The sequence below is a fragment of the Pseudarthrobacter sp. efr-133-R2A-89 genome (genome assembly GCF_030209315.1).
Classification (GTDB): domain Bacteria; phylum Actinomycetota; class Actinomycetes; order Actinomycetales; family Micrococcaceae; genus Arthrobacter.
In genome coordinates this window covers 169,925-351,431 of the sequence record NZ_JARVSE010000006.1, presented here as the reverse complement: position 1 = coordinate 351,431, position 181,507 = coordinate 169,925, and the positions used below count along the sequence as shown (strand labels likewise).

The following is a 181,507-nucleotide window of genomic DNA, read 5'->3' as shown; positions in this document are numbered from 1 at the left end:
ATGTGTGAGAGGCCCCCAGCCAGACCACTGGGTTGATAGGCCGGATGTGGAAGCGAGGACTAACGACTCGTGAAGCTGACCGGTACTAATAGGCCAACAACTTACACCACACAGATACATACAAATTCTGCTTGCGTCCACTATGTGGTTCCCAACCAACAACCCCGCAACACCCGGGGCTTTGTTACGGCACGGAACCAACAACTGAATAACAACACCACACATGTTGTAACCACAGTCTTCCCACCAACCCCCAGGGTTGGGACGGGTAACAAGGTTACGGCGGTCATAGCGTGGGGGAAACGCCCGGTCCCATTCCGAACCCGGAAGCTAAGACCCACAGCGCCGATGGTACTGCACCCGGGAGGGTGTGGGAGAGTAGGACACCGCCGGACACACACCACTGGTCGAGGCCCCAACCAACACGGTTGGGGCCTCCCACATTTAAAAACACCACCACCCACCCCCGTGAAGGGGTGGATATAGCCTCCGAATTCGGTGATTAACCTCAAAAAGTCGCGGAAACACGCGGAATTTGCGGATCGGAACGTCCCAAGCTGGTAAGTTTTCGAACAGTGGCTTGCGCGCATGCCGCGTGCAGGCTTCAGAATCAAGAATCGTCCAGGAGGACATAAATGGCTAAGAACCGTAGTGAACTTGTTGCAGAGGTAGCTGGCAAGGCCGGCACCAGCCAGGCTGCCGTCAACTCCGTCCTCGACGCTCTGTTCGAGGTTTTCGAGACTTCTGTCGCCGCCGGCGAGAAGATCACCATCCCGGGCTGGCTCGCCGTAGAGCGCACCGACCGTGCCGCTCGCACCGGCCGCAACCCGCAGACCGGCGAAACCATCCAGATCGCAGCAGGCCACAGCGTCAAGCTGACCGCCGGCTCCAAGCTGAAGGCTGCTGTCTCCAAGAAGTAGAGCATTCTCCCTGTCCGGCGCGCAGCCGGCTGGAAGGAGCGGCAACCCCATGGGTTGCCGCTCCTTGGCTTTAAGCCGGATTCGCCGCCCGGGCAGGCGTAGCGGACAATGGAATGGTGTCTTCTGCCGCAAAACCCCGTTCCACCGCGCCCCAGTCCGAACCTGGCAAGGGAGCCCCGGTCCGGGACGCCGGGATCAGGGGGATCCCGTTGCCCTGGCAGCTGGCGGGACTGGCAGCCCTCATCCTGGGCCTCACGGCAGCACTGCTCTTCTCCGGCGCGGCAGCAGCCCGCAGCGTCGCGGATCCCGGCGCCTTGGTCCGGTGGGGCCTTCCCATCAGCAAGGCCATCCACAACGTGTCCCTGGCCACCGTCGTTGGCGGCCTGATTTTCGCCGTCGGCATCCTCCCCAAGAACCTCAACGCCCGCAGCCGCGACCGGGAAACATCCCGGGATGCAGGCCCCGAGCACCCGGCCTTCACCCGTGTCCTGGCCGTGGCAGCCGCAGCGGGCGCAGTGTGGACGCTATCCGCCATTGCTGTCCTGGTCCTCACCTACGCCGATGTTGCGGGCCAGGGGCTCTCCGGGGACCCCGCGTTCACCCAAGCCCTGGTGTACTTCATGACGGATATCGAAACGGGCCGGGCGTGGCTCGCCGTCACCATCATCGCCGCCGTAGTGACAACCGCGCTCTTTGGCGTAAGGTCCACCGGCGGCCTGTTCCTCACCCTCATCCTGGCCCTCGTCGGCCTGGTCCCGGCAGCCCTGATCGGGCACTCGTCAAGTTCCTCAGACCACGAAGGGGCCATCAACTCGCTGGGCCTGCACTTGGTGGGCGTGAGCACTTGGGTGGGCGGCATCATTATCCTGGCCATGCTGTCCGGCATCCTCACCGGACCCAAGGCCGGTACGGCAGCCGATATCACCGAACCGACCCTCCGCCGCTTCTCCACACTGGCAGGCTTCGCCTTCGTGCTGGTTTTCGCCTCCGGCATCATCAACGCCAACATCCGCGTCACCAGCTGGGCAGACCTCTTCGGATCGGCGTACGGCCAGCTGATCCTTGCCAAGACGGCCGGGGCCGTGGTGCTGGGCGGCATTGGCTTCATGCACCGCCAGTGGGTCATTCCGCAGCTTGGCCGCAAGGCCGCCGCCATGTCCTCCCGGCGGGTGCTGTGGCAGCTGATCCTGGCCGAGCTGCTGGTTATGGGTGCCACCTCCGGCATCGCCGTGGCGCTGGGCCGGTCCGCCCCGCCGCAGCCCACCACGCTGGCGCCGGATGCTTCCCCGGCCTTCATCCTCAGCGGCTATGAACTCCCCCCGGAACTCACGCCGGAACGCTGGCTCACTGAGTGGCGGCTGGACTGGCTCTGGGTCGCCGTGGCCCTCTTCGGCCTGGTGTCCTATTTCCTGGGCGTGGCAAAGGTCCGCCGCCGGGGCGACAGCTGGCAGTGGTTCCGTTCCGTGAACTGGGTCATCGGCCTGGTTGTCCTGACGTACATAACGTCCGGGCCGCCGTCGGTCTACGGCCGAGTCCTCTTCTCCGCGCACATGGTGGACCATATGGCCCTGACCATGGTGGCGCCGATCTTCCTGGTGCTCGGAGCGCCGGTGACACTTGCCTTGCGGGCACTGCCCGCCCGCAGTGACGGCTCCCGGGGCGCGCGCGAGTGGCTGATGGTTTTCGTGCATTCGAAGTTTTCACAGCTGGTGACGCATCCGTTGTTTGCGGCCGCTAACTTTGCCGGCTCGATCGTGCTGTTCTACTACTCGGACCTGTTCGGGTATGCAATGCGCGAGCATGTGGGCCACGAATTGATGAACCTGCACTTCCTGCTCACCGGCTACATTTTCGTGCTGACCATGATCGGTACGGACCCGCTGCCGCGCAGGGCGCCCTACCCCATGCGCCTCCTCCTGCTCCTGGCAACCATGGGGTTCCATGCCTTCTTCGGCGTCTCCATCATGGGTGGCACCGGTCTGCTGGCGGCCGACTACTTCGGCAACCTCGGGCGCGCCTGGGGGCCCTCCGCCCTCGGTGACCAGCAAGCAGGCGGGGCTGTGGCCTGGGGCATCGGCGAGGTGCCCACGCTCCTGGTGGCGATCGGCGTCGCCATTATGTGGTCAAGGTCGGACCAGCGGGAGACAAAACGCGTGGACCGGGCGGCGGACAGGAATAACGACGCCGATCTGGCCGCTTACAACGATATGTTTGCCAAATTGGCTGAACGCGACGCCAAGCTGGCTGACCGCAACAAGCTGGAAGGACGCTGATGAGCGAAACCGTACGCACGCACGCCCGGGTCCGGGCCTCCGAACTGGTGGGCCGCAACTGGTTGAACACCGGCGGCAAGAGCCTGGACCTCGAAGCCCTGCGCGGCAAGATCGTCCTGCTGGACTTCTGGACCTTCTGCTGCATCAACTGCCTGCATGTCCTGGATGAGCTGCGGCCGCTGGAAGAGCAGTACTCGGATGTCCTGGTCACCGTGGGGGTCCACTCGCCCAAGTTCGAGCATGAAGCGGATCCGGTGGCGCTGGCCGCCGCCGTGGAGCGGTACGAGATCCACCACCCCGTCCTGGACGATCCCGAGCTGGACACCTGGAAGGCCTACACTGCCCGCGCCTGGCCCACCCTGGTGGTCATCGACCCCGAGGGCTACATCGTGGCGCACCTGTCCGGCGAGGGCCACGCGGACGGGCTGGCGGTGCTGATCCCCGAACTCATCGCCGAACACGAGGCCAAGGGCACCCTCCACCGGGGTTCCGGCCCGTACGTGGCGCCCGAGGCGACCTCCGGCACGCTGCGCTTCCCGGGCAAGGCGTTGTTCCTGCCGCCGGGCCGCGGCTCCACGGCCGTGTCGGAAACGTCCGTCGCCGGCAGCTCCCCGGATGCCGCCGCCAAAGGTTCCTGGCTGGTCACCGACACCGGGCATCACCGCCTGGTGGAGCTCGGTACGGACTTCACGACTGTCCTGGCCACCTTCGGCTCCGGCACCAAGGGCCACGCCGACGGTCCGGCCGCCGGTGACGATGCCACCGCCCGGTTCAACGAGCCGCAGGGCCTGGTGCTCCTCCCGGAAGATGTGGCAGCCAAAGCCGGGTACGACGTCGTCATAGCGGACTCAGTGAACCACCGCCTCCGCGGGCTGTCCCTCAGCTCAGGCAAAGCCTCCACGCTGGCCGGGAACGGCATCCAGCGCCTGCTGGAGACCGGACCCGCGCGGGTGGACGAAGAGGCAGCCGGCTTCACCGGACGCCTGGGCGGACACCCCCTTGAGGTCTCGCTGAGCTCACCGTGGGACGTTGTCTGGTCGCGCAAACTGAACGCGGTGGTGGTGGCGATGGCCGGAACCCACCAGATCTTCAGCTTCGATCCCCTGACCGGTGCCGTCTCCATCGTGGCGGGCAATGGGCTGGAAGGACTGCTGGATGGTCCGGCCCACGAAGCCTGGTTCGCCCAGTCCTCCGGCCTGGCCGAGGACGCCGACGGCAACATCTGGGTTGCGGACTCCGAAACGTCCGCGATCCGCAAGCTGGTCGTTGGCGAGGACGGCTCGGTGACGGTTGAATCCGCCGTCGGCAAGGGCCTGTTCGACTTCGGTTTCCGCGACGGTCCCGCCGCCGAGGCCCGGCTGCAGCACCCGCTGGGCGTGACCGTCCTGCCCGACGGTTCCGTGGCCATTGCGGATACCTACAACGGGGCCGTGCGCCGGTACGACCCCGCGTCCGGCACGGTGTCCACGCTGGCACGTGGCCTCGCTGAGCCCTCCGACGTGATCGTGGACCACACGCAGTCCGCCGGCTCGGAGCCGCTGCTGGTGGTGGTGGAGGCCAACAAGCACCAGCTGGTGTACGTTCCCATTCCCAAGGAAGCGCAGCAGGTGGATGAAGGCGCATCCCAGACCCAGCGGCCCAAGAGCCCCGTGGCCTCGGGCCCGCTGGAACTGACGGTCCGCTTCACGGCTCCCACCGGGCAGAAGCTCGATGACAGGTGGGGAGACCCCACCCAGCTGAAGATCTCCTCCACCCCGCCCGAGCTGTTGGTCTCCGGCGGCGGGACGTCCGTGGGGCTGCTGCGCACCCTTGAGTTGTCGCCCGACGTCCCGGAAGGCGTGCTGCACATTACCGCCCGTGCCGCGGCCTGCGACGGACCCGAGACCGAGGACGGCGAGATCCCCGACCACGCAGCCTGCCACCTCTACCAGCAGGACTGGGGCATCCCGGTGGTCCTGCAGGCCGACGGCGACACCGAGCTGGTCCTGGACCTCCGCGGAATGGACTGATACTGCCTCTGGTTTGCTGAGAGGCTGCTTCCTTGTGACTCCGCGTCACGGGAGGCAGCCTTTCGCGTTTCCCGGCATGGCGGCCGTCCCGGAATTCCGGGCTTTTCGCAGACCGCCGGCGCTGAAAGCGTGCTGTGCGTGACGCTGGCCGGATCCTCCGCTGTCCACATAGGGCGGCGCCGGGGTATGGGCGGCCGTCAGAAGCGGGGCACCATGGCCGGGTGGATGCCCTCAGAGCCTTGGAAGTCTGCGGCGGAGCCGCACGGAGACCCGCACTGGCCAGAATGGGAGTGGATGACGCCGCCCTCAGGAGGGCCGTACGGGCGGGGGTCCTGCAACCGGACCGGGGTCTGTATGCGCTTCCGACGGCGCCTCCGGACTTGGTTGCCGTGCTGCGAAACCGGGAGTTGTTGACCTGTTCCAGTGCTGCGACTGCGCCAGCGCTTGCCGGGAAAACGCAACGGAAAGGCCAGGGCGGTCCTGGACTGGGTGGATCGCGGGGCGGATTCCCTCCTCGAGACGCTGGCACGCACATACTTCCGGCAGGCGGGAATCCAGGTGCAACCGCAGGTGTACCTCGAGCGGGTGGGGTATGTGGACCTGCTGCTGGACGGATGGCTGGTCGTTGAACTGGACGAGAGGCACCACGCGGAGTGGAAACAGGTTCAAAAGGATCATCGCCGAAACAATGAGTCGGTCCTGCAGGGATATACAGCCCTCCGCTACTACTATGCCGACGTTGTGTACGGGCCGCAGGCGATGGTGGAGCAGGTGCTGGCCGTCCTGCGGCGGCGGCGCTAACTTGCCGGCGGCGTCACGCGGAGCACGTTTTTACGGTCCCTGGGCCGCCGCAGCCCCGCAAACTCAGGGGCTGCGTCATGCGCCCCTGTTGAAAGCGTGCCTGGCGTGACGCGGCGGGGAGGGGAGGGGCCTAGAAGCTCAGCATCGGGGTGACCTTGACGGTGTCACCGGAGACGTCCAAACGGGTGGTGAAGCTGAAGTCCACTTCCGCGTCCAGGGGATACCAGGCCCCGGTAAAGGCATTCTGCTGGAGCGCCTCCACCTTGGCCTTGCCGTCCAGCGGCGCCACCACCCAGCGGCCGTCGAACGGTTCCACCGATACGCCCGGGTACTCAGTCACGGTCCATTTGATGCTGCCGTCCTGGACCCTGTTGTTGCTGGCGTAGTAGAAGGGGCAATCCGGCTGGAGCTTCTGTTCCTTGACTGCCTCTGCCGCGCAGCCGTCAAGGAATTCCCGGACCTTGGCCGCAACATCGTTCTTCAGCTTGTCCGTGGCCTGGGTCAAAAGGTTCAGTGGAGCCACCGGGGCGTCCTTGGAGGTGACGGTGGCGCGGGTGGCGGGCGCCGAGAAGTACTGCCCGTTCAGGGATGCCTCGTACTCGCCGGGATAGAACACGGCAAAGGAGTTGCGGCCGCCCGGCATATTTACCGGAACGCCGTTGACGGTGGCCTCATTGCCGTTAACCACGGTCATGTCCACCGTGGGCAGCCGGGACGGGACAAAGGCCCAGGTGTTGAAGAAAAGCCACTCGGTGCCGGTCTTCTGCAGCAGGAATTCGGTGCGGAGCCGGCTGCCGTCGATCGTGTACTCAAGGGGCACCATCACCTGGTCGCCGGGGCGTTCCTCGGGATCGCCGACGTCGACGTTGGACAGCCGGGACGCCGCCGTCTGAAGCCCGCTTCCGTCAAGCATCGCGGCGTTGCCGGGCGGGACAGTGGCGCGCAGGATGCCCAGCGCCCGTCCGCCGTCACCGCTCCTGAGCGCGTCCAGGTACTCCCTGACGGGCTGCTGCGGACTGGCCACGGTGTTGTTCACGATATTGATGGCCACGACGGCTCCGGCGATGGCAAGCATGAGGCCCAGCAGCCATCCGGCCGCGATCCTCACCAACGCTTGACTCATCTGCACGTTTCTTACAGTAACGGCAGTGCGGACGCACTCTAAAGTTGGTGTCCCCCTAATCCGGCGGGCGGGACACCGATAAGGCCCGACGGCGGGTGGCCGGCAAGGGTCAGCGGGCGCGGCCTGCCGTCGGCGCGCGGGGCATACCGGCTGCCAGGCGGCAGCGGAGTCAGCGGCGGCGGCGCCGGGTGGACGAGGTGCCGAACACGCCGCGGAGCAGTTCGCGTCCCAACTGGGTGCCCATGGACCGCGCCATGCTCTTCAGGCCGCCACCCAGGGCGCCGCCGAGCACACCACCCAGATCCCCCATCACCCCGCCGGGCTGGGATTGCGGCTGCGGGTCGGCGGGCGGCCGGGGAGCGCGGGGCGCGGGGGCCGGGGTTGGCGCGGGCCTGCTGCTGGGCCGGCCCAGGATTTCCTCCTCGATCCGGCGGGCCTCGGCATCAACGTCGTAGCCCGCCGGCGCGGACTGGCCGGCCGGTGCATCGGCGGGCGGTTCGGGTACGGCCGGGCCGGTGGGTGCCGCCGCCTTGCCGGTGGGTGCCGCCGCCTTGCCGGTGAGCTTTTCATAGGCGGACGGGTTGTCCACGGCCGTCCCGTATTTGCCCAGCAGTGCGGAGCCGGCCACCGTGCTCCGCACCAGGGCGTCCTCGGCAGGCCCCATCACGGATTCCGGCGCGCGGAGCCGGGTGAGGGCCACGGGCGTGGGCGCACCCTTCTCATTCATGACGGTGATGACGGCCTCGCCGATTCCGGCCGAGGTCAGGGTTTCCTCGAGGTCGTAGTCGCTGACCGGGAAGGTGGACACCGTGGCCTTGAGCGCCTTGGCGTCCTCGGGGGTGAAGGCGCGCAGGGCATGCTGCACCCGGTTGGCCAGCTGGCCCAGGACGTCGGCGGGCACGTCCTTGGGGGTCTGGGTGACGAAGAAGATGCCCACGCCCTTGGACCGGATCAGCCGGACGGTGGTGGTGATGGCGTCCAGGAAGGCCTTGGAGGCGCCGTTGAAGAGCAGGTGGGCCTCGTCGAGGAAGAACACGAGCTTGGGTTTGTCCAGGTCGCCGGCCTCGGGCAGGTCCTCGAACAGGTCCGCCAGCAGCCACATCAGGAAGGTGGAGAACAGCATGGGCTTGGTCTGCAGCGTGGGCAGCTCCAGGCAGGTGACCACGCCGCGTCCGTCCGGAGCAGTGCGGAGGAGTTCGGCGGTGTTGAATTCCGGTTCCCCGAAGAACTTCTCCAGCCCCTGCGCCTCAAGGTTCACAAGTTCGCGCAGGATCACTCCGGCGGTTGCTTTGGACAGGCCGCCGAGTTCCTCCAGCTTGTCCTTGCCCTCGTCCGAGGTGAGGAACTGGATGACGGCACGCAGGTCCTTAAGGTCGATGAGCTCCAGGCCGTTCTTGTCCGCGAAATAGAAGACCAGCTGCAGGCTGGATTCCTGGGTGTCGTTCAGTTCCATGATCCGCGAGAGCAGGACGGGACCGAAGGAGGTGACCGTGGCGCGGACGGGGACACCGTTGCCGTCCCCGCCAAGCGCCAGGAATTCCACCGGAAATGCCTTCCCCGCCCAGGGCTGGCCGATGCTTTGGGTGCGGGCGGTCAGTTTGTCGCTCCCGACGGCGGCTGTTGCCAACCCGGAGAGGTCGCCTTTGATGTCGGCCAGGAAGACGGGGACGCCGGCGGTGGACAGCTGTTCGGCCATCATGTGCAGCGTGACGGTCTTGCCCGTACCGGTGGCGCCGGCCACCAGTCCGTGCCTGTTCATCATGGCCAGCGGCAGCCGCACCGGCGCGTCCTTGTGGAGTTCGCCGTCGATGATGGCGGCCCCCAGCTCGATGGTGGCACCCTCCAGCGTGTAGCCCTGCTGGATGGTGGCAAGCTTCTCTGCTGTGGTTTTCGTGGCCATGGCGTTAGCTTAGCGGCGGGCTGCCCCGGATGGGCGGTACCCGCCCGGTCAGTTCGGCGGCCCCGCGGGCAGGTCCTTGGTGAACGCCAGGGGGCCGATGGTCTCCGGGTCCGCCGTCAGGTCGAACTGCGCCTGGTAACCGGTGTTCAGGTAAAGGTGCTTGGCCTCCGGCTGCCGTGGCCCTGTGGTGAGGTACAGCCTGGTGTAGCCTCGGGAGGCCGCCAGGGCCTCGAGTTCGGCGAGGACCACGCGGCCCAGACCACGACGGCGGTGGGCCGAGTGGGTCCAGATCCGTTTCAGTTCCGCCGTGGCGGGGTCGTACCGGCGGAACGCGCCGCCGGCGATCGACTCGCCATTTTCCTGGATCACCAGCAGGGCTCCATGGGGGCCCTCGAATTCGGCCGCCGGGTAGCGGTTCAGTTCCTCGGCCGCGGCGCCGCGGCCAAACAGTTCCCCGTAGCGGGTGTCATATTCGACGGCGAGCTCGTCCAGGAGCGGGCGGACACGGGGATCGTGCATGGGCAGGCTGAGGACTGTCAGGGCGTTGGGGTCCAGGGGCCTGGGACGGAGGCCGGGTTCTGCGGTCACTGGTCTTTCCTTGTCACTGGTCAGTTCTTTCCGACGGCGGCTGGCTCGGGAGTTGCTGGTTCTGAAGCTACCGGTTCTTCGGGAGCCGCGGCGGACGCGCCGGCCAGGTCCCGGGCAGCACCGAGGATGGTCCGGGCCAGGGCGTCATTTTCCCGGAACGGTGCGGCGTTGGTGTGCGGGCGGGCGAAGGCGCCGGCGCCCCACCCGGAGGTTCCCGGGCCCACTGCGAAGAGGGCGGGCTGGGCTGCGCCGCCGGAATCCACCAGCTGGTGCCGGGCCGAGACCAGCAGTTTTCCGGTGGAGTGGATGCCGTCCGAGGTCAGCAGCTGCTGTTCGCTGCCCAAACCGGTTCGGTGCAGCGAGGCGAGCACCGGGTTGAGCGAGCGTGCCACGGACGTGGCCGGGAGCCGTGCCTCGATCAGTGCCGTGGCTGGCACCGTGACCCCGGACTGCCGCGATGTGGCGACGAAGGTCCCCGTGGTTTCGTCGGCGGTCACGTCCAGGCCCGGGCCCAGGAACTGCAGCAGGCCGGCCCGGTGCAGTGCGAGCATCTGGCGCAGCCGGTGCGGCGGGGGTCCGGAATCGACGAAGCTGAAGAAGCCGTGCCACCAGCCATGGACTACCTGCTGGGATCGCGCGTTCAACCGCTCCGGCGGAACCACCCGGCCCACTTCCATATATACGTGCAGCAGGGCCAGGAACAGGGCGAGCGTCTCCGGATGGTCCGGGCCGTCACGCAGGGCAAGGTCGTGTTCGATGTAGCCGGCCACGGCGTCCTGCACGTCCTGGTGGTCCGTGAAGGTGCGGCCGTCGAAGGGCCGGTCCAGCCGCTCCAGGTCCAGATGCAGGTCTGGGTCGGGGACCGCGGCGGCAACCAGCGCTTCCCGCCCGCCGCTGTACCAGTCCAGCTCCGCGTACCGGGCGGCGAACTCGCTCCACCCCATGGCGGCACGTTCGGGAGTGCCCGTCAGGAGCTCGCGGTAATAGCAGTAGCCGGCTTCCTTGGCGATGAGCGGCCACAGGTCCCGGCGGAAGTCCAGTTCTCCGTGCTGCTCCAGCAGGGCATCCACAGCAGCGGCCGTGAAGAACTGCAGCGGCCCCGGCGCCTGTCCGCGCAGGGCTGCCGAAATCTTGGAGTGGTAGGGCACGCCCCGGCGGGAGCCGGCCCACAGCCGTGGTTCGCGCCCGGACGGAAGGTAGCGCAGCCCGCCGTCGGACGTTTCCTGGAACCTGCCGCCGCGGCCCTCCATGAGCAGGACCAGCAGGTCCACGAAAGCCAGGCCCATCCCGGAGACGATCACGTCCTGCCCGGGGGCGATGGGGGAGTAGTCGACGTCGGTGGTGTAGCTGGGTGCCGCGTGGTAGCCGCCGTGCCGGGCGGCGAAGTCCGAGAACCCCGCGGACACGGCGTCCGGGCGGGAATCCGTGTGGCCCAGCGCCGTCACCACGATGTCCGCGTGCAGGGTGCGGCCGTTGCCCAGCCCGACGTCGTGCCCGCCGCCGGGCCGGGGCGTGATGCCAACGGCCGTGGTGCGGTGCACGGTGACGCTGCGGCCCAGCGATTTGGCGGCGCGGCGGAAGAACCATTCGAGGTACTGGCTCTGCAGCCGGCGGGTGGGAAACGTAGTGCCGGTGAGGGCCCGGAGCTGGTCCCACAGGGGCTGCGGGAAGTCCGGGACGTCGATGATGGAGGCATCCAGCACGCCCGCGGCCCATTCGGCCAGGCCAGGACCGGGGGCCGCGGGTCCGGCGCAGTCCACGGAATCGTCGGTGAACATGGTGATGTCCGCGGCCATGGAGTTAAGCAGGAGGCCCGGGTCCTGGTCGTACCGCCAGATGCGGCCGGAACCCGGAATGTGCGGTTCCACCACATGGAGCTGCAGCGGGCCGGCGAAGACGTCCGGCCGGTTGGCCGCGATCCGTTCGAGCACGCCCGCCGTGCGCGGTCCGCCGCCGATGAAGACGATGGCCGGGATGGTGGCTGGCATGGGTACTCCTGACGGCCGGGGCTGGGTTGATTGCCCATGCTAGGCAGCCATGACGACGCCGGTCGAGCGCCTGGTCACGGCCGTTAACGCCGCGTCACAGCGCGTTAAGGGACGCAAAAAACCGACGCATGACGCCGTGCGAAGTCCCGTGAAGTATTGCAACCTGCCGCCTTGCTGGCCCGTTCCGGCCGGTCCTAGATTTGCAGCCAGCACCGGCCGCCACGCCCCGTATCGACGGGCAGCGGCCCACAAGGAAAACCCAGCACGAGAAGCGAGGTGGCGCATGAGTTCAGCAACAGGGGTGGCGCAGTCCCAACAGTCGCAGCCGGTACCGGCGGCGGAAGCGCCGCCGGCAGGAACAGGCACGTCCGGCGCCGGCGGCTCCGCCACGGAGGCGGCGCCCCGGGTGGCAAAGGACTACTCGTCCTACCGTGTGGTGGCCGCCAAGCATCCGTGGCGCGGGGTGGGGACTGCCGTCGTCGCGCTCGGTGTCCTGGCCGTGGCATGGTCGCTGGCCACCAACCCGCGCTGGGAGTGGGGGGTTGTGGCCCAGTGGTTCACCGCCCAGTCCGTGGTCAACGGCCTGGTGGAAACACTGAAGCTGACGGCGATCTCAGGTGTCCTCGGGTTCGTGCTGGGCTTCATCCTGGCGCTGATGCGGCTCTCGGCCTCGCCCCTGCTGGTCTCGGTGTCCTGGACGTTCTCCTGGATCTTCCGGTCCACGCCGCTGCTGGTCCAGATGCTCCTCTGGTACAACCTGGGCTACCTGTACGAAAAGATCAGCTTAGGGATCCCGTTCACCGACGTACGGTTCTTCGAAGTGCAGACCACCACGCTGATCAGCCAGTTCGCGGCAGCCGTCCTGGGCCTGACCCTGAACCAGGCCGCCTACTCCGCGGAGATCATCCGCGGCGGCATCCTGTCCGTGGACCAAGGCCAGCTGGAGGCCGCGGCCGCACTTGGCATTCCTGCCTGGCGCCGCTCCACCCGGATCGTGCTGCCGCAGGCCATGCGCGCCATCCTGCCCACCGCCTTCAACGAAATCATCGGCCTGGTCAAGGGCACCTCGATCGTCTACGTCCTGGCCTACTCTGAGCTGTTCTACACGGTCCAGGTCATCTACAACCGCACCCAGCAGGTCCTGCCGCTGCTGCTGGTGGCCACGCTCTGGTACATCGTGATCACCTCTGTGCTGAGCGTCTTCCAGTACTACATCGAACGCCACTACTCCAAGGGCGCGGTGCGGAACCTGCCGCTGACGCCCCTGCAGAAGGCCCGCAAATTCTTCGCCACCCACGCGGCAGTGCCCAACCGGAGGAACCCCTGATGACTGACACCCTCACCGCCCCCACAGCCACCCGCGGCCTGGTGGAAATCACCGGCGTGCGCAAATCCTTCGGCCCCACGGAAGTCCTCAAAGGCGTCAGCCTCACCGTGGAACCGGGCGGGGTGGCCGTGATCGTGGGCCCCTCCGGCTCCGGCAAATCCACCCTGCTGCGCACCATCAACCACCTGGAAAAGGTGGACGGCGGCCACATCACCATCGATGGACAGCTGGTGGGCTACAAACTCCGCGGCGACCGGCTGCACGAGCTGCGGGAAAAGGAGATCCTGAAGCAGCGCACCGACATCGGCATGGTGTTCCAGAACTTCAACCTGTTCCCGCACCTCACTGCCCTGGAGAACGTGGCGGAGGCCCCCGTCGTGGCCCAGGGGCGGTCCAAGGAGGAGGCCCGCCGCCGCGGCCTGGAACTCCTGGACCGGGTGGGGCTCAAGGACCGGGCCGGTGCCTATCCCCGCCAGCTCTCCGGTGGCCAGCAGCAGCGAGTCGCCATTGCCCGGGCGCTGGCCCTGGACCCCAAGATCCTGCTGTTCGACGAGCCGACCTCCGCACTGGACCCCGAGCTGGTCAACGAAGTGCTGGACGTCATCCGCGAACTCGCCACGTCCGGCACCACGCTGATCATCGTCACCCATGAGATGGGCTTCGCCCGCGACGTGGCGGACACCGTGGTGTTCATGGACCAGGGCCAGATCGTGGAACAGGGCACCCCCAAGGAAATTTTCAGCAACCCCCAGGAACCGCGCACCCGGAGCTTCTTCTCCAAGGTGCTGGAACCGGCCTTCAACATCTAAGGACCATCCCATGGCTCTCTCCACCCGCGGCCTCCGCCGCAGCCGCGCACTCGCGGTGCTTCCCGCCGTCGTCCTCCTTGGCACCGCCGCGCTGGCAGGGTGCGCCGATCCTGGCGCCTCGGCCGCCGGCAACCCCAGCGGCGGCGCGCAGACGACGCCGGCCCGCAACGGCGTGGTCTACAACACGTCCCCGGACCAGCAGCGGATCCGCGCGGAGAAGGACCCGGCGCTCGCCGCCAAGGTTCCCGCCCTGATCAGCAAGGACGGCAAGCTGACGGTGGCCACCACGGCCGGTTCCATCCCGCTGTCCTTCCACGCCACGGACGACAAGACGCCGATCGGCTCCGAGCTGGACATCGCCCAGCTGGTGGCGGACAAACTGGGCCTGGAGCTGGACGTGCAGGTCACGTCCTGGGAGAACTGGCCGCTGAAGACCCAGTCCGGCGACTTTGAGGCCGTCTTCTCCAACGTGGGCGTGAACAAGGACCGGGTGAAACTGTTCGACTTCGCCAGCTACCGCGCCGCCTACATGGGCTTCGAGGCCAAGAAGTCGGCCACCTATGACATCAAGGGCGCGGACGACATCTCCGGCCTGAAGGTCTCCGTAGGGTCCGGCACCAACCAGGAGAAGATCCTGCTGGCCTGGAACAAGGAACTGGAGGCCAAGGGAAAGGCCCCGGCAACGCTGCAGTACTACTCGTCCGACGCCGACACCATCCTGGCGCTCTCCTCCGGCCGGACGGACCTTAACATCGCCCCCTACCCGTCCACGGTGTACCGGGAAAACACCCGGGACGACCTGAAGGTGGTGGGCAAAGTGAACGCAGGCTGGCCGTCCGAAACCCTGGTGGCAGCCACCACCTTGCGCGGCAACGGCCTGGCGCCGGTCATCTCCGAGGCCCTCAACTCGGCCATCAAGGACGGCTCCTACGGCAAAGTGCTGGAGCGCTGGGGCCTGTCCGAGGAAGCCCTGCCCGAATCCAAGACCATCACCGATGAGAACTTCGCGGCCACCCAGGCAACGGCCACCGCCACGCCGTCCGGGAAGGCCTCATGAAGTTCCAGGTCCTGGATATCATTCCGCACCTGAAGAACCCGGTCACTGGGGAGATCGTCTCCACCGCAGACCGGCTGAACCAGGTGGTGGAAACCGCGCGCCGGGCGGAGGAACTGGGCTTTGACAGCTTCTCCGTGGGGGAGCGGCACGCCGGGGAGTTCATCTCCTCCTCGCCCACCACGGTGCTGGCAGCCATCGCCGCGGTCACCGACCGGATCCGGCTCCACACCGGCGTCACCGTACTCTCCGTCCTGGACCCGGTCCGGGTGGCTGAGGACTACGCCACCATTGACCAGATCAGCCGCGGCCGCTTGGAAATCACCATCGGCAAGGGCAACGAGGTGCTGCAGTACCCGTTGTTCGGGCTGGACCTGGCGGACCAGTGGGACCTGCTGGCGGAAAAGTACCAGCTCCTGCGCCGGCTGTGGCGGGAGGAAGGCGTCACCTGGACCGGGCGCTTCCGGCCGGCCCTGGTGGAGCCAACCACCACCACGCCGCGGCCGTTCAACGGTCCGCCACGTATTTGGCACGGCTCTGCTACAACCCTGACCTCGGCGGCGCTCGCCGGCAAATGGGGTGACCCGCTGTTCACGGCCAACGCCATCCAGCCGCGCGAAAACTACGCGGTGCTGATCGGGCATTACCGCGAGGAATACGAGCGGCACGGCCATGATCCGCGGCACCAGTACGTGGGCTCGGGCTGCGGGGCCGGCGGCGTGTTCATCGCCGGCACCACGCAGGAGGCCATCCGCCAGTTCGGCCCGGTGTACGAGGCCCTCACCGCCAACCGCAACGTGCCGGGCAACAATTCGCCCTTCCGGGACATCCAGCACGCCGTGGCCGAGGGCCCGGCGCTGGTGGGCAGCCCTGAGCAGGTGATCGACAAGATCCTGAGCTACCACTCGCTGTACGGGCATGACCTGCAATCCATCTCCCTGCCCACCACCCTGCCGTTCGAGCAGCAGCTGGAGATCCTGGAGCGGTTTGCGCTGGAGGTTATCCCGGCCGTCCGGGCGGCTGCCCCCACCACGTTGTGGGAAGCCGGCGACCCCTACGGCAACCGTCCCGAATTTGTCCGCCCGTCCACCACCGCCAGGAGTGAGAATGTCCTTGTCCACTGAAACCGCCCTCGAGTCCTTCGACGCCGACTGGCAGGAATGGCACGCCGCCCACGAACAGCACCGCGCCCACCCGCACGGCTTCCTGGCGGTGACCCACCTGCACTGGCTGGGCAGCGAACCCGCCCGGCTGGAAGGCGCCCCGGGCACCTGGAGCGTGGCGGCCGACGTCGTCCGCGTCCTTTTGGAGCCGGGTGACAGCCTGCAGCAGGACGGCACGGAGCTGAACACCGAAGCCGGCGCATCGCTGGAGTTCGGGCCTGTCGAAGAACGCGGCGGCATCGACCTGGTCTCCGGCGAGACCGTCATTGAACTGGCCAAGCGGGGCGGCGAGTACATCGTGCGGCCGCGTCATCCCGAAAACCCGCTCTTGCAGGCCTATCAGGGCACGCCCGCATACTCCCCGGATGCCGCGTATGCCGTCCGCGGGACCTTCGTGCCGTTCGAGGCGCCGCGGCCCACCACCGTGGGTGCGGCCGTGGAAGGCATCCAGCATGTCTACGAGGCGCCCGGCGAGATCCGCTTCAAGCTGGCCGGCCAGGAGCTGGCGCTGACCGCGTTCAACGGCCACGCGCCCGGCTCCCTGTCCGTGCTGTTCACCGACCAGACCTCCGGCAAGACCACCTACGCGGCCAACCGCTCCCTCTCGGTGGTGCCCGCCGCGGACGGGTCCGTGGTGCTGGACTTCAACCGGGCCGTGAACCTGCCGTGCGCCTACACAGACCTGGCCACCTGCCCGCTGCCGCCAGCCGAAAACCGCCTGCCCGTGGCCATCGAAGCCGGCGAAAAGATTCCCTACGAACGTCAGGATCAGCAGTGACTACCTTTGAAAAGCCGGGCTTCCTGGCGATTGAGCTCGACGGCGCCGGCTGGGACGGTGCGGGCCTTGCCCGCGCCGTGCTGTCGGCAGAATCGGCCGGCTTCCACGCTGCCACCTTCACCGACGCGCCGGTTCCCGGCCGGGCCAACGCCCTGCAGCGGGCAGCCTTCGCGGGGCCGGTGACGCACGCCATTGCGCTGGTCCCGGAGGTGGACACCGTCTACACCGAGCCCTTCCACGTCTCCACCCAGCTGGCCAGCCTGGACTACGTGTCCGGCGGCCGGGCCGGGTGGATCGCCACCGCCGCCGACGCACCTGGGGCGGCGGCCGCCGTCGGCCGTTCCGCCGTCACCGGCGAGGCGCTGGGGCAGGAAGCGGCCGCCTCCATCGAGGTGTCCCGCCGGCTGTGGGATTCATGGGAAGACGACGCCGTGATCCGCGATGTCGCCACCGGCCGGTACATCGATGTGGACAAGCTGCACTACGTCGATTTCCAGACGCCTGCCGATTTTGCCGGCGCCAACTATTCGGTCAAGGGGCCATCCATCATTCCGCGGCCGCTCCAGGGGCAGTTGCCGGTGCTGGTTCCCGCGTCCCTGCTCGGCGAAGTCCGGGCGGACGCGGTGGATGCCGTGCTGGTGTCCGCGCCCGCAGCGGAACTGCTGGCCGCCGAGGTCCGCGACGTCCGGGCCCGGGTGGGTGCCGGCGTTGCCGTGGTCGCCGAGCTCGACGTCGTCCTGGACGCCCGCGGCCAGGACGCGGCTGCGCGGGACGAATCGTTCGACGGCGGCCGGGCGGCTTTCGCAGGTTCTGCGGCCGGCCTCACCGACTTCCTCGCCGACCTTCTAAAGGAGGCCGACGGCGTGCGGCTGCACCCGGCGTCGCTCTTTGTTGACGTGGAGGAACTGGGCCGGCTGGTCCTTCCGGAACTGCGGCGCCGCGGAGCACTCCGCCCGGTGGCGCAGGGCGGAACCTTCCGCGACCTGCTCGGCCTGGAGCGCCCGGCCAGCCGCTATGCAACCGCCGCCGCTGCGCCTGCCGGCGCCGGAAAGTAAGGTAAAACCATGACACAGCACACCCGTGCTACATCCGACATCTTCACTCCGAGCGGCCAGATCCAGTTCGGGGTCTTCTTCCAGGGCGTCAACTCGGGCACCATCTGGAAGGCACCTGAATCGGGTTCGCAGACGGACTTCGAATCGTTCCGCCGCATCGCCCAGACCGCGGAGCGGGGCCTGTTCGCCGCGTTCTTCCTGGGCGAGGGCCTGCGCCTGCGGGAGCACCTGGGCCGCCCGCACGCGCTGGACGTGGTGGGCAGGCCGGATGCGCAGACCATGCTCGCCTCCTTGGCGTCGGTGACCACGAACATCGGCCTGGTGGCCACCCAGAACACTACCTACAACGATCCCGCCGACCTGGCGCACCGGCTCGCCTCCCTGGACCTGATCTCGGGTGGCCGTGCGGCGTGGAACATCGTGACCACTGACAATGCCTGGACCGGAGCGAACTTCCGCCGCGGCGGCTACCTGGACCACGCCGACCGGTACAAGCACGCCGAAGCATTCGTGGAGACGGCCAAACGGATCTGGGACTCGTGGGAGACGCCGGACGGCCCATCCCGCCGGGTGCTGCATCAGGGGCAGCACTACACGGTGGACGTCACACCCCGGCTGCCGCGCAGCGCCCAGTACCGGCCGGTGCTGTTCCAGGCCGGCGATTCGCCGGAGGGCCGCAACTTCGCAGCCCGGCAGGCGGACGTGATCTTCTCCGCCCACCCCAAGTTCGACGACGCCGTGGAGTTCCGGAAGGACCTGGTGGAGCGGTCCGTGGCCGCCGGCCGTGGCGCCAACGCCGTGCAGATCATGCCGGCCAGCGAGTTCATCCTGGCGCCCACTGCCGCCGAAGCCGCGGAGAAGAAGGAATGGGTGCGCAGCCTACAGATCGGCCCGCAACAGGCCATTGCCTACCTGGAGCAGTTCTGGGGCCGCGAGCTGTCCTCCTACGATCCGGACGGCCCCCTGCCGGAGATCGATCCGGTGGTGGAGGAAACGTCTGAAACCCGGGGCAGCGGTTTCCATGGCGCCAAGGCCCGGCAGCTGGCGGACCAGTGGCGGGCGGAGGCCAAGGACAAGGGGCTGTCCATCCGGCAGTTCGTCACCTCGAAGACCGCGCGGATCGATTCCACGTTCACCGGCTCCTACACGGCCGTGGCCGATCACCTGGCCGAGTACGCGCGGGTGGGGGCCGTGGACGGGTTCAACATTTCCCCGTGGCTGATTCCCACCGGCCTGGACGACATCGTGAACCACCTGGTCCCCGAACTCCAGGAACGCGGCGTGTACCCCACCGAGTACCGGGGCAGCACGCTCCGCGAGCACCTGGGGCTGGAAACGCCCGTGCGTACCGCCGATGAGGCGGCCGCGGCGGTCCGCGCCTGATGCGCTGGGCCGGTTTTGCCCGCTGGGCTGGCTTTAATTGGAAGGCTGGTTTTGCCGGACGGGACGACGACGGCGGCAGGGCGGGTGCCGTCGTCGAACCTTCCGCGGGGGCTGGTGCCGTGGTGGCTGGTTCGTCCGTCACCGCCCTCAAGCTGACGGTATGGGAGCAGTGGGTGTAGGGCCTGCCACCTCCCTGCCTGTCCTTGGGTGCTAGTCGGTTTCCGGGCTTTGGCAGTAGAAGCAGGTGCCTTCATCGCAGTCTTCTGCAGTGTCCTGCTCCGTTTGTCGCTGGCTCATTTGCGGATCCTTTCCGTGGGGGTTTGTGCAGTAGTACCCCGCTCAGGGATTTGCCCGGGACCCCTTCCGGGTCCCGGGCAAACACTGGGGTGGTGGCTTGGCGGCCGGTTAGTGGGCCAGGGCCGGTTCGGCCAGCTGGACCTTTTCCGCCTCGGTGGGCACGAAGCCCGCCTGGAGTTCGGAGCGGAGCTTGCCCATGTCCAGTTCGCCCTGCCATTTGGCGATTGCCACGCAGGAGACGATGTTGCAGACCGTGCTGGTGAGGGCGCGGGCCTCGCTCATGAACCGGTCGATGCCAACGATGAGGGCCACGCCGGCCACCGGCAGGGTGGGCATGACCGTCAGGGTGGCCACCAGGGCCACGAAGCCACTGCCTGTGACGCCGGCCGCGCCCTTGGAGGTCAGCAGCATCATGCCGAGCATCAGCAGGATCTGGCCCCAGCTGAGGTGGATGTCGCAGGCCTGGGCGATGAACATGGAGGCGAGGGTGAGGTAGATGGCCGTTCCGGTGAGGTTGAAGGAGTAACCGGTGGGGACCACGAGTCCTACGACGCTGCGGTCGCAGCCGATCCGTTCGAGCTTGGACAGCAGGCGCGGCAGGACCGGTTCGCTGGAGGACGTGGCAAGGACGATCAGGAATTCGTCCTTGAAGTAGCGCAGGATCTGCCAGAGGCTGAAGCCGGTCACCCTGGCCAGGATGCCCAGGCCCACCACCACGAAGACGATGCAGGCGGCGTAGAAGGCAAGGATCAGCATGCCGAGGTTGCCGATGGAGTGGGCGCCGTACTTGCCAACGGTGAAGGCCATCGCCCCGAAGGCGCCCAGCGGAGCCACCTTCATGATGTAGCCGAACATGATGAAGAGCAGCTTGTTGAAGCTGTTGACCACGTTCAGTGCCAGCTGGCCCGGTGCTCCGAGCTTGCTGAAGGCGAAGCCGCACAGCAGTGCAATGACCAGCACGGGCAGGACTTCACCGTCGGCGAAGGCGCCAACGAAGGTGGTGGGGACGATGCTGAGGATGAAGTCCACGGGGTTGCTGCTGGGCAGCTGCGTGGTGTACTTCTGCGCCACCGAGGAGTCCAGGTGCGTGGGATCGATGTGCATGCCGGCGCCGGGCTGGAACAGCATCACGGAGGCCAGGCCCAAAGCGAGGGCGAGTGCCGTCAGTGCGTAGAAGAGGCCAAGCGAGCGGACCAGGGTGGGGCCGACCTTCCTGGTGTCCCGCAGTGAAGTGATGCCTCCGACGATGGTGCAGAACACGATGGGCGCGATCATGAACTTCACGAGTTTCACGAAGCCGTCGCCGATGGGCTTGAGCGATGCACCGAGGTCCGGCCACAGTGCGCCCACGACGACGCCGAGGGCGACTCCGATAAGTACCTGGACATACAGGTGTCCGAGGATGGATTTGATCTTCATTGAACAACTTCCTGGTTGGTGCGGCCCCTTAATGATGGGGCAAAGAAATAGGGGTTTTAGGCGGACAGCTCGGCGGCCGGGGCCACGTCGATATCTGCGGTGGCGATGTGGCGGGCTGCCCGGTGGAGGGCCACTTCGCTGACGGTGCCGGAGTCATCGGTGATGATGTCGGCGGTGATCACGCCGGCGGGTGTCCCGATCCGCAGCAAGCGGGGGGCTCCGGTGCCGGCGGAGGATGATTGGGCTGCTGCGTTGGCTACCACCGACGACGGCTGCGAGGCTGCGAGGGCCACTGCCACGGCTGAGGTGAGGCCGATGGCCGGGTGGGGCGCGAGCATGGACAGCATCCGCACCCGCACGTCGTGGCTTCCGGCGGTGATGGTGGTTCCGTCCGCGGCGATGTAGTCCCCGGCAGGCGCCACAACCCCGACTTTCGGGACAGCGTTCTGCGGCGGATCCTCAGGCTTGCGCAGCCCCATGATCAGGCCTGCTGATGCACGTGCCGCAATGAGGGTGGGCAGCTGCGCGGAGAGGTTCTCCGTCATCGAGGAAAGGTCGACGCCGGACTGGTCGGCTGCGAGGAGTACGGCAGGGGCGCCGGCGTCCACCATCGTTGCGTCCAGGATCCTGCCGTTGACCTCAAGCTGGTCCACCGGGTTGCCGGTGGGCAGGAGTGCGCCGGTGTTCTGGCCCCAGGGGCCGTGGAACGAGAGGCTGACGGGAACACCGGCGGCGCTGCTGCCCGGAACCCGCGCCAGCCCCGATTTGGGAATGTGGCCGCCGGGAGTTGGAACCGCTCCGCTGAGCACGGCGCCGGAGGTGACGTGGCGCATGCGGACCTTGGTCATGCCGTCCCTGGCCGGAACGATGCCCGTCTGGACTGCGAACAGGGCAATGGCGGTGGCGCAGTTGCCGCAGTTGGACCCCAGCTCCACGGTGGGGTCACCGATCCCCACCTGGGCGAAAAGGTAGTCGAGGTCTGCCTCGGCGCCAGGGGTGGCCCAGATGACCGCGGCCTTCGACGTGGTGGACGTTCCGCCGCCGACGCCGTCCAGCTGCCGCGCATCCGCTGCACCGAAAGCGGCGGACAGCAGCGCGGGGATTTCCTCGCGGGTGGGGGCGTGGAGGGCCACGTCCCTGGCATCGAAGAGCCAGCACTTGCTGGTGCCGCCCCGGTACCAATGTCCTTTGAGTCCCACTGTATTTCTCCCTCGTAACTTGCAGGTGCTCTACTTCACAGCACCTTGTCCTTCTACGATCCGGGATGGCAGCCTTCAGCACAATCGCAAATAAATGGACGACTATCTACTTTTGCTAAACTCAATGCATGGCAATCCTCGACCTCCACCGGCTCCACGTGCTCCGCGAGGTGGGCCGTTCCGGCTCCCTGACCTCCGCTGCCGCCGCCCTCTCCTTCACCACGTCAGCGGTGTCGCAGCAGATCGCGAAACTCGAGCAGGAGATGGGCGTGGTCCTCATCGAGCGCCACCCGCGCGGCGTGGTCCTGACCGAGGCGGGGCACGCCCTGCTGCACTACGCCGACGAGATCGACAGGACCGTGGAAGCTGCCCGTGCCGAAATGGGGGAGTTCGCGGGCCTTCGGCGCGGCCAACTGCGGCTCGGGACCTTTCCCACCGGCGGGGCCTCCCTGATGCCGGATGTGGTGCTGGCGTTCCGCGCCCGCCATCCGGAGGTGGCGGTAACGGTGGTGAGCGCCCGGCGGGACGGTTTGCTGGAACGGTTGCGGCGGCGGGAAATCGAGCTGACGCTGCTGTGGGACTACCCCTGGCAGCAGATCCAGGATCCTGACTTGACCCTGGCCACGCTGATGAACGATCCAACAATGCTGCTGGTCCCGCGGGAGCATCCCATTGCGAAACTGCGCTCGGTCCGCATCGGCGCATTGAGCGACCAGGAATGGGTGGTGCGCGATGAGCACCCCGTGGCCGATGTCCTCAGCCGGGTATGCCGCGACGCCGGGTTCGAGCCGCGGATCGCCTTCGCGGCCAATGATTACCAGGAGACGCAGGGCATGGTGGCGGCCGGTATCGGGATCGCGCTGGCACCAAGGCTGGCGCTGACGGCCCTGCGCCCCGACGTCGTTGCAGTCCCGCTCGCGGGGGCTCCGAAGCGCCGCATCCTTCTTGCGCACCTGGCAAACAGGAGGCTCAGCCCCGCCGCGCAGCAGGCAACCAAGGTGTTCCGTTCCGTCGCCAAGGGCGCGGCTTCCTGACAATGGATGGGGCCGCCGTCGTACCGTGCCTTTCCTGATGCCTACCGGGCCAGGGGCCCGGCAACCAGCGCCCTGGCAAGGTCCATGAATTCGGAGTGGGTCACCGGAGCGGGGCCTGCCGTCGAGGCAGTTGCCGTGCGGGTGTTCCGTGCGATGGCGAAGCTGTCGCTGACGACGCGCCGGTGCACAATGACGCTCCCGATCGCCGGCAGGACCAGCAGGAACTGGCCGTAGTTGCCCGCAGCCAGGAACGCCCCTTCCCACTGCGGGCCGGATTCCCGGGGGAGCCACCACAGGTAGCCGTAGTCGCAGGTGCCAAAACCGGTGGCCGGCGCCATGTCTGCGCGCCTCACATGGGTGGCCACGCTCTCCCTGACCCATTCCTGGGGGACATGCTGCCGGCCCTGCCACTGGCCGCCGGCAGCCATCAGCAGCCCGATCTTCGCCAGGTCCCGGGCGGAGAGGAAGAAGTGGTAAGCCCGGAAGGCGGACTTTTGGTCGTCCCCGAGCATCTGCTGGCGTGTGGGGACGTAGTCGTCGAACCCCAGCGGCCCGGCCAGGTGCTTCTCGAACGCATCGAAGACGGCCAGGCCGCTGGCCTTCTCGAAGATGGCGCCGGCGGCGTTGAAATCCCAGTTGTTGTAGACGAAATATTGCCCGGGCGCCTTTGTGCCACGTGCAGGGAAAGCATCCTCGTCACTGCCCGGGCTGGACGGCGGATGGTAGACCCCCGAGCGCGAGGTCAGGAGGTCACGGAGCCACGACGTCCTCTCGACGGGCAGCAGGCCGCCAACATCATCAACCCCGAGCTCATCGAGGGTGGTGTCGAGGCTGACCGTGCCGGCGTCCACCTGGATGCCGAAAAGGATGGAGAGCAGGCTCTTGCGCATAGAGGCGACGTAGCTGGCGTGGGTAGTGTCGCCGAGTTCGACGACGGTCCTGCCGTCCTGGAGGACCAGCAGGGACGAGGTGTTCCGGGGTACCGGAAGTGCGGCGGTCACGGGGCCTCCTGGTGGGTGGTTTGGAACGAAAAAGCCTGGGGACCCGGCAGAGGCCGGGTCCCCAGGCGCGGGATTTCGGGGTTACTTGGTGTAGCCGAACACCTGGTTCCACTTGGTCAGGTCGTCCTTGCCGTAAGTGGTGGCGTCGCTGTTCTGCATGCGATAGACCTTGCCGGAATCGACGGCGGGGAGGGTTACGCCCATGATGGTGGGCGGTGCCACGTCGGTGCGGACCGGGTATTCACCGATCTGCGCGAAGACCTGCTGGCCCTGCTTGGAAAGGTTGTAGTTCATGAAGACCTTCGCGGCTTCCACGTTCGTGGCGGTGCCCGTCATGCCCAGGTAGTAGTCGTACGAGACGAGTCCTTCCTCGGGGACGATGAACTTGACCGGAGCCTTGTCCTGGACGGCCGAGATGTTGGTCCCGCTGATGGTGACCGTGCCTACGGCCACTTCACCGCGGGCGAGCGCCGTGGCTTCAGCACCCAGGGAGTCATAGATTTTGGGCTTCTGCGCAGCGTACTTGGCGAAGTAGTCGCCGCCCATCTTGGTTTCCATGAACCTGTTCAGCGCAGCTGTGCTCCCGCCCGAGCCGCCCTGGACGATGCCCAGCTTGCCCTGCCACTTCCCGCCGACGGCATCCGCCCATGACTTGGGGGCATCGGCTTCCTTCACCAGCTGGGTGTTGTAGCCCAGGGTGTAGACGGAGTTGAACATGCGGGTGAACTGGCCGCCGTCCACGGAAACGTCCTTGAGGGCCGAGGCGCCGGGGACGTCGTAGGCCTTCCAGACCTTGGCGTCCTCCATGGACTTGGCAATCCGGTAGTCCGACGTGCGGATGACGTCGGCGCTGAGCTTGCCGGCACCCTGCTCGGACAGTACGCGCTCGGAGAGCTTGTTCGGGGTGAGCCGGACGACGTTGACCTTGATGCCGGTGTCCTTGGTGAAGGCGTCCACCAGTGCGCTTTCGGAGGAGTCGGTGTAGCCGGAGTACAGGGACAGTGTTTGCGATTTCGCCTTCTCGTACGTGGCCTTGTCCGCGATGGACTCGCCGTTGATCACCAGTCCGTCATCGGTGCTTACGGTGGCTGTGGCCGTGACCACGCCGGCACTCTGGGCGGGGCTTCCGCAGCCGGCAAGGCTGAGGGCGAGCAGCACTCCGGCTGCGGTGAAAGCGGGCAGTTTGGACGCTAACTTCATTGTGGTGTCCCTTTCAAAGGTGGGTGGGAGGTCAGTTCTTGGTCTTGCGTTCGCCGCCGACTTTTTGGGCGATGACGGCGAGGATTCCGATGACGAGGCAGTACAGGACGCTGACGGCGGCAGCAGCCTGGCTCTGGCCGTTGTCGAAGTTGTCGAACACGAGGATGGACAGGATCCGGGTGTTCGAGGTGAAGAGGAAGATGGAGGCGCTGAGCTCACGCATGGAGAGCATGAGGAACAGCAGGAACGACGACATGATGCCCACGCGCATCAGGGGCAGGGTGACATCCAGGACGGACCGGGTCCGCCCGGCGCCGAGCATCACGGCGCTGTCCTCGAGGTCCTGGTCCATCTGGAGCATTGACGCGGAGACACCGCGATATCCCTGCGGCATGAACACGGCCACGCAGGCGACGGCGAGGATCGCCAGGGTGCCGTAGATGGGCAGCGGCAGGAGCAGCCAGGTCCACAGCAGTCCGATGCCCATGACGATAGCGGGGACGGCAAGAGGGGTCATGGCCACCAGCTCGATCAGGCGTCCCACCTTGGACTTGGTGCGGTACCGGATGTAGGAGGCGATGAAGCTGAGGGTGGTGCCGGCGAAGGCTGCGATCAGGGCCACCAGGACACTGTTCTTCAGGGCGAGCTGGAAGTCGTTGGATCCCAGGACCTCGATCAGCTTCGCGAAGCTAAGGGAGTTGGCTTCGAGCAGCTGCGACATCGAGGACACGAACGGGGTGGCCTGCATCGAAGCGGCCAGCAGGGCCAGCATCGGCAGGACCACCGAAACGGCGAAGTAGGCCAGGGCCAGGATGGTGAACGGCCAGCGCATCTTGCGCAGCGGCACCTGGCGGGGACGGTTGCCCTTGCCGGTCATGGTGGTGAATTTGCGCTTGTTGATGATGCGCTGCTGGATAAGGGTCACGGCCATCAGCGCGACGGTCAGGATCACGGCGACGCTGGCCGCCTGGTTGCTCTTGGCGGGGGTGGCGCTCATGAGGCGGTAGATGTAGGTGGGCAGCGTGTCCACGCCGGCGGGGTTGCCGATGACCTGGGCCACCGGGAAGTTCTCCATGGTCAAGGCGAAGACCAGGACGGCGGAGCCCAGGATGGCCGGCAGGGCCAGGGGCAGGGTGACGGTCCGCAGCATGGTGCGCAGCGGGGCCCCGTGGACGGTGGCGGCCTCTTCGAGGTCGGCGTTCATCATGGACAGCGAGCTGTGCAGCAGCAGGAAAGCGTACGGGGCGTAGAAGATGCCCAGTACGAACACCAGGCCCGGCAGGCTGTAGATGTTGATGGCGGCATCAATGCCCAGGTCGCGGAGGAAGATGTTGATGTACCCGGCGCTGGGCGAGCACAGGAGGGACCAGGCCAGGGCGCCCACCAAAGCGGGGATGAACATCGGCGCCATCCCGATGAAGAAAATGAACCTCCGCCACGGCGCATCGGAGCGGGCACACACGAAGGCCAGGAACGCCCCGATCAGCAGGGCGATGATCGCTGAGCCGGCACCGACCATGAGCGAGTTGACCAGGGCCCCGAGTGCTTCCGGGGTTGCCAGCAGTGCCAGGTTGGACAGTGTCAGGCCGCCCAGGGAGATGCTGCCGGGCCGGGGAACGCTGTCCGAGAAGGCGGCGAGCAGGACGAGGGCAAGAGGAAGAACGATGAGGACGCCGAGGATGACCAGGACGATCAGGCCCGGCGTGTTCTTCCGGAGGCCCGAAAGGGTCCGGGCTGCACGGTAGTCCCGGGGCGCAGGCATGGGTGCGAGGCGGGCGTCGGCGCCGGTGGCCGCCTCGGTGGTCTTGAGGCTCATGCGAGGACCTCAGCCGGCAGGATCTGGACTTCGCGGGGGTTGACGGTCACCCACACGCGGTCCCCCACTTTGTGCTGTTCGCCGCGGCGAAGTCCGCCCAGGGCATCAAGCTCGGGCCCGGATTCCAGTTGGATGGCGTACCGGATGTCATTGCCCTGGAACCCCGCTACCCGGACCGTTCCCGGCCAGGAGTTGGGGTGTTCGGTAGGCATGGCGGTGATCTGCAGGTCCTCGGCCCGAATGCACACCTTGGGGGAGGTTCCGGCGTCACTGGCCAGCTGGGCCGACTGGACGGTGAGCTCGCTGTTGGCGATGCGCGCGGTGGTGTCGCCGCCGGCCGTCCCCTCCGGGGTGCAGTCCATGATGTTGGAGACGCCGAGGAAGTGGGCAATCGAGGCGCTGGCGGGGGCCTCGTACATGTGCTGCGGGGCGCCCATCTGCACAATCCGCCCGCCCTGGAGCAGGGCGATGCGGTCGGCCAGGGCGAAGGCTTCGTGCTGGTCGTGGGTGACGTACACGCAGGTGAGGCCCAGCTGGAGCTGGATTTCTCGCAGTTCAACACGGAGCCGGTCACGCAGGCGGGCGTCAAGGTTGGAGAGCGGTTCGTCGAGCATGAGCACGCTGGGCCGCATGACCAGGCTGCGCGCCAGGGCCACGCGCTGCATCTGGCCGCCGCTGAGAAGGCTGGCGCCGCGGTCCGCGTAGGGCTCCAGGCCGACCAGCGTGAGGGCCTCCATGACGCGTTCATCGATCTCGCTCTTGGAGAGTTTCTTCTGCTTGAGCGAGTAGGCAACGTTCTGGGCCACCGTCATGTGCGGCCACACCGCGTAGGACTGGAAGACCATGCCGACGTTGCGTTTGTTCGGGGGCAGGTTGATGCCTTTTTCGGAATCGAAGACCACCACGTCGTCGATGATGATCCGCCCCGAGGTGGGCTCCTCCAGGCCGGCGATGCAGCGCATGGTGCTGGTCTTGCCGCAACCGGACTGGCCCAGGAGAACCAGTGCCTCGCCGTCTTCGATGTCGAGGTTGAGGTTTTCGATGGCAGTGAAGCTTCCGTACTTCAGCTGCAGGTTTTGAATGCTGATTTTCATGGCTGATTCCTTGGCTGGGTTTTTCCGGTAGGGGTTTCTTCAGTCACTGGGCACCAGGATGGTGCTTTCGCTGATGACGCGGGCCGAGCGTTGAAAGGAGACTTCGGCGGGATCGGCTGCATCCAATGCCAGCGCCGTCTTGCCTCTCAGTAGGTGGATAAAGAGTCCGGCCTCCGCAGCCGGAACCAGGCTGCGCTGCACCACGCTGCCTGCTGTTCCTGAGGCGGCACCGACGGCGACAGCGCTGGTGAGGCCGATGGCGGGGTGGAGTGCGGTCATCGAGATCATCCGGGCGGAAACGCCGGTTGTTCCTTCCGGCGGAGGCCCCACGATGCCCACCTTCGGAATGGAGCTGAGGTCCTGCGGCAGGCCCATCCTTCGGGCGGCCGCAGCGCGCAGCCGCGGAGCGATCCGGACCAGCGCCTCCAAAGCTTCCTCGCTGCCGGTTGCGTCCAGCCCCAGGTCCTGTGCGGCAAAGAGTGCGGCCGGGGCGCCTGCGTCGATCAGTGTCGCCTGGTACCGCTGCCCGTCGACCTCGATGTCATCGATGGCGTTGCCCGTAGGGAACTGTGCTCCGTAAGTGGACCATGAGGTTTTCTGGAAGATGACATCGATGGGGACGCCGGGGTAATGCTGGCCGTCAAGCCGCCGCCCGCCGTAGGCCGGCACCTGGGCCCCCGGGGTGGGGATCTCGCAAACGAGACGCAGCCCGGTCACGGTGTTCAGGATGGGTACCCGGGTGACTTCCCCTGTGGGAGCGACCAGCCCGGCGTGGAGCGCGTACAGACCCAGCGCTGTTGCGCAGTTGCCGCAGTTGCTGGCCCACTCGACTGCCGGTTTGTCGATGGCCACCTGGGCGAACCGATAGCGGACCGTGCCGTCCGGGTCGGTGCCGCCCACGGTGATGGCTTTGCTGGTGGTTGACGAGGCACCGCCGACTCCGTCGATTTGGCGGAGGTCCGGCGAACCGAAAGTGCGGATAAGGAGGCGGTCCGTCTCCAGGGCGTCAGACGGAAGGTCCTCGTCCCGGAATATCCAGCATTTGCTGGTGCCGCCACGGACGAGGGTGGCCGGTACCGGCGTGACCGGAAGGGGGCCGGCTTGCGGTTCTTCCCTGAATAGAAGCGTCATTGGTTCTCCTGAAATACCCCGCGCTGCCGTGTGCAGTCGCCGGGTAAATGTTCAAAGCTGAGCAAACCAGAATCCGGTAATTGCCCTGCTGTATGGCGTTGGTCACAAACGGTATACCGTTGATATGACTTAAGCAACAGTCCCTGGAATATGAATACAGTCAAGGTGGTTTGGCGGGCTTCCTGCTGCAGCGGGTGTGCCAAAAATCGGCGCGGTGTTCACAGCGCGCCGAAACGGTATGCAGTGCGATAGAATTGCGGCTAAAGGTATGGCGCTAGCGCGTCCTGCCGCTTGTTTGCATGAAGACCGGAGGCCGCCCGTGGCGTCGCAACCAGAGACAAGCCCCTACCTGATGATCAGGAACGCCATCATCTCGCAGGAGCTGCCTCCCCGTGCCCAGCTCGTTGAAAGCGCCCTGGCCAAGAAGTACAACGTCTCCCGGACGCCCATCAGAGAAGCCTTGCGGCGCCTCGAAACCGAGGGGCTCGTGGAGCGCTATGGTTCGCGAATGCAGGTGCGGGAGTACCGCCCGGAGGAGATGCTGGACCTCTACGAGGTGCGGACCTTCCTGGAGGAGGCAGCCGCAAAAACCGCGGCTCTCCGGCACACCGACATGGACCTGATGCTGATCGACCGCGCCCACCAGGCCATGGTCACCCTTGATTTCGATGCTGCCACGCCGGCTGAACTGGCCGCCGCCAACCGCACCTTCCATGAGCGCATCTGGGCCGCCAGCCACAGCGCCGCCCTGCTTGACCTGTTGGACCGGATCCTGGTCCACTTCATCCGCTACCCCGGCACCACGCTCTCCACCAAGGAGCGCTGGGACCGCGTGCTGAAGGAGCATGAGGAGCTGTTGGTGGCCATCCGCGCACGGAACGCGGAGGAGGCCGGCCGCATCGCCAGTGCCCACATGGATGAGGCAAAGAACATCCGCATCCAGATGTACATCGACGCCCAGGAAATCAGCCACCCGCGCCTGGGGTAGACACAAATCCCGGCATTAAGCCGCTCCCGCCGAGCCCGTCAAGTCCGCGCCAAGACACTATTGCATGCGACGGCATACTTATGTATACAATCGTGTACAGCGATGGAGCTGAGGAGATTGATGATGATCAAGAGCGACGTTTTGGTGGTTGGCGGCGGCAACGCCGGATTTGCGGCAGCCCTTGCAGCCGCCGAGCGTGGACGCAAAGTGGTCCTGCTCGAAAAGGCACGGGAAGCCGCATCGGGCGGCAACAGCTTCTACACCGCCGGCGCCACCCGCATCTCCCATGACGGGCTCCAGGAACTGACCGAATTCGTGGAGCCTGACGAGCGGCACGCCGTCAGTGAAGTCCCCGCATATACCGCTGCCGAGTACCTTGCCGATCTGTCCAAGGTCTCTGAAGGGCGCAACGACCCCGAACTGTCCGCGGTCCTGGTCAGCGAAAGCAACCCGACATTGCGTTGGCTTCACGGCATGGGACTCAAATACCGGCTGATGTATGAGCGCCAGGCGTACCGGACCCAGGACGGTGGGTATCTGTTCTGGGGCGGGCTGCATGTGGGAAACGTGGGGGGCGGAAAGGGGCTCATGGCCGACCACCGGGCGGCCGCGGAGCGCATGGGCGTTGAGGTCATCTATGACTGCGCAGCCACCGGACTGATCCAGGAGGACGGCCGCGTGCGCGGCGTCCGGTACCACACCCCGTCCGGAGAAGGTGAGCTCCGGGCCGAGTCGGTCATCCTCGCCTCGGGAGGTTTTGAAGCATCACCTGAACTGCGCCGCCAACACCTGGGGGAAGGCTGGCAGAACGCGAAGGTACGCGGCACACCGGGCAACACGGGTGAGATGATCGTCGCCGCATTGGACGCCGGCGCGGCCAGGGGCGGCGACTGGTCAACCTCCCACAGCGTCGCTTGGGACGCCTGGCACCCGGAGAGCGAGGGCAACCTGGAACTCACCAACCAGCTCACCCGCGGCGGGTACCCGCTGGGCATCGTGGTGAACAGCGACGGGAAGCGGTTCGTGGACGAGGGCGCCGACTACCGCAACTACACCTATGCGAAGTACGGCCGGGACATCCTTGCCCAGCCGGGCTCGGCCGCCTTCCAGATCTTTGACGCTTCTTCCCGCCCCATGCTGCGCGCCGAGGAGTACGACATGCCGGGGGTTTCGGTGGTCACTGCGCCGAGTCTTGCCGAGCTGGCACAGAAGGCCGGCATCAGCCCTGAGGGACTGGAGGAGACGGTGAAGAGCTTTAATGATTCGATCACCGAGGGCGCCCCGTTTGACCCCAACGTCAAGGACGGGCGCCGGGCGGACACCCAGCCGCCGAAGAGCAACTGGGCCCGAAGCATCGCCACCGGCCCGTACTACGCGTTCCCGGTGACCTGTGGCATCACCTTCACATTCGGCGGCCTCAAGACAGACACCTGGGGACGCGTGCTGACCGAAGATGCAGTGCCGCTTGATGGGCTCTATGCCTGTGGTGAAGCCCTGGGTGGTTTGTTCAGCGGCAACTACCCCGGCGGCTCCGGGCTTGCGGCGGGCGCCGTCTTCGGCCGCCGCGCAGGCTCCATCGCCTAGCCAACCCAGCAGCCCCCACCAGCAACGGAAAAGAGGAAGAAGTGGCCATTCCCATCCACCAGCGGCTTCGCGAGGATGTCCTCGCGAGCGTCTTTGCGCCTGACGAGCCGCTCACGGAGGCCAAGCTCACCGAGCGGTACGGGGCCTCCCGGACACCGGTGCGGGAGGCGCTGCAGCGGCTGGAACAGGACGGACTGGTGGAACGGCGCGGCAAGGCGGTGGTGGTCCGAACGCATTCGGCCGAGGAAATCATCGATATCTACGAGTCAAGGATCATCCTGGAGCAGGCCGCCGCAGCCAAGGCTGCCGTCAAGGCAACCGCCCTGGACCGGCAGCTGCTCACGGGGCTGCTGACGCAGATGCAGCAGCTGGACCCCAGCGACGGCCGGGCGCTCGCGGAAACCAACCGCGCCTTCCACACCCAGCTGTGGCGCGCCACCCACAGCCCGTCGCTGATCGGACTGCTGGAACGCCTGGACCAGCAGGTCCGCCGGTACACGCTCACCACCCTGACCTACCCGGGGCGGTGGCCGGTGGTGCTGGCGGATTACGCCGACCTGCTGGCCGCCATAGGGGACCGCGATTCCGCCCTCGCCGGGGAGATCGCGGCCCGCCATATGTCGGACGCCTTGAACATCAGGTTAAAGATGTACGCCGAAGATCCCAGGACGCTCTAGGCCGCATCGACGGCGGCGGGCGTCCCGCACAAAGACCCGCCGGCGGATGTTCCTGCATACTCCATCGCAACAGGAAACCCGAAAGTCGGGCGCAGGGCATCAGCCGGTGCAAAGAGGTGGGGCAGGCTCCCAAGGGCCTGCCCCGCCTCGCTTTTCCGGCGCCTCGTGCACCGGGCTGCTTTTGCTGGAACGGACGACGACGGCGGCGGGGCGGGTGCCGTCGTCGAGCCTTCCGTGGGGCAGGTTCCGGCAGCATGAAGCCTGCCAGGACGCACAGCAAGGGCACAGATACCACCGGTCCGCGGCATAGCCGCATGCGGTTTCCTTGGACCATGACCACTTCACGCACACCCGGCCAGCCCGACGTCGACCAGCCCCATCCCAACCATGACCGAGGGCTGGAGTTCGATCTGGCCACCCTGATGAGCCGACGGTCCCTGGGGCTGTTCCTGGGTGCAGGCGGGGCGGCCGCCGCGCTCGCCGCCTGTAGCCCCGCCGGAACCACGGCGTCCACGTCTTCGGCTACGTCGTCAGCCACTTCTTCGGCGGCGTCTTCAGGTTCCGCCGCAGCATCCACGGACTCTGCTGCCGCAACCGCCACGCCAACGCTCACGCGGGCCATCGCCGAATGCGGGGTGGAGATTCCGGAGGAAACCGCGGGTCCCTACCCCGGCGACGGCTCCAACGGGCCGAACGTCCTGGAAGCCTCCGGCGTGGTGCGCCGGGACATCACCTCAAGCTTCGGCACCGCGTCAGCGACGGCGGAGGGCGTGCCTCTGACGTTCACCCTCACCCTGCTGGACAACGCCAAAGGCTGCACCCCGATGGCCGGCGCCGCGGTGTACGCCTGGCACTGTGACCGGGACGGGAAGTACTCGATGTACGACTCCAGCTTGAAGAACGAGAACTACCTCCGCGGCGTGCAGGAAGCGGACGCCAACGGTCAGGTCACCTTTACGTCCATCTTCCCGGCCGCCTACTCCGGCCGCTGGCCGCACATCCACTTTGAGGTCTTCGAGTCCATGAACAACGCCACCTCCGCCGGGCAGGTGCTGGCCGTCTCCCAGATCGCCCTGCCCAAGGCTGCCTGCGACGACGTCTACGCCACCCCCGGATACGAAAAGAGCGTCACCAACATGACCCGCACCACCCTGCAGTCGGACAACGTGTTCGGGGACGACGGCGGCATCTACCAGCTGGCCACCATGACCGGCTCGGCCGCGGCCGGCTACGCGGCGGGGCTCAACGTGACCATCTAGCGCGCCGCGCTCCCCGGTCCCAGGCAACGGCCCCCGGTTTCACCATCCCGGCCTGGTAATAAGGGACAATCGAAGGGTCAACACCTGAGGAGCGTGCGGATCGATGGGGCTGGGGATGGGGCGCACCCGCGGGAGCGCGGCTGCCGCCTGCCTGCATGTCCTCCTGGCGGCGATTTGCGCGGCGGCGCTCGTCAGCGGTGGTGACAGCATGGCCGGCGCGCCGTACACGGCGTTGAACTCCCACGAACGGGTTTCAAGCCAACCGGAGACCGTGGCATTGCCCCAACCGCTCTCGGATGCGCTGGACGGACCGGTGGAGGTGCCGGGCGGGTACGGGATGGCCTTGACGGCCCACGTGGGGGAGCGCCGTGTGCATGCGTCCTGGACCTACGTTGACGGGGTGCCCGGGTTGAACACGCATGTCGACTCGTGGCTGCTGGGACTCCTCGATGCGGCTGCGCCGGTGGGTGGCCGGTACCGGCCCGCGATGGCCCTGAACGCACAGCAGCCCGAGGGCCAGGAGATGACGGTGTCCGCGGCGCCCGTTCAGGCTGCGGGAACAGTGATTGTTGTCCGCCAAAAAGTGAAGACTTCCGGGACGGGCGGGACCGTCTCCGAACGATCGGAAACCGTGTACGTTAACACGGTTTCCGGGGCTGTCCGTGGCGGCGCGGAGCTGGTGCGGCCGGAGGCGGTTCCGGGCATTCAATCGCGCATGGTGGGCGTTCCGGCGCAGATCGCCACCCCCGTCCGGCAGGACATCCCGGTGGGCGACCTGGTCCTGAAACCGTCCGGGGAGCTGGCGGTGTCCGCGGAGGTTCCGGGAAACCCCGGGGGCAACGTGACCTTGACCATGAACGCCGCCGACGCCGGGGCGGTGCTCAGCGACTACGGGCGGCAGGTCCTGGAGCAGCTGAACGCCGCCGCCATCCCGCGTCCCGCGACAGCACCGGCAGCCAGGCACGTGAACTGCGACGTCGTCCCGTGCGCTGCCTTGACGTACGACGACGGGCCGGACGCCCGCACCACACCGCAGCTTTTGGCCATCCTGGCAGAGCGAAAAGCCCAGGCCACGTTCTTCATGACCGGGTCCAATACGGCCGCCAACCCGGCAACCGCGAAGCAGGTGGCCGACGCCGGCTACGCGATCGGCAACCACACGTTCAGCCACCCGTACCTGACCAAGCTGCCCATCCCCGCGGTCAAGAAGGAGATCGAGCGGACGGACGCCGCCATCCTTGCCGCAACCGGCTCCACCCCGGCCACGATGCGGCCGCCCTACGGCGCAGCCGATGCCGCCGTGCAGGGCGCTGTGGGCAAGCCGCTCATTCTCTGGGCCGTGGACTCACTCGACTGGCAGAGCAAGAACCCGGCGGTATTCGTGCCCAAGGTGCTCAAGGAGATCACGCCCGGCGCGGTGGTGCTCATGCATGACGTCCAGCCGACGACGATCGCCGGGCAACAGGAGCTGATGTCCACCCTGCAGGCCCAGGGCTACCAGCTGGTGTCTGTCCCGCAGCTCTTCGAAGGCACGCCCCTGGTCCCGGGCCATGTGTACAGGTCCCGGCCCGCGCGGCAGTAGGCAGCACCTGAGCACCCCAGCACCAGGGTGCCCGCGCTCCGGCAGGCCCGGGCGATGGATTGTGGGCAAGTTCCCAGAAAATTCCCGTCAGGTGCGCAGGGACCGTGTGGGAGGGTAACCCCAGTGGCCGGACCCCCGCGTGAGTTTTTTTGATGCGGTGACGGCCGGTTCGCAGGAGCAGCGTCAGGAGGACGCGATGTTCAGCACCAGGAGACGCATCCGGCAGGGAAAAGTCCTGCGCCGCCTTGGGCTGGCTCGCTCCCCGTTCCACACGCTGCTGGCGGGCTGGATCGCCCTGGCCCTCGGGGCGCTGCTGGCATTCGCCGGAAGCGGTGCCGCCGGGGGACCGGTCAGCGCCGAGGCCGGGATTTCCAAGATCAAGCACGTAGTGATCATTACCCAGGAGAACCGCTCCTTCGACACCTACTTCGGGACGTACCCGGGCGCCGACGGGATCCCGATGGCCAACAACGAGCCGGCCGTGTGTCTGCCGGACCCCGCCAACGGCGGGTGCGTCAAACCTTTCTACAACCCGGCCGATGCCAATGTCGGTGCCCCGCACAGCCACAATGACGAAGTGGCTGACGTGGACAACGGGGCGATGGACGGGTTTGTGGCCCAGGCGGAAAAGGGCCTGGCCGGCTGCACCGCCACCCAGGTGAACTGCCGCTACCGGACCACCGCCACGGATGTGATGGGGTACCACGATGGCCGGGACCTCCCCACGTACTGGGACTACGCCCGCAACTTCACGCTGCAGGACCACATGTTCGCGGCCGCCTCCGCCTGGAGCCTTCCGGCGCACCTCTACCTGGTCTCGGAATGGTCCGCCAAATGCACCAAAGCCGGGGACCCGGCGTCGTGCTCCAATGCGCTCCAGAACCCGGACTCCGGACCCGACCCCGAAATCATCGGCAACAGCCTGATCGGAAAATGCCAGTCCGCCGCGGACCTTGCCCCTTGCAAGCAAGCCCTCACTGCCGCCGGCATCAGCCCGGACCTGGCAGCCGGTGTGGACCGGCTCATCAACGCCAGCTGCAAGCCCACTGACACCTACCCGGCCTGCCAGGCCGCCGTCGATGCCGCCAACGTTCCTGCCGCACTGAAGCAGGAACTCTCCGACGCCGCCAAGCACCTTCAGGTGCCCGACTACGCGTGGACCGACCTGACGTACCTGCTCCATCAACAGCACGTCCCGTGGAACTATTACGTCTTCAAGGGCACGGAGCCGGACTGCCGGGATGACGCTGCCACCTGCGCCCCGATCAAGCAGGATGCCACGACGCCGGGCCTGTGGAACCCCCTGCTGTACTTCGACACCGTCAAACAGGACGGGGAACTGGGGAACATCCAGCCCCTGACCAACTTCTACGACGCCGCGCGACGGGGAGCGCTGGCCGCCGTGACGTGGATCGCCCCGACCGACAAGGTCAGCGAACATGCGCCGGCCAAGATCAGCACGGGACAGCAATACGTTGCCGGGCTCATCAACGCCATCATGAGCGGACCCGACTGGAACAGCACCGCCATCTTCCTGAACTGGGACGACTGGGGCGGGTTCTACGACCACGTCCAGCCACCCAACGCGGACAGCAACGGGTACGGGTTCCGCGTCCCCAGCCTGATCATCAGCCCCTTCGCGAAGCAGGGGTACATCGACCATCAAACCCTGAGCCAGGACGCCTACATCAAGTTCATCGAGGACGACTTCCTGCACGGCCAACGGATCGATCCGGCCACCGACGGCCGGCCCGATCCCCGCCCGGACGTCAGGGAAAACAGCCCGATCCTGGGCGACCTCACCCAGGCGTTCGATTTCACCCAGCAGCCCCTGCCGCCGCACCTGATCGCCAACGCCAGCACATACTGACGCCCTCGGGATGACGGTGGCCCGTTGACCGCAAACAACGGTGTGAGTACTGTGGGCCGCCTATTCACCCTCGCCGTGGAGGCACCAATGGCCGGCACATCGACCAGCAGCACTGACTACGAATTCCTGACTGTCTGGCGCGTGGCGGGAACCCCGCGGGAGGTCACGGACATCCTGGGCGATGCCGGCACGCTTCCCCGCTGGTGGCCGTCGGTGTATCTGACTGTTGAGCAGCTGGATCCGGGCAACCCGGACGGGGCCGGGAAGGCGTTCTTCCTCCACACCAAAGGCTGGCTGCCGTACACGCTCACGTGGCAGCTCACCGTCACCGAGCCCGTCACGGAACACGGCTTCGCCATCTCGGCCCGGGGCGACCTCAACGGCGCCGGCCGCTGGACCTTTGAGCAGGACGGGCCCGAAACGGTGGTCACCTATGAGTGGCGGGTCAGCGCCGCCAAACCGCTGCTGCGGCGGCTGAGTTGGCTGCTCAAGCCGGCCTTTGCCGCGAACCATCGATGGGCGATGGCGCGTGGACAGGAGGCGCTGGCGTTGGAGCTGCGCCGACGGCGGCCTGGCACCGACCCTGCCAAGATTCCGGCGCCCGCGGGGCCCACCTTTTCACGGCTGCCCCGCTGGCCGGGGAAGGCAACTAACCGGCGGTAGCCCTACGCGAAGCGCACGGCATTCCAGTCCAGGAGCCTCGGTTCGGCGAGCCCTTCGGTAACGAACGGGTCGCCGGCAACGAAACGTTCGGCTTCCTGCCGGGACGTGAAAATGCCCATGGAGCTGGCAGCCGGATCGGGGTCCTGGAACGCGCCCAGGGCCACGAGGCCACCACCGTCTGCGTGAAACGCCTCGTAAAAGGCCTTGTGGCGGGGGTAGGTCTCCATGATCCGGGAGCGGTCCACGCCCTCCCGCACGGTGTACAGCACCACACATTCCATGCGGCGAACCTACCACGCGGGGCAGCCGCCTCCGGCTGCCTTTGCTGGGAGGTACGACGACGGCGGCGGGGTAAGTGCCGTCGTCGTACCTTCCGCCGGGGTGCTACCTTCCGGGACGGCCAGCCTGCTGCCTACTGTGTGGGGGAGTCCTGGGGTTGGTGCGTAACCCGCTGGATGAATTCGACCGTCTCGCGCTCGGTTTCGGCGCGGGTGGTGGGTTCGTTGTGCACCTCGTGCCGGACGCCGGGGAAGACGCGGGTGCGGACGTCCGCGTGGCCCGAATCGGTGAGGCGGTTTGCCACGTGGTAGGCGCCTTCGCCGTAGTTGGTCACGGGGTCTTGGTCGCCGGCGAGGATGAGGACGGGGAGGTCCGTGGGGAGCTGTTTGTACCAGTCGTCGGAATTGACGTGGTCGTAGAGGTCCACGAAGCCTTGCAGGAACCGGGCGCTCAGGGGTGCGCCGAAGTTGTTGAAGGGGTCCTTGGCGTGGTCGGCCACCACGTCGGCGTCCAGCGCCACCCAGGCCGTGGGGCCGGGATTGTCTCCGAAGCGGCCCAGGAAACCGTCGAACAGCTGGCCCACGAGGTCCTGCGGTGCGGGGTCCGCCGCGCCGGCGCCGGAGGCAAGCCGTGCCAGTTCCGGCCGGTTGATCGTTGTTTCGATGCCCCGCATTTGGGCGGCGATGCCGCACAGGATCAAGCCGGACAGCTGAGCCTGTGGGTCCACAGCCATGCCGCGCGCAATCATGGAGCCCCAGCTGTGGCCGAACACCACGTAGGGAAGCTGGGGGAGGGCCGCCCTGGCTTTGGCCTGGAGCGTGACCTCGTCCGCGACCACCACCTTGGCGGCGTCCTCGCCGGCGTCACCCCAGGTGCCCTGCTGCATGGCGGTGCGCCCGTGCCCGGCGTGGTCACCTGCCACCACGACGAATCCGGCGTCCACCAGCGTGGAGATGAGGTGGAGGTAGCGGCGGGAATGCTCGCCGAGCCCGTGGATCAGCTGCACGATTGCCCTGGGCTGGCCGATGGGTTCGTAGACCCAGGCCTGGATGGCGTCGCGGCCGTTGGCGGACGTGAACTCGATTTCCTGCAGTGACATGTATTCCTCCTGTGGCGGCGCCGTCGCCTGCCCGTGGTGAGCCTAACCCGTGTGCGGACACGTCCGTCAAGGGTGTGGGTGCTTCTTGTAGAGGCTTAAGGCCTGCGGGACATGTTGGTTCATCCGGTGGCCCACGGCCTAGTCTGAAAACAGCCACGTTCCCTGATCACTTGGAGGAAGCCGATGCCGCAGCCCACCCGTCCTTTGCGCAAGCTGGGCTTCCTCACCATTGGCCTGTTCGACCCCGTTGATCCCGCCGCTGGCCATGAATCCACGTTGCAGATCATCGAGCTGGGCGAGCAGCTGGGATTCGACAGTGCCTGGCTGCGCCACCGGCACCTGCAGTTCGGGATTTCTTCGCCTGTGGCCGTGATGGCGGCCGCGAGCCAGCGCACTTCGAGGATTGAGCTTGGTACTGCCGTGACGCCGCTGGGGTGGGAAAACCCGTTGCGCCTGGCCGAGGACCTGGCCACCGTGGACCTGCTCGCCGGTGGACGGATCAACCCCGGCGTAAGCGTGGGCGAGCCGATGCAGTACGACACGGTGAAGCACGAGCTGTACCCGGATACCGCGGAGGTGGAGGACTTCAGCTACGCGCGGGTGGAGCGGTTTGCGCGGCTGGTGGCCGGGGAACCGGTGCGGGAGTTTTCCGGTAAGCAGGGCGTGGTGGAGGAGTTCTCCAACCGAGTGGAGCCGCATTCGCCGGGGTTGCGGGACCGGCTTTGGTACGGGGCCGGCAGCACGAAGTCAGCGGTGTGGGCCGGTTCGAGTGGGTTCAATCTGCTGTCCAGCAGCGTGATCTTCCCCGACAAGGACCAGGAGCCTGACTTCGCCCTGGTCCAGCAGTCACAGATCCGGGAGTTCCGGGAAGCGGCTGCGGCCGCCGGACATGCTGGGGCGCGGGTGTCACAGGGCCTGGTGGTGATTCCGACTGACTCGGCGACTCCTGCCCAGCGGGAGAAATACCAGCGGTACGTCGACGAACGCACTCCGCGCACCGCTGCTCCGCAGGGGCCGAGGGGCATGATGTTTGCGGCTGATCTGATCGGCACCAGCGAAGAGATCGCCGAGCAGCTATACGCGCACGCCGGGTTCCAGGAAGTGGATGAGGTGGCCTTCGCCCTGCCGTTCAGTTTTGATTACGAGGACTACGTGCAGATCCTGACGGACATGGCGGGGAAGCTCGGGCCGGCTTTGGGCTGGGCCCCAAGTCGCGGCAGGGCCAGGTAACAGCCGGTTCAAAGCTCTGGCATAGCTTCCGTGGCTACGATCACGAACCATGGAAGATCACGAGTCGCGGCACTCCAGTCGTCAGTCCTCGGCCGCAGCCACAGGCCGCGGCCGCTCCCGGGCTTTCCGCCGACGCCGCGCCTTGATCATGGCAGCGTGTGCTGTTCTCTTGGCCGCGGCACTGCCCGTCGGCATCCACACGGCAGCCCAGGCCCGTCCATCCTCCCCCGGTGTCGGCAGCACAGCGAAGAATCCGGTTCCAGGGCAGGCATCCGTTCCGGCCGCCGCTCCCGCCGTGCCTTCCACCCCTGCTCCGACCTCGCCCCCTTCGCCGGTTGGCACGGACGCCGGCAGTACGGTCGATGCGGGACTGGACGCCAAAATAAACGGCATCATTGCAGCCAACCCCGAGTATCAGATCGGTGTGGCCTTGATGGACCTGTCCGGAGGAAGCACCAGCCAGGAAATCCACCAGTACGGCGTGGAGAGCCCTTTTGAAGCTGCCAGCACTGCCAAAGTCCTGGCGGCGGAAGCTTTTTACCACCTCGTTGAAACAGGGGCGGCCTCGTTGGACGACGTCTTGGGCGCCTACCCTGCGGACTTTCAGCTTCAGGCGATGATCCAGCAGAGCGACAACGACTCTTGGTCACTGATCATGGACGCTGTTGGCCACGAGGAACTGACGGACTATGCAAATTCTTTAGGTGTGGCGTACACCCCCGAAAGCAACACCCTCACCACGGCAGACATGGCCCGAATCCTCGCCGGTTTGTACTCCGGAGCCCTGCTCAATGCGGTGGACACCGAGCAGTTGCTGTCCACTATGCAAAACACCAATGATGAAACACTCATCCCTGCTGCCGTTCCAGCCGGGGTCAGCGTCTACCACAAGTATGGGGAGCTGGCAGGGGAACTCCACGATGCCGCCATTTTGGACAAGGGCGGGCACGCATTTGTCCTGGTGGTTTACACCAAGGGCGATGACCTGGGAAGCGTCCCGGAACGTACTGGCATCATCCACGAAGTGACGGAAACTGTTGCCAACGAACTCTTTCCCGGTTCATGACCCGACTCGCACTGGGGGCGCCCACCACTCCCAGCCGTAGCATCCGGACACACAGCGCAACGTTGGCGCCCCCACACGTAACCTGATTAAATGCCTCGTTTCGCACTGGACATCGAGTCCGTCCCCCGCCCCGCCCGTGCCCAGGAACTCCTGGACGCCGTGAACCACCGGGTGGTCATTGCCGACGGCGCCATGGGCACCATGCTGCAAGGCCGGGACCTGCAGCTCGAAACGGACTTCCAGAACCTCGAGGGCTGCAACGAGATCCTCAACGACACGCGCCCGGACGTCATCGCGGACATCCACGACGCCTACTTCGCCACCGGTATCGACGCCGTGGAAACCAACACCTTCGGCGCCAACTGGTCCAACCTCTCCGACTACGGCATCGATGACCGCATCGAGGAACTCGCCTGCAAAGGCGCCAGAATCGCCCGCGAACGCGCCGAAGCCGCGGAAGCAACAGACGGCCGCATGCGCTGGGTCCTCGGCTCCATGGGCCCGGGCACCAAGCTCCCGAGCTTGGGCCACACCAGCTACGACTACCTCAAGCAGACCTTCGCCCTCCAGGCCGAGGGCCTCATCGACGGCGGTGCGGACGCGTTCCTCATCGAAACCAGCCAGGACCTCCTGCAGACCAAGGCCGCCGTCAACGGCTGCAAGCAAGCCATCGTGGACCGCGGCATCCGGCTTCCCATCTTTGTTGAGGTGACGGTCGAAACTACCGGAACCATGCTCATGGGCTCCGAAATCGGCGCCGCCCTCACCGCCCTCGAACCGCTCGGCGTTGACGCTATTGGCCTGAACTGCGCCACCGGCCCGGACGAGATGAGCGAGCACCTCCGCCACCTCTCCAAGCAGTCCTCCGTCGCCATCGCCTGCATGCCCAACGCCGGCCTGCCCATCCTTGGCGCCAACGGCGCGCACTACCCGCTCACCCCCACCGAACTCGCCACCGCGCACGAACAATTCGTGCGCGAATTCGGCCTGGGCCTGGTGGGCGGCTGCTGCGGTACGACGCCGGAACACATGGCCGCCGTCGTCGAACGCCTTGCTCCCTTCCGCACCAAAGCCGTGAATGCCAAGGCAAGCAACGCACCGGCGCGAATCCCCACCGAGCGCGAGGCCGGCGTCGCCTCCCTGTACCAGCACGTGAACTTTGACCAGGAATCCGCCTACCTGGCCATCGGTGAGCGCACCAACGCCAACGGCTCCAAGGCTTTCCGCCAGGCCATGCTCGAGGAACGCTGGGACGACTGTGTGGACATCGCCCGCGAGCAGATCCGCGTCGGCGCCCACCTGCTGGACGTCTGCGTGGACTACGTGGGCCGCGACGGCGTCGCCGATATCAAAGAGGTTGTCAGCCGTTTCGCCTCCGCCTCCACCCTCCCGCTGGTCATCGACTCCACCGAACCCCCGGTGCTGCAGGCAGGCCTGGAACTCATCGGCGGCCGCCCCGTGGTCAACTCCGTCAATTACGAAGACGGCGACGGCCCCAACAGCCGCTTCGCCCGCATCATGCCGCTGGTCAAGGAACACGGCACCGCCGTGATCGCCCTGACCATCAACGAAGAGGGCCAGGCCCGCACCACCGAGGGCAAGGTGGCCATCGCCTCCCGCCTGGTGGACGCCCTGGTGGGCGAATGGGGCATGCGGGTGGAGGACATCATCGTCGACTGCCTCACCTTCCCCGTCGCCACCGGCCAGGAGGAAACCCGCCGCGACGGCATCGAAACCATCGAGGCCATCCGCCAGATCACCGCCAAATACCCCGGCATCAACACTACGCTCGGCGTCTCCAACGTCTCCTTCGGCCTCAACCCGGCCGCCCGCATGGTCCTGAACTCCGTGTTCCTGCACGAAGCCGTCCAGGCCGGCCTGACCAGCGGCATCATCGACGCCGCCAAGATCGTCCCGCTCGCCTCCCTCCCGGAGGAGCAGCGCAAGGTGGCCCTGGACCTCGTCTACGACCGCCGCGAATACGACGCCGACGGCAACACCACCTACGACCCCCTCGCCAGCATGCTTGACCTCTTCGCCGGCGTCGACACCGCAGCGCTGAAGGACCAGCGCGCCGCCGAACTCGCCGCCCTGCCCACGGGCGCCCGCCTGGAACGGCGCATCATCGACGGCGAAGGCAAAGGCCTGGAACAGGACCTGGACCTGGCCCGCAGCGAAGGCATGACCCCGCTCGGCATCATTAACGACCACCTGCTTGAGGGCATGAAAGTGGTGGGCGAACGCTTCGGCGCCGGCGAAATGCAGCTGCCGTTCGTGCTCCAGTCCGCCGAGGTCATGAAGAACGCCGTGGCGCTCCTCGAGCCGCACATGGAAAAGGCCGACTCCTCCGGCAAGGGCACCATGGTGATCGCCACCGTCCGCGGCGACGTCCACGATATCGGCAAGAACCTGGTGGACATCATCCTCACCAACAACGGCTACAAGGTAGTCAACATCGGCATCAAGCAGGGCATCGCCGAGATCATCGCCGCCGCGGAGGAACACGACGCGGACGTTATCGGCATGTCCGGGCTGCTGGTGAAATCCACCGTGGTGATGAAGGAAAACCTTGCCGAACTGCAGACCCGCGGCCTGGCCAAAAAGTGGCCGGTGATCCTGGGCGGCGCCGCCCTGACCCGCGCCTACGTGGAGCAGGACCTGGCCGAACAGTTCGAGGGCACCGTCCGGTACGCCAAGGACGCCTTCGAGGGCCTTGCCCTCATGGAACCGCTGGTGCGCGTGGCCCGGGGCGAGGACCCGGACTCCGTGGGGCTGCCGCCGCTGAAGAAGCGCATCCACAAGGGCGGCCCGAAGTTCACCATCACCGAGCCCGAGGCCATGCCCGGCCGGTCCGACGTCGCCACCGACAACCCCGTTCCCGCGCCGCCGTTCTGGGGCACCCGGATTGTCCGCGGCGTCTCGCTGCACGACTATTCCGCCTTCCTCGACGAGCGCGCCACCTTCATGGGGCAGTGGGGCCTGAAGCCCGGCCGCGGCGAGGATGGTGCCTCTTACGAGGAACTCGTGGAGAGCGAAGGCCGCCCGCGCCTGCGCTACTGGCTGGACCGCATCCTGGGCGAGGGCATGCTGGACGCGTCGGTAGCCTACGGCTACTTCCCCGTGGTCTCCGAAGGCGAACAGGTGGTGGTGCTGCACCACGGCGAGGATCCCGACGGCGTCCTGGGCCAGGCGGGCCTGCTCGCCCCGGACGGTGGTTCGGGCGGTCCCATCGGCACCGACCGCCTGCGGTTCGATTTCCCGCGCCAGCGCCGCGACCGGCATTTGTGCCTGGCCGACTTCGTGAAGTCCCGCGAATCCGGACAGATCGACGTGCTGCCCGTGCAGCTGGTCACCGCCGGCTCCAAGATCGAAGAGTTCACGTCCAAGATGTTCGCGGCCAACCAGTACCGCGACTACTACGAGCTCAATGGCCTGGTCATGCAGCTCACCGAGGCGTTGGCTGAGTTCTGGCACGCCCGGATTCGCAAGGAGCTCGGCTTCGCGGCCGAGGAGCCCAAGGACACGGCAGGGTATTTCAAGCTCGACTACCGCGGCGCCCGGTTCTCCCTGGGCTACCCCGCCTGCCCGGACATGGAGGACCGCCGCAAGGTCACCGAGCTGCTGAAGCCCGAGCGTATGGGCGTGGTTCTCAGCGACGAGCTGATGCTGCACCCCGAACAGTCCACCGATGCGTTCGTGTTCCACCACCCGGAGGCCAAGTACTTCAAGGTGTGAGCTGGCGCCGGCCCTGGGGACGGCGCTGCCGGCGCCGGGCTCTTGTCATTCCGTGCCAGGCAGCGAGGCCAGCTCCGTCAACGACCCGTCGCGTCCCATGCCGAGGATGAGGTCCAGGTCCAACCGGTCCAGGAAGGCGTCATCGTGGCTGACCACGATGACGGCGCCGCCGTAGGCCCCGAGGGACTCCACCAGCTGCTCAACGCTCCGGATGTCCAGGTTGTTGGTTGGCTCATCCAGGATCAGGACTTGAGGCGGCGGGTCGGCGAAAAGCAGCCGGGCCAGGGAAACCCTGAACCGCTCACCGCCCGAGAGCGTGTGCACTGGCCGGTTCACGCTGTCGCCGCGGAGGAGGAACCGGGCCAGCTGGTTGCGGATATCGCCCGCAGGCACGTACGGCGCGGCGTCCTGCACGTTTTCGAGGGTTGTTGCCTGTTCCCGCAGCCCGTCGAGGCGTTGACGCAGGTAGCCCGCGCGGTCTGTCAGCAGGCTTCCACCGGCTTCGCCCTCGATGCACGGGACACCGCCCATCAAGCGTTCCAGCAGTGTGGTCTTTCCGGCGCCGTTGGGTCCGGTGATGGCCACCTTCTCCGGGCCCTGCACCACGAAGGAGCGGTTGGTGCCCCGCAGTTCCGCGATCCGCCGGCCGCGCGGAACGTCCGGGTCGGGAAGGTTCAGGGATATCCGCTCCTGGTCCCGCACCCTCGCTGCTGCGGCGTCCAGGGCCGCTTGCGCGGCCTGCACTTTGGCGTCCATGCCGGAACGCATTCGTCCGGCTGAGACCTGGGCATCAGAGGCCCGCTGGTTCATCAGGATCTTGGATCCCTTCTTATTGTCGTAGCTGGCCTGGCCCGTCCTGGCCCGTTGGGCGAGCTTCGATTCGGCCTCCTGCTTTTGCCGCTTTTCCTTCTTCACCAGTTGCTCAGCGGCACGGGTTGCCTGCGCGGCTGCGGCTTGCTGGCTGTCCAGGTACGCCTGCCACTCGCTGTAGGGGCCGCCGAACACCGTGAGCCCTCCCTCATACAGTTCGGCCGTGCTGTCCATGAGTTCCAGCAGTGCCAGATCGTGGCTGACCACCACCAGGCTGCCCGGCCAGTCAGCCAGCATCCCTCCGAGCGCCGAGCGTGCCTGACGGTCCAGGTTGTTCGTCGGTTCGTCCAGCAAGGTGATGGGGGTGCGCCGGATCCGGAGCCCGGAGATGGCGGCCAGCATGGCTTCCCCGCCGGACAGTTCGCCCACGCGCCGGTCCAGTCCGACGCCGGTCAGGCCGATCCCCTCCAGCGCCTCCTCCGCGCGGGCCTCGATGTCCCAGTCGTCGCCCAGCACATCGAAGTGCTCCACCGCTGCGTCGCCGGATTCGATAGCCCGCAGGGCACTGACTTTGTCCTTGATCCCGAGCAGCTCCATCAGGGTGGCATCGTCGTGCAGCGTCAGGGTCTGTGGAAGGTAGCCGACGGCGGCTCCCGTGGTGATGCTGCCGGCCGTCGGTGTGAGGGTCCCCGCCACGAGTCGCAGCAGCGTGGACTTTCCGGAGCCATTCGTTCCGACGAGCCCGGTTTTCCCGGGCCCGAAGCTGCCGGAGATCCCGGACAACGCCGGCGAGCCGTCCGGCCACCGGAAATGCACGTCCGTGAGGACAATGGATGGATTTTTTATTGCAGGCATGGTGCTCCCAAAACAGGAATGTTGGGCGGCTGGGCCGCGGTTCGCCAAGGTCAGGTCCGTAAGGCGGGGGTCCTAAGGTGGACGGGACGTGGCGGTGGGCGGCCACGGCGGCCCGGGGAATGGGCAGGCGTATGCTGCGGGGCAGGAAATCAGTGCAGGGAGAAAGCCGTGGATCGGCATCGGGCTCCGGGTGGTTTCAGCGGGTGAAGCGCTGAACTTGCCGGCCCTTGGGGCATCAGGGAAGTGTCAGCGCGCGGATTGCGTCGCGAAACCTGAAATGCCCGTCAAAACATTGCCTAACACTGGGGAACAGAGGACAACAGTGTCACAAATTCGTTGGCTGGAGGCAACCTGTCTGCGTCAAGGTGTGAGCTGGCGCCGTTCCCGGGCGTGTGGGGACGGTGTATGGGCCCGGTGGCCGTCCGCGCCCGAGGCGGCACCGGCCACCGGCTTCACCCGGCGGAGCGAGGCCAGAACAGCCCGCCCCACCACGGCGATGCCGATGACCGTGGTGACGGCGCGCAGGGTGTCCCAGCCCGCCGTCGACGTCAGCAGTGAGTAAAGCAGGAAGCTGCTGAGGTTGGTGCCCAGCGGTGCGCCCGGCACGTAGGAAATCCCGGTGCCGCTGCCCACGGCGAAGGGCCAAAACCACAGGTTGAGCAGCAGCCCGAACACATAGGACGCCACCACGCCGTACCCGGCAAGCATCCACAGCTCTGCCCTGCCGCGCACCCGGCGGGGGAGCAGCCCGGCTCCCGCACCCACCCAGGCGCAGGCGAACATCTGGAACGGTGTCCACGGCCCGATTCCGCCCCACAGCACGCTGGAGACGGCGATGGTGGCGGCGCCGAGGAGCAGGCCAAACCGCGGACCGAACGCGCGGCCCGCCAGGACCAGAAGGATGAACACGGCCTCCACGCCGCCGACGCCGGTACTCGCCACCCGGACCGCGGAACCTACCGCGGCGAGGACGCCGAGCAGCGCCACGGTGTGTGCCGAGCGGACCGAGCCGTCCAAGGACACCACGACGGCGGCCGCCGCCAGGGGTGCGATGGCCAGGGCCGCGTACGGGGTGGCCGCAGCGGCATCCTGCGGCAGCGCCGCGGTCAGCAGCGGCCAACAGAACGCCGCCAAGGCCACCAGGTTTGCTGCCGCCAGGACGGCCAGCTCGGCGCCCCGCGGCATCCGGGGGCGGCGGGCCGGCTTCGCGGCAGGCACGTCAGGCCGGCGCCCGGCGGCCCGGGCCGAGGCCACGGGTAGTGCCGCGGGAACGGCAGCAGCGACATCTACTGACTCGGCCGGCACGGCTGTCACGGCGGCCGGCGCCACCCCGTCCCGCATCGGCAGGATCCGGACGCCAAGCCGGTGCGCAAACTCCAGATCGTGGGTGGCGAACAGGACCGCGGCGCCGTCATCCGCGGCCGCCCGCAACGCCGCAGCCACCGCCGTCCGCGCCGCGGGATCCAGCCCGCGGGTGGGCTCGTCAATCAGGAGCACCTGCGGCCGGTCAATGGTCTGCAACGTCATGGCAAGGATCCTGCGCTCGCCGGCGGACAGGTCCCGGGGATGCTCGTGCCCGATGGGCATGCTGGCGGTGCCCCGCAGGACGGACAACCGGGACGCCGCAAAGCCGGGCTCCGCAGCCTGACCCTGCTTTCCGCGCGCCAGGCGCCGCTCCGCCGCCCTCAACTCGGCGGCGACGGTGTCCCTGGTGAAGAGGTCGTCGGAGGCGTCCGGCACCAATGCCACCCGGCCGCCGTCGTCCGTCCTTGCATCGCTGGTCCCCTCCCCGAGGGCCAGCGCCACCAGGAGGGAGGACTTGCCGGCACCGTTCGGGCCCACCAGCGCCACAATCTCGCCGGGGTGCAGCGCCACGGATGCCTCCCGCACCAAGGGCGTGCCGCCGCGGTGCACGGCCAGGTTTACGGCCGCCAGCACGGGTGCGGAGGCCGGCGGCTCCGTGGCTGGACCAACAAGGGGACGCGGGGGCGCGGGCGTTGGGGCTGTGCCCGGCACCAGCGCGCCGTTCTCAAAGGACCACCAGGAATCGGCGACGGAGACCAGCGCTTCCGCCCGGTGCTCCGCCACGATTACACACACGCCGGAGTGGTGCGCAAGGCTGCCGAGCACGGCGGTGACGCGGGCCCGGGCGCTGGAATCCAGGTCCGCCAGCGGCTCGTCCACCAGGAGCAGGACGGGATGGTCCACGACGGCGGCGGCGATGGCCACCAGCGTTGCCTCGCCTGCTGAGAGGGTGCTGAGGTCCCGGTCCAGCAACGGCGAAACCCCGATCCGCTCCGCCACCTCCAGCACCCGGGCCTTGGCGGCCGGCCGGCCCACGCCACGCAGTTCCAGGGCAAGGCCAATCTCGTCCCAGACCCGCGTGCTGGCAAAGGCGGCGCGGGGATTCTGCAGGACCACGCCGATGAGGCGGGCGGTGTCCCGCGGCGGTACACCAGTGCGGTCTACGCCGGCCACTTGCACTGTGCCGGTGATGCCACCGCCGTCGACGTGGGAGAGCAACCCGGCGATGCCGCGCAGGACGGTGGACTTGCCGGACCCCGTGGGCCCGGTGATCACGGTGAGGGATCCGCCGGCGGGCGCGAACCCGGCCGCGTGCACCTGCGCCCCGCCCACCCGGAACAGCGCGTCCCGGACCACCAGCGGCGCGTCGCTTCCGGAGGCCGGTGGCGGTACGGGCCGGCCCGCGAAGCCGCGCAGCTCCAGGGCCGCCGCAACCCGGCCCGCATGTTCGAGGGTACGCTCCAGGACGGGCACCAAGGCCCGCGGCCCAAAGCGTTCGCCCCGCAACCGGAAGGCCAGTCGCACGGACCCCACGGCGTCGGCAAGTGCCGGGAGCGCCGCCCACGCCACCACCAGCATCCTGGCCACGCCCTGCAGCGGGCCGCCCCGGGCCAGCCGGACGAAGCCGCGGGACACATCCACCCACGCATTGAGCAGGCCGAAGCCCAGGATGGTGAGTGCGATGGGCAGCGCGGACAGGACTGCCTGCCAGAGACCGGGCGCCGTGACCGGACCCAGGAACACCACGTGGGCGTACGGAGCCGGAAGCCGCAGCGGCGGCAGGGCCAGCAGGAGCGGCGCCCCGATGCCCGCCCCGTTAAAGAGGACCCGGTAGAGGACCCGCGCCGCAATGAACACAGCAGCGAGAACCGCTGCTGCGCGCAACGGCGCGGGCCGGAAGGTCATGACGCGGGTGCAGCCGGTTCGTTGTCCACGGTGTAGAGCAGTTCAAGGCTCTCGCCGGGGCTGAGCTTGAGGGTGTCCAGGCCTTCCTGCGCGTAGGCCCATGTGCCGGCGGCGGGCTTCACCCAGAGGGCCCAATAAGAGACCGTGTTTTTGTCATCGCACGCTTCGCGGGTGGTGCCGCCCTTGTGCTTGATGTCGAAGTCCGCAGCGGGCACGCCGTTGACGCGGCACGCGAAGCTCGTGGGGTACTTGGCGGTGCCCTCGATCTTCACATTGGCCTTGCCCAGCACGTCCGATGCCAGGGTGGGTCCGTCCGCGGGCACGCAGGCGGAGGTGTCGGCGGCGGACTGCTTCAGGGAGGCGGAATCCACCACTACCTTCACCCCGGTGCAGGGCCCGGCGGAGGCAGAGGCGCTCGCCGATGCCGAGGTGGAAGCGGATGCGGAGGGAGCGGACTGGGTGGCGGCCGGCGTGGAGCAGGCGGCAAGGGTCAGCAGGAGGCCGGCGGCGGCGAGGGAGCTCGCGGCGGCGGTGCGGGTCTTAGTCAGTGTCACCTGTCAAGGGTAGGGCGTGCCGGGCCGGGAACCGGAGGCTGTCGCCTTGTGTGACGCAACGTCTCGGCCCGGCGCGCACCCAGCCCCGCGCAAAGGCCGACGACGGCACCCGGGTGGGCGCCGTCGTCGGCCGTTCTGTCTTGATGCTGCTAGCTTTCCGTTGCCATGGCCGCGTTGGCCGGCACCGCTTCCTCGGGAGCGTCGTAGCGGGGGTCGTTGGACGACGGGTGGGCGGAGACCGCCGCGGCGTGTTCGGCCAGCACGCCGGTCTGGTGGCGGATCTTCAGCCGGTAGAGCAGGGTCCCGCCAACCACCACCGCGGCCACGAAGATCACGCCGCCCCACTGCAGGTACCACTCGAACGGCGGCACCGAGTTGTAGATCTCCGGGCGGGGCCACACCAGGTTCAGCGTCATGGCGCCGCCCCACAGGACCGCCAGGATGTTCACGGGAAGGCCCCACTTGCCCATGGAGAACCCGGGCTCGGACCCATCCCCGGCCAGCGGCCACTTCTTCAGGAACCGTTTGCGGAGCAGGGGAACCGTCACCAGGAGGTAGGAAAGGTAGATCAGGACGATGCTGATGCTGGACAGGATGGTGAAGATGGCCGGCTGCGTGACGTTGACCAGGAGGGGCACGACGGCCAGGACGCCAATGACGATCGCCGCGACCGTGGGGGTCCTGCGGACCGGATCCACCTTGCTGAGCTGCCGGCTGAACGGCAGGTTGTTGTCCCGGGCCATGGCGAACATCATCCGGATGGCGGCGGCATGCACTGCCAGGGTGCACACCACCACGGCCACCACGATGCAGGCCAGGAAGGCCTTGCCGAACGGGCCGCCCAGGACGGAGAGCACGATGTGCTGCAGGCCGCCGTCGGGAGAGCCGATTTGCGGGTCCGTGAGGTCCGGCGCGGCCAGGATGCCGAACAGCAGGATTCCCCCGCCCAGCAGGAACGATGCCGTGACGGCGCGCAGGATGGCCTTGGGAGCGGTCTTCTTGGGGTCCTTGGTTTCCTCGCCAAGGGAGCTGGCGGTGTCGAAGCCGTACATGACGTAGCCGGAGGCCATGGCGCCGATCAGGAACACGCCGAAGAAACCCAGGTCCTTGCCCTCGCCGAAGCCGTTGGTCTGGAAGAAAACCTCAGGGCCGCGCACCACATGCCAGCCCAGGGCAAGGATCAGCAGCACGGCCGCGATGAGCTCCACGAACACGCCGATGCTGTTGATCCGGGTCATCAGCTTCACGCCGAACGCGTTGATGAGGGTGGAGATGGTGATCATGATGGTGGCCAGCACCACGCCGTTCATGGCGAAGTCGTAGGGGCCCGTGCCGTCACCGACGAACTGGAAGCCGGACCAGAGCTGCGGCAGGGTGATCTGCAGGGCCAGGGCCACCGAGCCCAAGGCCATGATGGAAGAGAGCAGCAGCAGCCACCCGGCCAGCCAGGACGAGGTCCCCGACGCGAGCCGCTTGGCCCAGTTGTACACGGAACCGGCCACCGGGTAGCGGCCCGCCAGTTCTGCAAAGCACAGGGCCACCATCAGCTGGCCGACGAACACGATGGGCCAGGACCAGGCGTACGCCGGGCCGGCCATGGAAAAACCGAAATAGAACAGTTGGAAAACACCGGTAAGGATGGAGATGTAGCTGACACCTGCGGCGAAGCTGGCAAATTTGCCGATGCTCCGGTCAAGGGTCTGGGTGTAGCCGAATTCGTCCATGCCGCTTGAATCAATACTCTTGCTGGGTTCCACTATGGACTCCTGGATCAGAAAGCACGATGGGACCGGCCGCCCTGGGGTGCGGCGGAATGACGTTGGCGGGGGCCGCCGCCGTTGGGAAGGCGGCCCCCTGAGGTCCTGCCGCTCAGGCGAGGGACGTGGTGAGCTCCTTCTCTTCCTTGGCATCTCCGACCGTGCGGTCCGCGACCCTTTGGTCGGCCCGGATCAGATCGGCGCAGCGCTCGCCGATCATCATCACGGTGATGTTGGGGTTGACGGTGACGTGTTCGGGCATGACGGACGCATCGGCGACGCGGAGGCCGGTGACGCCCTTGACCCGCAGCTCGGGGTCCAGCGGGGACATGTCGTCGTCGGCTGCGCCCATGCGGACGGTGCCCACCGGGTGGTACACGGTGTTGTGGGTCTTGCGGATGTAGTCCCGCAGCTCCTCATCGGTCTGCGCCTCGATGCCGGGGGAGAGTTCGCGGCCCGTCCACTCCGCCATGGCAGGCTGGGCGGCGATTTCGCGGGCCTTGCGGATGCCGGCCACCATGACGCGCATGTCGTGGCCCTCCGGATCGGTGAAGTAGCGCGGGTCCACCATGGGCTTGTCGCGGAAGTCGCGGCTGCGCAGCCGGACGGTGCCCCGGGAGCGTGCGTGGGTGACGTTGGGGGTCAGGCTGAAGCCGTTCTCCGTGGTGGGGTAGCCGTGCCGCAGCGTGTTCATGTCGAACGGGACCGAGCCGTAGTGCATCATCAGGTCCGGGCGGTCCAGGCCGTCCTCGGTGGGGGTGAAGATGCCGATCTCCCACCACTGGGTGGAGGCCTGCACCATGGGCTGCCTGGCCTCGAACTGCACCACGCCTTCCGGGTGGTCTTGCAGGTGCTCGCCCACGCCGGGGGAGTCCACCAGCACCTCGATGCCGTGCTGGGCCAGGTGTGCTGCAGGGCCGATGCCGGAGAGCATGAGCAGCTTGGGGGAGTCGATCGCGCCGGTGGACACGACGACTTCCTGGTGCGCGGTAAGCCGGTGCGTGCGGCCGAATGCTCCGTCCACCACGTCCACGCCGACGCAGCGCTTGTCCGCATCGAACACGAGCTGGCGGGCGCGCAGGCCGGTCAGCAGGGTGAAGTTGGGCCGGTCGATGATGGGGTGGATGTAGGAAACCGAGCTTGAGGCGCGGGTGCCGTCCGCCTGCCGGTTGATCTGGAAAAAGTTGGCACCGTTGACCACGGTGGTGCCCGTGTTGAACTTCGCGCGGGGGATGCCCGCCTGCTCACAGGCGTCCAAGAGCGCGACGCCGGCAGGATCCGCCGGGGGCACGTTCATCAGGTGCACGGGTCCGGAGTCCCCATGGTGGGGTGCGTCCGGGCCGGCGTCTTCATTGGTTTCCAGCCGCTGGTACAGCGGCCATGCGTTGGCGGCGTTCCAGCCGGTGGCGCCGTACTTGGACTCCCATTCGTCCAGGTCCTCGCGCGGTGCCCAGAAGGCGATGCAGGAGTTGTGGCTGGAGCAGCCGCCCATGACCTTGGCGCGGGCGTGGCGCATGAAGGAGTTGCCGTTTTCCTGCGGTTCGATGGGGTAGTCCCAGTCGTAGCCGGATTCCAGCAGCTCCATCCAGCGGTCCAGCTGCAGGATCTCCGGGATATTGCGGTCATCCGGGCCGGCCTCCACGAGGGCCACGGTCACGTCCGGATCTTCGCTCAGCCGGGCGGCGACGGCGGCGCCGGCAGATCCGCCGCCGATGACGACGTAGTCGAACCCGCGGTCCGTGAGGTCCTCAATGTTGTCGTAGTGCATCTAGTTCTCCTTGCCGTGGTCAGCGAACCAGCCGGTGACCTGGGGGCTGGTGTTCTGGTAGATGTGCTTGGCTTCCTGGTACTCGGCCAGGCCGGTGGGGCCCAGCTCGCGGCCCACGCCGGACTGGCCGAAGCCGCCCCACTCGGCCTGCGGGAGGTAGGGGTGGTAGTCGTTGATCCAGATGGTGCCGTGCCGCAGCCGGGCGGCGACGCGCTGCGCCTTTCCGGCGTCCTGGGTCCACACCGCGCCGGCCAGCCCGTAGATGGTGTCGTTGGCGGTGGCCACGGCCTCGTCCTCGGTGCGGAACGTCTCGACCGTGACCACGGGGCCGAATGCCTCGTCGGTGACCACGGACATGCCGCGCTGCACCTGGTCCAGGATGGTGGGCTGGTAGTAGAACCCGGCGTCGTACTTCCCTCCGGAAGGTGCCGCGCCGCCGGTCCGGAGCCGTGCGCCTTCCTGGAGGCCGCGCTGGACGTAGGCGCTGACTTTGTCGCGGTGGGCGGCGGAAATCAGGGGGCCGGTCTCGGCGTCGTCGTCGAACGGGCCGCCGAGCCGGATCTCCCGGGCACGGCGCACCAGCTCGTCCACGAAGCGTTCGGCGATGGATTCCTCCACCACCAGCCGCGCCCCGGCGGAGCAGACCTGCCCGGAGTGGACGAAGGCGCCGTTCAGGGCATTGTCCACGGCGGCGTCGAAGTCCGCGTCCGCGAAAATGACGTTGGGGTTCTTGCCGCCCAGCTCCAGGGCCACTTTCTTGACGGTGCCCGCGGCCGCCGCCGCGATCCGCTTGCCCGTTTCCAGGCCGCCGGTGAAGGAGACGAGGTCGACGTCGGGATGTTCCGAGAGCGGCGCGCCCGCCTCAGCGCCGGCCCCGGTGACGAGGTTGGCGACGCCGTCCGGCAGGCCGAGGTCCTGCAGCAGCTGCATGGCCAGGATGGCAGTGGACGGGGTCAGCTCGGAGGGTTTGAGGACGAAGGTGCACCCGGCGGCCAGCGCGGGCGCGATCTTCCACGCCGCCTGGAGCAGGGGGTAGTTCCACGGGGTGATGAGGCCGCAGACGCCCACGGGTTCGTAGGCGATCCTGCTGACCACGGCGGCGTTCCCGGCGTCGACGATCCGGCCCGCCTGCTGCCCGGCCAGCCTGCCGAAGTACTCGAAGCAGGCGGCGACGTCGTCCATGTCGATCCGGCTTTCGACCATCCGCTTGCCGGTGTCCAGGGACTCGGCGCGGGCGAATTTTTCCCGGCGTTCGCGGAGTCCGGCGGCCACCTTCAACAGGAAGGTTCCGCGCTCCGGGGCGGGAACCGAGGACCAGACGCCGGCATCGAAGGCGGCGCGAGCCGCCGCAATGGCCCGTTCGGCGTCTTCCCGGCCGGCTTCGGTGACCGTGGCGACCAGTTCGCCGTCGGCCGGGTTGCGGATTTCGCGGACAGCGCCGGATGCGGCCGGTTCCCACGCGCCGTTGATGAACAGGGTGGCTGCTGCCTCGGGTGCAGTGCTTTGGGCGGCTTCCCGCGCTGGTGTGGCGTAAGTCATAGGAAGGACAGTAATGCACCTTGAACGAGTGTTCAATACTTTTCTTGAACACTCGTTCAATGTGACTGACGGAGCTGCCGGCGTGTCCGCGGCCAGCCTTTCAGTGCGGGCGGAGTTCCGCGCTCCCCGTGCCGTCGTCATGGACGGGAGCGAACGCGATCTGCTCCGTCCGCTCGATGCTCCGCTGGATGGCGGCTGCGTCGACGCCGAGCAGCGCCGTCAGCCACATGCCGTTCTGGATCACCACGATGTCCGCGGCCCGGTCCCGGCAGGCCGCCCAGGACAGTGCGGGCTGGGCGGCGGACACCAGCGCGGCGACGCCGTCGATGTAGCGGTCAAAGGCCTTCGCGTTGATCTGGGCGTAATCCTCGTCGGCCTGGGCCAGGGCCCACAGGTGCAGGCGGAGGGACAGGTAGCGGGTGGTCAGCAAATCCTTGGCCGCAACCCGCCGCAGCGCCTTGCGGAGTTGCTCGTCCGGGGGCAGCGACGGGTCCGGCGCGACCAGCAGGAGGTCGTGCTCGTCCACGCGCCGCAGGGCGGCCCGGATCAGCGTGGTTTTGTCGTCGTAGTAATAGTTCACCAGGCCCAACGCCACGCCCGCTTCACGAGCCACGGACCGCATGCTGACCCCGGCGATGCCATGGCGGGAGAGCAGGTCCATCGCCGCCTCGAGGATGCGCGATTGCCTGTCCACCTGTTCGCCGGAGTTCACGGCATTCGTCCCCATCTGGCCAGACTATTGCCTTGTGGCGCGGAGCGCACTTTCCCGGATACCCGCCAGCACAGGAGAATCCCCGCCGGGCGCAAGCGGCATGCTCACAGCCCGGCGGGGATCCATTCGTCGGCGGGCCGCCTACTTCTTGGGCAGGCCCGCCGGGTTCAGTTCGGACTTCTGGATGGCCTCGGAGGAGAGGCCCCAGCGGTCCAGGATCTTGGCGTAGGTGCCGTCGTCAATCAGGTGGTTCAGCGCGGCCTGCGCGGCAACCGCCAGGCCGTTGCCCTTCTTGGTGGTGAAGGCGATCTGCGCGGTCAGCGGCCAGCCGCCGTTCAGCGTGCCCACCTGCTTGGTCTTGCCGTCCTGCGCGGACTTGTACGCCGCGGCGGCGTTGGGTCCGAAGGTCAGGTCCGCACGTCCGGACTGGAGGGCCAGGCTTGAGGCGGAATCGTCGTCGTAATACTGGAACTGGACCGGCGCCAGGCCGTTCTTCTTGTTCTCTTCGTCCCAGCGCACCAGGATCGCTTCCTGGTTGGTGCCCGAGCCCACGATGATCCGCTTGCCCGCCACGTCCTTGGCTTCCTTCACCTCCCCGATGTCGGAGTCGCTCTTGGCGTAGAAGCCCAGGAGGTCGTTGCGGTAGGTGGCGAAGTCGAACTTTTCCTTGCGCGCCTCGGTGACGGTCACGTTGGACAGCACGGCCTCGTACTTGGACGATTCGATGCCCAGCGGCCAGTCCGCCCAGGCGACGGGCAGGACCTCGACGTCCAGCCCCAAGGCCTCGCCCACGGCGTAGGCGATGTCCACCTCGCTGCCGATCAGGGTCTTGTTGTCCGTGGCGAACAGGCTCAACGGCGCCGCGCCGCCCGTGGTCACCACGGTGAGTTTGCCATCGGCCTTGATGGCCTCGGGGACCAGGGCCGCCGCGGCGGCGTCCTTGGTCACCGGAAAGCGGTCCTGATCCGGGGACAGGTTGAAGGTCCTGCCCCCGGCGCTGGCGGTGGACGACGACGGTGCTGTCGCCGCCGAAGCGCCCGGATCGGAGCAGGCAGTCAGTCCCAGCAGGGCCGAGACGGCAAGGGCCGCGACGGCGGACGGCGTGGTTTTGATGGGCATGGTTCCTCCTGGAAGGGGCCGAAAGATGCGGCGGGAGTGCGCGTTGCAGCAACTATCCGGCAGCCCCGGTGGGGGAATCAAAGCCCGCGAAACCGGGAGATACAGGGAGTAACGGCGGTTAACCGGAGGACCGCGGCGGTCACATTTCCGGCACGCTCCCGGCACCCGCGGCATGCACCTTCCAGGCGCTCGCGGCACACAAAAAAGGGGACCAGTTCACTGCGAACTGGTCCCCTCGTTTGTTGCCTCAGGGTTGGCGCCGGGTCCTTAGGACAGCGCGGCCAGGACTTCCTTGGCTACCGCCTCGCTGGACTGCGGGTTCTGCCCGGTGATGAGGTTGCCGTCGCGCACCACGTTGGAGGACCAGGCGGCCCCGTTCTCCACCACGGCGCCCTTGTCCCTGAGCGCGTCCTCCACCAGCCACGGGGTGTTCTCGCCGGTGCCGCCGCCGAGTTCTTCCTCGTTGGTGAAGACCGTCAGGCGCCGGCCCTTGAAAGCGAACCCGCCGTCGTCGTCCGTTGCACTCAGCAGCCCGGCCGGGCCGTGGCAGAACGGCGCGATGACTTTCCCGTCCCTGTTGGCTGCCACCAGCAGGCGGCCCAGGTCGGCGTCCTTGAACAGGTCGGCCATGGGGCCGTGGCCGCCGGGCATCACCACGGCGTCATATCCGTTGATGTCGACGTCGGCGAGGACCAGCGGGTGCGCTAGCTCGCCGTCGATCTTGGCCAGGTAGTCGCGGAAGCCCTGTGCGCGGTCCTCGCCGCCGGCCGATTCAGGGGCCAGGCTCACCTGGTCCACCGTGGGCTTCCTGCCGCCGGGGGTGGCGATGTGGACTGTGTTGCCGGCCTCGGTGAGGGTCTGGTGGGAGACCACCAGCTCCTCCGCCCAGTAGCCGGTGGGGTGTTCGCTGCCGTCCTTCATGGTGAGGGAATCGGCGGCCGAGACGACCATCAGGATGTTTGCCATGGTGTTTCTCCTGTCGTTGGGTTTCTACTTGCCGGCGGCTTCGAGCTCGGCGTACGTCTCGTCGTCGAGCGTGAGGCCGGCGGCGGCCAGGTTTTCTTCGAGGTGGGCCACGGAACCGGTGCCGGGGATGGGCATCATCACCGGGGAGCGGCGCAGCAGCCAGGCGAGGGCCACCTGGGAGGTGGTGGCGCCGAGGCGCTTGGCGGCTTCATCCAGCGGTCCGCCCGGCTTGGCGAGCTCGCCCGCGGAAATGGGCGCCCACGGGATGAATCCGATGCCGTTCTCCTCCGAGTACCGCAGCACGTCCTCCGAGGACCGGTCGGTCAGGTTGTAGCGGTTCTGGACCGTGGAGACGGTGAAGTGCTTTCCGGCTGCCTCCAGCTCCGCCACGCTCACCTGCGACAAGCCCAAGGCGCGGACCTTGCCCTCGTCCTGGAGTTCGCGCAGCACACCGAACTGCTCCTCGGCGTCCACCTTGGGGTCGATCCTGTGCAACTGCAGCAGGTCCAGGGTGTCTACCTTCAGCTTCCGCAGGCTCAGTTCCGTCTGCTGGCGCAGGTATTCAGGACGCCCCACCGGGATCCACTTGTTGGGCCCGGTGCGGGTGAAGCCCACCTTGGTGGCGACCTTCAAGCCCTCCTTGTACGGGTGCAGGGCCTCCGCGATGATTTCCTCGCTGACGTTGGGGCCGTAGGAGTCGGCGGTGTCGATGAAATCCACACCGAGCTCGACGGCGCGGCGCACCACGGCCACGGCGGCGGCGCGGTCTGCGGGCTCACCCCACACCCCGTCGCCGACGATGCGCATGGCACCAAACCCAAGCCGGTGCACGGTTCCCAGGTCCTTGAGGTCGATCGTTGCGGACAGTTCCAGCTGCTTCGTTGAATCTTGGCTCATAGGGGCGGCAACATCATCAGCGTGCTGAGTATTCCGCAACTCACAGAAATAAGCCGGGGCCCGCCGTCGTTATGCATCAAGTGCCCGCCGCCATCCGGGGGCACGCCCTACGAAACTTTTTTTGAAAGGCCGGCACCTGACGTGACTCTCCCCCTCTCCATCCTTGACCTGGCAACCATCGGCAAAGGCCAGACGGCGGCGGAGAGCTTCGCGGGCAGCGTGGCCATGGCGCAGAGCGCGGAGAAACTCGGATACCGGCGGGTCTGGTACGCGGAGCACCACAACATGTCCTCCATCGCCTCCTCCGCCACCAGCGTGCTGATCGCGCATGTGGCCGCCCACACCGAAAGCATCCGGCTGGGCGCCGGCGGCATCATGCTGCCCAACCACTCGCCGCTCACCATCGCGGAGCAGTTCGGAACCCTCGAAACCCTGCACCCCGGCCGGATCGACCTGGGCCTGGGACGGGCACCGGGCAGTGACCAGAACACCATGCGCGCCCTGCGCCGGGACCCCATGTCCGCAGACAGCTTCCCGCAGGACGTCCTGGAACTGCAGGGCTACCTGACCGGCCCCACCCGCATCCAGGGCGTTGAGGCCACCCCGGGCAAGGGCACCAACGTGCCGCTGTATATCCTGGGCTCGTCCCTGTTCGGCGCCCGCCTGGCCGCGCAGCTGGGCCTCCCGTACGCGTTCGCCTCGCACTTTGCCCCCGCCGCCCTGCAGGACGCCGTGGCCATATACCGCCGCGAGTTCAAGCCCTCCGCGCAGCTGGACGCGCCGCACGTGATCGCCGGCGTCAACGTGATCGCCGCCGACTCCGCCGCCGAGGCCCAGTCCATGTTCCAGGCCACCAAGCGCGCCCGCGTCTCGCTGTTCTTCGGCGGCGGCCGGGAGTTCACCGACGACGAGGCGGACATGGTCCTGGACTCCCCGCAAGGACAGCATGTGGCCCAGATGATGCGCTACTCCGCCGTGGGGACCCCGGACGCCGTGGTGGACTACCTGGCCGATTTCGGCAAGCACGCCGACGCCGACGAACTCATCGTGGCGCACCAGAGCACCGGCACCGAGGCGCGACTGCGGTCCGTCGAGCTGCTGGCCGAGGCCGCCGGCCTGGCCCGGGTGGGCGCCTGAGGGTTTCGCCGCCCGCGGCCCTGTCCGGCTGCTTTTACACGGACGCAATAAAAGCGACTCCCGGGGGAAACTCCCGCGGCTGAAGATGGGTACTGCCCCGTCAGGGATTGCTGGGATTTCCGGGCGGGGCACCAACCGGTAGTCCGCAGGCGATCCAGCGGCTGAGTTCCCGGCCTGGTTCTGCCTCGAAGGGGTACCTGGATGCCTACGCCGTTGAACCAAAGCGTGGCGGAATCCGCGCTGCTCACCCGCTCGCTCCCGCTGGACATGCTCCGCGCCTTCATCCAGTCCGATGCCGCGGACAACGGGCTCACCCCCGCGCTGCTGGCCGAACTCAAGGTTCTTGCCCGCGTTCCATCCCTGCTGGTGGCCTGCAACTACGGCGGGACCCTCTGCGAGGCCGAGGGCATCTCCACGGAGATCCTGCCCCTGGGCAACGCGGCCATCGCCCTCCGCGCCCTGGCGGCCCTGCCGAACACGCATGCAGCGATCATTTCCGGCCGGTCCCTGCGCGACCTGGCGGCAGTGTCGCGGCTGCCCGTGGAGGTCCACCTGATCGGGTCGCACGGTGCGGAGTCGGACATGGGCTTCGCGCATGCCCAGAGCCTGGCCACCGAATCCGTCCTGCTCAAGGTCAACGCCGCGCTCAACGAGGCCGTGGGCTTCCAGGAGGGCATCTGGATCGAACGCAAGCCCGTGGCCGTTTCCGTCCACACCCGGCCCGCGCCGCCGGAGGTGGTGGAATCGGTCACGGAAACCGCCCGGGAAATCGCCCGCCTCCATGGTCTGTTCTTCATCGTGGACGGCTCCGTGCTGGACCTCTCCGTGGTGGAACCGTCCAAGGCGGAGGCACTGGAAAGCCTCCGCTCCCGGCTCGGCGCCAGCGCCGCCATGTTCGCCGGTGACGCCTACAGCGACGAACTGGCCATCGCCACCCTCCGCGGCCCGGACCTGGGGCTGCGGGTCGGGCCCGGGGAGACCGCCGCCGCACACCGCGTCCGCGACCCCGAAGCCTTCGCCCGCGTCCTGGCCCTCCTCTTCGAACTGCGCCGGGCCTGGCTGTTCGGGGAGGACGCCGTCGGCCTGGAACGGCACTCGATGATCGGCAACGGCTCCTCCACCGCGCTGCTGACCCCGGACGCGAAGATCTGCTGGATGAGCCACCCGCTGCCGGACTCCGGATCCCTGTTCGCCCATATCCTGGGCGGCGACGCCGCCGGCCACTTTTCCGTGGAACCGGTCAAAGCCTCCCAGGTGCTGGGCCAGCGTTATGTGGACAGCACCATGATCGTCGAAACCCGGTGGGCGGACGTGACCGTGACGGACTACCTGGAGCCGGCGCCGGACGGCATCACCAGCCTGGTGCGGGTGCTCTCCGGCCACGGCGCCGCGAGGATCACCTTCGCGCCCCGGCCGGACTACGCCAACGCCCCGTTCAGCATGGAATCGCGCGGCGAGGAACTGCATGTGGTGGGGACCTCGGAGCCCATCATCCTGTTCGCGCCGGGGGTGACCTTCAGCATCGTCTCGGACGGCATCCATGCCACGGCCACGGCGTCGGTGAACCTGCAGGACGGCCCCGTGGTGTTGAACCTGCGCTGCGGCGATACGGACCCGCAGCCCGCGGATCCCGACGGCGAGACGGAGCGCCGGGCAGGGGTGGCCCTGCAATCGCGCCAGTGGGTGCAGGACCTCGCCCTGCCCTCCGTCAAACCCTCGCTGGTGCGGCGCTCAGCCCTGGTGCTCCGCGCCCTGGTCCACGAGCCCACGGGCGCCGTCCTCGCCGCACCCACCACGTCCCTGCCCGAGGGCATCGGCGGAACACGGAACTGGGACTACCGCTACTGCTGGCTGCGCGACGGCTCCATGACGGTCAACGCGCTCGTGGACCTGGGCTCCACCGCCGAGGCCGCGGGCTTCCTGGACTGGCTGGGCCGCATCCTCGAACATGCACCCGGCCCCGAATGGCTGCACCCCCTGTACTCGGTGACGGGCGCACCGCTCTCCACGGAAGCCGTCGTCGACAGCCTGCCGGGGTACGCGGGATCCCGCCCGGTGCGGATCGGCAACGCGGCGGACCACCAGGTCCAGCTGGACGTTTTCGGGCCGGTCGCCGAACTGATCCACGCGCTGAGCGGGCGGGAGGGTTCGCTGGACGACGCCCACTGGGAGCTGATGGTGCAGATGGCATCGGCCGTCCTGGCCCGCTGGCACGAACCCGACCACGGGATCTGGGAGGCCCGGCGCGCAGCCCGCCACCACGTCTACTCGAAGGTGATGTGCTGGGTCACCCTGGACCGGGCACTGCGGACAGCGGCCCGCCACGGCCGCCGGCCTGATCCGGCATGGGCGCCGACGGCGGCAACCATCCGCGACGAGGTCCTGCGCGAGGGCTGGGACGAATCGGCCAAGTCCTACACCGTGGCCTACGACAGCCCGGACCTCGACGCCGCCGTCCTGCACATCGGGCTCTCGGGCCTGCTGGACGTCACGGACCAGCGCTTCCTGGACACCGTCACCGCCGTCGAACGCGAACTCCGCGTGGGCCCCACCGTGTTCCGTTACCGGTACGACGACGGCCTGCCGGGCCTGGAGGGCGGGTTCCACATCTGCACCACGTGGCTGATCGAGGCCTACGTGGCCGTGGGCCGCATCGACGAGGCCTGGGACCTGTTCGACCAGCTGGTGAACCTCTTCGGCCCCACCGGGCTGCTCCCGGAGGAATACGATCCCGGCACCGAAACCCACCTCGGCAACCACCCGCAGGCGTACTCGCACCTGGGTTTCATCCGCTGCGCCCGGCTCCTGGACGCACACCAGGGCAGGCGGTAGTCCGCTTCCGTCCCGGGTACCTAGAGTGGAGGTAGCAGGGACCCGAAAAGACTGAAACGAGACTCATAATGACTGCCCGCGCCCAGGGAGTGGGGTTCCGTTCCGAACGGGGCCCGATCCTCATCGCTTTGATGCTGTCCACCGGGCTGGTGGCCATCGACTCCACCATCGTCGCCACCGCCGTACCGTCGATCGTCCGCGATGTGGGCGGGTTCTCCTCCTTCCCCTGGCTTTTCTCCGCCTACCTGCTGGCCCAGGCGGTCTCGGTGCCCATCTACGGCAAGCTGTCCGACATGACCGGCCGCAAGCCCATCATCCTCACCGGCATTGGCTTATTCCTGCTTGGCTCGGTGCTCTGCGGCCTGGCATGGAGCATGCCCTCCCTGATTGCCTTCCGGGCCCTGCAGGGACTCGGAGCCGGGGCGGTGCTGCCGGTGTCCGTGACCATCGCCGGCGACATTTACACCCTCCAGGAGCGCGCCAAGGTCCAGGGCTACCTGGCCAGCGTGTGGGCGGTTTCCTCGGTGGTGGGTCCCAGCCTGGGCGGCATCTTCTCGGCACTGGGTATCTGGCGAGGCATCTTCCTGGTCAACGTGCCGCTTTGCCTGCTGGCCGGCTGGATGCTGGTCCGCACCCTGCACGAGGACGTGGAACGGGCCAAGCACAAGGTGGATTTTGCCGGTGCCGTTCTGCTGGCGGGATCCCTGGGCCTGTTGATCCTCGGCGCCCTCCAAGGCGGCCAGGCGTGGGCGTGGAACTCACCGATCAGCATTGGCGTGTTCGCGGTGGGTGCCGTGCTGCTGGCCGCGTTCCTCCTGGTGGAGCGGCGCGCGGCGGAGCCCATCCTGCCTTCCTGGGTGGTGTCGCGGCGCCTGCTGGCCACCACCACGCTGGTGTCCTTCGGGGTCGGGTCCGTCATGATCGGCCTGACCTCCTACGTCCCCACCTACCTGGAGGGTGCGCTGTCCTCCTCGCCGCTGGTGGCTGGCCTGGCGCTCGCCGCGCTGACCCTCGGCTGGCCCCTGAGTGCCTCGCAGGCCGGCAAGTTCTACCTGCGGATCGGCTTCAAATCCACGGCCCTGATCGGCATCGCCATTTCCGTGGCGGGCCTGCTGATCCTGTCGCTGACTGCCTCATCTCCCAACGTGGCGCTGATCGCCATCAGCTGCTTCGTCGTCGGGCTCGGCTTGGGCCTGCTGGCCACGCCCACGCTCATCGCCGCCCAGTCCAGCGTGCCGTGGCACGAACGCGGCGTGGTGACCAGCACCAATATGTTTGCCCGGTCCATCGGCAGCGCCCTGGGCGTGGCCGTCTTCGGTGCCGTGGCCAACTCCATCTACGGCGGCAGCAGCGGCGGCGACACCGACCCCGCCACGGTGGTGGCCGCGTCCGGGGCCGTTTTCCTGGCGGCGCTGGCGGCCGGGCTGCTCACCGTGGCAGCGGTCCTGGCCATGCCGGCGGTGAAGCCCGATGACGCCGGAAATGCCGACGGGCAGCCTGTCCCGAGCCGCGCGGAGGGCAGCGCCACCTAGCCTAAAGCTGCAACGGACGGAAACCCGCGGCCAGTTGAAAGCCGCGGCTAGCGGGATGCCCGGAAGATGGCCGGTGCGTCGCGCGTCCCGGTGGCAAGGTCCGCCAGGATCCGGCCGATCACGGGCGTGAACTTGAACCCGTGGCCGGAGAACCCCGCGCCAATCACCACCGGGCCCACCCGGTCCAGGACGAAGTCCTCATCCGGGGTGGTGGTGTAGGTGCAGCTGATGGCCTCGAGGTCATCGGGGTCGACGCCGGGCAGCCAGTCCCGCGCGTACGCCTGCAGGGCGGCGAGCTGGGCCGGCTCCGGCAGGAAATCCCGGTGGTCCGGATCCACCACGGGGCCAACACCGTGCCAGCCGGCCTTGATGCCTTCACCGGGGGTCTGCATGCCGTACACCGGGGAGTACCAGCCCCGGTAGTCGGGGCCCGGGTAGTGGTTGAATCCGGGCCACACCGCCCCTTCGTCTGCCACCCGGAAATGCGCCGGCTGCTCCTGCGTGACCCGCAATTTCGGGATCCGCATGCCGGCCGCATCGTTCCCGGCAGCGGTGGCCAGCAGCTTCTCCGTCCAGCCGCCGGCGGTCACCACGGCCTGGGCTGCGGTGACCACCTCGGTGCCTCCGGCGGATTCGAGCGCCAGCCGCACGCCGTCGTCGAACACTTTGAAGTCCACCACCTTGGTGTGGTGCCGGATCTCGGCGCCCCGGGCTGCCGCCAGCTGCTGGAACACCGGAAGCGCGGCCTCGGGATTGAGCTGGCCGCCGTCGGGCATGTGCAGGACCTGCCGGTCGAAGCGGATGCCGCGCCACCGCTCACCGGCTTCCGCCGGCGCCAGGAACTCGGCGCGGATCCCGGCCGAAGCCAGCGCCGCTGCCACCTGCTCCGGGTCGAAGCCGGGCCCGTGGTTGACGATGCCCGTGCGCGCCAGCAACTGGACGCCGCTCTCCTGCTCCAGCTCTTCCCACAGCGACAAGCCCTCGGCAAGCATGGCCACGTAGTCCGGCTGGTGGTAGCCCGGATTCAGGTTGCGGGTAGCGCCGTGCGAGGCACCTATCTTGTGCCCGGCCCCAAACTGCTCCACGAGTGTCACCTGGCGGCCGCGGCGGGACAGCGCCCAGGCGGCGGCGGAGCCCATGGCGCCGCCGCCGATCACCACGGTGTCAAGATTGGTATTCATCAGCCCTCCAAGCTGGGGTGGTGCGGTTAAGGAGCTAGGCCAACAGGAGCGCGACGCCGATCATGGCGGGCACGGCCACCACCGTGGTGATCAGCACGGTGTCCTTCGCCACGGTGAGCCCGGTCTGGTACCGGCTGGCGGCCACGAAAACGTTTTGGGCTGTAGGCAGCGCCGAGGTGACCACCACCGCGAAGAGGGCGTGGCCGTCCATTCCCAGCGCGAAGCGGGCGAAAACGTATGCAAGGGCAGGCTGGACGGCGAGCTTGAAGCCACTCGCCAGCAGGGTGTCTACGCGGCGCCCGGCGGAAGCCTGCAAGGGGCGGGTGCCGTTCAGGCTCATCCCGAACGCGATCAGCATGGCGGGAATCGCGGCGCCGCCGATCAGGTGGATGGGTTCCATCACCAGCGCCGGGACCTGGAAACCGGTACCGGCCACCACCAGGCCCAGGGCGGAGCCGACGATCATCGGGTTCCGCAGGATCATGAGCACGAACCGCAGGGGAGTGGTGCGGTGGGCGCTGGTGCTTGAATCGAGGACGATGAGGAACATGGGGGTGAAGAAGGCCAGCTGGAAGATCAACAGGGGCGCCACGTAGCTGGCGTCCCCCAGGACATATACCGCAATGGGAATACCCAGGTTGGCTGAGTTCGCCAGCGAAGCGGACATGGCGGACATCAATGATTCCGGGAGGGCCCGCTTCAACCAGAAGCGTGCGATGAGGAAAAAGATCGACGCCGTGGTGATTGCGGCCACCGCAGTCACCAGCAGCGGCTGGGCAAAGACTTCGTGGAGCCGTGCCTTGCTCAGCGTTTCAAAGAGCAGCGCCGGGCTTGCCACGAAGAAGGTCAGGCCGCTCAATACCGGCCGGGCGTTCTCGCCGAGGATCTTTTGCCGGCCCACGAACCATCCCACCAGGATGATGCACCAGACCACGAAGAATCCTGCCAGGACCCCTAGCACGGGATCCCTCCGCGGTGGCGGCGGGAGCGTTTACCGGACTTCACGCTCCGGGTTCAGAGGGTGGCGTTGTTCAGCGCGAACGGCGGACGCATCATGCCGGCGGTGAGGCCCTCGGCGGGGTCGTTGCCCAGCTGGATGATCCGGTTGCTTTGGTCCACGTGGACCACCCGGGGCTCATACGCCTTGGCTTCCTCGGTGGTCATCTGGGCGTAGGTAATCAGGATGACAATGTCGTTCTCGTGCATGAGGTGCGCCGCTGCACCGTTGATGCCGATCACGCCGGAGCCACGTTCACCGGCGATGGTGTACGTCTCCAGCCGTGCCCCGTTGGTGACGTCCACGATAGACACCAGCTCGCCGGGAAGGATGTCCGCCGCCTCGAGCAGGTCAAGGTCAACGGTGACCGAACCGACGTAGTGCAGGTCGGCGTGCGTGACGGTGGCCCGATGGATTTTGGACTTGAACATTGTTCGATTCATAACGGATCCAGTCTAGACCCGTGCTCCGTTGCCCGCAGTGACGCAGGAAACACATCAGTCACGGACGACGGCGGCCAGTCACCCGGCGTCGTTCCCCGCCACCGCCACCGCCGCGGCGGCTGCGGCGAGCGTCTCGCGGGCCGCGAGGATCGCCGGGCGCTGGACGCTGGAGCGGCGGACCGACGTGAAGATGGTGCGGTGCGGCTTACCGGGAAGCTCCAGGAGCTGCGCCGTGGTGCCGCGGCCGGTCCACACCAGGTCCGGCATCAGCGCCACCGCGTTGCCGGACTCGATCAGGCGGGCCTGGGCCTGCAGGTCCGCGGTTTCAAAGCGGACATCGGGCTCGAACCCGGCGCTGCGGCAGGCCTGCTCCGCCCAGTGGCGGGACGCCGCGCCCCGCGGTTCCATGACCCAGGCAAGGTCCGCGGTGTCCGCCAGCGACCGGATGGCCGGGCCGTCGTCGGATGCCGGGGGAACCGCAAGCCGGATGGCGTCGGTGGTCAGCTTCACCCGGTCCAGTTCGGGGTAGCGCGGGGCAGCGTGGCCCGGGTACTGCTCCGCGATCACCAGGTCGAAGTCCCGCGCCCACGTCTCATGCAGTGCTGTTTCGGGCTCCCGCTGGATCATCTCGATCCGCACCTCGGGGTAGGCGGCGGCCATGCGCGTCAAGGTATCCGGCATCAGCGCCAGCGCGGCCGACTGGAAGACCGCGATCCGCACCGTGCCGGTCACCGTGGTCAGGGAGGCGGCCAGGTCCGCCTCGGCTTGTTCCATGGTTTCGAGCAGTTGCGCGGTGTGCGCCACGAGCACCTCGGCCTGGGGCGTGAGCTGTACGCGGCGGCCGGTTTTCCGGAGCAGCTCGACGCCGACTTCCTTCTCCAGGAGGGCGAGCTGCTGCGATACGGAGGACGGGCTGTACTGGAGTGCTTCCGCCACCTCCGCGAGGGTTCCGCGGATGCTCAATTCACGCAGGAGCCGCAGCCGGCGGACGTCAAGCATCGCGAATTCCTAACTGAACCTAACGAATATTGGTTAGAAGGATTCACTTTATCTAATGCAAACGCCCACGCATACTGTTGGAACCTAGTTACCCCCGTCACAGCCATCCCCTGGCGTGCCGCGGCGGGGTCGCACCCCAATGCAGGAGTTCCTGATGAGTAGAGACATGACCCAGTCGATCATGCGGCGCAAGCCCATCGACGACATCGAAGAAGAAAGCAAGCACAGCGGCCTTTTCAAGTCCCTCGGGCTGTGGCAGCTCACCGCCATCGGTGTTGGCGGCATTATCGGCGTCGGCATCTTCTCCCTCGCGGGACTGGTGGCGGCCGGCAGCGACGGAACTCCCGGGGTGGGGCCCGCGGTACTGATCTCCTTCCTGATCGCAGGCCTCGCTTCAGCGGCCGCAGCCCTCTCCTACGCGGAATTCGCGGGCATGATCCCGCGTGCCGGCTCCGCCTACACCTATGGCTACGTAGCGCTCGGCGAGGTGATCGGCTGGTTCATTGGCTGGGACCTGCTGCTGGAATACATTGCCATCGTCGCCGTGGTTGCCATCGGCATCTCCGGCTACCTCGACGCCTTCCTTGCCGGCATTGGCATCCATTTGCCGGCCGCGATGACCTCCACCTTTGACGAAGGCAAGGGCGGCATCATCAACGTCCCCGCCATCCTGGTCTGCCTCCTGGTGACGTGGATCCTCTCCCGCGGCACCAAGGCGTTTGGCCGGTTCGAGCTCGTGGCAGTGGGCATCAAGGTGGTCCTGATCCTCTTCATCATTGGGCTGGGCGTGTTCTACATCGACACCAACAACTACAACCCGTTCATGCCCAGCGGCTTCGGCCCCGTGGTTGCCGGCTCCGCCACCGTCTTCTTCGCTGTGTTCGGCTACGACGCCATGAGCACCGCGGCCGAGGAAGCCAAGGACGGCAAAAAGCACATGCCCAAGGCCATCGTGCTCTCGCTCATCATTGCCATGCTGCTCTACGTTGCCGCCACGCTTGTCCTCACCGGCATGCAGAACTACAAGGACATCGACCCCAAGGCAGGCTTCGCCTCGGCCTTCACGTCCGTGGGCCTGCCGGTCATCGCCACCATCATTTCGGTGTTCGCCGTGCTGTCCATCCTCACCGTGATGCTCACCTTCCTCCTGGGCGTGACCCGCGTCTGGTTCTCCATGAGCCGTGACGGCCTGCTGCCGGGCTGGTTCGCCAAGACGGACCGCAACGGTACCCCCCAGCGCGTCACCTGGATCGGCGGCATCGCCTCCGCCTTCCTGGCCGGCGTCTTCCCCATCAAGGCGGTCGCGGACCTGACCAATATCGGCATCCTGGCCGCGTTCGTCGTCGTCTGCCTGTCCGTGATCATCTTCCGTTACAAGCGGCCGGACGCGCCCCGCACCTTCCGCCTGCCCCTGATGCCCGTGATCCCGGCCTTCGGCGTGCTCGCCTCGGCCTTCCTGATGCTGCAGCTGCACTGGGAAACCTGGCTGCGGTTCGTGGTGTGGCTCATCATCGGCCTGGTGATCTACTTCGGCTACGGGCGCAAGCACTCACTGATGAACCCCAACAGCCCGCGCCACCAGGAGCTCGCGGACATGCACCGCCCCCTGTCCTGACTTCCCACCCGACGCCCGCTCACATCCGACCGCTTTTCCCCCAACGCCCGCTCACATCTTGCGGCTTTTCCTGAAACGCCCGCTCACATCTGGCGGCAGTTTCTGAAACGCCGCTCACATCTTGCGAGGACCGGGAACCCTCCTGCGCATCACGTGCAGGAGGGTTCCCTGTTTAACCGCCGAATGTGAGCAGGCGTTTGGAATTAAGTTGCAGGATCTGAGCGGGGGTTGGGGTTTTGAGTGTCAAAGGTGAGCGGGGGTTGGGGGAGGAGCTAAAAGATTGGTTTTCCTAACCTGTATTGGTTGGAAAAGATCGCTTTATCTTATGTGATTCGAAGCTCATACTGGTGGAAAGACCTCCTCCCAACCCCAGGAAAGATCGGGAAAACCATGACCCACGTTGCAATGGAACCGGCAGCCCCAGTCGCTGCCACGGCGCAGACGGTCGACGTCGACGTCCCCCAGGCGAAGGCACTCGCCGACGAAGCGGTCGCCTTGGTCCGCCGCTGGCTCACCGAGGCGTCGAAGGTCCCCGTCGACGCCTCCGCCCAGCAGCTCGCCGGCGTGCTGAAAGACCCCAACGGCCTGGACTTCACCGTCGGATTCGTGGACGGCGTGGTCCGCCCCGAGGACCTGAACGTCGCCGCCCGCAACCTGGCCGCACTGGCCCCCAAGGTTCCGGCCTTCCTGCCCTGGTACATGCGCCGCGCCGTGGCGCTCGGCGGGACCATGGCCCCCGTCCTGCCCCGGGTGGTCATCCCCGTGGCCCGCAAGGTCCTGCGCGAAATGGTGGGCCACCTGATCGTTGACGCCACCGACGCCAAGCTGGGTCCGGCCATCGCAAAGATCAAGAAGGACGGCATCAAGCTCAACGTCAACCTGCTCGGCGAGGCGGTCCTCGGCGAGCACGAGGCCTCCCGCCGGCTGGAAGGCACGCACACCCTGCTTGCCCGCCCCGACGTCGACTACGTTTCCATCAAGGTCTCCTCCACCGTGGCCCCGCACTCGGCCTGGGCTTTCGAGGAAGCCGTGGAGCACGTCGTCGACAAGCTCACCCCGCTGTTCCGGCGCGCTGCCTCCTTCGCGGGCCCCGGAAGGAAGGCCAAGTTCATCAACCTGGACATGGAGGAGTACAAGGACCTGGACATGACCATCGCGGTCTTCACCAGAATCCTGGACAATCCGGAGTTCAAGGACCTCGAGGCCGGCATCGTGCTCCAGGCCTACCTCCCGGACGCACTGTCCGCCATGGTCCGGCTCCAGGACTGGGCCGCCGGGCGCCGCGCCAACGGCGGGGCCGGCATCAAGGTCCGCGTGGTCAAGGGCGCCAACCTCCCCATGGAGCAGGTGGAATCCTCCCTGCACGACTGGCCGCTGGCCACCTGGGGATCCAAGCAGGACTCCGATACCAGCTACAAGCGGGTCATCAACTATGCGCTGCACCCGGACCGGATCAAGAACATCCGGATCGGCGTGGCCGGCCACAACCTGTTCGACATCGCCTTCGCCTGGCTGCTGGCCAAGCAGCGCGGCGTGGAAGCCGGCATCGAGTTCGAGATGCTGCTGGGCATGGCGCAGGGCCAGGCCGAAGCCGTCAAAAAGGACGTCGGCTCCCTGCTGCTCTACACCCCGGTGGTGCACCCGGCCGAGTTCGACGTCGCCATCGCCTACCTGATCCGCCGCCTCGAAGAGGGAGCCAGCCAGGAAAACTTCATGTCGGCAGTGTTCGAGCTCAGCGAGAACGAGGGACTGTTCGAGCGCGAAAAGCAGCGGTTCCTGTCATCGCTGGACGCCCTGGACAATACCGTTCCGCTGCCCAACCGCCGGCAGGACCGGAACCAGGCCCCGGAGGCGATGCCGCACACCGGATTCGGGAACACCCCGGATACCGACCCCGCGCTGCCCGCCAACCGCACCTGGGGCCGGGCCATCCTGGAACGCGTCCCGTCCTCCACCCTGGGCAACGCCGCCGTGGAGGCCGCCTTCATCAACGACGAAGCCGCGCTCAACACCGCCATCGAAACCGCCGTTGAAAAGGGCAAAGCCTGGGGCAGGCTTTCCGGCAACGAGCGCGCCGAGATCCTGCACCGCGCCGGCGACATCCTCGAGGCCCGCCGCGCCGACCTGCTCGAGGTCATGGCCAGCGAAACCGGCAAGACCATCGACCAGGGCGATCCCGAGGTCAGCGAGGCCATCGACTTCGCGCACTACTACGCCGAGTCCGCACGCAAGCTGGACACGGTCGACGGCGCCACGTTCGTCCCAGCCAAGCTCACCGTCGTCACGCCGCCGTGGAACTTCCCGGTCGCCATCCCCGCAGGATCCACCCTGGCGGCACTCGCCGCCGGGTCCGCCGTCGTGATCAAGCCCGCCAAGCAGGCCGCCCGCAGCGGTGCCGTGATGGTCGAAGCGCTGTGGGAAGCCGGCGTCCCCAAGGGCGTCCTGACCATGGTGCAGCTTGGTGAGCGGGAGCTCGGCACGCAGCTCATCTCCCACCCGGCCGTGGACCGCGTCATCCTCACCGGCGGCTACGAGACCGCCGAACTGTTCCGTTCGTTCCGCAAGGACCTGCCGCTGCTGGCCGAAACCAGCGGCAAGAACGCCATCATCGTCACACCCAGCGCCGACCTGGACCTGGCAGCCAAGGACGTGGCCTACTCCGCGTTCGGCCACGCCGGCCAGAAATGCTCCGCAGCCTCGCTGGTGATCCTGGTGGGCTCCGTGGCCACGTCCAAGCGGTTCCACAACCAGCTGATCGACGCGGTCACCTCGCTCAAGGTGGGCTACCCGCAGGATCCCACCAGCCAGATGGGCCCCATCATCGAGCCCGCCAACGGCAAGCTCCTCAACGCGCTCACCACGCTGGGCGACGGCGAAAGCTGGGCCGTGGAACCGAAGAAGCTCGACGACAGTGGCCGGCTCTGGAGCCCCGGCGTGCGCCACGGCGTCAAGCGCGGGTCCTACTTCCACCTCACCGAGTTCTTCGGGCCCGTCCTTGGCGTGATGACCGCCGCGACGCTGGAAGAAGCCATCGCTATCCAGAACCAGATCGAGTACGGACTCACGGCGGGCCTGCACTCCCTCAACACGGAGGAACTGGGCATCTGGCTGGACACCATCCAGGCCGGCAACCTCTACGTCAACCGCGGTATCACCGGCGCCATCGTGCAGCGCCAGCCCTTCGGCGGCTGGAAGAAGTCAGCCGTGGGCGCCGGGACCAAGGCGGGCGGGCCCAACTACCTCGCGGGCCTGGGTGACTGGGTTCCTGCCACCAGCACCGCCACCGCCCCTGTGACCAACGCGGGTGTCCGCCGGCTCCTGGACGCAGCCGCCCCGGTCCTTGGCGCCGCCGCGCTGGAATCCGTCCAGCGGGCACTGGCGTCCGACGCCGAGGCCTGGGCCGAGGAATTTGGCACCGCCAAGGACGTCTCGGGCTTGAGCGTGGAACGCAACGTCTTCCGCTACCGGAACCTCCCCGTCACCATCCGCCTGTCCGAAGGTGCCCCGCTGGCCCACCTCGTTCGGACCGTCGCGGCCGGCGTGCTGGCGGGCTCCGCGCTCACCGTCTCCACCGCCGTCGAACTTCCGGCCCAGCTGCGTGCCGTGCTCACCGCACAGGACATCGAGGTGACGCTGGAGTCCGACGCCGGCTGGCTGGCTTCGGCGGGACGCCTCGCCTCCGCGGGCAAGCTGTCCGGTGGCCGCATCCGCCTGATCGGCGGCGACGCGTCCGCGCTTGCCGAGGCAACGGGCGGGCGGCCCGATATTGCGGTGTACGCCCATCCGGTCACGGAGGCCGGCCGGGTGGAGCTGCTGCCGTTCCTGCACGAGCAGGCCGTGAGCATCACCGCGCACCGGTTCGGAACTCCGAACCACCTCTCCGACGCGCTGATCTAGTCCGGGCAACGGAACGGTGGTTGAGCTTGGTTTCCACAAGCTCAACCACCATTCGTGGTGCGGGTTCGCTATCCCAGGTACCAGCCGGGCGGGGTCCAGGTCACAGGGACGTTGTGGGCCGAGAATTCCTCGCAGTGCGTGCAGGTGTAGGCCACTTCACCCAGTGCGGCCACGCTGCCATCGCGCCGGTACGTGGGGGGAATGTAGGACTCGAGGTAGACGAATTCGTCGGTCCGGCACTTGTCGCAGGTGGGCTTGCCGACATAGCCGGTATCAACCGAAGCCCGTCCGCTGCCAAGGGTGTTCTGGCGGGTGGAAGGCCGTGCTTCGGCGTACGGGCGAGCGTGCGCGGAGTTGAGATGGGTGTTCCTGGCTGTCGTCATTGGCTGCCTGTCCCAAACGCGGGCCGGCATGCGGAAGCGCGTCTGTGTTAGTGAACGCGGCCTGCTGCTTGACCTTGGTAATAGAGCATAGGGGATGGCACCTCCCCTATCAATGGACACGGTCCCCCTAATCCCGCCAAATGCTGGAATTCGGGCTGCCGCGGGGTTAAGTTTGGCGGTTAATGGTCCGGCCAACGATCGATTGGGTGAGGGCATCGATCACCTCGGAGTTAGCCAGCGGATTGCGGATCAAGGTGAAGTCCACATCTCCCACCGCGGGCAGGTCGAAGCGCCGGGTAATGATCTTCAGGTCGTCCGGGACCAGTGACGTGGGCATGACGGCAACGCCGATGCCCGCCCGGACGGCCGCGAGCACCCCGCTGATCTGGCGGGTGGTGCAGGTGATCCGCCAAGTCCGGCCGTGGGCTTCCAAGGCATCGATGGCCAGTTTCCGGCTGAGGCTGGGGGACGGGTAGGCGATCAACGGCACGGGCGTTCCCGGTTCCAGCGATGTTTGTTCAAGGCCCACCCAGGAGAACGAATCGTGCTGGACCACCGTGCCGTCCTTCGCCCCGGCCACCCACTTCACGAAGACCAGGTCCAGTTGCCCGGCGTTGAGTTTCCGGTAGAGCTGGTCACTTTGGCCCACCGTGAGTTCCAGGTTGATCTGCGGGTAGATCTGCCGGAATTCACGCAGGATCCGCGGCAGCCCGGTGATGGCGAGATCATCCGCCGTACCGAACCGCAGCCGTCCCCGCATCGCGGAGCCGGAAAAGTAGCGTGCGGCGGCATCATGGGCCGCGAGGATACTCCGGGCAAATCCGGCCATGGCGTCGCCGTTGTCGGTGAGCCGCACGTCCCGGGTATCCCTGGCGATCAGGCTGCGCTTGGCCGCCGTTTCAAGTTTGCGGATGTGCTGGCTGATGGTGGGCTGCGCCAGCCCCAGGCGTTCGGCGGCCTTGGTGAAGCTCAGGGTATCGGCCACCGCCAGGAAGGAGCGCAGTTGGGCTGGTTCAAACATCTCGTGGCTCCCGCTGCATCAAGATTGGCGTGTATTGCGTTTTGCAATACGAGTTATAGGGACCATACCGCTCCATAATTGCCTCCGCCAGCCTAGCGTTAAGGACATCCCAGACCGCCCGCAATTTTGAGGACACACCTGTGGCACCCCCACCGCCTTCGTCGGCCTCCGTCACCCAGCCAGTTATCGACGCGGCGGGCTCAGCGCCGCCGGACAACCAGACCCAGCCGCTCGCCGTCGTCCCTGAAAAGCTCCCTTGGCGGCACACCTTCATCTCGCTGAAAGTGCCCAACTTCCGGATCTTCGCCATGGGCCACTTCATCGCCGTCATCGCCATCTGGATGCAGCGCATCGCCCAGGACTGGCTGGTGCTGCAGCTCTCGGGGTCCGTGACGGCCGTCGGGTTCACGGTGGCCCTGCAGTTCATGCCGTCCCTGGTGCTTGGCCCCTGGGGCGGGATGATCGCGGACAGGTTCGCCAAACGGAAGATCCTGATCCTGTGCCAGAGCGTTGCCGCCGTCCTTGCGGCGGCGCTGGCCGTCCTGGCCCTGACCGGCGTGATCATGGTGTGGCACGTCTACGTCATCGCGTTTGTCCTGGGCCTGGTGACCGTCCTTGACCAGCCCGCCCGCCAAGTGTTCGTGAACGAGCTCGTAGGCCCGAAGTACTTGCGGAACGCCATCAGCGTCAACTCCACCACCTTCCAGCTGGGCGGCCTGATCGGGCCGGCCATCGCGGGGCTGCTCCTGACGGCAGTGGGGGCCGGCTGGGCGTTCGCGGCGAACGCGCTGGCCTGCTGCTCCACGGTGACCATGCTCCTGCTCCTGCGCAAGGACCAGCTTTTCGTCAGCACCCCGACGCCCAAGAGCAAGGGCATGCTCCGGGAGGGGCTGCGCTACGCCCTGAGCAAGCCCACCATTTACTGGCCATGGCTCATGGCCGGGTTCATCGCGGTGTTCGCCATGAGCCTGCCGGTGCTGCTTGCCGCATTCGCGGACCACGTCTACCAGGTGGGAGCCGGCGGGTATGGACTCCTCAATGCCCTGGTGGCACTAGGAGCACTCTCCGGCGCCGTGGCGTCCACCCGGCGTCGGCAGCTGCGCCTGCGGTCCGTGGTGTTCTGTGCCGGGATGTACGGCCTGATGCTCTGCCTGGCTGCCCTTGCCCCGTCCATGGTGTGGTTCGGGGCAGTGATGGTCCTGTCCGGGTTCTGGTGCCTGATGTTCCTCACCGGGTCCAACCAGCTGGTGCAGGTCAGTTCCAACATGGCCATCCGCGGCCGGGTCATGAGCCTGTACATCATGGTGCTGATCGGCGGCCAGGCGCTGGGCGGGCCCATGCTGGGCTGGATCGCCGAGCATCTGAACCCTCACGCCGCGCTGTTGGTATCCGGTGGCGTACCCGCGCTGGCCGCGCTGTCGGTGGGGGCCGTGCTGGCCCGCAAGGGCGGCCTGCAGCTCCGGATGGACCTGAAGGGGCGCCGCCCGTTGCGGATCGTCAGCCGGCACGCCGGCGCCTGAAAACCGCCGGCGCCTGAAAACCGCCGGCGCCCAAAAACCGCCGGCGCCTAGGGAAGGCGCGCCGGCGCCGCTGGGGGCAACCGGGCACGACGCCATGCCCGGCTGCCGTTCGGCGGAGCTGCCTAAACAGCTGCCGGGTGCAACGCCTGGTGCGGGTACTCCGCGGCGCGCTCCTGGAATTGCAGCACGGCCTCGTTTCGAATGACCCCGTCGCGGATCTCGATGGCCCGCGCTATGGTGTCGTTCGCGTCCCACCCGGCCGGTCCGCCCATGACTGTTTCGAGGAACGGCTGGAGCGCCTGGCTGATCTCCCAGCTTGAGGAGTTCCAGAGGTAGGACGGGCTGTGGTCCACCGCGTAGTAGTTGATGTGGTCGCCGACCGTGATCATCGGGGCCGCAAACGTGGTGGACTTGGCCCAGCTGAAGCCCATGCCGTCATCGCAGGAAACGTCAACGATAAGGCTGCCCGGGCTGAACGCTGCCAGGTCCTCGGTCCGCAGGTACGTGAGCGGGTTGTTCGGATCCTGCAGCGTGCAGTTGACCACGATGTCGCTCTCGGCGAGGAACGGTGCCAGCGGGACCCTGCCCCGTTCGGTGATGACCTGGCTCAGGAAGGGAGCCTCGTCGTCGTGGTCGAACTGAACGATGTTCACTGAATGGATGGGGGCGCCCACCGCTGCCACGCCGCGGTTGGTCAGCACCTGGACATCGTGGATGCCGTGCGCGTTCAGCGCCGTCACCGCCCCGCGCGCCGTGGCACCGAAACCGATCACGACGGCGCTCAGCCGGCGCCCGTAGTCCCCGGTGGAACCTGTCAGCGCCAGCGCGTGCAGGACCGAGCAGTAGCCGGCCAGCTCATTGTTCTTGTGAAACACGTGCAGGCCGAACCCGCCGTCGCTGGCCCAGTGGTTCATCGCCTCAAACGCGATAAGGGTCAGTTTCTTGTCAATCGCCAGCTGGGTGATGGCCCGGTCCTGGACGCAGTGCGGCCACCCCCAGAGGACCTGCCCGTCCCGCATCTCCGCCAGGTCTTCCGGCTGCGGTTTGGGCAGGAGGACGACGTCGGCCGCGGCCAGCAGTTCTTCCCGGGCCGCCATGCGTCCCACCAGCGCGGAGAGGTGGCTGTCCGGGACGCCGAAGCGCTCACCGTAGCCCTGCTCCAGGATGATGCGCTGCCGCAGTGCGGGGGCGATCCGTTCGACGTGCAGGGGGTGGATGGGTACGCGGCGCTCGTCCGGTTTTCGCGTGGAGGCCAGGACGCCCAGGCTCAGCCGGGGTTCGTGGCCGCTCACTTCTTTTTTGCGGCCTTGGTGGACGTGATGTCCAGGGAACTGGCCGGCGCTGCGGCTGCCTTCTTGTCTGCGCGCTTTTCCTTGATGGACTTGCCGGACTTTTTTGATGCCGTTTGACGCGGGGACTTGTCAGCCATGATTGCTCCTGTAGCGGAACCGAAAAGGTTCCTGGCTACCGACCCTACACCCCTGCACCTAATGGGCGCCGGGGGCGGTGCAACACATGGGGACGGAGGTTCCAGAGCGGCTGACGGGAATCGAACCCGCGTATCAAGCTTGGGAAGCTAGCGCTCTACCATTGAGCTACAGCCGCAGTGCCGCCACTCGCGCGGGGCAGAACTTAGCTTAGCGCAGATCGAGGGGCTCCCCGCCAACCGGGCAAGCGGGGGCGTTGCGTGTCCTCCAAACCCCCGGCGTCATCCAGTAACTCTTCAATAACGTCGGCCCTGCCGGCTAGGTCCGGCGGACGGGCGCTGGCTAACCTGATCCGGTAGCGGCCACATTGGGGGAGGCGGCTACTGCGGCAGCCGACGTCAACCACAGGAAATATCTTCATGGCAAGCGCAGAAAACGAGGTCCTCATCGAGCGTGACGCCATGGCCGTGTACCAGTACCTCCTTGACGCCACCAACCTCCCCTCCTGGCGGCACGACGTCCGCAGTGTCAAGCTCGTGCAGGGCCCGGCCGACAGCAAAGGCGCCGTTTACCGCAAGATGGTGGCCGGCCGTTCCGGGCTGAGCATTCCCGCGGAGCTGGAAATCACCAATGTCCGGCCCGGGGCTGAAATCGAGTTCCACATCGTTTCCGGGCCCGCCACCCGTTGGGGCGGGTACTACCTCAGCACCGAAGGCTCCGGCACCCGAGTCCGGTTCGCCGTGGAAGCCAAACGCGAGGGCCGGTTCAGCATCCTCAATCGTTTGGGGCTCCTGGACGGGATGCTGCATCGACGCGTCGGCTCCGACGTCGGCCAGCTCGAGCGGCTGAAGGACATCCTGGAACTCCAGCCCGCCCTCTGAAACCTGCGGGGCAGGGCCGGCTATCCCGGGACTACTGCGCCAGCCGCTGGCCGGTCCAGGGCCCGGCAATGTTCGACGGCGACGCGAGGCTTCCGGAGCCCAGGTCCCAGTACTGCACGGTGTCGTTTGCCCGGCGCAGCGCCACTCCGGTGGAGTTCAGCCCGGTCACGTTGCGCAGCGCGCGGATCCCGGTGACGTCCGTCCAGCCCGTGGCTACGGTGGGCCGTGCCTCAGCGCGGAGAGTTGTGGTGCCCCACCCGCGGTACAGCGTGACAGTGCCGTCGGCCTTGAGCGCCAGGATGTCCTGGAAGCCGTCAGCGTCGTAGTCCACCATGGCCAGCCGGGAGGCGGAGATGCCGGTGGCAATGGTGACGCGGTCCGCAATGTCGCCGGTGCCCTTGTTCGGGTAGAGGAACAGGTTCCCGGAGCCGTCGAGGGCAAGGATCTGGGGCATCCTGTTGTTGGCGCACCAGCCTCCCACCGCCAGGGTCAAGGTGTTCCAGCCGCCCGTGCCGAGCGTGATGGGCGCCTGGAATCCGCCGGTGGCGATGCCCCGGTAGAGGGCCAGGTTGCCCGTGGTCCACTGCACCAGGACGTCGAAGGTGCCGTCCCGGTCCCAGTCCGTCACGAAGACTTCCTTGGCGCCGGCGAACCCTGAGCCGATCACCTTCGCGGCAGCGTAGGTACGAGGTCCGGTGGATGCCCTGTTCAACAGCTGCCCGGCCGAGTCGACCGACACGAGGTCGGCCGGGCCGGTGATCGCGGCGGCGGAAAGGTTCAGGGTGGGCGGCATGTGCCGTACCGGGGCATCGCACAGGCTTGGCGGGGGTGCCGGGAAGGGTCCGCCGGAGCCGGAGCCGGAGCCTGCGCCGCCCGGGGAATCGAGGGTTCCGGCGGGCAGCGTGGTGTAGCCGAAGAAGTTCACCACTCCCCAGATCTGGTAGGTGGAGTTGGTGTAGGAGATGCCGGCTCCCATGACGTTGAACCTGGGGTCCAGGAGCATGGCGTTGTGCCCGGGGGAGCCCTTCCACCATTCCACGAGCTGGGCGGCGTCGCGGTCCGTGCGGATGGCGATGATCTCACCGGCCCCGTTGTTGGGGTTCATTGCGCGGGGGTCGGTCCAGAAGGAGGCCCGGTGCTCCACCACCTCCCGGGTGGCGATGTTGTCCGACCATTCCTGGGACATGCCGGCCACGGTGGGGTGGTACTTCACCTTGTTCAGGCCGTTGGCTACCCGGTACTCATTGATCTTGGTGAAGACCGTGAGGATGGCGGCTGCGTTGCTGTCCGGGACGAGTGCCTCGGTGGAGGGTAGTGCGGTGGCCGATTCGGGTGCGGCCATCTGGGCCGGGGCGGGGGCGGCGAGTTCCTGGTCGGGCGCCCACAGTGGAGGGATGGACGGCACGTCGGGTGTCGTCGCTGCGGCGGCGGTGGAGGGGAGCGCCCCGGTGGATGGCGGGGTGGACGGGGAGGATGCCGAAGCCGTTGATGACGTTGCGGGCGCGGAGGCAGCGGTGGGCGCGGGGGTGGGCGTGGGCAGCGGTGCAGCCGCCCTGATGTCCGGGTCCACGGCCGGCGTGAGGTTTCCTATGCCTGTATCCGCGGCAGCGGACCTGCCGGGGTCCCGCATCAAGGGAGCCGCGAGGGTGATGCTCGCCGTGCCCGAGGCCTGGCCGAACGGCGGCGCAGGAGGAGCAGTGGCGGACGATGAGACCAGCGCCAACGCACAGAGCACGCCAATAAAAGACGGTGCCACCAATTTATTCACAACATCCCCAGCTCTGTCATGCCTACCCGGGAGACCATTCCGGCGGCTTTCATTCGCAACATTAGCCCCACGGGGCCACAGCAACAACGGGAAAGTGCGGGTGTGGATAACCGATACGGTAATTTGGGAGCCGTGCTGATCTCTGACCGCGACATTCGTGCCGAAATTGATTCCCAGCGGATCGTGCTGGAACCTTACGACCCCGCGATGGTCCAGCCATCGTCCGTGGATGTCCGGATCGACAAATTCTTCAGGTTGTTCGACAACCACAAGTACGCGCACATCGACCCCGCGCTGGAGCAGCCCGAACTGACGCGGCTCGTGGAAGTGGAGCAGGACGAAGCGTTCATCCTCCACCCGGGGGAGTTCGTCCTGGGGTCGACGTACGAAACCGTCACCCTGCCCGACGACATCGCCGCCCGCCTCGAAGGCAAGTCATCCCTGGGCCGGCTGGGCCTCCTGACGCACTCCACCGCAGGCTTCATCGATCCCGGTTTCTCCGGGCACGTCACGCTGGAGCTGTCCAACATGGCCACCCTGCCCATCAAGCTCTGGCCGGGCATGAAGATCGGCCAGCTCTGCTTCTTCCGGCTCAGCTCCGCCGCGGAATTCCCTTACGGCCAGGGGGAGTACGGCAACCGGTACCAGGGCCAGCGCGGTCCGACGGCCAGCCGCAGCCACCTGAACTTCCACCGCACCAGCATCTAGCACCGGCAACGCTGGATCCGGCGGGGCGGCAGCGTTACGCCTGGGGCGCGACGGCGGGCCGGCGCCGGATGGCCGCCTTGGCCAGAGGTTCCACGTAGCGTGCCGCCAGCGGGCCCAGCACCGCCATGAGCAGCACATAGGCTGTGGCCAGCGCCGCCAGCTGGTGCGGAACCACGCCTGACGCGACCGCCAGCCCGGCGATCACAATGGAGAATTCGCCGCGTGCGATGAGTGCGGCGCCGGCGCGGAAGCGGCCCGGGCGGGCGATTCCGGCGCGTTTCGCCGCCCAGATGCCGGTCAGCATCTTGGTTGCCGCCGTGACCGCCGCCAACACCAGCGCCCAGCCCAAGACCGGCGGGATGGACGTGGGATCCGTGTTCAGCCCGAATGCCACGAAGAAGATAGCGGCGAAGAGGTCGCGCAGCGGCTCGAGGATGCGGGTGGCGCTGTGGGCCGTGGCGCCGGAGATGGCGATGCCCAGCATGAAGGCGCCCACCGCAGCGGACACCTGCATGGCCGACGCCGCGCCGGCCACCAGCAACGCGGCACCCAGGACGTTGAGCAGGAAGACCTCGGAGTTCTCGCTGTGGACGGCTTTGGAAACATGGTGCCCGTGCCGCAACGCCATCATCAGGACCAGGCTCACCACCGCCAGGGCGATTCCCACCGTGGTGAGGCCGCCCAGGAAACTCACACCGGCGAGCGTTGCAGTGAGGATGGGCAGGTAGACGGCCATGGCGAGGTCCTCGAAGACCAGGATGGACAGCACCACTGGTGTTTCACGGTTTCCCAGCCGGCCCAGGTCCGTCATGACCTTGGCGGCAATGCCGGACGACGAAATGTACGTTACGCCGCCCATGACCATGGCACCTACGCCGCCCCAGCCGAGGACCAGCGCGAGGCCTGCGCCGGGAATGAAGTTCAGGACCAGGTCCAGGACGCCGGCCTGCCATGAACGGCGGAGCCCGGTGAACAGCTCGGCGGCCGTATATTCCAATCCGAGCATAAGCAGCAGGAGGATGACGCCGATCTCGCCGGAAAGGTGCGCAAACTCGTGCATTCCCTCCAGCTTGACGATGCCGCCTGCCCCGAAGGCGAGTCCGCCCAGCAGGTAGAACGGGATGGGGGACATTCCGATCCTGCCGGCCAGCCTGGCCAGCAGGCCGAGGCAGAACACAACGGCCCCCAGCTCAATGAGGGTCTGGGCCAACGGGTCCATTCGGCTTAGCCGTGGCGCAGGATATTGGCCGCGGAGTCCAGGCCTTCCTGGGTGCCCACCGCCACCAGCAGGTCGCCGGGGTGGAGGACGACGTCGGGCCCGGGCGAGGGCAGCACCTCGCCTTCACGCATGATGGCCACAATGGAGACGCCGCACCTGGTACGGATGCAGGCCTTGCCCATGGGCTGGTTTTGGAACGGGGAGTCAGCGGCGATGGAGAACTGGCGGGTGACGATGCCGGGGACGTCCTTGTGCTCCTCGGCGAGCTTCATGGCCAGGTGGGTTCCGCCCAGGAGGTTGCCCAACGTGGCGGCTTCGTCGCTGGTGAGCGGAATCGAAGCCTGGCAGGTATCGGGATCGTCCCAGGTGGAGACGATAAGTTCGGTCTGGCCTTCGCGCAGCTCCACGACCCCGATGCGGCGTCCGGAAGCGGTCATGAAATCCTTCCGGCGGCCCAGGCCGGGCAGGTTGGTTTCGTCCACGTTCATGGTTCCAGCCTAGTCTGCCTGGCAACACCTGGCCCGGCCCCGGCGGGTGTCGGAAGCGGCGTCAGGCGGCGGGGACCACGGCGATGGCGGCCTTGTCCGGAGACTTCACCGGCAGCAGGACCAGGAGCCCGGCCAGCAGCACCACCATGATGCCCAGGATGCCCCAGCGCTGGGCCTGCCCGGCGGGTACCAGCGGGGTGGCCACGGTGATGCACAAGGTAAAGAGGGCGGGTGCCAGGAAGCTGACGGCGCGTCCGGTGGTGGCGTACAGCCCGAAGAGCTCTCCCGATTCCCCGTGCGGCGCCAGGCGCGCCAGGTAGGCGCGGGATGAGGACTGGGCCGGCCCCACGAACAGGCAGAGGAACAACCCGAATACCCAGAACGTGGTGCTCCCGGCCCAATCCATGCCGAAGAAGGAATAGTTTCCGTTGCCCAGGACCAGGATGGCGGTCCCGGCGGCCAGGAGCCCCACCAAGGAACCCGTAATGACGGCCTTGGGGCCCACTTTGTCGTCCAGGAAGCCGCCGATCACGGCACCGATGGCCGCCACCACGTTCCCGAAGATGGCGAAGAAGATGACCTGCGGCAAGGCGAAGCCGAAGGTCCCGGCCGCGATGATGCCGCCAAAGGTGAAGACGGCGGCCAGGCCATCCCGGAAGACGGCACTGGCGAGCAGGAAATAGATGGTGTGCGGGCTGGTGGCGTAGATGGCCTTGATGCGCCGGAACAGCAGCCCGTAGCTGGCCAGGAAGCCCAGGCGGGCGGCCTGCGTGGCGCGGGGCAGTTCGGGAACGGCGAACAGCACCGGGAGGGCGAAGACGAAGAACCAGAGCGCCGAAAAGACCGCTACCAGCCGGATGTTCAGGCTCTCCGTGGTGGACGCCCCGGCCCAGTCGAAAGCCGGTTGGACGAACAGTTGCAGGACGATCAGGAGGGCCACGATTCCGCCAACGTAGCCCGCGCCCCAGCCGATGCCGCTGACCTTCCCGATGTTCTGCGGCGTGGAGACCTGGGCCAGCATGGCGTTGTAGTTCACGCCCGCGAACTCGAAGAACACATTGCCCAGCGCAATCAGGCAGGCGCCGGGGAGCAGGAATTCCGGGTGCGGAAACACGAAGAAGCACAGGGCGGTAAGGATGGCGACGGCGGCCGAGTTCACCCCCAGCCACAACTTGCGGCGGCCGCCCGCATCCGAGCGCTGGCCGGTGACCGGCGCCAGGAGCGCGATGGCGAACCCGGCAACAGCCAGGGCGGACCCCAGGACCGCGGAAGCACTGTCCTCCCCGCCGAAGGCATTGGACGTCAGGTAGACGGTGAAGACGAACGTGGTCATGACCGCGTTGAAGGCCGCCGAGCCCCAGTCCCAAGAGGCCCACGCCAGGATGCGGCGCTTGGTGGAAGTCCGGGTTCCGGATTCAAGTTCCGAGGCAGGCCGCATTGCCCCCTGAGCGCTGGCGCTGTTCATACGTTGAATCGTATCCGCCCGTGGCGAACACCCGGCGGAGCACAGCCCCGTGACGTGGGGGAATTCGCCGCGCGGGCCCACACGCACCAGAAAAGGTGGTGCCGGAGCCTTGATAAACTGGAGCCTCCCGGATCTAACTTTCTTGCCGCCTGCTCCAACTTTTGACAATCGAATCCCTGACGTTGCGGAGATACCAGTGATAACAGTCCTTGCCGTGCACTTTTCGGTGGCTGTCCTGGCGCCTTTCCTCTTCAGGGCCTGGGGCCGGAATGCGTTCTACGCGCTGGCGGCCGTCCCGGCTGTTTCCTTCGCCTGGCTGGCCTTCCAGCACGGCGCCGTCTACTCCGGGACAGGCGCAGTAACCGAAGTCTTCGAATGGATTCCCGGCCTCCACCTCGAATTTGCGTTCCGGATGGACGCACTGGCCTGGGTGATGTCCCTGCTGGTGCTGGGTGTCGGTGCGCTGGTGCTGCTTTACTGTGCCCGGTATTTCAAACGCAAAGACCAGGACCTCGGTGCGTTCGGCGCACAGTTGCTGGCGTTCGCCGGTGCCATGTTCGGCCTGGTGCTTGCCGATGACCTGTTGCTGTTGTTCATCTTCTGGGAACTCACCACCATCCTGTCCTACCTCCTGATCGGGTTTGCCAGGACCCGGCTCGCGGCCCGCCGGTCTGCCCTGCAGGCGCTGATGGTCACTACGGCCGGTGGCCTGGCCATGCTGGTGGGCCTGATCATGCTGGGCTACACCGCGGGCACCTACCGCGTCTCCAGCATCCTGGAGCAAGCCGCCGTGCTGGTCTCCGGACCCTCAGGCGCCACGGTGAGCGCCGCCGTCGTGCTCATCCTGGTGGGTGCCATCACCAAGTCCGCGCTGGTCCCGTTCCACTTCTGGCTCCCGGGTGCCATGGCAGCGCCGACCCCCGTCAGTGCCTACCTGCACGCGGCGGCGATGGTCAAAGCCGGAATCTACCTGGTGGCCCGCCTTGCCCCGGGTTTTGCGGAGACGGCGTACTGGCAGCCCGTGGTCCTGGGCCTGGGCCTGGCCACCATGCTGGTGGGAGGCTACCGGGCGCTCCGGCAAACCGACATCAAGCTGATCCTTGCCTACGGCACTGTCAGCCAGCTGGGCTTCCTCACCATGGTGGTGGGCCTGGGGACGCCGGACGCCGCCCTGGCCGGGCTGGCAATGCTGCTGGCCCACGGACTGTTCAAGGCCACGCTGTTCCTGGTGGTGGGCATCATTGACCACCAGTCCGGGACCCGTGATGTGCGGAAACTCTCCGGCGTCTTCCGGTCCTCGCGGGCCCTGGGCATTGTGGCGGGCATCGGTGCGGCCTCCATGGCCGGGGTGCCGCTGCTGGCAGGGTTTGTGGCCAAGGAATCGGTACTCGAAGCGTTCGTGCACCACGCCACCGGCCCGCATGCCGGTCCGTGGGGCATGGTGGTGCTGGCCGGCCTGGTGGTGGGATCCATCCTGACCTTCGCCTACAGCGCCCGGTTCATGTGGGGTGCCTTCGCGGCCAAGCCCGGCGTGGAGCCGACCCCGTTCAAAGCCATCCGGCCCTCCTTCCTTGCCGCGCCCGCGCTCCTGAGCGTCCTGACCATCGCCTACGGGCTCTGGCCGGTGCCGGTGGACGCCTGGATCCAGCCGTACGCGGCGCTGTTCGCCTCCGAGGCGCCCGACGCCGGAACGCCGGCTGAGCAGGCCGGCCACCTGGCGCTGTGGCACGGTTTCACCCCCGCCCTTGGGCTGACGGCGGTCACGTTCGTTCTGGGCCTGGCCATGTACTTCGGCCGCAACGCCGTGGCCAGGGCGCAGGCACTGGTTCCGGGCTGGGTGGACGGCGACCGGGGCTACCAGCTCACCATCGGCGCCCTGGACGACGCCGCAGTCTGGATCACGGGCCGGACCCAGCGCGGTTCCCTCTACTTCTACCTCGCGGTGATCCTTAGCGTGGCGTTCGTCCTGCCGCTCACCGCCATCCTGCTCAGCGGCAATGCCCTGCCGCGGGACATCTACCTCGTGGACCCGCACTCGCCGCTGCAACTGGTGGCCGGCGTGGGCATCGTGATTGGCGCGCTGGCCGCCGTCAAGGCCAATAAGCGCTTCCTGGCGGTGCTGATGGTCTCCGTCACCGGATACGGCATCGCCCTCATGTTTGCCCTGCAGGGGGCCCCCGACCTTGCCCTGACCCAGATGCTGGTGGAAACCATCATCCTGGTGGCGTTCGTCCTGGCCATGCGCAGCCTTCCCCCTGAGCTTCGTGACCGCACCGGCGGAAAGTACCGGGTGCTGCGCGTCATCATCGGGTTGGGCTTCGGCGTGACCATGGTGTTCGCCGCGATCTTCGCCATGGGAGCCAGGACCGCCATCCCGGTGTCCCTGCAGTTCCCGCAGCTCGCCTATGAGGGCGGCGGCGGCCTGAACGTGGTCAACGTGACCCTCGTTGACATCCGGGCGTGGGACACCTTCGGTGAGATCAGCGTCCTTGCCCTGGCCGCCACCGGCGTGGCCAGCCTGATCTTCGTCCGCGGCCGCGGCGACCGCCTGCAGCGGTCCGCCTCCGTTGCCGAGGGCACCGTGGGGCGGTACCACGGCGTAGACCCCGGGTCCCGCGACGGAGCGGCGCTGGCCATCAGCCGGAAGTTCGCCGCGTCGGCCCGGGACGCCTGGATCGTGGCGGGCAGGACCCTCGCCCCGGAACGCCGCTCCATCATCTTCGAGGTGGTCACCCGCCTCATGTTCCACTCGATGATCATCTTCTCGCTGTACCTGCTGCTGGCCGGCCACAACCTGCCCGGCGGCGGTTTCGCCGGCGGCCTGACCGCCGGCCTGGCCCTGACCATCCGCTACCTGGCCGGTGGGCGGTTCGAACTGCGGGAAGCCGCACCGCTGAGCGCCGGTGCGTTGCTGGGCACCGGCCTGGCCCTGGCCGCGGCCTCAGGCGTGACGCCCCTGCTGTTGGGCGGCCAGGTGTTCCAGTCCGCCATCATCGAGGTGTGGCTGCCCGTGTTCGGCGACATCAAGTTCGTCACCTCCACCATCTTCGATATCGGCGTGTATGTGGTGGTGGTGGGCCTGGTGCTCGACGTGCTGCGCAGCCTCGGCGCCGAGATCGATGAACACATGGAAGAACGGTCCGCAGCGGCCGGGCCTGAACCGGCGCAGCAGGACCAGGAACCGGACCGTATTCCTGCCGAGACCACCGCAAAGGGCAACGCATGAGCGTCAACCTGACCCTGCTGATCGTCATGGGCGCCCTGTATGCCTGCGGCATCTACCTGATCCTCGAGCGCAGCCTCACCCGCGTCCTGCTGGGGCTGATGCTGCTGGCCAACGCCACCAACCTGCTGATCCTGTCCACCGGGGGATACGCCGGCCTGGCTCCGTTCTTCACCAAGGACACCCCGGCCGGTGATTACAACGATCCCCTGCCGCAAGCCTTGATCCTGACCTCGATCGTGATCTCCTTCGCCGTGACCGCGTTCATGCTGGGCATCATCTACCGCACGTGGGTCCTGGCCCGCCAGGACGATATCCAGGACGACGTGGAGGACCTCCGGGTGGCGGAAACACCGAGCTTCGACGCGGAGGACGACGCCGAAATCCCGGCCGAAACGTCCGAGTTTCCGCTCGCCACCGTCACGGCGGGAGGCCGGGAAATGCCGGCCGAACAGGCGGCCGCGGAAGAACAACCCGGCTCGCCCACCATCGAATCCGGCCCGGAAGGCGGCACAAAGTGAACATCGCCAGCCTGGCCCCGCTCGCCGTCGTCCTTCCCATCCTGGGCGCGGCACTGACCTTCCTCCTTATCCGGCACTCCCGCGCCCAGCGGGCGGTCAGCATCGGACTGTTGTCGCTTACCTTGGCCCTGGAATGCCTCCTGCTGGCGTCCGCCTGGAACAGCGGAACCGCCGCGGTGACCATCGGGGGCTGGCTGCCGCCTTGGGGCATCGTGATGGTGGTGGACCAGTTCTCCTCGCTGATGCTGGTGGTCTCCTCGGCCGTGAGCCTCGCCGTGCTGGTGTACGCCACGGGGCAGGGCATGGCCGACGGCGACGAGGACGCCCCGGTCTCGATCTTCCACCCCACCTACCTGATCCTGGTGGCAGGGGTGTCCAACGCGTTCCTCTCCGGGGACCTCTTCAACCTCTACGTCGGCTTCGAGATCCTGCTGACCGCAAGCTACGTGCTCATGACCCTGGGCGGCACCGGGCCCCGGATCCGCGCCGGCGTCACCTACGTGGTGGTGTCCGTGGTGTCCTCCGTGCTCTTCCTGATCGCCATCGCCATGGTGTACGGGGCAACCGGGACAGTGAACATGGCCGACCTCGCCCTCAAGCTGGGCGACCTGGACCAAGGCACCAGGACCCTGCTGCACGTCATGCTGCTGGTGGCGTTCGGCATCAAGGCCGCCGTCTTCCCGCTGTCCTTCTGGCTCCCCGACTCCTACCCCACGGCGCCGGCACCCGTCACCGCCGTGTTCGCCGGCCTGTTGACCAAGGTGGGCGTGTACGCCATGGTCAGGACCGAAACGCTGCTGTTCCCCGGCGACACCCTGAACACGCCACTGATGGTGGTGGCACTGCTGACCATGGTGGTGGGCATCCTTGGTGCGCTGGCGCAAAGCGACATCAAGCGTCTGCTCTCGTTCACCCTGGTCAGCCACATCGGGTACATGGTGTTCGGCCTGGCCATGTCCTCCGTGGCAGGCCTGGCAGCGGCGGTCTTCTACGTGGCGCACCACATCACCATCCAGACCAGCCTGTTCCTGGTGACCGGCCTGATCGAACGCCGCGGCGGCAGCTCCTCGGTTGACCGGCTCGGCGGGCTGGCCAAGCTCTCGCCCCTGCTGGCAATGCTGTTCTTCATCCCCGGTATGAACCTGGCCGGCATCCCCCCGTTCTCCGGGTTCCTCGGCAAGGTGGGGCTGCTGCAGGCCGGCATTGAGCTGGGAACCCCGCTGGCCTACGCGCTGGTGATCGGAGGGGTGCTGACCAGCCTGCTGACGCTGCTGGCCATCGCCCGCGTATGGAACCGTGCGTTCTGGCGGAAGCCGGAGGACGCCGAACATCCGGACCCTGTGCTGTTGGCCGGACCCTCCGGGCGCGCCGCCGGGCCGGGCGCCAAACTCAACACGGTCACGCTCCTTCCGCGCACCATGGTGGGATCAACCCTTGGCCTGGTGGTGCTCGGCGTCGCCCTGACCGTGTTCGCCGGGCCGCTGTTCGGTCTCTCCGACCAGGCTGCGCGGGACATGCTCGACCGGGCCCCGTACATCCAGTCGGTCCTCGGCAGCAATACCGCCGTCCCGGCCACCGTGACGGGAGGAGGACGATGAGCCGCAAACGGATTTCGCTGCGCCAGGAGCTTCCCCTCCTGGTCTGGCTGGTGATCGTGTGGGGTGCCCTCTGGCAGGACTTCAGCCCCGGGAACCTGCTCTTCGGCGCCCTGCTGGCGGTGGGCGTTGCCAGGTTGTTCTACCTTCCGCCGGTGGAACTCAGCGGCCGGTTCAACATCCTGTACGCCGTGCCCTTTGCCTTTGCCTTCCTGGCGAAAGTGGTGGTCGCCAGCGGCCAGGTCCTGTATCTGGCCACCGTCCGCGGCCCCAAGGTGACCAACGCCGTCGTCGCGGTGAAGCTCCGGAGCCACCAGGACCTGATCGTCACGGCCACCGGTCACGTGATCTCCCTGATTCCCGGCTCCCTGGTGGTGGAGGTGGACCGCCCGGCCTCCACCCTGTACCTGCACGCACTGAACATCACCTCGAAGCAGGATATCGAGGGCCTGCGGAACGAGGTCCGGTCCATCGAAGCGGGCCTGATCCGCATCATGGGTTCCGCCGAAGAACTTGAAGCCGTCCGAATGGAGGCGTCTGCATGATGCCCGTTGTCCTGGCGGTCACGGCCGTCATCTTCTCCCTCGCCGCGGGCGGGGCCATCATCAGGATTGCCCGCGGCCCTTCGCTGCTGGACCGGGTCCTTGCGGCCGATGTCCTGCTCGCCATCCTGGGCGGGGCCCTGTGCGTGGACATGGCCGTGAACCGGCACCTGAACAACCTGATGCTGGTGGTGGCCATCTCCATCATCGGGTTCATCGGGTCGGTCACGGTGGCCCGGTTCGTCGCCGACCGGAGGGTGAACCCCCATGAATCCTGACTTTTCCGGCGCGGACGCGTGGATCGACCTTGCCTCCGCGGTGTTCATGGTGGCGGGTGCGCTGCTGTCCCTGGGTGCCGCAATCGGGCTGCTCCGTTTCCCGGACCTGATGAGCCGCATGCACGCCGCCACCAAGCCGCAGGTCCTGGGCCTGTTCCTGCTGCTGGCAGCGATTGGGCTGCAGATGCGCACCTGGTGGGTTTGGCCGGTCCTGGTGGTGGCCTGGATCTTCCAGCTGCTCACGGTGCCGGTGTCCGCGCACATGGTGGGCCGGGCCGGCTACCGCACCAAGCACCTGCACCGGGAGCTGCTCGCCGCCGATGAACTCGAGGCCGTAGTGCAAAAAGCCGCCGCCGAGGCTGCCCGGACGGACAACCGCGACGACGGCTAAAAACGCCAGCAGCTAGACGATGTCCTGCGTCTTGGCGAAGCGGGTGATGGCGCGCTGGGTGCCCCGGTTGGCCAGGACCTGGATGATGGCGCTGACGGAGGCGGAGATCAGTGCGAACGTCAATGCCGACCGCAGGCTGGTGGGCACGTCCTCGCCCTTGCCGCTGGGCGGCTTCTGACCGGTGGTCTTCTCCCAGATGGTGTTGACGAGCTTGGTGCCGACCAGGCCTGCGCCCAGGCTCACCCCGGTACCGAGCAGCTTGATGAAGAGGTTCATTCCTAGTACTCCTTGCGGGCGGAAAACGGACTGCCTCCAGCCTAGCCGTACAGCCGGACTGGTCCGGGCAAGGGCATGGCCGGCATCCTCGCCGGGCCGCTGACGGCGGGTCGCGGTCACATCCGGCGCATTAGCCGTCATGGCCGCCGCCCGGCCTCTGCCAGGTGTAAACTTGACCACGCCCAAACCGGGCAGTATTTATACGCGAACATCAACATTTAAAAACGACAGGGGAGCGCCGCCGTCGGACAACCTGGCCATGCCGGGAACCGCAGGTGGGCGCTGAGAGTGCGGGACAGCCGCAGACCCTCGAACCTGATCCGGTTAGTACCGGCGCAAGGGAGTCGAGTTCTCAAAGTGTCCGGCCGGACCGGCAACGGTCCGCCAGCCGGAGCCACTTTCCCCTCCTGTTACCCAGGAGGATCACATGAGTACTGCTGCAATCAAGAAGACCACCAGTAAGTCCTGGCGCGTCGTCGACATCGTGGTGGCGGCCCTGGTGGCCATCGCCGGTGGAGTCATTTTCTGGGCCTGGGACCAGGGCGCCGCCGCCCTGTCGGCCCCCATGAACGCCGCCTACCCGCCCCTGACCGGGATCCTGGCCGGCGGCTGGATGATTCCCGGCGTGCTGGGAATGCTCATCATCCGCAAACCCGGAGCCGCCCTGTTCTGCGAAACCGTGGCCGCAACGGGCGAGCTCCTGATGGGTTCCCAGTATGGCGCCTCAGTCCTTTTCTCCGGTTTCATCCAGGGGTTGGGCGCGGAAATCATCTTCGCGGTTTTCGTCTACCGCAAGTTCAACCTGCCCGTCTCCCTCTTGGCGGGGGCGGCCGCTGGATTCTTCTGCGGCCTGAATGACTCATTCGCACCCTGGGGTTGGAACATTGCCTACTCCGGGGCGGACAAGCTCGCCTACATCGTCCTGACCACGGTGTCCGGCGCCGTGCTGGCGGGCGCATTGTCCTGGCTCGCTACCCGCGGCCTGGCCCGCACCGGCGTGTTGAGCTCCTTCGCGTCCCGCAAGGCTGCAACGGAGCCAGTCTTCTCCTGATGGCGCCCTCCCAGGACGCCGCAGGAGGCGTGCGCCCTGCCGCCATCACGGCCCGCGGCTGGGGCTGGCGGCATGCCGGCAGGGCCAAACCTGCAGTCCACGCCCTCGACCTCGATATCCGCCCCGGCGAGCGGGTACTCCTGCTCGGTCCCTCGGGTGCCGGGAAATCGACGCTCCTGCATGCCCTCGCCGGGGTCCTGGGCGACATTAACGACGACGGCGAGGCCGGCGACGCGGACGAGTCCGGTTCGTTGCTGGTCGACGGCGCTCCACCCCGCGAGCGTCGAGGCCGGTCCGGCCTCATGCAGCAGGACCCGGAGACCCAGGTGGTCCTCTCCCGGGTGGGGGATGACGTCGCCTTCGGCGCCGAGAACCTTGCCGTGCCCCGCGACGCCATCTGGGCGCGCGTGCACGAGGCGCTTGCCGACGTCGGACTGTCCCACCTCCCGCTGGACCACCCGACGTCGGCCCTCTCCGGCGGGCAGAAACAGCGCCTGGCGCTGGCGGGCATCCTGGCGATGCGCCCCGGGCTGATCCTGCTGGATGAGCCCACCGCCAACCTCGACCCGGACGGCGTCCTGGAGGTCCGTGACGCCGTGGCACGCTGCCTGGACAAGACCGGTGCCACCCTGGTGGTGGTGGAGCACCGGGTTTCCGTCTGGAAGGACCTGGTGGACCGGATCGTGGTCCTGCAGCCGGGCTCCGCCTCGGATCCCGCCGTGCTCCTGGACGGACCTCCGGACCGGGTGCTCGGCGAGGCCCGGGCCATGCTGACGGCAGCCGGAGTCTGGGTGCCGGGGTATGTGCCAGCCACCCGCCGCCGGTCCGCCATCCCTGCCGCCGGAACCGGCAATCTCCTGCTGGCAGCCGAAGACCTGGCCGTCTCCCGCGAGCGTCCCCGCCGCAAAGGCTTCCGGAAAATCCCGCCGGTCCCTGTCCAGGAGGGTGTTGCCGCGCAGGTCCGGGCCGGCCAGGCGCTGGCCGTCACCGGCCCGAACGGCGCCGGGAAATCAACGTTCGCACTGACCCTTGCCGGGCTCCTTGAACCGGTGGCCGGAAAGGTGTCCGCCACTGTGGACCTTAGCCGCGGTGCCGGGATCGACCCCTACGCGTGGAAGGCCGAGCAGTTGATCTCACGGGTGGGCACCGTGTTCCAGGAGCCTGAGCACCAGTTCGTGACCGGCAAGGTGCTTGACGAGCTGCGGTTCGGGCCGCGGCACCTGGGCCACGGCGAGGACCGGGTGGAGGAACTGCTGGAGCGGCTGCGGCTCACCCGGCTGGTGGACGCCAACCCCTACACATTGTCCGGCGGGGAGAAGCGGCGGCTGTCCGTGGCCACGGTCCTTGCCGCCAGCCCGCAGGTGCTGGTCCTGGACGAGCCGACGTTCGGGCAGGACGCCAACACCTGGGCAGAGCTGGCCTCGTTCCTGTCCGAACTCCTGGACGCCGGCACGGCCGTGGTGTCCGTGACCCACGACGCCGAATTCACCCAGGCTTTGGGCGGAGCCGAGCTGCGGATGGCCGCTGCGGAACCGGTGGCGCCATGAGGCAGCAGCTGACCCTGGACGGCAACCGTGCCCTCCTTGCCCGGGCCAACCCACTGAGCAAGTTTGCCGCCGTGGTACTGATCACCGCGGTCCTGGCACTGTCCATCGACTGGGTGTCCGCGTCCGTGGCCCTGGTCTTCGAGCTGATGCTGTTTCCCCTGGCCGGCCTCACCGTGTCCCTGCTCTGGCAGCGGGGCTGGCCGCTGATCCTCGCCGCCGCCATCGGCGGCTGGAGCACCTCCATCCTGGCGCCGGACAGCGGGAGGATCCTGCTCGACGCCGGCATCTGGACCATGAGCGAAGGCTCCCTCCAGCTGGGCATCGGCTTCCTGCTGCGGGGCTTCGCGATTGCCCTTCCGGCGGTGCTCCTGATGAGCTGTACCGATCCGACGGACCTTGCCGATGCGCTGGCACAGAAGGCGCGCCTGCCGCACCGGTTCGTCCTGGGAACGCTGGCGGCGATGCGCTTGGTGGGGCTCATGGCCGAGGAATGGCAGACCATCGGCATGGCCCGGCGTGCCCGCGGCGTGGGGTCGAGCGGCAACGTGGTCCAGCGGGTAAAGGCGACCCTGGGGCAGAGTTTCGGGCTCCTGGTGCAGGCGATCCGCCGTGCGTCGAGGCTTGCCGTGACCATGGAGGCGCGGGGTTTCGGCGGCGGGCAACGGACTTGGGCGCGGGAATCAACGTTCAGTGTCCTGGACCTGTGGGTGGTGGGCGGCGGCGTCCTGATCGCGGGGTGTGCCCTTGGTGCGGCGCTTGCCGCGGGCCGTTGGAACATGGTGTGGTTGGGCAGCTAACGGGGTTACCTGGCGGTACTATCGCATGTAGCGGGTAGGTTACCCCGGAAAAGCCCTCGAATGACAGTTCCCGGCCCTGCTATCTCATCCATGATATATTTTCGTCATGACTCAGGAGACCGCCGGCCACGTCGCCGCCATGTTGAGGAACGCCCGGAGCGAGAAGGGCTGGACCCAGGGCCAGTTGGCTTCCGAACTCGGTACCAGCCAAAGCGCCGTCGCCCGGATGGAACAAGGCAAGCAGAACCTCAGCCTCAAGATGATCCAGCGGCTGGAGAACATCTTCGACCGGAGCATCGTCAACGTGGGCAAACCCCGGATGACGCACCTGCGGGTGGAGGGCGGACGTACCCTCTCCGGCGCGGTGGACGTCAACAGCAGCAAGAACGCCGGCGTGGCACTGTTGTGCGCCAGCCTGATCAACCGGGGCACCACCGTGCTCCGCCGCCTCGCCCGGATCGAAGAAGTCAACCGCATCGTTGAAGTGCTGACCAGCATCGGCGTGGAATGCACCTGGCTCAACGACACCGATCTCCGCCTGCGCCGGCCGGCCGTCCTTGACCTGGAAGGGATGGACGTGGACGCGGCCCGCCGCACCCGCAGCGTCATCATGCTGCTTGGCCCCCTCCTGGACGAGTCACGGGAGTACCGGCTGCCCTACGCCGGCGGCTGCGACCTCGGGACCCGCACGGTGGAACCCCACATGCAGGCACTGCGCGAATTCGGGCTCTCGGTGGAAGCCACCGCAGGTTTCTACACGGTCCAGGCGCCTCCCGCGGACACCCGGGACCGTTCGTTTGTCCTCACCGAACGGGGGGACACCGTTACCGAGAATGCGATCATGGCGGCGGCCCACCGGCCGGGAACAACCGTGATCCGCAACGCCAGCCCCAACTACATGGTGCAGGACCTGTGCTTTTACCTGCAGATGCTCGGGGTGGCCATCGAGGGCGTGGGAACCACCACGCTCCGGATCACCGGCAGGCCGGTGATCGACGCCGAGATCGAGTATTTCCCGTCCGAGGACCCGATTGAGGCCATGAGCCTGATTACGGCCGGCATCGTCACCAATTCCGAGGTCACGGTCCGGCGGGTACCCATCGAGTTCATGGAAATCGAGTTGGCCACCTTGGGCCAGATGGGGCAGAAGCTCGAAATCTCCGGCGAATATATGGCCCGCAACGGCCGCACCCGGCTGGTGGACGTGACCACCAAGCCGTCGGAGCTGCGAGCCCCCGAGGACAAGATCCACCCCATGCCGTTCCCCGGGTTGAACATCGACAACCTGCCCTTCTTCGCCGTGATCGCCGCGAACGCCCACGGGCAGACCATGATCCACGACTGGGTCTACGAAAACCGGGCCATCTACCTGACGGAGCTGAACCGGCTCGGTGCGCAGGTGCAGCTGCTGGACCCGCACCGGATCTACGTCAACGGACCCACCAAGTGGCGTGCCGCCGAGGTGGGCTGCCCGCCGGCGCTCCGGCCTGCCGCCTGCCTGCTGCTGGCCATGCTCGCCGCGCGGGGCGTCTCTGAGCTGCGCAACATCTACGTCATTGAACGCGGCTATGAGGACCTGGCGGAGCGCCTCAACACCATCGGCGCCAAGGTGGAGTACTTCCAGGACTAGGCGTTCATGCTTCGTCATGATCACCAGCGGCGCCCGGAATTTCCGGCCCCTGACGCAGAATGTTCGTATGCGTACTTTCGGCGTCGAGGAAGAACTCCTGATTGTTGATCCGGAGTCCGGGGAGCCGCTTGCCCTGGCGGACGCCCTCCTCGCCGGGCACCGTGTGGCCGCGGACGATCTCCCGGTGGACCCGGACCTCCACCACTCCGGGAAGCAGGCGGATCACGACGACGAGATGGGCCTCAGTGCCGAGCTGAAGCTTGAGCAGATCGAGACGCAGACCAAGCCCTGCCTGGAGTCCGGGGCCCTGCTCGAGCAGATCAGGGCCGGCCGCGCCATGGCCAACCAGGCGGCGGCCAAACACGGCGCCAGAGTGGCTGCGCTGGCCACGTCGCCGCTGGCATCCACCAGCCACACCACGCCGGACCCGCGCTACGCCAGGATGCTGGAGCGCTTTGGCCTCACTGCGCAGGAGCAGCTGACCTGCGGATTCCACGTGCACACCTACATCGAATCGCCGGAAGAGGGCGTGGCGGTCCTGGACCGGATCCGCGACAAGCTGGCGGTCCTGACGGCGTTGAGCGCCAACTCGCCGTACTGGAACGGCGTCCCCACCGGTTTCGAAAGCTACCGCACCCAGGCCTGGAACCGGTGGCCGACGTCCGGTCCGGCCGCGATCTACGGGACGTACCCCGCGTACAGGAGGGTGGTCACCCGGCTGCTGGACACCGGCGTGATGCTCGATGAAGGGATGCTGTATTTCGACGCGCGGCTCTCCCGGAACCACCCGACGGTTGAGGTGCGGGTGGCGGACGTCTGCCTCCGCGCCGAGGATGCAGCCTTGATCGCCGTGCTGGTCCGCGCCCTGGTGGAATCAGCCGGCAGGGAATGGCGCGAGGGCGTGGACCCGGCGCCCGTGCCCACTGTCCTGCTGCGGATGGCCTCCTGGCAGGCCAGCAGTTCGGGACTCAGCGGCGAGCTCCTGGACTTTGGGAACTTCCGCCCGGCCCCGGCCGCGGACGTAGCCCGTTCCCTGGTGGACTACCTGGCACCTGTCCTACAGGCGCAGGGCGAACTGGCCTTGGCCCGGCAGGGCGTGGAGCACATCATCGCCCGCGGGACAGGGGCCGCCGAACAGCGCCGGGCCCGCGACAGGGCGCTGGCCGGACCGCCTCCCGAGGATATGGGTTTCGGGGCAGTGGTCCGGCACGCCGTTGACGTCACCATGCGCGGCGCCCTGGATCTTTCCGACGTGGAAGACACTCCGGAACTCCTGCGGGTCCGCCAGGCCTGACGCCTTAGATCTGCTTCAGGGCCTGTTCCAGGTCGCGGATGAGGTCGTCCGCGTCCTCGAGCCCCACGGACAGCCGGACCACGCCGTCGCTCAAGCCAATGGCGGCCCGCCCCTCCGGCCCCATGGCGCGGTGCGTGGTGGTGGCGGGGTGTGTGATCAGGGACTTCGAATCGCCGAGGTTGTTGGAGATGTCGATGATCCGCAGGCCGTCCAACAGGGCGAAGGCGGCCTCCTTGCCGGAGCGCCCGCCCGAGGGCGCCAGCTCAAGGGTGAGGACCGTGCCGCCGGCACTCATCTGCTTCGCCGCCAGCTCATACTGCGGGTGCGATTTCAGCAGCGGGTACTTCACCCAGCTCACGGCAGGCTGCTCCTCGAGCCACTCGGCGAGCCGCAGGGCGGTGGCCGAGGAGTGCCGGACGCGCAGGCTCATGGTTTCCAGGCCCTTGGTCAGGACCCAGGCGTTGAACGCCGAAAGGGCCGGACCGGTGTGGCGCATCAGCTGCTTGACCGGGCCGTCGATGAACTCCTTGGTGCCAAGGATGGCGCCGCCCAGGACCCGGCCCTGCCCGTCGATGTGCTTGGTGCCGGAGTACACGATGACGTCCGCGCCGAGGTCCCCGCAGCGCTGCAGCAGGGGAGTGGCGAAGACGTTGTCCGCAACTACCTTGGCGCCGGCGGCGTGGGCCAGCTCGCTCACCGCCGCGATGTCCACGATTTCCTGCATCGGGTTGGACGGGGATTCGAAGAAGACGGCGGTGGTGGGCTTGGACAGGGCCTCGCGCCACTGGTCCAGGTCCGGGCCGTCGACGAAGACCGTTTCCACGCCCCACCGCGGCAGGATCTCGTTCAGGATCACGAAGCACGACCCGAAGAGTGACCGGGCGGCCACCACACGGTCACCGGCCGCGAGCAGCGCGCCCAAAGCGGTGAACACCGCGGACATGCCCGACGCCGTCGCGAAGCAGGCCTCGGTGCCTTCCAGCAGCCTGAGCCGTTCCTGGAAGGTGGCCACGGACGGGTTGCCGTAGCGCGAGTACACGAAGCGCTCGTCCTCGCCGGTGAAGGCGCGTTCGGCTGCGGCCGCGGATTCGTAGACGAACCCGGAATTCAGGAAGATGGCCTCGGAGGTTTCCTGGAAGTTGGTGCGGTCCAGCCCGCCGCGGACGGCCTGGGTGTCGGGGTTCCAGCCGGGGGCGTCTTGATTGAAGGTCACTTAGTTCTTTCCGAGGTTGGTGGGCAGGCCGCGGTTCTTCCAGCCGTTGACGGTCCGTTCGCCGTAGCGGTCAGGTTCCCCCTCGAAGCCCTCCAGGACGTTGTAGGAAGTGAAGCCGGCCTGGGTGGCCGCCACGGCCGCGGCGATGGATCGCTGGCCCGAGCGGCACAGGAACACCAGCTCCGCGCCGGGGTCCTCGGGCGCCTGCTCCTTGAGGTCCTTCACGAAATCGGGGTTGGGGATGCCGCCGGGGAAGGTCCACTGGATGAAGAGGGGATCGTTGTCCGTTGCCTTCGTATCCGGAATGCCGATGTGGGCCCATTCGCCCTCGGTGCGGACGTCCACCAGGATGGCGCCCTGCTCCAGCTTGGCCCAGGCTTCCTGCGGCGTCAGGTCTCCCGCGTAGCTCATGCGTGGCCCTCGCCGTCGAACTCGCCTTCCAGGTCGTCAACGGCCGTGGCCACCGCGGCGTCTGCCGACGCGATGGCGGCCGGGAGGACAACGGCCTGGGCCACGATGACGCTGCTGCCGTTGAAAGTCGCCGCCGGGCTGCCGTGCAGGACATAACCGTCCGCAAGCGCAGCCGAGATCCGCTCGCAGAAGGAGCGGTCGTCCGGGCCTGTAATCAGGCGGTAGGACAATTTTTCGTCAGGGGCGGGTGCGTCAGACACGACGGATCTCCTTCTTTCACGCTTGCAGCTCGAATCGGTCGATATGCCAAGTATTCACCTGAGGCACCCCGCCGCGAGAGGAGGGTTGCCGACCGGCCAGTCAGGGCTTAACACCGGTACTCATTACTCCCCAAAAACGTAACACCTGCGCCGCCAAGCCGCACGGCCGCCGTCGTCATGTTCCGTAATTGAGAGCCCGCGACCACCGCGTCACGGAAACCCGGCGGGGCCGCGGGACCGATAAAGTTTCTACCGGGGCGCCGCCCTGCCGTCACAGTGGGAGTACCGGGGGGTCTTGCCAGCATGCGAGCAGCAATATCGCACCACCAGGCTGGCCGTCGTCGTGCCCGTCACCGTTCCCTCGGGGCTTTCCTGGCCGCCGCCGTCGTCGTGCTTCTGGCGCTGCTGGCGCCCGCCGGTGCCGCGCAGGCGGCCTCCGCGGTACCGGACCAGGGCAAGCCCTGGCTGGGTGCCGTCCTTGAATGGGGTGAGGATACCGCCGCTGGATTCTCCGACCGGCTGGGGGCGAGCCCGGCAGTGTTTGGCCACGACATCGCTCTTCCGTTCCGCGACTCGGACCGGAACAACATTGAGGGCTTCCTGCAGCAGGCCGCGGCCAAGGGCGCCCACGCCATGCTCACCGTGAAGCCCACCGTGCCGCTGGACCAGATCGGCGTCTCCGAAGCGGAAGCCTTCGCCGGCAAGGTCCGCGACCTGACCTTCGGGTTCAAGGGCCGGCTGTTGGTCCGGTTTGCCCCGGACATGAACTCGAGCTGGGTGCCCTGGGGGCAGCAGCCGGGCGCCTACCGGGAAGCCTTCAAGGCGGTCGCGGCAGCGGTCAGGAAGGACGACGGCGGCCGGGCCGCCATGGTCTGGGCGCCGTACCTGGGCAAGGACTACCCCTTTGACCGGAGCCGGAATGCCCCGCAGCCGGGAAGTGACGGCTTCGCCCTCCTCGACACCAATGGCGACGGCGCCTGGAACGGCTCCGATGCCGCCTACGCCCCCTACTATCCGGGGGACGACGCCGTGGACTGGGTGGGCCTGACTGCCTACCATGACGACACCGCCGGCGGGGCTGCCGTCAACACCGTGCCGCGTGCCGGTGAACTCCAGGAGATGCTGACCGGCTCGGGCGGCGAGGACTTCTACAATGCCTATGCGGAGGCCCGCAAGAAGCCGTTCCTGCTCCAGACATCGGCGTTCTACAGCCCTGCTGCCGGCGGACCGCCGGAGGCGGATATCAAGACGGCCTGGTGGGACCAGGTGGTGGGTACCGCCACCTCGCCGGCTTTCGCCAGGACAGCAGCGGTGGTGTGGGACGAGCGCACCAGCACCAGGGATACCGGCGTGGCCAGCATCGACTGGCTGCTCACCGGAAATCCCGCAATCGCCAAAGCCGCGCTGGACCGGCTGAAGTCCTCCGCCGTGGTCACCGGGCCGGTCACCGACGTGGCCGCGGACGGATCGTATGTCCGGGCCAACACGCTGTCCGGGGCAGCGGTCTGGACCGTTGCCGTGGCGATGGCCATCCTCCTGGCGGCGCTGTGGCAGATTCCACGCCGGGTCAACGCCGCCACCGCGTGGAGCTACCAGGACCCGGGAAACAGGGACTCGCGCGTGGATTTGCTGCGCGGGATGGCCATTGTCTTCGTGGTGGTCAACCACCTGGGCCTGGTCTCGCTGTTCCAGCTGCTCACCCAGGAGGCCGTGGGCTTCGTTTCCGGTGCCGAACTCTTCGTGCTGTTCTCCGGCCTGGTGGTGGGCATGGTCTACGGGCCGAAGGCAAGGGCAGACTTCGGCAAGGTTGTGGACCTCACATCCCGCCGGGCGGGGAAGCTCTATGTGACCGCGCTGTCGGTGATGATCGGCGTCTTCCTCATTGCGCAGCTTCCGTTCTTCCACACCGAGGCCCTGACCACGTTCGTGGACCAGGGGACCGGCGGGGCCGGGCATAACGGTGCCGGCAGGACGTACGACCTCTACGCCGGGATGTCATCGCTGTTCCAGTTCCCGGTGCCGCCCCAGGTCCTGCCGGCCATCCTGCTGCTGCAGTTCGGGCCCTGGCAGTTCAACGTCATGGGCCTGTACGTGGTGCTTCTCCTGGTCAGCCCCCTGATCCTGGCGCTCCTGAACCGCGGAAAGGCCGTGTGGGTCCTGGCGGTATCGCTGGCGGTGTATGCCGTGGGAGCCGGAACCAGGTTCCGGATCCTGCCGTCCCAGTTCGAGGACTCGTTTCCGCTGCTGGTGTGGCAGGTGCTGTTCGTGCTGGGGCTGGTGGTGGGATACCACCGGCGCAGCATTATCGCGTGGTTGTCGGCACATGCCTGGGTGGTGGCAGCCTGCACGGTGGCCGCATTCGCCCTGGCCTTCCTCTCCTGGGGCAACCCCTACTTGGCCAACAACTACGACGTCCGGCTGGCGCTGATGCCGGACGCCACCTACCGGGCCATATATGACGCCCTCTTTGGCCGGACCTACCTGGCCCCGGGCCGCCTGCTCAATGTCGTCTTCCTGGTGGTGGCGGCGTATGCGTTCCTCAGCGCCTACTGGAAGCCGGTTGAGCGGGCCCTGGGCTGGTTCCTGATCCCGCTCGGCCGCGCAACGCTCTATGTCTTCATCATGCATGTGGTGCTGATCGCCGTCGTGGCCAATATCCCCGCACTCCAGCAGGAGAGTATCTTCCTCAACACCGTGGCATACGCCGTGGTGCTGGGCCTGCTGTGGGTGATGGTCCGCACCAGGTTCCTGTTCCGGATCATTCCCACCTAGGCCGCATCCCCACCTGGCCCATATGGCCCGGGGATGAAAAATGCTGCGGCACGGTGGGTGCCACAGCATTTACGTCATTGCCAGGCAGGGACTGGGAAGCCCCCGCAGCGTTTGTGTCCTAGACCAGCTCGGGATACGAGGACACGATGTAGTCGGCGGCAGCCGGCCCCTTCATGCGCAAGCCCTTGCGGCTGCCCGGCAGCCGGGTTTTCATGGCCGACCAGAAGGTCGTTTCCGTACCCGGCTGGTGCTGGTTGATGAAGCACCAGCTCATGTACAGGCCGTAGAAGCGGTCGCGTTCCAGAGTGGACTCGGAGGTCTGGTCGAAGTAGGTGGCGTCTTGGAGAAAGAGATCAAACTGGGAATGTGCCATGATGGCGTCCCTTCGCTATGTGCGTGGCGCCGCCGTTCGGCTACAGCAGCGAACCTCGATGCCCTGCACTGTTGGCAATCGGGTCCATAGATTAATCCTGTGAAAGAAACCGGGATCATTAGCGCCGTCAACGCCTGTCTACACTGTAGACTTTACCCGTAGACTACATATGAGGCAACCCTCTCGAATGAACTCGGGCCAGTTGTCCGCAGCGAGGACAAATTCATGACTTCCCCCAAACCATCCGGTACCGGCAAGGCCAAGGCCAGGCTCAGCCGGGACGTCGTGCTGGCAAAAGCGCTGGAAATGGTGGATGCGGAAGGCCTCGAAGCATTGACCATGCGCCGCCTGGGCCAGGAGCTCGGCAGGGACCCGATGAGCCTTTACCGCTACGCGGAAAATCGGGCTGCCTTGCTCGACGGGGTTTCGGAACTGGTGCTCGACCAGCTCACCATCCAGCAGGATGATCCGGACTGGAAGGCGCAGTTGCGGGCGATCGCCCACAACCTGCGGGCCCTGGCACTCAAGCATCCCAACGTGGTGCCCCTGTTGGTGACCAGGCCCCTCTCCACGCCCCTCGGGTTGCGGCCGCTGGGCACGCTGCGGCCGCTGGAGAAGATCCTTTCCCTGCTGGTGTCGGCAGGGTTCGAGCCCTCAGACGCGCTGCACGTCTACCGCGTGTACTACGGCTTCCTCTACGGCCACATCCTCAACGAACTGCAGGAGTTCGTGGTGGACCCCGAAGAGAACGAGGTGCTGCTGCGGCTGGGGCTCCACCGTCTCCCCGCCAAGGAATTTTCCAACCTGCGGGCATTGGCCCCGGCGCTGGCGGATTACGACGGCGCCAGCGAGCTCGACCAGGGGCTCACCATCCTGTTGTCCGGACTGGAAGCACAGCTGTCCCGGCAGGCGGCGGCAGCGCTCGGTTAGGACGGAAGCGGGCGGCGCAGCATTATTCGAACGAGGCCCGGCGCCGGTCCTGCACGCGGGTGTTCCAGACATCCGGCCGGTTGACCTGGAACCTGCGGCCCGTCAGCGCCTTGGCGTTCAGCCGGACGTAGTTGGCCTTTTCGCCGGGCTGCCAGGGTTCCAGGCCGAGGCCGTCCACCTGGTCCTTGACCGCCTGGTCCTCGATGATCCCGGTATCGCCGCGCACCACCACGCTCCACGCCATTTCGGTGGCGGGATCGTAGCCGTCGATCTCCAGCGCCGCCGGCCGCTCCATTTTGGCGCCCCAGAGCTTGGAACCGGGCGCGGTGCGGAAGACGATGCTTCGCAGGTGGACGATGTAGTTCACGGGAAAGATCTCGGGATGCTCGTCCACCACGATGGCCAGCCTGCCCACGGTGTCATTGGCGAGGAGTTCCCAGCAGTCGTCAAAGGAAAGGTTTTCGATCGGCAGCTTGTGCGAGTCCATGGTCCACACCTTACGGGTGAAGCCGGGAGGGCAAAAGGGGCCGGTGGCCCTGTTGCGCGGCTACTGGATCCCGGCGAAAAGCCCGCTTAATTCCGCAGTCAGTTCCTTCTGCACGGCCGGCGTGCCGATCTCCTTGCCGTCGATCCGGTTCACCGGGGCCAGCAGACGGACGCTGGAGATCAGCCAGACCGCATCCGCATCCAGCAGGTCGCGGGGCTCCAACGGGCCGTACCCCAGCTCCCAGCCCGCCGCCTTGGCCGCCGCGAAAAGCGCGCCCTGGGACGTTCCGGGCAGGATGCCGCTGTCCAGCTGCGGCGTGATGAGGCGCTTGACCGCAGTGCCGTCGTCGGACTTTTCCACGTGCGCCAGCAGCACTGTGGAGGTGGGCCCTTCCAGGACGCGGCCGTCGGATGAGGTGAAGATGACGTCGTCCGCGCCCTGCTTGTGGGCGTGCCGGAGGGCCGCCATGTTCACCGCGTAGGACAGCGTCTTGGCACCCAGGAGCAGCCACGGGGCCCGTTCGGCCACGTCACTGTCATAGCCGCGGTCCAGCAGGATCACGTCGATGCCGGTTTCCCGCTGGCGGCGGCCCGCCGCCCCGGCAGGTGAGACCTGCACCCAGGCGGTGGGGGCCGGGGCGCCCTCGACGCCGCGGGTCACCACCAGCTTGACCACCAGTTCGTCGGCATCAGCGTTCGACGGCGGGTTCCCGGCGCGGTGCCGGGCAACGGCGGCCGCAATGGCGCGCTGCCACACGTCCTGCCCGGGAATCTCGAGGTCCAGCGCGCGGGCGGAGCCTGCGAGCCGGTCCAGGTGGGCCTGCATCTTCCGGACCGCTCCGCCGACAGCCAGCATGGTTTCGAAGATCCCGTCCCCCCGGGTGACGCCCAGGTCCGTGACCAGGAGCTGCGGTTTGGCGGCGTCGGCCACCCTGCCGTCAGGGAAGGCAGGGTCAAGGAAGACGAGAACCACGGGGGCTGGAGAGCTCATGGCACCAGCTTAGTGCGGCGGCGCCGCTAAGCTGGGCGGAGTGCGCCGGCCGGAACCGTCCCCGGAGCCCGACCTCCCCGGGAGTTATTGACGTGTTGTGGCCTTTTTCGCTTGCCGGCACCGCGCCGACGTGGGTTGTGGTGCTCCTGGGCTTTGCCGACCTGGTGATCAGGGTCCTGGCACTGGGCATCATCCCCGGCAACAGGCGTCCCACCACAGCCATGGCCTGGCTGCTGGGGATCTTCTTCATTCCGTTCCTTGGCCTGGTCCTGTTCCTGCTCTTCGGCAACTTCCAGCTGTCCAGCCGCCGCCGGGCGCAGCAGGAGCTGGTGAACGACCGCGTGCGGGCCGGTATCACGGCCTTGTCGGACGTCGAAAGCGACTACCCGGGCCCGGAGTGGGTGAAGTCCGCAGCGGAACTTAACCGCACGCTGGGATCACTGCCCATGGTGGACAACAACTCCGTGGACCTCATCCCCGGGTACCCGGACTCCATCCTGGCCATGACCAACGCGGTGCGGAAGGCAAAGAAGTTCGTCAACGCCGAGTTCTACATCATGAGCTCGGACCACGTCACCAACGACCTGCTCACGGCCATGGAAGAGGCCGCCGAACGGGGTGTGGAAGTCAGGCTCCTCTTCGACCACATCGGCACGTTGCGCATCAAGGGCTACCGGAAGCTGCTCAAGCGCCTCCGGGCCGGCAAGATCCAGTGGAAGCGGATGCTTCCCCTCCTGCCCATCCATGGCCAATGGCGCCGGCCGGACCTGCGCAACCACCGCAAGATCATGGTGGTGGACGGCGAAATCGCCTTCACGGGGTCGCAGAACCTGATCGAGCCCTCCTATAACAACCCGCGGCACCGCAAGGCCGGCCGCGAATGGGTGGAACTCATGGCCTGCCTGCGGGGCCCGATCGTGACCACCCTGAACGTCGTCTTTGCCACCGACTGGCTGAGCGAGACCGACGAATCCCTGGAACACCAGCTGCAGCTCCCGGCGAATCCCGAGCCCGGAGACGTCACGGCCCAGGTGGTGCCCAGCGGCCCCGGGTTCATCACGGAGAACAACCTCCGGCTCTTCAACACGCTCATCTACTCCGCGCAGCACCGGATCTCCATCTGCAGCCCCTATTTCGTTCCGGACGACTCCCTGCTGTACGCCATCACCACCGCGGCGCAGCGCGGGGTCGACGTGGAACTGTTCGTCTCGGAAAAGGGCGACCAGTTCCTGGTCCACCACGCGCAGCGGTCCTACTATGAAGCCCTCCTCGAGGCAGGGGTGCGCATCTACCTGTACAAGGCGCCGTTCGTGCTGCACGCCAAGCATTTCACCATCGACGACGAAGTGGCCGTCCTGGGATCCAGCAACATGGACATGCGTTCCTTCTCGCTTAACCTTGAGGTCTCCGTGATGCTCCTGGGCGAGGACATCGTCAATAAGATGCGCGCGGTGGAGGACACCTACCGGGACATCTCCCACGAGTTGAAGCTGGCGGACTGGCTGAACCGGCCGCTGGCCGCCCGCTACGTGGACAACGTGGCCCGGCTGACGGCCACGGTGCAGTAAGACCGCCGTGGCCCGTTAAGCCGGGGTCAGTCCTCCGGGAAGTCCGCGTCCAGGGTGGAGAGCACGCCAAAGGCCTTGGTGCGGATCTCGTCGTATTCGTCGTCCGGGTCGGAGTCCGACGTGATGGCACCGCCGACGCCGAGCGTCAGGTCCGCGGCTCCGTCGCCGGAGGCGTCAATCACCAGGGTCCGGATGGCGACGGCGAGGTCGGTCGCCGAGTTGAGCGAGAAGTACCCGATGGCCCCCGAGTAGAATCCGCGGGGCCCTGCCTCCAGCCGGTCCAGGATGGCCATGGTGCTGATCTTGGGCGCGCCGGTCATGGACCCTGCCGGGAAGCAGGCAGCCACCGCCTCGGCCCGGGCCGCCCCGGCAAGGAGTCGGGCGTCGATGGTGCTGACCATCTGGTGGACGGTGGCGTAACTCTCGATCGCGCACAGCCGGCTGACCGTCACGGAGCCGGGCACCGCAAAGTGGCTGAGATCGTTGCGCAGCAGGTCAACGATCATGATGTTCTCGGCGCGGTCCTTCACGGACGTGGCCAGGTCCGTGCGCAGTTTCGAGTCTTCCTGCGGATCGGCAGCCCGGCGGCGGGTGCCCTTGATCGGTTCGGCGCGCATGCCGCCGTCGGCCGTTATCTTCAGGAACCGCTCGGGCGAGGTGCTGGCGACGGCAAGGCCTCCCAGCCGCAGGTAACTGGCGAACGGGGCCGGGTTGCGGCGGCGCAGCGCCAGGTAGGTGGCCCAGGGATCCAGGCTGTCCGCCGCGATCCGGGCTTCCAGGGTGGTGGTCAGGCAGACTTCGTAGGTGTTTCCCTGCGCGATCTCGTGCTGGGCGGCCGCGATTTTCGCCCGGTACCGGGCTCCCGTGTCCCGGCTGCGGAAAGCGGGCGCACCGGGATGTTCGACGCCGGTGCTGCCGCCGGCATCCCCGGCGCCAACCGCTCCCGCGGGCGTCGCGGAGGCTGAAGCGGCGGCGTGCACGGCTGCCCGCGCACCGGCCAGCCATTCATCGGCGTCCGGAGCCGCTAACGCCAGGAGCCAGGCGGTGCCTTCGGCATGGTCCAGCACCACGGCCCGGCCGGCGAAGATCAGGGCGGCGTCCGGGGTGGGCGCGGAAAGGTCGCTGCCGCCGGTTTCGCGCTTGAGTTCGTAACCCAGGCAGCCAAGCCACCCCAAAGTGAACTCGCCCGGATAGCCCTCGGGAGTCCGCACCGCCCGCCGGCCCCAGACCGTATTCAGCCAGCGGAAGAACGGCCCCGGAACCTTCGCCACGGACGAACCCGCGCTGACCAGGCTAACCCCCGCGCGGTGCGTGACATACTGCCCGAACGTGCCGGCGTCGTCCGCCATGATGCTGAACCGGCTGCGCTCGGCCGCCGTCCTGTCGTGCCCTGACGCCTGCGGACCGGACACCTGCTGACCGCTGGCGGACGGTGCGTTCCGGTGGTTGGAGGAGTCCAGCCAAACGGCGTTCGGGGAGCGGCCGTACAGGGCTTCGAACAGGGCCGGTGCGTCCGGTGCCAGGTCCAGGCGCTCGGCGTGCAGGCGGAGGCCGCGGCGGGCGGACAATTCCGGGGCGAGCACCGGTGCCAGCGCAGGCAGGTAGGGGAGGAGCCGCAACAGGTCTGCGGGGGCGGAGCCGTCGGCGCGGTTGTTGACGCGCAGGTCCGCCCGGCCGGGGACGTCGTCGCGGCCCAGCCATTCTTCCTCCTGGGCCGCCCACTGGTCCCAGAACGGCGTGTAGGTGTCACCGTCGCGGTCCAGGGCACGGGTCCGTCGGACGTCGTCCGGTGCTTCCGCCCAGATCACGGCGCTCAGGAACGGGCGGGCAGCTTCGGACGCTGCGCCCACCCCCTCCACGATGACGATCTCCGCCGGCAGCGTTACCCGGGCATCGCCGTCGTAATGGTTGGCCCAGTCCCAGCTGGTCCAGGTGGCGGCCTTGCCACGGCTCAGCGGTGTGAGGACCGTGGACACATAGCGTTCGACGCCGGCCGCGAGCCCGTCCCAGCCGGGGTAGATGTCCTCGAGGTGGAACAAGGACACTTTGTGGTGGGCGCGGAGGTGGGCCGCGAGTTCGACTGCCAAGGTGGTCTTGCCTGCGCCGGAGCGCCCGTCGATGGCGATGATGACGGGGGCTGGGATCATGGACTAGAGCGTACCGTTTTCAGCGTGCCTGCCGCTGCAGTCCCGTGTCCCGCAGGGCCTCCGACTTGATGTGGTCCACGATCCCGGGAAGGGCGGAGTGGATCTGGTGCCAGACGGCGTCGAAGTCGGCGTGGCCGCCGTACCAGGGATCCTCGATGCCTTGGTCCAGCCGATCGCGGCCGGCCATGGCGGGATCGAAGCTGCGGAGCATCCGGATCTTGTTCCGGGCGTCCCGGCCCGGGGCTGCTTCGGTGAGCCAGGCATAATGGTCGATGTCCAAGGCCAGGATCAGGTCGCGCTCGCTGAACCAGCGTGGGTCCCACTCCCGGGCGACATGGTTTTCGGAGGCCAACTGTGCTGCCGCCAGCCGGCGGGCGGCCCGGGGATCGATGGGCCTGCCGGCCTCGTACCCGGTGGTGCCGGCGGAGTCCACCTCCACCAGCCCGTCCAGCCCTTCGCGTTCCAGCGCTGCCGCGAGCATGAGCTCGGCCATGGGGGACCTGCAGATGTTGCCGGTGCAGACGGTGATCACACGGTATGGGCTCGACGTTGAGTTCATGAAGCTAAGCATGCGCGCTGGTTGCCCGTCTTGGCTAGCGGGCCGTTCACAATGTTTTACGGGTTTGTAAAGATGAATTACTGGCTGTCATACGGGGAGGGCTTCCGGGCGCCGGTGCCCACCGCCTGGCCGTTAGTGGATCAGGGCCAGCAGGATGCCAACGCCCACGAACAGCGCACCGAAGACCCGGCTCAGGACGATTTGGCCCGGCTCGGTGTTGGTGAAGCGCTGGAAGGACCTGGCGGCTGCGGCAAAAAAGAACCACATCACCAGGATGTCGATGACCACGATGGTGGCGGTGAGCGCCGCGTACTGCGTGAACAGGGGTTGCTCCGGCCGGATGAACTGCGGAGTGAACGCCAGGAAGAACACGATCGCCTTCGGATTCAGCAGGTTGACCCAGAAGCCGCGCCGGAAGATGGACCACCCCGGTTCATCGCGCAGGGCGGCGGCCTCCTCCCGGGCGGCCGTGGGCTTGCTCAGGAACTGGCGGATGCCCAAGTACACCAGGTAGGCGGCGCCGGCGTAACGGATCACGTTGAAGGCCACGGGTGAGCTCGCTACCAGCACCCCCACGCCCAGGGCCACAATCAGCACATGCACCACCAGGGCCGCCTGCTGGCCCAGGATTCCCCACATGGACCGGCGGAACCCCGCGTTCAGCGAGTTGCTCATGGTATTGATGGCCCCGGCACCCGGAGTGAAGCTGATCAGGGCGCCGGCACCTGCAAGGGCCAGCCAAAGGGAAAATTCCACTCATCAATCCTAGGGGGCGGCAGGCCCCGGCTTCGGCGCTAGGCCCGGGCGATCACTTCGCCGTTGGGGATCAGGAACCAGCCGTCGTCGGTGGAACCCCAGCGATGCCAGCCCGCGGAAATCCTGGCCAGGTCCGCGGGGTTGGCGAACCCGTACTCCAGTGCCTGCTCCGCGAAGGCTGAATGCAGCACCCGCTCGCCCCACACCCGCGCCTGCCAGCGGCGCTGCTGGGCCGTGGCGTACAACCAGTTGCTGCTGCTGGGGGCGACGTCGGTGAACCCCGCGGACTGGGCCCAGCTGACCAGCCGGCGCCCGGCGTCGGGCTCTGCTCCATTGCGGCGGGCAATCCGCTGGTACAGGTCCATCCACTCGTCCAGTTCCGGGATGGCCGGATACCAGCTCATTCCGTGGAAGTCCGCATCACGGACCGCCACGATGCCGCCGGGCTTGGCCACCCGGCGCATCTCGCGCAAGGCCTCCACCGGGTCCGTGAGGTGCTGGAGCACCTGGTGCGCGTGGACGAGGTCGAAGGTTTCGTCGGCGAAGCCGAGGTCGTAGATATTGCCGGCAACGAACTCAACGTTGGGAACGCCGCGCTCGGTGGCGAGGGCCTGCGCCTGGGCGATGACGTCCGGCGAGCGGTCCAGGCCGGTGACCTGACCGGGGTTGACCAGCGCGGCAAAGTCGCAGGTGATGCTGCCCGGCCCGCAGCCGACGTCCAGCAGGGCTGTTCCCGGCGTGAGGTGCGGGAGGACGAACGCCGCGGAATTTTCGGCGGTCCGGGCGGCATGGGCGCGGACCACCGATTCGTGGTGGCCGTGCGTGTAGACGTCTTCCCCTGGCTGCTGCGCACTCATAACCAAACGCTACTCCCAACCGGGCTGCAGTTGCCGCTCCTGTGCGGCCAACACTGCGAATCCTGGGGCTTATCCGGGGGGCCCGCCCTTGGGTTGTTCGTCGTCGGATGCTTCCCGGGCCGCGGCGGTGGCCTCGACCATCGCGGTCATGAAACGGGTCACTGTTTCCAGTTCCGCCGCGGAGAACTCCGCCATGGCACTGTCCATGTGCTGCGCCAGCGGGGCAAAGATGGCGCCGCCGTCCCTGAAGGCCTTGGGCGTCATCTTCAGTTGGACCTGGCGCCGGTCCGTGGCGTGCCGTTCGCGGACAACGTGCCCGGAGTTGTCCAGCCTGTCGATCAGCGCCGTGGTGGCGGGGGAACTCAGATTCAGCTCCTTCCGCAGCACGCCGGGGGTTACCACCTCGCCCCTTGCAGTGTGGCGCATGATCACGGCCAGGGCATTCATGTCCGTCCGGTGCATGTCCTTGCGGTCACCGGCGGCGTCCACGTACCGGTTCGCCTCGATGGTGAACTCCTGCAAAAGCCGAAGCAGGGGGTTCGGCGGCCCGCCAAATTCCGGTCCGGCCTGGGGAAACGACGGTGGACCTGCCGCAGTCTGTCCTGCCATGCCCACCTCCCTTCAGCCATTCGTGTCCGCGTTCCTGCCGGGCCGATTCCGCCCGACCGTACTGACGGATATTACTGCAGCCGCCTGAGCCCCGGCCCTGTATGTACCGGCGGATCTGCGAAAAAAGCTCGACTGGCACTTATCTCCATGATGGAGATAATCTATGCTGGAATCAATTCTACTCGCGGCACCCTGGATGGAAGGCATCATGAAACGAACAAAAGTCGCCAAAGAGCGTGTCCCGTTCTGGCTGCGCTGGCTCATCCCCCTCGTCCTGGTCGTGACCTGGCTGGGACTGGCAGGGGTGGGCGGCCCTACTTTCGGCCGCCTGGACGAAGTCTCCAGCAATGACCAGGCGTCCTTCCTGCCCGCCAGCGCCGAAGCCACCGAGGCGCAGGACTGGCAGGCAAAGTTCCGGGACTCGGACGAGGTCCCCGGCATCATCGTCATCGAAAACACCGCCGCCTTCACCCCCGAGCAGCTGGGCGGGCTGGCCACGCTCAAGACCAGCCTCGAAGGCCTCAAGCTGGGCAGCGCCGTAATCGGCCCGATCCCCTCCAAGGATGCCAAGGCGGTCCAGTTCGTTGTCCCCATCGGGTCCTCCACCGAACTGAAGGACGCCGTCAAGGAACTCCGGGACACGGTGTCCACGGCGGCGCCGCAGGGAACCCAAACCTTCGTGACCGGACCCGCAGGGCTGGCCGCCGACCTCACCGCCGCGTTCGGCGGCATTGACGGCATCCTGCTGCTCGTGGCCCTGTCCGCCGTCTTCGTCATCCTGCTGATCGTCTACCGTTCGCTGCTGCTGCCCATCATGGTGCTGCTGACCTCCGTCTTTGCCCTCTGCGCGGCCATCCTCCTGGTCTTCGGCATGGCCAAGGCCGGCTGGATCCAGCTCAACGGCCAAAGCCAGGGCATCCTCTCCATCCTGGTGATCGGCGCGGCAACGGACTACGCCCTGCTTTTCGTGGCCCGCTTCCGCGAAGCCCTCACCCACACCACCAACCGGACCGCCGCAGTCCTCACCGCCTGGAAGGCCTCCTTTGAGCCCATCCTGGCCTCCGGCGCCACCGTGATCATCGCCCTGCTGTGCCTGCTGTTCTCGGACCTCAACTCCAACAAGGCCCTCGGCCCGGTTGCCGCCGCCGGTATCCTGTGCGCCCTGTTCGCCGCGCTGACCCTGCTGCCGGCACTGATGGCGCTCCTGGGCAGGGCCGCGTTCTGGCCCTTCCGTCCCAAGCTCGTCCCCGCCGACCAGCGCGAACCCGAGCTGGTGACCGGGCTGGAAGGCCAGAAGGGCCTGTGGCGCGCCACTGCTTCCCTGGTATCCCGCCGGCCCAGGGTTGTCTGGGTGGCGTCGGTCCTCCTGCTCCTGGTGGCGGCCGGCGGCCTGCTGCAGCTCAAAGCCAACGGCGTGCCGCAAACTGACGTCATCCTCACGGCCTCCAACGCCGTTGACGGCCAGGACGCGCTGGCGCGCCACTTCGACGCCGGCAGCGGCAGCCCCGCCGTCGTGGTTGCGGACCAGGCCAAGGCCGCCGAAGTGCTGGACCGCGTCAAAGCGGACGACGGCGTGGGCGAGGCCTACCTCCTGGCGCCAGGCAGCGTGCCCATCACCGGCGCGCCGGGGGCTCCCAGCACCCCGGACGTAAGGGACGGAAAGGTCCTCATCAACGCCACGCTGAACGACGCCGCGGACTCCCTCCAGGCCGAGGAAACCGTCAAGGCCCTCCGCAGCGAGGTCAAGGCCGTGGATCCCGGTGCGCTGGTGGGCGGCGTGACCGCCACGGCCCTGGACACCAACACCACTGCCCAGCATGACCTCGTGGTCATCATCCCGGTGGTGCTCGTGGTGATCCTCTTCATCCTGATGCTGCTGCTGCGCTCCATTGTGGCCCCGGTCCTGCTGGTGCTGTCCGTGGTGCTGTCCTACGCGGCCGCGCTCGGCGTGTCCGCGTTCGTCTTCAACAACATCTTCGGGTTCCCCGGAGCGGATGCCACTGTCCCGCTGTTTGGCTTCGTGTTCCTGGTGGCCCTGGGCGTGGACTACAACATCTTCCTGATGAGCCGGGTCCGGGAGGAGTCCCTCAAGCACGGCACCCGGCCCGGGATCCTGCGCGGCCTCGGCGTGACCGGCGGGGTGATTACCTCCGCAGGCGTGGTGCTGGCCGCAACGTTTGCCGCCCTTGGTGTCATCCCCATCATGTTCCTGGTGCAGCTGGCCTTCATCGTGGCGTTCGGCGTGCTGCTGGACACCGTGCTGGTGCGCTCGCTGTTGGTACCGGCGCTCGCCTATGACATCGGCCCGAAGATCTGGTGGCCCGGGAAGCTGGCCCGCGCGGAGGCCGGGTCCGGCACCCAATCCCGGGAGCCCGGCGTCGAGCCCCGCACGGAGGTCCCCACCCGCTGACGCTCAGCCCTGCCGCCGCCACCAGTCCACGGTGGCGGCGGCAGCCGCGTCCAGCGGGGTGGGCCGGATGCCAAGGACGGCCTCCGAACGGGCCGAATCCATCACGAACGGGTGCTCAAACTGGTAGCCGAGCTCCGCCAGTTCCCGCATGTCGGCGGAAACCAACGCCGCCGCCCGCAGGGCCCAGCCCGGCAGGACGCGCACCTTCGGTGCCGGCACGCCCGCGGCCCGGGCAAAGGCCTGGACCAACTCCCGCTGCGTCAGGGCCGGCCCGGTGGGGGCGTGCCAGACCGAGTTCCAGGCAGCGGGGTTGGCAGCTGCCGCGACCATCGCGGCGGCGAGGTCCGGGACGTAGGTAAAGGAGTGCGACTGGTTCGCGCTCCCCACCACGCTGACATTGCGGCCGGCAAGGATGGGGACAACGATGCGCTCGCCGCCGTGCGCCATCCGGACCCGGGGGCCAAAGAAGTCCCCGGCCGCCACGCTCACAGTTGTCGCAGCTGAGTCCTCCCTGGCCTGCAGCAAGCGGGTGCGCACGCCGCGCTTGCCGCCGGCCGCCCGGCGCGGGCTGTCCTCGGCCATCACGCGGTCCGGCTCGCTGTAGGAGTACAGGCTTTCCGGAAAAACGACGACGGCGCCTGCCTCGTGGGCCGCGTTCAACACCGCCTGCTCGGCTGCGGGCAATTCCGCCTCCCAGGCTGCGGCGGTGTAGGACGAGCCGTGGATGCAGTGGAAGACGGCATCAACACCGGCGAAGAGCCGCCGCAGGGTTTCCGGATCCTTGGCGTCTCCCGTGATCCGCTCAACCAATGGGTGGTCGGGCCCGCTGCCGGACCGGGTGACCACGCGGACGCGGTGTCCATCGGCCGCGAGCTGCTCGGCAACCGTCCAGCCCACCGGCCCCGCACCGGTAACGACGAAATTCCTGACCATGAGTCCTCCTGGGAAAGTTTGTAGCGAGAGCGGTGCTCTCGCAATCAGCTTGGGGCTGTTGCCGCGGTTTTGTCAAGAGCACTGCTCTTCTTTGTTGGCACCGCTCTCGGTTGTGGCATGCTGGAGCTTGTGACGGACACAGAAAAGACGGACGCGACGGCGGAACCAGCCCGGGCCCTGACGCCCAGGCAGCGGGCACGGACCCAGACCGTGGCCGACATCATCCGGCTGGGACGGCGCCACCTGGCCCTGCACGGGGCTGCGGCACTGTCCCTCAGGGCGGTGGCCAGGGACCTGGGAGTGGTCTCCTCGGCGGTGTACCGCTACGTGGAAAGCCGGGATGAGCTGCTGACGCTGTTGCTGATTGATGCCTTTAATGAGCTGGGGGACGACGTGGACGCCGCCATCGAGGCGGTTCCAGCCGATGACCATGCCGGCCGCTTCACGGCCTTGGGCCGCGCGGTACGGACCTGGGCGCTGCGGGAGCCGGCAAGCTATGCGCTCTTGTTCGGCAGCCCGGTTCCGGGCTACAATGCGCCCGCCGAGCGGACCACGGTCCCCGGTACCCGGGTGATCGTCGCCCTGATCGGCATCCTTGAGTCTGCTTTCCGGGCCGGGCGGCTTGCCGTGGCGGATGCGGTGCGGGCAGAGGTCCCCGCCGCGCTCCAGGCTGACCTGGAAGCCATCCGGGCGCAGTTCGGCCTTACCGTCCCCGAGGAACTCGTGGCCCGGGGAGTCCTGGTGTGGAGCGCATTGTTTGGCGCCGTCAGCTTCGAGGCCTTCAACCAGTACGGGCCGGACACCTTCAGCGCCCCGGCGGAACTTTTCGACCACCACCTTGCCGTCCTGGCCGGCGTGGCGGGACTGCAGCTGCGCGCGCCCCGCGATGACGGGTAGGCCTGGCCCTGTTGGCGGCCAGGGGGCCTCGGTAGACTGCCAGTGCGCCCGCACGGACGCGGAGCCTCGAAGGAGAGATGCACCATGACTGAGAACCCTGAAGTTGCAGCCGAGGAACCACGCAAGGGCAGCGGCGCCCCGGGCCTGGAAGGGGAAGGCGGTCAGTACGTGGACGGGGACTACGGAGCCGCGGGCACCCTCAACGAGCCGGAACGCGAAGCCGACGGCGAATACGAGGAAGGCAACTACGGCGACGCCGGAACCACGGGAGGCGCGCGCACGGAGGAAGCAATCCGCGACGGCCTGACCGACGGCCAGGTCCAGTCGACCGCGGAGGATCGGGGACCGTTGCACGGCCGCCCGGACTCCGACCGGTAAGGACTCCTCCCGGGCCGCATCCTGTGCGGCCCGCTTCGCCCCTTTATCGCAACGGCGCGGCTAGCGGCCCGCGGATTCCGGAACCGCTCCTGCAGCGACGTCTTCCGTGTTGCCCGAGTGGATCCCGGCGTCCGGTGCCGCTACCGTGGCGTCCCCCGCCGGTTCGGCGTCCTTGCTGCGGGCGCGGCTGATCGCAGCCACCGCGGCCAGGACCGTCACCACGCCGCCATACGCGTAGGTGGTGACCGGGAGGGACAGTACGGGAGCCAGGAGGCCGGCCAGCACTGCCGGAACGCCGAATGCCGTATACGCCACCACGAAGAGCGAGGCAAAGGTGCCTGCGCGTTCGTGGTCCTCCACCAGGGGGCTGATGGACCGGATCACGCCCATGAAAGCCGTGCCAAAACCTGCTCCGGCCACCACAACGGCCGCCAGGAACAGGCCGAACGAGCCCAGACCGATGGCCAGCAGGGACAACGCAGTTCCCAGGGCCAGGGCCGTGGTGCCGAAAATGGTGATGGTGCGGGCTCCGAACCGGTGCAGGACTGCAGCTGTGGCGGCTCCGGTGCCCGCCAGGATGGTGATCACCATTCCTTGCCACAGGTGCTCGCGGATGCCGAAGGTGGTGTGGACGATCGCGGCGCCGAGCGACAGGTACAGCCCGCCCGTGGCCCAACCGGCAAAGACGGCCGGGGCGCCGGTGATGAATCCGCGGCGGGCGGCGGCCGGCAGGGTCAGGTGCGGCTTGAGCGAGGCCACCACCCCGGGGGTCCGGGGCGAGGTTTCGGGGGCGGCCCACACCAGCGCGGCGAACACCACGTACAGGCCGGTCAGCGAAACGAACACCAGGGTGCGCGGCTCAGCCAGCAGGTCCAGCAGCAGTCCGGATGCCAGGGCGCCCAGTGCCAGGCCGCCCAGCGGCGCCACGGTGTTCCAGGCTGCGCTCGAGCCCGGGTCGTCCTCCGCTTCCAGGTCCGCGATCGCGGCCGAGAGCGTGGTCAGCAGGATGCCGCTGGCGATGCCCTGCAGCACGCGGGCCACCAGGAGCATGGCCAGTGAATCGGCCACCAGGAAGGCCGTGACGCTGGAGGCGAGCAGGATGAAGGCTGCGCTGATCACCGGCCTGCGGCCCAGGTGGTCCGAAATGGAGCCGAAAACCAGCAGGGCCGCCAGCAGCGCCATGGCGTACACGGCGAAGATCCCGGTGGTTGCCACGGGCAGCAGGTGCAGCTGCTCCTGCAGTGTGGGGTAGAAAGGCGACGGAGCGCTGGCCCCGGCCATCATCGCTGCCGTGGCAGCCGCGATCAGGGCAAAGCCCAGCCGCCGGCGTGCCTCTTGGGGCCGGACTGCGGGGGAGTGCGTCAAAACGTGCCGCCTTCTGCGTAGGGTGGGGTTGGTTCGAAAATAATCGAAACCTCAGCCTACTGGCAGTGCGCCAATGGTTCAACTAAAGTCGAACTGTGGCTACACAGGCGAACCTCCCCCATCCCGAACGCGCGGACCTATATTTGCCAAGTGTGCTCTTTGCCCTGAGCGACCCTGACCGGCTGGAGATCGCGCGCCAGCTGCGCGCCGGCCCCCTTGACATGGCCGAGTGTGCCCTGAGCAACCCGGACATGCCCAAGTCCACCAAGTCCCACCTAATGAAGGTGCTGCGCGAGGCCGGCGTGATCCGGAACGAGGCCAACGGCCGCGGCCGCCGCCTGACCCTCCGCGCGGAGGACCTCGAGGTGCGTTTCCCCGGGCTGCTCGCGGCCGTGCTGGACGCGCCCGCCCCGGACTGAAGCCTCCGCGCCGAGTGCGACGGGCCGCCGTCGTGCACCCTTGTTTGTACGCCGTGAGCAAAGTTGAGCGTAGTTCGCTCAAGTTGTGTTGACATCTGGTGGTGCCTGAGTAAAGTTGAGCCCAGAACGCTCAATCATTGGGCGCCACCCAGTTTCCAAGGAAAGAAGGAAGCAACACATGTCACGTGCAGTAGGTATCGACCTCGGAACCACCAACTCCGTCGTCTCCGTTCTCGAAGGTGGCGAGCCCACCGTTATTGCCAACGCCGAGGGTGGCCGCACCACGCCGTCGGTCGTTGCATTCTCCAAGTCCGGCGAAGTCCTGGTCGGCGAGATCGCCAAGCGCCAGGCCGTCAACAACATCGACCGCACCATCGCCTCCGTCAAGCGCCACATGGGCACCGACTGGACCGTCGCGATCGACGACAAGAAGTACACCCCGCAGGAAATCTCCGCGCGTATCCTCATGAAGCTGAAGAACGACGCCGAGTCCTACTTGGGTGAAAAGGTCACCGACGCCGTCATCACCGTCCCGGCCTACTTCAACGACGCCGAGCGCCAGGCCACCAAGGAAGCCGGCGAGATCGCAGGCCTGAACGTCCTGCGCATCGTCAACGAGCCCACCGCCGCAGCCCTCGCCTACGGCCTGGACAAGGGCAAGGAAGACGAACTCATCCTCGTTTTCGACCTCGGCGGCGGCACCTTCGACGTCTCCCTGCTGGAAGTCGGCAAGGACGAAGACAACTTCTCCACCATCCAGGTCCGCGCCACCGCCGGTGACAACCGCCTGGGCGGCGACGACTGGGACCAGCGCGTTGTCGACTACCTGCTGAACCAGCTCAAGGTCAAGGGCATCGACCTGTCCAAGGACAAGATCGCCCTCCAGCGCCTCCGCGAGGCAGCCGAGCAGGCCAAGAAGGAGCTCTCCTCCTCCTCCAGCACCAACGTCTCCCTCCAGTACCTCTCCGTCACCCCCGACGGCCCGGTCCACCTGGACGAGCAGCTGACCCGCGCCAAGTTCCAGGACCTCACCAAGGACCTGCTGGAGCGCACCAAGAAGCCGTTCCACGACGTCATCAAGGAAGCCGGCATCAAGCTTTCGGACATCAACCACATCGTGCTGGTCGGTGGCTCCACCCGTATGCCCGCCGTCTCTGAACTGGTCAAGGAACTGGCCGGCGGCAAGGAGCCCAACAAGGGCGTCAACCCGGATGAGGTCGTCGCCGTCGGCGCAGCCCTGCAGGCCGGTGTGCTGAAGGGTGAGCGCAAGGACGTCCTCCTGATCGACGTCACCCCGCTGTCCCTCGGCATCGAAACCAAGGGTGGCGTCATGACGCACCTGATTGAGCGCAACACCGCCATCCCCACCAAGCGGTCCGAGACCTTCACCACGGCGGACGACAACCAGCCGTCCGTGGCCATCCAGGTCTTCCAGGGCGAACGCGAGTTCACCCGCGACAACAAGCCGCTGGGCACGTTCGAACTGACCGGCATCGCGCCGGCTCCGCGCGGCGTCCCCCAGGTTGAGGTCACCTTCGACATTGACGCCAACGGCATCGTCCACGTCTCCGCGAAGGACAAGGGCACCGGCAAGGAACAGTCCATGACCATCACCGGTGGTTCCAGCCTCTCCAAGGAAGACATTGACCGCATGGTCCGTGACGCCGAGGAGCACGCAGCCGAGGACAAGGCCCGCCGCGAGGCAACCGACACCCGCAACACTGCCGAGCAGCTCGCCTACTCCGTGGACAAGCTGATCGCCGACAACGCGGACAAGCTGCCCGCAGAGGTCAAGACCGAGGTCCAGGGCGACGTCGACAGCCTCAAGAAGGCCCTCGAAGGCACCGACGACGCCGCAGTGAAGGCCGCGTTCGAGAAGCTGCAGGCCTCGCAGACCAAGCTGGGCGAAGCCATCTACTCGCAGGCCGGTTCGCCGGACGGTGCCGGCGCTGCAGGTGCCGAGGGTGCCCCGGGTGCCTCTGCGGGCAGCAAGGCCGATGAGGACATCGTCGACGCCGAGATCATCGACGAAGACGAAGCGAAGAAGTAGCCATGCCGCACCACGGTAACGAGGAAGAGCACAACTCATCCGCGAACCATGACGCCAAGCAGGGCAACGGCGAACCGGTCATCCGGGACAACCGCAAGGTTGACCCGGTGACCGGCCAGGCCCGGCACCCCGAAGGCGGCCACGCCCCGGGCGCCGGCCACCAGCAGGGCGCGGTCGATTCCGACGGCGACGCACTGGCCCAGGCAGAGGAAATCCTCAACGGGGTGGACGTGCCCGCAGAGGAATCCGTGGCCCAGGGGGCTCCGGCAGCAGCCGGCAACGCCGAGGCCGCCGAACTGCGCAACGACCTGCTCCGCCTCCAGGCCGAGTACGTCAACTACCGCAAGCGGGTGGAACGGGACCGCGCCGTGGCCGGAGAGATGGCCGTCATCGGCGTCCTGAACTCCCTGCTCCCGGTCCTGGACGACGTCGACGCCGCACGGCAGCACGGCGACCTCACCGACGGGCCCTTCGCAGCGATCGCCACCAAGCTGGAGAACGCGCTGAAGACCTACGGCCTGGTCCGGATCAACGAGACCGGCGTGGAGTTTGATCCCACGATCCACGAAGCCCTGATCCAGCAGCCCGGCGAAGACATCGAGGTTGACACCGTCAGCCAGGTCCTCCGCTCCGGCTACAAATCAGGAGACCGCGTGCTCCGCGCCGCCCAGGTCATCGTCGCCGTCCCTGCGTAGCATTACCCCAACGCCTCCGCGGATGAGGGGGCCCCGCCCCTACGCTGGGTGGCTAACGATCTACGATCGTTAGCCACCCAGCTCCGGCAGGCCCGATGCCACTCCCGGGCCCCCTCATCCGCTCCGGCTTAGCGGTAATCTCGCCATACGCTTTTGTACTTTGAAAGGAAACGCCATTGGCTAGCCAGGATTGGGTGGACAAGGATTTTTACAAGATCCTTGGTGTTGCCAAGGACGCTTCCGAAGCCGACATCAAGAAGGCCTACCGGAAGCTTGCGCGGCAGCACCACCCTGATACCAATGCCGGGAACGCTGCTTCCGAGAAGAAGTTCAAGGACATCTCCGAGGCCTACTCGGTGCTCTCAGACCCTGACGAGCGCCAGCAGTATGACGCCATCCGCGCGATGGGCGGTGGAGCCCGCTTTGCCCCAGGCGGCGCCGGCGCCCCCAACGCCGGGTTCGAGGACATGTTCGGTGGCCTCTTCACGGGCAACACCGGGCGCCACTCGGGCGGGTTCAACCCGTCCGCAGGCGGCATCCCGCCCGAGTTCGCAGACCTGTTCGGCGGCTTCGGTGGTTCCCCCGGCTTCCAGCGCACGCCGCAGAAGGGAGCCGACCGCACCGCGTCCACCAGCATCTCGTTCGCCGGTTCCATCCGCGGCACCACCATCGGCCTGCGCGAGCCCAGCGGCGAGGTGATCGACGTCCGTGTACCCGCCGGCATCAAGGACGGCCAGAAAGTCCGCGTCCGCGGCAAGGGCCAGCCGGGTGCTGCCGGCAACGGTGACCTGGTGGTATCCGTCGCGGTCCAGCCGCATGCGTTCTACACGCGAGACGGCGACAACCTCCGCATCCATGTGCCCGTCACCTTCCCCGAGGCTGCCCTGGGCGCGGACATCGAAGTTCCCACCATCGACGGTGACACGGTCAAGGTGCGGGTTCCGGCAGGAACGCCGTCGGGCCGCACGTTGCGGGTCAAGGGCAAAGGCGTGAAGACGTCCAAGGCGACCGGTGACCTGTTGGTGACCATCGACGTCGCCGTTCCCAAGAATCTCAACAAGGACGCCGAAGCTGCGGTCAAGGCGTTCGCCGAGGCGACGTCGTCGGCGGACGTCCGTGAGGGCCTGGCAGCCAAGGCCCGGCTCTAGGAGCGGAGGTGAGCCGTGGACATCAGTGCTGACCAGCCGATCTTCGTGATCTCCGTGGCGGCCGAGCTTGCAGACATGCACCCGCAGACGTTGCGGCAATACGACAGGCTCGGCATCGTCAAGCCAAGCCGTGCCCCCGGGAAGTCCCGGCGCTACTCGCAGCGCGACGTGAACATGCTGCGGGAGGTGCAGCGGCTGTCCCAGGAAGGCGTCTCGCTGGAGGGAATCAAGCGCATCCTGGAACTTGAAAACCAGGTGGCCGCCCTCCAAAGCCGGATCGCCGAACTTACCGAGGAGCTGGGGCGCCGGCCGCGGGCTGTGGACTCGCGCATCTTCGCTGCCGGTGCCGCAGGCGACGTCGTGAGCCTTTCCCGCGGGCAGCGGCCCCGGCCACGGTCGCAGGCTGTCATGCTGTGGCGGCCCCGCGCCATCGGCAAGTAAGTACAGCGGTTGGGCCCTGGCGAAAACTAGAGTACCCACTACTCGTGACCCCAAAGCCCCCCGAACCTTGAATGGAACCATCGCCGGATCAGCGGCGGTGGTTCCGCAAGTTCTGGGGGTTTTCCGTGTTTGGTGTATTCAGTAAAGGCGTCAACCGCAAGGCCCGGCCATGAGCCCGGGCATGGAGTCCGTCGCGGCATTCAGCGGCTCACTGCCGGGCCAGATGCTCCTGGCCCTGGGGCAGACCATTGTGGTGGTCTGCGTCTGCTTCGATATGGTCCGCGAACTGTCCGTCCCGAGGTCGCACCGCCGCTACGTGGCCAGTACCGTGTTCCGGACCCTGGCCATTCCGTCCATCGTCGCCAATGCCTTGACTGTCTTCGTCGCCCTGGTGATGTCGTCCTGGGTGGACGTGGTGACGGGCATGTTCGTCCTGGTGGCCATCGTTTTCCGGTTCCACCACAACCAGGACGAGGACAACTGGTGGAAGGGCAAGGGCAAGAAGCTGGCCCGCTGGGCCCGCCGGCAGTTCGCCGGCCGGACATCCACCGCCCCGGCCCTGGGGTAGCGCCGCCAAAGCCCCGGGAGCCCGGCATCGGCACCCTGCGTGCCGGGCTCCCGCTTCAAGGTCAGCCGTTGATGACCTGCGGCACCCCGAGTGCTTTGAGCCCTTCCACGCCGAACTCGACGCCATAGCCGGACTGCTTGGCCCCGCCGAAGGGGATGCGGGGATCCACGGCGCCGTGCCGGTTGATCCACACGGTACCGGCCTGGATCCGGCCAGCCACCTCGCGCGCGGCTTCCAGGTCCGGGGACCAGACCGAGGCGCCCAGTCCGACATCGAGGGCGTTGGCCTTCTCTACCGCTTCGTCAATGCTGCTGTAGCGGATGATCGGAAGGGCCGGCCCGAACTGTTCCTCTGCCACCAGCGGATTGTCATTGTCGATGTCCGCCACCAGGGTGGTGGGGTAGAAGTAGCCGGGCCGGCCGGTGTCCGGGTCCCCGCCCAGCAGGATGCGTGCTCCGGAAACCTTCGCCGCCTCCACGAGGTTGGCGACGACGTCGTACTGGGCCTTGTTCTGCAGCGGGCCCAGCACGTTGTTTTCCTCCAGTCCGTTGCCCATCGGCATGGCCTTGGCGACGGCGGTGAGTTCTTCGCAGACGGCGTCGTAGATGTCGCTGTGAACGTAGAGGCGTTTGAGGGCGGCGCAGGTCTGGCCGGTGTTGATGAAGGCACCCCAAAAGATGTCCTGGGCAATGGCCTTGGGGTCGGCGTCGGGGAGGACGATGCCGGCGTCGTTGCCGCCCAGTTCCAGGGTGAGCCGCTTGACGGTGTCCGCGGAGGACTTGATGATGGCGCGGCCGGTGGCGGTGGAGCCGGTGAACATGACCTTGCCGATCGCCGGGTGGCCGGCCAGTCGGGCGCCGACATCCCGGCCGCCGGAGACCACGGTCAGGAGGCCTTCCGGGAGTTCCTCGTTGATGACTTTAGCCAGCGCCAGGACGGAAAGCGGCGTGTACTCGGAGGGCTTTACCACGACGGCGTTGCCCATGCGCAGGGCTGGGGCCAGCTGCCAGACGGTGATCATCATGGGCCAGTTCCAGGGCCCGATCGCGCCCACCACCCCGATGGGCCGGTAATGCAGCTCGGCGCGGGTTTCGCCGTCGTCCACGATGGTTTCGGGCTCCAGCGGCAGGCCGGCCGTGGCACGCAGCCAGGCCACGCAGGCGCCCACCTCGAACCGGGCGTTAGGGCCGTTCAGTGGTTTGCCCTGCTCGCGGGAGAGCAGCCGGGCGAGTTCCTCGGCGGAACGCTCGACGGCGTCTGCTGCCTTCAGGAGCGCAGCGGACCGGGCCCCATGGCCCAGCGCAGCCCAGGCCGGCTGCGCGGCGACGGCCGCGGCCACGGCGCCTTCAAGGTCGTCGAGGCTGTGGATGGGGGCTTCGCCGACCGGCTGGCCCGTGGCCGGATCGAGGATGGTCCGGCCGGCGCCGGCAGCGGCGGCAATGGACGCGAGGAGCGCATCGTAGGTTTCCAAGGGGTACTCCACTTCGAGTAGTCAAGGGCGCCAGCCGGGCGGCATAGCGGGTTGCTCCCAGTCTTGCCGCGCCCGCTCCACGGCTCTTGTGTTGTGGCGCAAGACCGTTGACGCAGAGGGAACAGCGCAATATTCCCCCCTTATTGTGAACTAGTCAGATTAAGCCCTAGAATCGGGACCAGGCCGGCGAAGCCCTCAAGGACCGCCGGGTGACTCCTCCCCGGATCCAGGCATACGACCCCGTCAAACCCCAGCAGCGGACAGCACCGCCCCTGCTGCGCCACAGGCGCACAGGTGCTGGGATTCTTGGCGCCGTCGATGCCCCAGACGAGCAGGAGAACATCATGACCTTGAAGTCCGGGCTCACCGAAGCGCCCGCAACAACACCTACCGGCACTGCCCGAGGAGGCAGCTACGTCACGCTGCCACCCGGCTCAGAGGTACCGCCGCAGTCCGAGGGCAGCTACGTCACGTTGCCGGCCGGCCCCGACGTGCCGCGGCAGCCCAAGGGCGGCTACGTGTCCCTGCCCGGAGCTGTTCCCGGACATGGCGTCAGGCCCCAGGGCACATACGTGACCCTGACCGCGGCGCCAGCGGGGGAGGCTGGGGTCAGCAGTACCGACGCCGGCTGATACCACCGCGTCAGTAGCTGGCGGGGGTGGTGCCGCCGGACGTGATGTACGTTGCAGCGAGGGCTTCGGAGCCGCGGGCCAGGAGCGCGACGTCGGCGCCGACCAGGATGAAGTCCGCACCGTTTGCGAGGTAGTGCTGTGCGGTGTCGGGGTTGAAGGCGTTGACGCCGGCGGGTTTGCCGGCTGCCTTGGCGGCTTTGAGGCAGTGTTCGACGGCGGCACGCACCTGGGGGTGTTCCTGCTGCCCCAGCAGGCCCATGGAGGCGGCGAGGTCGGAGGGGCCGACGAAAACAGCATCCACGCCGTCGACTTTGAGGATGTCTTCCACGGCCTCGACGGCGGCGGTGGATTCGATCTGGACGGTGACGCTGATGGTCTCGTTGGCCCGGGCGAGGTAGTCCGGCACCCGGTTCCACCGTGCGGCGCGGGCCAGGGCCGACCCCACTCCGCGGACGCCTTGGGGCGGATACCGGGTGGCAGCCACGGCAGCCTCCGCTTCCGCTACCGAATTGACCATGGGGATCAGGAGGTTCTGCACGCCGAGGTCCAGGTACTGCTTGATCAGCACGGTGTCGTTCACGGGCGGCCTCACCATGGTGTGCACCGGGTAGCCGTGGATGGCCTGGAGCTGGGCGAGGATGGACTCGAGCCCGTTGGGGCTGTGCTCGGCGTCCACCAGGAGCCAGTCCAGGCCGGCCCCGGCGCAGAGTTCGGCCACCAGCGGACTGCCGGAGCACACCCACATTCCGGCCAGTGGGCGCTTGGCATCAGCCAACGCGGAGCGGAAGGTGTCTTCTACTCGAAACGGCATGTCACACTCCCCAGGGGTCCGTAGTCGGCGTGGACGGTGTCGCCCTTGTACACCCAGAGCGGGCGGGTGAACGAGCCAGCCAGGATGATGTCGCCTGCTTTGAGCGAGTCCCCGTGCGCGGCGATCTTGTTGGCCAGCCAGTGGACCCCGTTGGCGGGGTGGTCCAGGACGCCGGCGGCCACGCCGGTTTCCTCCACAGTCTGGTTCTTATAAAGGATGGCGGAGACCCAGCGGAGGTCCACGGCGTCCGGCTTCACCGGGTTCCCGCCGATCACCATGGCTCCCATGGCGGCGTTGTCCGCGATGGTGTCCACGATGGTGCGGCCCTCCATCTCGATCCGGGAATCCAGGATTTCGAGGGCCGGCACCACGTAGTCGGTGGCCTTCAGGACATCGAAGATGGTCACGCCCGGGCCCTTCAGCCCGTCCTTGAGCACGAACGCGAGCTCCACTTCCACGCGCGGGTGGGTGTACCGGTCCCATTCGACCGAGCAGCCGGTGTCGAGCACCATGTCATCTAAGATGGCGCCGTAGTCGGGTTCGGTGATGCCCGTGGCAGCCTGCATGGCCTTGGACGTCAGGCCAATCTTCCGGCCCACCAGGGTCCTGCCGGCCTCCTCATTCCGGCGCCGCCACAACTGCTGCACCGCGTAGGAATCCTCCACGGTCATCTCCGGGTACCGTGCGGTCAGGCGGGGGACCGGGGTGCGGGTCCGGCCGGCTTCCACCAGCTCGTCCGCGATGGCTTCGATCGTCTTCAGCTCCAGCATTGCTAGACCTGCGCTCCGAGCTTGAAGCCGGTCCGGTCGCCTTCGGGGGAGCCGTCCTTGCGGGTGTAGGAGAAGCCGTCCGCGCCCACGGTGACGGCCATTTCGGACTTTTCCTCGCGGATGATGACCGGCTGCGGGTTGCCGTCGAGGTCCAGGACCAGGGAGGCCTCGGTGTACCAGGACGGGACCACGGGGTTGCCCCACCAGTCGCGGCGCTGGTTGTCGTGGACGTCCCAGGTGATGGTGGGGTTGTCGGGGTCGCCGGTGTAGTAGTCCTGGGTGTAGATCTCGATGCGGTGGCCGTCCGGGTCCAGGATGTAGAGGTAGAACGCGTTGGACACGCCGTGCCGGCCGGGGCCGCGTTCGATCCGGTCGCTGATCCGCAGCGCGCCCATCTTGTCGCAGATCTGGATGATGTTGTGCTTCTCGTGCGTGGCGAACGCTACGTGGTGCATGCGCGGGCCGTTGCCGCCGGTCAGGGCGGTGTCGTGCACGGTCTGCTTGCGGTGCATCCAGGCGGCGTAGGTGACGCCGTCGGCATCCTTGATGTCCTCGGAGACGCGGAAGCCCAGATCCTCCAGGTATGCCCGGCCGCGGGGGACGTCCGGGGTGACCTGGTTGAAGTGGTCCAGGCGGACCAGCTCGCCGGCGGAGTAGAGGTCGTAGCGCTGGGTGAGCCGTTCCACGTGCTCCACGTCGTAGAAGAACTCGTACGGGAAGCCCAGCGGGTCCTCCACGCGCACGGAGTCGCCCACGCCCTTGGTGAAGCCGTCCTTGCGGCGTTCCACCCGGCAGCCGAGCTCGCGGTAGTAGGCCTCGGCGGCGTCCACCTCGGCGGGGGACTTCACCCGGTACGCGAACGCGGCGACGGCGGCGACGGGGCCTTGGCGGAGCACCAGGTTGTGGTGGATGAACTCCTCCAGGGAGCGCAGGTAGATGGTGTTTTCGTCTTCCTCGGTGACGTGCAGGCCCAGGACGTCGACGTAGAACTCGCGGGACCTGGCGAGGTCGGTGACCACGATTTCCATGTAGGCGCAGCGGACAATGTCCGGGGCCGGGACGGTGGGGGTGGGGACGAAGTTGGTCATGGGAGTCTCTCTTCTTTGAAAGGTGGGTAGGTGCGCTTACGCGCCGAATTTGGGGGTGTGGACGGTGCCGAGCGTGATGTGCACGGCCTGCTGGTCGGTGTAGAAGTCGATGGAGCGGTAGCCGCCCTCGTGGCCCAGGCCGGAGGCCTTGACGCCGCCGAACGGGGTGCGCAGGTCGCGGACGTTGTGGCTGTTCAGCCACACCATGCCGGCCTCGACGTTCTGGGAGAAGTTGTGGGCGCGGGTCAGGTTCTGGGTCCAGATGTAGGCGGCGAGCCCGTACTTGGTGTTGTTCGCCAGGGCGAGGGCTTCGTCGTCGGTCTCGAACGGGGTGATGGCCACAACGGGTCCGAAGATTTCCTCCTGGAAGATCCGGGCGTCGGGGGCGACGTCGGCAAACACCGTGGGTGCGATGTAGTTGCCTTCGGGCAGGTGGTCGGGGCGGCCGCCGCCGGCCAGGAGCCGGCCCTCGGACTTGCCGATCTCCACGTAGGAGGCCACCTTCTCGTAGTGCTCCGGGTGGACCAGGGCGCCCACCTGGGTTTTGGGGTCGTGCGGATCGCCCACCACGATGTTCTTGGCCCGGGCGGCATACTTTTCGCAGAATTCGTCGTAGATGGCGCGCTCCACCAGGATGCGGGACCCGGCCGTGCAACGCTCGCCGTTGAGGGAGAAGACCCCGAACAGGGCGGAGTCGATCGCGGCGTCCAGGTCGGCGTCGGCGAAGACGACGCAGGGGGACTTGCCGCCGAGTTCCATGGAAAGCCCCTTGAGGTTTGCGGCGGCGTTCCGGAAGATGGTCTGCCCGGTGGTGGTTTCGCCGGTGAAGGAGATCAGCGGGACGTCCGGGTGCTTGACCAGGGCGTCGCCGGCTTCTTCGCCCAGGCCGTTGACCAGGTTGAACACGCCGTCCGGCAGGCCGGAGTCCTTGAAGATGGTTGCCCACAGGGATGCCGAGAGCGGGGTGAACTCGGCCGGTTTGAGGACCACGGTGTTGCCGGTGGCCAGGGCCGGGGCCAGCTTCCACGATTCGAGCATGAAGGGCGTGTTCCAGGGGGTGATGAGGCCGGCCACGCCGATCGGCTTGCGGTTCACGTAGTTGATCTGCGAGCCCGGGACCTTCATGGCGTCGTCGAACTGGGCCACGATCAGGTCCGCGAAGAACCGGAAGTTCTCCGCGGCACGGAGGGCCTGGCCCTTGGCCTGGGTGATGGGCAGGCCGGTGTCGAACGTTTCCAGTTCGGCGAGCCGGGCTTCCTGGGCCTCGACGGCGTCGGCGATCCGGTTCAGGATGCGGGCGCGTTCGCGCGGCTTCATCTTCGGCCACGGGCCGTTCTTGAATGCTTCGCGGGCGGCGGCGACGGCGAGGTCGATGTCCTCTTTCTGGCCGGCGGCGGCGGTGGCGTAGTTCCGGTTGGACACCGGGTCCAGGACATCGAAGGTCGCCCCGCCCACGGAGTCCACGAACTTCCCGTTGATGAAGTGCTGGATGTGGGTGGGCAGGTCCTCAGGGACGTAGTGCGTGCTGGTTTCTACCGAGGTCGTCATCGTTGAAGTCCTATCTGGGTGTCAGGGGTTGTTGGCCTGGGCGAGGTAGGCGTCCAGGGTGGCGGAGCGGTGGAGCCGGGCCGCCTTTTCGATCTGTTCTGCGTCCGCGCCTGTTTCGATGAGCTTCAGCAGGTTCTCGTGTTCTTCTACGGAATCGCGGGCGCGGCCGGGGACAAAGCGGAAGGTGGAGGAGCGGAGCGAGGCGAGCCGGTTCCAGCCGCGGTGCACCAGGTCCAGGATGTGCGGGTTGGGGCAGTGCTCGAACAGGACGCTGTGGAAGTCCTGGTTGAGCCGGGTGAACCGCACGGGGTCGAAGTGGTCCAGGCATTCGCGCATTTCCTGGTTCACGGCGCGGGCCCGGGCAATGGCCGCCGGGTCGATCAGCGGGGCGGACATGGCCGTGGCGGCGCCTTCGACGATGCTCAGGGTCTGCATGGTGTAGAGGTATTCGGTGGGGTCGATCCCAGCCACGGTGGCGCCGACGTTGCGTTCGAACGTCACCAGGCCTTCGGCTTCGAGCCTGCGGATGGCTTCGCGGACCGGGACCACGCTGACGCCGAGGTCCTTCGCAATGGAACCCAGGACCAGGCGGTAGCCCGGGGTGTAGGCGCCTTCCACGATCCGGGCCTTGACGGCCTGGTAGGCCTGCTCGGACTTGCTGCCGGGAGTGGCCGCGGGGAGATCGGTGGCCGTGTCAGTCATTGGCCTGCCCTTCCCATGCCTTGTACTTTGCCTGCCACTCTTTGTTCATCGGGTAGAGCCCGTCAACGCTGTTGCCCTGCTTGACCATCTCGAAGATGAACGCTTCTTCCTTTTCCTGCTGGATGCAGTCCGCCACGAGTTCTTCGGCGATGGCCGGCGGGATCACCAGGATGCCGTCGGAATCGGCCACGATGATGTCGCCGGGCTGCACGGTGGCGCCGCCGCAGGCGATGGTGATGTCGGTGTCCCAGGGAACGTGCCGGCGGCCCAGCACGGCCGGGTGCGGGTTGGCGAACCAGGTGGGCATGTCCAGGCCGGAGACCGCGGTGTAGTCGCGGACGCCGCCGTCGGTGATGATGGCTGCGGCGCCGCGGACCTGGGCGCGGAGGGCCAGGATGTCGCCCACCGTGCCGGTGCCCTTTTCGCCGCGGGCTTCCATCACCAGGATTTCGCCCTCGTTGACGGAATCGATGGCGCGTTTCTGGGCGTTGAAGCCCCCACCGTGGGTCTTGAAGAGGTCCTCGCGGTTGGGAACATAACGCAGGGTCCGGGCCAGGCCCACCACGCGCCGGTCCGGCCGGGTGCCCTGCAGGCCGTCGATGCTGACGTTATTAAGGCCGCGCTTACGCATCTGGGAGGACAGGGTGGCGGTGGCAACCGACTCGAGCTTTGCCTTCAGTTCCGGGGTGAGGGCGCTGGCAGGAGCAGGGAGCCCCGCGGCCTCACGGGACCCGAAGGCCTCCTCCCGCTGCAGGTCATCCACCTTGGGCTGGGCACCAAAGTCCGCGAACGCCGTCGTGCCTTCCTCCACGGTGGTGACCAGCCGCCCGGTGCTCAGGCTGCCGTCGATCGTCTCCACCTCCACTTCCAGGACGTCGCCGGGCTTCGCCACGGAGGCCCCTGCCGGGGTGCCGGTCAGGATGAGGTCCCCCTCTTCGAGGGTGAGCAGCTGGGACAGGTCCGCCACCAGGCGGGCGAAGGGGAAGAGCAGGTCAGCGGTGGTGTCGTCCTGGACCAGTTCACCGTTGTGCCACGTGCGGATGCGAAGTTTGGAAGGGTCGACGGCGTCTGCCGGGATCAGTGCCGGGCCCACGGGGGTGAACCCGTCGCCGCCCTTGGACCGGAGGTTGGAGCCCTTGTCTGCATAGCGGAGGTCGTACACGCCGAGATCGTTGCTGGCCGTGACGGCGGCAACGTGGCTCCAGGCGTCCTCGATCGAAACCCGCCGGGCCGCCTTGCCGATGACGAGCGCAATTTCGCCTTCGTAGCCGAGCAGTTCGCAACCGGCCGGGCGTTCCACGGGGCTTCCGCTCAGCGCCAGCGAGCTGGAAGGCTTCAGGAAGTAGGACGGCTGGGCCGGTGTCCGGCCCCGCTGGGCAGCGCGGCTGGGGTAGTTGATATGCACCGCGACCACCTTGCGGGTTGCTGCCAAGGTGTCGCCGTTGACCTGCTCCAAAGCCTTCTCCTCATCAGGTACGAAATCGTATACGATCACTATCACGCATGCCGCCTCCTCCGTCAACCCCTGGAATTTCGCTGATAGCCGGTCTTCCTGGCGGTACTTGTCGCCCGCATCACATCCGGCGTACAGTGGAAATCAAGTTTCTAATTTTCGATTATCGAATCTTCTGTTCTGATATAGAACAAGTTCCGATGAGAATCATCCACAACGAAGTGAGGCATCCCGTGCAGTTTCACCACCACGGATACGTATCCGGCGACCCCCGCGTCCAGCCGGCGGCCGGCGTCGGCCTGAACCGCCCCGAGGAGCTCCCCGATGAAGTGGACGTTCTCATCGTGGGTACCGGCCCGGCGGGAATGCTCGCCGCCGCGCAGCTGTCCATGTTCCCCAACGTGACCACCCGCATCATCGAACGCCGCCCCGGCAGGCTCGCCATCGGCCAGGCGGACGGAATCCAGGCCCGCAGCGTGGAAACCTTCCAGGCGTTCGGCTTCGCGGAGCGCATCATTGCCGAGGCGTACCGGATCACCGAGATGGCCTTCTGGAAGCCGGACCCCGCCAACCATGCCAACATCATCCGCACCGCCCGCGCCGTGGATGACGAAATGGGCATCAGCGAGTTCCCGCACCTGATCGTGAACCAGGCGCGCGTGCTGGACTACTTCGCCGAGTACATGGCCAACGCGCCCACCCGGATGAAGCCCGATTACGGCTACGACTTCCAGGGACTTGAGGTCACCGGCGAAGGTGACTACCCGGTCACCGTGCGGCTGGTCCACACCTCCGGGTCCAACGAGGGCCAGGAACGGGTAGTCCGCGCCAAGTACGTCGTGGGTGCCGACGGCGCCCGCAGCAAGGTCCGCCAGGCGATCGGCTGCACCCTCGCTGGCGACCAGGCCAACCACGCTTGGGGCGTCATGGACACCCTCGCCGTCACCGATTTCCCGGACATCCGGACCAAATGCGCCATCCAGGGCGCCGAGGGCAGCATCCTGCTCATTCCGCGCGAAGGCGGCCACCTCTTCCGCATGTACGTGGACCTGGGAGAGGTGGACCCGAACAGCCACCACTCCGTCCGCACCACCACCATCGAGGAGATCATCGCCAAGGCAAACGCCATCCTGCACCCGTACACCCTGCACGTGCGGAACGTTGCGTGGCACAGCGTGTACGAGGTGGGGCACCGCCTCACGGACCGGTTCGACGACGTCCTGCCGGCCGACCGAGGCACGCGGACCCCGCGCGTATTCATCACCGGCGACGCCTGCCACACCCACAGCGCCAAGGCCGGCCAGGGCATGAACGTCTCCATGCAGGACGGCTTCAACATCGCCTGGAAGCTGGGGCACGTCCTGGAGGGCCGCAGCCCGGAAAGCCTGCTGTCCACCTACTCGGAGGAGCGCCAGGTGGTGGCCAAGAACCTCATCGACTTCGACAAGGAATGGTCCACCATGATGGCTAAGAAGCCGGAGGAGTTCGAGCATCCCTCCGACCTCGAGGACTTCTACGTCCAGACCGCCGAGTTCCCTGCCGGGTTCATGACCCAGTACGCGCCGTCGCTGATTGTTGGCGGCACCGACCACCAGGACCTGGCCACAGGGTTCCCCGTGGGCAAGCGTTTCAAGTCGGCACCGGTGGTCCGCGTGGGGGACACGAACCCCATCCACCTGGGCCACCACGCCACAGCGGACGGACGGTGGCGGATCTACGTTTTCGCCGATCCCGCGCTGCCCGGCACCGGCTCCGCCACGGACACGCTCGCCGAGTGGTTCGCGAACTCGCCCGAGTCCCCGCTGGCCGCCACGCCCGCCGGCGCCGACCTGGATGCGTGGTTCGACCTGAAGGTCGTCTACCAGCAGCCGCACACCGCCGTCGACATCAATGCCGTGCCCGCCGTGTTCAAGCCGCTGGTGGGCCCCTTCAAGCTGACCGACTACGAGAAGGTGTACGCCACGGATCCCAAGGCGGACATCTTCGAGGCCCGCGGCATCGACCGTGCCGGCGCCGTAGTGGTGGTCCGTCCCGACCAGTACGTGGCGAACGTCCTGCCGCTCACCGCAACGGCCGAGCTGGGTGCGTTCTTCGGGCCCTTGCTAAACCGCCCGGCGCCCGTGCAGGAACCGCGTCAGGCCGTGGCGGCCGCCGCCCGGTAGTCCGCGGCCGGGTACACGCCGAGGATCCGAACCTCCGTGGTGAAGAAGTCCAGTTCCTCGAGGGCCAGCTTCAGCGGCAGGTCCTCGGGGTGGCCTTCGACGTCGGCCATGAACATGGTGGCCGCGAATTCGTTGCCCACCATGTAGCTTTCCAGGCGGGTCATGTTCACGCCGTTGGTGGCGAACCCGCCGAGCGCCTTATACAGCGCGGACGGGACGTTGCGGACGCGGAACACGAAGCTGGTCACCGCCGGTCCGGGAAGCTCGTCCTTGGCCGGAAGCGCCGTTTCCCGGGCCAGGACAACGAAGCGGGTGGTGTTGGAGGGGTCGTCCTCCACGCGCGAGGCCAGGACTTCAAGGCCGTAGATCTGCGCCGCCAGCGGGGGAGCCAGGGAGAGCTTGCGGGGATCGTTCCACTCGGCCACTTCGCGGGCGGACCCGGCCGTGTCGCCGGCGATGACGGGCTTGAGGCCGTGGTCGCGGATCAGCTTCCGGCACTGGCCCAGGGCATGGATGTGGCTGTGGACTTCCGTAGCCGCTTCGATGGTGCTGCCCGGGATGCCCAGCAGGTCGAAGTGGATGGGCAGGAAGTATTCGCCCACGATCTGCAGGTTGGACTGCGGCAGCAGGATGTGGATGTCCGCCACCCGGCCCGCGATGGAGTTCTCGATGGGGATCATGGCCAGGTCGGCTTCGCCCGTGGTCACCAGTTCGAACGCGTCCTCGAAGCTGGCGCACGGCACGCTTTCGAAATCGGGAAACATCTGCTGACACGCGATATTGGAGTTGGCGCCGGGCTCACCCTGGTACGCAATCTTGGAGGCCATGATCCGTATGGTTTCACGCCCCGGCGCCAGCTCCCAATTACTGCGGCGTAACGCGCAACCAGACGTATTGCCGGGGGAGGAGCGTGACGCCGTCGTGCAGGTGCAGGGCGGCTTCGGAGAGGAGGTCGACGGCGGCAGGGGAGAACCCGCCGAAGGTTTCCCCGGGCAGCGCCTGGGGTGAGTCGCTGAAGTTGGCGAGCGCCAGGATGGTGGCCTGGCCCTCGCCGTCACCGGGCCGCTGGTATGCCAGCACGGAGCGGTTGTTCGTGGCGAAATCCACCAGCGTGGTTCCAGCCAGTTCGGGAGTGCGGGCGCGGACCTCGATCATCCGCCTGAGGCCTGCGTAGATTGCCCCTTCCGGTGTGGCGGGGTCAAGGCGGCGGGCGTATTGCTCCGCCGGGAAGTGCGGGCGGTGCACCCAGCGGCTGTCTTCGCTGTGGCCCGGTTCGGAGGCGTAGGCGTAGTCGTTGAGCTGCCCCACCTCGTCGCCCAGGTACAGCAGCGGCACGCCGCCGGTGCTGAACGGCACCGAGTGGGCCAGGAGGATCCGTTCCACCGCCTCGGCCGGGTCAACCTCCATCCCGCACAGGGACGCCGTCGTGCCGGAAATCCTGCAGTCCCCGGTCTTGGGGTTGTCCTGGAACGGGACGCCGCGGGCGAAGCTGCCGGGGAACCGGTTGACGTAGAAGGAGTTCAGGAAGCGGCGGTGGTCGAAGCCGTTGATGCCCAGCTCGGCGGCGTCCTCGTCGGCGAAGGTCCAGCCGATGTCGTCATGGCTGCGGACATAGTTCACCCAGGCGGTGCCGTCCGGGATGTTGTGCCTGCGTTCCAGGGCCTGGGCCAGGAGCGAGGCGTCCCGGGTGGCCAGGGACTCCCAGATCAGGGCCATTTGCAGCGGGTTGTAGGACAGCTGGCACTCTGCGGGGTCGATGTACAGCGCCACCTCGTCCGGGTGCACGATCGCCTCGGACTTGAACAGCAGCGACGGCGCCGCCAGCCGGCACACCGCGTTGAAGGCCCGCAGCAGCGTGTGCGCCTGGGGCAGGTTCTCGCACGGGGTGCCCAGCTGCTTCCAGATGAAAGCCACGGCGTCCATGCGCAGGATATCCACGCCCTGGTTGGCCAGGAACAGCATCTCGCCCGCCATGGCCCGGAACACCTCGGGATTGGAGTAGTTCAGGTCCCACTGGTACGTGTGGAACGTGGCCCAGACCCAGCGGCCGTCATCCATTCGGATAAAGGACCCCGGGTGGTTCTCGGGGAAGATCTCGCGCACATTCGCCTCGAAGGCGTCAGGCATGGTCCGGTCGGGGAAGATCCAGTAGTAGTCGCTGAACTCCGGATCCCCCGCCGCGGCTTTGCGCGCCCACTCGTGCTCGTCCGAGGTGTGGTTGAAGATGAAGTCCACCACCAGGCTGATCCCGTTGGCCTTCAGTTCGGCCGCGAGGCCGCGCAGCTGCTCCATGGTGCCCAGCTTCGGGTTGACCTCGCGGTAGCTCGACACCGCGTAACCGCCATCCGAGTGGGGTTCGGGTGCCAGGAACAGGGGCATGAGGTGCAGGTAGGTGAGGCCCAGCTCCTTGAAATACGGGATGCGGGCGCGGACCCCTTCCAGGCTTTCCGCATAACGGTCCACGTAGCACACTCCGCCCAGCATGCGGTTGGACTGGAACCAGTCCGGCTCTTGTTCGCGGCCGGCATCCAGGGTTTTTAGTTCCGGGGAGCGCTCCTGCCAGGACCGGGCACTCTGGACCACCAGGGCGGCCAGCTGGTCCAGCCAGTCCCGGCGCGCACCGTAGAGGGAGTGGAACAGGCTGCGGAGGGTGGGGAAGTGTTCATCGAGCCGCTGGTCAAAGTCCGGGTCCGGGCGCAGTCCAAGCTCCCGTTCCCGTGCCACCGCGGACAGCACCTGCCGGCGCGCTTCTTCGTCCTCGTTGACGTGCTCCTGCATGTGACCGGCCCCTTCCGCAACTCCGCCGGACGTCCCGGCCGCGCACCTGTACGGAAGTATTCCACGTCACACGGGACCGGGCACGGACTGTCTTGGTGCGCCGCTTCCGAAGTACGGGGCCGGTGCCCCGATCCCGTCCTCCTTCAGGCCTACCGCTTGCAGGACGGGGTGGCGGCACCAAGCCTCGAGTGCGGGTGAGTCTTCACCGGCACAGGCGGTCGTAATCCGGAACGTGTGGCTCTCGCCGGGCAGCAACGACACACACTGATCCGACACACTTGCAGCAGGATCAAGCCGGTCTGCTTGAAGGACGAGGTCACGGACGACGGTAAGGGCCGTGACCGTCACGTCTATGCCGTCCGGAACCCGAATTGACCGGGCGGTGACCCGGGCCGGCGTCGTGATCCGGTCCTTGTCTTCGCCGAAGAAATACAGCAGCCGCCCCGAACCGCTGATGTCCGGGCCCCGGATCGCCAGCACCGCCGCGGAGGGCAGGCCTGTTTCCTGCATCTCCAGCGGCACCGGAACCTCAACCGTCCCCCGCGGTGGGACACGGAAATCGAATTGACCCGACGCCTCGACGGGCAGGGCCCGACCGTCGGCCGCCGCCGGGCAAGCAGAGAGCAGCTCCAGGCCGACAGTCCCTTCCCACGCCCGCGCAGAATCGTTGACCAGTACCAGGGCAAGCGAGCCACCCCGGGGCTGGACCGTCGCAAGACGCGGCCGGTAGGCCTCCCGGATCGCAAACCACAGCGGTTTTGGCCGTCCGTCGCCATCGACGGCGGCCCAGGAGACCACCGGCCAGCAGTCGTTGAGCTGCCAGACGATGGAGCCGGCACACCGGGGCCATCCGGCACGGAAGTGCTCAATGCCGAATTTGATGGCGCGGGCCTGGTTGACCTGGGTGAGGAAGTGCCATTCCTGGAAATCGCTCGGCATGGGCAGATGCGCTGACAGCCCACGCTGGAGCTTGGCCCCGCCGTCCTCGGCCTTTTGATGCTGTTGGAAGGCGGGGGCGTCGAGGTCCAGCTCGGCCGGTTCCAGAGCCCGGGCCAGGGTGGACCAGTTGGGCGGACCCTGATAGCCGAATTCGGAGACGAACCGCGGGTTCCAGTCGGCGTAGTGCGCGTAGTCGTCCTGGTTCCAGACGTCCCAGATGTGCACATTTCCGTGCCGCGGGTCGTTGGGGTGCCGCTCCGGATCGCCGGAATATGGGCTGCCGGCCCAGTAGGGCCGCGCTGGGTCCAGCTCGGCGACAACAGCAGGCAAAAGGTCCGTGTAATAACGCCGGCCCCATCCCCGGCCGTCCAGTTCCTGTTTCCAATTCCAGTCCCAGAAGCCCCAGAAGCACTCGTTGTTCCCGTTCCAGAGCACCAGGCTTGGGTGGTGCATGAGGCGTACCACGTTGTCCTCCGCCTCCCTGGCCACCTCGTCGTAGAGCGGGCCTTCCTCGGGATATCCGGCGCAGGCGAAGAGGAAGTCCTGCCACACGAGGAGCCCCAGGCTGTCGCAGAGCTCATAGAACGCATCCGACTCGTAGATGCCGCCGCCCCAGACGCGCAGCAGGTTCATGTTCGCGGCCGTTGCCTGGGTGAGGCGTTGGCGCAGCCGGTCCTCGGTGATGCGGGAGGGGAAGCAGTCGTCGGGGATCCAGTTGGCACCCTTGACGAAGATGTCGATGCCGTTGATGGCGAAGACAAAGCTGCTTCCGGCCTCGTCCGGTTCGGTTTTCAGCTCGAACTGGCGGAATCCGATCTTCTTGGACCACGCGTCCAGGCGGCGTCCGTCAGCCTGCAACGTCACCGTGAGTTGGAACAGCGGCTGCTCGCCCATGTCATGCGGCCACCACAATTCCACGTCGGAGAGTTCGACGACGGCGCGGGCCGTCGTCGACCCGGGGTACAGGAGAACCGATGCGGACCGCCCGCCGCACTCAATGGTGAGCGTTAGTTCGCGGGCCGCCGCCCCGGCGGCCCGCGCAACCTCGACGTCGACCTCGATGCGGGCTTCGCCTCGGGCCGGCAGGCCGCCGTCGGGCTCTTGCGCTGCCGTGGTTGTGATGGACGGGCGAACCGTGTGGAGGCGTGCCGTACCGTACCGCCTGATGCTCACCGGCCGCCAAGGCCCGGCGGTGACCAGGTTCGGTCCCCAGTCCCAGCCGAAGTTGCAGGCTGATTTGCGCACGTACTGGAACGGCTCCGGGTTCCCGTTCGGCTGCACCCCGGCCGCCGCCCGGATGCCCTCCGCGTAGTCGCGCACGTTCAAGAAGGTGATGGTGAGATCATTGGCGCCGGCCCGGATCCGGTCCGTCACGTCGACGACGTAGCTGCGGTGCTGGTTGAAAGTCCGAGCCACTTCCTGTCCATTCACCCGCACGACGGCGACCGTGTCCAGTCCGTCGAACACGAGCTCGGTCCGCCGGGAATCGGCAGGGTCATGCGTGAAGGTGGTGGCGTACTCCCATTCGCTGCGTCCCACCCAGTGCTGGAGCTCCTCGTTCTGGCCCACGTAGGGGTCGGCTATCCGCCCGTTCTCCAGCAGAACCGTGTGCACGACCGAGGGGACGGTTGCCGGCAGCTTCCACTTCCTGGCTCCGGCCGGGGCGCCGGGTGCCGGGGACGCCGGCCGAACCGTCCATCCGCTGGTGAGCTTGGTGGATTCGATCATGGGGTGGCCTATTCAGTCAACGTCCGGTAAAAGTACATCTCCCGGGACCCGGACGGGGCGTCCCAGCCTTGGGCGAACATCCATGTTCCGGCGTACTGGGTGAGGCCGCCCCAGGCCAACGATCCACCCCGGTGCACCTCTTTTTGGGTGAATGGCGCATCCAGGTCGTACAACGCCTGCGCGGCGGAAAATTGACCGTCGACATCGCCGTAGAAGAAGTCCAGGACCAGCCTGGGCCCGGCGCCGTCGTCCTCCACCACGATTGCGCACGCCACTTCGTGCAGTGATCCGCCAAGCGGGCCCAGGTCAAGGTATTCCTGCGGCTCGAAGGCCCAGTTCACCAGGTCGTCGGAGCGTCCGACGTGGGTCTTGCCCCCGCACCCCTCGGACAGGTACATCAGGTAGGACCCGTCAATCTTCACGGCTTCGCCGCGGGCGTTCCGGGGGATCACGGCGCCTTTGGCCCAGTACCGGGATACCTCATGCGGTACGGCCAGGCCAAGCTTCTCCCAGTGGAGCAGATCGTCGGATACCGCCACGTTGATATCGCACCCGACCTCCCCCAGCGGGTAGGCCGCGGGGTCCTGGCCGTCGATCTGATCGGTGCTGTCGATGGTCCAGATCCCGTTGTAGAACATGTAGTACCGGCCGTTGGCCTGGTACACCTTCGGGTCCTCGCAGCCGAGGATTTCGTTGTCCTGGGTGGGGTAAATGACGGGGTTGGACGGGTTGTCCTGCCACCCGGCCTCCGGATCGTAGACCGCCACGCCGATGCGGCTGGAGACCGACTCCTTGCGGGGGGAGGCCCGGTAGAACAGGTAGAGCTTGCCGTCCCGCTCGATGACGGAGGGGTTGAAGATGGAGTCCGCGGTCCAGCCGATGCCGGTGGGATCCTCCCAATCGTTGACCTGCCGGAAGGTCAGGGCATCGTCTTTGCGGAACGGACCCACGGCCCAGGCGGGATGTTCAGGGTAGGCGGCGGAAAACTGGTCGGTGGAGATGGTGTCCGTCAGGGGGTTGCTGAATGTAAGCGCCCCCTGGTAGCTGTCGGCCAGGGCCTGAGTGGTGATTTTCTGCATTGCTTTCTTCCTGTATTTCAGTGCTGGACTAGTTGCGGACCAGGGTCACCCAGGTGAAGCCGCCCGGAGCGACAGTCACACGGCCGGAGTGGTCCTGGCCGTTGTAGCTGGGGTCCCGGGGAACGGGCCGGCCCTCGGCGTCAAACGCCTGCTGGCTTAAGTGGAAGCCTTGGGGCAGGTCCACTTTTCGTTCCACGGTGTTCGGTGCCGCGCTGACGTACAGCGTCGACGCACCTCCTGAGCCGGATACGGACACCGAGGAAATTTGGGGCTGGAGCAGGACACCGTCGATGGCAACGTCGCCGTCGGTCTTCGCCGAGATGCTGCCGGCGCCCGCAGGCAGGACCCGGTCCAGGGAGAACGGAAAGAGGATGCCGGGCGCCGCGGTAATGCCCTGTGCGCCGGCGCCGCCGTTCGGTGTGCTGCCGAGTGGTGCGCGCCCGGAGGTCCAGGATGTGGTTCCGGCGGGTTCGGGCCGTTGGTTGACGATGGGGTAAACGTTCCTGTCCTGGTCCGCTGCCGGGACGGGAATCGTGAGGGTTCCTCCGGCTTCGAGGGCTACGTAAGCCCCGCCGGACCAGTTCGCCTCCCCTGTCCACGCGGACGCAGGTTTGACGACGCCGCCGTTGGTGAACGATCCCGCCTCGGCTTCGGCCACCGTGAGCCCGTCGGTGCCCACGGTGTGGCTGATACCAAGGGCCTTGGCCTTGAGCGCAGGATCGGCGTCCAGGGCAAGCATCGAGAGCAGGGTGTGAATGGTGGATTCGGCCCCGGAATTGGGGTTGATGCGGCCGTCGATTTCGATGCCGTCGATGGCGGTTCCGGTCGCGGGGTTGTAGGCGGGTTTGCCGCTGCGGTTGGCACCGAAGTACCAACCGGCTGCCACCGCTGCGACGTCGAGCAGCCCCGGGGCGTCCGCGGCTTTCGCCGTCGCCACGAGCCCCTCGATCCGGGAATCCACTCCGTAGGCGATCTGCGCTTCGCCGGGCACCGGGCTCCAGGCATTGCTGGGTCCGCCTGCCGCGAGGAGCTGGGGGGTGAACTGGGCGGAGTCCTTCACCGCCGCGTCCAGGAGATCCGGCCGCTGCAGTTGGGCCGACGCCGTGGCGACGGCGGCCGGGGCCATGCCGCCCCAGGCGTGCCACAGGGTCCTGGACTGGTTCCAAGGAAGGATCGCGCCATAGGGCCACTGCCGGGCAGCTCCCGAGGACATGGCGGCGATGCCCTCGGTGAGCTCCCGCAGCGCCGCGGTGGCGGCCCCGTCGGCGGGTGCGGCCTTGGCGTATGCCGCAAGTCCCAGTACAGCCTCGGCCGAAGCGTCTGCTCCGCCGGTGATGAGCCAGGCCGGGACCTTGGCGCCATCGGCGACGTCGTACTGTCCGTATTTGGCCAGGGACTGCCGGTTCAGGGACGCGACGGCGAGGTCCAGCCGGGACTGCAGGAACGCGGCAAACTGCGGGTCTGCGGATTTGAAGGCGGCGTACCCTTCGCCGAGTGCCCACACTGTCCGCGCCAGCCAGTATGACTCGGCCGAATCACTGGGGTCCGGGAGTTCCACCGGTTTGGCGCTCGGGGTGAGCGAGCCGTCCGGCTGCTGCCAGAGCACCACGTTGCCGGCGTTCGGGCCGCTTGACGTCTGCAGGAACGTCAGCTCGCGCAGCACATCAAAAGCCCGGTCCCTGCTCGAGGTGTCTCCGGTCTGCTGCCAATGCCGTAGATAGACCACCGCCGTCCGCGCGACATCGTCTGCGTTGAATGCGCCCTGGCTCCAGTACCCGCTCCCCGGGTCCAGCGTCCCGCCCCCGACGCGGCTGTAACTTCCGTCCGCGTTCCTGTTCGCGTAGGTCCACGGCGCCTTGGCGGCGGGCCGCTCACCGATCTGGTAGGTAGTGTGGCCCTCCACCGGATTCAGCGGAACCGTGTCCAGCAGGAAGTCCAGATGGGCCAGATTGGTCAGCGGCGCCGGGGAGGCCGCGGCCGGGGCCGGCGCGGGGGCTGGCTCAGTGGCAGAGGCAACCCCTGCCCCGGCCAGGAGCATGGACAGGGCCGCGACGACGGCCACGGGAGCGGTTTTGAGGCGGGCGTTAACAGCGTGACGGGTCATGTCTAACTCCTGTAGCCGGGGTGGACGGGATTGCGTGGGGGCGCGGTGGTGGTTAGACCCGGTCCAGCCTGGCGACGCCGATCTTCGAGTCAGCCATGCCGTAGAAGACGAACAACTGGTCACCGATCTTCTCGATGGCGGTGGGAAACACAACGTTGGGCACGATGCCTGACGTTTCTTCCTGGGTTTCCGGAGCCAGGAGCGGCTTGTCGCTGCGGGCGATGACTTTGGAGGGGTCATCGGCGTCGAGGATCATGGCAGCGGCGGTGTAGTTGACGTTTTGCTGGTGGTCGAAGGCCGACTTTTCCATTTTCCCGGAGACGCCGTGGTGGATCAGCAGCCAGCCTTCATCGACGCGGATGGGCGCCGGACCGCCGCCGATTTTGAGTTCCTCAAACGGGAACTCGCTGTACGCTACAGGCCGGTGCTTGGCCATGTGCACGAGGTTTCGGATGTCCTTTTCCACGTCCTCCACGGGAACGTAGGAGATCCAGATGCCGGGTCGGGTGTCCGTGATGCCGGCCGGGAGGTGTTCCCCTTCCCCTTGCCGGATCCAGCCCAGGTCCCACATGGGGCGGTGCAGCATCGCATAGGAAAGGACGCCGTCCGGATCCTTGACCGGTTCCGGGAAGAAGACGGCATCCTTGTTCGCGAAAAGGTTCAGGTCCATGGAGAGATCGGCTTGATACTCGAAGTGGCACGGCCCCAGGCGTGTCCAGTCGCGCAGGTCCTCGGAGCAGGCGAAGGCCAGGCGCGGGCCCAGCGGGCCATAGGCCACGTAGGTCATGAGGTGCTTGCCCAGCGAAGGTACCCACGTGGTCCGGGGATCCTCCGTGCCGGCGTTGTTCGTGCCGCGTTCCCAGCCTTCGTCGGGAGCCAGGACCACGCCTTCGCGTTCCACGCCGGTGGGTACGCCGTCCTCGATGATGATCCGGGCAATTCCGACCCGGGAGACGTTGCCCTTCGCGACGAGCCGCGGCAACAGGTAGAGCTCACCGTCGGGTCCCCGGCCGGAAGCGGGGTTGAGTACGCCCTCGGCTTCGAATGCGTTGCCCGCCTCGGGGGTCATGATGACGCCGGCACGGGTGAGGGTGAACGGAACGGAGGGCAGTGTGGGGGAAGAGGAAGTCATAGGTGATTAGCCCTTTACGCTTGATCCGATATTGGTGGAAATGAATTGGCGTTGGAAGAAAATGAAGAGCGCGACGGCGGGTGCCGCGAGGACGCATGCGCCGGCAAGAATGGCGCCGAACGGGTTTGCGGCCGTGGAGGCGATATTGGAGATGTAGTTCGCGAGTGAGACCGCCAGCGGCTGCAATGCCTGGTCTTTGGTGACCAGGAACGGCCAGAGGAACTCGTTCCAGGGGCCAATGAAGGTCAGCAGGACCGCGGTGACGATCGCGGGCCGGACCAGGGGGATGGCGATCTGCCAGAGGATCCGCAGTTCGCTGGCCCCGTCGATCCGCGCCGCCTCGAACAAGGTGGAAGGCAGCTGCATGAAGTACTGCCGGAAGACGAAGACAGCCGTCGAGTTGATGGCGAACGGCAGGATCATCCCCAGGTAGTTGTCGCCCAGGCCGTAGTCGCGGACGATCATCACGTACAGCGGGATCAGCAGGAGCTGGAACGGAACCATCTGCACCAGCAGCATCATTCCGAAGACGACGCCGCGGCCGCGAAACTGCATCTGTGCCAGTGCGTAACCCACCAGCAGGCCAAAGATGACGGTGAAGAGGATGACCCCGCCGGTGAAGATGCCTGAGTTGGCCAGCCCCTGCAACAGGTTGATGGATCCGTTAATGTTGGTGTAATTTTCCCCGGTCAGGTTGCCCGGATTGGGGAATGCGCCGCCCACCGAGGTGTCCGGGTTGGTCTGCAGCGAGCCGATGAACATGTAGTAGAAGGGGAACAGGAAGACGAACGCGCCGACGGCGAGGAGCAGGAAGCTGCCCATGCCAAGGTGCCGCCGCGTTTCCACGGCCCCCGCGCCGGTCTTCCTCACCCGCACGGGACGCACCCCTCCGTCGTCCGGGGTCTTCAGTGGCTTTGCCAGGGACATCTCAGTCCTCCTTTCCGCCGACGAGGCGCTTCTGGATCAGGGCAATCAGCAGGACGCCGATCACCAGCACGACGCCCAGGGCGGCGGCGACGTCCGGGCTTCCCTGCAGGATCCCCTTCTGGTACATCAGGAACACCGGGGACGCGGAGGCCCCGTCCGGTCCGCCGCCGCCAGTCAGCAGGTAGGGCTCGGTGAAGAGGTTCGCGCCCGTGATGGTGGCGAGCAGGGTGACCAGCACGGAGGCCGAGCGGACACCCGGCACGGTGATGTTCCAGAACTGGACCCACTTGTTCCCGCCGTCCACCGAGGCTGATTCGTACAGTTCATCGGGGATGTTTTGCAGCGCCGCAAGGTAGAGCAGGATGAAGAATCCCAGCTGCTTCCATGTCACATACAAGGCCACCGTTGGCATGGCCAGCCAGTTGTTGACCAGCCACGACGGGTTGGGTGCCAGTGGCCCCAAGAGGGAGTTGACCAGGCCGCCTTGCTGGAACAGGAACAGCCAAACGCCGACGACGGCGACGCTGGCGGTCACGTACGGGACGTAGTAGCTGACCCGGAAGAAGGTCCGCAATTTCTGCACCCGGTTCAGCGCGTTCGCGAGGACCAGGGACAAGCCCACGGTGAGCGGGACGTTGATGACCAGGAAGATGCCGATATTGACGAACGAGCGCTGGACCGCAGGGTCCGAAAGGACGGTGATGTAGTTGTCCAGCCCGACGAACGGCCGGTCCACCTGCACGCCGGGGGCGGTGAAGAAGTACTGGTGGAAGGAGATCCAGACGGCGTAGCCCAGCGGGAAGGCCAGGACGCCGAGGACGTATACCACGTAGGGTGCGCTGAACAGCAGGCCCAGCGGCTGGCGGCCCAGGAAGTTCTTGCGCTTCCCGGCACCGCCCGCCGGCCGGACCGCCGTCGTGTCCCGCTGCGCAGCCGGGCTGCCTTTGATGGAGCGGAGTGACATGGGACAGTCCGTTACTTGGTGGCAGCCAGTTGGTTGATCTTGTCCGAGGCGGACTTGAACGCGTCATCGATGCTCTGGTTGCCGAAGATGACCGACTTGTTCCACGCGTCGCGGAAGGTCTGCCAGATCTGCACGGAGTTGGTGACGTTGGGGACCTCCACCGTGCGGCCGGCCTGGTCGGCGAAGTTCTTGTAGAGCGGGTTCTTGGTGAAGAAGTCTGCGTAGGCGGTCGTCAGGTCCTTCCGCATCGGCATTTGGCCGGTCTCCGAGAGGAGCTTGCCGTCCTCGTCCTTGCTGGTGGCGAACTTCAGTACCTCCCAGGCAGTGCCCTGGTTCTTGCAGGCCGAATAGATCGAGACGTTCTTCGCGTCGGAGAAGGTGTACGACTTGTCCTGCTGCTGGGCACCCGGAATCGGCACCGCTCCCCAGTTCACCTTGTCCTTGTAGGAGGCGATGGCCCACGGACCGGCCAGTGCCATGGCGGACTTGCCCTCGGCGAAGGAGTCTCCCTGGTAGGTCTCCTTGGAGGCCAGGTCTTCCTTATAAAGGCTCTGGAACATGCCGGCCACTTGCTTGCCCTGGTCGCTGTCGAACGTGGACTTGCCGTCCTTGATCAGCTGCGAGCCCTGCGTGTTGGCCGCGTAGAACGGGTAGAAGTCGAACCAGGACTGGAAGTAGTCGCTGGCCGGGGACGGCCAGATGGCTTTCTGTGCGGCGCCGGATTTCACGAGCGTACGGGAGGCGTCCAGCAACTCCTGTTGCGTGCCCAGCTTCGGGTTCTCCGGGTCCAGGCCCGCCTTCTTGAACAGGTCCTTGTTGTAGAAGAGCACCACGGGGTTGGACTTCCACGGCAACTGGTAGGTCTTGCCGTCAGAAGACTTGTACTGGTCGGCCAGGTCGCCCGTGCGGTCCTTGATGTACTGGGCGCCGTCCGGGAAGGAGTCCAGCGGCACCAGGCCGCCTTGCTTCTGGAACTGCGGTACCGCTACAGGGGCCGTGTTGAACACCAGGCAGGGAGCGTTTCCGGCCGTGATGGCCGCCCCAATGGTTTCCTCTGAGCTCTTGCCGGCCGGGATTTCCTGGGCATCCACCTGCTGGTCCGGATGCGCCGCGTTCCACGCAGCCACCATTTCCTTGCCCCACTTCACCTCGAACTCGTTGTTGGAGTACCAGATCTTGATGGGGCCTTTGGCCGTCGTGGCCGACGACGCGTCCGAGCTTCCGCCGGCCTGGCTGCCGCAGCCGGCCAGGCCGGCGCCCATGATGGTGAGGGCGGCCACGGACAGTAGGCGCGTGGCAGTATTGATGCGCTTCATTGCGACTCCTTGGGGAGGGATTAATGGGGTTCGGGGTAGTGGGATGTTGTGGTGTCAGGAACTGCGGAGCGGTTCCGTGGGGGTGGCAGGGACCGGCCCGGTGGAAGCCCTGACGATCAGCCGTGGCGAAGGAAGCGTGATGTCCTCCACGCCGCGCGGGGCGGCAAGCTGATTCAGCATGAGCTGGGCGGAAGCCCGGCCCCACAGCATTGGATCTGTTGCAAGCGTGGTCAGCGGCGGATTCAGGTACTTCGTGAATTCCGCATTGTCGTAGCCGGTGATGGAAAGATCGCCCGGGACGCTGAGGCCCATGGACTGCGCATAGGATTGCCCGGCTGTGGCCATGAGGTCATTGGCGTACACGATGGCCGTGGGCCGGTCGGGCCTCCGCAGCAGGTCAGCGGTGGCCGCGACGCCGCCTGCAGCGGTGAAGTCCGCAGCGGCAAAGAGGTCCGGCCGGAGGCCGGCGCCCCTCAGGGCATCCTCCCAAGCTTGGCGGCGGCTCCGGCCGTGGATATATTCCTGGGCCCCGCCCACATGGGCTATGCGGCTGTGGCCAAGTTCCATCAAGTGCTCGACGGCGGCCACGATCCCTTCCGACTCTTCGACAGATACCGCCGGGAACGGCGATGCCGCGTCCGGCCGGTTCAGCGTGACGGCGGGAAGTTTGAGTTCGAGCATCAGCGCGATCCGGGAGTCGTCGTGGCGGACGTCCGTAAGGATGAAGCCGTCAACCCTGCCGTTATCGACCAGTTTCCGGTAGCAGCGTTCCTCCGCGCCGGGTGCCGTGGCGACACTGAGGACGAGCGCATACTCGTGCTCGGCCAGGGCCGTTTCGATGCCCGCTATGAAGGCCGGAAAAAAGGGGTCCGTTCCCAGCAGCAACGGATCCCTGGCGACAACGAGGCCCAGCGCGTACGCCTTCGACGACGACAAGCCCTTGGCCCGGAGGTTTGGCGTCCACCCAAGTTCCTTTGCCACCCTGAGGATCCGGTCACGGGTCTCCTGGCTGACTCCCGGCTGGCCGTTCAAGGCATACGAGACGGCTCCCTTGCTGACGCCGGCGGCCTGCGCAACGTCGTTGATGGTTACTGTCATGTTTGCCTCAAAATGCCTGGTGATATGAATCACTGAACCGGTTTTGTTGTATTCACTAAACCGGTTCAGCTCCTATCTGTCAAGGGGCGGGGCGGAGAAAGCTCGCGGGCGGCGCTGCAATGAGGGTTTTGTTTGGTGGCGCCGAGGAAAGGTGGCCCGTCGCTGGTGCGGGATGGGGCCTGCGAAGCGGGTGGGCTACAGCACGTTGCGGATGGCCTGCTCGAAGCTGGTGACGTGCTCCAAGGCGAGCTTGCCCGCCCGGTCGGAATCGCCGTCGGCCACTGCCTCAAGGAGTTCCACGTGCTCGGCGATGTGCTCCGCCACGGACGGGACCTTTTCCAGCACCATGCACCAAATGCGGGTGGCCAGGTTGTCGTAGCGGATCAGGACGTCTTCGAGGTGGGTGTTGGCGGCCGCGCGGTAGATCAGGCGGTGCACCTTGATGTCATAGCGCATGAGGTCATAGGGGTCCTCGGCGCCGCCCATGGTGGCGATGGCGGCGGCGGTGTCGCGGATTTCCTTGCGCAGTGCGGGGGAGGCCAGCTTGGCGGCGCGGCGCGCGGCCAGTGGCTCCAAGGACTCGCGGAGCTCTGAGACGTCGGCAAGTTCGGTGATGTCGACGACGGTGGCGAACGTTCCGCGGCGGGGGTACGAGACCACCAGGTGGTCGCCTTCCAGGCGCTTGAGCGCTTCGCGCACCGGCGTGCGGCCGATCCCGAGTTCGGCGGCGAGCTTGCCGTCGTTGATAGCCTCCCCGGGCCGGATGTCGAGCATGATGAGCCGGTCCCGAAGGTGCCGGTAGGCCTGCTCCGCAAGCGAGAGGTCGCCTTCGCCGGCCAGCTGGTTCTCTGTCATTACGCTCATTGCGAGCTCTCCCAAGGTAGCTATTGACTGCCGCGTGATCTACAACATACTATTACGTCAGTTCTAATATATCAGTTACAGATCAGTTATGGATCAGTAACTCCGAAGGGCTTTGAAGGAGAACAATGCAGGACGTACTGAACGCCTCGCTCGCCACGGTGGACGCCGACGTCGCCGCCGCCGTTGCGAAGGAACTGCACCGCCAGCAGTCCACCTTGGAAATGATTGCGTCGGAGAACTTTGCTCCGGCCTCAGTGATGGAAGCCCAGGGCTCGGTCCTGACCAACAAGTACGCCGAGGGCTACCCGGGCAAGCGCTACTACGGCGGCTGCGAGCACGTGGACGTCATCGAACAGCTCGCCATCGACCGCGTCAAAGCCCTGTTCGGCGCCGAATTCGCCAACGTCCAGCCGCACTCCGGCGCGCAGGCCAACGCCGCCGCCATGTTCGCCCTGCTCAACCCCGGCGACACCATCCTGGGCCTGTCCCTGGCCCACGGAGGCCACCTCACCCACGGCATGAAGATCAACTTCTCCGGCAAGCTGTACAACGTGGTGCCCTACCACGTTCGCGAATCGGACCTCCGCATTGATATGGCAGAGGTGGAAGCACTGGCGCTGGAACACCAGCCCAAGCTGATCGTGGCCGGCTGGTCCGCCTACTCCCGCCAGCTGGACTTCGCCGAGTTCCGCCGCATCGCAGACCTCGTGGGCGCGTACCTGATGGTGGACATGGCCCACTTCGCCGGGCTGGTGGCCGCGGGCCTGCACCCCAACCCCGTCCCCTACGCCGACCTGGTCACCACCACCACCCACAAGACCCTAGGCGGACCCCGCGGCGGCGTCATTCTGGCCAAGGAGGAATACGCCAAGAAGATCAACAGCGCCGTGTTCCCCGGCCAGCAGGGCGGACCCCTGGAGCACGTCGTCGCCGCCAAGGCCGTGGCCTTCAAACTCGCCGCCGCCCCCGAATTCAAGGAACGCCAGGAACGCGTCCTGCAGGGCGCCAAGCTGCTGGCTGAACGGCTCCTCCAGCCCGACGTCCAGGCCGCAGGCATCTCCGTGGTCAACGGCGGCACCGACGTCCACCTGGTCCTGGTGGACCTCCGCCACTCCGAACTGGACGGCCAGCAGGGTGAGGACGCCCTCCACACGATCGGCATCACCGTCAACCGCAACGCCGTCCCGTTCGATCCCCGCCCGCCGATGGTGTCCTCCGGCCTCCGGATCGGCACCCCGGCCCTGGCCGCCCGCGGCTTCGGCGCCGCCGAGTTCACCGAGGTGGCCGACATCATCGCCTCCGCACTCATCGCCTCCGCAGGCACGGGCACCCTCCCCGGGGACACCGCCGTCGAACTCCGCGAACGGGTGACGGCCCTTGCCAACGCCTTCCCCCTCTACCCGCACCTCACCGCCGATGCCGGCCTGGCCGACGCTGAAGCAGACCTGATTGGAGCCGCCCAGTGAGCACCCAGCACCTTCCGGAACACCCGGACTTCCTCTGGCGGAACCCCGAACCCAAGTCCTCCTACGACGCCGTGATCGTTGGCGGCGGCGGGCACGGCCTGGCCACCGCCTACTTCCTGGCCAAGAACCACGGGATGACCAACATCGCCGTCCTGGAAAAGGGCTGGCTGGCCGGCGGCAACATGGCACGGAACACCACCATCATCCGCTCCAACTACCTCTGGGACGAGAGTGCCGCCATCTACGAGCACGCCCTCAAGCTGTGGGAAATCCTGCCCGAGGAGCTCGAATACGACTTCCTCTTCAGCCAGCGCGGCGTGATGAACCTGGCCCACACCCTGGGCGACGTGCGCGAAAGCATCCGCCGGGTGGGCGCCAACAAGCTCAACGGCGTGGACGCCGAATGGCTGGACCCGCAGCAGGTCAAGGAACTCTGCCCCATCCTCAACATCCGGGACAACATCCGCTACCCCGTCATGGGCGCCACGTACCAGCCGCGGGCCGGCATCGCCAAGCACGACCACGTTGCCTGGGCCTTCGCCCGCAAGTGCGACGAAATGGGCGTGGACATCATCCAGAACTGCGAAGTCACCGGCTTCCTCAAGGACGGCGACCGGGTGGTGGGCGTCAAGACCAACCGCGGCACCATCAACACTGAAAAGGTGGGCCTCTGCGCCGCCGGCCACAGCTCGGTCCTGGCGGAGATGGCCGGTTTCCAGCTGCCCATCCAGTCCCACCCGCTGCAGGCACTGGTCTCGGAACTGCACGAACCGGTGCACCCCACGGTGGTCATGTCCAACCACGTCCACGTCTACGTCTCCCAGGCCCACAAGGGCGAACTGGTCATGGGCGCCGGCGTCGACTCCTACAACGGCTACGGCCAGCGCGGCTCCTTCCACGTGATCGAGCAGCAGATGGCGGCCGCCGTGGAGCTCTTCCCGATCTTTGCCCGGGCCCATGTGCTCCGGACCTGGGGCGGCATCGTGGACACCACCCTGGACGCTTCCCCGATCGTGGGCCTGACCCCGGTGGAGAACATGTTCGTGAACTGCGGCTGGGGGACCGGCGGGTTCAAGGGAACCCCCGCCGCCGGCATGACCTTCGCGCACACCATCGCCACCGGCACCCCGCACCGGCTGAACAAGCCGTTCTCGCTGGAACGCTTCGAAACCGGCGCGCTCATCGACGAACACGGCGCCGCCGCCGTGGCCCACTAGCCGCCGCCACCAGAAAAGGACTTACGCACATGCTGCTGATCCCATGCCCCAACTGCGGCCCGCGGGACGAAACCGAATTCCACTACGGGGGACAGGCCCACGTACCCTACCCGGAGAACCCGAACGAGCTGACCGACACCGAGTGGTCCCGCTACCTCTTCTACCGGGAGAACCCGAAAGGCATCTTCGCCGAACGCTGGGTCCACAGCACGGGCTGCCGCCAGTGGTTCAACATGCTCCGCGACACCGTCAGCTATGACATCCAGGCGGTCTACCCGATGGGTACCCGCCGGCCGGACCGTGCCGCTGATCCGGCCGTCGAGGCAGGCACCGCCAGCACAGCCGCCGACAGCACCACCACCGGTACCGCGGCACCCAGCCTCTCAGCCACCAGCACCACCCGCACCGCCCCGGAAGGAGCCACCAAGTGACCTCGCAGAACGCCCGCCTGGCAACCGGCGGCCGCATCGACCGCACCATCTCCTGGCGCTTCACCGTGGACGGCGAGGAATTCACCGGGCACCCCGGCGACACGCTCGCCTCCGCCCTGCTCGCCAACGGCCGCGTCGCCGCCGGCAATTCGCTCTATGAGGACCGGCCCCGCGGCATCATGTCCGCCGGAGTGGAAGAGGCCAACGCCCTGGTCCGCATCGAGGCCCGCTTCCCCGGCCACGTGGCCGAATCCATGCTGCCAGCCACCACCGTTTCCTTGGTGGACGGGCTCCAGGCCACCCTGCTCAACGGCCTGGGCAAGCTGGACCCGGAAGATGACCGCGCCGAATACGACAAGAAGTACGTCCACGCCGACATCCTGGTCATCGGTGGCGGCCCCGCCGGACTTGCCGCAGCCCGCGAGGCCGTCCGCAGCGGCGCCCGCGTCATGCTCCTGGATGACCAGCCCGAACTTGGCGGCTCCCTGCTCTCCGGCTCCACCGCGCCCGGCCTGGCCGAGACCATCGAAGGCAAGCCCGCCCTGGAGTGGGTGGCCGACGTTGAAGCCGAGCTGGTGTCCGGCGTCGAATCCACCGTCCTGAACCGCACTACCGCGTTCGGCGCCTACGACGCCAACTACGTCATCGCCGTCCAGAACCGCACCGACCACCTCTCCAGCCCAGCCGCCCCCGGCGTGTCCCGGCAGCGGATTTGGCACATCCGTGCCAACCAGGTGGTCCTGGCCCCCGGCGCCCACGAACGGCCCCTGGTGTTCGAGAACAACGACCGCCCGGGAATCATGCTGGCATCGGCCGTGCGCACCTACCTCAACCGGTACGGCGTGGCCGCCGGAAAGCGTGTGGTCATCAGCACCACGAACGACAGTGCCTACACCGCCGCAGCTGATCTTGCCGCCGCAGGGGTCAAGGTTGCCGCAGTCGTGGACGCCCGCCCCGCGCTGACCGCCGCCGCGACCGCCGCCGTCGAATCCGGAATCCGGGTCCTGATCGGCAGCGCCGTGGCCAACACTTCCTCCTCCGGAGAAGGCGCAGCCACCGGCCGGCTGGACGGCGTCACCATTCGCAGCATCAACGACGACGGCGAGCTCACCTCCGGCATCGAGCAGCTCGCCTGCGACCTGCTGGCCGTGTCCGGCGGCTGGAGCCCGCTGGTCCACCTGCACTCCCAGCGCCAGGGCAAGCTGCGCTGGGACGACGAGCTCGCAGCCTTCGTCCCCAGCACTGAAGTGCCCAACCAGCAGACCATCGGCTCCGGCCGCGGCTCCTTCGCCACCGCCGACTGCCTCGCCGAGGGCGTCTCCGCCGGCGCGCGGGCCGCCATCGCCGCGGGCTTCGAATCCGCCGTCGAACCGTCCACGTTCGGTGAGCCCAAGGCCGCCGCGCCCACCCGCCAGCTCTGGCTGGTGCCGGGCGAGAACGGCACCCCCGACGACTGGCACCACCACTTCGTGGACTTCCAGCGCGACCAGTCCGTGGCTGATGTGCTGCGCTCCACCGGGGCCGGCATGCGTTCCGTCGAGCACATCAAGCGGTACACCTCCATCAGCACCGCCAACGACCAGGGCAAGACCTCCGGCGTCAACGCCATCGGCGTGATCGCCGCGGCCCTCCGCACGGCCGGCGAAGCCTCCCGCGGCATCGGCGACATCGGCACCACCACCTACCGCGCACCCTTCACCCCGGTGGCCTTCGCGGCACTGGCCGGACGCCAGCGCGGCGAACTCTTCGACCCCGCCCGCATCACCTCCATCCACCCCTGGCATGTGGCCAAAGGTGCGCTCTTCGAGGACGTCGGGCAGTGGAAGCGCCCCTGGTACTACCCGCAGGACGGGGAGGACATGGACGCAGCCGTGCTGCGCGAATGTGCCGCCGTCCGCGAGTCCGTGGGCTTCATGGACGCCACCACGCTGGGCAAGATCGAGATCCGCGGCAAGGACGCGGGGGAGTTCCTGAACCGGGTCTACACCAACGCGTTCAAGAAGCTCGTCCCGGGCTCGGCCCGCTACGGCGTGATGTGCACGCCGGACGGGATGATCTTCGACGACGGCGTGACCCTCCGCGTGGACGACGACACCTACTTCATGACCACCACCACCGGCGGTGCCGCGAAGGTCCTGGACTGGCTGGAAGAATGGCTTCAGACCGAATGGCCGGAACTGGACGTCAAGTGCACCTCGGTGACGGAACAGTGGAGCACCATCGCCGTCGTCGGCCCCAAGTCCCGTGAAGTCATCGCCAAGGTCGCACCGGAACTGGCTGCCAACGGCGGCCTGGACGCCGAGGCGTTCCCGTTCATGACCTTCCGCGAAACCACCCTGGCCTCCGGCGTCCGCGCCCGGATCTGCCGGATCTCGTTCTCCGGCGAACTGGCCTACGAGATCAACATTCCGGCCTGGTACGGGCTGAACACCTGGGAAGCCGTGGCCGCCGCCGGAGCCGAGTTCAACATCACCCCCTACGGCACCGAAACCATGCACGTGCTCCGCGCCGAAAAGGGCTACCCGATCGTGGGGCAGGACACCGACGGCACCGTCACTCCGCAGGACGCCGGCATGGAGTGGATCGTTTCCAAGGCCAAGGACTTCATTGGCAAGCGGTCGTACTCCCGCGCCGATTCCAGCCGCGAGGACCGCAAGCACCTGGTCAGCGTCCTTCCCGTCGACGGAACGCTCCGGCTGCCCGAAGGCACCCAGTTGGTGGAAAAGGGACGCTCCACCAACCCGGCCTACGGGCCGGTTCCGATGGAAGGCTTCGTCACCTCCAGCTACCACAGCGCAGCGCTGGGCAGGTCCTTCGGCCTGGCCCTGATCAAGAACGGCCGCAACCGCATCGGCGAAATCCTGGTGGCCGCCGCCGGCGACCAGCTGGTGGACGTGGTTGTTGCGGAAACAGTGCTTTTTGACCCAGAAGGGACCCGTAAAGATGGCTGAAACAGCAGCATCCCCCACCCAGAGCTCCGCAGAGCAGAACCTCTCGGCACGCGTCAGCCCGGCCCGCCAGCTGGCGGAAGCCTTCACCGCAGGCTCCCTGGCCGGCACCGTCGAGCTCTCCGAGCTCCCCTTCCTGACCATGGTGGGGCTGCGGGCAGACGCCGGCTCGGAAACGGCGCAGCGGCTGGCCGCCGCCACCGGCGGACTGCCCGCAGGCTCCGGCGCTGTGGCAACCACCGGGGACATTTCGGTCCTGTGGCTGGGGCCCTCCGAGTTCCTGGTGGTGGCACCCACCGAGGCGCACGAATCCCTTGGCGGGGACCTGATCCCGGCCCTCCGCGAAGCGCTGGGCAACGACGCAGGCCAGGTGGTGGACCTGTCCGCCAACCGCACCACCTTCGAGCTGGTTGGCCCCCGGTCCCGCGCCGTCCTCGAAAAAGGCTGCTCGCTGGACCTGCACCCTCGGGTGTTCAAGGCCGGCACCGCCCTCTCGACCGAAATCGCGAACATCCCCACGATCCTCTGGAAGACGGGGGAAGACTCCTTCCGGATCTTCCCCCGGGCATCGTTCGCCGAGTTCCTGGGCCGGTGGCTCCTGGACGCCATGCGGGAGTACGCCTCACCCGAGGTGCCCTGATGGCGCTCAGCGTCCTTGACCTGTTCTCTGTTGGCATCGGGCCCTCGTCGTCACACACGGTGGGCCCGATGCGGGCGGCCAAGCTCTTCGCCGATGGCCTGAAGGGCGACGGCCAGTTGGCCTCCACCGTGCGGGTCCAGTCGGAGCTCTTCGGTTCCCTGGGCGCCACGGGGCGCGGCCACGGCTCCGACAAAGCGGTGGTCCTGGGACTTCAGGGCCTGGAACCCGAAACAGTCAATACGTTCACCGCCGACGACCAGGTGGCCGCAGCGGCCCTGAACGCCGAACTGCAGGTCGCCGGCAGCCACCGCGTGGACTTCAACTGGGAAGAGGACGTGGTGCTGCACCGCCGCAAGTCCCTTCCCGCGCACCCCAACGGTATGACCTTCCGCGCCCTCGACCACACCGGCGCCGTGCTCAGCGAACGCAGCTACTACTCCATTGGCGGCGGGTTCGTGGTGGACGGCGACGCTGAAGGCGCCGACAAGGTGGTGGCGGACGACACCGTCCTGCCCTACCCGTTCTCCACGGCGGACGAGCTCCTGCAGATCTGCAGCCGCGAAGGCATATCCATTTCCGACGTCATGCTGGCCAACGAACTCACGTGGCACAGCGAAGCGGAACTCCGGGAGAAGCTGCTCGGACTCTGGGCCGTGATGCGCGAATGCGTGGAGAACGGCTGCAACGCCGAGGGCATCCTGCCCGGCGGCCTCAAGGTACCGCGGCGCGCACCCGCGCTGTTCCGCACCCTGACGGCGTCCGCTGCGGCATCGGCCGAGGCCTCCGCCCAGGCGGCGGCAGCAACGCCGTCGCCCGTGCAGGCCCCGGCGGACCCGCTGCTGGCGATGGAATGGGTGAACCTCTTCGCGCTCGCCGTGAACGAGGAAAACGCCGCCGGCGGGCGCATCGTCACCGCTCCCACCAACGGCGCGGCCGGGATCGTGCCGGCCGTCCTGCACTACTACGTGAAATTTGTTCCGGGAGCAGACGACGACGGCGTGGTCCGCTTCCTCCTGGCGGCGGCCGCCGTCGGAATCCTGTTCAAGACGAACGCCTCCATCTCCGGCGCCGAAGTGGGCTGCCAGGGTGAGGTGGGCTCCGCCTGCTCCATGGCCGCGGCCGGACTCTGCGAAGTGCTCGGCGGAACGCCCGCGCAGGTGGAAAACGCCGCGGAGGTGGGGATCGAGCACAACCTGGGCCTCACCTGCGATCCCGTGGGCGGCCTGGTGCAGATCCCCTGCATCGAGCGGAACGCGATCGCCAGCGTGAAGGCGATCAACGCGGCCCGGCTGGCCCTGCACGGGGACGGCAGCCACAAGGTTTCGCTGGACAAGGCCATCAAGACCATGCGCGACACCGGGGCCGACATGAAAACCAAGTACAAGGAAACCTCCCGAGGAGGACTCGCCGTGAATGTGATCGAGTGCTGAGACATGACTGTTACTGAGACCCGGATGCCTGCCCCGAAGGCGCCCACCACCGTGGAACACGTCCTGACCCTCGACTGCGCCGAGGGGCCCGGCATCGTGCACGCCGTCTCCGGCTTCCTGCTGGAACACGGCTGCGACATCATCGACAACAAACAATTTGGTGAGCGCTCCGAAGGACACTTCTTCATGCGGGTGCACTTCGTTTCCGAGGGCGACGATTCCACCGTGGAAGTCCTGCGGGACTCCTTTGCCCCGGTCGCGGACAGATTCGGCATGCGGTGGCAGCTGGAACGCCAGGGCTCCAAGCGCAAGGTGCTGATCATGGTGTCCAAGTTCGGGCACTGCCTCAACGACCTGCTGTTCCGTGCCCGGATCGGCGAACTTCCCGTTGACGTGGTGGCCGTGGTGTCCAACCACACCGACCACCAGGCCCTGGTGGAGTGGCACGGCATCCCGTTCCACCACATCCCGGTCACGGCCGCCACGAAGCCCGAAGCCGAGGCGAAGCTGATGGAGCTGGTGGACGGGCTGGAGGTGGAACTGGTGGTGCTGGCCCGCTACATGCAGGTGCTCAGCGACGACCTGACCCGGAAGCTCGACGGCCGGGCCATCAACATCCACCACTCGTTCCTGCCCAGCTTCAAGGGCGCCAAGCCGTACCACCAGGCCTACGCGCGTGGCGTCAAGACCGTGGGCGCCACAGCCCACTACGTCAACGCTGAACTGGACGAAGGGCCCATCATCGCCCAGCAGGTGGTGGAGGTGGACCACACCTACGGGCCAGAGGACCTGGTGGCCGCCGGCCGTGACACCGAATGCAAGGCACTGTCCAACGCGGTGAAATGGCACTGCGAGGGCAGGGTCCTGCTGCAGGGCAACCGCACCGTGGTGCTGCGGTAGGCCCAGATAACTGAATTACGACGGCGCGGCCGGCTTCCCTTCCAGGGAGGCCGGCCGCGCTTTGTTGTGCCCGGCTGACTCTCCCCATGTTTAAGCGCGCCCGACGGCGTGTCCCCGCCACACGCCGTCGGCTGTGGGTGGGGCGGGCGGAAAGGTGGGGAATTTCAGCGCGGACGCAGCGGCGGGAGGATGCCCGGAACGGCGCTGCGCGGACCGACAACAACTGATCGCTGGTGGACAAAGCGGAACTCCCTGCCGCTGCCAAGCTGGATCCCACAGCAATTTTCCCGAGCTCATGACCGTTAAGAAGGATCCAATGAGTATTTCGAATTCCGAGACCCGGACCGCTGACGCTCCGGCCAAGGAGCATTCCACCGCCCTCCGCGCCGGCAGCATCGGCGTGCTCGGCATCCTGTTCTTCGTCCTGTCCGCCCAGGCGCCCCTGACGGGGATCGTGGGGGCAGCGCCGCTGGCGGCGGCCCTGGGCAACGGCGCCGGCGCCCCCGGCGCGTACCTGATCGTGGGCATAGTCATCGTGATTTTCGCCGTCGGGTTCGTCGCCATGAGCCGGAAGATCCAGGCCAACGGCGCTTTCTACGCCTACGTGACGGCAGCTTTTGGCAGGCGGACCGGAGCCGGGGCGGCGTGGCTGGCCCTGCTGGCCTACAGCACCGTGCAGGCCGCCATGTACGGGCTGTACGGTGCGGCCTTCTCCGGGCTCCTGGCCTCTGCCGGGCTGGAGGTGCCGTGGTGGCTGCTGGCCCTGGCCACCATGGCGGGCGTCCAGGTGCTTGGCTCCCTGAACATTGAACTCGGGGCGCGCGTCCTGGCCGTGCTGGTGGGCCTGGAGGTGGCCATCCTGCTGATGTTCGGTTTCACCGTGCTGTTCCACGGCGGCGGCCCGGAAGGCATCAGCGTTGCGGCGTCCTTTTCCCCCGAAGCCATTGGTGCAGGTGCCCCCGGCGTTGCCATCATGTTCGCGGTGGCGTCCATGTTCGGCTTCGAGTCCACCGCCATCTACTCCGCCGAGGCCAAGGACCCGCACCGCACCGTCGCCCGGGCCACCTACCTCTCGGTGGGGGTGATTTCGGTATTCTTCGCCTTCATCTCCTGGATGCTGGTGAGCTACTACGGGCCCTCCCGCGTGATGGACGCCGCCGGGGCCGCCCTCGAGTCCGGGGATGCCACGTCCTTCGTGCTGGGTCCGCTGGTGGAACTGTTCGGTCCCTGGGCGGGCGTCGTGGCCGGCATCCTGCTGGTCACCTCGCTGCTCGCCGGCATCATCGCCTTCCACAACGGCATCAACCGCTACCTGCACTCCCTGGCCCTGCGCGGTTCCATGCCCGCCGTCCTTGCCCGGACCAACCGGCACCGGGCCCCTGCGGTGGCCGCCTGGGTCCAGTCCGCCACCGCCGTCGTGCTGGTGGTGCCGTTCGCCATCCTGGCGATGGATCCTGTGCTGACCCTGTTCTCGTGGTTCAGCGGCCTTGCTGTGGCAGCGCTCCTGGTGCTGTACATGCTCTGCTCAGCTGCCGTCGTCGCGTTCTTCCGCCGGGAACATGGCGGCGCGGGGCTGTGGCAGACCCGGATAGCCCCGGTCCTGGCGGCGGTCCTGCTTGCATGGGTCCTCTACCTGGTGGTCAGCAATTTCACCGCCCTCATTGGGGGCAATGCCGAGACGGCTACGGCCCTGCTCGCAGCGGTCCCGGTGGTCTTCCTGGCCGGGGTGCTGGTGGAATGGGTCATCGAGCGGCGCCACCACTCAGCTTCCCTGGGCCACGTGCTTACCTAGCGACGGCGGGATCTCCGGTACCGGCCCGGCGTGGAACCTTTGGTCCGCGCCGGGCCAGTGCGCGTGCCGTGACGAACAGGATGGCCCCGACCAGCGCGCCACCCCATGCCGCGGCCGGAGAAGCGGGCCAGAACCCTGCCAGGCCAAGGAGTGCCGGAATTGTGGCCGACGCCGGAGCAGCCAGCACCAGGGCCCACCCTGTGAACCGTTCAAGCGGCACCGCGCCCAGGGCCAGGCAGGCGAACAGAAGGGCCCACAGCACGGACCAGCACACCCACAGCACCGCGAGCAGGGGGTCTGTGCCCAGCCAGGCGGTGGCCAGCAGCGCGCCGCAGAACGCCACCAGCCCGCAAAACCAGCCCAGGCCGCGTGACCCGAGCCCCAGCAGCACATCCAGTCCCGAGTACAGATAGGTGGATCCGAACAGGAACATGCCGGCGGCCGTGAGGAGCGGCGCCGGAGCGTCACCGGCAGCACTGACATAGACGACGGCGAGCACCAGTTGGGTGCCGCCCACCAGCAGGTTGAGGGCCGCGGCGTCGCGGCGGGGAACGTGCCCGAGGGTCGCCAGTCCGTTGGCCAGCAGTGCGGCACCGGAGAGCAGGAGGCAAATAAAAGGCATCAGCGGCCCTCTTCCCGCAAAACTATCGCAAGGTGAAACTTCTTTGTCACCTGACGGACGTTAGCGGATGCGGGGTGATGGTGCCCAACGAGCCCTGGTCGTAATCGGTGGGGACGGCCGGGTGCGGCCTAGGCGCCTTTGCGCCACTCGCTGGGTGAGACGCCGAAGGCATCGCGGAACGTACGGCTGAAGTGGGCAGCGTCCAGGAAACCCCAGCGGGCCGCAATCGCGCCGACGGGCTGCCCGGCGTGCAGCGGGTCGCGGAGTTCGCGGCGGGCGCCCTCAAGCCGTTGGGTCCGGATCCAGCTGGCCACCGTGGTCCCGGACTCGTGAAAGACGTTGTGGAGGTGCCTGGTGGAGATGAAGTGGGCAGCCGCGATGCTCGCCGGGGACAACAGCGGGTCCGAGAGGTGCGCCTCGATGTATTCGCGGACCGAGACGGCCAGCATCGCCTGCGGCTTCATCCGGTCCGGCTTAATATCCATTTCGGCGTGCAGCATGGTGGACACCAGGTCCAGGGCATTTGTTGCCAGCCGGGACCCGCTGGGGCCGTTCAGGACCTCCAGGTTTTCCGACAACTGGCGGATGAACTGACCCACGAGTCCGCTCAGGCCGCCGCTGCCCATCCGCACTGCCGCCAGCTGTCCCACATAGTCGGCGGGCAGGGACACGGCGTCGCAGGGGAACATCAGCACCATGATCCGGGTCGTGTCCTCGAAGGCGAGGGTGTACGGCCGGTTGGTGTCGTAGATGGCCAGGTCCCCGGGCTGGAGCACGGCTTCGCGGTTGTCCTGGATCAGCAGCCCGGTGCCCTCCAGTTGCAGGTTGAGCTTGAAATAGCGTTCGTGGGCCTGTGCGATCAGGGCGGGGGTGCGGTGCACTTCGTGGGAAGTGGCAGTTACTTCAACAATGGACATCCGGTCCAGCACCCGGGAGCGCATCCGGCCCTGGAAACCGTCCACGTCCGCCGTTTGGGCGGTGAGGGGCACGAAGGATTCCGCCACCAGGTGCCGCCAGTGGTCGAAGGATGCCGCAACGCTCGCGGTAACGTGCTGGCGTTCGGGCCGGGTTACTTTTCCGGCTGTAGCTGTTGCTGGCATGGATGTTCCTTGCGACAGATGGCCACCAAGATATTCCCCCGTACTGTGTCTTGCGACACACTACGTTCAGGTTAACGCGGGCCGGATCTTTTTTCAACGGTTGGCGAAAAAAGAAGAGTGCGGCTGCCTGTCAGACGTTTCCAAGCTTCCCGTGGCATGATCCGCGCATGAACGCCGTCGCCGCTTCCCAGGACCGCCACCGCAACTTCAATTCCCGCGCGCACCATTCCCGGCTGCGGTTGGTGGTGATGCTCGCGGTTGGTGTGGTGGTGGCGCTTGCCGTGGGAGCGCTGGGGCACTGGACCTATGCGCCTGCCCTTGGCTGGGCGGCCGCCTCCGCCACGTACCTGATCTGGGTCTGGAGCGTTATCCGGCACCTGGGGCCCGGGGCAACCGCCGCCCACGCCAGCCGGGAGGATCCGGGTCGGGTCTTTTCGGACACCATGGTCCTCAGCGCCACCGTGGCCAGCTTTGCCGGGGTGGCGCTGATCCTGCTGGATGCCTCCAATTCGCAGGGCATGAGCAAGGATGCCACCGTGGCCATGGCCTTGGGCAGCATTGCCCTGTCCTGGTTCCTGGTCCACACGCTGTTCACGCTCCGCTACGCGGCCATCTACTACCGCGACGGGACCGGCGTCGATTTCAATGAGGAAACCCAGCCCCGCTATGCGGACTTCGCGTACCTGGCGTTCACTGTTGGCATGACCTTCCAGGTGTCGGATACGGACCTGAAGACCAACGCCATCCGCTCCACGGTCCTGCGGCAGGCCCTGTTGTCCTACCTGCTGGGTGCCATCGTCCTGGCAACCACCATCAACCTGGTGTCGGGCCTCATCCACTAAGCCCCGGCGCTAGCGCGGACTGGCTCTTTTAACCCCAATGGGTGCAGCTCCTGCTGGAGCTGCACCCATGTTGTGAGGCGTCAATTAGTGCTTGAAGGCATCCTTGACCTTCTCGCCGGCCTGCTTTACGTCGGCTTTGGCCTGGTCGCCCTGGCCTTCAGCCTTCAGGCCTTCGTCGCCCGTAGCGTTGCCGGCAGCTTCCTTGCCCTTGCCGCCGAGCTTCTCTGCAGCGTTGCCGATCTTGTCATCCAAACCCATGGGAATGCTCCTAACAATTCGTGCTTGCTCCGGTCTGCACCAGAACCTGACCAGACAATAGTAAGCATACTTTCGAGTTTGAGACTCATTTGGCGCCTGGAATTTTGCCCAGCAGGCCGAGGAAGCCTTCCAGCTGGGCGGCGTGGCCGAATTCCAGCTGACCTTCCGGCGCAAGGGCGGCCTCGATCTGGGCTCCCAGCAGCATGTTCAACAGCTGGCCGGCGAGGACGGAGTCGGCGACGCCGGCAGTTAAGTCGCCGCTGTTCCTCGCCTCTTCGAGGTAGCGGCGGATGGTGGCCAGCCATTCGGCCATGGATTCGCGGTGGATGTCAGCCTTCCGTGGATCGCTGACAGCCTTCTGCCAGAACGGGATGACCACGCGGGCTTCATTGATGCGCTCCTCATCGAGGGGGAGGACCTCCAGGCAAAAGGCCCGCAGCGCCTCCAGTCCGGCCTTGCCTGCCGTCACCCGGGCGATGCGTTGGTTGGTCCGGTTGAACACATGGCTGAAGGCGAACTCCAGCAGCGTGTCCTTCGTGGGGAAGTAGGGCTTCAGGGCGCCGTTGGCGAAGCCGGCCTCCATGGCAATCTCGCGCATGGTGGCACTTTCAAGCCCCTGCCGGGCGATGATCCGCCAGGTGGCATCCACGAGCTCCAGGCGGCGCTCGTCATGGTCAACAATCTTCGGCACGGCGGCGACTCCCCGGAAATTTCCTTGCCCAACCTCTTGTGAGCCATGTTACGGACGTTTATTCTCTACAACTATAGAAAATAAACCCAATGGCCGGCGACGGCCCGGACGAAGGTTTCCTCCATGACGCTTGCACCCACCCACACTGCACCAGACTCCGCGTCTGCTTACCGGCTGACTTCCGGCGACGAAATCTCCCAGGTTAAAGCAATCCTGCAGTCGGAAGGCCACCTGGGCCCGCAGCACAGGATCGCCTACCTGGGCCAGCTGGATCCTTCGCGCGGCACCGATCCAGCGCCGGCGGACCGGCGCTTCCGCGTCTTCATCCACGATGTCTCAGGCGCTGCGCCGCGCGACGTGGTGGTCTCCACCACCCGGCAGGAGGTGCTCTCCGCCGTCGAACTGGACACTGCGGTGACCGGTGAGCTTCCGGTCCTCGAGGAGGAATTCGAGGTGGTGGAGGCGCTCCTGGCCACGGACGAGCGGTGGCTCACGGCGCTCGCGGACCGCGGGCTGGACGTGCAAAAGGTCCGCGTGGCCCCGCTGTCCGCCGGGGTCTTCGAGTACGCAGAAGAGAAAGGCCGCCGGATCCTGCGGGGGCTGGCGTTCGTGCAGGAGTTCCCGGAAGACAGTGCCTGGGCCCACCCGGTGGACGGCCTGGTGGCCTATGTGGACGTGGTCAGCAAGGAGGTCACTCAGGTGGTCGACCTCGGCGTGATGCCCGTCCCGGCCGAGCATGGCAACTACACCGACCCGGAATTGACCGGCCCGCTGCGGACCACCCAAAAGCCCATCAGCATCACCCAGCCCGAGGGCCCCAGCTTCACTGTCACCGGCGGCAACCACGTGGAGTGGGAGAAGTGGAGCGTGGACGTTGGCTTCGACGTCCGCGAAGGGGTGATCCTGCACAACCTCGCCTTCCGGGACGGGGACCGCAACCGGCCCATCATCAACCGGGCGTCCATTGCCGAGATGGTGGTTCCTTACGGCGACCCGTCGCCGGTCCGGTCATGGCAGAACTACTTCGACACAGGCGAATACCTGGTGGGCCAGTACGCCAACTCCCTGGAACTCGGCTGCGACTGCCTGGGCGAGATCACCTACCTCAGCCCCGTCATCTCCGACGCCTTCGGCAACCCGCGCGAAATTCGCAACGGCATCTGCATGCACGAGGAAGACTGGAGCATCCTGGCCAAGCACTCCGATCTGTGGAGCGGCGTCACCTACACCCGCCGCAACCGCCGCCTGGTGATCTCCTTCTTCACCACCATCGGCAACTACGACTACGGCTTCTACTGGTACCTCTACCTGGACGGAACCATCGAGTTCGAGGCCAAGGCCACCGGCGTCGTTTTCACGTCCGCGTTCCCGGAGGGCGGCTCGGACAACATCTCCCAGCTGGCACCGGGCTTGGGTGCCCCGTTCCACCAGCACCTCTTCAGCGCCCGGCTGGACATGGCGATCGACGGCTTCACGAATCGGGTGGAGGAGGAAGACGTGGTCCGGCAGGCCATGGGGCCGGGCAACGAGCGCGGCAACGCCTTCTCCCGCAAGCGCACCGTGCTGGCGCGGGAATCCGAGGCCGTCCGCGAGGCCGACGCCCGCGCCGGCCGCACCTGGATCATCTCCAATCCCGAATCCCGCAACCGGCTGGGCGAGCCCGTGGGCTACAAGCTCCATCCGCAGAACCAGCCCACGCTCCTGGCCGATCCGGACTCCTCGATCGCCCGCCGCGCAGCCTTCGCCACCAAGGATCTCTGGGTCACCCGCTACGAGGACGGGGAACGCTACCCGACGGGCGACTTCGTCAACCAGCACGCCGGCGGCGCGGGCCTGCCGGCCTACGTGGCGCAGGACCGCGACATCGACGGCCAGGACATCGTGGTCTGGCATACCTTCGGCCTCACCCACTTTCCCCGGGTGGAGGACTGGCCCATCATGCCCGTGGACACTGTGGGCTTCAAGCTCCGGCCGGAAGGTTTCTTTGACCGCAGTCCCGTCCTGGACGTCCCCGCCAATCCCAACCGGCAAGCCGCGTCCTGCCACGGCGAGGGCGGCAGCGGTGGCTGCCACTAGCGCCGCCCCTGCCCCGGCGCCGGCAGCAGCAGGGCCAGGGCGCGCAACAGGCAGGGCAGCAGCAGGAAAGACGACGACGGCGGCCCGGGCCCGTGCCGGCGGTCCGATGGTCCATCCCAGGCTCGCGGCCGTGGTCACCGCCGTTTCCTGCGCCATGCACGTTTGGCTGGCCGCCACAGGCACCCATGGTGCCTGGCTTAGCGCCCTCATGCTGGCCCTTGCCGCGGTCTGCGTGCCCTGTGCCGTCCATATCTGGCGGCACCGCGGTGTCGCCGCACTCCACCGGGTCACCGCTGCCGCCGTGGCCATGGCCGCCGTTCACGCGGGCCTCCTGCTGGGAGCCGGCGGTTCCGGCCACGCGCACGGCGCAGTGCCGTCGTCGTGCGCTGGTGCTGAGCCAGGCGGCAGCGCCCAGATGCTGCTGGTCATCGGCCTGGAACTGGCCACCGCCCTGGTGGCCGCCACGCTGGTGGCAAGGCTGCGCCGGCGGTAGGCGGCGCTAAAAAGCCAGGCCGCGTGCCGCGAAAGGTGGCGGCGCGCGGCCTGGCGTTGGGTCGCTTGTCAGGCGGGCTTGGCGTACTCGGCCGCGCTCATGACTTCATAGCCAACGAACGTCTCGTCGTTTTCCACCCAGGCGTCGTGGCCGGCCGGAATGGAGTAGGCGTCCCCGGCATGGATGGTGGTGCGGGTGCCGTCCTCCAGCTGGACGGTCAGGGTCCCGGCGGTGCAGAAGCCAAGGTGGTTGTTTTGGCAACTGTCCGTGTGGACCACGGTTTTGACCGTTTCGGACCAGCGCCAGCCGGGCTCGAAGGTGAGCCGGCCCAGGGTGGCGCCGCCAATGTTGACCACGTCCACCTGGGTCTTGGGCGGGCGGCGCTTTTCGTCGGCGTCGTTGAAGGACTTGGTTTCAAGGTCCTTGACCGTTATTGCAGGCATTTCTGGCTCCTCGAATGGGAGTGGTTATGAAATTCGCCCACGGGCGCTGAGCCGCTCAGGGAATGACAGTCCGGCGGGGCGGGAAGTGCCCGTCCGGAACCCGCCGGACCTTGCATCGCAACGATTTCAATCTGCTCTCCGGCGCAGGCGATGTCAATGCCGGGCGGCCCCTTCGAACCACTCCCGGGCCGGGTTGGTCACAGCGGGGGCCGAGCGGTCCAGCCCTGGCTGCGCCGCCCACCTCACGCCGTTGGCGAGCACCCGCTGGACCTGCGGATGGTGGTACACGGGGTACTCCTGGTCGCCGGGGCTGAAGTAGAAGATCCTGCCCTTGCCCCGGGTGAACGTGACGCCGGAACGGAACACTTCACCGCCGGCGAAGGAACTGATGAAGATCAGGTCGTCGGGGTCCGGGATGTCGAACAGTTCGCCGTACATTTCCTGCTCGGGGATGACGATGGGGCTCTCCACGCCTTCCGCGATGGGATGCGACGGCTTCACCGTCCACACCAGCTCGCGCTGGCCGTCGTTCCGCCAGGCCAGGGAGCAGCTGGTGCCCAGCAGCCTGGTGAAGATTTTCGCGAAATGCCCCGAATGGAGCACGATCAGTCCCATCCCACCGAGCACGTGCCGGTGGACGCGTTCGACGACGGCGTCGCTCACCTCGTGGTGGGCGATGTGGCCCCACCAGAGCAGGACGTCCGTTTCCGCGAGCACCTCCTCGTCCAGGCCGTGTTCGTCGTTGCTGGCGAGCACCGCCGTCGTTATGTCCGCGTCCGGGTAGTAGGGCCGGAGCCCCGCGGCGATGGCGCCGTGGATACCATCGGGGTAGATATCGCCGATATGGGCGGGCTCGTTGTTGGCCTCGTGGACGCCCTCATTCCAGACCCGGATCCTCAGTTTTCCGTTCATTAGAGCCTGACCTCCCTCTGCTCGAGTGCCGACTGGTAGCATGCGTCGATGATCTGTGCCCGGTAGAGTGCCAGGGAGCCGTCATGCCCAGCCCAGGCCGCTTCGCCGTCGCGGACTGCGGCCACGAAGTCTTCCACCACGGCATCGTGGGCACGGCCGGGCAGCACCGGCGGCACGTAGTCGGCGGACTCGCCGTCCTTGTCCGTGAAGACCCGGAGCTGGCCCACCGGCGGGAACGGAGCCCCGTGCACCTTCAGTTCGGCGCCGCCGTCCGTGCCGTAGACCGTGAAGTCGAGGAGATCGTCCGTTTCCCGGTAGGTTGCCCATCCCGCCTCGATCAGCAGCGTTCCGCCGCCCTCAAGCCGGAGGAACGCAGAGGCGAAGTCCTCCACTTCGAAGGCGTGGCTCGTGGCCTGGGCCGAATACCTGCTGCCGCCGCCGCGTCCCTGCGGGCCGAGCTCCGAGTGGGTGGCGGCGGAGACGGCCACCACCTTCGGTTCCCCGAGCAGGTGCAGGGCGTAATCCAGTGCGTGGACGCCGATGTCCGCCAGCGGTCCGCCGCCTGCGAGTTCGGGGTTGGTGAACCAGCTGCCCAGGGTGGGGATGCCGGAGCGGCGGAGCCAGGAGGCCTTGGCATAGTAGGGGCGGCCCAGGCCGCCGGCGTCGATGACGTCCTTGAGGGCCTTGATGTCGCCGCGGCGGCGGTGGTTGAAGGCCACATCCAGGACCCGTCCGGCTTTGCGGGCAGCATCCACCATGGCCTGGCCCTCCACGGCGTTGCGGGCGATCGGTTTTTCGCTCAGCACATGGATTCCCCGCTCCAGGGCCGCGATGGCAATGGGAGCGTGCAGGAAAGTTGGAACGGCCACGCTGACGGCGTCCAGGCCGCCGTGGTCCAGCATGTCCTGCCAGTCGGCGAAACCGTTGGGAATGGCGTATTCGGCCTGGAGGTCCGCCCGGAGTTCCTGCTCCATTCCTGCCAGCGACACAATGCGGACGCCCTCCAGCTCGCTGTAGGCCTTGAGGTGCTGCTGGCCGGCCCAGCCGATGCCGACGACGCCGACGCGGAGCTCCCTGGCCGGGGCCTCTGCTGGTTCCGGGGGCTGCGGGCCGGGGGGTTGCTGGTTGTTCAAGGGTGCTTCCTTTTCGGTGCCGGGCTGGTGCTGGACTGGGTTTGTGGAATCGATTCCAAAATGATCAGCAATGAATGCTGAGGAGTGTTTGGAATCGATTCCAAAATCTTGTCAGGTTCGGCGCGGGGACGTCAACCCCCGGTCAGTTCTTCGTGGATTCCCTGATGACCAGCTCGTGCGGGAGGAACATCCGGCCGCGGCGGTGCACCCCCGGCTCCGTCATCCGTTCCAGGAGCGCCCCAAACGCCACGCGGCCCATCTCATAGGCGGGCTGCCGGATGGTGGTCAGTTCCGGAACGCACATCTCCGCCTGGATGGAATCGTCGAAGCCGGCAACGGCCAGGTCCTCGGGAACCCGGAACCCGGCGTCGGTGATTTCGCGGACGCAACCGGCCGCCACCGTGTCGCTGCCACAGAATACGGCATCGGGAAGGTGGTCCGCGGCGAGGAGTTCGCGGGTCAGCTGACGGCCGGCGTGGAAGTCGAAGTCCCCGGCGGCAAAGAGGCTCTGTGCCGCCTCCAAGCCTGCCTCGGACAGGGCTTCGCGGAACCCCTGTTCGCGCAGCCGCCCGGACCGGGCCGCCCGGTTGCCGATCATGGCAAGCCGCCGGGCGCCGGTTCCGATGAGGTGCCGGGTGATGTCGCGGGCGGCCTGCCGGTCGTCGATCGAGACGCCGAAGGCTGCTTCCGACTCCGCTATTTCACACAACTGCACCACGCTCAGCGAGGTTGCAAGGGCTTCCACATCGTCGTCGGGCATGGTGGGTGAAAACAGGACCAGCCCGTCCACGGACCCGTTCCGGAGCATGTCCACCAATTGCTTTTCGCGATCCGGGCTTCCGGCGGTTGGGGCAATGAGGCTCACGTAGCCGGACTGTGCCGCGGCGTCGCCCACCCCGCGGAAGGCTTCGCTGATGACCGGGGACTCAAGGTTCTTGGCGAGGGCCAGGATGCGCATGGTCCGGTCGCGGCGCAGGTCCCGGGCGGAAGCGAGGGGCCGGTAGTTGAGCTCACGGATCGCTCCCGCCACCTTCTCCCGGCTGGAAGCGCTCACGGCGGGACTTCCGTTGAGGACGCGGGAGACCGTGCCTACGGAGACTCCCGCCGTTTTGGCGACGTCCTGCACGGTCGCTCGAGCCATACCGATGTGTCCTTCCGGGGCCGGGCCCTGCCGTGATGGAGTGTTTTTTCAGCTTAGCCGCCACCCGGCCGCCGGAAGCGTTCGCGCGGCGTCACGCGGAGCACGCTTTCGTCCCGCCGCGGCGCCGTGTCCCGCACAAACCCGGCATTCCGCCGTCGGACGCATCCGTAAAGCGTGCCAGGCGTGACGCCGCCCCGCGTCCCCGGCCCCGAAACATGCAATTAACACGCCGGCCGGACGCGCGAAACGTCCCATTGGCTAACCTGATGCAACAAGGTTTACTCTTAGCTAACACCGACCCGGACAGGAATGTTTCGATGACCAGTGTCGCAACCCCTGCTGTAACCCCCGCGCCCGCACCCGCGCCCGCAGCCCGTGCGGATGCCGCCGGGATCTCCCTCAAGGACATCGCCCGCGCCCACGATGTCCGTTTCCTGCTGGCCACGTTCGTGGACATGACCGGCAAGCCCTGCGCCAAGCTGGTCCCCGTGGAAGCTGCCGACCAACTCGAGGGCGGGGCCATGGGGTTCGCCGGCTACGCCGCGGGCCTCATCGGCCAGAAACCCCAGGACGCCGACCTCATCGCGGTCCCGGACCTCGCCTCCTTCACCCCGGTGCCCTTCATCAAGGAAGGCCTGGCCATCGTCCACTGCGATCCCCACGTTGACGGCAAACCGTGGCCCTACGCGCCGCGCGTCATCCTCAAGAACGCCCTTGCCCGCCTGGCGGACCACGGGATGCAGGCCAAGGTGGGCGCCGAGGTGGAGTACTTCCTGGTGAACAAGAACGACGACGGGACGCTGAGCACCGCCGACACCCGCGACGATTCGCCCCGCCCCTGCTACGACGCCCGCGGCGTGACCCGCATGTACGAGCACCTGGCCTCCATCAGCAAGGCGATGAACAGCCTGGGCTGGGGCAACTACGCCAACGACCACGAGGACGCCGCCGGCCAGTTCGAGCAGAACTTCAACTATGCGGACGCCCTCACCACCGCAGACCGCGTCATCTCGCTCCGCTACATCCTGAACATCCTGGCCGAACAGCGCGGCATGACCGCCACCTTCATGCCCAAACCGTTCACGGACCGCACCGGCACCGGGCTGCACTTCCACCTCTCGCTGTGGTCCGGTGCGGAGGCGCTGTTCCCGGCCGCGGGGGGAGCGGACGACGACGGCCACGGCCTTGGGCTGTCAGGCCTCGCCTATTCGTTCATCGGCGGGATCCTGGACCACGCCCCCGCCCTGCAGGCCTTCCTCGCCCCCACCGTGAATTCCTACAAGCGCACCGGCGCCACGACGAGTTCCTCGGGCGCCACCTGGTCGCCCCGGAAGGCGTCCTTCGGCGGGAACGACCGCACGCACATGATCCGCGTCCCGGACAACAACCGGATCGAGTTGCGCTCCGGCGACGGCTCGGCAAACCCCTACCTGGCCATCGCAGCAGCCATTGCGGCCGGCCTGGACGGGGTGGAGAGCTCCGCCGACCCCGGCATGCCGTCCGGCCCCGGCGAGTCCAAACTGGACGCCCACGTCCTGCCGGCCACCCTGCTGCACGCGGTCGAAGCACTCCGCCGGGACCCGGTGGTCCTGGCCAGCCTCAGCGGCGATCCGGAGATCGGCCTGTACTACGCCAACGCCAAGGAAGAGGAGTTCCTGAGCTGGCACAACCAGGTCAGCGACTGGGAAATCCGCACCTACCTCACCTCCATCTGATCCCTACTTAGCAAAGGATTTTCCATGTGCGGAATCGCCGCGCTGCAGCTGCGCAATCCCTCGCTGCACCCCCAAATGGGCGCCCTGCTGTCCTCGATGCTGTGCCAGATCGTGGACCGCGGTCCGGACTCCGCCGGCCTCGCCGTCTACAACACCCCCGGCCTGGTGTCGCCGGGCAGGTCCACCTTGAGCCTGCTGGGCCGGGACCAGGGCATGGCGACGGCGGCCATCACCGGCGGCATCGCGGCGCTCCTGCCGTCGGATGCGGCGCCAGCGGTGCAGGTGGTGGGCGACACCACGTTGGTGAGCGCCGCCGTCGGGACCGACCTGCTGGTGAAGGCCGTCAGCGAAACCGTGCCCGGTGCCACCATCATTGGCCGGGGTGAGCATGTGGCCGTGATGAAGAGCGTGGGCCACCCGATGGAGATCGCCGCCGGGCACGGACTGGACGCCATGGCCGGCAGCCAGGGCCTGTCCCACACCCGGATGGCCACCGAATCCGCCGTCACTGCCGGCGGCTCGCACCCCTTCTCCGTGGCCGACGACCTCTGCCTGGTGCACAACGGCTCGTTCTCCAACCACGCCACGGTCCGGCGGAACCTGAAGCGTGAGGGCGTGGTGTTCGACTCCGAGAATGACACCGAGGTGGGTGCCCGCTACGTGGCTTCCCGGCTGAAGCAGGGCGATACCCTCGAAGAAGCGCTGGTGAACCTGGGCAAGGTCCTGGACGGCTTCTACACGCTGGTGGTCACCACCGCGGACAGTATGGCCGTGGTCCGCGACCCCATCGCCTGCAAGCCGGCCATTATCGCCGAAACGGACGACTACGTGGCCATGGCCTCCGAATACCGCGCCCTGGCCGGACTGCCTGGCATCGGCGACGCCCGCATTTTTGAACCGGAACCCGGAAAGGTCTACACATGGTCACTCTGACAGCCCCCGAAGCCTTGGCACCCGCCGCAACGCCCGCGGTGCTCGACCTCGCAGAGGTCCCGGTCCGCGAACTGAACCAGGCCCTGCACAACGCCGTGGACGGGCAGTCCTGGACCGTCACCAATCCCGGCGGCAAGCACAGCCTCGCCGTCGGCATCGACGCGGACATCGCCGTGACCATCGACGGCCATGCCGGGTATTACGCCGCGGGGATGCACCAAAAGGGGAGCGTGGCCATCAACGGCAATGCCGGCGTGGGACTTGCGGAGAACATCATGTCCGGCCGCGTCCACGTGAAGGGCGATGCGTCCCAGTCGGCGGGCGCCACCGGCCACGGCGGCCTGGTGGTCATCGACGGCAACGCCGGTGCGCGCTGCGGGATCTCCATGAAGGGCGTGGACATCGTGGTGGGCGGCAACATCGGCCACATGTCGGCGTTCATGGCGCAGGCCGGCCGGCTGGTGGTCTGCGGCGACGCCGGTGATGCCCTGGGCGACTCCATCTACGAGGCCCGGATCTACGTCAAAGGCTCCGTCGCCTCCCTGGGCGCCGACTGCGTCGAAAAACCGCTCCGCGAAGAGCACCTGGCCGAACTTGCGGAACTGCTCGCCGCCGCCGGCCGCACCGACAACCCCGCCGATTTCAAGCGCTACGGCTCCGCCAGGAACCTCTACCACTTCCACGTCGACAACTCGACCGCCTACTAGGAGGCTCCCGTGACCATCACTTCCCTCCCCGCACCCGCACAGGCTCCTGCAGCGCCCGCCCAAAACGCCGAACTTGGCCTGCGCGAGTCCGCCACCTTCGACCGCGCCACCATCGCGGACATCCAGCGGGCTGCCGCCACCGGCGTCTACGACATCCGCGGCTGGGGCGCCAAGCGCAAGGTCCCGCACTTCGACGACCTTCTCTTCCTCGGCGCCTCGATGTCCCGCTACCCACTCGAGGGGTACCGCGAAAAGTGCGATACCGACGTCGTCCTCGGGGACCGGCACGCGACCCGCCCGCTGCACCTGCAGACCCCGGTGACCATCGCCGGCATGAGCTTCGGCGCCCTGTCCGCCAACGCCAAGGAAGCGCTGGGGCGCGGCGCCAGCGAGGTGGGCACCTCCACCACCACGGGCGACGGCGGGATGACGCCGGAGGAGCGCGGCCAGTCCAAGCACCTGGTGTACCAGTACCTGCCGTCCCGCTACGGCATGAACCCGGACGACCTCCGCAAGGCCGACGCGATCGAGATTGTGCTCGGCCAGGGCGCCAAGCCCGGCGGCGGCGGCATGCTCCTGGGCCAGAAAATCACCGAACGCGTGGCCGGCATGCGTACCCTGCCGGTGGGCATCGACCAGCGCTCCGCCAGCCGACACCCGGACTGGACCGGCCCGGACGACCTCGAAATCAAGATCGGCGAACTCCGCGAGATCACAGACTGGAAAACGCCCATCTACGTCAAGATCGGCGCCTCCCGGCCGTACTACGACACCGCGCTGGCAGTGAAGTCCGGCGCCGACGTGGTGGTGGTGGACGGGATGCAGGGTGGCACCGCCGCCACGCAGCAGGTGTTCATCGAGAACGTGGGGATCCCCACGCTGGCCGCCATCCCGCAGGCGGTCCAGGCCCTGCAGGAGCTCGGTGTGCACCGTAAGGTCCAGCTGATCGTTTCCGGCGGCATCCGCACCGGGGCAGATGTTGCCAAGGCCATGGCCCTGGGCGCGGACGCCGTCGCCATCGGCACCGCCGCGCTGATCGCGCTCGGCGACAACGACCCCCGCTACGCCGCCGAATACGCCGCCCTCGGTTCGGCTGCCGGGTTCTACGACGACTTCCAGGACGGCCGCGACCCCGCCGGCATCACCACCCAGGACCCGTCGCTTGCTTCGCGGCTGGACCCGGTGGCCGCGGGACGCCGGCTGGCCAACTACCTCCGCGTCCTCACGATGGAAGCCCAGACCATCGCCCGGGCCTGCGGAAAATCGCACCTGCACAACCTGGAGCCCGAGGACCTGGTGGCGCTCACCATCGAGGCCTCCGCCATGGCCCGGGTGCCGCTGGCGGGCACCAGCTGGATCCCCGGCGTCCAGGGAAGCTTCTGATGACGGACCCGTCGGATTACGTGGTGGTGGGCGCCGGCCTTGCCGGTGCCGCCACCGCCTGGCAGCTAGCCGTCCGCGGCCACCAGGTCACGCTCCTGGAACGCGACGTCCCGGCCGCGCATGACGGCAGTTCCCACGGCTCGGCACGCATCTTCCGCTACGCCTACCCGGACCTGTTCTACACCCGTGCCGTCCTGGAATCGAAGGCACTCTGGGACGGGCTCGCCGCCGAGGCCGGCACCGAACTGATCACCCCCGCCGGAGCGGTGGACTATGGCCAGAAGCGGAATCCGGCGCAGCTCGCGGAGGTGCTCGGCGCCGCCGGAATCGACCACGAACTGTTGACCGCCGCCGACGCCCGGAACCGCTGGCCGCACATCGCGTTCGACACCGAGGTGCTCTGGCACCCCGGCGCCGGCGTGATCGACGCCGAAACCTCCGTGAACGTGATGGTGGACCTCGCCGTCCGCAACGGTGCCCGGGTCCTCACCGGCTGGAACGTGGCCGGCGTGGAAAACCACGGCACCGGCTACCGCGTGCGCTCGGCGGCCGGCAGCACCATCGACGCCGGCAACATCGTGGTCAGCGCCGGGGGCTGGCTGCCACAGCTGCTGGACTCGCTGCCGCTTCCGGGGGCCTTCGTGGCCGGACTGCCGGAATTCACCGTGCGGCAGGAGCAGGCCTTCCACTTCCGGTACAGGGACGACGACGGCGGCACGGGCACGGGTGCCCCGGGCTGGCCCACCTTTATCCACAAGGCCGCCGGCATCCAGGCCTACGGGCTGCCCGGCGGACGTGACGCCGGCTTTGCCGGCCAGAAAGTGGCGGAGTACAACGGCGGACCGCGCATCCCATCGGCAGCAGCCCAGACCGGCGCGGTGGACCCGGCCAACCGCGCCCGCGTGACGGAGTACGTCCGCCGCTACCTGCCTGGCCTGGACCCGGAACCGTACGCCGAAACCACCTGCCTGTTCACCAACACCCCCACCGAGGACTTCCTCATTGACCGGGCGGACAACCTCACCGTCGTCTCACCCTGCTCGGGCCACGGCGCGAAGTTCGCCCCGCTGATCGGACGGTGGGCCGCGGATCTGGCCACCGGTGCCGGGTCAGTTCCGGACCGGTTCCGCAGCGACACCTCCGCGGCACTGACCACCTCGAACGGAACACCGTGAGCTTTTTCCATACAACAACTGCACCAGCCGTCCCCGCCGAAACCAGCGCACCCACCGTTACCGGGCTCCTGGAGGACATCTCCACCATCGGCCGGGACAACACCCGCGGCGGCTACTCGCGCCCTGTCTTCTCCACCGCCGAGACCGACCTCCGGGCCTGGTTCATCGAGCAGGCCGGCCGGCGCGGCCTCGATGTCCAAACCGACCACAACGGGATCATCTGGGCCTGGTGGGACACCGCATCAGGGGTGCGGGAGGACGCCGTCGCCACCGGCAGCCACCTCGATTCCGTTCCCGGCGGCGGTGCGTACGACGGGCCGCTGGGGGTAGCCTCGGCGCTGGTCGCCGTCGACCTCCTCAAAGCCCGCAACTTCCGGCCCCGGCGGCCCCTGGTGCTCGCGGTGTTCCCGGAAGAGGAGGGGTCGCGGTTCGGTGTTGCCTGCCTCGGCTCACGGCTCCTTACCGGCCAACTGGACGCCACCAAAGCCCGCAACCTCAAGGACCCGGCCGGCAACACCTATGCCGAGGTGGCTGCCGCGAACGGCCAGGACCCCCGGTTCATCGGAGCGGACCACGCGGCCCTTCAGCGGCTCGGAATATTCGTGGAGCTGCATGTGGAGCAGGGGAGGGGGCTGATCGACCTCCACCAGCCCGTGGCCATCGGATCATCCATCCTGGGGCATGGCCGCTGGAAGCTGAGCATCACCGGGGAGGGGAACCATGCCGGCACCACGCTCATGGCGGACCGCAAGGATCCCATGGTTGCCGCCGCCAAGGTGATGGTTTCCATCCGGGATACCGCCCGCAAATACCGGGACGCCCGGGCCACCGTAGGGAGGGTGCAGCCCGTCCCCGGCGGCACCAACGTCATCGCGTCCCGGGTAGACCTGTGGCTCGACGTGCGCCACCCGGAGGACTCGGTCACCGCCGCACTGGTGGAGGCGATCGGACAGAAGGCCCAGGTCCTCGCCGCGGAAGAGGGCTGCACAGCCAGCCTGGGTACGGAGTCGCTGAGTCCCACGGTGCATTTCGACGGCGGCCTCCGGGACCGGCTGCAGCAGCTCCTGCCCGCCGCGCCGGTGCTGGACACCGGCGCCGGCCACGACGCCGGTGTGCTGGCCGCGCACCTGCCCACAGCCATGCTGTTTGTCCGCAACCCCACTGGCGTTTCGCATTCGCCGGACGAACTCGTCGACGACCGAGACGCCGAAGCCGGCGCACTTGCCCTGGCGGACTCCCTTGCCGGACTGCTGGGCGAGGCAGCGTGACCGGCCAGGACCGTCGTCGTACGCCGGGCTTCCCGCCGCCCGCCTAAGATGGCAAGCATGACCGAAGAGGCCGGGGACCAGGCAGCCGAACAGCCCGCAGAGGACGTTGCCGGCCGGCTGGAGCAGGTCATTGCGGCGCAGGTCCGGCACTACCGTACGTCGGCCGGATTGTCGTCGGCCGAGCTCGCAGCCCGGACCGGCCTGTCCAAGGCCATGATCTCCCGGGTGGAAACGGCCACCACCTCCTGCTCCCTCACCACCTTGCAGCGGCTGGCCGACGGACTGAAGGTTCCCGTCACCGCTTTGTTCCGGGGCGCGGACACCGACCGTGACGCCACCTTTACCAAGAGCGGCCAGGGCAGCCTCACCGTCCGCAGCGGCACCCAGCATGGACACGAATACCGCGTCCTGGGTACGTTGAAGGGCCGCAGCGACGCCATCGAACCCACGCTGGTGACCCTCACGGACGCCTCCGACGTCTTTCCCCTGTTCCAGCACCCGGGCACGGAGTTCATCTACATGCTCTCCGGCCGGATGGTCTACGGCCACGGCTCCTACGAGTACGCAATGGAGGCCGGGGACTCGCTGCTCCTGGACGGCGAAGGCCCGCACGGCCCGCTGGAGTTGCTGGACCTTCCCATCCAGTTCCTGGCGGTCTCCGCCAAATAGCGCCGCCCGTGACGGGTGGCTCCTGCAGTAGCTTCCTGCGTGCTGCGTGACCCCTGAAACTCGCCTGTGGATGACCGAAACGATCATTTAACACACCGGAAACCCACCCGGGAATTGCCGCCATACAGTTGGAACCAGACGGCAACAGCCGCCCCTCCCGCTGAACGTGGTTTCTCCGGCCACGTCCCTTCGCAGAGCGGCTCTGACGGCAAATGACCGTTCTCTCTTCGCATCACGAAAGGGGTTTCCCATGGATTCGGGAAATGTCGCTTGGATTTTGGCCAGCTCGGCGCTGGTGTGCATGATGATCCCCGCCCTGGCCCTGTTTTACGGGGGCATGGTGGGGTCGCGCCGCATTCTCAACATGATGATGATGTGCTTCGGCGGCGCCAGCCTGGTGGCCGTCCTCTGGGCACTGTTCGGCTACTCCATGGCCTTCGGCAACTCCGTGGGCGGCCTGGGCCTGATCGGTGACGTCACCGAATTCCCCGGCATGGGGCAGCTGCTGGCCAAGGATGACTCGGCGTCCATCCCGGTCATCCTGTTCGCAGCATTCCAGCTGTTCTTCGCCTGCGTCACCACCGCACTCGTTGCCGGAGCTGCCGCCGGGCGCATGAAGTTCGGCGCCTGGATGGTGTTCGCCGGCATCTGGGCCACTGTGGTCTACTTCCCCATCGCGCACTGGGTGTTCGCGTTCGACTCTGCGGACGGCAGCACGGTGGGCGGCTGGATCGCCAACGGCATCAAGGCCATCGACTTCGCCGGCGGCACCGCGGTGCACATGAACGCCGGCGCCGCCGCACTGGCCCTGGCCCTGGTCCTGGGCAAGAGCTCCGGCTGGCCGAAAATGGAACACACGAAGCCGCACAGCCGCCCCCTGGTCCTGGTGGGCGCAGGCCTGCTGTGGGTCGGCTGGTTCGGCTTCAATGCAGGTTCCGCGCTCGCCGCCGGCCAGTCCGCGGCCGTGGTCTTCCTCAACACCGCCGTCGCCGCCTCCGCCGGCCTGCTTGCCTGGGCCCTCGTGGAGCGGGTCCGCCACGGTGCCGCCACCAGCATGGGCGCCGCCTCCGGCCTCATCGCCGCGCTGGTGGCCATCACCCCGGCCTGTGGCGCCGTCAGCCCGCTGGGCGCACTGGCCATCGGCGCCATCGCCGGTGCCGTCTGCTCGCTGGCCATTGAATGGAAGTTCCGCCTCGGCTTCGACGATTCGCTCGACGTCGTGGGCGTCCACCTCGTCGGCGGCATCTTGGGCACCCTGCTGATCGGCCTTTTCGCCACCGACAAGGCCCCGAACGGCGTCAGCGGCCTGTTCTACGGCGGCGGCTTCGACCTGCTCGGCGTCCAGGCAATCGCCACCGTCAGCGTCCTGGCCTACTCCTTCGGAATCACCTGGATCCTTGCCAAGATCCTGGACAAGGCCATGGGCGGCCTGCGCATCAAGCCCGAGGACGAACTGCGCGGCATCGACCTCGCAGCCCACTCCGAGCTTGCCTACCTTACGGATGAGGACCCGGTGGAACTGGGCTCGCCGCAGCGGGTGTAACCGCCGCAACGCGCCGGGCGCCCGCCTGCTGGGGGCGGCGCCCGGTGGACGCTTCCGCGTCGCGGGTCCCAGCGCACGAGTCAGGGCCAAACCTTGGACCGGTGCCGGCAACCGCCGGCTTATAGTTCCAGGGTTTGGCCCTTCGTCGTGCCTACTGTTCCGTGCAGGCCAGGATGCCGCCGCGCACTTCGAGCACCGCGGCACGGACGTGGCTGAGGCGCGTGCGCGGGTCCGGCGCCATGGTGCCGATGTCCTCACCGTCCCAGCAGGGATGCGTGAAGTAGACAAGCAGCGCACGGTCCGCGCCGCCGTCGCCCGCGTCCCCGCCAAGCGGTACCACGTCCGCGTGGCGTCCGACGACGGCCCGTCCGTCCCAGGATTCGGGCGCCGTGAGGATCAGCCCGCCCAGGTGTTCCTGCCGGGTCCAGTTTCCGGTGGCGTCCACCGAGCGGTACACCGCCTGGCCGCGCCATTCGTCCACGATCATCCAGTAGCTCCCGCCGAGCCGGAAGACCTTGGGGCCTTCATGCGGGCGGCCCGGGATGGCCACGCCTTCGAGGACCCACGACGACGGGTCTTCCGGGGTGTCGCTGACCGCGCTGAAGGTATTGGAGCCGCGGGCCTCGTCCTTGTACCAGAGCCGGTACCTGCCGTCTCCACACCGGGCCACGGCCGCGTCGATCGCCCGCGGCGAGTCCAGGCCGATGGCGCCCAGGTACTGCCACTTCTCCAGGTCATAGCTGGCGAACTGCACGATTTCCGCTTTCCCGGTCCAGTCCGTCCGCCGCCCGCCCAGGACCGTCAGGTACATGATCCACCGGTTGCCGATGCGTACGACGTCGGGGGCCCAGAGGGTTGCCGGGAGTTCCGTTCCGGGCGGGATGAGCCCCTCAACGGTGCCCTGGTAGCGCCAGGTGGCGCCGCCGTCGGACGACCTCGCAACGCCGATGCCGGTCCCGTGAACCCACTCGACGCCTGTCAGCCCGGGCGCTGTGGCGCGCCGCTGGGTGTAGAAGAGGACCCATTCGCCGTTGCGGTGGTCGGCCACGAGGATCGGGTCCGTGGGGCCGTCCCACACCGGATCCCGGTACGGGAGGGTGAAGGCGTCCGCGCGCAGGGGCGGTACTGCCGGGGCAACGGTTTCCTGGGCGGCCTGCTGCTGGTGCACGGTTTTCTCCAACGTTGTAGTTTGCGGTGGAGTCCATCATATGCGTCGCGAAACCGGGCGCTACTCCTTGAACAACCCCGCCAGGTCCTCCGCCGTGATGGCGCCGCCGGCCAGGGCATCGCCCTCCATCACGTCCGCAAACAACTGTGACTTCCGGGTCTTGAGGGCCATGACTTTCTCCTCGATGGTGTCCTTGGCCACCAGCCGGTACACCATCACGTTCCGCGCCTGCCCGATCCGGTGCGTCCGGTCCACGGCCTGCGCCTCCGAGGCAGGGTTCCACCACGGATCGAGGAGGAAGACGTAGTCCGCCTCGGTGAGGTTGAGCCCGAAGCCGCCGGCCTTGAGCGAGATCAGGAATACCGGCGCGCTGCCGTTCTTGAATTCGCTGACCACGTCGGCGCGGTTCCGGGTGCCTCCATCGAGGTAGCAGTACTCGATCTCTTCCTCGTCCAGCCGCTCCCGGACCTTCCCCAGGAACCCGGTGAACTGGCTGAAGATCAGGGCCCGGTGCCCCTCGGCCACCAGGTCCTCCAACTGCTCGAACAGCACATCCAGCTTGCTGGACCGCACGGCGGACAAGGCAGGGTCCACCAGCGAGACGTCCAGGCTCAGCTGCCGCAGCAGCGTCAGCGACTGGAAAATGGTGAAGCGGTTCTTGTTGACGTCCTCGATCAGCCCCAGGATCTTTTGCCGTTCGCGCTGCAGGTGCGTCTGGTAGACCTTCTGGTGCCGCGGGTTGAGCACCACTTCCAGGACCTGTTCCTGCTTGGGCGGCAGGTCCTTGATCACCTGGTCCTTGGTGCGCCGCATCATCAGCGGCCGGACCCGGCGGCGGAGCTTCTCGAGCTGCGCTTTGTCGCCGTTCTTTTCCACCGGCTTCTGGTAGTACTCGGCGAAGCGCTTGGGGCTGGAGAACAGGCCGGGAGCCACGATGGACGTCAGCGCCCAGAACTCCATCAGGTTGTTCTCCAGCGGGGTGCCGGTGATGGCCAGCTTGAACGCTGCCGGCAGCTTCCGGGCGCACTGGTAGGCCTTGGACTGGTGGTTCTTGACGAACTGTGCCTCGTCCAGGACCAGCCCGGCCCAGGTCCGGGAGGCGTAGGCCTCGTAGTCGATGCGGAACAAGGCATAGGAGGTGATGACGACGTCGGCCCCGCCCAAGGCCTCGGCCACGTCCTGGCCGCTCTTCCCGAACGTCTCGCCCACCGTGCGCACGGTCAGGCCGGGCGCGAAGCGTGCGGCTTCGAGCGCCCAGTTGCCCACCACGCTGGTGGGCGCCACCACCAGGAAGGGTGCGACGGCGGCGGGCGCGGTTCCAGGGCCGGCGGCAGCTCCGTCGTCGTGCCGGTCTCCGGACGGCTGGTCCC

The 181,507-nt window shown here is 67.3% G+C and carries 151 protein-coding genes, 1 tRNA gene, 1 rRNA gene, 1 pseudogene and 2 riboswitches (1 of these 156 only partly in view); of the genes and pseudogenes, 75 read left to right on the top strand and 79 right to left on the bottom strand.

The features are described from left to right. Nucleotides 1–278: 278 nt before the first annotated feature. The 5 genes from rrf to QRM95_RS13190 all read left to right on the top strand — a co-directional run bounded on the left by rrf (nucleotide 279) and on the right by QRM95_RS13190 (nucleotide 6,003). Nucleotides 279–395, top strand: a 5S ribosomal RNA gene (gene rrf / locus QRM95_RS13210). Nucleotides 396–635: 240 nt separating this feature from the next. Further along, nucleotides 636–920: an HU family DNA-binding protein gene (locus QRM95_RS13205; protein ID WP_011693739.1), complete on the top strand. Its 285-nt coding sequence runs from the start codon at nucleotides 636–638 to the stop codon at nucleotides 918–920. A 113-nt stretch (nucleotides 921–1,033) separates the two neighbouring features. After that, complete coding sequence (locus QRM95_RS13200) at nucleotides 1,034–3,193, top strand: bifunctional copper resistance protein CopD/cytochrome c oxidase assembly protein (protein WP_285248021.1); 2,160 nt, start codon at nucleotides 1,034–1,036, stop codon at nucleotides 3,191–3,193. Beyond that, complete coding sequence (locus QRM95_RS13195) at nucleotides 3,193–5,202, top strand: NHL domain-containing thioredoxin family protein (RefSeq protein WP_285248020.1); 2,010 nt, start codon at nucleotides 3,193–3,195, stop codon at nucleotides 5,200–5,202. The genes QRM95_RS13200 and QRM95_RS13195 overlap by 1 nt, the downstream gene beginning before the upstream one ends. A 423-nt stretch (nucleotides 5,203–5,625) precedes the next feature. Next, nucleotides 5,626–6,003: an endonuclease domain-containing protein gene (locus QRM95_RS13190; RefSeq protein ID WP_285248019.1), complete on the top strand. Its 378-nt coding sequence runs from the start codon at nucleotides 5,626–5,628 to the stop codon at nucleotides 6,001–6,003. 130 nt (nucleotides 6,004–6,133) lie between these two features. Here QRM95_RS13190 and QRM95_RS13185 read toward each other — a convergent pair whose 3' ends face one another. From QRM95_RS13185 to QRM95_RS13170, 4 genes are all read right to left on the bottom strand, one after another. Beyond that, nucleotides 6,134–7,126 carry a hypothetical protein gene (locus tag QRM95_RS13185; protein ID WP_285248018.1) on the bottom strand — a complete coding sequence of 331 codons (993 nt, stop codon included), beginning with the start codon at nucleotides 7,124–7,126 and terminating at the stop codon, nucleotides 6,134–6,136. Nucleotides 7,127–7,295: 169 nt separating this feature from the next. Further along, nucleotides 7,296–9,026 carry a helicase HerA-like domain-containing protein gene (locus tag QRM95_RS13180; RefSeq protein ID WP_285248017.1) on the bottom strand — a complete coding sequence of 577 codons (1,731 nt, stop codon included), beginning with the start codon at nucleotides 9,024–9,026 and terminating at the stop codon, nucleotides 7,296–7,298. 48 nt (nucleotides 9,027–9,074) lie between these two features. Continuing rightward, nucleotides 9,075–9,614, bottom strand: coding sequence for a GNAT family N-acetyltransferase (locus QRM95_RS13175; protein ID WP_285248016.1), 540 nt, complete (start codon nucleotides 9,612–9,614; stop codon nucleotides 9,075–9,077). A 20-nt stretch (nucleotides 9,615–9,634) separates the two neighbouring features. Then, on the bottom strand, nucleotides 9,635–11,602 hold the full coding sequence (locus QRM95_RS13170; protein ID WP_285248015.1) for an FAD/NAD(P)-binding protein: 1,968 nt from the start codon (nucleotides 11,600–11,602) through the stop codon (nucleotides 9,635–9,637). A gap of 283 nt (nucleotides 11,603–11,885) precedes the next feature. Between QRM95_RS13170 and QRM95_RS13165 the strand changes: the two genes are divergently transcribed. Genes QRM95_RS13165 through QRM95_RS13135 form a run of 7 tightly spaced genes read left to right on the top strand, consistent with a single transcriptional unit; the run spans nucleotide 11,886 to nucleotide 19,171 of the window. Beyond that, a complete protein-coding gene (locus QRM95_RS13165; protein WP_285248014.1) occupies nucleotides 11,886–12,929 on the top strand; it encodes an amino acid ABC transporter permease in 1,044 nt (347 codons plus the stop codon). Beyond that, the gene (locus QRM95_RS13160; protein ID WP_109045431.1) at nucleotides 12,929–13,738 is read left to right on the top strand and encodes an amino acid ABC transporter ATP-binding protein; all 810 of its coding nucleotides are present in this window, start codon (nucleotides 12,929–12,931) and stop codon (nucleotides 13,736–13,738) included. The genes QRM95_RS13165 and QRM95_RS13160 overlap by 1 nt, the downstream gene beginning before the upstream one ends. Before the next feature lie 10 nt (nucleotides 13,739–13,748). Further along, entirely contained in the window at nucleotides 13,749–14,795 is a 1,047-nt protein-coding gene (locus QRM95_RS13155) for a transporter substrate-binding domain-containing protein (protein ID WP_285248013.1), read from the top strand. After that, nucleotides 14,792–15,916, top strand: a complete 1,125-nt coding sequence (locus tag QRM95_RS13150) for an LLM class flavin-dependent oxidoreductase (RefSeq protein ID WP_285248012.1) — start codon at nucleotides 14,792–14,794, stop codon at nucleotides 15,914–15,916. Before QRM95_RS13155 ends, QRM95_RS13150 begins: the two co-directional genes overlap by 4 nt. Further along, on the top strand, nucleotides 15,900–16,733 hold the full coding sequence (locus QRM95_RS13145; protein WP_285248011.1) for a DUF1684 domain-containing protein: 834 nt from the start codon (nucleotides 15,900–15,902) through the stop codon (nucleotides 16,731–16,733). The genes QRM95_RS13150 and QRM95_RS13145 overlap by 17 nt, the downstream gene beginning before the upstream one ends. Beyond that, entirely contained in the window at nucleotides 16,730–17,788 is a 1,059-nt protein-coding gene (locus QRM95_RS13140; protein WP_285248010.1) for an LLM class flavin-dependent oxidoreductase, read from the top strand. The genes QRM95_RS13145 and QRM95_RS13140 overlap by 4 nt, the downstream gene beginning before the upstream one ends. A gap of 9 nt (nucleotides 17,789–17,797) precedes the next feature. Continuing rightward, nucleotides 17,798–19,171 (top strand): NtaA/DmoA family FMN-dependent monooxygenase, encoded by a 1,374-nt coding sequence (locus tag QRM95_RS13135; protein WP_285248009.1) that lies wholly within the window; start codon nucleotides 17,798–17,800, stop codon nucleotides 19,169–19,171. Nucleotides 19,172–19,576: 405 nt separating this feature from the next. Here the strand turns inward: QRM95_RS13135 and dctA are convergent, their stop codons facing one another. Continuing rightward, nucleotides 19,577–20,887 carry a C4-dicarboxylate transporter DctA gene (gene dctA, locus QRM95_RS13130; protein ID WP_285248008.1) on the bottom strand — a complete coding sequence of 437 codons (1,311 nt, stop codon included), beginning with the start codon at nucleotides 20,885–20,887 and terminating at the stop codon, nucleotides 19,577–19,579. A gap of 56 nt (nucleotides 20,888–20,943) precedes the next feature. Then, entirely contained in the window at nucleotides 20,944–22,086 is a 1,143-nt protein-coding gene (locus QRM95_RS13125; protein ID WP_285248007.1) for a PrpF domain-containing protein, read from the bottom strand. A gap of 128 nt (nucleotides 22,087–22,214) precedes the next feature. Here QRM95_RS13125 and QRM95_RS13120 point away from each other — a divergent pair, with 128 nt between their 5' ends. Beyond that, the gene (locus QRM95_RS13120; protein WP_109045438.1) at nucleotides 22,215–23,120 is read left to right on the top strand and encodes a LysR family transcriptional regulator; all 906 of its coding nucleotides are present in this window, start codon (nucleotides 22,215–22,217) and stop codon (nucleotides 23,118–23,120) included. A gap of 41 nt (nucleotides 23,121–23,161) precedes the next feature. Here QRM95_RS13120 and QRM95_RS13115 read toward each other — a convergent pair whose 3' ends face one another. The 5 genes from QRM95_RS13115 to QRM95_RS13095 form a co-directional block, all read right to left on the bottom strand. Then, nucleotides 23,162–24,121: a serine hydrolase domain-containing protein gene (locus QRM95_RS13115; RefSeq protein ID WP_285248006.1), complete on the bottom strand. Its 960-nt coding sequence runs from the start codon at nucleotides 24,119–24,121 to the stop codon at nucleotides 23,162–23,164. Nucleotides 24,122–24,202: 81 nt separating this feature from the next. Beyond that, the gene (locus tag QRM95_RS13110; RefSeq protein WP_285248005.1) at nucleotides 24,203–25,321 is read right to left on the bottom strand and encodes an ABC transporter substrate-binding protein; all 1,119 of its coding nucleotides are present in this window, start codon (nucleotides 25,319–25,321) and stop codon (nucleotides 24,203–24,205) included. Between the two features lie 31 nt (nucleotides 25,322–25,352). Next, nucleotides 25,353–27,137: an ABC transporter permease gene (locus QRM95_RS13105; RefSeq protein ID WP_285248004.1), complete on the bottom strand. Its 1,785-nt coding sequence runs from the start codon at nucleotides 27,135–27,137 to the stop codon at nucleotides 25,353–25,355. Next, nucleotides 27,134–28,231 (bottom strand): ABC transporter ATP-binding protein, encoded by a 1,098-nt coding sequence (locus tag QRM95_RS13100; RefSeq protein WP_285248003.1) that lies wholly within the window; start codon nucleotides 28,229–28,231, stop codon nucleotides 27,134–27,136. Before QRM95_RS13100 ends, QRM95_RS13105 begins: the two co-directional genes overlap by 4 nt. A 39-nt stretch (nucleotides 28,232–28,270) precedes the next feature. Then, a complete protein-coding gene (locus QRM95_RS13095; RefSeq protein WP_285248002.1) occupies nucleotides 28,271–29,362 on the bottom strand; it encodes a PrpF domain-containing protein in 1,092 nt (363 codons plus the stop codon). 319 nt (nucleotides 29,363–29,681) lie between these two features. Here QRM95_RS13095 and QRM95_RS13090 point away from each other — a divergent pair, with 319 nt between their 5' ends. The 7 genes from QRM95_RS13090 (at nucleotide 29,682) to QRM95_RS13060 (ending at nucleotide 37,985) form a co-directional block, all read left to right on the top strand. Continuing rightward, on the top strand, nucleotides 29,682–30,350 hold the full coding sequence (locus QRM95_RS13090; protein ID WP_223992974.1) for a GntR family transcriptional regulator: 669 nt from the start codon (nucleotides 29,682–29,684) through the stop codon (nucleotides 30,348–30,350). Nucleotides 30,351–30,470: 120 nt separating this feature from the next. Next, nucleotides 30,471–31,934, top strand: a complete 1,464-nt coding sequence (gene tcuA / locus QRM95_RS13085) for an FAD-dependent tricarballylate dehydrogenase TcuA (RefSeq protein WP_285248001.1) — start codon at nucleotides 30,471–30,473, stop codon at nucleotides 31,932–31,934. A 41-nt stretch (nucleotides 31,935–31,975) separates the two neighbouring features. Further along, on the top strand, nucleotides 31,976–32,611 hold the full coding sequence (locus QRM95_RS13080; protein WP_018763868.1) for a GntR family transcriptional regulator: 636 nt from the start codon (nucleotides 31,976–31,978) through the stop codon (nucleotides 32,609–32,611). A 332-nt stretch (nucleotides 32,612–32,943) separates the two neighbouring features. Then, on the top strand, nucleotides 32,944–33,870 hold the full coding sequence (locus QRM95_RS13075; RefSeq protein ID WP_285248000.1) for an intradiol ring-cleavage dioxygenase: 927 nt from the start codon (nucleotides 32,944–32,946) through the stop codon (nucleotides 33,868–33,870). A 115-nt stretch (nucleotides 33,871–33,985) separates the two neighbouring features. After that, on the top strand, nucleotides 33,986–35,452 hold the full coding sequence (locus QRM95_RS13070) for a polysaccharide deacetylase family protein (protein ID WP_285247999.1): 1,467 nt from the start codon (nucleotides 33,986–33,988) through the stop codon (nucleotides 35,450–35,452). Nucleotides 35,453–35,591: 139 nt separating this feature from the next. Then, nucleotides 35,592–37,322 (top strand): alkaline phosphatase family protein, encoded by a 1,731-nt coding sequence (locus QRM95_RS13065; protein ID WP_285247998.1) that lies wholly within the window; start codon nucleotides 35,592–35,594, stop codon nucleotides 37,320–37,322. 87 nt (nucleotides 37,323–37,409) lie between these two features. After that, entirely contained in the window at nucleotides 37,410–37,985 is a 576-nt protein-coding gene (locus QRM95_RS13060) for an SRPBCC family protein (protein ID WP_285247997.1), read from the top strand. Between the two features lie 2 nt (nucleotides 37,986–37,987). Here the strand turns inward: QRM95_RS13060 and QRM95_RS13055 are convergent, their stop codons facing one another. Then, a complete protein-coding gene (locus QRM95_RS13055) occupies nucleotides 37,988–38,266 on the bottom strand; it encodes a YciI family protein (protein ID WP_285247996.1) in 279 nt (92 codons plus the stop codon). A 131-nt stretch (nucleotides 38,267–38,397) separates the two neighbouring features. After that, nucleotides 38,398–39,363 carry an alpha/beta fold hydrolase gene (locus QRM95_RS13050; protein ID WP_285247995.1) on the bottom strand — a complete coding sequence of 322 codons (966 nt, stop codon included), beginning with the start codon at nucleotides 39,361–39,363 and terminating at the stop codon, nucleotides 38,398–38,400. Between the two features lie 183 nt (nucleotides 39,364–39,546). Here QRM95_RS13050 and QRM95_RS13045 point away from each other — a divergent pair, with 183 nt between their 5' ends. From QRM95_RS13045 to metH, 3 genes are all read left to right on the top strand, one after another. Next, the gene (locus tag QRM95_RS13045) at nucleotides 39,547–40,593 is read left to right on the top strand and encodes an LLM class flavin-dependent oxidoreductase (RefSeq protein WP_285247994.1); all 1,047 of its coding nucleotides are present in this window, start codon (nucleotides 39,547–39,549) and stop codon (nucleotides 40,591–40,593) included. 49 nt (nucleotides 40,594–40,642) lie between these two features. Further along, complete coding sequence (locus QRM95_RS13040) at nucleotides 40,643–41,659, top strand: serine hydrolase (RefSeq protein ID WP_285247993.1); 1,017 nt, start codon at nucleotides 40,643–40,645, stop codon at nucleotides 41,657–41,659. A 90-nt stretch (nucleotides 41,660–41,749) separates the two neighbouring features. Continuing rightward, nucleotides 41,750–45,394 carry a methionine synthase gene (gene metH, locus QRM95_RS13035; protein WP_285247992.1) on the top strand — a complete coding sequence of 1,215 codons (3,645 nt, stop codon included), beginning with the start codon at nucleotides 41,750–41,752 and terminating at the stop codon, nucleotides 45,392–45,394. A 45-nt stretch (nucleotides 45,395–45,439) separates the two neighbouring features. Here the strand turns inward: metH and QRM95_RS21175 are convergent, their stop codons facing one another. The 11 genes and pseudogenes from QRM95_RS21175 to QRM95_RS12985 form a co-directional block, all read right to left on the bottom strand. Then, the gene (locus QRM95_RS21175; protein ID WP_502934964.1) at nucleotides 45,440–46,150 is read right to left on the bottom strand and encodes an ATP-binding cassette domain-containing protein; all 711 of its coding nucleotides are present in this window, start codon (nucleotides 46,148–46,150) and stop codon (nucleotides 45,440–45,442) included. A 399-nt stretch (nucleotides 46,151–46,549) separates the two neighbouring features. After that, nucleotides 46,550–47,059 (bottom strand): annotated as a pseudogene (locus QRM95_RS21170) (ATP-binding cassette domain-containing protein); the annotation flags it as partial. A gap of 360 nt (nucleotides 47,060–47,419) precedes the next feature. After that, the gene (locus tag QRM95_RS13025) at nucleotides 47,420–50,269 is read right to left on the bottom strand and encodes an ATP-binding cassette domain-containing protein (protein WP_285247990.1); all 2,850 of its coding nucleotides are present in this window, start codon (nucleotides 50,267–50,269) and stop codon (nucleotides 47,420–47,422) included. After that, nucleotides 50,266–50,823, bottom strand: coding sequence for a hypothetical protein (locus tag QRM95_RS13020; protein ID WP_285247989.1), 558 nt, complete (start codon nucleotides 50,821–50,823; stop codon nucleotides 50,266–50,268). The genes QRM95_RS13025 and QRM95_RS13020 overlap by 4 nt, the downstream gene beginning before the upstream one ends. Nucleotides 50,824–50,972: 149 nt before the next feature. Next, on the bottom strand, nucleotides 50,973–52,547 hold the full coding sequence (locus QRM95_RS13015; protein WP_285248036.1) for an APC family permease: 1,575 nt from the start codon (nucleotides 52,545–52,547) through the stop codon (nucleotides 50,973–50,975). A 145-nt stretch (nucleotides 52,548–52,692) separates the two neighbouring features. Next, complete coding sequence (locus tag QRM95_RS13010; RefSeq protein WP_285247988.1) at nucleotides 52,693–54,348, bottom strand: GMC family oxidoreductase; 1,656 nt, start codon at nucleotides 54,346–54,348, stop codon at nucleotides 52,693–52,695. Further along, nucleotides 54,349–55,887, bottom strand: a complete 1,539-nt coding sequence (locus QRM95_RS13005; protein ID WP_285247987.1) for an aldehyde dehydrogenase family protein — start codon at nucleotides 55,885–55,887, stop codon at nucleotides 54,349–54,351. A 100-nt stretch (nucleotides 55,888–55,987) separates the two neighbouring features. Continuing rightward, complete coding sequence (locus QRM95_RS13000) at nucleotides 55,988–56,614, bottom strand: TetR/AcrR family transcriptional regulator (protein WP_285247986.1); 627 nt, start codon at nucleotides 56,612–56,614, stop codon at nucleotides 55,988–55,990. A gap of 126 nt (nucleotides 56,615–56,740) precedes the next feature. Beyond that, the gene (locus tag QRM95_RS12995) at nucleotides 56,741–57,718 is read right to left on the bottom strand and encodes an ABC transporter substrate-binding protein (protein WP_285247985.1); all 978 of its coding nucleotides are present in this window, start codon (nucleotides 57,716–57,718) and stop codon (nucleotides 56,741–56,743) included. Nucleotides 57,719–57,985: 267 nt separating this feature from the next. Next, on the bottom strand, nucleotides 57,986–58,684 hold the full coding sequence (locus QRM95_RS12990; RefSeq protein WP_285247984.1) for a type 1 glutamine amidotransferase domain-containing protein: 699 nt from the start codon (nucleotides 58,682–58,684) through the stop codon (nucleotides 57,986–57,988). A gap of 24 nt (nucleotides 58,685–58,708) precedes the next feature. Then, complete coding sequence (locus tag QRM95_RS12985) at nucleotides 58,709–59,581, bottom strand: aldo/keto reductase (protein ID WP_285247983.1); 873 nt, start codon at nucleotides 59,579–59,581, stop codon at nucleotides 58,709–58,711. Nucleotides 59,582–59,722: 141 nt separating this feature from the next. Between QRM95_RS12985 and QRM95_RS12980 the strand changes: the two genes are divergently transcribed. The 3 genes from QRM95_RS12980 to QRM95_RS12970 all read left to right on the top strand — a co-directional run bounded on the left by QRM95_RS12980 (nucleotide 59,723) and on the right by QRM95_RS12970 (nucleotide 65,082). Next, complete coding sequence (locus tag QRM95_RS12980) at nucleotides 59,723–60,718, top strand: LLM class flavin-dependent oxidoreductase (RefSeq protein WP_285247982.1); 996 nt, start codon at nucleotides 59,723–59,725, stop codon at nucleotides 60,716–60,718. Nucleotides 60,719–60,919: 201 nt separating this feature from the next. Further along, nucleotides 60,920–63,550 carry a trehalase-like domain-containing protein gene (locus QRM95_RS12975; protein WP_285247981.1) on the top strand — a complete coding sequence of 877 codons (2,631 nt, stop codon included), beginning with the start codon at nucleotides 60,920–60,922 and terminating at the stop codon, nucleotides 63,548–63,550. A 68-nt stretch (nucleotides 63,551–63,618) separates the two neighbouring features. Next, nucleotides 63,619–65,082, top strand: coding sequence for an MFS transporter (locus QRM95_RS12970; RefSeq protein ID WP_285247980.1), 1,464 nt, complete (start codon nucleotides 63,619–63,621; stop codon nucleotides 65,080–65,082). Between the two features lie 47 nt (nucleotides 65,083–65,129). On the opposite strand, the gene QRM95_RS12965 is transcribed toward QRM95_RS12970, so the two are convergent. From QRM95_RS12965 to QRM95_RS12950, 4 genes are all read right to left on the bottom strand, one after another. Next, nucleotides 65,130–66,263: an FAD-dependent oxidoreductase gene (locus tag QRM95_RS12965; RefSeq protein ID WP_285247979.1), complete on the bottom strand. Its 1,134-nt coding sequence runs from the start codon at nucleotides 66,261–66,263 to the stop codon at nucleotides 65,130–65,132. 34 nt (nucleotides 66,264–66,297) lie between these two features. Next, nucleotides 66,298–67,224 (bottom strand): AEC family transporter, encoded by a 927-nt coding sequence (locus tag QRM95_RS12960; RefSeq protein WP_285247978.1) that lies wholly within the window; start codon nucleotides 67,222–67,224, stop codon nucleotides 66,298–66,300. A gap of 53 nt (nucleotides 67,225–67,277) precedes the next feature. Beyond that, a complete protein-coding gene (gene panD / locus QRM95_RS12955; RefSeq protein ID WP_285247977.1) occupies nucleotides 67,278–67,703 on the bottom strand; it encodes an aspartate 1-decarboxylase in 426 nt (141 codons plus the stop codon). 78 nt (nucleotides 67,704–67,781) lie between these two features. After that, nucleotides 67,782–68,702 (bottom strand): LysR substrate-binding domain-containing protein, encoded by a 921-nt coding sequence (locus QRM95_RS12950; RefSeq protein WP_285247976.1) that lies wholly within the window; start codon nucleotides 68,700–68,702, stop codon nucleotides 67,782–67,784. A 166-nt stretch (nucleotides 68,703–68,868) separates the two neighbouring features. On the opposite strand from QRM95_RS12950, the gene QRM95_RS12945 reads away from it, so the two are divergent. After that, nucleotides 68,869–70,317: an amino acid permease gene (locus QRM95_RS12945; protein ID WP_285248035.1), complete on the top strand. Its 1,449-nt coding sequence runs from the start codon at nucleotides 68,869–68,871 to the stop codon at nucleotides 70,315–70,317. Nucleotides 70,318–70,707: 390 nt separating this feature from the next. Continuing rightward, nucleotides 70,708–74,214 (top strand): bifunctional proline dehydrogenase/L-glutamate gamma-semialdehyde dehydrogenase, encoded by a 3,507-nt coding sequence (locus QRM95_RS12940; protein ID WP_285247975.1) that lies wholly within the window; start codon nucleotides 70,708–70,710, stop codon nucleotides 74,212–74,214. A 68-nt stretch (nucleotides 74,215–74,282) separates the two neighbouring features. On the opposite strand, the gene QRM95_RS12935 is transcribed toward QRM95_RS12940, so the two are convergent. Then, entirely contained in the window at nucleotides 74,283–74,597 is a 315-nt protein-coding gene (locus tag QRM95_RS12935) for a hypothetical protein (protein WP_285247974.1), read from the bottom strand. A 166-nt stretch (nucleotides 74,598–74,763) separates the two neighbouring features. After that, nucleotides 74,764–75,618 carry a LysR substrate-binding domain-containing protein gene (locus QRM95_RS12930; RefSeq protein WP_285247973.1) on the bottom strand — a complete coding sequence of 285 codons (855 nt, stop codon included), beginning with the start codon at nucleotides 75,616–75,618 and terminating at the stop codon, nucleotides 74,764–74,766. Nucleotides 75,619–75,758: 140 nt separating this feature from the next. On the opposite strand from QRM95_RS12930, the gene QRM95_RS12925 reads away from it, so the two are divergent. Next, nucleotides 75,759–77,138, top strand: coding sequence for an MFS transporter (locus QRM95_RS12925; RefSeq protein WP_285247972.1), 1,380 nt, complete (start codon nucleotides 75,759–75,761; stop codon nucleotides 77,136–77,138). Nucleotides 77,139–77,260: 122 nt separating this feature from the next. On the opposite strand, the gene QRM95_RS12920 is transcribed toward QRM95_RS12925, so the two are convergent. From QRM95_RS12920 to QRM95_RS12910, 3 genes are all read right to left on the bottom strand, one after another. Then, nucleotides 77,261–78,430: a N(5)-(carboxyethyl)ornithine synthase gene (locus tag QRM95_RS12920; protein WP_285247971.1), complete on the bottom strand. Its 1,170-nt coding sequence runs from the start codon at nucleotides 78,428–78,430 to the stop codon at nucleotides 77,261–77,263. Continuing rightward, entirely contained in the window at nucleotides 78,427–78,567 is a 141-nt protein-coding gene (locus tag QRM95_RS12915; RefSeq protein ID WP_168223187.1) for a hypothetical protein, read from the bottom strand. Before QRM95_RS12915 ends, QRM95_RS12920 begins: the two co-directional genes overlap by 4 nt. Nucleotides 78,568–78,672: 105 nt before the next feature. Beyond that, nucleotides 78,673–78,743, bottom strand: a tRNA-Gly gene (locus QRM95_RS12910). Nucleotides 78,744–78,984: 241 nt separating this feature from the next. On the opposite strand from QRM95_RS12910, the gene QRM95_RS12905 reads away from it, so the two are divergent. Next, entirely contained in the window at nucleotides 78,985–79,446 is a 462-nt protein-coding gene (locus QRM95_RS12905; RefSeq protein ID WP_285247970.1) for an SRPBCC family protein, read from the top strand. 31 nt (nucleotides 79,447–79,477) lie between these two features. Here QRM95_RS12905 and QRM95_RS12900 read toward each other — a convergent pair whose 3' ends face one another. Continuing rightward, nucleotides 79,478–81,202 (bottom strand): CAP domain-containing protein, encoded by a 1,725-nt coding sequence (locus tag QRM95_RS12900; RefSeq protein WP_502934962.1) that lies wholly within the window; start codon nucleotides 81,200–81,202, stop codon nucleotides 79,478–79,480. Between the two features lie 144 nt (nucleotides 81,203–81,346). On the opposite strand from QRM95_RS12900, the gene dcd reads away from it, so the two are divergent. Continuing rightward, nucleotides 81,347–81,922: a dCTP deaminase gene (gene dcd, locus QRM95_RS12895; protein WP_018760717.1), complete on the top strand. Its 576-nt coding sequence runs from the start codon at nucleotides 81,347–81,349 to the stop codon at nucleotides 81,920–81,922. A gap of 34 nt (nucleotides 81,923–81,956) precedes the next feature. Here dcd and QRM95_RS12890 read toward each other — a convergent pair whose 3' ends face one another. The 3 genes from QRM95_RS12890 to QRM95_RS12880 form a co-directional block, all read right to left on the bottom strand. Then, nucleotides 81,957–83,141, bottom strand: a complete 1,185-nt coding sequence (locus QRM95_RS12890) for a cation:proton antiporter (RefSeq protein WP_285247969.1) — start codon at nucleotides 83,139–83,141, stop codon at nucleotides 81,957–81,959. A 5-nt stretch (nucleotides 83,142–83,146) separates the two neighbouring features. Next, the gene (locus tag QRM95_RS12885; RefSeq protein ID WP_285247968.1) at nucleotides 83,147–83,629 is read right to left on the bottom strand and encodes a cation:proton antiporter regulatory subunit; all 483 of its coding nucleotides are present in this window, start codon (nucleotides 83,627–83,629) and stop codon (nucleotides 83,147–83,149) included. A 61-nt stretch (nucleotides 83,630–83,690) separates the two neighbouring features. Beyond that, a complete protein-coding gene (locus QRM95_RS12880; protein WP_285247967.1) occupies nucleotides 83,691–85,094 on the bottom strand; it encodes an MFS transporter in 1,404 nt (467 codons plus the stop codon). A 196-nt stretch (nucleotides 85,095–85,290) separates the two neighbouring features. On the opposite strand from QRM95_RS12880, the gene QRM95_RS12875 reads away from it, so the two are divergent. The 6 genes from QRM95_RS12875 to mnhG are packed head-to-tail and all read left to right on the top strand — an operon-like array spanning nucleotide 85,291 to nucleotide 91,644. After that, nucleotides 85,291–88,320, top strand: coding sequence for a Na+/H+ antiporter subunit A (locus QRM95_RS12875; RefSeq protein ID WP_285247966.1), 3,030 nt, complete (start codon nucleotides 85,291–85,293; stop codon nucleotides 88,318–88,320). Then, complete coding sequence (locus QRM95_RS12870) at nucleotides 88,317–88,838, top strand: Na(+)/H(+) antiporter subunit C (protein ID WP_285247965.1); 522 nt, start codon at nucleotides 88,317–88,319, stop codon at nucleotides 88,836–88,838. The genes QRM95_RS12875 and QRM95_RS12870 overlap by 4 nt, the downstream gene beginning before the upstream one ends. Beyond that, on the top strand, nucleotides 88,835–90,436 hold the full coding sequence (locus tag QRM95_RS12865; protein ID WP_018760723.1) for a Na+/H+ antiporter subunit D: 1,602 nt from the start codon (nucleotides 88,835–88,837) through the stop codon (nucleotides 90,434–90,436). Before QRM95_RS12870 ends, QRM95_RS12865 begins: the two co-directional genes overlap by 4 nt. Continuing rightward, nucleotides 90,433–90,978 (top strand): Na+/H+ antiporter subunit E, encoded by a 546-nt coding sequence (locus QRM95_RS12860; protein ID WP_018760724.1) that lies wholly within the window; start codon nucleotides 90,433–90,435, stop codon nucleotides 90,976–90,978. The genes QRM95_RS12865 and QRM95_RS12860 overlap by 4 nt, the downstream gene beginning before the upstream one ends. Beyond that, nucleotides 90,975–91,253, top strand: coding sequence for an MrpF/PhaF family protein (locus tag QRM95_RS12855; protein WP_018760725.1), 279 nt, complete (start codon nucleotides 90,975–90,977; stop codon nucleotides 91,251–91,253). The genes QRM95_RS12860 and QRM95_RS12855 overlap by 4 nt, the downstream gene beginning before the upstream one ends. Further along, nucleotides 91,243–91,644 (top strand): monovalent cation/H(+) antiporter subunit G, encoded by a 402-nt coding sequence (gene mnhG, locus QRM95_RS12850; RefSeq protein WP_285247964.1) that lies wholly within the window; start codon nucleotides 91,243–91,245, stop codon nucleotides 91,642–91,644. The genes QRM95_RS12855 and mnhG overlap by 11 nt, the downstream gene beginning before the upstream one ends. A 12-nt stretch (nucleotides 91,645–91,656) precedes the next feature. Here mnhG and QRM95_RS12845 read toward each other — a convergent pair whose 3' ends face one another. Next, entirely contained in the window at nucleotides 91,657–91,920 is a 264-nt protein-coding gene (locus QRM95_RS12845; protein ID WP_285247963.1) for a DUF4235 domain-containing protein, read from the bottom strand. Between the two features lie 219 nt (nucleotides 91,921–92,139). After that, a riboswitch (TPP riboswitch) is annotated at nucleotides 92,140–92,280 on the top strand. A gap of 67 nt (nucleotides 92,281–92,347) precedes the next feature. Here QRM95_RS12845 and QRM95_RS12840 point away from each other — a divergent pair. From QRM95_RS12840 to QRM95_RS12820, 5 genes are all read left to right on the top strand, one after another. Next, entirely contained in the window at nucleotides 92,348–92,971 is a 624-nt protein-coding gene (locus QRM95_RS12840; protein ID WP_285247962.1) for an ECF transporter S component, read from the top strand. Next, nucleotides 92,971–94,518, top strand: a complete 1,548-nt coding sequence (locus QRM95_RS12835) for an ABC transporter ATP-binding protein (protein ID WP_285247961.1) — start codon at nucleotides 92,971–92,973, stop codon at nucleotides 94,516–94,518. The genes QRM95_RS12840 and QRM95_RS12835 overlap by 1 nt, the downstream gene beginning before the upstream one ends. Further along, nucleotides 94,515–95,315 carry an energy-coupling factor transporter transmembrane component T family protein gene (locus tag QRM95_RS12830; RefSeq protein ID WP_285247960.1) on the top strand — a complete coding sequence of 267 codons (801 nt, stop codon included), beginning with the start codon at nucleotides 94,515–94,517 and terminating at the stop codon, nucleotides 95,313–95,315. Before QRM95_RS12835 ends, QRM95_RS12830 begins: the two co-directional genes overlap by 4 nt. Nucleotides 95,316–95,421: 106 nt before the next feature. Next, nucleotides 95,422–96,945 (top strand): UDP-N-acetylglucosamine 1-carboxyvinyltransferase, encoded by a 1,524-nt coding sequence (locus QRM95_RS12825; protein ID WP_285247959.1) that lies wholly within the window; start codon nucleotides 95,422–95,424, stop codon nucleotides 96,943–96,945. 67 nt (nucleotides 96,946–97,012) lie between these two features. Then, nucleotides 97,013–98,239, top strand: coding sequence for a glutamate--cysteine ligase 2 (locus QRM95_RS12820; protein WP_285247958.1), 1,227 nt, complete (start codon nucleotides 97,013–97,015; stop codon nucleotides 98,237–98,239). A 4-nt stretch (nucleotides 98,240–98,243) separates the two neighbouring features. Here the strand turns inward: QRM95_RS12820 and QRM95_RS12815 are convergent, their stop codons facing one another. Genes QRM95_RS12815 through QRM95_RS12805 form a run of 3 tightly spaced genes read right to left on the bottom strand, consistent with a single transcriptional unit; the run spans nucleotide 98,244 to nucleotide 100,123 of the window. After that, on the bottom strand, nucleotides 98,244–99,452 hold the full coding sequence (locus QRM95_RS12815; protein ID WP_285247957.1) for an O-succinylhomoserine sulfhydrylase: 1,209 nt from the start codon (nucleotides 99,450–99,452) through the stop codon (nucleotides 98,244–98,246). After that, nucleotides 99,453–99,863, bottom strand: coding sequence for a rhodanese-like domain-containing protein (locus QRM95_RS12810; protein WP_018760734.1), 411 nt, complete (start codon nucleotides 99,861–99,863; stop codon nucleotides 99,453–99,455). After that, nucleotides 99,860–100,123 (bottom strand): DUF1737 domain-containing protein, encoded by a 264-nt coding sequence (locus QRM95_RS12805; protein WP_018760735.1) that lies wholly within the window; start codon nucleotides 100,121–100,123, stop codon nucleotides 99,860–99,862. The genes QRM95_RS12810 and QRM95_RS12805 overlap by 4 nt, the downstream gene beginning before the upstream one ends. A gap of 13 nt (nucleotides 100,124–100,136) precedes the next feature. Next, nucleotides 100,137–100,251, bottom strand: a riboswitch (SAM riboswitch). Between the two features lie 175 nt (nucleotides 100,252–100,426). Between QRM95_RS12805 and opgC the strand changes: the two genes are divergently transcribed. Beyond that, nucleotides 100,427–102,895, top strand: a complete 2,469-nt coding sequence (gene opgC / locus QRM95_RS12800) for an OpgC domain-containing protein (RefSeq protein WP_285247956.1) — start codon at nucleotides 100,427–100,429, stop codon at nucleotides 102,893–102,895. A 118-nt stretch (nucleotides 102,896–103,013) separates the two neighbouring features. Here the strand turns inward: opgC and QRM95_RS12795 are convergent, their stop codons facing one another. Next, a complete protein-coding gene (locus tag QRM95_RS12795; RefSeq protein ID WP_285247955.1) occupies nucleotides 103,014–103,268 on the bottom strand; it encodes a hypothetical protein in 255 nt (84 codons plus the stop codon). 225 nt (nucleotides 103,269–103,493) lie between these two features. Between QRM95_RS12795 and QRM95_RS12790 the strand changes: the two genes are divergently transcribed. Next, complete coding sequence (locus QRM95_RS12790) at nucleotides 103,494–104,198, top strand: TetR/AcrR family transcriptional regulator C-terminal domain-containing protein (RefSeq protein ID WP_285247954.1); 705 nt, start codon at nucleotides 103,494–103,496, stop codon at nucleotides 104,196–104,198. 22 nt (nucleotides 104,199–104,220) lie between these two features. Here QRM95_RS12790 and QRM95_RS12785 read toward each other — a convergent pair whose 3' ends face one another. Next, nucleotides 104,221–104,685: a pyridoxamine 5'-phosphate oxidase family protein gene (locus QRM95_RS12785; protein ID WP_109045511.1), complete on the bottom strand. Its 465-nt coding sequence runs from the start codon at nucleotides 104,683–104,685 to the stop codon at nucleotides 104,221–104,223. Nucleotides 104,686–104,745: 60 nt separating this feature from the next. After that, nucleotides 104,746–105,675 (bottom strand): aminodeoxychorismate lyase, encoded by a 930-nt coding sequence (locus tag QRM95_RS12780; RefSeq protein ID WP_285247953.1) that lies wholly within the window; start codon nucleotides 105,673–105,675, stop codon nucleotides 104,746–104,748. Between the two features lie 92 nt (nucleotides 105,676–105,767). Here QRM95_RS12780 and cls point away from each other — a divergent pair, with 92 nt between their 5' ends. Then, nucleotides 105,768–107,243: a cardiolipin synthase gene (gene cls, locus QRM95_RS12775; protein WP_502934961.1), complete on the top strand. Its 1,476-nt coding sequence runs from the start codon at nucleotides 105,768–105,770 to the stop codon at nucleotides 107,241–107,243. Between the two features lie 26 nt (nucleotides 107,244–107,269). Here cls and pabB read toward each other — a convergent pair whose 3' ends face one another. From pabB to QRM95_RS12750, 5 genes are all read right to left on the bottom strand, one after another. After that, nucleotides 107,270–109,390: an aminodeoxychorismate synthase component I gene (gene pabB, locus QRM95_RS12770; RefSeq protein ID WP_285247952.1), complete on the bottom strand. Its 2,121-nt coding sequence runs from the start codon at nucleotides 109,388–109,390 to the stop codon at nucleotides 107,270–107,272. Nucleotides 109,391–109,409: 19 nt separating this feature from the next. Beyond that, the gene (locus tag QRM95_RS12765) at nucleotides 109,410–109,949 is read right to left on the bottom strand and encodes a low molecular weight protein-tyrosine-phosphatase (RefSeq protein WP_285247951.1); all 540 of its coding nucleotides are present in this window, start codon (nucleotides 109,947–109,949) and stop codon (nucleotides 109,410–109,412) included. Nucleotides 109,950–110,081: 132 nt separating this feature from the next. Next, nucleotides 110,082–110,705: a LysE family transporter gene (locus tag QRM95_RS12760; protein WP_285247950.1), complete on the bottom strand. Its 624-nt coding sequence runs from the start codon at nucleotides 110,703–110,705 to the stop codon at nucleotides 110,082–110,084. A 38-nt stretch (nucleotides 110,706–110,743) separates the two neighbouring features. Next, the gene (locus QRM95_RS12755; protein ID WP_285247949.1) at nucleotides 110,744–111,562 is read right to left on the bottom strand and encodes a methyltransferase domain-containing protein; all 819 of its coding nucleotides are present in this window, start codon (nucleotides 111,560–111,562) and stop codon (nucleotides 110,744–110,746) included. A 69-nt stretch (nucleotides 111,563–111,631) separates the two neighbouring features. Beyond that, nucleotides 111,632–112,171 carry a MarR family winged helix-turn-helix transcriptional regulator gene (locus QRM95_RS12750; RefSeq protein WP_285247948.1) on the bottom strand — a complete coding sequence of 180 codons (540 nt, stop codon included), beginning with the start codon at nucleotides 112,169–112,171 and terminating at the stop codon, nucleotides 111,632–111,634. A gap of 208 nt (nucleotides 112,172–112,379) precedes the next feature. On the opposite strand from QRM95_RS12750, the gene QRM95_RS12745 reads away from it, so the two are divergent. Continuing rightward, a complete protein-coding gene (locus QRM95_RS12745; RefSeq protein WP_285247947.1) occupies nucleotides 112,380–114,581 on the top strand; it encodes an MMPL family transporter in 2,202 nt (733 codons plus the stop codon). Nucleotides 114,582–114,584: 3 nt separating this feature from the next. Here QRM95_RS12745 and QRM95_RS12740 read toward each other — a convergent pair whose 3' ends face one another. Then, nucleotides 114,585–115,514: an NAD-dependent epimerase/dehydratase family protein gene (locus QRM95_RS12740; protein ID WP_285247946.1), complete on the bottom strand. Its 930-nt coding sequence runs from the start codon at nucleotides 115,512–115,514 to the stop codon at nucleotides 114,585–114,587. 129 nt (nucleotides 115,515–115,643) lie between these two features. Between QRM95_RS12740 and QRM95_RS12735 the strand changes: the two genes are divergently transcribed. Both QRM95_RS12735 and QRM95_RS12730 read left to right on the top strand, forming a co-directional pair. Continuing rightward, nucleotides 115,644–116,411 carry a TetR/AcrR family transcriptional regulator gene (locus QRM95_RS12735; protein ID WP_285247945.1) on the top strand — a complete coding sequence of 256 codons (768 nt, stop codon included), beginning with the start codon at nucleotides 115,644–115,646 and terminating at the stop codon, nucleotides 116,409–116,411. 84 nt (nucleotides 116,412–116,495) lie between these two features. After that, the gene (locus tag QRM95_RS12730; protein ID WP_285247944.1) at nucleotides 116,496–116,789 is read left to right on the top strand and encodes a hypothetical protein; all 294 of its coding nucleotides are present in this window, start codon (nucleotides 116,496–116,498) and stop codon (nucleotides 116,787–116,789) included. Nucleotides 116,790–116,849: 60 nt separating this feature from the next. Here the strand turns inward: QRM95_RS12730 and QRM95_RS12725 are convergent, their stop codons facing one another. Next, entirely contained in the window at nucleotides 116,850–118,154 is a 1,305-nt protein-coding gene (locus QRM95_RS12725) for an MFS transporter (protein ID WP_285247943.1), read from the bottom strand. 95 nt (nucleotides 118,155–118,249) lie between these two features. Here QRM95_RS12725 and QRM95_RS12720 point away from each other — a divergent pair, with 95 nt between their 5' ends. From QRM95_RS12720 to QRM95_RS12695, 6 genes are all read left to right on the top strand, one after another. Next, complete coding sequence (locus QRM95_RS12720; RefSeq protein WP_285247942.1) at nucleotides 118,250–118,573, top strand: transcriptional regulator; 324 nt, start codon at nucleotides 118,250–118,252, stop codon at nucleotides 118,571–118,573. Nucleotides 118,574–118,751: 178 nt separating this feature from the next. After that, complete coding sequence (dnaK, locus tag QRM95_RS12715) at nucleotides 118,752–120,623, top strand: molecular chaperone DnaK (RefSeq protein ID WP_285247941.1); 1,872 nt, start codon at nucleotides 118,752–118,754, stop codon at nucleotides 120,621–120,623. Nucleotides 120,624–120,625: 2 nt separating this feature from the next. Next, a complete protein-coding gene (locus tag QRM95_RS12710; protein ID WP_285247940.1) occupies nucleotides 120,626–121,318 on the top strand; it encodes a nucleotide exchange factor GrpE in 693 nt (230 codons plus the stop codon). Nucleotides 121,319–121,494: 176 nt separating this feature from the next. Continuing rightward, on the top strand, nucleotides 121,495–122,466 hold the full coding sequence (locus QRM95_RS12705; RefSeq protein WP_285247939.1) for a DnaJ C-terminal domain-containing protein: 972 nt from the start codon (nucleotides 121,495–121,497) through the stop codon (nucleotides 122,464–122,466). A 15-nt stretch (nucleotides 122,467–122,481) separates the two neighbouring features. After that, on the top strand, nucleotides 122,482–122,907 hold the full coding sequence (locus tag QRM95_RS12700) for a heat shock protein transcriptional repressor HspR (protein WP_018760757.1): 426 nt from the start codon (nucleotides 122,482–122,484) through the stop codon (nucleotides 122,905–122,907). 181 nt (nucleotides 122,908–123,088) lie between these two features. Then, nucleotides 123,089–123,475 carry a hypothetical protein gene (locus QRM95_RS12695; protein WP_285248032.1) on the top strand — a complete coding sequence of 129 codons (387 nt, stop codon included), beginning with the start codon at nucleotides 123,089–123,091 and terminating at the stop codon, nucleotides 123,473–123,475. A gap of 61 nt (nucleotides 123,476–123,536) precedes the next feature. Here QRM95_RS12695 and QRM95_RS12690 read toward each other — a convergent pair whose 3' ends face one another. Then, nucleotides 123,537–124,946 carry an aldehyde dehydrogenase family protein gene (locus QRM95_RS12690; protein WP_285248031.1) on the bottom strand — a complete coding sequence of 470 codons (1,410 nt, stop codon included), beginning with the start codon at nucleotides 124,944–124,946 and terminating at the stop codon, nucleotides 123,537–123,539. A gap of 209 nt (nucleotides 124,947–125,155) precedes the next feature. Between QRM95_RS12690 and QRM95_RS12685 the strand changes: the two genes are divergently transcribed. Continuing rightward, nucleotides 125,156–125,578, top strand: a complete 423-nt coding sequence (locus tag QRM95_RS12685) for a hypothetical protein (protein ID WP_285247938.1) — start codon at nucleotides 125,156–125,158, stop codon at nucleotides 125,576–125,578. A gap of 10 nt (nucleotides 125,579–125,588) precedes the next feature. Here QRM95_RS12685 and QRM95_RS12680 read toward each other — a convergent pair whose 3' ends face one another. From QRM95_RS12680 to QRM95_RS12655, 6 genes are read right to left on the bottom strand one after another with little or no spacing between them, the layout of a single operon-like run. Further along, entirely contained in the window at nucleotides 125,589–126,389 is an 801-nt protein-coding gene (locus QRM95_RS12680; protein WP_285247937.1) for an HpcH/HpaI aldolase family protein, read from the bottom strand. Further along, nucleotides 126,374–127,159 (bottom strand): 2-oxo-hept-4-ene-1,7-dioate hydratase, encoded by a 786-nt coding sequence (hpaH, locus tag QRM95_RS12675; protein WP_285247936.1) that lies wholly within the window; start codon nucleotides 127,157–127,159, stop codon nucleotides 126,374–126,376. Before hpaH ends, QRM95_RS12680 begins: the two co-directional genes overlap by 16 nt. A gap of 2 nt (nucleotides 127,160–127,161) precedes the next feature. Then, entirely contained in the window at nucleotides 127,162–128,247 is a 1,086-nt protein-coding gene (gene hpaD, locus QRM95_RS12670; RefSeq protein WP_285247935.1) for a 3,4-dihydroxyphenylacetate 2,3-dioxygenase, read from the bottom strand. Nucleotides 128,248–128,283: 36 nt separating this feature from the next. Beyond that, on the bottom strand, nucleotides 128,284–129,795 hold the full coding sequence (gene hpaE / locus QRM95_RS12665; protein WP_285247934.1) for a 5-carboxymethyl-2-hydroxymuconate semialdehyde dehydrogenase: 1,512 nt from the start codon (nucleotides 129,793–129,795) through the stop codon (nucleotides 128,284–128,286). A gap of 21 nt (nucleotides 129,796–129,816) precedes the next feature. Further along, nucleotides 129,817–130,497, bottom strand: coding sequence for a GntR family transcriptional regulator (locus tag QRM95_RS12660; protein ID WP_285247933.1), 681 nt, complete (start codon nucleotides 130,495–130,497; stop codon nucleotides 129,817–129,819). Further along, nucleotides 130,490–131,953 (bottom strand): fumarylacetoacetate hydrolase family protein, encoded by a 1,464-nt coding sequence (locus QRM95_RS12655; protein ID WP_285248030.1) that lies wholly within the window; start codon nucleotides 131,951–131,953, stop codon nucleotides 130,490–130,492. The genes QRM95_RS12660 and QRM95_RS12655 overlap by 8 nt, the downstream gene beginning before the upstream one ends. A gap of 230 nt (nucleotides 131,954–132,183) precedes the next feature. Here QRM95_RS12655 and QRM95_RS12650 point away from each other — a divergent pair, with 230 nt between their 5' ends. Beyond that, nucleotides 132,184–134,112 carry an FAD-binding monooxygenase gene (locus QRM95_RS12650; RefSeq protein WP_285248029.1) on the top strand — a complete coding sequence of 643 codons (1,929 nt, stop codon included), beginning with the start codon at nucleotides 132,184–132,186 and terminating at the stop codon, nucleotides 134,110–134,112. Here QRM95_RS12650 and QRM95_RS12645 read toward each other — a convergent pair. The 11 genes from QRM95_RS12645 to QRM95_RS12595 form a co-directional block, all read right to left on the bottom strand. Next, a complete protein-coding gene (locus tag QRM95_RS12645) occupies nucleotides 134,085–134,939 on the bottom strand; it encodes a prephenate dehydratase (RefSeq protein ID WP_285247932.1) in 855 nt (284 codons plus the stop codon). The two genes, QRM95_RS12650 and QRM95_RS12645, sit on opposite strands and share 28 nt — an antisense overlap. A gap of 37 nt (nucleotides 134,940–134,976) precedes the next feature. Beyond that, nucleotides 134,977–136,890, bottom strand: coding sequence for an alpha-amylase family glycosyl hydrolase (locus QRM95_RS12640; protein ID WP_285247931.1), 1,914 nt, complete (start codon nucleotides 136,888–136,890; stop codon nucleotides 134,977–134,979). Between the two features lie 66 nt (nucleotides 136,891–136,956). Then, a complete protein-coding gene (locus tag QRM95_RS12635; protein WP_285247930.1) occupies nucleotides 136,957–139,557 on the bottom strand; it encodes a glycoside hydrolase family 2 protein in 2,601 nt (866 codons plus the stop codon). 8 nt (nucleotides 139,558–139,565) lie between these two features. Beyond that, entirely contained in the window at nucleotides 139,566–140,636 is a 1,071-nt protein-coding gene (locus QRM95_RS12630; protein ID WP_285247929.1) for a glycoside hydrolase family 130 protein, read from the bottom strand. Between the two features lie 28 nt (nucleotides 140,637–140,664). Beyond that, a complete protein-coding gene (locus tag QRM95_RS12625; protein WP_285247928.1) occupies nucleotides 140,665–142,740 on the bottom strand; it encodes a hypothetical protein in 2,076 nt (691 codons plus the stop codon). Nucleotides 142,741–142,792: 52 nt separating this feature from the next. Next, complete coding sequence (locus QRM95_RS12620; RefSeq protein ID WP_285247927.1) at nucleotides 142,793–143,872, bottom strand: glycoside hydrolase family 130 protein; 1,080 nt, start codon at nucleotides 143,870–143,872, stop codon at nucleotides 142,793–142,795. Nucleotides 143,873–143,878: 6 nt separating this feature from the next. Continuing rightward, entirely contained in the window at nucleotides 143,879–144,694 is an 816-nt protein-coding gene (locus tag QRM95_RS12615; RefSeq protein WP_109045749.1) for a carbohydrate ABC transporter permease, read from the bottom strand. Between the two features lie 106 nt (nucleotides 144,695–144,800). Continuing rightward, nucleotides 144,801–145,763 (bottom strand): carbohydrate ABC transporter permease, encoded by a 963-nt coding sequence (locus tag QRM95_RS12610; RefSeq protein WP_285247926.1) that lies wholly within the window; start codon nucleotides 145,761–145,763, stop codon nucleotides 144,801–144,803. An 11-nt stretch (nucleotides 145,764–145,774) separates the two neighbouring features. Beyond that, a complete protein-coding gene (locus QRM95_RS12605; protein ID WP_109045534.1) occupies nucleotides 145,775–147,079 on the bottom strand; it encodes an extracellular solute-binding protein in 1,305 nt (434 codons plus the stop codon). 54 nt (nucleotides 147,080–147,133) lie between these two features. Continuing rightward, the gene (locus tag QRM95_RS12600) at nucleotides 147,134–148,177 is read right to left on the bottom strand and encodes a LacI family DNA-binding transcriptional regulator (RefSeq protein WP_285247925.1); all 1,044 of its coding nucleotides are present in this window, start codon (nucleotides 148,175–148,177) and stop codon (nucleotides 147,134–147,136) included. Nucleotides 148,178–148,372: 195 nt separating this feature from the next. Continuing rightward, complete coding sequence (locus QRM95_RS12595; protein ID WP_109045536.1) at nucleotides 148,373–149,032, bottom strand: GntR family transcriptional regulator; 660 nt, start codon at nucleotides 149,030–149,032, stop codon at nucleotides 148,373–148,375. Nucleotides 149,033–149,166: 134 nt separating this feature from the next. On the opposite strand from QRM95_RS12595, the gene glyA reads away from it, so the two are divergent. The 8 genes from glyA to QRM95_RS12555 all read left to right on the top strand — a co-directional run bounded on the left by glyA (nucleotide 149,167) and on the right by QRM95_RS12555 (nucleotide 159,865). Further along, entirely contained in the window at nucleotides 149,167–150,507 is a 1,341-nt protein-coding gene (gene glyA / locus QRM95_RS12590) for a serine hydroxymethyltransferase (protein ID WP_285247924.1), read from the top strand. Then, on the top strand, nucleotides 150,504–151,724 hold the full coding sequence (locus QRM95_RS12585; RefSeq protein ID WP_018760771.1) for a sarcosine oxidase subunit beta family protein: 1,221 nt from the start codon (nucleotides 150,504–150,506) through the stop codon (nucleotides 151,722–151,724). The genes glyA and QRM95_RS12585 overlap by 4 nt, the downstream gene beginning before the upstream one ends. A gap of 29 nt (nucleotides 151,725–151,753) precedes the next feature. Next, nucleotides 151,754–152,155 carry a sarcosine oxidase subunit delta gene (locus tag QRM95_RS12580; RefSeq protein WP_285247923.1) on the top strand — a complete coding sequence of 134 codons (402 nt, stop codon included), beginning with the start codon at nucleotides 151,754–151,756 and terminating at the stop codon, nucleotides 152,153–152,155. Beyond that, entirely contained in the window at nucleotides 152,152–155,106 is a 2,955-nt protein-coding gene (locus QRM95_RS12575; RefSeq protein ID WP_285247922.1) for a sarcosine oxidase subunit alpha family protein, read from the top strand. The genes QRM95_RS12580 and QRM95_RS12575 overlap by 4 nt, the downstream gene beginning before the upstream one ends. Beyond that, a complete protein-coding gene (locus tag QRM95_RS12570; RefSeq protein ID WP_285247921.1) occupies nucleotides 155,099–155,743 on the top strand; it encodes a sarcosine oxidase subunit gamma in 645 nt (214 codons plus the stop codon). Before QRM95_RS12575 ends, QRM95_RS12570 begins: the two co-directional genes overlap by 8 nt. Beyond that, nucleotides 155,743–157,173, top strand: coding sequence for an L-serine ammonia-lyase (locus tag QRM95_RS12565; protein WP_285247920.1), 1,431 nt, complete (start codon nucleotides 155,743–155,745; stop codon nucleotides 157,171–157,173). Before QRM95_RS12570 ends, QRM95_RS12565 begins: the two co-directional genes overlap by 1 nt. Before the next feature lie 3 nt (nucleotides 157,174–157,176). Continuing rightward, complete coding sequence (gene purU / locus QRM95_RS12560) at nucleotides 157,177–158,073, top strand: formyltetrahydrofolate deformylase (protein WP_285247919.1); 897 nt, start codon at nucleotides 157,177–157,179, stop codon at nucleotides 158,071–158,073. Between the two features lie 316 nt (nucleotides 158,074–158,389). Continuing rightward, nucleotides 158,390–159,865 carry an APC family permease gene (locus QRM95_RS12555; protein ID WP_285247918.1) on the top strand — a complete coding sequence of 492 codons (1,476 nt, stop codon included), beginning with the start codon at nucleotides 158,390–158,392 and terminating at the stop codon, nucleotides 159,863–159,865. Here the strand turns inward: QRM95_RS12555 and QRM95_RS12550 are convergent. Both QRM95_RS12550 and QRM95_RS12545 read right to left on the bottom strand, forming a co-directional pair. Beyond that, nucleotides 159,858–160,487 (bottom strand): AmiS/UreI family transporter, encoded by a 630-nt coding sequence (locus QRM95_RS12550; protein ID WP_285247917.1) that lies wholly within the window; start codon nucleotides 160,485–160,487, stop codon nucleotides 159,858–159,860. The genes QRM95_RS12555 and QRM95_RS12550 overlap by 8 nt on opposite strands. Nucleotides 160,488–160,615: 128 nt before the next feature. Next, nucleotides 160,616–161,587: an AraC-like ligand-binding domain-containing protein gene (locus tag QRM95_RS12545; RefSeq protein ID WP_285247916.1), complete on the bottom strand. Its 972-nt coding sequence runs from the start codon at nucleotides 161,585–161,587 to the stop codon at nucleotides 160,616–160,618. Nucleotides 161,588–161,754: 167 nt separating this feature from the next. Here QRM95_RS12545 and QRM95_RS12540 point away from each other — a divergent pair, with 167 nt between their 5' ends. After that, on the top strand, nucleotides 161,755–162,429 hold the full coding sequence (locus QRM95_RS12540; RefSeq protein WP_285247915.1) for a DUF1345 domain-containing protein: 675 nt from the start codon (nucleotides 161,755–161,757) through the stop codon (nucleotides 162,427–162,429). An 84-nt stretch (nucleotides 162,430–162,513) separates the two neighbouring features. Here QRM95_RS12540 and QRM95_RS12535 read toward each other — a convergent pair whose 3' ends face one another. Both QRM95_RS12535 and QRM95_RS12530 read right to left on the bottom strand, forming a co-directional pair. After that, nucleotides 162,514–162,687: a CsbD family protein gene (locus tag QRM95_RS12535; protein WP_285247914.1), complete on the bottom strand. Its 174-nt coding sequence runs from the start codon at nucleotides 162,685–162,687 to the stop codon at nucleotides 162,514–162,516. A gap of 85 nt (nucleotides 162,688–162,772) precedes the next feature. Next, the gene (locus tag QRM95_RS12530) at nucleotides 162,773–163,378 is read right to left on the bottom strand and encodes a TetR/AcrR family transcriptional regulator (RefSeq protein WP_285247913.1); all 606 of its coding nucleotides are present in this window, start codon (nucleotides 163,376–163,378) and stop codon (nucleotides 162,773–162,775) included. Nucleotides 163,379–163,501: 123 nt separating this feature from the next. Between QRM95_RS12530 and QRM95_RS12525 the strand changes: the two genes are divergently transcribed. Both QRM95_RS12525 and QRM95_RS12520 read left to right on the top strand, forming a co-directional pair. Next, nucleotides 163,502–165,454: a primary-amine oxidase gene (locus tag QRM95_RS12525; protein ID WP_285247912.1), complete on the top strand. Its 1,953-nt coding sequence runs from the start codon at nucleotides 163,502–163,504 to the stop codon at nucleotides 165,452–165,454. Then, entirely contained in the window at nucleotides 165,441–165,947 is a 507-nt protein-coding gene (locus QRM95_RS12520; RefSeq protein ID WP_502934960.1) for a hypothetical protein, read from the top strand. Before QRM95_RS12525 ends, QRM95_RS12520 begins: the two co-directional genes overlap by 14 nt. Before the next feature lie 68 nt (nucleotides 165,948–166,015). On the opposite strand, the gene QRM95_RS12515 is transcribed toward QRM95_RS12520, so the two are convergent. The 4 genes from QRM95_RS12515 to QRM95_RS12500 form a co-directional block, all read right to left on the bottom strand. Beyond that, complete coding sequence (locus QRM95_RS12515) at nucleotides 166,016–166,390, bottom strand: cupin domain-containing protein (protein WP_285247911.1); 375 nt, start codon at nucleotides 166,388–166,390, stop codon at nucleotides 166,016–166,018. A 153-nt stretch (nucleotides 166,391–166,543) separates the two neighbouring features. Further along, nucleotides 166,544–167,302, bottom strand: coding sequence for a ThuA domain-containing protein (locus QRM95_RS12510; protein ID WP_285247910.1), 759 nt, complete (start codon nucleotides 167,300–167,302; stop codon nucleotides 166,544–166,546). Next, on the bottom strand, nucleotides 167,302–168,435 hold the full coding sequence (locus tag QRM95_RS12505; RefSeq protein WP_285247909.1) for a Gfo/Idh/MocA family protein: 1,134 nt from the start codon (nucleotides 168,433–168,435) through the stop codon (nucleotides 167,302–167,304). Before QRM95_RS12505 ends, QRM95_RS12510 begins: the two co-directional genes overlap by 1 nt. Nucleotides 168,436–168,577: 142 nt before the next feature. After that, the gene (locus QRM95_RS12500) at nucleotides 168,578–169,576 is read right to left on the bottom strand and encodes a LacI family DNA-binding transcriptional regulator (protein ID WP_285247908.1); all 999 of its coding nucleotides are present in this window, start codon (nucleotides 169,574–169,576) and stop codon (nucleotides 168,578–168,580) included. A 317-nt stretch (nucleotides 169,577–169,893) separates the two neighbouring features. Between QRM95_RS12500 and glnT the strand changes: the two genes are divergently transcribed. From glnT to QRM95_RS12460, 8 genes are all read left to right on the top strand, one after another. Next, nucleotides 169,894–171,291: a type III glutamate--ammonia ligase gene (gene glnT / locus QRM95_RS12495; RefSeq protein WP_285247907.1), complete on the top strand. Its 1,398-nt coding sequence runs from the start codon at nucleotides 169,894–169,896 to the stop codon at nucleotides 171,289–171,291. A gap of 24 nt (nucleotides 171,292–171,315) precedes the next feature. Beyond that, a complete protein-coding gene (locus tag QRM95_RS12490; protein WP_285247906.1) occupies nucleotides 171,316–172,224 on the top strand; it encodes a class II glutamine amidotransferase domain-containing protein in 909 nt (302 codons plus the stop codon). Continuing rightward, entirely contained in the window at nucleotides 172,212–172,931 is a 720-nt protein-coding gene (locus QRM95_RS12485; RefSeq protein WP_285247905.1) for a GltB/FmdC/FwdC-like GXGXG domain-containing protein, read from the top strand. Before QRM95_RS12490 ends, QRM95_RS12485 begins: the two co-directional genes overlap by 13 nt. A 9-nt stretch (nucleotides 172,932–172,940) precedes the next feature. Next, nucleotides 172,941–174,314: an FMN-binding glutamate synthase family protein gene (locus tag QRM95_RS12480; protein WP_285247904.1), complete on the top strand. Its 1,374-nt coding sequence runs from the start codon at nucleotides 172,941–172,943 to the stop codon at nucleotides 174,312–174,314. Then, on the top strand, nucleotides 174,314–175,489 hold the full coding sequence (locus tag QRM95_RS12475; RefSeq protein WP_285247903.1) for an FAD-dependent oxidoreductase: 1,176 nt from the start codon (nucleotides 174,314–174,316) through the stop codon (nucleotides 175,487–175,489). Before QRM95_RS12480 ends, QRM95_RS12475 begins: the two co-directional genes overlap by 1 nt. After that, entirely contained in the window at nucleotides 175,486–176,757 is a 1,272-nt protein-coding gene (locus QRM95_RS12470; protein ID WP_285247902.1) for an allantoate amidohydrolase, read from the top strand. Before QRM95_RS12475 ends, QRM95_RS12470 begins: the two co-directional genes overlap by 4 nt. Before the next feature lie 57 nt (nucleotides 176,758–176,814). Continuing rightward, nucleotides 176,815–177,426, top strand: a complete 612-nt coding sequence (locus QRM95_RS12465; protein ID WP_285247901.1) for a helix-turn-helix domain-containing protein — start codon at nucleotides 176,815–176,817, stop codon at nucleotides 177,424–177,426. A 250-nt stretch (nucleotides 177,427–177,676) separates the two neighbouring features. After that, nucleotides 177,677–178,969 carry an ammonium transporter gene (locus QRM95_RS12460; protein ID WP_285247900.1) on the top strand — a complete coding sequence of 431 codons (1,293 nt, stop codon included), beginning with the start codon at nucleotides 177,677–177,679 and terminating at the stop codon, nucleotides 178,967–178,969. Between the two features lie 151 nt (nucleotides 178,970–179,120). On the opposite strand, the gene QRM95_RS12455 is transcribed toward QRM95_RS12460, so the two are convergent. Both QRM95_RS12455 and QRM95_RS12450 read right to left on the bottom strand, forming a co-directional pair. Then, a complete protein-coding gene (locus QRM95_RS12455; protein ID WP_285247899.1) occupies nucleotides 179,121–180,137 on the bottom strand; it encodes a glycoside hydrolase family protein in 1,017 nt (338 codons plus the stop codon). Between the two features lie 60 nt (nucleotides 180,138–180,197). Continuing rightward, nucleotides 180,198–181,507, bottom strand: the 3' portion of a protein-coding gene (locus tag QRM95_RS12450) for a DEAD/DEAH box helicase (RefSeq protein WP_285248027.1). 2,158 nt of this gene lie beyond the right edge of the window; the window shows 1,310 of its 3,468 coding nt (coding positions 2,159–3,468); its start codon lies beyond the right edge, outside the window; the stop codon is at nucleotides 180,198–180,200.

What these genes read in the sequence shown, in the direction of transcription:
- QRM95_RS12790 (WP_285247954.1), top strand. Translation starts at nt 103,494, where the DNA reads ATGACTTCCCCCAAACCATCCGGTACCGGCAAGGCCAAGGCCAGGCTC.
- QRM95_RS12845 (WP_285247963.1), bottom strand. Translation starts at nt 91,920, where the DNA reads ATGAACCTCTTCATCAAGCTGCTCGGTACCGGGGTGAGCCTGGGCGCA.
- QRM95_RS13150 (WP_285248012.1), top strand. Translation starts at nt 14,792, where the DNA reads ATGAAGTTCCAGGTCCTGGATATCATTCCGCACCTGAAGAACCCGGTC.
- QRM95_RS13120 (WP_109045438.1), top strand. Translation starts at nt 22,215, where the DNA reads ATGGCAATCCTCGACCTCCACCGGCTCCACGTGCTCCGCGAGGTGGGC.
- QRM95_RS12825 (WP_285247959.1), top strand. Translation starts at nt 95,422, where the DNA reads ATGACTCAGGAGACCGCCGGCCACGTCGCCGCCATGTTGAGGAACGCC.
- QRM95_RS12605 (WP_109045534.1), bottom strand. Translation starts at nt 147,079, where the DNA reads ATGAAGCGCATCAATACTGCCACGCGCCTACTGTCCGTGGCCGCCCTC.
- panD (WP_285247977.1), bottom strand. Translation starts at nt 67,703, where the DNA reads ATGAATCGAACAATGTTCAAGTCCAAAATCCATCGGGCCACCGTCACG.
- QRM95_RS13155 (WP_285248013.1), top strand. Translation starts at nt 13,749, where the DNA reads ATGGCTCTCTCCACCCGCGGCCTCCGCCGCAGCCGCGCACTCGCGGTG.
- QRM95_RS12485 (WP_285247905.1), top strand. Translation starts at nt 172,212, where the DNA reads ATGGTCACTCTGACAGCCCCCGAAGCCTTGGCACCCGCCGCAACGCCC.
- QRM95_RS12915 (WP_168223187.1), bottom strand. Translation starts at nt 78,567, where the DNA reads ATGGCTGACAAGTCCCCGCGTCAAACGGCATCAAAAAAGTCCGGCAAG.
- QRM95_RS12820 (WP_285247958.1), top strand. Translation starts at nt 97,013, where the DNA reads ATGCGTACTTTCGGCGTCGAGGAAGAACTCCTGATTGTTGATCCGGAG.
- QRM95_RS13015 (WP_285248036.1), bottom strand. Translation starts at nt 52,547, where the DNA reads ATGGACGAATTCGGCTACACCCAGACCCTTGACCGGAGCATCGGCAAA.
- QRM95_RS12830 (WP_285247960.1), top strand. Translation starts at nt 94,515, where the DNA reads ATGAGGCAGCAGCTGACCCTGGACGGCAACCGTGCCCTCCTTGCCCGG.
- QRM95_RS12995 (WP_285247985.1), bottom strand. Translation starts at nt 57,718, where the DNA reads ATGCCCATCAAAACCACGCCGTCCGCCGTCGCGGCCCTTGCCGTCTCG.
- QRM95_RS13170 (WP_285248015.1), bottom strand. Translation starts at nt 11,602, where the DNA reads ATGCCAGCCACCATCCCGGCCATCGTCTTCATCGGCGGCGGACCGCGC.
- QRM95_RS12935 (WP_285247974.1), bottom strand. Translation starts at nt 74,597, where the DNA reads ATGACGACAGCCAGGAACACCCATCTCAACTCCGCGCACGCTCGCCCG.
- QRM95_RS12615 (WP_109045749.1), bottom strand. Translation starts at nt 144,694, where the DNA reads ATGGGCAGCTTCCTGCTCCTCGCCGTCGGCGCGTTCGTCTTCCTGTTC.
- QRM95_RS12885 (WP_285247968.1), bottom strand. Translation starts at nt 83,629, where the DNA reads ATGAACGTGGACGAAACCAACCTGCCCGGCCTGGGCCGCCGGAAGGAT.
- QRM95_RS13055 (WP_285247996.1), bottom strand. Translation starts at nt 38,266, where the DNA reads ATGGAATGTGTGGTGCTGTACACCGTGCGGGAGGGCGTGGACCGCTCC.
- QRM95_RS13050 (WP_285247995.1), bottom strand. Translation starts at nt 39,363, where the DNA reads ATGTCACTGCAGGAAATCGAGTTCACGTCCGCCAACGGCCGCGACGCC.
- QRM95_RS12475 (WP_285247903.1), top strand. Translation starts at nt 174,314, where the DNA reads ATGACGGACCCGTCGGATTACGTGGTGGTGGGCGCCGGCCTTGCCGGT.
- QRM95_RS12620 (WP_285247927.1), bottom strand. Translation starts at nt 143,872, where the DNA reads ATGACTTCCTCTTCCCCCACACTGCCCTCCGTTCCGTTCACCCTCACC.
- QRM95_RS12785 (WP_109045511.1), bottom strand. Translation starts at nt 104,685, where the DNA reads ATGGACTCGCACAAGCTGCCGATCGAAAACCTTTCCTTTGACGACTGC.
- glnT (WP_285247907.1), top strand. Translation starts at nt 169,894, where the DNA reads ATGACCAGTGTCGCAACCCCTGCTGTAACCCCCGCGCCCGCACCCGCG.
- QRM95_RS12565 (WP_285247920.1), top strand. Translation starts at nt 155,743, where the DNA reads ATGGCGCTCAGCGTCCTTGACCTGTTCTCTGTTGGCATCGGGCCCTCG.
- QRM95_RS13070 (WP_285247999.1), top strand. Translation starts at nt 33,986, where the DNA reads ATGGGGCGCACCCGCGGGAGCGCGGCTGCCGCCTGCCTGCATGTCCTC.
- QRM95_RS13040 (WP_285247993.1), top strand. Translation starts at nt 40,643, where the DNA reads ATGGAAGATCACGAGTCGCGGCACTCCAGTCGTCAGTCCTCGGCCGCA.
- QRM95_RS12950 (WP_285247976.1), bottom strand. Translation starts at nt 68,702, where the DNA reads ATGCTTGACGTCCGCCGGCTGCGGCTCCTGCGTGAATTGAGCATCCGC.
- QRM95_RS12630 (WP_285247929.1), bottom strand. Translation starts at nt 140,636, where the DNA reads ATGCAGAAAATCACCACTCAGGCCCTGGCCGACAGCTACCAGGGGGCG.
- glyA (WP_285247924.1), top strand. Translation starts at nt 149,167, where the DNA reads ATGCAGGACGTACTGAACGCCTCGCTCGCCACGGTGGACGCCGACGTC.
- QRM95_RS12795 (WP_285247955.1), bottom strand. Translation starts at nt 103,268, where the DNA reads ATGGCACATTCCCAGTTTGATCTCTTTCTCCAAGACGCCACCTACTTC.
- QRM95_RS12840 (WP_285247962.1), top strand. Translation starts at nt 92,348, where the DNA reads ATGAGTACTGCTGCAATCAAGAAGACCACCAGTAAGTCCTGGCGCGTC.
- QRM95_RS12490 (WP_285247906.1), top strand. Translation starts at nt 171,316, where the DNA reads ATGTGCGGAATCGCCGCGCTGCAGCTGCGCAATCCCTCGCTGCACCCC.
- QRM95_RS12855 (WP_018760725.1), top strand. Translation starts at nt 90,975, where the DNA reads ATGATGCCCGTTGTCCTGGCGGTCACGGCCGTCATCTTCTCCCTCGCC.
- QRM95_RS12740 (WP_285247946.1), bottom strand. Translation starts at nt 115,514, where the DNA reads ATGGTCAGGAATTTCGTCGTTACCGGTGCGGGGCCGGTGGGCTGGACG.
- QRM95_RS12810 (WP_018760734.1), bottom strand. Translation starts at nt 99,863, where the DNA reads ATGAGCTACGCGGGAGACCTGACGCCGCAGGAAGCCTGGGCCAAGCTG.
- QRM95_RS12860 (WP_018760724.1), top strand. Translation starts at nt 90,433, where the DNA reads ATGAGCCGCAAACGGATTTCGCTGCGCCAGGAGCTTCCCCTCCTGGTC.
- QRM95_RS13005 (WP_285247987.1), bottom strand. Translation starts at nt 55,887, where the DNA reads ATGACTTACGCCACACCAGCGCGGGAAGCCGCCCAAAGCACTGCACCC.
- pabB (WP_285247952.1), bottom strand. Translation starts at nt 109,390, where the DNA reads ATGATCCCAGCCCCCGTCATCATCGCCATCGACGGGCGCTCCGGCGCA.
- QRM95_RS13075 (WP_285248000.1), top strand. Translation starts at nt 32,944, where the DNA reads ATGACCACTTCACGCACACCCGGCCAGCCCGACGTCGACCAGCCCCAT.
- QRM95_RS12765 (WP_285247951.1), bottom strand. Translation starts at nt 109,949, where the DNA reads ATGAACTCAACGTCGAGCCCATACCGTGTGATCACCGTCTGCACCGGC.
- QRM95_RS12535 (WP_285247914.1), bottom strand. Translation starts at nt 162,687, where the DNA reads ATGGGTTTGGATGACAAGATCGGCAACGCTGCAGAGAAGCTCGGCGGC.
- QRM95_RS12975 (WP_285247981.1), top strand. Translation starts at nt 60,920, where the DNA reads ATGCCTACGCCGTTGAACCAAAGCGTGGCGGAATCCGCGCTGCTCACC.
- mnhG (WP_285247964.1), top strand. Translation starts at nt 91,243, where the DNA reads ATGAATCCTGACTTTTCCGGCGCGGACGCGTGGATCGACCTTGCCTCC.
- dctA (WP_285248008.1), bottom strand. Translation starts at nt 20,887, where the DNA reads ATGAAGATCAAATCCATCCTCGGACACCTGTATGTCCAGGTACTTATC.
- opgC (WP_285247956.1), top strand. Translation starts at nt 100,427, where the DNA reads ATGCGAGCAGCAATATCGCACCACCAGGCTGGCCGTCGTCGTGCCCGT.
- QRM95_RS12550 (WP_285247917.1), bottom strand. Translation starts at nt 160,487, where the DNA reads ATGCCTTTTATTTGCCTCCTGCTCTCCGGTGCCGCACTGCTGGCCAAC.
- QRM95_RS12555 (WP_285247918.1), top strand. Translation starts at nt 158,390, where the DNA reads ATGAGTATTTCGAATTCCGAGACCCGGACCGCTGACGCTCCGGCCAAG.
- QRM95_RS12570 (WP_285247921.1), top strand. Translation starts at nt 155,099, where the DNA reads ATGGCTGAAACAGCAGCATCCCCCACCCAGAGCTCCGCAGAGCAGAAC.
- QRM95_RS12465 (WP_285247901.1), top strand. Translation starts at nt 176,815, where the DNA reads ATGACCGAAGAGGCCGGGGACCAGGCAGCCGAACAGCCCGCAGAGGAC.
- tcuA (WP_285248001.1), top strand. Translation starts at nt 30,471, where the DNA reads ATGATGATCAAGAGCGACGTTTTGGTGGTTGGCGGCGGCAACGCCGGA.
- hpaH (WP_285247936.1), bottom strand. Translation starts at nt 127,159, where the DNA reads ATGCTGGAGCTGAAGACGATCGAAGCCATCGCGGACGAGCTGGTGGAA.
- metH (WP_285247992.1), top strand. Translation starts at nt 41,750, where the DNA reads ATGCCTCGTTTCGCACTGGACATCGAGTCCGTCCCCCGCCCCGCCCGT.
- QRM95_RS12600 (WP_285247925.1), bottom strand. Translation starts at nt 148,177, where the DNA reads ATGACAGTAACCATCAACGACGTTGCGCAGGCCGCCGGCGTCAGCAAG.
- QRM95_RS12580 (WP_285247923.1), top strand. Translation starts at nt 151,754, where the DNA reads ATGCTGCTGATCCCATGCCCCAACTGCGGCCCGCGGGACGAAACCGAA.
- dnaK (WP_285247941.1), top strand. Translation starts at nt 118,752, where the DNA reads ATGTCACGTGCAGTAGGTATCGACCTCGGAACCACCAACTCCGTCGTC.
- QRM95_RS13185 (WP_285248018.1), bottom strand. Translation starts at nt 7,126, where the DNA reads ATGAGTCAAGCGTTGGTGAGGATCGCGGCCGGATGGCTGCTGGGCCTC.
- QRM95_RS12635 (WP_285247930.1), bottom strand. Translation starts at nt 139,557, where the DNA reads ATGATCGAATCCACCAAGCTCACCAGCGGATGGACGGTTCGGCCGGCG.
- QRM95_RS12970 (WP_285247980.1), top strand. Translation starts at nt 63,619, where the DNA reads ATGACTGCCCGCGCCCAGGGAGTGGGGTTCCGTTCCGAACGGGGCCCG.
- QRM95_RS12870 (WP_285247965.1), top strand. Translation starts at nt 88,317, where the DNA reads ATGAGCGTCAACCTGACCCTGCTGATCGTCATGGGCGCCCTGTATGCC.
- QRM95_RS13000 (WP_285247986.1), bottom strand. Translation starts at nt 56,614, where the DNA reads ATGGGGACGAATGCCGTGAACTCCGGCGAACAGGTGGACAGGCAATCG.
- QRM95_RS12545 (WP_285247916.1), bottom strand. Translation starts at nt 161,587, where the DNA reads ATGCCAGCAACAGCTACAGCCGGAAAAGTAACCCGGCCCGAACGCCAG.
- QRM95_RS21175 (WP_502934964.1), bottom strand. Translation starts at nt 46,150, where the DNA reads ATGGACGCCAAAGTGCAGGCCGCGCAAGCGGCCCTGGACGCCGCAGCA.
- hpaE (WP_285247934.1), bottom strand. Translation starts at nt 129,795, where the DNA reads ATGACGACCTCGGTAGAAACCAGCACGCACTACGTCCCTGAGGACCTG.
- QRM95_RS12625 (WP_285247928.1), bottom strand. Translation starts at nt 142,740, where the DNA reads ATGACCCGTCACGCTGTTAACGCCCGCCTCAAAACCGCTCCCGTGGCC.
- QRM95_RS13025 (WP_285247990.1), bottom strand. Translation starts at nt 50,269, where the DNA reads ATGACCTTCCGGCCCGCGCCGTTGCGCGCAGCAGCGGTTCTCGCTGCT.
- QRM95_RS13105 (WP_285248004.1), bottom strand. Translation starts at nt 27,137, where the DNA reads ATGAGCCTCAAGACCACCGAGGCGGCCACCGGCGCCGACGCCCGCCTC.
- QRM95_RS13205 (WP_011693739.1), top strand. Translation starts at nt 636, where the DNA reads ATGGCTAAGAACCGTAGTGAACTTGTTGCAGAGGTAGCTGGCAAGGCC.
- QRM95_RS12930 (WP_285247973.1), bottom strand. Translation starts at nt 75,618, where the DNA reads ATGTTTGAACCAGCCCAACTGCGCTCCTTCCTGGCGGTGGCCGATACC.
- QRM95_RS13135 (WP_285248009.1), top strand. Translation starts at nt 17,798, where the DNA reads ATGACACAGCACACCCGTGCTACATCCGACATCTTCACTCCGAGCGGC.
- QRM95_RS12990 (WP_285247984.1), bottom strand. Translation starts at nt 58,684, where the DNA reads ATGGCAAACATCCTGATGGTCGTCTCGGCCGCCGATTCCCTCACCATG.
- purU (WP_285247919.1), top strand. Translation starts at nt 157,177, where the DNA reads ATGACTGTTACTGAGACCCGGATGCCTGCCCCGAAGGCGCCCACCACC.
- QRM95_RS12680 (WP_285247937.1), bottom strand. Translation starts at nt 126,389, where the DNA reads ATGCCGTTTCGAGTAGAAGACACCTTCCGCTCCGCGTTGGCTGATGCC.
- QRM95_RS12890 (WP_285247969.1), bottom strand. Translation starts at nt 83,141, where the DNA reads ATGGACCCGTTGGCCCAGACCCTCATTGAGCTGGGGGCCGTTGTGTTC.
- QRM95_RS12750 (WP_285247948.1), bottom strand. Translation starts at nt 112,171, where the DNA reads ATGGCAGGACAGACTGCGGCAGGTCCACCGTCGTTTCCCCAGGCCGGA.
- QRM95_RS12755 (WP_285247949.1), bottom strand. Translation starts at nt 111,562, where the DNA reads ATGAGTGCGCAGCAGCCAGGGGAAGACGTCTACACGCACGGCCACCAC.
- QRM95_RS12460 (WP_285247900.1), top strand. Translation starts at nt 177,677, where the DNA reads ATGGATTCGGGAAATGTCGCTTGGATTTTGGCCAGCTCGGCGCTGGTG.
- QRM95_RS12985 (WP_285247983.1), bottom strand. Translation starts at nt 59,581, where the DNA reads ATGAGCCAAGATTCAACGAAGCAGCTGGAACTGTCCGCAACGATCGAC.
- QRM95_RS12880 (WP_285247967.1), bottom strand. Translation starts at nt 85,094, where the DNA reads ATGAACAGCGCCAGCGCTCAGGGGGCAATGCGGCCTGCCTCGGAACTT.
- QRM95_RS12965 (WP_285247979.1), bottom strand. Translation starts at nt 66,263, where the DNA reads ATGAATACCAATCTTGACACCGTGGTGATCGGCGGCGGCGCCATGGGC.
- QRM95_RS12940 (WP_285247975.1), top strand. Translation starts at nt 70,708, where the DNA reads ATGACCCACGTTGCAATGGAACCGGCAGCCCCAGTCGCTGCCACGGCG.
- QRM95_RS13100 (WP_285248003.1), bottom strand. Translation starts at nt 28,231, where the DNA reads ATGAAAATCAGCATTCAAAACCTGCAGCTGAAGTACGGAAGCTTCACT.
- QRM95_RS13195 (WP_285248020.1), top strand. Translation starts at nt 3,193, where the DNA reads ATGAGCGAAACCGTACGCACGCACGCCCGGGTCCGGGCCTCCGAACTG.
- QRM95_RS12835 (WP_285247961.1), top strand. Translation starts at nt 92,971, where the DNA reads ATGGCGCCCTCCCAGGACGCCGCAGGAGGCGTGCGCCCTGCCGCCATC.
- QRM95_RS13165 (WP_285248014.1), top strand. Translation starts at nt 11,886, where the DNA reads ATGAGTTCAGCAACAGGGGTGGCGCAGTCCCAACAGTCGCAGCCGGTA.
- QRM95_RS12640 (WP_285247931.1), bottom strand. Translation starts at nt 136,890, where the DNA reads ATGCAGGAGCACGTCAACGAGGACGAAGAAGCGCGCCGGCAGGTGCTG.
- QRM95_RS12710 (WP_285247940.1), top strand. Translation starts at nt 120,626, where the DNA reads ATGCCGCACCACGGTAACGAGGAAGAGCACAACTCATCCGCGAACCAT.
- QRM95_RS12945 (WP_285248035.1), top strand. Translation starts at nt 68,869, where the DNA reads ATGACCCAGTCGATCATGCGGCGCAAGCCCATCGACGACATCGAAGAA.
- QRM95_RS13200 (WP_285248021.1), top strand. Translation starts at nt 1,034, where the DNA reads ATGGTGTCTTCTGCCGCAAAACCCCGTTCCACCGCGCCCCAGTCCGAA.
- QRM95_RS12745 (WP_285247947.1), top strand. Translation starts at nt 112,380, where the DNA reads ATGAAACGAACAAAAGTCGCCAAAGAGCGTGTCCCGTTCTGGCTGCGC.
- QRM95_RS13010 (WP_285247988.1), bottom strand. Translation starts at nt 54,348, where the DNA reads ATGCACTACGACAACATTGAGGACCTCACGGACCGCGGGTTCGACTAC.
- QRM95_RS12515 (WP_285247911.1), bottom strand. Translation starts at nt 166,390, where the DNA reads ATGCCTGCAATAACGGTCAAGGACCTTGAAACCAAGTCCTTCAACGAC.
- QRM95_RS12780 (WP_285247953.1), bottom strand. Translation starts at nt 105,675, where the DNA reads ATGAGCTCTCCAGCCCCCGTGGTTCTCGTCTTCCTTGACCCTGCCTTC.
- QRM95_RS13145 (WP_285248011.1), top strand. Translation starts at nt 15,900, where the DNA reads ATGTCCTTGTCCACTGAAACCGCCCTCGAGTCCTTCGACGCCGACTGG.
- QRM95_RS13160 (WP_109045431.1), top strand. Translation starts at nt 12,929, where the DNA reads ATGACTGACACCCTCACCGCCCCCACAGCCACCCGCGGCCTGGTGGAA.
- QRM95_RS12500 (WP_285247908.1), bottom strand. Translation starts at nt 169,576, where the DNA reads ATGGCTCGAGCGACCGTGCAGGACGTCGCCAAAACGGCGGGAGTCTCC.
- QRM95_RS13095 (WP_285248002.1), bottom strand. Translation starts at nt 29,362, where the DNA reads ATGACGCTTCTATTCAGGGAAGAACCGCAAGCCGGCCCCCTTCCGGTC.
- QRM95_RS12645 (WP_285247932.1), bottom strand. Translation starts at nt 134,939, where the DNA reads ATGGCCTCCAAGATTGCGTACCAGGGTGAGCCCGGCGCCAACTCCAAT.
- QRM95_RS12905 (WP_285247970.1), top strand. Translation starts at nt 78,985, where the DNA reads ATGGCAAGCGCAGAAAACGAGGTCCTCATCGAGCGTGACGCCATGGCC.
- QRM95_RS12540 (WP_285247915.1), top strand. Translation starts at nt 161,755, where the DNA reads ATGAACGCCGTCGCCGCTTCCCAGGACCGCCACCGCAACTTCAATTCC.
- QRM95_RS12525 (WP_285247912.1), top strand. Translation starts at nt 163,502, where the DNA reads ATGACGCTTGCACCCACCCACACTGCACCAGACTCCGCGTCTGCTTAC.
- hpaD (WP_285247935.1), bottom strand. Translation starts at nt 128,247, where the DNA reads ATGACCAACTTCGTCCCCACCCCCACCGTCCCGGCCCCGGACATTGTC.
- QRM95_RS13045 (WP_285247994.1), top strand. Translation starts at nt 39,547, where the DNA reads ATGCCGCAGCCCACCCGTCCTTTGCGCAAGCTGGGCTTCCTCACCATT.
- QRM95_RS13110 (WP_285248005.1), bottom strand. Translation starts at nt 25,321, where the DNA reads ATGAAGTTAGCGTCCAAACTGCCCGCTTTCACCGCAGCCGGAGTGCTG.
- QRM95_RS12695 (WP_285248032.1), top strand. Translation starts at nt 123,089, where the DNA reads ATGGAGTCCGTCGCGGCATTCAGCGGCTCACTGCCGGGCCAGATGCTC.
- QRM95_RS13180 (WP_285248017.1), bottom strand. Translation starts at nt 9,026, where the DNA reads ATGGCCACGAAAACCACAGCAGAGAAGCTTGCCACCATCCAGCAGGGC.
- QRM95_RS12510 (WP_285247910.1), bottom strand. Translation starts at nt 167,302, where the DNA reads ATGAACGGAAAACTGAGGATCCGGGTCTGGAATGAGGGCGTCCACGAG.
- QRM95_RS12610 (WP_285247926.1), bottom strand. Translation starts at nt 145,763, where the DNA reads ATGTCACTCCGCTCCATCAAAGGCAGCCCGGCTGCGCAGCGGGACACG.
- QRM95_RS13060 (WP_285247997.1), top strand. Translation starts at nt 37,410, where the DNA reads ATGGCCGGCACATCGACCAGCAGCACTGACTACGAATTCCTGACTGTC.
- QRM95_RS12595 (WP_109045536.1), bottom strand. Translation starts at nt 149,032, where the DNA reads ATGACAGAGAACCAGCTGGCCGGCGAAGGCGACCTCTCGCTTGCGGAG.
- QRM95_RS12730 (WP_285247944.1), top strand. Translation starts at nt 116,496, where the DNA reads ATGACTGAGAACCCTGAAGTTGCAGCCGAGGAACCACGCAAGGGCAGC.
- QRM95_RS12660 (WP_285247933.1), bottom strand. Translation starts at nt 130,497, where the DNA reads ATGACTGACACGGCCACCGATCTCCCCGCGGCCACTCCCGGCAGCAAG.